The 230686-nt window shown below is 70.9% G+C and carries 187 protein-coding genes, 3 tRNA genes and 4 pseudogenes (1 of these 194 cut by a window edge); 93 read left to right on the top strand and 101 right to left on the bottom strand.

What is annotated here, in order from left to right; all coding sequences use genetic code 11:
- Window positions 1-868 carry the 3' portion of a LacI family DNA-binding transcriptional regulator gene (locus K377_RS19845; RefSeq protein WP_111664757.1) on the top strand. It extends 188 nt beyond the left edge of the window, so the window shows 868 of its 1056 coding nt (coding positions 189-1056); its start codon lies beyond the left edge, outside the window; the stop codon is at window positions 866-868.
- Between the two features lie 87 nt (window positions 869-955).
- Here K377_RS19845 and K377_RS19840 read toward each other — a convergent pair.
- The 3 genes from K377_RS19840 to K377_RS19830 all read right to left on the bottom strand — a co-directional run bounded on the left by K377_RS19840 (window position 956) and on the right by K377_RS19830 (window position 3123).
- Window positions 956-1028: transfer RNA gene (locus K377_RS19840), tRNA-His, on the bottom strand.
- A gap of 122 nt (window positions 1029-1150) precedes the next feature.
- Window positions 1151-1753 carry an oligoribonuclease gene (gene orn, locus K377_RS19835; RefSeq protein WP_111664756.1) on the bottom strand — a complete coding sequence of 201 codons (603 nt, stop codon included), beginning with the start codon at window positions 1751-1753 and terminating at the stop codon, window positions 1151-1153.
- 62 nt (window positions 1754-1815) lie between these two features.
- The gene (locus K377_RS19830) at window positions 1816-3123 is read right to left on the bottom strand and encodes a helix-turn-helix domain-containing protein (RefSeq protein WP_111664755.1); all 1308 of its coding nucleotides are present in this window, start codon (window positions 3121-3123) and stop codon (window positions 1816-1818) included.
- A gap of 1144 nt (window positions 3124-4267) precedes the next feature.
- Here K377_RS19830 and K377_RS19820 point away from each other — a divergent pair.
- The gene (locus K377_RS19820) at window positions 4268-4792 is read left to right on the top strand and encodes a universal stress protein (RefSeq protein WP_111664754.1); all 525 of its coding nucleotides are present in this window, start codon (window positions 4268-4270) and stop codon (window positions 4790-4792) included.
- Between the two features lie 460 nt (window positions 4793-5252).
- Here K377_RS19820 and glmS read toward each other — a convergent pair whose 3' ends face one another.
- Entirely contained in the window at window positions 5253-7070 is a 1818-nt protein-coding gene (gene glmS, locus K377_RS19815) for a glutamine--fructose-6-phosphate transaminase (isomerizing) (RefSeq protein WP_111664753.1), read from the bottom strand.
- 48 nt (window positions 7071-7118) lie between these two features.
- Window positions 7119-7376: a hypothetical protein gene (locus K377_RS19810; RefSeq protein ID WP_111664752.1), complete on the bottom strand. Its 258-nt coding sequence runs from the start codon at window positions 7374-7376 to the stop codon at window positions 7119-7121.
- Between the two features lie 196 nt (window positions 7377-7572).
- On the opposite strand from K377_RS19810, the gene K377_RS19805 reads away from it, so the two are divergent.
- A complete protein-coding gene (locus tag K377_RS19805) occupies window positions 7573-9153 on the top strand; it encodes a metallophosphoesterase family protein (protein WP_237551576.1) in 1581 nt (526 codons plus the stop codon).
- A gap of 10 nt (window positions 9154-9163) precedes the next feature.
- Here the strand turns inward: K377_RS19805 and K377_RS19800 are convergent, their stop codons facing one another.
- The 11 genes from K377_RS19800 to K377_RS19750 form a co-directional block, all read right to left on the bottom strand.
- Complete coding sequence (locus K377_RS19800; protein WP_111664750.1) at window positions 9164-10057, bottom strand: DUF4429 domain-containing protein; 894 nt, start codon at window positions 10055-10057, stop codon at window positions 9164-9166.
- A 65-nt stretch (window positions 10058-10122) separates the two neighbouring features.
- Window positions 10123-11895 carry an IucA/IucC family siderophore biosynthesis protein gene (locus K377_RS19795; protein WP_111664749.1) on the bottom strand — a complete coding sequence of 591 codons (1773 nt, stop codon included), beginning with the start codon at window positions 11893-11895 and terminating at the stop codon, window positions 10123-10125.
- Window positions 11892-12452, bottom strand: coding sequence for a GNAT family N-acetyltransferase (locus K377_RS19790; protein WP_111664748.1), 561 nt, complete (start codon window positions 12450-12452; stop codon window positions 11892-11894). The genes K377_RS19795 and K377_RS19790 overlap by 4 nt, the downstream gene beginning before the upstream one ends.
- Window positions 12449-13726: a lysine N(6)-hydroxylase/L-ornithine N(5)-oxygenase family protein gene (locus K377_RS19785; RefSeq protein WP_111664747.1), complete on the bottom strand. Its 1278-nt coding sequence runs from the start codon at window positions 13724-13726 to the stop codon at window positions 12449-12451. The genes K377_RS19790 and K377_RS19785 overlap by 4 nt, the downstream gene beginning before the upstream one ends.
- Window positions 13710-15152 carry a lysine decarboxylase DesA gene (gene desA, locus K377_RS19780; RefSeq protein ID WP_111664746.1) on the bottom strand — a complete coding sequence of 481 codons (1443 nt, stop codon included), beginning with the start codon at window positions 15150-15152 and terminating at the stop codon, window positions 13710-13712. Before desA ends, K377_RS19785 begins: the two co-directional genes overlap by 17 nt.
- A 171-nt stretch (window positions 15153-15323) precedes the next feature.
- Window positions 15324-16193: a siderophore-interacting protein gene (locus K377_RS19775; protein ID WP_111664745.1), complete on the bottom strand. Its 870-nt coding sequence runs from the start codon at window positions 16191-16193 to the stop codon at window positions 15324-15326.
- A gap of 4 nt (window positions 16194-16197) precedes the next feature.
- Entirely contained in the window at window positions 16198-17247 is a 1050-nt protein-coding gene (locus K377_RS19770) for an ABC transporter substrate-binding protein (protein WP_111664744.1), read from the bottom strand.
- 167 nt (window positions 17248-17414) lie between these two features.
- Window positions 17415-18575 (bottom strand): acyl-CoA dehydrogenase family protein, encoded by a 1161-nt coding sequence (locus tag K377_RS19765; protein WP_111664743.1) that lies wholly within the window; start codon window positions 18573-18575, stop codon window positions 17415-17417.
- 5 nt (window positions 18576-18580) lie between these two features.
- On the bottom strand, window positions 18581-19513 hold the full coding sequence (locus K377_RS19760; protein ID WP_111664879.1) for a hydroxymethylglutaryl-CoA lyase: 933 nt from the start codon (window positions 19511-19513) through the stop codon (window positions 18581-18583).
- A gap of 11 nt (window positions 19514-19524) precedes the next feature.
- On the bottom strand, window positions 19525-21534 hold the full coding sequence (locus K377_RS19755; RefSeq protein WP_111664742.1) for a biotin carboxylase N-terminal domain-containing protein: 2010 nt from the start codon (window positions 21532-21534) through the stop codon (window positions 19525-19527).
- 15 nt (window positions 21535-21549) lie between these two features.
- Entirely contained in the window at window positions 21550-23172 is a 1623-nt protein-coding gene (locus tag K377_RS19750) for a carboxyl transferase domain-containing protein (protein WP_111664741.1), read from the bottom strand.
- Window positions 23173-23265: 93 nt separating this feature from the next.
- Between K377_RS19750 and K377_RS19745 the strand changes: the two genes are divergently transcribed.
- The 4 genes from K377_RS19745 to K377_RS19730 all read left to right on the top strand — a co-directional run bounded on the left by K377_RS19745 (window position 23266) and on the right by K377_RS19730 (window position 27054).
- Complete coding sequence (locus K377_RS19745; protein WP_111664740.1) at window positions 23266-23865, top strand: TetR/AcrR family transcriptional regulator; 600 nt, start codon at window positions 23266-23268, stop codon at window positions 23863-23865.
- Window positions 23866-23969: 104 nt separating this feature from the next.
- Window positions 23970-25127, top strand: a complete 1158-nt coding sequence (locus K377_RS19740; RefSeq protein WP_111664739.1) for an acyl-CoA dehydrogenase family protein — start codon at window positions 23970-23972, stop codon at window positions 25125-25127.
- Between the two features lie 35 nt (window positions 25128-25162).
- Entirely contained in the window at window positions 25163-26032 is an 870-nt protein-coding gene (locus tag K377_RS19735) for an acyl-CoA thioesterase II (protein ID WP_111664738.1), read from the top strand.
- 44 nt (window positions 26033-26076) lie between these two features.
- Window positions 26077-27054: a cation diffusion facilitator family transporter gene (locus tag K377_RS19730; protein ID WP_111664737.1), complete on the top strand. Its 978-nt coding sequence runs from the start codon at window positions 26077-26079 to the stop codon at window positions 27052-27054.
- Window positions 27055-27171: 117 nt separating this feature from the next.
- Here the strand turns inward: K377_RS19730 and K377_RS19725 are convergent, their stop codons facing one another.
- The gene (locus K377_RS19725; RefSeq protein ID WP_111664878.1) at window positions 27172-27975 is read right to left on the bottom strand and encodes a phosphatase; all 804 of its coding nucleotides are present in this window, start codon (window positions 27973-27975) and stop codon (window positions 27172-27174) included.
- A 128-nt stretch (window positions 27976-28103) separates the two neighbouring features.
- Between K377_RS19725 and K377_RS19720 the strand changes: the two genes are divergently transcribed.
- Window positions 28104-29102, top strand: coding sequence for a DMT family transporter (locus K377_RS19720; RefSeq protein WP_111664736.1), 999 nt, complete (start codon window positions 28104-28106; stop codon window positions 29100-29102).
- Window positions 29103-29222: 120 nt separating this feature from the next.
- Window positions 29223-30071, top strand: a complete 849-nt coding sequence (locus K377_RS19715; protein WP_111664735.1) for a nitrilase-related carbon-nitrogen hydrolase — start codon at window positions 29223-29225, stop codon at window positions 30069-30071.
- A 183-nt stretch (window positions 30072-30254) separates the two neighbouring features.
- On the opposite strand, the gene K377_RS19710 is transcribed toward K377_RS19715, so the two are convergent.
- The gene (locus tag K377_RS19710) at window positions 30255-31667 is read right to left on the bottom strand and encodes a PucR family transcriptional regulator (RefSeq protein WP_111664734.1); all 1413 of its coding nucleotides are present in this window, start codon (window positions 31665-31667) and stop codon (window positions 30255-30257) included.
- A gap of 190 nt (window positions 31668-31857) precedes the next feature.
- On the opposite strand from K377_RS19710, the gene K377_RS19705 reads away from it, so the two are divergent.
- The 3 genes from K377_RS19705 to K377_RS19695 are packed head-to-tail and all read left to right on the top strand — an operon-like array spanning window position 31858 to window position 36105.
- A complete protein-coding gene (locus K377_RS19705) occupies window positions 31858-33339 on the top strand; it encodes a sodium:solute symporter (RefSeq protein WP_111664733.1) in 1482 nt (493 codons plus the stop codon).
- Between the two features lie 51 nt (window positions 33340-33390).
- Window positions 33391-34386 (top strand): agmatinase, encoded by a 996-nt coding sequence (gene speB / locus K377_RS19700; RefSeq protein WP_111664732.1) that lies wholly within the window; start codon window positions 33391-33393, stop codon window positions 34384-34386.
- A 45-nt stretch (window positions 34387-34431) separates the two neighbouring features.
- Window positions 34432-36105: a thiamine pyrophosphate-binding protein gene (locus tag K377_RS19695; protein WP_111664731.1), complete on the top strand. Its 1674-nt coding sequence runs from the start codon at window positions 34432-34434 to the stop codon at window positions 36103-36105.
- Here K377_RS19695 and K377_RS19690 read toward each other — a convergent pair.
- Together K377_RS19690 and K377_RS19685 are read right to left on the bottom strand one after the other, a co-directional pair.
- Window positions 36074-36919, bottom strand: coding sequence for an alpha/beta fold hydrolase (locus K377_RS19690; RefSeq protein WP_111664730.1), 846 nt, complete (start codon window positions 36917-36919; stop codon window positions 36074-36076). The genes K377_RS19695 and K377_RS19690 overlap by 32 nt on opposite strands.
- Window positions 36920-36955: 36 nt before the next feature.
- Window positions 36956-37729 carry an alpha/beta fold hydrolase gene (locus tag K377_RS19685; protein ID WP_111664729.1) on the bottom strand — a complete coding sequence of 258 codons (774 nt, stop codon included), beginning with the start codon at window positions 37727-37729 and terminating at the stop codon, window positions 36956-36958.
- A gap of 128 nt (window positions 37730-37857) precedes the next feature.
- On the opposite strand from K377_RS19685, the gene K377_RS19680 reads away from it, so the two are divergent.
- Complete coding sequence (locus K377_RS19680; RefSeq protein WP_111664728.1) at window positions 37858-38802, top strand: LysR family transcriptional regulator; 945 nt, start codon at window positions 37858-37860, stop codon at window positions 38800-38802.
- Here K377_RS19680 and K377_RS19675 read toward each other — a convergent pair.
- Together K377_RS19675 and K377_RS19670 are read right to left on the bottom strand one after the other, a co-directional pair.
- A complete protein-coding gene (locus K377_RS19675) occupies window positions 38765-39559 on the bottom strand; it encodes an endonuclease I family protein (protein ID WP_111664727.1) in 795 nt (264 codons plus the stop codon). The genes K377_RS19680 and K377_RS19675 overlap by 38 nt on opposite strands.
- 157 nt (window positions 39560-39716) lie before the next feature.
- Window positions 39717-41954 carry a glycosyltransferase family 39 protein gene (locus K377_RS19670; protein ID WP_111664726.1) on the bottom strand — a complete coding sequence of 746 codons (2238 nt, stop codon included), beginning with the start codon at window positions 41952-41954 and terminating at the stop codon, window positions 39717-39719.
- 160 nt (window positions 41955-42114) lie between these two features.
- Between K377_RS19670 and K377_RS19665 the strand changes: the two genes are divergently transcribed.
- The 3 genes from K377_RS19665 (at window position 42115) to K377_RS19655 (ending at window position 47882) form a co-directional block, all read left to right on the top strand.
- A complete protein-coding gene (locus K377_RS19665) occupies window positions 42115-45861 on the top strand; it encodes an ABC transporter ATP-binding protein (RefSeq protein ID WP_111664725.1) in 3747 nt (1248 codons plus the stop codon).
- A 106-nt stretch (window positions 45862-45967) separates the two neighbouring features.
- Entirely contained in the window at window positions 45968-46387 is a 420-nt protein-coding gene (locus K377_RS19660) for a hypothetical protein (RefSeq protein WP_375605934.1), read from the top strand.
- A 100-nt stretch (window positions 46388-46487) separates the two neighbouring features.
- On the top strand, window positions 46488-47882 hold the full coding sequence (locus tag K377_RS19655) for a S28 family serine protease (RefSeq protein WP_111664724.1): 1395 nt from the start codon (window positions 46488-46490) through the stop codon (window positions 47880-47882).
- A gap of 43 nt (window positions 47883-47925) precedes the next feature.
- On the opposite strand, the gene K377_RS19650 is transcribed toward K377_RS19655, so the two are convergent.
- From K377_RS19650 to K377_RS19640, 3 genes are all read right to left on the bottom strand, one after another.
- Window positions 47926-48522: a hypothetical protein gene (locus K377_RS19650; RefSeq protein ID WP_111664723.1), complete on the bottom strand. Its 597-nt coding sequence runs from the start codon at window positions 48520-48522 to the stop codon at window positions 47926-47928.
- A 190-nt stretch (window positions 48523-48712) separates the two neighbouring features.
- Window positions 48713-50524: a glycoside hydrolase family 3 protein gene (locus tag K377_RS19645; protein ID WP_111664722.1), complete on the bottom strand. Its 1812-nt coding sequence runs from the start codon at window positions 50522-50524 to the stop codon at window positions 48713-48715.
- Between the two features lie 748 nt (window positions 50525-51272).
- Window positions 51273-52181 (bottom strand): LysR family transcriptional regulator, encoded by a 909-nt coding sequence (locus tag K377_RS19640; protein ID WP_111664721.1) that lies wholly within the window; start codon window positions 52179-52181, stop codon window positions 51273-51275.
- A gap of 83 nt (window positions 52182-52264) precedes the next feature.
- Here K377_RS19640 and K377_RS19635 point away from each other — a divergent pair, with 83 nt between their 5' ends.
- Complete coding sequence (locus K377_RS19635; protein ID WP_111664720.1) at window positions 52265-53158, top strand: EamA family transporter; 894 nt, start codon at window positions 52265-52267, stop codon at window positions 53156-53158.
- Window positions 53159-53463: 305 nt separating this feature from the next.
- Here K377_RS19635 and K377_RS19630 read toward each other — a convergent pair whose 3' ends face one another.
- Both K377_RS19630 and K377_RS19625 read right to left on the bottom strand, forming a co-directional pair.
- Complete coding sequence (locus tag K377_RS19630; RefSeq protein ID WP_111664719.1) at window positions 53464-54267, bottom strand: sugar phosphate isomerase/epimerase; 804 nt, start codon at window positions 54265-54267, stop codon at window positions 53464-53466.
- A 17-nt stretch (window positions 54268-54284) separates the two neighbouring features.
- On the bottom strand, window positions 54285-55220 hold the full coding sequence (locus tag K377_RS19625) for a bifunctional helix-turn-helix transcriptional regulator/GNAT family N-acetyltransferase (RefSeq protein ID WP_111664876.1): 936 nt from the start codon (window positions 55218-55220) through the stop codon (window positions 54285-54287).
- Window positions 55221-55564: 344 nt separating this feature from the next.
- Between K377_RS19625 and K377_RS19620 the strand changes: the two genes are divergently transcribed.
- Window positions 55565-56992: an alkaline phosphatase family protein gene (locus K377_RS19620; protein ID WP_111664718.1), complete on the top strand. Its 1428-nt coding sequence runs from the start codon at window positions 55565-55567 to the stop codon at window positions 56990-56992.
- A gap of 56 nt (window positions 56993-57048) precedes the next feature.
- Here the strand turns inward: K377_RS19620 and K377_RS19615 are convergent, their stop codons facing one another.
- Both K377_RS19615 and K377_RS19610 read right to left on the bottom strand, forming a co-directional pair.
- Window positions 57049-57816 carry a cyclopropane-fatty-acyl-phospholipid synthase family protein gene (locus tag K377_RS19615; RefSeq protein ID WP_111664717.1) on the bottom strand — a complete coding sequence of 256 codons (768 nt, stop codon included), beginning with the start codon at window positions 57814-57816 and terminating at the stop codon, window positions 57049-57051.
- 384 nt (window positions 57817-58200) lie between these two features.
- Window positions 58201-59250 (bottom strand): LacI family DNA-binding transcriptional regulator, encoded by a 1050-nt coding sequence (locus K377_RS19610; RefSeq protein ID WP_111664716.1) that lies wholly within the window; start codon window positions 59248-59250, stop codon window positions 58201-58203.
- 158 nt (window positions 59251-59408) lie between these two features.
- Between K377_RS19610 and K377_RS19605 the strand changes: the two genes are divergently transcribed.
- From K377_RS19605 to K377_RS19595, 3 genes are read left to right on the top strand one after another with little or no spacing between them, the layout of a single operon-like run.
- Window positions 59409-60575 carry a Gfo/Idh/MocA family protein gene (locus K377_RS19605; RefSeq protein ID WP_111664715.1) on the top strand — a complete coding sequence of 389 codons (1167 nt, stop codon included), beginning with the start codon at window positions 59409-59411 and terminating at the stop codon, window positions 60573-60575.
- Window positions 60572-61729 (top strand): dihydrodipicolinate synthase family protein, encoded by a 1158-nt coding sequence (locus tag K377_RS19600; RefSeq protein ID WP_111664714.1) that lies wholly within the window; start codon window positions 60572-60574, stop codon window positions 61727-61729. Before K377_RS19605 ends, K377_RS19600 begins: the two co-directional genes overlap by 4 nt.
- Before the next feature lie 29 nt (window positions 61730-61758).
- The gene (locus tag K377_RS19595) at window positions 61759-62556 is read left to right on the top strand and encodes a sugar phosphate isomerase/epimerase (RefSeq protein ID WP_111664875.1); all 798 of its coding nucleotides are present in this window, start codon (window positions 61759-61761) and stop codon (window positions 62554-62556) included.
- 272 nt (window positions 62557-62828) lie between these two features.
- Here K377_RS19595 and rbsD read toward each other — a convergent pair whose 3' ends face one another.
- From rbsD to K377_RS19570, 5 genes are read right to left on the bottom strand one after another with little or no spacing between them, the layout of a single operon-like run.
- Window positions 62829-63218 (bottom strand): D-ribose pyranase, encoded by a 390-nt coding sequence (rbsD, locus tag K377_RS19590; RefSeq protein ID WP_111664713.1) that lies wholly within the window; start codon window positions 63216-63218, stop codon window positions 62829-62831.
- Window positions 63215-64114, bottom strand: coding sequence for a ribokinase (locus K377_RS19585; protein ID WP_111664712.1), 900 nt, complete (start codon window positions 64112-64114; stop codon window positions 63215-63217). Before K377_RS19585 ends, rbsD begins: the two co-directional genes overlap by 4 nt.
- A 38-nt stretch (window positions 64115-64152) precedes the next feature.
- Complete coding sequence (locus K377_RS19580) at window positions 64153-66096, bottom strand: substrate-binding domain-containing protein (RefSeq protein WP_111664711.1); 1944 nt, start codon at window positions 66094-66096, stop codon at window positions 64153-64155.
- Window positions 66086-67639 (bottom strand): sugar ABC transporter ATP-binding protein, encoded by a 1554-nt coding sequence (locus tag K377_RS19575; protein WP_111664710.1) that lies wholly within the window; start codon window positions 67637-67639, stop codon window positions 66086-66088. Before K377_RS19575 ends, K377_RS19580 begins: the two co-directional genes overlap by 11 nt.
- Window positions 67640-67699: 60 nt before the next feature.
- A complete protein-coding gene (locus K377_RS19570; protein WP_111664709.1) occupies window positions 67700-68695 on the bottom strand; it encodes a LacI family DNA-binding transcriptional regulator in 996 nt (331 codons plus the stop codon).
- A 236-nt stretch (window positions 68696-68931) separates the two neighbouring features.
- On the opposite strand from K377_RS19570, the gene K377_RS19565 reads away from it, so the two are divergent.
- The gene (locus K377_RS19565; RefSeq protein ID WP_111664708.1) at window positions 68932-69513 is read left to right on the top strand and encodes a hypothetical protein; all 582 of its coding nucleotides are present in this window, start codon (window positions 68932-68934) and stop codon (window positions 69511-69513) included.
- 303 nt (window positions 69514-69816) lie between these two features.
- Here the strand turns inward: K377_RS19565 and K377_RS19560 are convergent, their stop codons facing one another.
- Window positions 69817-70485, bottom strand: coding sequence for a DUF5701 family protein (locus K377_RS19560; protein ID WP_111664707.1), 669 nt, complete (start codon window positions 70483-70485; stop codon window positions 69817-69819).
- Between the two features lie 87 nt (window positions 70486-70572).
- Complete coding sequence (locus K377_RS19555; protein ID WP_111664706.1) at window positions 70573-70794, bottom strand: DUF4287 domain-containing protein; 222 nt, start codon at window positions 70792-70794, stop codon at window positions 70573-70575.
- A 127-nt stretch (window positions 70795-70921) separates the two neighbouring features.
- Between K377_RS19555 and K377_RS19550 the strand changes: the two genes are divergently transcribed.
- Both K377_RS19550 and K377_RS19545 read left to right on the top strand, forming a co-directional pair.
- The gene (locus tag K377_RS19550; RefSeq protein ID WP_111664705.1) at window positions 70922-73180 is read left to right on the top strand and encodes an ATP-dependent RecD-like DNA helicase; all 2259 of its coding nucleotides are present in this window, start codon (window positions 70922-70924) and stop codon (window positions 73178-73180) included.
- Between the two features lie 200 nt (window positions 73181-73380).
- Window positions 73381-74679, top strand: a complete 1299-nt coding sequence (locus tag K377_RS19545) for a citrate synthase (protein WP_111664704.1) — start codon at window positions 73381-73383, stop codon at window positions 74677-74679.
- 629 nt (window positions 74680-75308) lie between these two features.
- On the opposite strand, the gene K377_RS19540 is transcribed toward K377_RS19545, so the two are convergent.
- Together K377_RS19540 and K377_RS19535 are read right to left on the bottom strand one after the other, a co-directional pair.
- On the bottom strand, window positions 75309-75620 hold the full coding sequence (locus K377_RS19540) for a heavy-metal-associated domain-containing protein (RefSeq protein ID WP_111664703.1): 312 nt from the start codon (window positions 75618-75620) through the stop codon (window positions 75309-75311).
- A gap of 77 nt (window positions 75621-75697) precedes the next feature.
- Window positions 75698-76642, bottom strand: coding sequence for a PrsW family intramembrane metalloprotease (locus K377_RS19535; protein ID WP_111664702.1), 945 nt, complete (start codon window positions 76640-76642; stop codon window positions 75698-75700).
- Between the two features lie 74 nt (window positions 76643-76716).
- Between K377_RS19535 and K377_RS19530 the strand changes: the two genes are divergently transcribed.
- From K377_RS19530 to K377_RS19520, 3 genes are all read left to right on the top strand, one after another.
- Window positions 76717-77934 (top strand): cation:proton antiporter, encoded by a 1218-nt coding sequence (locus tag K377_RS19530; protein WP_111664701.1) that lies wholly within the window; start codon window positions 76717-76719, stop codon window positions 77932-77934.
- A 42-nt stretch (window positions 77935-77976) separates the two neighbouring features.
- Window positions 77977-79020 carry an alcohol dehydrogenase catalytic domain-containing protein gene (locus K377_RS19525; protein ID WP_111664874.1) on the top strand — a complete coding sequence of 348 codons (1044 nt, stop codon included), beginning with the start codon at window positions 77977-77979 and terminating at the stop codon, window positions 79018-79020.
- A 162-nt stretch (window positions 79021-79182) separates the two neighbouring features.
- Entirely contained in the window at window positions 79183-82824 is a 3642-nt protein-coding gene (locus K377_RS19520; RefSeq protein ID WP_111664700.1) for an ABC transporter ATP-binding protein, read from the top strand.
- Window positions 82825-82835: 11 nt separating this feature from the next.
- On the opposite strand, the gene K377_RS19515 is transcribed toward K377_RS19520, so the two are convergent.
- From K377_RS19515 to K377_RS19505, 3 genes are all read right to left on the bottom strand, one after another.
- Window positions 82836-83027, bottom strand: a complete 192-nt coding sequence (locus tag K377_RS19515; protein WP_111664699.1) for an AlpA family transcriptional regulator — start codon at window positions 83025-83027, stop codon at window positions 82836-82838.
- Window positions 83028-83392: 365 nt separating this feature from the next.
- Window positions 83393-84460, bottom strand: a complete 1068-nt coding sequence (locus K377_RS19510; protein ID WP_111664698.1) for an AraC family transcriptional regulator — start codon at window positions 84458-84460, stop codon at window positions 83393-83395.
- Between the two features lie 12 nt (window positions 84461-84472).
- Window positions 84473-85393 carry a sugar phosphate isomerase/epimerase gene (locus tag K377_RS19505; protein WP_111664697.1) on the bottom strand — a complete coding sequence of 307 codons (921 nt, stop codon included), beginning with the start codon at window positions 85391-85393 and terminating at the stop codon, window positions 84473-84475.
- Between the two features lie 124 nt (window positions 85394-85517).
- On the opposite strand from K377_RS19505, the pseudogene iolC reads away from it, so the two are divergent.
- The 5 genes and pseudogenes from iolC to mmsA all read left to right on the top strand — a co-directional run.
- Window positions 85518-86471, top strand: a pseudogene (gene iolC, locus K377_RS19500) (5-dehydro-2-deoxygluconokinase); the annotation flags it as partial.
- Window positions 86472-86846: 375 nt separating this feature from the next.
- Complete coding sequence (locus K377_RS42840) at window positions 86847-87626, top strand: deoxyribose-phosphate aldolase (protein WP_375605939.1); 780 nt, start codon at window positions 86847-86849, stop codon at window positions 87624-87626.
- A gap of 16 nt (window positions 87627-87642) precedes the next feature.
- The gene (gene iolB, locus K377_RS19495) at window positions 87643-88473 is read left to right on the top strand and encodes a 5-deoxy-glucuronate isomerase (protein WP_111664696.1); all 831 of its coding nucleotides are present in this window, start codon (window positions 87643-87645) and stop codon (window positions 88471-88473) included.
- A complete protein-coding gene (gene iolD / locus K377_RS19490; protein ID WP_111664695.1) occupies window positions 88470-90380 on the top strand; it encodes a 3D-(3,5/4)-trihydroxycyclohexane-1,2-dione acylhydrolase (decyclizing) in 1911 nt (636 codons plus the stop codon). Before iolB ends, iolD begins: the two co-directional genes overlap by 4 nt.
- A 20-nt stretch (window positions 90381-90400) precedes the next feature.
- Window positions 90401-91915, top strand: coding sequence for a CoA-acylating methylmalonate-semialdehyde dehydrogenase (gene mmsA / locus K377_RS19485; RefSeq protein ID WP_111664694.1), 1515 nt, complete (start codon window positions 90401-90403; stop codon window positions 91913-91915).
- 85 nt (window positions 91916-92000) lie between these two features.
- On the opposite strand, the gene K377_RS19480 is transcribed toward mmsA, so the two are convergent.
- Window positions 92001-92780, bottom strand: a complete 780-nt coding sequence (locus K377_RS19480) for a DNA-binding transcriptional regulator (protein ID WP_111664873.1) — start codon at window positions 92778-92780, stop codon at window positions 92001-92003.
- A 318-nt stretch (window positions 92781-93098) separates the two neighbouring features.
- Here K377_RS19480 and K377_RS19475 point away from each other — a divergent pair, with 318 nt between their 5' ends.
- The 3 genes from K377_RS19475 (at window position 93099) to K377_RS41360 (ending at window position 94662) form a co-directional block, all read left to right on the top strand.
- Complete coding sequence (locus tag K377_RS19475) at window positions 93099-93551, top strand: hypothetical protein (RefSeq protein ID WP_111664693.1); 453 nt, start codon at window positions 93099-93101, stop codon at window positions 93549-93551.
- 74 nt (window positions 93552-93625) lie between these two features.
- Window positions 93626-94255: a class I SAM-dependent methyltransferase gene (locus tag K377_RS19470; protein WP_111664692.1), complete on the top strand. Its 630-nt coding sequence runs from the start codon at window positions 93626-93628 to the stop codon at window positions 94253-94255.
- Between the two features lie 83 nt (window positions 94256-94338).
- Window positions 94339-94662, top strand: a complete 324-nt coding sequence (locus tag K377_RS41360; RefSeq protein WP_146614743.1) for a hypothetical protein — start codon at window positions 94339-94341, stop codon at window positions 94660-94662.
- Window positions 94663-94839: 177 nt separating this feature from the next.
- On the opposite strand, the gene K377_RS19465 is transcribed toward K377_RS41360, so the two are convergent.
- The gene (locus tag K377_RS19465; protein ID WP_111664691.1) at window positions 94840-95688 is read right to left on the bottom strand and encodes a hypothetical protein; all 849 of its coding nucleotides are present in this window, start codon (window positions 95686-95688) and stop codon (window positions 94840-94842) included.
- Window positions 95689-96163: 475 nt separating this feature from the next.
- Here K377_RS19465 and K377_RS19460 point away from each other — a divergent pair, with 475 nt between their 5' ends.
- Both K377_RS19460 and K377_RS19455 read left to right on the top strand, forming a co-directional pair.
- Window positions 96164-97567 carry an APC family permease gene (locus tag K377_RS19460; protein WP_111664690.1) on the top strand — a complete coding sequence of 468 codons (1404 nt, stop codon included), beginning with the start codon at window positions 96164-96166 and terminating at the stop codon, window positions 97565-97567.
- Window positions 97568-97744: 177 nt separating this feature from the next.
- Window positions 97745-98041, top strand: a complete 297-nt coding sequence (locus K377_RS19455; protein ID WP_146614742.1) for a hypothetical protein — start codon at window positions 97745-97747, stop codon at window positions 98039-98041.
- A 31-nt stretch (window positions 98042-98072) separates the two neighbouring features.
- Here K377_RS19455 and K377_RS19450 read toward each other — a convergent pair whose 3' ends face one another.
- Together K377_RS19450 and K377_RS19445 are read right to left on the bottom strand one after the other, a co-directional pair.
- Window positions 98073-99395, bottom strand: a complete 1323-nt coding sequence (locus tag K377_RS19450) for a Gfo/Idh/MocA family protein (RefSeq protein ID WP_111664688.1) — start codon at window positions 99393-99395, stop codon at window positions 98073-98075.
- A gap of 84 nt (window positions 99396-99479) precedes the next feature.
- Entirely contained in the window at window positions 99480-99920 is a 441-nt protein-coding gene (locus tag K377_RS19445) for a GNAT family N-acetyltransferase (RefSeq protein ID WP_111664687.1), read from the bottom strand.
- Between the two features lie 296 nt (window positions 99921-100216).
- Here K377_RS19445 and K377_RS19440 point away from each other — a divergent pair, with 296 nt between their 5' ends.
- From K377_RS19440 to K377_RS19430, 3 genes are all read left to right on the top strand, one after another.
- Window positions 100217-102928: an alpha/beta fold hydrolase gene (locus K377_RS19440; protein ID WP_111664686.1), complete on the top strand. Its 2712-nt coding sequence runs from the start codon at window positions 100217-100219 to the stop codon at window positions 102926-102928.
- Window positions 102929-103364: 436 nt separating this feature from the next.
- Window positions 103365-104225, top strand: a complete 861-nt coding sequence (locus K377_RS19435) for an ABC transporter permease (RefSeq protein ID WP_111664685.1) — start codon at window positions 103365-103367, stop codon at window positions 104223-104225.
- Window positions 104226-104409: 184 nt separating this feature from the next.
- The gene (locus tag K377_RS19430) at window positions 104410-105960 is read left to right on the top strand and encodes a von Willebrand factor type A domain-containing protein (protein ID WP_111664684.1); all 1551 of its coding nucleotides are present in this window, start codon (window positions 104410-104412) and stop codon (window positions 105958-105960) included.
- Window positions 105961-106125: 165 nt separating this feature from the next.
- Here the strand turns inward: K377_RS19430 and K377_RS19425 are convergent, their stop codons facing one another.
- Window positions 106126-107337, bottom strand: coding sequence for an acyl-CoA dehydrogenase family protein (locus tag K377_RS19425; protein ID WP_111664683.1), 1212 nt, complete (start codon window positions 107335-107337; stop codon window positions 106126-106128).
- A gap of 20 nt (window positions 107338-107357) precedes the next feature.
- Window positions 107358-107825, bottom strand: a complete 468-nt coding sequence (locus K377_RS19420; protein WP_111664682.1) for an SCP2 sterol-binding domain-containing protein — start codon at window positions 107823-107825, stop codon at window positions 107358-107360.
- Between the two features lie 169 nt (window positions 107826-107994).
- On the opposite strand from K377_RS19420, the gene K377_RS19415 reads away from it, so the two are divergent.
- From K377_RS19415 to K377_RS19405, 3 genes are all read left to right on the top strand, one after another.
- Window positions 107995-108585, top strand: a complete 591-nt coding sequence (locus K377_RS19415; RefSeq protein ID WP_111664872.1) for a TetR/AcrR family transcriptional regulator — start codon at window positions 107995-107997, stop codon at window positions 108583-108585.
- 163 nt (window positions 108586-108748) lie between these two features.
- Window positions 108749-110671, top strand: a complete 1923-nt coding sequence (locus tag K377_RS19410; protein WP_111664681.1) for a long-chain fatty acid--CoA ligase — start codon at window positions 108749-108751, stop codon at window positions 110669-110671.
- Complete coding sequence (locus K377_RS19405; RefSeq protein WP_375605933.1) at window positions 110664-112388, top strand: FAD-dependent oxidoreductase; 1725 nt, start codon at window positions 110664-110666, stop codon at window positions 112386-112388. Before K377_RS19410 ends, K377_RS19405 begins: the two co-directional genes overlap by 8 nt.
- A gap of 6 nt (window positions 112389-112394) precedes the next feature.
- Here K377_RS19405 and K377_RS19400 read toward each other — a convergent pair whose 3' ends face one another.
- From K377_RS19400 to K377_RS19385, 4 genes are all read right to left on the bottom strand, one after another.
- Window positions 112395-113207: an ABC transporter permease gene (locus tag K377_RS19400; protein ID WP_111664679.1), complete on the bottom strand. Its 813-nt coding sequence runs from the start codon at window positions 113205-113207 to the stop codon at window positions 112395-112397.
- Window positions 113204-114217, bottom strand: coding sequence for an ATP-binding cassette domain-containing protein (locus tag K377_RS19395; protein ID WP_375605932.1), 1014 nt, complete (start codon window positions 114215-114217; stop codon window positions 113204-113206). Before K377_RS19395 ends, K377_RS19400 begins: the two co-directional genes overlap by 4 nt.
- A gap of 102 nt (window positions 114218-114319) precedes the next feature.
- The gene (locus tag K377_RS19390; protein WP_111664677.1) at window positions 114320-115171 is read right to left on the bottom strand and encodes a DUF4097 family beta strand repeat-containing protein; all 852 of its coding nucleotides are present in this window, start codon (window positions 115169-115171) and stop codon (window positions 114320-114322) included.
- A gap of 68 nt (window positions 115172-115239) precedes the next feature.
- A complete protein-coding gene (locus K377_RS19385; protein WP_111664676.1) occupies window positions 115240-115758 on the bottom strand; it encodes a toxin-antitoxin system HicB family antitoxin in 519 nt (172 codons plus the stop codon).
- Between the two features lie 243 nt (window positions 115759-116001).
- On the opposite strand from K377_RS19385, the gene K377_RS19380 reads away from it, so the two are divergent.
- The gene (locus tag K377_RS19380; RefSeq protein ID WP_111664675.1) at window positions 116002-116514 is read left to right on the top strand and encodes a hypothetical protein; all 513 of its coding nucleotides are present in this window, start codon (window positions 116002-116004) and stop codon (window positions 116512-116514) included.
- Between the two features lie 182 nt (window positions 116515-116696).
- On the opposite strand, the gene K377_RS41700 is transcribed toward K377_RS19380, so the two are convergent.
- The 3 genes from K377_RS41700 to K377_RS19370 form a co-directional block, all read right to left on the bottom strand.
- A tRNA-Arg gene (locus K377_RS41700) sits at window positions 116697-116779 on the bottom strand.
- A 68-nt stretch (window positions 116780-116847) separates the two neighbouring features.
- On the bottom strand, window positions 116848-117114 hold the full coding sequence (locus K377_RS19375) for a hypothetical protein (RefSeq protein ID WP_111664674.1): 267 nt from the start codon (window positions 117112-117114) through the stop codon (window positions 116848-116850).
- A gap of 34 nt (window positions 117115-117148) precedes the next feature.
- On the bottom strand, window positions 117149-117907 hold the full coding sequence (locus tag K377_RS19370) for a GntR family transcriptional regulator (RefSeq protein WP_111664673.1): 759 nt from the start codon (window positions 117905-117907) through the stop codon (window positions 117149-117151).
- A 79-nt stretch (window positions 117908-117986) separates the two neighbouring features.
- Between K377_RS19370 and K377_RS42325 the strand changes: the two genes are divergently transcribed.
- The gene (locus tag K377_RS42325; protein WP_111664672.1) at window positions 117987-118268 is read left to right on the top strand and encodes a hypothetical protein; all 282 of its coding nucleotides are present in this window, start codon (window positions 117987-117989) and stop codon (window positions 118266-118268) included.
- Window positions 118269-118787: 519 nt separating this feature from the next.
- Window positions 118788-119531 carry a GntR family transcriptional regulator gene (locus K377_RS19350; protein ID WP_111664669.1) on the top strand — a complete coding sequence of 248 codons (744 nt, stop codon included), beginning with the start codon at window positions 118788-118790 and terminating at the stop codon, window positions 119529-119531.
- 675 nt (window positions 119532-120206) lie between these two features.
- Here K377_RS19350 and K377_RS19340 read toward each other — a convergent pair.
- Window positions 120207-120905: an Eco29kI family restriction endonuclease gene (locus tag K377_RS19340; RefSeq protein WP_111664667.1), complete on the bottom strand. Its 699-nt coding sequence runs from the start codon at window positions 120903-120905 to the stop codon at window positions 120207-120209.
- Window positions 120906-121591: 686 nt separating this feature from the next.
- Between K377_RS19340 and K377_RS19330 the strand changes: the two genes are divergently transcribed.
- From K377_RS19330 to K377_RS19315, 4 genes are all read left to right on the top strand, one after another.
- Window positions 121592-122125: a hypothetical protein gene (locus K377_RS19330; protein WP_258395084.1), complete on the top strand. Its 534-nt coding sequence runs from the start codon at window positions 121592-121594 to the stop codon at window positions 122123-122125.
- 582 nt (window positions 122126-122707) lie between these two features.
- Window positions 122708-124210: an ATP-binding protein gene (locus K377_RS19325; protein WP_111664666.1), complete on the top strand. Its 1503-nt coding sequence runs from the start codon at window positions 122708-122710 to the stop codon at window positions 124208-124210.
- Complete coding sequence (locus K377_RS19320) at window positions 124207-125199, top strand: PD-(D/E)XK motif protein (protein ID WP_146614741.1); 993 nt, start codon at window positions 124207-124209, stop codon at window positions 125197-125199. Before K377_RS19325 ends, K377_RS19320 begins: the two co-directional genes overlap by 4 nt.
- Complete coding sequence (locus K377_RS19315) at window positions 125196-128024, top strand: Z1 domain-containing protein (RefSeq protein ID WP_111664664.1); 2829 nt, start codon at window positions 125196-125198, stop codon at window positions 128022-128024. Before K377_RS19320 ends, K377_RS19315 begins: the two co-directional genes overlap by 4 nt.
- Before the next feature lie 552 nt (window positions 128025-128576).
- Here K377_RS19315 and K377_RS19310 read toward each other — a convergent pair.
- From K377_RS19310 to K377_RS19300, 3 genes and pseudogenes are all read right to left on the bottom strand, one after another.
- Window positions 128577-129101 (bottom strand): annotated as a pseudogene (locus K377_RS19310) (transposase); the annotation flags it as partial.
- An 83-nt stretch (window positions 129102-129184) separates the two neighbouring features.
- Window positions 129185-129316, bottom strand: coding sequence for a winged helix-turn-helix domain-containing protein (locus K377_RS42730; protein ID WP_309252237.1), 132 nt, complete (start codon window positions 129314-129316; stop codon window positions 129185-129187).
- A 459-nt stretch (window positions 129317-129775) separates the two neighbouring features.
- Window positions 129776-130564, bottom strand: a complete 789-nt coding sequence (locus K377_RS19300; protein WP_111664663.1) for a GIY-YIG nuclease family protein — start codon at window positions 130562-130564, stop codon at window positions 129776-129778.
- A 120-nt stretch (window positions 130565-130684) separates the two neighbouring features.
- Between K377_RS19300 and K377_RS19295 the strand changes: the two genes are divergently transcribed.
- Complete coding sequence (locus K377_RS19295) at window positions 130685-132001, top strand: DNA cytosine methyltransferase (protein WP_111664662.1); 1317 nt, start codon at window positions 130685-130687, stop codon at window positions 131999-132001.
- A gap of 143 nt (window positions 132002-132144) precedes the next feature.
- The gene (locus tag K377_RS19290) at window positions 132145-132792 is read left to right on the top strand and encodes a very short patch repair endonuclease (RefSeq protein WP_258395083.1); all 648 of its coding nucleotides are present in this window, start codon (window positions 132145-132147) and stop codon (window positions 132790-132792) included.
- 522 nt (window positions 132793-133314) lie between these two features.
- Here the strand turns inward: K377_RS19290 and K377_RS19285 are convergent.
- Together K377_RS19285 and K377_RS19280 are read right to left on the bottom strand one after the other, a co-directional pair.
- The gene (locus K377_RS19285) at window positions 133315-133689 is read right to left on the bottom strand and encodes a hypothetical protein (protein ID WP_111664660.1); all 375 of its coding nucleotides are present in this window, start codon (window positions 133687-133689) and stop codon (window positions 133315-133317) included.
- Window positions 133690-133702: 13 nt separating this feature from the next.
- Window positions 133703-134167 carry an NUDIX hydrolase gene (locus tag K377_RS19280; protein WP_161195064.1) on the bottom strand — a complete coding sequence of 155 codons (465 nt, stop codon included), beginning with the start codon at window positions 134165-134167 and terminating at the stop codon, window positions 133703-133705.
- Window positions 134168-134185: 18 nt separating this feature from the next.
- Here K377_RS19280 and K377_RS19275 point away from each other — a divergent pair, with 18 nt between their 5' ends.
- From K377_RS19275 to K377_RS19225, 11 genes and pseudogenes are all read left to right on the top strand, one after another.
- The gene (locus K377_RS19275) at window positions 134186-134965 is read left to right on the top strand and encodes a GntR family transcriptional regulator (RefSeq protein ID WP_111664659.1); all 780 of its coding nucleotides are present in this window, start codon (window positions 134186-134188) and stop codon (window positions 134963-134965) included.
- Window positions 134966-135068: 103 nt separating this feature from the next.
- Window positions 135069-135425 carry a hypothetical protein gene (locus K377_RS19270; RefSeq protein ID WP_111664658.1) on the top strand — a complete coding sequence of 119 codons (357 nt, stop codon included), beginning with the start codon at window positions 135069-135071 and terminating at the stop codon, window positions 135423-135425.
- Between the two features lie 2 nt (window positions 135426-135427).
- Complete coding sequence (locus tag K377_RS19265; protein ID WP_111664657.1) at window positions 135428-136795, top strand: FtsK/SpoIIIE domain-containing protein; 1368 nt, start codon at window positions 135428-135430, stop codon at window positions 136793-136795.
- A 78-nt stretch (window positions 136796-136873) separates the two neighbouring features.
- The gene (locus tag K377_RS19260) at window positions 136874-137059 is read left to right on the top strand and encodes a hypothetical protein (RefSeq protein ID WP_111664656.1); all 186 of its coding nucleotides are present in this window, start codon (window positions 136874-136876) and stop codon (window positions 137057-137059) included.
- 3 nt (window positions 137060-137062) lie between these two features.
- Window positions 137063-137743: pseudogene (locus K377_RS19255) on the top strand (DUF2637 domain-containing protein).
- Between the two features lie 18 nt (window positions 137744-137761).
- Entirely contained in the window at window positions 137762-137953 is a 192-nt protein-coding gene (locus K377_RS19250) for a mobile element transfer protein (RefSeq protein WP_111664655.1), read from the top strand.
- A gap of 10 nt (window positions 137954-137963) precedes the next feature.
- A complete protein-coding gene (locus K377_RS19245) occupies window positions 137964-138119 on the top strand; it encodes a hypothetical protein (protein WP_111664654.1) in 156 nt (51 codons plus the stop codon).
- A 29-nt stretch (window positions 138120-138148) separates the two neighbouring features.
- Window positions 138149-138469: a SpdD-like protein gene (locus K377_RS19240; RefSeq protein WP_111664869.1), complete on the top strand. Its 321-nt coding sequence runs from the start codon at window positions 138149-138151 to the stop codon at window positions 138467-138469.
- 87 nt (window positions 138470-138556) lie between these two features.
- Window positions 138557-139963 carry a replication initiator protein RepSA gene (gene repSA, locus K377_RS19235; protein ID WP_111664653.1) on the top strand — a complete coding sequence of 469 codons (1407 nt, stop codon included), beginning with the start codon at window positions 138557-138559 and terminating at the stop codon, window positions 139961-139963.
- Window positions 139960-140157, top strand: a complete 198-nt coding sequence (locus K377_RS19230; protein ID WP_111664652.1) for an AlpA family transcriptional regulator — start codon at window positions 139960-139962, stop codon at window positions 140155-140157. Before repSA ends, K377_RS19230 begins: the two co-directional genes overlap by 4 nt.
- The gene (locus tag K377_RS19225) at window positions 140157-141551 is read left to right on the top strand and encodes a site-specific integrase (RefSeq protein WP_111664651.1); all 1395 of its coding nucleotides are present in this window, start codon (window positions 140157-140159) and stop codon (window positions 141549-141551) included. Before K377_RS19230 ends, K377_RS19225 begins: the two co-directional genes overlap by 1 nt.
- A gap of 189 nt (window positions 141552-141740) precedes the next feature.
- On the opposite strand, the gene K377_RS19220 is transcribed toward K377_RS19225, so the two are convergent.
- Window positions 141741-141813, bottom strand: a tRNA-Arg gene (locus tag K377_RS19220).
- A 390-nt stretch (window positions 141814-142203) separates the two neighbouring features.
- Between K377_RS19220 and K377_RS19215 the strand changes: the two genes are divergently transcribed.
- The 4 genes from K377_RS19215 (at window position 142204) to K377_RS19200 (ending at window position 148038) form a co-directional block, all read left to right on the top strand.
- Window positions 142204-143841 carry a dynamin family protein gene (locus K377_RS19215; RefSeq protein ID WP_111664650.1) on the top strand — a complete coding sequence of 546 codons (1638 nt, stop codon included), beginning with the start codon at window positions 142204-142206 and terminating at the stop codon, window positions 143839-143841.
- Window positions 143842-143846: 5 nt separating this feature from the next.
- Entirely contained in the window at window positions 143847-145661 is a 1815-nt protein-coding gene (locus K377_RS19210; protein WP_309252236.1) for a YfjP family GTPase, read from the top strand.
- Between the two features lie 140 nt (window positions 145662-145801).
- Window positions 145802-146245, top strand: coding sequence for a single-stranded DNA-binding protein (locus tag K377_RS19205; RefSeq protein WP_111664649.1), 444 nt, complete (start codon window positions 145802-145804; stop codon window positions 146243-146245).
- Window positions 146246-146598: 353 nt separating this feature from the next.
- Window positions 146599-148038: a Cys-Gln thioester bond-forming surface protein gene (locus tag K377_RS19200; RefSeq protein WP_258395082.1), complete on the top strand. Its 1440-nt coding sequence runs from the start codon at window positions 146599-146601 to the stop codon at window positions 148036-148038.
- 76 nt (window positions 148039-148114) lie between these two features.
- Here the strand turns inward: K377_RS19200 and K377_RS19195 are convergent, their stop codons facing one another.
- The 4 genes from K377_RS19195 to K377_RS19180 all read right to left on the bottom strand — a co-directional run bounded on the left by K377_RS19195 (window position 148115) and on the right by K377_RS19180 (window position 152017).
- Complete coding sequence (locus K377_RS19195) at window positions 148115-149089, bottom strand: pyridoxal-phosphate dependent enzyme (protein WP_111664648.1); 975 nt, start codon at window positions 149087-149089, stop codon at window positions 148115-148117.
- A gap of 98 nt (window positions 149090-149187) precedes the next feature.
- A complete protein-coding gene (locus K377_RS19190) occupies window positions 149188-149913 on the bottom strand; it encodes a dienelactone hydrolase family protein (protein WP_111664647.1) in 726 nt (241 codons plus the stop codon).
- Window positions 149914-150144: 231 nt separating this feature from the next.
- Window positions 150145-150720: a hypothetical protein gene (locus tag K377_RS19185; protein WP_111664646.1), complete on the bottom strand. Its 576-nt coding sequence runs from the start codon at window positions 150718-150720 to the stop codon at window positions 150145-150147.
- A gap of 190 nt (window positions 150721-150910) precedes the next feature.
- Entirely contained in the window at window positions 150911-152017 is a 1107-nt protein-coding gene (locus K377_RS19180) for a hypothetical protein (RefSeq protein WP_111664645.1), read from the bottom strand.
- A gap of 178 nt (window positions 152018-152195) precedes the next feature.
- Here K377_RS19180 and K377_RS19175 point away from each other — a divergent pair, with 178 nt between their 5' ends.
- The 4 genes from K377_RS19175 to K377_RS19160 all read left to right on the top strand — a co-directional run bounded on the left by K377_RS19175 (window position 152196) and on the right by K377_RS19160 (window position 155660).
- Complete coding sequence (locus K377_RS19175; RefSeq protein WP_111664867.1) at window positions 152196-152597, top strand: hypothetical protein; 402 nt, start codon at window positions 152196-152198, stop codon at window positions 152595-152597.
- A gap of 287 nt (window positions 152598-152884) precedes the next feature.
- Window positions 152885-154549, top strand: coding sequence for an energy-dependent translational throttle protein EttA (gene ettA, locus K377_RS19170; RefSeq protein ID WP_111664644.1), 1665 nt, complete (start codon window positions 152885-152887; stop codon window positions 154547-154549).
- Window positions 154549-154965, top strand: coding sequence for a thioesterase family protein (locus tag K377_RS19165; protein ID WP_111664643.1), 417 nt, complete (start codon window positions 154549-154551; stop codon window positions 154963-154965). Before ettA ends, K377_RS19165 begins: the two co-directional genes overlap by 1 nt.
- 5 nt (window positions 154966-154970) lie before the next feature.
- Window positions 154971-155660 carry a hypothetical protein gene (locus tag K377_RS19160; RefSeq protein WP_111664866.1) on the top strand — a complete coding sequence of 230 codons (690 nt, stop codon included), beginning with the start codon at window positions 154971-154973 and terminating at the stop codon, window positions 155658-155660.
- 51 nt (window positions 155661-155711) lie between these two features.
- Here K377_RS19160 and K377_RS19155 read toward each other — a convergent pair whose 3' ends face one another.
- Complete coding sequence (locus K377_RS19155) at window positions 155712-156116, bottom strand: globin (protein ID WP_111664642.1); 405 nt, start codon at window positions 156114-156116, stop codon at window positions 155712-155714.
- An 83-nt stretch (window positions 156117-156199) separates the two neighbouring features.
- Here K377_RS19155 and K377_RS19150 point away from each other — a divergent pair, with 83 nt between their 5' ends.
- Window positions 156200-157198, top strand: coding sequence for a methyltransferase domain-containing protein (locus K377_RS19150; protein WP_111664641.1), 999 nt, complete (start codon window positions 156200-156202; stop codon window positions 157196-157198).
- 153 nt (window positions 157199-157351) lie between these two features.
- Here K377_RS19150 and K377_RS19145 read toward each other — a convergent pair whose 3' ends face one another.
- From K377_RS19145 to K377_RS19080, 14 genes are all read right to left on the bottom strand, one after another.
- Entirely contained in the window at window positions 157352-158434 is a 1083-nt protein-coding gene (locus K377_RS19145) for an FHA domain-containing protein (RefSeq protein WP_111664640.1), read from the bottom strand.
- A 62-nt stretch (window positions 158435-158496) separates the two neighbouring features.
- On the bottom strand, window positions 158497-159849 hold the full coding sequence (locus tag K377_RS19140; RefSeq protein WP_111664639.1) for a VWA domain-containing protein: 1353 nt from the start codon (window positions 159847-159849) through the stop codon (window positions 158497-158499).
- Between the two features lie 63 nt (window positions 159850-159912).
- On the bottom strand, window positions 159913-161136 hold the full coding sequence (locus tag K377_RS19135; RefSeq protein ID WP_111664865.1) for a PP2C family serine/threonine-protein phosphatase: 1224 nt from the start codon (window positions 161134-161136) through the stop codon (window positions 159913-159915).
- 4 nt (window positions 161137-161140) lie between these two features.
- Window positions 161141-163618: a serine/threonine-protein kinase gene (locus K377_RS19130; protein WP_237551583.1), complete on the bottom strand. Its 2478-nt coding sequence runs from the start codon at window positions 163616-163618 to the stop codon at window positions 161141-161143.
- 188 nt (window positions 163619-163806) lie between these two features.
- Window positions 163807-165108 carry a hypothetical protein gene (locus K377_RS19125; protein WP_111664637.1) on the bottom strand — a complete coding sequence of 434 codons (1302 nt, stop codon included), beginning with the start codon at window positions 165106-165108 and terminating at the stop codon, window positions 163807-163809.
- A 49-nt stretch (window positions 165109-165157) separates the two neighbouring features.
- Window positions 165158-166231 carry a glutamate ABC transporter substrate-binding protein gene (locus K377_RS19120; RefSeq protein WP_111664636.1) on the bottom strand — a complete coding sequence of 358 codons (1074 nt, stop codon included), beginning with the start codon at window positions 166229-166231 and terminating at the stop codon, window positions 165158-165160.
- Between the two features lie 14 nt (window positions 166232-166245).
- Entirely contained in the window at window positions 166246-167700 is a 1455-nt protein-coding gene (locus tag K377_RS19115; RefSeq protein WP_111664635.1) for a hypothetical protein, read from the bottom strand.
- A 288-nt stretch (window positions 167701-167988) separates the two neighbouring features.
- Complete coding sequence (locus K377_RS19110) at window positions 167989-168957, bottom strand: N-acetylglucosamine kinase (RefSeq protein ID WP_111664864.1); 969 nt, start codon at window positions 168955-168957, stop codon at window positions 167989-167991.
- On the bottom strand, window positions 168954-170219 hold the full coding sequence (locus K377_RS19105) for a 6-phospho-beta-glucosidase (RefSeq protein WP_111664634.1): 1266 nt from the start codon (window positions 170217-170219) through the stop codon (window positions 168954-168956). The genes K377_RS19110 and K377_RS19105 overlap by 4 nt, the downstream gene beginning before the upstream one ends.
- A gap of 16 nt (window positions 170220-170235) precedes the next feature.
- The gene (locus K377_RS19100; RefSeq protein WP_111664633.1) at window positions 170236-171138 is read right to left on the bottom strand and encodes a carbohydrate ABC transporter permease; all 903 of its coding nucleotides are present in this window, start codon (window positions 171136-171138) and stop codon (window positions 170236-170238) included.
- A gap of 4 nt (window positions 171139-171142) precedes the next feature.
- Window positions 171143-172078, bottom strand: a complete 936-nt coding sequence (locus K377_RS19095) for a carbohydrate ABC transporter permease (protein ID WP_111664632.1) — start codon at window positions 172076-172078, stop codon at window positions 171143-171145.
- A gap of 17 nt (window positions 172079-172095) precedes the next feature.
- On the bottom strand, window positions 172096-173433 hold the full coding sequence (locus K377_RS19090; protein WP_111664631.1) for an ABC transporter substrate-binding protein: 1338 nt from the start codon (window positions 173431-173433) through the stop codon (window positions 172096-172098).
- A 62-nt stretch (window positions 173434-173495) separates the two neighbouring features.
- A complete protein-coding gene (locus K377_RS19085; RefSeq protein WP_111664630.1) occupies window positions 173496-174659 on the bottom strand; it encodes an ROK family transcriptional regulator in 1164 nt (387 codons plus the stop codon).
- A 256-nt stretch (window positions 174660-174915) separates the two neighbouring features.
- Entirely contained in the window at window positions 174916-175452 is a 537-nt protein-coding gene (locus K377_RS19080; protein ID WP_018531511.1) for an HNH endonuclease, read from the bottom strand.
- 307 nt (window positions 175453-175759) lie between these two features.
- On the opposite strand from K377_RS19080, the gene K377_RS19075 reads away from it, so the two are divergent.
- Window positions 175760-176806, top strand: coding sequence for a mechanosensitive ion channel family protein (locus K377_RS19075; RefSeq protein ID WP_111664629.1), 1047 nt, complete (start codon window positions 175760-175762; stop codon window positions 176804-176806).
- Window positions 176807-176840: 34 nt separating this feature from the next.
- On the opposite strand, the gene K377_RS19070 is transcribed toward K377_RS19075, so the two are convergent.
- From K377_RS19070 to K377_RS19060, 3 genes are read right to left on the bottom strand one after another with little or no spacing between them, the layout of a single operon-like run.
- Window positions 176841-178193: an FtsX-like permease family protein gene (locus tag K377_RS19070; RefSeq protein ID WP_111664628.1), complete on the bottom strand. Its 1353-nt coding sequence runs from the start codon at window positions 178191-178193 to the stop codon at window positions 176841-176843.
- A complete protein-coding gene (locus K377_RS19065) occupies window positions 178190-178882 on the bottom strand; it encodes an ABC transporter ATP-binding protein (RefSeq protein ID WP_111664627.1) in 693 nt (230 codons plus the stop codon). Before K377_RS19065 ends, K377_RS19070 begins: the two co-directional genes overlap by 4 nt.
- Window positions 178879-179421, bottom strand: a complete 543-nt coding sequence (locus K377_RS19060) for a PadR family transcriptional regulator (RefSeq protein ID WP_111664626.1) — start codon at window positions 179419-179421, stop codon at window positions 178879-178881. The genes K377_RS19065 and K377_RS19060 overlap by 4 nt, the downstream gene beginning before the upstream one ends.
- A 250-nt stretch (window positions 179422-179671) precedes the next feature.
- Between K377_RS19060 and K377_RS19055 the strand changes: the two genes are divergently transcribed.
- The 5 genes from K377_RS19055 (at window position 179672) to K377_RS19035 (ending at window position 186170) form a co-directional block, all read left to right on the top strand.
- A complete protein-coding gene (locus K377_RS19055) occupies window positions 179672-179920 on the top strand; it encodes a hypothetical protein (protein WP_111664625.1) in 249 nt (82 codons plus the stop codon).
- The gene (malQ, locus tag K377_RS19050; RefSeq protein ID WP_111664624.1) at window positions 179917-181971 is read left to right on the top strand and encodes a 4-alpha-glucanotransferase; all 2055 of its coding nucleotides are present in this window, start codon (window positions 179917-179919) and stop codon (window positions 181969-181971) included. The genes K377_RS19055 and malQ overlap by 4 nt, the downstream gene beginning before the upstream one ends.
- Window positions 181972-181991: 20 nt before the next feature.
- Window positions 181992-182231 (top strand): hypothetical protein, encoded by a 240-nt coding sequence (locus tag K377_RS19045; protein ID WP_111664623.1) that lies wholly within the window; start codon window positions 181992-181994, stop codon window positions 182229-182231.
- Between the two features lie 257 nt (window positions 182232-182488).
- Window positions 182489-183940 carry an FAD-dependent monooxygenase gene (locus tag K377_RS19040; protein ID WP_111664622.1) on the top strand — a complete coding sequence of 484 codons (1452 nt, stop codon included), beginning with the start codon at window positions 182489-182491 and terminating at the stop codon, window positions 183938-183940.
- A 133-nt stretch (window positions 183941-184073) separates the two neighbouring features.
- On the top strand, window positions 184074-186170 hold the full coding sequence (locus K377_RS19035; RefSeq protein ID WP_111664621.1) for a hypothetical protein: 2097 nt from the start codon (window positions 184074-184076) through the stop codon (window positions 186168-186170).
- An 11-nt stretch (window positions 186171-186181) separates the two neighbouring features.
- Here the strand turns inward: K377_RS19035 and K377_RS19030 are convergent, their stop codons facing one another.
- Complete coding sequence (locus K377_RS19030; protein ID WP_258395081.1) at window positions 186182-187510, bottom strand: MFS transporter; 1329 nt, start codon at window positions 187508-187510, stop codon at window positions 186182-186184.
- A 75-nt stretch (window positions 187511-187585) separates the two neighbouring features.
- Between K377_RS19030 and K377_RS19025 the strand changes: the two genes are divergently transcribed.
- Entirely contained in the window at window positions 187586-188515 is a 930-nt protein-coding gene (locus K377_RS19025; RefSeq protein WP_111664619.1) for a LysR family transcriptional regulator, read from the top strand.
- Between the two features lie 59 nt (window positions 188516-188574).
- A complete protein-coding gene (gene alc / locus K377_RS19020; RefSeq protein ID WP_111664618.1) occupies window positions 188575-189699 on the top strand; it encodes an allantoicase in 1125 nt (374 codons plus the stop codon).
- Window positions 189700-189908: 209 nt separating this feature from the next.
- Here the strand turns inward: alc and pepN (K377_RS19015) are convergent, their stop codons facing one another.
- A complete protein-coding gene (gene pepN, locus K377_RS19015; RefSeq protein ID WP_111664617.1) occupies window positions 189909-192482 on the bottom strand; it encodes an aminopeptidase N in 2574 nt (857 codons plus the stop codon).
- Window positions 192483-192606: 124 nt separating this feature from the next.
- On the opposite strand from pepN (K377_RS19015), the gene K377_RS19010 reads away from it, so the two are divergent.
- Window positions 192607-193122, top strand: a complete 516-nt coding sequence (locus K377_RS19010) for a DUF1203 domain-containing protein (protein ID WP_111664863.1) — start codon at window positions 192607-192609, stop codon at window positions 193120-193122.
- Window positions 193123-193134: 12 nt separating this feature from the next.
- Here the strand turns inward: K377_RS19010 and K377_RS19005 are convergent, their stop codons facing one another.
- Both K377_RS19005 and K377_RS19000 read right to left on the bottom strand, forming a co-directional pair.
- Window positions 193135-194280, bottom strand: coding sequence for a TerD family protein (locus K377_RS19005; protein WP_111664616.1), 1146 nt, complete (start codon window positions 194278-194280; stop codon window positions 193135-193137).
- A gap of 81 nt (window positions 194281-194361) precedes the next feature.
- Window positions 194362-195378: an aspartate-semialdehyde dehydrogenase gene (locus K377_RS19000; RefSeq protein WP_111664615.1), complete on the bottom strand. Its 1017-nt coding sequence runs from the start codon at window positions 195376-195378 to the stop codon at window positions 194362-194364.
- A gap of 186 nt (window positions 195379-195564) precedes the next feature.
- Between K377_RS19000 and K377_RS18995 the strand changes: the two genes are divergently transcribed.
- Entirely contained in the window at window positions 195565-196089 is a 525-nt protein-coding gene (locus K377_RS18995) for a sigma-70 family RNA polymerase sigma factor (RefSeq protein WP_161195063.1), read from the top strand.
- Between the two features lies 1 nt (window position 196090).
- Window positions 196091-196828, top strand: a complete 738-nt coding sequence (locus tag K377_RS18990; RefSeq protein WP_111664613.1) for a hypothetical protein — start codon at window positions 196091-196093, stop codon at window positions 196826-196828.
- 54 nt (window positions 196829-196882) lie between these two features.
- On the opposite strand, the gene K377_RS18985 is transcribed toward K377_RS18990, so the two are convergent.
- Window positions 196883-200212: a S8 family serine peptidase gene (locus K377_RS18985; RefSeq protein WP_111664862.1), complete on the bottom strand. Its 3330-nt coding sequence runs from the start codon at window positions 200210-200212 to the stop codon at window positions 196883-196885.
- Window positions 200213-200540: 328 nt separating this feature from the next.
- Between K377_RS18985 and K377_RS18980 the strand changes: the two genes are divergently transcribed.
- On the top strand, window positions 200541-201035 hold the full coding sequence (locus K377_RS18980; protein ID WP_111664612.1) for an NUDIX hydrolase: 495 nt from the start codon (window positions 200541-200543) through the stop codon (window positions 201033-201035).
- A gap of 221 nt (window positions 201036-201256) precedes the next feature.
- A complete protein-coding gene (locus tag K377_RS18975) occupies window positions 201257-203026 on the top strand; it encodes a TIGR03767 family metallophosphoesterase (RefSeq protein WP_111664611.1) in 1770 nt (589 codons plus the stop codon).
- 78 nt (window positions 203027-203104) lie between these two features.
- On the opposite strand, the gene K377_RS18970 is transcribed toward K377_RS18975, so the two are convergent.
- The 5 genes and pseudogenes from K377_RS18970 to pepN (K377_RS18950) all read right to left on the bottom strand — a co-directional run bounded on the left by K377_RS18970 (window position 203105) and on the right by pepN (K377_RS18950) (window position 211236).
- Entirely contained in the window at window positions 203105-204172 is a 1068-nt protein-coding gene (locus K377_RS18970) for a hypothetical protein (RefSeq protein WP_111664610.1), read from the bottom strand.
- A gap of 326 nt (window positions 204173-204498) precedes the next feature.
- On the bottom strand, window positions 204499-205806 hold the full coding sequence (locus K377_RS18965) for a VWA-like domain-containing protein (RefSeq protein ID WP_375605931.1): 1308 nt from the start codon (window positions 205804-205806) through the stop codon (window positions 204499-204501).
- Window positions 205803-207027: pseudogene (locus K377_RS18960) on the bottom strand (AAA family ATPase). The gene K377_RS18965 and the pseudogene K377_RS18960 overlap by 4 nt, the downstream one beginning before the upstream one ends.
- A gap of 203 nt (window positions 207028-207230) precedes the next feature.
- The gene (locus K377_RS18955; protein ID WP_111664609.1) at window positions 207231-208502 is read right to left on the bottom strand and encodes a hypothetical protein; all 1272 of its coding nucleotides are present in this window, start codon (window positions 208500-208502) and stop codon (window positions 207231-207233) included.
- A 142-nt stretch (window positions 208503-208644) separates the two neighbouring features.
- Complete coding sequence (gene pepN, locus K377_RS18950; RefSeq protein ID WP_111664608.1) at window positions 208645-211236, bottom strand: aminopeptidase N; 2592 nt, start codon at window positions 211234-211236, stop codon at window positions 208645-208647.
- Window positions 211237-211389: 153 nt separating this feature from the next.
- Between pepN (K377_RS18950) and K377_RS18945 the strand changes: the two genes are divergently transcribed.
- Entirely contained in the window at window positions 211390-212031 is a 642-nt protein-coding gene (locus K377_RS18945) for a DsbA family protein (RefSeq protein ID WP_161195062.1), read from the top strand.
- 1 nt (window position 212032) lies between these two features.
- On the opposite strand, the gene K377_RS18940 is transcribed toward K377_RS18945, so the two are convergent.
- The 4 genes from K377_RS18940 to K377_RS18925 form a co-directional block, all read right to left on the bottom strand.
- Window positions 212033-212254, bottom strand: a complete 222-nt coding sequence (locus K377_RS18940; RefSeq protein WP_111664606.1) for a hypothetical protein — start codon at window positions 212252-212254, stop codon at window positions 212033-212035.
- A 140-nt stretch (window positions 212255-212394) separates the two neighbouring features.
- Window positions 212395-213036: a superoxide dismutase gene (locus K377_RS18935; RefSeq protein ID WP_111664605.1), complete on the bottom strand. Its 642-nt coding sequence runs from the start codon at window positions 213034-213036 to the stop codon at window positions 212395-212397.
- Window positions 213037-213168: 132 nt separating this feature from the next.
- On the bottom strand, window positions 213169-214575 hold the full coding sequence (locus K377_RS18930; RefSeq protein ID WP_111664604.1) for an amino acid permease: 1407 nt from the start codon (window positions 214573-214575) through the stop codon (window positions 213169-213171).
- A 166-nt stretch (window positions 214576-214741) separates the two neighbouring features.
- Window positions 214742-216109, bottom strand: coding sequence for an amino acid permease (locus K377_RS18925; protein WP_111664603.1), 1368 nt, complete (start codon window positions 216107-216109; stop codon window positions 214742-214744).
- 247 nt (window positions 216110-216356) lie between these two features.
- Between K377_RS18925 and K377_RS18920 the strand changes: the two genes are divergently transcribed.
- Window positions 216357-216935: a biotin transporter BioY gene (locus K377_RS18920; protein WP_111664602.1), complete on the top strand. Its 579-nt coding sequence runs from the start codon at window positions 216357-216359 to the stop codon at window positions 216933-216935.
- A 119-nt stretch (window positions 216936-217054) separates the two neighbouring features.
- Here the strand turns inward: K377_RS18920 and K377_RS18915 are convergent, their stop codons facing one another.
- Window positions 217055-217822: an LPXTG cell wall anchor domain-containing protein gene (locus K377_RS18915; RefSeq protein WP_111664601.1), complete on the bottom strand. Its 768-nt coding sequence runs from the start codon at window positions 217820-217822 to the stop codon at window positions 217055-217057.
- A 261-nt stretch (window positions 217823-218083) separates the two neighbouring features.
- Here K377_RS18915 and K377_RS18910 point away from each other — a divergent pair, with 261 nt between their 5' ends.
- Complete coding sequence (locus K377_RS18910) at window positions 218084-219613, top strand: serine/threonine-protein kinase (protein ID WP_237551581.1); 1530 nt, start codon at window positions 218084-218086, stop codon at window positions 219611-219613.
- Window positions 219614-219649: 36 nt separating this feature from the next.
- On the opposite strand, the gene K377_RS18905 is transcribed toward K377_RS18910, so the two are convergent.
- Window positions 219650-221062: an amino acid permease gene (locus tag K377_RS18905; protein WP_111664599.1), complete on the bottom strand. Its 1413-nt coding sequence runs from the start codon at window positions 221060-221062 to the stop codon at window positions 219650-219652.
- A 165-nt stretch (window positions 221063-221227) separates the two neighbouring features.
- Here K377_RS18905 and K377_RS18900 point away from each other — a divergent pair, with 165 nt between their 5' ends.
- Together K377_RS18900 and K377_RS18895 are read left to right on the top strand one after the other, a co-directional pair.
- Window positions 221228-221713 (top strand): ribose-5-phosphate isomerase, encoded by a 486-nt coding sequence (locus K377_RS18900; protein WP_111664598.1) that lies wholly within the window; start codon window positions 221228-221230, stop codon window positions 221711-221713.
- A gap of 211 nt (window positions 221714-221924) precedes the next feature.
- On the top strand, window positions 221925-222740 hold the full coding sequence (locus K377_RS18895; protein WP_111664597.1) for an Fpg/Nei family DNA glycosylase: 816 nt from the start codon (window positions 221925-221927) through the stop codon (window positions 222738-222740).
- On the opposite strand, the gene K377_RS18890 is transcribed toward K377_RS18895, so the two are convergent.
- Window positions 222737-223966, bottom strand: a complete 1230-nt coding sequence (locus K377_RS18890) for a GNAT family N-acetyltransferase (RefSeq protein ID WP_111664596.1) — start codon at window positions 223964-223966, stop codon at window positions 222737-222739. The two genes, K377_RS18895 and K377_RS18890, sit on opposite strands and share 4 nt — an antisense overlap.
- 138 nt (window positions 223967-224104) lie before the next feature.
- On the opposite strand from K377_RS18890, the gene K377_RS18885 reads away from it, so the two are divergent.
- Window positions 224105-225277 (top strand): PP2C family protein-serine/threonine phosphatase, encoded by a 1173-nt coding sequence (locus K377_RS18885; RefSeq protein WP_111664595.1) that lies wholly within the window; start codon window positions 224105-224107, stop codon window positions 225275-225277.
- A gap of 455 nt (window positions 225278-225732) precedes the next feature.
- Here the strand turns inward: K377_RS18885 and K377_RS18880 are convergent, their stop codons facing one another.
- Entirely contained in the window at window positions 225733-226911 is a 1179-nt protein-coding gene (locus tag K377_RS18880) for a cation:proton antiporter (RefSeq protein WP_111664594.1), read from the bottom strand.
- Between the two features lie 246 nt (window positions 226912-227157).
- On the opposite strand from K377_RS18880, the gene K377_RS18875 reads away from it, so the two are divergent.
- Both K377_RS18875 and K377_RS18870 read left to right on the top strand, forming a co-directional pair.
- A complete protein-coding gene (locus K377_RS18875) occupies window positions 227158-227961 on the top strand; it encodes an ABC transporter ATP-binding protein (RefSeq protein ID WP_111664593.1) in 804 nt (267 codons plus the stop codon).
- On the top strand, window positions 227961-230369 hold the full coding sequence (locus K377_RS18870; protein ID WP_111664592.1) for an ABC transporter permease: 2409 nt from the start codon (window positions 227961-227963) through the stop codon (window positions 230367-230369). The genes K377_RS18875 and K377_RS18870 overlap by 1 nt, the downstream gene beginning before the upstream one ends.
- Window positions 230370-230686 lie beyond the last annotated feature (317 nt).

Below are 230686 nucleotides of genomic sequence, written 5' to 3'. Positions count from 1 at the left end.
CGCCGCCAACCGCACCGACTCCATAGCCGTCGTGGTCCCGGAAGCGGAATCCCGGTTCTTCTCCGAGCCCTACTTCTCCGGCATGGTCGGCGGTGTCGGCATGGCCCTCGCCGAGTCCAACCTGCAGCTTCTCCTGACCTTCGCCCGCGGCGAGCGTGAGCGCGACAAGCTCGCCTCCTACCTCGCGGCCCACCGCGTCGACGGCGTCCTCCTGGTCTCCGTCCACTCCGACGACCCGCTCGCCGACCGCCTCCTCCAGATGGACATCCCCACGGTGATCAGCGGCCCCCGCTCGGCCGACGAACCGCTGCCCTCGGTCGACACCGACAACTACGCCGGGGCCCGCTCGGCGATCGAGCACCTGGTCTCCCGCGGCCGGCGCTCCATCGCGATCATCACGGGCCCGCTGGACGTGTACGGCGCCCAGCGCCGACTGGTCGGATACGAGGACGAACTGGCCGCCTCCGGACTCGCCCACGACGAGAAATTGGTGGCCTACGGAGACTTCACCGAGGAGGGCGGCCGACGCTGCATGACTGATCTTCTTGAACGCAGCCCCGGCCTCGACGCGGTCTTCGCCTGCTCCGACCTGATGGCCTCCGGCGCCCGCCAGGTCCTGCGCGAGGCCGGCCGCCGCATCCCCGACGACGTGTCCCTGGTCGGCTTCGACGACTCCATGATCGCCCGCCATCTGGAGCCCGGCCTCACCAGCGTCCGCCAGCCCACCCGCGACATGGGCCGCGCGATGACGATGCTGCTCCTCGACGAGATCGCCCTGGCCGCCGAGGGCAAGCGCTCCTCGGCCCGCCGGGGCGCCGAGCGGCACCTGGTCCTGCCCACGGAGCTGGTGATCCGGGCGTCGTCGTAGCCCGCGGGCGTTCGGGGGTCCGGCCCACCGGGCCCCGGGAACGCCGAAGGCCCCGGTTCTCGCGAACCGGGGCCTTCGGGCCTTCAGGGTGAGTGACGGGACTTGAACCCGCGGCCACCTGGACCACAACCAGGTGCTCTACCAACTGAGCTACACCCACCATGTCCGGTCTTTTGTCGTTCTTCTGACCGGCCGAGAAAAAGTGTACAGGGTCCGAAGGGGTGCTCGCGCACCCCTTTTCCCGAAGCCGGGCGGACCCCGTACGAGCGGGCCTGGAAGTGGCTACTCCGCAGGCAGGACGTGCTTCGCGGCGATCGACTTCGCGGTGTCGGAGTCGGGGCCGGGCTGCGGGACGAAGATCGCCTCGCGGTAGTAGCGCAGCTCCGCGATGGATTCGCGGATGTCGGCGAGCGCCCGGTGGTTGCCGTTCTTCTCCGGACTGTTGAAGTACGCCCTCGGGTACCAGCGCCGGGCCAGTTCCTTGACCGAGGACACATCGACGATCCGGTAGTGGAGGTACTCCTCCAGCGTCGGCATGTCCCGCAGCAGGAATCCCCGGTCGGTCCCGACCGAGTTCCCGCAGAGCGGGGCCTTGCCCGCGTCCTTGACGTGTTCACGTACGTACGCCAGGACCTGCTCCTCGGCGTCGGCGAGCGTCGTGCCGCCCGCCAGCTCGTCGAGGAGGCCCGAGGCGGTGTGCATCTGCCGCACCACCTCGGGCATCTGTTCCAAGGCCTCGTCCGGCGGGCGGATCACGATGTCCACCCCTTCACCCAGTACGTTCAGCTCCGAGTCGGTGACCAGTGCGGCCACCTCGATGAGCGCGTCGTTCGCCAGCGAGAGTCCGGTCATCTCGCAGTCGATCCACACCATGCGATCGTTCATGCGCCAACCCTACGGGTCAGACCTTCTCGCTGGCAGACGACGGGCGTCGGCTCCTGAGCGGGTTACTGGGGTGCGGTCCGCGGCCCGGGCAGACTGGCGCGCCCCGGAGCGAACGCGTCGGACGGCGGCCGGCCGCCCTCCAGGTGCCCGGAGTGCCCCGAGTGTCCGGTGTGCCCCGTCGGCCCGGTCGGCAGCGACGCCGCGTGCGCGCCCAGGCCCGACGCGGCCGCGGCCGTGCGCCGGGACTGGCTCGGCACGGCGCCGGGGCCCGTGGGGTCGCCCGGCATGGTGGCGAGATCGACCGACGGCTTCTCCGCCGCCCTGCCGTTCGCCCCCGGACCGTCGCCCGACTGCGGCCGGCGTGCCCGGTAGGCCGCCCGGTACGCGGCCGGGGACGAGCCCAGCTGCCGCCGGAAGTGGCCGCGCAGTGCTACGGGGGAGCGGAACCCGCAGCGCCCCGCGACCTCGTCCACGGAGTAGTCGGACGTCTCGAGCAGCCGCTGCGCCTGGAGGACCCGCTGTGTGATCAGCCACTGGAGCGGGGCGGACCCCGTCAGCGACCGGAAACGGCGGTCGAAGGTGCGGCGGCTCATGTACGCGCGAGCGGCGAGCGTCTCCACGTCGAACTGCTCGTGTAAATGCTCCAGCGCCCAGGCGACGACCTCGGCCAGCGGGTCCGCTCCGATCTCCTCGGGCAGTGACCGGTCGAGATAGCGCTCCTGGCCGCCGCTGCGGCGCGGCGGGACCACCAGACGGCGGGCGAGTGCGCCGGCCGCCTCGTTGCCGTGATCCGTGCGCACGATGTGCAGACACAGATCGATACCGGCCGCGGTGCCGGCGCTCGTGAGTACGTCGCCGTCGTCCACGAAGAGCTCGCGCGGGTCCACATGGACCGACGGATATCGCTTTGCCAGTGTCGGTGCGTACATCCAGTGCGTAGTGGCCGGTCGGCCATCGAGCAGACCGGCCGCTGCGAGCACGAAAGCGCCCGTGCACAGGCCGACGATGCGTGCTCCTTCCTCATGCGCGCGACGTATCGCGTCAAGCGCCTCCTCCGGGGGCGGCGAGGTGATCGACCGCCAGGCCGGCACGACGACCGTGCCCGCCCGCGAGATCGCCTCGAGCCCATGAGGCGCTGTGAGTTCGAGCCCTCCGGTGGTCCGCAGGGGTCCCTCTTCACCGGCGCACACGAGCAACCGGTAGCGGGGAACTCCCGCGTCCTGACGGTCGATTCCGAATACGGAGAGCGGTATGGAACTCTCGAAGATGGGTCCGCCGCTGAAGAGCAGCACCGCGACGATCTCGCGTCGCCTGCGCCCTGACAGCTTGCGAGCCGCCGCCTCCGGCGCGGTGGTGGAGTCGTGGCTCATCCTGCTAAGCCCCCCTCGGTGATCGCGGCTCCCTCAATACTTTGACGGGCTGTTCGCTCCTGCACGTTTCCCCTCGGTCCTGCTGAAGTCCCCCGCCGCCAAAAACTCGACCAGTCATGATCGAATCTACTGTGTCTCCGGCTGCCCCTGTGACCAGTTAAAGACCTGGCACATTGTCGACATGGCAACTTGGCGTGAAGCATTCGATCACGAAGCGTTGCACTCACGGGCGTTGCTGGGAAGTGCGCCTCAACTCAGTGGCCAATCCCCGTAGGGTGCGCGGGGGTTTTGCGGCCCTTTCAGCCCTGGTGGGAAGGGGGTTGGAAGCGGTGAGGAGCAAGGAAAGCCTGTGCGGCCGAAGTTGGCTGAAAATGTACGCAGTAGCGCGTTGAAACGCATCAGTCCACCGGCGCACTCTGCCCGGCTCGGTGCCCGCCCCTGTGCGCCCCCTGCCCCGTGCGGCCGTGCCTACCACGATGCGTGCAGCATTGTTCAGTGTGCAACCGCACGGCATGACGTTCGGACTGACGCAGGAGCAGCCGGCAGGCCGCGGTGACCGCCGCGAGGCCCAGGGCGGCCCCGGCCGCGCCGGCCGCCGAGATCCCGTAGCCGACGAGAACCAGCGGCACCAGGACACAGCTGAAAGCCGCCCACCGGACGACGTCGCCGGCCCCGTCGGTGCCCGGGTGTGGCTTGTCATGGGTGTGCGGTGTCGGCCGTGTGTGCGACTCGGGCGCGCGGGCGGGGGCCGGGATGCTCCGGCGCGAGCCGGTCGTGCGGTGCGCGGTGGACGGTCCGGGCACGTGCTGCTCCTCGGTGCTCCCTGGGTCGTGACGGTCGGGAGTTCAACGCGCGGCGTGCGTCCCGGTCACTCGATCCGCCCGCCGAGTGGCCCACAAGAGTGCGCAAACCGCCTGTACGGGGCAGCAACCATTGCCATACGGTCGGCGCCTCGTGCATGCTCCCCTGAACGCTGCGGAGCGCACGCACGTACAGGCCCGAGAGCGGGCCGGAGTCTGGGCAGAGGAGGAGTGTCGCCGTACCCTTGGGGGTATGGGGTTGGGAAGATGATTCCCGGACACAGCTCCGCCGATCAGATGTCGTCCCCTCATTTGAGGCCCACGAGGTACACGCCGAGACACTCATGGCCGGTCACGAATTTTCCGAACCCGAAGGCCGCAAACGGCAGGTCGCCGACCCTACGACGACCCCCCGAGCCGCCGAAGAGCCCCGTCACGCCTGTGACCCCGCGTTCAAGCACGGCGTCGTCGTCGGCTTCGACGGGTCGACGTCCAGCGAGCGGGCCCTCTCGTACGCGATCGGCATGGCGCACCGCTCGGGCTCCGGGCTGATCATCGTCCATGTCGCCAATCGGCTGCCGACCACGGTGTGGGCCGGCTGTGAGCCGCCCGTCTTCGTGGACGTGCCCGACCATCGCACCGAGGTGCTCGGTCTGGAGCTGGCCTGCGCCGACTATCTCTCCGAGGTGCCCTGGATCCTCGTCGAGCGGGGTGGCGACATCTGCCACGAGCTGGAGGAGGTCGGCCGGGAGTACTCCGCCGACGCCATCGTCGTGGGCTCGACCCACGGTCTCGTCGGGCGGATCTTCGGTTCGGTCGCGGGGCGGCTGGCGCGGCGCGCGCAGCGGCCCGTCGTCGTCATTCCGTAACTCTTCGTCCGTCCAGGTGAGATGCGGCGGAGGGTTCTTCAACTCGCTTGCGGGGAACGGTCGTTGAATTTCGCGGCCCTGGCTGAATCTACTGGTGCGTAGAGGTGCTTTGTGCCCTTGTGAAGGGTACGTACCGGTCGCTGGGTGACGGCCATGTCGGGCCGGGGCAATGGGCGGCCCCGGCCCTCCGGGGACGGGTCCCTTCGCGTCGGGTGGCACGCGAAGGGACCCGTTCGTTCGGCGCGGCACCGTCTGCCGGGTGCCGTCGTGTCGCGGCTGCGGGCCGGTGGGGCTTCTCGCGCAGTTCCCCGCGCCCCTGAGGCATGCGCTGCGCGCAGCCTCCCCTGGGCGAGCGCAGCTCGCTTCAGGGGCGCGGGGAACTGCGCGACCAGCCACGACGAGAGCCGCGGGTGCGAGCCGGACCGGCTCACCCGCGGCGCGTCGGCAGCGACGGTGGCGGCTACTCCACCGTCACCGACTTGGCCAGGTTGCGCGGCTTGTCGATGTCTCGGCCGAGGGCCAGGGCCGTGTGGTAGGCGAGGAGTTGGAGGGGGATGCCCATCAGGATCGGGTCCAGCTCGTCCTCGTTCTTCGGGACGACGATGGTGCGGTCGGCCTTCTCCTGCTCCTGGTGCGCGACCGCGAGGATGCGGCCGGAGCGGGCCTTGATCTCCTCCATCGCGGCGCGGTTCTTCTCCAGCAGGTCGTCGTCCGGGACGATCGCCACGGTCGGGAGCGCGGGCTCGATCAGCGCCAGCGGGCCGTGCTTCAGCTCCGACGCCGGGTAGGCCTCGGCGTGGATGTACGAGACCTCCTTGAGCTTCAGGGACGCCTCGCGGGCGACGGGGTAGCCCCGGACGCGGCCGATGAACATCATCGAGCGGGCGTCCGCGTACTCCTCGGCGATCTTCTTGATCTCCGCCTCCTGGGCGAGGATCTCCGTGATCTGGGCGGGCAGCTTGCGCAGGCCCTCGATGATGCGCTTGCCGTCGGCGACGGAGAGGTCGCGGATGCGGCCCAGGTGCAGGGCGAGCAGCGCGAAGGCGACCGTGGTGTTCGTGAAGCACTTGGTGGAGACGACGCAGACCTCCGGGCCCGCGTGGACGTAGACGCCGGCGTCGGACTCGCGGGCGATCGCGGAGCCGACGACGTTGACGACGCCGAAGACCCGGGCGCCCTTGCGCTTCAGCTCCTGGACGGCGGCGAGGACGTCGTAGGTCTCGCCGGACTGGGACACCGCGATGTAGAGGGTGTCGGGGTCGACGACCGGGTTGCGGTAGCGGAACTCGGAGGCCGGCTCGGCGTCCGCGGGGATGCGGGCCAGCTCCTCGATCATCTGGGCGCCGATCAGGCCCGCGTGGTACGAGGTGCCGCAGCCGAGGATCTTCACGCGGCGGACCGAACGGGCCTCGCGGGCATCGAGGTTGAGGCCGCCCAGGTGCACGGTGGAGAAGCGGTCGTCGATGCGGCCGCGCAGCACGCGATCCACGGCGTCGGCCTGCTCGGAGATCTCCTTGTGCATGTACGTGTCGTGGCCGCCCATGTCGTAGGAGGCGGCCTCCCACTCGACGGTGGTGGGCGAGGCCGTCGTACGGGTGCCCTCCGTGGTGTACGTACGGAAGTCGTCGGCCTTCAGGGTCGCCATCTCACCGTCGTCGAGCGTGACGATCTGGCGGGTGTGGGAGACCAGCGCGGCGATGTCCGAGGCGACGAACATCTCCTTGTCGCCGATGCCGAGGACGACCGGCGAGCCGTTGCGGGCCACGACGATGCGGTCCGGGAAGTCGGCGTGCAGGACCGCGATGCCGTACGTGCCCTCGATCAGCCGGAGCACCTCGCGGACCTTGTCCTCCAGGTCCGTCGCCTGCGAGCGGGCGATGAGGTGGGTGAGGACCTCGGTGTCCGTCTCGGAGAGGAACTCGACGCCCTCGGCGGTCAGCTTCGCGCGCAGCTCGGAGGCGTTGTCGATGATGCCGTTGTGCACGACGGCGACCTTGTTGTCGCCGGACATGTGCGGGTGCGCGTTCTCGTCGGAGGGGGCGCCGTGCGTGGCCCAGCGGGTGTGCGCGATGCCGGTCGTGCCCTTGAAGCGGGCCGGGACCTTCGCCTCCAGGTCACGGACGCGGCCCTTGGCCTTGACCATCTTCAGACCGGCCGCCTTGGGGCTGGTGATGACGACGCCCGCGGAGTCGTAGCCCCGGTACTCCAGGCGCTGCAGCCCCTCCAGGAGCAGCGGCGCCACGTCACGCTTGCCGATGTAACCGACAATTCCGCACATAAGTTGGTGAAATCCCCTCTGCGTGAAGCACTCGTTCGGTCGGCTGGTTCAGCCGTAGACGATCCGGCGGAGCTGCCGGAGCGAGAGCTCCGGCGGGGCCACCGCCCGGTAGGGCAGTTCCGCCGCGATTTGTTCGAAGATCGCCGCGTTCACCAGGCCCTGACCCTGGAGCTCGCGGTGGCGGCGGCGGACGAAGCCCTCCGTCGGCTCGTCGTAGTAGGCGAGCACGTCCTGGATCACCCGCAGCGCCTCGCCCCGGCTCAGGGCCGTGGTCCGCGTCAGGTGATCGACAAGTTCCTCGTGCACTCGGTAGATCCTGGGGGACGGCAGAGGGTTTCGCAAGAATTCTGCCCGATATCGGGCAAGCGGCGCCCGGTCGCAGCGGTCGGCCCGGGTGCCGTAACGGAAGCTGTGAAGGTTTGAAGGGGGCCATGCCGCTTGTTCGGCGCGCGTTCATCCGGCGTATCCGACCGGGATGGTTGCCACCAGCACCTTTCGGGGCATGGACATTCCACGTATGGGCGTTCCCGCCGAACTGGCCGAGCGGAGCCTCGCCGAGCAGCACGAATACCTGCGCAGCACCTTCTCCCGCCGCACGATGATGCGCGGCGGCGCCGTCACCGTCGGCGCGATCGCCGGCGGGGTCTTCGTGCCGGGCGCCGTCGCCCAGGCCGCCCCGGCCGCCGCGCCGGTCAGCGCCACGGCCGACATCGACGGCGCGCTCGTCGCCCCCTTCGGCCGGCACCTCTCCTACGGCGAGGACCCGCGCACCGAGATGACCGTCTCCTGGCAGGTGCCGGCGCCGGTCAAGAACCCGTTCATCCGGATCGGCTCCAGCGCCGGTGAGCTGTCGCGGAAGATCTCCGCCGAGGTCCGCGCGCTCTACACCCCGGCCGGGGTCGGCACCAGCGCCGACCACACCCAGTACTACGTGCACGCCAAGCTGTCCCACCTGAAGCCGGGCCGCACCTACTACTACGGCGTCGGCCACCAGGGCTTCGACCCCGCGTCGCCGAAGTTCGCGGGCACCATCGGCACCTTCACCACGGCGCCCTCGCACGCGGAGCCCTTCACCTTCACCGCCTTCGGCGACCAGGGCGTCAGCTACCACGCGCTCGCCAACGACTCCCTGATCCTCGCCCAGGGCCCGTCCTTCCACCTGCACGCCGGTGACATCGCGTATGCCGACCCGTCCGGCTCGGGGCAGACCACGGACACCTTCGACGCGCGCACCTGGGACCAGTTCCTCGCGCAGACCGAGTCCGTCGCCAAGACCGTGCCGTGGATGGTCTCCTACGGCAACCACGACATGGAGGCCTGGTACGCGCCGCACGGCTACGGCAGCCAGCAGGCCCGCTTCGAGCCGCCGGCCAACGGCCCCGACCCGGAGAACCTGCCCGGCGTCTACTCCTTCGTGCACGGCAACACGGCGATCATCTCGCTCGACGCCAACGACGTGTCGTTCGAGATCCCGGCCAACCTCGGCCTCTCCGGCGGCACCCAGACGAAGTGGTTCGAGGCGCAGCTGAAGAAGTACCGCGCGCACAACTCGGGCATCGACTTCATCGTCGTGTTCTTCCACCACTGCGCGTACTGCACCGCCACCGCGCACGCCTCGGAGGGGGGCGTGCGCCAGGAGTGGGTGCCGCTGTTCGAGAAGTACACCGTCGACCTGGTGATCAACGGCCACAACCACGTCTACGAGCGCTCCGACGTGCTCAAGGGCGAGAAGGTCACCAAGGAGCTGCCGATCGGCGGCACCGTCTACCCGGAGACCGAGGGCGTCGTCTACGTCACGGCCGGCGCGGCGGGCAAGAGCCTCTACGCCTTCCCGGTCACCGACTCGTACGAGGGCAACGAGAAGCAGACCGACCCGTTCGCCTCGTACGTGACGGAGAAGGGCGGCGCCAAGAAGGCCGTCACCGTCGACTGGTCGCGGGTGCGGTACACCAACTACTCGTTCCTGCGGGTGGACGTGAGGCCCGCGTCCTTCGGGCGCACGGCGACCCTGACCGTGCGCGGCATCGCCGAGACCGGCGCCGAGATCGACAAGTTCGTGGTGGCCCGCAAGTCCAGGCGCTGAGCCGGGCGGCTCACAGCCGCTTGAGCACGGCCTGCTTGGCCGCCGCGAACTCCTCGGCCGTCAGGATCCCGGCCTGGTGCAGCTCGCCCAGTTCGCGCAGCCTGCGCAGCAGGGCGTCGTGGTCGTCCTCCGGCACCTTCGCGGGTGCCGGAGGCGCGGCCTCGGACGACTTCTCCAGGGCGGGGGCCGCGCCGGCGGCCGCCGCGCCCGGATGCGGGAGCCGGGCCTGCACCGCCGCCGCGACCAGCGCCATCAGCGGGTCCTTCTTGAAGCCCCACAGCTCGATCGAGTTCGGGTCGTACTTCGGCGGGGCCTTGGTCGGCGAGGAGCGGACGGTGAAGCGCAGACAGCCGTTCTCCAGGCCCGCGGCCGGATGCCACTCCACCGCGGCGATGTCGGCGAGGGCGAGCTGCCGGGTTCCGGCGGTCGCCTTCGCGTCCTCCGTCTTCCAGTTCCACTCCAGGCGGACGTGCTCCCCGTCGAAGCCGGCCGTGCCGTCGCCCGCGGAGACCGAGACCGGGACGGCGGGGCCGGGCAGCAGATAGGCGGTGCAGGGCGATGACGGGACCTGTTCGAGCAGCAGCGCGGCCCGCACCTCGTCCACGAGGTACTCCGCGACGCCGTAGCGGTCCGACTCGACGGTGAGCTGGTACGGGTCCGTGCCCTCCGTCAGCTTGCCGCCGGTCGCCTGCAACAACGGGTCCGCGCCGTCGCGCAGCCGCAGCCGCAGCCGCCCCGACTTCCGGCCCTGCTCGAAGGAGACACCGGCCAGGGCCGCGAGCGGGACGGTCAGTTCACCCAGCGCCCTGCGCAGCAGGTTCACGCTCTTGTCGCGTCCGGGGACGAGCCGCAGCGTCTCGCCGTCGAACGTCCACGTCCCGTCCCGCTGGATGATTTCCGCCATGGGGCAATTCTGGCAGGGGCCCGGGGGGACCGTCCCCCGAGCCCCTGCGGTCCGTGGGCCCGCGATCAGGCGATCGGGTTGTCGAGATCGCCGACCAGTTGCAGGGCGCCCGAGGGGTCGGACAGGTCCACCATCTGCTCGTTGTTGCGCAGCTGGAGCCGGTTCAGGCAGGACAGCGCGAAGCTCGGGGCGAACATGTCGAACCGGTCGAACTTGTCGGCGAGTTGGGGTGCGGACGCCTGGTAGTCACGTACGCAGTCCGCGACCGCCGCCCAGAACGTGTCCTCGTCGACGACGCCGTCCCCGACCAGGTTCGCCGCCAGGAAGCGGAAGAAGCAGTCGAAAACGTCCGTGAAGATCGACAGCAGCTTCATGTCGTCGGGCACGTCGGCGCGGATGCGGTCGACCTTCGGCGGCAGCACCGCGTCCGGGTCCATCACCGCGATCTCCTCGGCGATGTCCTTGAAGACGGCCCGCTGGACCACGCCCCGCTCGTCCAGGACCAGGATGACGTTCTCGCCGTGCGGCATGAACACCAGGTCGTAGGCGTAGAAGCTGTGCAGCAGCGGGGTCAGGTACGCGCGCAGGTACGGCTTCAGCCACTCCTTCGGCGTCAGCCCCGAGCGCTCGATCAGGGCGCCCGCGAGCGAGCGGCCCTCGCGGTCCACGTGCAGCAGCGAGGCCATGGTGGCCAGGCGCTCGCCGGGGGCCAGGGCCGGGACCGGGGACTCGCGCCACAGGGCCGCGAGCATCTTGCGGTAGGGGGAGTAGCGGTCGGTGGCGGCCTCGTACTCCAGGTGCCGGTAGCCGACGGCCGCCCGCTCGCGGATGATCGTCAGGCCGGTGCCCTTCAGCACCTCGTCGTTCTCGATGAGCGCGGCGAGCCAGTCGTTGATCGCCGGCGTCGCCTCCATGTACGCCGCCGAAAGGCCGCGCATGAAGCCCATGTTGATGACCGACAGGGCGGTCTTCACATAGTGCTTGGCGGGGTCGGTGGTGTTGAAGAACGTACGGATCGACTGCTGGGCCAGGTACTCGTCGTCGCCCTCGCCGAGGCAGACGAGGTGCCGCTGGGCGACCTCCGCCGCGAAGGTGACGGACAGCTTGTTCCACCACTGCCACGGGTGGACCGGGATCAGTAGGAAGTCCGCCGGGTCGAGGCCCTGCCCGCGCAGCGTGGCGTCGAAGCGGTCGAGGGTCTCCCGGCCGAGTTCGGCGCGCAGGAACGACTCGTACTCCAGGCCGGTGCCCGCCGTGAACGCGGCGCGCTCGCGGGTCGCCGCCAGCCAGATCAGCCGGACCGGGCTCGCGGTCTCCGGCGCGTACGACAGGTACTCGTGGATGCCGAAGCCGAGCCGGCCGTTGTTGGCGACGAAGCACGGGTGGCCCTCGGTCATGCCCGTCTCGATGGCCTGGAATTCGTCGGTGGCCGCGAGTTCGGCGGCGGACAGGCCCGGCTTGGCCAGCTTGTAGCAGGTGCCGGAGAGGGTGGAGGAGATCTCCTCCAGGTAGACCGGCAGGATCGACTCGCTCAGGCCGAGCGAGTCCTTCATCTCGATGAAGAACTCCAGCGCGTTCAGAGGGAGTTCGGCGCCGTCGCGCTGCCGGGTGACGGACTCGGCCGACACCTGCCAGTGGTCGAGGCGCAGCCGCTGGGCCGCGAACCGGTAGCTGGTCTTGCCGTCGTCGCTGCGCACGACGTACCGCTCGTCGCCGGCCGGCTCCGGTGCGAGCAGCCGCTCGTGGGTGAACTCGGCGAGCGCCTTGCGGATCAGGAGGCGGTTGGCCTCCGCCCAGTGGTCGGGGGTCAGGTGGGAGACTGCGTCCGCGATGCTCATGCTCGCGCGCTCCTTCCGGTGGCCTTCTCGAACTGTTCGCGCGTGCAGAAGCTCAGCAGCGCCTTCTTCTCCGGCTTGTCGATCTCGCGCGCGGGGACGAAGCCGACGGCCTCGTTCAGCGCGTGCACCGCCGTGTTGCGCACGTCGGGCTCGACGACGACGCGCTCGACGGCCGGGTCGGTGAAGAGGTACTCCATGACGGCCGTGATCACGGCCCGGGTGAAGCCGGATATGCGTATCTCCGACGGCGCGGTCAGGAAGTGCATGCCGATGTCGCCGGGCTCCGGCTCGTACAGGCCGACGAGCTCGACGTGGCGCGGGTCGTAGCGCTCCATGAGGAACGCGGGCTCCCCGTCGTGCAGACCGAGGAACGCGTCGTGGTGCCCGGACGCCGCGATGGACATGTACTCGCGCTCGACGTCCTCCAGCTTCGCGTCCTGCATCAGCCAGAACGCGGCCTTCGGATCGGTGACCCAGCGGTGCAGCAGCTCCGCGTCGGCCTGCGGGTCGACGGGGCGCAGGGTCAGCTTGCCGAGCGTGTGGGTGGTGGTGCTCATACTGCGAACTCCTGGAAGGCGATGGTCTTCTCGACGGGGTAGTACTCGGTGCCGAGCAGCTCGCCGATGATGTAGCTGTTGCGGTAGGCGCCCATGCCCAGGTCGGGGCTGGTGATCGAGTGGGTGTGCACGCCCGCGTTCTGCAGGAAGATGCCGCTCCCGGTGGTGTCGATCGTGTAGTTGCGGGCGACGTCGAAGCGGCCCCGGCCGTCGAGCCGGATGCGGTCCTTGACGGGCTCCAGGAACGCGGGCGTCGCGTACTTGTACCCGGTGGCGAGGACCAGACCCTCGGTCTCGATCTCGTACGCCTTGTCCTGCTCCTCCTGGTGCAGGCCGAGGGTGTACGTGCCGTTGTCGTCGTAACTGGCCGTGCGCAGCGCGGAGTTGGTGAGCAGCCGCGTCGGGACCGGGCCGTCGAGGCCCTTCTGGTAGAGCAGGTCGAAGATGGCGTCGATCAGCTCGCCGTCGATGCCCTTGAACAGGCCCTTCTGCCGCTCCTCCAGCGAGTACCGGGTGGCCTCCGGCAGCGCGTGGAAGTAGTCGATGTAGTCCGGGGACGTCATCTCCAGCGTCAGCTTGGTGTATTCGAGGGGGAAGAAGCGGGGGGAGCGGGTGACCCAGTTCAGGCGGTAGCCGTGGACGTCGATCTCGCTCAGCAGGTCGTAGTAGATCTCGGCGGCGGACTGGCCGCTGCCGACCAGCGTGATCGACTTCTTCTGCTGGAGGGCCTGCTTGTGCTGCATGTAGCGGGAGTTGTGCAGGACTCCGTCGCCGCCCAGCTCCGCGCAGGACTCCGGGACGTAGGGCGGGGTGCCGGTGCCGAGCACCAGGCGGCGGGCGCGGTAGGTCTCGCCGGTGTCGGTGGTGACGACGTACAGCTCGGTGTCGTCCTCGAAGCGGACCTCGGTCACCGTGGTGCTGAAGCGGATCGAGGAGAGCTTGCCGGCCGCCCAGCGGCAGTACGCGTTGTACTCGACGCGCAGCGGATAGAAGTTCTCGCGGATGTAGAACGAGTACAACCGCCCCGATTCCTTGAGGTAGTTGAGGAAGGAGTAGGGGGAGGTCGGGTCGGCGAGGGTCACCAGGTCCGACATGAACGGGGTCTGGAGGTGGGCACCGTCGAGGAACATGCCCGAGTGCCACTCGAAGTCCGGCTTGGACTCCAGGAAGACGCCGTTCAGCTCGGCTATGGGTTCGGTGAGAGCGGCGAGACCGAGGTTGAAGGGGCCGAGCCCGATCCCGATGAAGTCGTAGGTCTCAAGAGGCGCGGTCAAGGGTTTCTCCCAGGTACTGCTCGGCGTGGCCGGCGATGAGGTCGAGGACGGCCTTGATGTCGTCAAGGGTCGTCTCGGGGTTGAGCAGGGTGAACTTCAGGTACTGGCGGCCGCCGGTCTTGGTGCCCGCCACGACCGCGTCGCCGGAGGCGAACAGGGCTTTGCGGGCGTAGAGGTTGGCCCGGTCGATCTCGGCCGGGTCGGTGACGGTCGCGGGGATGTAGCGGTAGACGAGGGTGGACAGGCTCGGCTCGACGACCACGTCGTAGCGCGGGTCGGCGGCGAGCACCTCCCAGGCCCGGTGGGCCAGTTCGCAGACCTCGTCGAAGAGCGAGCCGATGCCGTCGGCGCCCATCACGCGCAGGGTCAGCCACAGCTTGAGGGCGTCGAAGCGGCGGGTGGTCTGGAGCGACTTGTCCACCTGGTTGGGGATGCGCTCGGCGACGGTGCGGCGGGGGTTGAGGTACTCCGCGTGGTAGGTGGCGTGCCGCAGGGTGGCGCTGTCCCGGACCAGCACGGCGCTCGAACTCACCGGCTGGAAGAAGGACTTGTGGTAGTCGACGGTGACGGAGTCGGCGCGCTCGATGCCGTCGAGCCGGTCCCGGCGGGTGCGCGAGGCGAGCAGTCCGCAGCCGTAGGCCGCGTCGACGTGCATCCAGGTGTCGTACTGGGCGCAGAGCTCGGCGATCTCCGGCAGCGGGTCGATGGAGCCGAAGTCGGTGGTGCCGGCGGTGGCGACGACGGCCATGGGGACGAGGCCGTCGGTCTTGCAGCGCTCCAGTTCGGCCGCGAGGGTCAGCGTCCGCATCCGCTGGTCCTTGTCGACCGGGACGGTCACGACGCACTCCGGGGGAAGGCCGAGCAGCTTCGCGGACTTCTGGACGCTGAAGTGGCCGGCCTCGGAGGCGAAGATGCGCAGTCTGGCGAGGTCGTCGGTCTTGCTCTCCTCGCGGGCGAGCAGCAGCGCCTGGAGGTTGGACTGCGAGCCGCCCGAGGTGAAGATGCCGTCGGCGGCCGGGCCGAGCCCGATCCGGGCGGCGGTCCAGTCGATCAGCTTGCGCTCGATGAGCGTGCCGCCCGCCGACTGGTCCCAGGTGTCGAGCGAGGAGTTGACCGCGGACAGGACGGCCTCGCCGAGCACCGCCGGGATGACGACGGGGCAGTTGAGGTGGGCGAGGTAGCGCGGGTGGTGGAAGTAGACGGCGTCGCGGAGGTAGACGTCCTCCAGCTCGTCGAGCGCGGCGATGGTGTCGTGCAGCGGCTCGTCGAGGTTCACGGCGTCGACGGTGGGGGAGAGGGCGTCGGGTGTGACGCCGGTGAACGGCCGTGAGGTGGTGGCGAGTTTGGCCGCCACCCGCTCGATTCCCTCGGTCACGGAGCTGCGGTACAACTCCGCGGTCGTGTCATTGAGCAGGTGCGAGCGCATGAACGGTTCCTCCGGGTGGGGATGAGGTGGTTCCCGGGTGGGGCAGGAGTGCCGCGGCCATGAGCAGGGGCGGGGCCGCGACGCTTGACTTAGGTTAGCCTAACCTAATTTTGACGTGCGACCCCGCCCCTGTTTCTGGCGGAATGTGCAGTTGTTTGGCGGGTTTTGGGCCTATGCGGCGGCGGCCTCGGCGCGCAGCGCGTCCTCGCTCAGACCGCGCCGCCAGTAGCCGACGAACTTCACCGCGCGCTTGTCGTAGCCGCGCTCGCGCACCAGGTGGCGGCGGAGCTCCTTCATCGCGCCGGACTCGCCGGAGAGCCAGGCGTACGGGCGTGCGGTGTCGGGGAGTTCGGTGGCGCGGATGGCGTCGAGTGCGCTCGGGCACCGCTCGTCGCGGACCAGCCAGTGCACGGTGAGATTGGCCGCGGTGAGGATCGGCTGGATGTCGGCGCGGTGCGGGACCTCCAGCCACACGTGCGCGGAGACGGAGGCGGGCAGCCAGGCCAGGATGCCCAGCGCGGCGGGCAGCGCCGTCTCGTCGCCCCACATCAGGATGTGGTCGAAGTCGGCCGGGGGCTGACAGCGCACCGCGGCGTTGTCGGCGATCGCGGGGCCGAGCACCACGACCTGGTGGCCGGGCGCCGCGGCCTCGGCCCAGCGGCAGGCGGGGCCCGCGGTCGCCGGGTCGTCGTTGTGCAGCACGAAGTCGATGTCGACCTCCTGCGCGGGGTGCCGGCGCTGGCCGCTCAGGGTGTACGAGCGCATGACCGCGCGGACGTCGTCCGGCAGCGCCCGGTACGCGGCGTGCCAGCCGTGGCCGTCGTCGCCCGGGACGATGGGCGGCAGGACGGGGGCGTCCTGGCCCGGCTGCGGCAGGAAGAGGGAGAGGGACTGGTCCCGCCCGCCGCCGTGGAAGTGCTCCAGGTCGGGACCGGTGAAGGTCACCCGGAGCAGCGACGGGCCGAGCCGCCGCGTGCGGACCACTTGCAGATCGAAGAATCGGAAAGGGGCTACAGCGGGGGCTTCGGCCGTCGCGGTCATGGGGTCAGGACACCTTCTTCGCGGTCTCGATCGCCTTGGCGAGGTTCTCCAGGAGCGGGGCGCACTTGTCGTAGGACAGGATCGGCTCGGCGGAGCGGGCGATGACCTGGCCGGCCTTCACCGCGGGCAGCTTCTTCCAGGTGCCCTCTTCGATGGCGTCGGGCTGAATGGCCTGCGCGCGGTCGTCCATCATGATGATGTCGGCCGGGTACTTGTCGACGTTCTCCCAGCTCAGGTTCTCGAACCAGCCGCCGGACGCCTTCTTCGCCTTCTCCGAGGGCTCGACGAAGTTCACGCCGAGGGCCTTGAAGTACTCCAGGTCGATGGAGAGGTTCGTGCCGGACACGTAGAAGATGTCCGCGCTCGCCGAACCGACCAGGACCTTGATGTCGGGGTGGGCCTTGGCGGCCTTGCGCAGCCGGGCCGCGGCGTCCTCGAAGCGCTTCTTCGCCGCGACGACCTTGTCGGCCTTCAGGTCGGCGCCCAGCGACTCGGCCAGCGCGTACATCCGCTCCAGCGGCTTGGTCAGCTGGCGGTCGAAGACCGAGACGCCGATGCTCGGGGCGAGCTTGGCGATCTTGTCCTTGGACTCCTCGGGGACGTACCAGAGGGTGCCCGCGGAGTCGAACATCGTGGTGATCAGCACGTCGGGCGCCAGGCCCGCGTACTTCTCGATGTTGAACTGGCCCCAGGTGTTGCCGATGACCGTGACCTTGTCGACGGGCATGTCGCCGGCCTGCACGTCCGCCTTGCCGCCCTTGACGGTGGTCGGGCCGAAGACGCCCTTGACCTGGATGCCGTAGTCGTAGAGGGCCGCGCCGACGCCGGTGAAGGCGACGATGTTCGCCGGGGTCTTGTCCAGCTTCACGGCCGTGCCGCGGTCGTCCTCGAAGGAGAACGGGCCGGCCTTGTCCGCGGCCTTCGTCGCGTCCGAGCCGCTGTCTTTGGAACCGCTGTCGCTGCCGCAGGCGGCGAGCGCGGCGCCGAGGCCGAGGGCTCCGCCGGCGGCGAGTATGCCGCGGCGGGTGGGGCGGGACAGTCGGGCGTTGGGCATCACGGGCTGCTTTCGGACGTGCCGGAACGTTGGCCGGGCGGGGTCGCAGAACTGAGGGTAGGTTAACCTAAGTTCCTGGCATGTCCAGAGGGCGGGGTCACTTGCGCCCACGGCGACGGGGCCGTGCCCCGGACCCCGCTCCTCAAACGCCGGAGGGGCGTGAACTGCTACGAGGTGAGGCCCAGTTCCCTCGCGATCAGCATCCGCTGCACCTCGCTCGTGCCCTCGCCGATCTCCAGGATCTTGGAGTCCCGCCACATGCGGGCCACCGGGTACTCGTTCATGAAGCCGTAGCCGCCGTGGATCTGGGTCGCCTCCCGGGCGTTGTCCACCGCGATCGTCGACGAGTACAGCTTCGCGAGCGCCGCCTCCTTCTTGAACGGCTCCCCGGACACCAGCCGTGACGCCGCGTCCCGCCAGGCGAGCCGCGCGGTGTACGCCTTCATCTCCATGTCCGCGATCTTGAACTGGATCGCCTGGTAGCCGCCGATGCTCCGCCCGAAGGCGTGGCGCTCCTTGGCGTACTTCACCGACTCGTCGACGCAGCCCTGGGCGAGGCCGGTGGCGAGTGCCGAGATCGCGATCCGGCCCTCGTCGAGGATGCGCAGGAACTGGGCGAAGCCGCGGCCCTCCTCGCCCAGCAGGTTCGCCGCCGGTACGCGGACGTCATCGAAGTGCAGCTCACGCGTGTCCGACGCGTTCCACCCCACCTTCGAGTACGGGGCCGCGACCGTGAAGCCGGGCGTCCCGGACGGCACGATCACCGAGGAGATCAGCGGCTTGCCGTCCGCCGTCCGGCCGGTCACCGCCGTCACCGTGACCAGGCCCGTGATGTCGGTGCCGGAGTTGGTGATGAAGCACTTCGTGCCGTTGATCACCCAGTCGCCGGTCTCCGGGTCGCGGACGGCCGTGGTACGGGTGCCGCCCGCGTCCGAACCCGCCTCCGGCTCGGTCAGGCCGAACGCGCCCAGGACCTCGCCCGCGCACAGCTTCGGCAGCCACTGCCGCTTCTGCTCCTCGGTGCCGAAGAGATGCAGCGGCATCGCGCCCAGCGAGACCCCGGCCTCCAGGGTGATGGCGACGGAGGAGTCGACGCGGGCCAGCTCCTCCAGCGCGATGCCCAGCGCCAGATAGTCGCCGCCCATGCCGCCGTACTCCTCCGGGAACGGCAGCCCGAACAGGCCCATCCGCCCCATTTCGCGCACGATCTCGTACGGGAACTCGTGCCGCTCGTAGTAGTCGCCGATCTTCGGCGCCACGACGTCGTGGGCGAACTCCTCGACGGTGCGCCGCAGTTCCTCGTGCTCGGGGGAGAGGTGGTGATCCATCGCTGTCACTGCTCCTGTGGGGTCGCGGAGAGGGCCCGCACGGTGCGGGAGGGGCTGGGGCGGCCCAGGTGTCCGGCCATCCACCGGCTGGTGTCGGTGAGCAGGCCGAGATCGACGCCGGTCTCGATGCCGAGTCCGCGCAGCATCCAGACCAGGTCCTCGGTGGCGAGATTGCCGGTGGCGCTCTTCGCGTACGGGCAGCCGCCGAGGCCGCCGGCGGACGCGTCGACCGTGGTGACTCCGTGCTGGAGCGCCGCCAGGGTGTTGGCGAGCGCCTGCCCGTACGTGTCGTGGAAGTGCACGCCGATCCGGTCGGTCGGTACGCCCTCCTCGTTCAGCTCCGCGAGCAGGGTCCGCACGTGGCCGGGGGTGGCCACGCCGATCGTGTCGCCGAGGCTCAGCTCGTCGCAGCCCAGGTCCATCAGGGCCTTGGCCGCCGAGACGACCTGGTGGACCGGGACCCGGCCCTCCCACGGGTCGCCGAAGCACATGGAGAGATAGCCGCGCACGTGCGCGCCCGCGTCCTTGGCGCGGGCCACCACCGGCTCGAACATCGCCAGGGACTCGGCGACCGTGCGGTTGAGGTTGGCCTTCGCGAAGGACTCGGTGGCGCTGGCGAACACCGCGATGCGGCTCGCGCCGAGGGCCAGGGCCCGGTCCAGGCCCCTCTCGTTCGGGACCAGGACCGGGAGGCGCACGTCCGGGCCGAGGTCCTGGAGGCCGGGGAACAGGGTCTCCGCGTCCGCCAGTTGGGGCACCCACTTGGGGTGGACGAAGCTGGTGGCCTCGATCGTGGTCAGGCCCGCGCGGGCCAGGCGGTGGATGAACTCCGCCTTGACCTCCGTGGGGACCGTGCTCTTCTCGTTCTGGAGGCCGTCCCGGGGGCCCACCTCGTGGATCCGGACGCGGGTGGGGAGGCCTTCGGCGGGGGTCACCATCGGGAGGGCGGTCACTTTGACTCCGTCTCGCCGTGGGGGCTGCCGGTCTGTGGTGCGTTCTCCGCCGTCGTGGTCGCTCGCGCAGTTCCCCGCGCCCCTTCGGGCGCGATCACTTCGGCGGCGCTGGAAGGGTCGACCACCGCCAGGACCTGGTCCATCGCCACCGTCGTGCCGGGGGAGACGTCCAGCTCCGTGACCGTGCCCGCGTGCGGGGCCGCGATGACGTGTTCCATCTTCATCGCCTCCACCACCAGCAGGCTCTGGCCCGCGGTGACCTCGTCGCCGACCGCCACCTTCACCACCGTCACCGTGCCGGGCATGGGGGCGGTGAGGGAGCCCGCGCCGCCGGAGCCCGCGCCGGTCAGGCTCGCCGCCACCGGGTCGTGGTCCTGCACGTGCCAGGCGTCGCCGTCGCGGGCCAGCCAGTCGCCGGCGGAGGCGGTCAGGCGGGCCGGAGCGGTGGGGGCGCCGTCCACCAGGACCTCGGTGCCGCGCACCCGGACCTCGACCGGGTCGTGGCCGGGAACGCGGACGTGGTGCACGGTCCAGGCCGCTTCGCCCCCGAGCCGCCAGCCGCTCGGCCGGGAGAACGGGTCCGTCCAGCCGTCGCCCGCGGGCGGCGCGAGCCGCTTCTGGCGCAGGACGCCCGCCGCCGCGTACACCTCGGGCGGGACGTCCGCCTCGACCAGCGAGTCGGCCTCGCGCTCGACGAGGCCGGTGTCCAACTCGCCCGCGACGACGGCCGGGTGGGCCAGCAGGCGGCGCAGGAAGCCCGCGTTCGTCGGGACGCCGAGCGTCACCGTCCGCGCCAGCGCGGCCCGCAGCCGGCGCAGCGCCGTGTCCCGGTCGGGGCCGTACGCGATGACCTTCGCCAGCATCGGGTCGTAGAGGGACGAGACCTCGGTGCCCTCGCTGAGGCCGGAGTCGGTGCGCACGCCGTCGCCCGCGGGCTCGTGCAGGGCGAGGACCGTGCCGCCCGAGGGGAGGAACCCGCGCGCCGGGTCCTCGGCGCACAGCCGGGCCTCCACCGCATGCCCGGTCAGCGTGATGTCGGCCTGGGCGAACGGGAGGTGTTCGCCCGCCGCCACCCGGACCTGCCACTCCACCAGGTCCAGGCCCGTGACCAGCTCGGTGACCGGGTGCTCGACCTGGAGGCGGGTGTTCATCTCCATGAAGTAGTACGAGGACGGATCCTCGCCCGGCACGATGAACTCCACCGTGCCCGCGCCGCGGTACCCGCACGAGCGCGCCGCCTCCACGGCCGCCGCGCCCATCGCCTCCCGCGTCGCCTCGTCGAGGAGCACGCTGGGTGCCTCCTCGATGATCTTCTGATGGCGGCGCTGGAGCGAGCACTCGCGCTCGCCGAGGTGCACGACGCCGCCGTGCCCGTCGGCCAGGACCTGGATCTCGATGTGCCGGGGCCGGTCGACCCACCGCTCCACCAGCAGCGTGTCGTCCCCGAAGGAGGCCCGTGCCTCGCGGCGCGCCGCGGCGATCTCCTCCTCCAGGACGGACAGGTCCCGCACCAGGCGCATGCCCTTGCCGCCGCCGCCCGCGGACGGCTTGAGCAGCACGGGCGCGCCCAACTCGTGCGCGGCCCGCGCCAGATCGGGGTCGCGGCCGCCCGGGACCACGGGGACACCGGCCGCCTCGACGGTCTCCTTGGCGCGGATCTTGTCGCCCATCAGCGCGATCGCGTCCGGGGACGGGCCGATGAAGGTCAGGCCCGCGTCCTCGCAGGCCCGCGCGAACGTCGCGTTCTCCGCGAGGAAGCCGTAGCCCGGGTGCACGGCCTGGGCTCCCGTGCGCAGCGCGGCCTCGACGATCCGCTCGACCGAGAGGTAGCTCTCGGTGGCGGGCGGCGGGCCGATGCGCACCGACTCGTCGGCCTCGCGCACGTGCCGGGCGTCCGCGTCGGCGTCGCTGTGGACCGCCACCGAGCGGATGCCGAGCTGCCGCAGCGTACGGATGACGCGGACGGCGATCTCGCCGCGGTTGGCGACCAGGACTGTGTCGAACACTTCCCTAAGCTCCCTTCACATCCGGAAGACGCCGAAGCCGCCGGACTTCTCCGGAAGCGGCGCGTGGGCGCAGGCGGTCAGGGCCAGGCCGAGCACCTGGCGGGTCTCCATGGGGTCGATCACGCCGTCGTCCCAGAGCCGGGCCGTGGCGTAGTACGCGCTCCCCTGGGTGTCGTACTGGGCGCGGATCGGGTCCTTGAACGCCTCTTCGTCGTCCGTGGGCCACTCCTCGCCCCGCGCCTCCAGCTGGTCGCGCTTGACGGTCGCGAGGACCGAGGCGGCCTGCTCGCCGCCCATGACGCTGATCTTCGCGCCGGGCCACATCCACAGGAAGCGGGGCGAGTACGCCCGGCCGCACATCGAGTAGTTGCCCGCGCCGTACGAGCCGCCGACCACCACCGTCAGCTTCGGCACGCGCGTGCAGGCCACGGCCGTGACCATCTTGGCGCCGTGCTTGGCGATGCCGCCCGCCTCGTAGTCCTTGCCGACCATGAAGCCCGAGATGTTCTGAAGGAACACCAGCGGGATGCCGCGCTGGTCGCACAGCTCGATGAAGTGGGCGCCCTTCTGGGCGGATTCGGCGAACAGGATGCCGTTGTTCGCGACGATGCCGACCGGGTGGCCGTGGATCCGGGCGAAGCCGGTGACCAGCGTCTGTCCGAACTCCGACTTGAACTCGGCGAACCGCGAACCGTCCACCACGCGCGCGATGACCTCACGGACGTCGTACGGGGTGCGCGAGTCGACCGGCACCGCGCCGTACAGACCCGCCGGGTCCACCTTCGGCTCGACCGGCGCCGCCACCGACCACGGCAGCGGGCCGCGCTCGGGGAGGGTGGAGACGATCGTGCGGACGATGCGCAGCGCGTGCGCGTCGTCCTCGGCGAGGTGGTCGGTGACGCCCGAGACCCGCGAGTGGACCTCGCCGCCGCCCAGCTCCTCGGCCGTGACGACCTCGCCGGTGGCGGCCTTCACCAGGGGCGGGCCGCCGAGGAAGATCGTGCCCTGATTGCGGACGATCACCGCTTCGTCGCTCATCGCCGGGACGTACGCCCCGCCCGCCGTGCACGAGCCGAGCACCGCCGCGATCTGCGGGATGCCCGCCCCGGACATCCGCGCCTGGTTGTAGAAGATCCGGCCGAAGTGCTCGCGGTCCGGGAAGACCTCGTCCTGCATCGGCAGGAAGGCGCCGCCGGAGTCCACCAGATAGACGCACGGAAGGTGGTTCTCCAGCGCGACCTCCTGGGCGCGCAGATGCTTCTTCACCGTCATCGGGTAGTACGTGCCGCCCTTGACGGTCGCGTCATTGGCGACGATCACGCAGGCGCGGCCCGACACCCGGCCGATGCCGGCGATCACTCCGGCGGCCGGTGCCTGATCCCCGTACATCCCGTCGGCCGCCAGCGGGGCCAGCTCCAGGAACGGGGAGCCCGGGTCGAGCAGGGTGTCCACGCGGTCGCGCGGCAGCAGCTTGCCGCGTGCGGTGTGCCGGGCGCGGGACCGCTCACCGCCGCCGAGCCGGGCGGCCGACAGCTTCTCGCGCAGCTCGGCCGCGAGCGCCCGGTGGGCCGCCTCATTGGCCCGCCAGGCCTCCGACGCGGGATCCGCCGCGCTCGTCAGCTCAGGTGCCTCCTGCATCCTGCGGTCCCCTCACCACGTCACGATGTTAATGACCGTTAACCTGTCGCGTTCAGGTTAACGGTCGCTAACCCCGCTGTCTAGAATTGACGCATGGTCTCCAGAGCCACCAGAACCGATGCCCCCACCCGTCGCGAGCAGATCCTCAAAGAGGCCGCCCGGCTCTTCGCCGAGCGCGGGTTCCACGGCGTCGGGGTCGACGAGATAGGCGCCGCCGTCGGCATCAGCGGGCCCGGTCTCTACCGCCACTTCGCGGGCAAGGACGCGATGCTCGCCGAGCTGCTCGTCGGCATCAGCGGGCAGCTGCTCACCGGCGGCCGTCGCCGGGTGGCCGAGGCCGAGCACGGTCCGGAGGCGCTGCTCGACTCGCTCATCGAGGGGCACATCGACTTCGCCCTCGACGACCGGGACCTGATCACGCTGCACGACCGGGAGCTGGACCGGCTGCGCGACACCGACCGCAAGCTGGTGCGCTCCCTCCAGCGCCAGTACGTGGAGCTGTGGGTGGAGGTCGTCCGCAAGGTCTGCCCCGATCTCGTCGAGCCGCAGGCCCGGGTGGCCGTGCACGCGGTCTTCGGGCTGCTGAACTCCACGCCCCATCTGTCCCGGCCCGGTTCGCTGCCCGGGCGGGAGGCCACGGCGCGGATGTTGCACAAGCTGGCGCGCGGGGCCTTCGCGGCTGCCGCAGAGTGATGTGTATCTCTGGACGCTCCGGTGACCGGCCGGTAACGTGCCTCTGAGCAAGCGCTTAGTAGTCATGCGTAGTAGTCGTAGACGCCGTAGAGGGAGAGTTTTCCGTGCGCCGTACCGTTTTTGATGAGGACCACGAGGCGTTCCGGGAGACCCTGCGCGCCTTCATCGAGGCCGAGGTCGTCCCCCACTACGACGAGTGGTTCCAGGAGGGCATCGTCCCGCGCGAGCTGTACACCAAGCTCGCCGACCTGGGCCTCTTCGGCATCAACGTCCCCGAGGAGTTCGGCGGCGCCGGCCTGGAGACGCACAAGTTCGAGGCCATCCAGTACGAGGAGACCGCTCGCGCGGGCGTCACGTTCGGCGGCTCGGGCGTCCACGTCCTGCTCGCGCTCCCCTACATCAAGATGCTCGGCACCGACGAGCAGAAGAAGCGCTACCTGGAGAAGTTCGTCACCGCCGAGGAGATGTGGGCCCTCGCGATGACCGAGCCGGGCACCGGCTCCGACCTCGCCGGCATGAAGACCACGGCGAAGCTCTCCGAGGACGGCACGCACTACGTCCTCAACGGCTCGAAGACGTTCATCACCGGCGGCGTGCACGCCGACCGCGTCATCGTCTGCGCCCGCACCGCCGCGCCGACCGCCGACGACCGCCGCTTCGGCATCTCCCTCTTCGCCGTCGACACGAAGTCCGAGGGCTACTCGATCGGCCGCAAGCTCGACAAGCTGGGCCTGCGCACCTCCGACACCGCTGAGCTGGCGTTCGTCGACGTGAAGGTGCCCGTCGAGGACCTGCTGGGCGAGGAGAACAAGGGCTTCTACTACCTCGGCCAGAACCTCCCCTCCGAGCGCTGGGGCATCGCCTACGGCGCGTACGCGCAGGCCAAGGCCGCCGTCGCGTTCGCCAAGCAGTACGTGCAGGACCGCACCGTCTTCGGCAAGCCGGTCGCGTCCTTCCAGAACACCAAGTTTGAGCTGGCCGCCTGCCAGGCCGAGGTGGACGCCGCCGAGGCCGTCGCCGACCGCGCCCTGGAGGCCCTCGACGCCGGTGAGCTGACCGCCGCCGAGGCCGCGTCCGCCAAGCTCTTCAACACCGAGGTCGCGCACCGCGTCATCGACCGCTGCCTCCAGCTGCACGGCGGCTACGGGTTCATGAACGAGTACCCGATCGCCCGCCTGTACGCGGACAACCGCGTCAACCGCATCTACGGCGGCACCAGCGAGGTCATGAAGATGATCATCGCGAAGAACATGGGCCTGTAACCCACCGGTCTCGGACGTCGCATACAACTGAGCGCATGAACAAGGCACTTCAGTCCCTCCTCGATCTGCTCGATCTCGAACGGATCGAGGAGGACATCTTCCGGGGCCAGTCCCGGTCCGCCGTCGTCCCCCGGGTCTTCGGCGGACAGGTGGCGGCCCAGGCGCTGGTCGCCGCCGGGCGCACCGTCCCGGCCGACCGGCACGCCCACTCCCTGCACGCGTACTTCCTCGTTGCGGGGGACCCGGGCGCGCCCATCGTCTACACCGTCGACCGGATCAGGGACGGCCGCTCCTTCACCACCCGCCGCGTCGTCGCGATCCAGCACGGGCAGCCGATCTTCCACCTCTCCGCGTCCTTCCAGACGTACGAGGACGGCCTTGAGCACCAGGCCGACATGCCGCCCGCGCCCGACCCCGCCTCGCTGCCGACCGCCGCCGAGATGCTGCCGCGCTACGCCGACGTCCTCGGCGCCGACCGCGTCCGGCGGATGCTCGAAGCGCGCGAGGCCGTCGATCTGCGGTACGCCGACGCGCCGCCGTTCGCCTTCGTGGGCGAGCCGCAGCAGCCGCGCTCGCAGGTCTGGTTCCGCACCGACGGCAAGCTCGCCGACGACCCGCTGCTGCACGTCTGCCTCGCCACCTACGTCTCCGACATGACCCTCCTCGACTCCGTGCTGCTCGCGCACGGGCGCGGCGGCTGGGCCGTCGGCGACGTCGTCGGGGCCTCCCTCGATCACGCCATGTGGTTCCACCGGCCCTTCCGCGCCGACGAATGGCTCCTCTACGACCAGCAGTCGCCGTCCGCCTCCGGTGGCCGGGGCCTCGGTCAGGCCCGCATCTACACCCAGGACGGGCGGCTCGCGATCACCGTGATCCAGGAAGGCGTGGTTCGCGTTCCCCGCTGATCGGACATAAGGTCCCGTACGTGGATGTACGGGACGGTAGTGCGGTGGCGGAGGACGGTTTCGACGACGCGGGGCAGGGCGGTGGGGAGAGCGTCTTCACGGTGCTCGTCGCCACGGCGGCGAACCTCGGCATCGCGATCGCCAAGGTCGTCGCCGGGCTCATCAGCGGCTCCAGCGCCATGCTGTCCGAGGCCGCCCACTCCTTCGCGGACACCGTCACCGAGCTGATGCTGCTCACCTCGCTGAAGCGCGGCGCCAAGCCCGCCGACGAGGACCATCCGCTGGGCCACGGCGGCGAACGGTACGTCTGGGCGCTGCTCGCCGCCGTCGCCACGTTCGTCGGCGGCGCCGTCTTCTCCCTCTACGACGGCATCCACACGCTGATCGCCGGTGAGGACCTGGGCGACCCGCTGGTCTCCTACATCGTGCTCGCCGTCGCCTTCCTGCTGGAGGGCTTCTCGCTGCGTACGGCCGTCAAGCAGGCGCGGGGGGAGGCGGCGCGCTTCAAGGCCCCCATCGGTACGTATCTCAAGCACACGCCCGACACCGCCGTGAAGGCCGTCGTCCTGGAGGACAGCGCCGCGCTCGCCGGTCTGCTGCTGGCCGCCGGGGGGTTGCTGGGCGGGCAGCTGACCGGGTCCGGGGTGTGGGACGGGATCGCTTCGCTGTGCATCGGGGTGCTGCTGCTGTGGGTGGCCTGGGTGCTCGGGCGGTCCAACGCGTCGCTGCTGGTGGGGCGGGCGTTGCCGCGGCCGATGCGCGAGGAGATCCGTACGTTGCTGCTCAGCAGTGAGCACGTCGAGAGTGTGCTGGAGCTGACGACGCTCGTGCAGGGGCCTCAGGAGGCGCTCGTCGCGGCCAAGGTCGATTTCCGGGACGCCTCCACTGCCGCGCAGATCGAGTGGGCCTGTGAGGATGCCGCCCGGCGCCTGCAGGAACGGTATCCCGCCATCCGCCGCGTCTACCTGGACCCGACGCCCGGGTTCGCCCAGCGCCGGGAGGCGGGGTTGGAGCCCTGGTAGCTCTTCGTGTTCCGGGTGCGGCGCCGTCGTGGCTGGTCGCGCAGTTCCCCGCGCCCCTGAAGCGAGCTGCGCTCGCTCAGGGGCGCGGGGAACTGCGCGAGAAGCGGCCACCGGCCGTCAGTCGAGAAGGCCCGCCGACGTGAGGAGGTAGGCCGTCATCGGGTCGTAGTGGCGGGGGCTCGTGACGTGGTCGTCCAAGGGGACCGTCACCTGCATCGTGCCCTCGGCCTCGCCGACGAACAGCGCCGGGTCGTTGCAGTCCGCGTAACCGACGGAGTCGACCCCGCGCTGGGCCGCGCATCCCGCCCACCCGTGGTCGGCGACGACCAGATCGGGCAGCGGACGGCCCTCGCGCTCCAGGCCGTCCAGGATGCGCGTCATCGGGTCCGGCGAGTGCGTGTGCCACAGCGTCGCCCCGCGCTCCAGCATCGCCACGTCAGCGAACTGGAAGACCATGCCCTCCTCGGTGGCGAGACCCTCGGGAATCACCACGATCTCGCAGCCGGCCGCGCGCAGAGCGGCCGCCGTCGCCCGGTGCACATCGAGCAGCCCGCCCGGATGCCCGGTCGCGAACAGCACGCGCTGGCGGTCCTCGGCCGCCTTGCGCAGCCGCGCCGCCATCCGCTCCAGCGCGTCGACCGTCAGCTCCGGGTCGATGGTGTCCTGGCCGTAGCGGTGCTCCGGATCGTCCACGACCCCGCAGCGCTCGGCCATCACCGACAGCACGTCCTGCTCGTCGGTCCAGCGGTCGCCGAGTTCCAGGCCCAGCCAGAAGTGCCGGTCGCCGTTCGCGAGCTTGCGGTAGTGGGAGAGGTTGTTCTCGCGGGGCGTGGCCACGTCGCCCGCGATGCGGGTGCGGACGAGGTGGTCGATCAGGGCGGCGCGGGTCGGACTGTCGCTGGGAATCCCGGGTATCGGCATGGCTCCCATTGTGCCGGGGCCCGCCGGGGGGTGCTGATCGGTTCCGCGGAGTGGGACCAGCGCCACTGCCGCCCGGGTACCGGTTATTTCGGTGCCCGCCGAACGGTTTTCTCCGTACGCTCCCCCGTATGACCCCTCAGGTGACCTCTCCGGATCCACGCCCCGCCGCCCCCGGCCTGCTCACCGTCGGCGCCGTCTGTTTCACCGTGCTCGCCTGGGCCTCCGCCTTCGTCTCCATCCGCAGCGCGGGCGCCGCCTACTCGCCGGGACCGCTGGCCCTGGGGCGGCTGCTCGCCGGGTCGGTGGTGCTGGTCGCGCTGCTGCTGATCCGCCGCGAGGGGCTGCCGCCGCGCGGTGCCCGGCGCGGGATCGTGATCTCGGGCGTGGTCTGGTTCGGCGGGTACATGGTGGCGCTGAACTGGGGCGAACGGCTCGTGGACGCCGGCACCGCCGCGCTCCTCGTGAACGTGGGCCCGATCCTGATGGCGCTGCTCGCCGCCCGGCTGCTCGGCGAGGGGCTGCCGCCGCGGCTGCTCACCGGGATGCTGGTGTCGTTCGCGGGGGCCGTCGTGGTCGGCCTGTCGATGTCGGCCGGATCCTCGGGCTCCGGGGACGTCGAGGGAAGCTCCGGGGAGCTGATCGGGGGCGTCGCGCTGTGCCTGCTCGCCGCCGTGGCGTACGCGGTCGGCGTCGTCTCCCAGAAGCCCGCCCTGTCGTACGGCTCCCCGCTCCAGGTCACCACCTTCGCCTGTCTGATCGGTACGGCGGTCTGCCTGCCGTTCTCCGGACAGCTGGTCTCCGAGGCGGCCGACGCCCCGGTCTCCGCGACGCTCAACATGGTCTACCTCGGCGTCGTGCCCACCGCGCTCGCCTTCACCACCTGGACGTACGCGCTGGCCCGCACGCCCGCCGGGAAGATGGGCGCGACGACGTACGCCGTGCCCGCCATCGTCGTCCTGCTCAGCTGGCTGTTCCTGGACGAGGTGCCCGGCTGGCTGACCCTCCTCGGCGGCGCGCTGTGCCTGGCCGGTGTCGCGGTCTCCCGGTCGCGCGCGCGGGCCCGGGCCGCCGTCCGCGAACCGGAGACCGTTCCCGGCCCCGAGCGGCAGGAGAGCGCCGACTGCTGACCCGCGGTCCGCTACGCCGTGTCCAGGTGAGTGATCGGCATTTGGCCGGATGGGCGGAGACGGGGCGCCGGGGCGCGGGTTAGGGTCCAGCCGTCACCAGTGAGAGGGAAGGGCTCCGCGATGAACGACTCCACGGAGCGGGACGGCCGGCCGATGACCACCGTGGCCTGCGCCCAGCTCGCCCTCGGGGTCGGCGACGTCGCCGAGAACCTGGCCGCCGCCGAGGAGGCGATCGAGGCCGCCGCGCGTGCCGGGGCCCGGGTGGTCGTGCTGCCCGAACTCGCCAACAGCGGTTACGTCTTCGACTCCGTCGCCGAGGCCCGCGCGCTCGCCGAGCCGCTTGACGGGCCGACCGTCACCGCCTGGTCCGCCGCCGCCCGGCGGCACGGGGTCACCCTCGTCGCGGGGCTCGCCGAGCTGGACCCGGACGGGCTCGTCCGTAATTCGGCCGTCGTCATCGACCCCGCCGGGGAGCTGCGCGCCGTCTACCGCAAGGCGCACCTCTTCGGCACCGAGAAGGACTTCTTCGTCCCCGGTGACGAGGCGCCGCCGACCGTCGACATCGACGGGGTCGGGCGGATCGGGGTCATGGTCTGCTACGACCTGGAGTTCCCCGAGTGGGTACGGCTTGCGGGTCTCGCCGGTACCGAGCTGTTGTGCGCGCCGGTGAACTGGCCGCTGTTTCCGCGGCCCGAGGGGGAGCGGCCGGCCGAGGTGACCAAGGCGCAGGCCGCTGCCGCCGGGAACCGGATGTATGTCGCCGTGGCTGATCGGGCCGGGGACGAGCGCGGGGTCGTCTGGACGGGGGGCTCGGTGATCGTCGACCCCGACGGCTTCCCGGTCGCCGGGCGTACGCCTACGGCGGGGTCGGCGTTGTTGTTGGCCTCCTGTGATCTCGGAGAGGCCCGGGACAAGTCCCTGGGCCCCCACAACGACGTCTTCGCGGACCGCCGCCCGGACCTGTACTGAGCCCGGGACGGGTTCGTCGTTCGGGTGCGCCACCGTCGTGGCTGGTCGCGCAGTTCCCCGCGCCCCTGAGATGCGCACTTCGTGCGGCATCTCATCCACCCGAGGCTGGGGGAGGCGGCGCGAAGCGCCTGCCTCAGGGGCGCGGGGAACTGCGCGACCAGCCCCCACCGGGGTGCGCCCGTGTCACGGCAGGTCGCGTAGGGCGAACCAGAGTTCCATTCTGATGTCCGGGTCGTCCAAATCCGCCGAGATCAGGACCCCGCATTTCGCGATGCGCTGCCGCACCGTGTTCCGGTGCACCCCCAGCGCCGTGGCCGTGCGGTCCCAGCTGCCGTGCAGGGAGAGCCAGGTGCGCAGGGTGCGGCGGAGTTCCGGGCGGTCCGACAGCGCGGTCAGCGACGGCGGCGGAGTGTCGGCGCGGTGCCGGACCAGCGGAGTGCGCAGCGCACGCGCGCGGGCCAGCGCATGGCCCGCCTGGACGGACGCGGAGCGCAGTTCACCGGGCCCGGCGGGTGCCGAGACGCCCAGTGTCCAGCCGTCGTGCGCGACGACGTCCAGGTCGGCCGGGACGAGCGCGCGCAGGAGCGAGCCGGTGGCGTCGACGAGCGGCGTGCCGAGCGGCGGCACCGGCCGGGTGCCCTGCGCGGTCCCGTGCACCACGCGCCAGCCCCCGGGAGCGTCGAGCAGCCCGGCCGCGTCCCCGGGACCGTCGCCGAGCAGCAGCCGCACCAGTGCCGCGGACCGTCGTACGTCCCCCGTCGACTGGTGCTCGCCCTGCAACAGCGAGAGCAGCACGACGGCGACCCCCGCGATGGTGTGATCGCCGGGCGCCCGCGCCCCGGTGGCCAGCCCCAGCGCCCGCCCGTCGGAGCCGCCGAGCGCGTACGCCGACAGCTGCACGCCGCCCACCTCGTCGGAGGCGGACGCGGGCGTCGGGAAGAGCCGGGTCGTCGCCGGCCGCACCACCCGCACCAGGTCGGCGAGGGCCGCCTCGGCCGCCTCGGACGGCGGGGCCCCGGCCCGCTGCGGCTCCGTACCGTCGGGGCCGAGCAGCACCGCGAAACCGCCCGTGCGCTGGGCGAGTTGACGCAGCACGGCCGGGACCGGATCGGGCCGGGCGGCCGCGGTGGCGAGCCCCTGCTGCGCCTCGGTGACCCGGCGCAGTTCGAGATGGCGCACCGCGGTCATCAGGTCCCACAGGGCCCGCCCGACCGCGCTGAACGTCGTCTCCTCCGGCACCTCCACCAGCGCGAGCCGGTGCCGCTCGCACGCCGCCACCAGCCCCGACGGCACCGTGTCGTGCACCGGCGCCACGCCGAACCCCAGGGCGGCGGCGCCCGCCGCGACGATCCGCTCCACATAGCCGTCGTAGTAGGCGTCGGTGCCCGTGTCCTCCGGCGCGTGCACGCCCGCCGTCAGCAGCAGCTCGCCGCCCAGCAGATACGGGTACGGGTCCGACAGCTCCGAGGTGTGGACCGAGTGCACCGGCACCTCGTCGGCCGGCGGCCCCGTGAGCTGCCGCAGCCCCAGCTCGGTCCGGGCCAGCAGGGCGCCCAGCGGCACGGTGGGCAGCGGGGGGACCGGAGGGGAGGACATAGGGTGTGCGATTCCTCCAGTGAGTACGCGATGAGTAGAGGAAACGTACACTTCAGCGACGCTTTCCAGCCACCTAAGGTCGTGCCGACCGGTGAGTACGGGTACGGGCGGATGTCCCCGTGACGAGATCCGGGTCCGTTTCCCCGCACCGCACGACACGCCACCGAAGTGTGTGAAGGAGGGCTGCCCCATGGCCGTCGACTACATCGTGATCGTCCTCTACCTGGCCGGCATGCTGGCCATGGGCTGGTGGGGCATGCGCCGCGCCAAGTCCAAGAGTGACTTCCTGGTCGCCGGCCGGCGCCTGGGCCCGGCCATGTACTCCGGCACGATGGCCGCCGTCGTCCTCGGCGGCGCGTCCACCATCGGCGGCGTCGGCCTCGGCTACCAGTACGGCCTGTCGGGCGCCTGGATGGTCTTCACCATCGGCCTCGGCATCCTCGCCCTGTCGCTGTTCTTCTCGGCGCGCATCGCCCGCCTGAAGGTCTACACCGTCTCGGAGATGCTCGACCTGCGCTACGGCGGCAGCGCCGGGATGATCTCCGGCATCGTGATGTGGGCGTACACGCTGATGCTGGTGGTCACGTCCACGATCGCGTACGCCACGATCTTCGACGTCCTCTTCGACGTGCCGCGCTGGCTGGCGATCGTCATCGGCGGCTCCATCGTCGTCGCCTACTCGACGCTCGGCGGCATGTGGTCCATCACCATCACCGACATGGTGCAGTTCGTCGTCAAGACGATCGGCGTGCTGCTGATCCTGCTGCCGGTGGCCGTCGTCAAGGCGGGCGGCTTCAGTGAGATGAAGGCCGCGCTGCCCACCTCGTACTTCGACCCGCTGGGCATCGGCGGCGAGACGATCTTCACGTACGTGCTGATCTACACGTTCGGCATGCTCATCGGCCAGGACATCTGGCAGCGCGTGTTCACCGCCCGCAACGACAAGGTGGCCCGCTGGGGCGGCACCGTCTCCGGTGTGTACTGCCTGCTCTACGCGATCGGCGGCGCCGTCATCGGCACCGCGGCCAAGGTCATCTACCCGCAGGGCCTGGGCCAGGCCGACGAGGCGTTCGCCCAGATCGTCAAGGACGAGCTGCCGGTCGGCGTCCGCGGCCTGGTGCTCGCCGCCGCGCTCGCCGCCGTCATGTCGACGTCGTCCGGCGCCCTGATCGCCTGTGCCACCGTCGCCAACAACGACATCTGGAAGCGGCTGCGCGGCATCAGGCCCGACGCCGCACCCGAGGGGGAGCACGACGAGGTCAAGGGCAACCGGATCTTCATCCTCGTCCTCGGCGTCGTCGCGATCATCACCTCGATCATCCTCAACAACGTCGTCGAGGCGCTGACCGTCGCCTACAACCTGCTCGTCGCCGGCCTCCTCGTGCCGATCCTCGGCGGGCTGATCTGGAAGCGCGGCACCGGCACCGGCGCCCTCGCCTCCGTCGTCGTCGGCGGTCTCTCCGTCATCGGCCTGATGATGAAGTTCGGCATCCTCGCCAACGAGCCCGTCTACTACGGCCTGTCGGCGTCCCTCGTCGTCTACGTCGTCGTGTCCCTGGCCACCCGGCCGACCGACGCCGCCGTCCTCGCCCACTGGCGCGAGCGGCTCGCCGGGCGCGGCACCGCCGAGTCCGGTTCCGAGCCCGCCGCCCCCGTGGCCGCCGCGCAGTAAACCCAGCAGGACAGACCGCAAGAAAGACCGCAGGAAAGAAGGCACCCGCGCATGAACAGCAACGAGACGCCCCGCGTCCAGCCCGACCCGAACGGCCCGGTCGGTCCCGTCGACTCCTCGCTCGTCCCGCGCTACGCGGGCCCGGCGACGTTCGCGCGCCTCCCGCGCCTGGACGAGGTCGGCACGGCGGACGTCGCGGTCGTCGGCGTGCCGTTCGACACGGGTGTCTCCTACCGGCCGGGCGCCCGCTTCGGCGGCAACGCGATCCGCGAGGCGTCCCGGCTGCTGCGCCCCTACAACCCGGCGCAGGACGCGTCCCCGTTCGCCCTCGCGCAGGTCGTGGACGCCGGTGACGTCGCCGCGAACCCGTTCAACATCAACGAGGCCGTCGAGACGATCGAGGCCGCCGCCGACGGCATCCTCGGCTCCGGCGCCCGCATGATGACGCTCGGCGGCGACCACACCATCGCCCTGCCGCTGCTCCGCTCCGTCGCCAAGAAGCACGGCCCGGTCGCGCTGCTCCACTTCGACGCGCACCTGGACACCTGGGACACGTACTTCGGCGCCGAGTACACGCACGGCACCCCGTTCCGCCGCGCCGTCGAGGAGGGCATCCTCGACACCTCGGCCCTCTCGCACGTCGGCACGCGCGGCCCGCTCTACGGCAAGAGCGACCTCACCGACGACGAGAAGCTCGGCTTCGGCATCGTGACCTCGGCCGACGTCTACCGGCGCGGCGCCGACGAGGTCGCCGACCAGCTGCGCCAGCGCATCGGCGACCGGCCGCTGTACATCTCCATCGACATCGACTGCCTCGACCCGGCCCACGCCCCCGGCACCGGCACCCCGGAGGCGGGCGGCATGACCTCCCGCGAGCTCCTGGAGATCCTCCGCGGTCTGGCATCGTGCAACCTGGTGTCGGCGGACGTCGTCGAGGTGGCCCCCGCCTACGACCACGCCGAGATCACGGCCGTCGCCGCCTCGCACACCGCGTACGAGCTGACGACGATCATGGCGCGGCAGATCGCGGCGTCCCGCACGGCCTGACGCAGCACCGGAACCCTCCGGCACCTTCGAGGAGAGAGCCCCGCGATGACCCACGACCACGACCTCGTCCTGCGGCCCACCGCGGCCCAGACCGAAGCGGCCCTCAACCCGCCGCCCGGCCGGACCGGCGGCGACCTGGTCGTGGAGACCCTCGCGGGGCTCGGCGCGTCCACCGTGTTCGGACTGCCGGGCCAGCACGCGCTGGGCCTGTTCGACGCGCTGCGCCGCAGCGACCTCCGGTACGTCGGGTTGCGGGTCGAGAACAACGCCGGGTTCGCGGCGGACGCGTACGGCCGGGTCACCGGCGAGGTCGCCCCGCTGTTCCTGTCCACCGGCCCCGGCGCGCTGACCTCCCTCTCCGCGCTCCAGGAGGCGGCCGCGGCCTCCGCGCCGGTGCTCACGATCGTCAGCCAGGTGCCGGTGGCCGGGCTCGGCGGCGGCCGGCACGGCTATCTCCACGAGCTGCGCGACCAGCAGGCCGCCTTCCGTGACGTGGTCAAGTCCGTCCACACCGTGCGCACCCAGTCGCAGATCCCGTCGGCGATCGCCGCCGCCTGGGAGTCCGCGCTGAGCGCCCCGCACGGGCCGGTCTACGTGGAGATCCCGCAGGACGTCCTCCTCGCCGAGGCCACCCTGCCCCAGGTCACGGCCGTCGACGCGACCCCGCACGAACTCGTGCCGCGCCCCGAACTGACCGCCGTCGCCGCCGACCTGCTCGCGAAGGCCGAGCGCCCGGCGATCATCGCGGGCGGCGGCGTGGTCCGCGCCGACGCGGCGGGCAAGCTGCGCGCGCTCGCGGAGAAGGTCAGCGCCCCGGTGGTGTGCACCTTCGGCGGCAAGGGCGCCTTCCCCTGGGAGCACCCGCTCTCGCTCCAGTCCTGGCTGGAGGACCGGCACGTCACCGACTTCCTGGAGGACGCGGACGTCCTGCTGGTCGTCGGCTCGGGTCTCGGCGAACTCTCCTCGAACTACCACACGTTCAAGCCCCGCGGTCGTGTCATCCAGATCGAGGCCGACGCGGGCAAGCTGGAGTCCAACCACCCGGCGCTCGGCATCCACGCGGACGCCCGCCTCGCCCTCCAGGCCCTCCTGGAGACGGTCGAGGACCGGTCGGACGAGAAGGCCCCGGCGCGCGTCGCCGAGGTCCTGAACGCCGTACGGGAACGCATCGCGTCGCAGGAACTCACCCTGGAGCAGGACGTGTTGGCGTCCGTCCGGGCCGCGCTCCCGGCGAAGGCGCCGTCCTTCTGGGACATGACGATCCTCGCCTACTGGGCCTGGTCGGCCTGGCCGGGCCCGCTGCACTCGGCGCAGGGCGCGGGCGGCCTCGGCTACGGCTTCCCGGCCGCGCTCGGCGCCGCGGTCGCCGACCCGACGACGCCGGTCCTCGCGGTCTCCGGCGACGGCGGCGCCCTGTACTCCATCGCCGAACTCGCCACGGCGAAGCAGGAATCGCTGAACGTCACCTGGCTGATCGTCGACGACGGCGGCTACGGCATCCTGCGCGAGTACATGAACGACACCTTCGGCCAGGCCACCGCGACCGAGCTGACCCGCCCGGACTACGTGGCCCTCGCGGAGTCCTTCGGCGTGCCGGCCGTGCGCACGTCACCGGAGGCGCTCCGCGAGGACCTGGCCGCCGCCCTGGCCGCGCCGGGACCGAGCGTGGTCGTGCTGCCGGCGGTCCTCAGGATGTTCGCGCCGACGCACCTGGGATAGGGGCCTGGCCGAGGCCGTCCAGGAACTCCGCCACCTTGGCGGTGAGCAGGCCCGGGTTCTCGCCCGGCAGTCCGTGGCCGCCGGGGACGCGCAGCAGACGGGCGTGCGGGATGCGTTCGGCCAGCTCCTGCTGGTGGTGCGGGGGGACGAGGCGGTCGTCGGCGCTGGACAGCAGCAGCGTCGGCGCGGTGATGTCGGGCAGCAGAGCGGTGAGGTCGACGGCGGTGTCCGTCGCGGTCTGCCGGACGAAGCCGTCGAGCGCGCCGGTGATCATCTCGGCGAACCCGGCCGCCGCCTGCGCGAACGTCTCCTCGTCCCAGCCGCGCAGCGTGTCCTTGCCCAGCGCGGTGAGCAGGATGAGCCGCGACAGGCCGTCCGGGTCCGTGCCGGCCAGCTGCCGCCACAGGTCGAACTGGAACGCCATGTGGGCGTCCGTGCGCACCCAGCCCGCGTGCGCGGTCAGCGAGGTCACCGCGTCCGGGTGCAGGGCGGCCGCCGCCGTCGCGACCACGGCGCCGAGCGAGTGGCCCACGACGTGGAAACGGTCGAGCCCCGCGTCCCGTGCCGCCGCGACGACGACGGCCACCATGTCGGTCACGGCGACCGGGCCGCCCTGGTCGCTCGTGTCGCCCGAACCCTGGAGGTCGGGGGCGACGATGGTGTACCGGTCGCTCAACTCGGCCATGAGCGGGGACCAGTTGGCCTCGGCGGAGGCGCCGGTGCCGTGCACCAGGACCAGGCCGGGGCCGCTGCCGGTGACGAGGTAGTGGGCCTTGGTGATACCGCCCGCGGTGGGCACGTCGACGAAGGGCATGGGTAACTCCATTCAGAAAGGGGCTGCTTGGCTTGCTCAGCGAAGGTCGGCGAGGGCCGCGCGCAGGGCGGCGGTGAACCGGTCGGCCTGGTCCTGCTGCGCCATGTGACCCGCGCCCTCGATCACCGTGAGGCGGGCGCCGGGGATCAGCGCGGCGAGTTCGCGGGGCACCGACAGGGGGACCTCGGTGTCGAGTTCGCCGTGCAGGAAGTGGGTGGGCACGCGCAGCCCGGCCACCCGGTCGCGCGGGTCGTAACCGGCCTGGTCGACGACGAGTCCGTCGATGCGGAACGTCGACTCCAGGAGCTGGCGCACCGTCCAGTCGATCATCGCGGCGCTCGCCCCGGGCCGGTACCAGTGCGGCACGAAGTCGGCGAGCGTCCCGGCCCGGTCGGCGCGCAGGTCCGTGAGCAGCTTGGCCATGGCGTCCTGGAACGCGGAGAAGTGGTGGACCCCCGCGTCGACCGGGACGATCGCGCCGATCCGGCCGGGGGCCGCGAGGGCCGCCTCGATCGTGAAGGCGCCGGCGATCGACGAGCCGATCAGCACCGGCCGGTCGAGCCCGAGGGCGTCGACGAACGCCAGTACGTCGCTGGTGAGTTGAGCGAGGGTGTAGCCGTCGGCAGGCCGCTCCGAGCGTCCGCAGCCCCGCCAGTCGAGCGTGATCACGCGGTGGTCGGCCATGAGGTCGGCCGCCTGCGCGTCCCACACCCGGCCGCTGGTGCCCCAGCCGTGCAGGAACACCAGGGGGCGGCCCGCGCCGAGGTCCTCGTAGTGCAGAGCCGTGCCGTTGACTGTCGCGTACGCCATGAGGAGCTGCCTTCCGGTGCGCTGGGGTATGGGGAGATTCCAGCGGACGGACGGCCGACGACCAAGGAGTGATCCGCTCCTAGACTCATCACGGATCGTGATGAGTCGGGGGACCGGGGGCGGGCGGCGTGGAGCTGCGGCAGGTGAAGTACTTCGTGGCGGTGGCCGAGGAGCTGCACTTCGGGCGGGCGGCGGAACGGCTGCACATCGTGCAGCCCGCGGTCAGTCAGCAAGTGCGGCGCCTGGAGCGGGAGTTCGGCGTCGATCTCTTCGACCGCAGCAGGCGGGCCGTCCGGCTGACCGACGCGGGCCGGGCGCTGCTGCCGCACGCCCGCGCGCTGCTCGCGGCCGAGCGGGCGGTGACCGAGGCGATGGACTCCGTGCGCGGCGAGCAGGAGTCGACCCTGCGCGTCGGTACGAGCACGGGGCTCGGCCTGCGCCTCGACGGCGTGCTGACCGCGCTGTCCGAGCGGGCGCCGCGGCTGCTGGTCGAGCTGGTCAGCGGCCCCACGGCGACAAGGTTGCAGCAGGTGCGCGACGGCGAGCTGGACGCCACGTTCGTGCGCGGCGCCGACCGCGCCCCGGGCCTCGAACTGCTGCCGCTGTGGCGGGACGAGCTGGTCGCGGCGCTGCCCGCCACGCATCCGCTGGCCGAGCGGGACGGGATCGACCTGGCGGACCTGGCCGGGCTGCCGCTGCGGATCGCGTCCCGCGAGAGCAACCCGCATCTGGTCGACGCGGTCGTGGACGCGTGCCGCGCGGCGGGGTTCGAGCCGGTCATGGGGCCCGCGTTCACCACCGACCAGGACACCCTGGCCGCTATCGCCACGGGCCGGGCGAGCTGGAGCGTCTACTTCGCCGCGCAGGCCGCGGTGCAGCCCGCGCACCGGATCGCCTTCCGGCCGTTCACCGGCCCGGCGGCGGCGCCGTCGCTGCCCACGTACCTGGCGGTGCGCCCCGACCCGCCGTCCCGCCGCCTCGCGGCGCTGCTCGACGCGTGCGGAGAGACGGGGGAGGGGGCGCCGTGGTCGCGGCCTACCAGATCGCGTCGACCCACTCCGGGTGGTCGATGAACGGGTTCCGGTTGTGCTGGTAGGTGTCGTAGATGACCTGGTTGCGCTTCTCCTCGAAGGCGCTCGGCGGGTCCTCGTCGCTCCACTGCTTGAGGACGGAGAGCTTGCCCATGAAGGCGGCGCTGCCGTTGTTGACCTTCTCGTTCGGCTCCAGGTCGGCGAAGCCGTCGCCGCCGTCGTAGCGCACGGCCATGTAGAGGATCATGCGGGCGACGTCGCCCTTGTCCGCGTCGCGCGGCTCGAAGGAGTCGGAGTCGGTGAGGCTGCCGCCGCCGCCCGAGACGGCGCTGCCGCCGTTGTCGAAGTCCTTGTTGCCGCGGACGCTGTTGACCTGGACGTCGGCGGGCCGCAGGTGGTGCAGGTCCGTGCCGGGGCCCGTCGCCTCGCCGAAGTCGCCGTGGGACTTGGCCCAGGTGTGCTCGCGGTTCCAGTCGCCGACGGCGCCGCCGTTGAGCGACTTGGCCCGGGAGACGCCGCTGTACAGCAGGATCACGTTGCTGCTGTTGTTCGGGTCCTGGTCGGTGACCTTGAGCGCGTCCCAGACGGCGGAGTACGAGATCTTGCTCTGGCTGCTGATGATCGTGTGCAGCGAGGACTTGAGGCTCGCACCGGTCTTGCCGACCGCGTTCTTGTAGTACGTCGCGTCGTAGTCGGTGGTCGTCGCAGAGGTGGGGCCCGCGGTGACCAGGGGGAGGGCTACGGCGGTCATCAGTGCGGCGGCGGTGAGTGCGGCGGTGCGTATGGGGATTCCGGGCATGAGGGGTGTCCGTCCGTTCTACGCGGGTTGACTGGAGGCAACCCGCGTAGAGTGACATGGACACGTAGTCCTTGGGTGAACGTTTCGGGTCGATCGTGTGACACAAATGCGGTCCCTGATGGTGCGTCAGGGACCGCATTGAGTAAGCCGGTTCGCGTCAGTTCACGTCAGACGGGTCCAGGCGGTAGAGGGACGAGGACGTGTCGCTCGTGTCGCTCGACTCGCTCGTCTTCGACGAACTCTTGCTGTACGCGCTCGCCTTCACCGCCGTGCCGTGCTTCTTCACCCACGCGGTGACCGCGGAGCTGACGTCGTTGCCGCCGCCCATTCCGCCGCCCATGCCGCTGTCGCCGACCTGGATGTAGTGCAACTGACCGCTCTTCACCAGCTTCTTGAGCTTGGCGACGGTCATGCCCTGGTCGGAGCCGGTGAAGCCGTACATGGAGATGACGGGCTTCTTGGTGCTGAGGATGATCTGCGCGGCGGACTGCGAATTGGAGACCGCCAGCAGCCACTTGGCGCCGTCCTGGTGCTTCTCCAGGTACGCGATCAGGTCACTGTCGACCGAGCCGCCCATGCCGCCGCCCATGCCGCCACCGCCCGTCCGGCGGCCGGAACCGCCGCCGGGCGTCTCACCGCCACCGGGCATCTCTCCGCCTTCCTGGCCGCCGGGCATCTCGCCGCCGCCCGGCATCTCCCCGCCGCCGTTCGGCGGCGTGAAGCCGCCTTCCTGGCCGCCTTCGCCCTGGCCCGGCATACCGCCCTGCCCGCCGTCCTGGCCGCCCGGGCCGCCGCCCTGCTGCTGTCCCCCGCCGGGCATCTCGCCGCCGCCGGGGAAGCCACCGCGGCCACCGCCGCCTCCGCCCGGGCCGCCCATGCCGTCGCCCGTCGTGGGCCCGGCCGTCGGGTTGGTGCCGCCCATGCCGCCGCCCGCGCCGGACGAGAACGGCTCCGCGAAGGAGTACGCCGCCGGGCCCGCCACGGACGCGACGACCGCCGCCGCCACCGCCGCCGCGAACAGCCGCAGCCGCGTGCCCGACGCCGTACGGAGGACGAGCAGACCCGCGATCGCCGCCGCCATGACGAGCGCGATCACCGGCCACAGCCAGCCGTTCCAGCCGGAGGCCCGCCGCAGCAGCACGACCGCCCAGATCCCGGTGACGCCGAGCGCGACCGGCAGCACCCACGCCCACCGCTTGTCGGCGCGGAAGGCGCGCAGCAGCATCACGCCGCCGCCTCCGCACAGCGCCGCGATGCCGGGGGCGACCGCGGTCGTGTAGTACGGGTGCATGGTGCCCTCGGCCGTGGCGAAGGTGAGGTAGTGCAGCAGCAGCCAGCCGCCCCACAGCACCAGGGCAGCCCGCGTGAGGTCGGTGCGCGGGGCGCGCCCGCGCAGCACCAGACCGCCCACCAGGGCGATCACCGCGAACGGGATCAGCCAGGAGATCTGGCCGCCGAGGGTGTCGTTGAAGAGCCGGCCGAGGCCCGCGGTGCCCGCGAAGCTGCCTCCGCCGCCACCGCCCCCGCCGTTGCCCTCGCCGCCGAGGACCCGGCCCAGGCCGTTGTAGCCCATGATCAGGTCCCAGGCGGAGCCGTCCGTGGAGCCGCCGATGTACGGGCGCTCGTCGGCCGGTACGAGGGAGACGGCCGTCGCCCACCAGAAGCTGGAGACCGCGAGGACCACGGCCGCGAGCACCAGATTGCGGATCTTCCTGGCCCAGCCGAGCCGCGACGCGTACAGGTACACGGCGAAGACGGCGGGCAGCGCGATGTAGCCCTGGAGCATCTTGGTGTTGAAGGCCAGGCCGAAGCAGAGGGCCGAGCCGAGCAGCGGCAGGAGCCGGCCGTTCCGGGTGGCGCGCAGCGCGAGGGCCGCGCCGCCCACCATCAGCAGGAGCAGCAGCGTGTCCGGGTTGTTGTCCCGGTTGATCGCGACCGTGATCGGGGTCAGCGCCAGGACCAGCGCGGCGATCGCGGCGGCCGCGTGGCCCCACACCCGCTTCACGGAGGAGTGCAGGATCCAGATCGTGCCGAGCGCGGCGCCGATCTGCGGCAGCATCATCTGCCAGGTGCCGAAGCCGAAGATCCGGCAGGACAGGCCCATCACCATCAGGGACAGCGGCGGCTTGTCGACGGTCAGGAAGTTGCCCGCGTCGATGGAGCCGAAGAACCAGGCCTTCCAGCTCTGCGTGCCGCTGTAGACGGCGGCGCTGTAGAAGCTGTTCAGGCCATTCGCCGACGAAGCGGAGAGATTCCAGGCGTACAGCACCGCGGCGAGCGCCAGGATGCCGAGCAGCGCGGGCAGCGACCAGCGCGGGGCGCGGTGCGCGGTCGGCGGCGCCGCCGGCGGAGGCGGGGCGGGAGCGTGGGGGAGCGGTTCGGTCGCAGAGGTCACCAGTGAAAGGTGCACGGCGCGCGTGGGCGCGGGCTGTGCCGAAGCTGGGCACTGCCTGTGAAAGCCGGCCGCGGCCGCCGGATTGTTGCGGCGGGATGAAATCCGCTCCTCGCCGCGTTGGCCCTCACGGCACAGCAGAGGGTTGGCGAGAGGCGACGGTGTGACGGCGGAGAAACAGGTCGGGCGGGGCTGGGCGAAGCGGCTCGTGGGGTACGCCTGGCGCTATCCCAAGGACGTCGTGCTCGCGCTCGGGGCCTCGCTCGGCGGGATGGCCGTCATGGCGCTGGTCCCGCTGATCACGAAGGTGATCATCGACGACGTCATCGGGGACCACACGCGCTCCATGGGGGTGTGGGCGGGCGCGCTGGTCGGCGCGGCCGTCGTGGTCTACGTCATGGCCTACATCCGCCGCTACTACGGCGGCCGGCTCGCCCTCGACGTCCAGCACGACCTGCGCACCGAGATGTACGACACGATCACCCGGCTCGACGGGCGGCGGCAGGACGAGCTGTCCACCGGGCAGGTCGTCGGCCGTGCCACCAGCGACCTCCAGCTCATCCAGGGACTGCTCTTCATGCTCCCGATGACCATCGGGAACTTCCTGCTGTTCCTCATTTCTCTGGTGATCATGGCGTGGCTGTCGCTGCCGCTGACCCTGGTCGCGCTCGCCGTCGCGCCCGCCCTGTGGTTCATCGCCAGGCGCAGCCGCTCCAAGCTGCATCCCGCCACCTGGTACGCGCAGGCGCAGGCCGCCGCCGTCGCGGGTGTCGTCGACGGCGCGGTCAGCGGGGTGCGCGTCGTGAAGGGCTTCGGTCAGGAGGACCAGGAGACCGGGAAGCTCAGGGAGGTCGGGCGGCGGCTGTTCGCCGGACGCCTGCGCACGATCCGGCTCAATTCCAAGTTCACCCCCGCGCTCCAGGCCGTGCCCGCGCTCGGGCAGGTCGCGATGCTGGCCCTCGGCGGCTGGCTCGCCGTGCGCGGGCAGGTCACGCTCGGCACCTTCGTCGCCTTCTCCACCTACCTGTCGCAGCTGGTCGGCCCGGTGCGGATGCTCGCCGTCGTGCTGACCGTCGGGCAGCAGGCCCGCGCCGGTGCGGAGCGCGTCCTCGAACTCATCGACACCGAGCCGTCCCTCGTGGACGGCACCGAGGACCTGCCCGCCGACGCCCCGGCCACCGTCGAGTTCGACGACGTCGCCTTCGAGTACGCGGGCGGCGACCGGCCCGTCCTGAACGGGCTCTCCTTCGAGATCCGCGCGGGCGAGACCCTCGCCGTCGTCGGCTCCTCCGGCTCCGGCAAGTCCACCGTCTCGCTGCTGCTGCCGCGCCTGTACGACGTCACGCGCGGCGCCGTCCTCGTCGGCGGGCACGACGTGCGCGAGCTGAGCCTCGCCTCGCTGCGGGCCGCCATCGGTCTCGTACCGGAGGACTCCTTCCTCTTCTCCGACACCGTGCGCGCGAACATCGCCTACGGGGTTCCGGACGCCACCGACGAGCAGATCGAGGCCGCCGCGCGCGCCGCGCAGGCCGACCGGTTCATCGCCGAGCTGCCCGAGGGGTACGACACCAAGGTCGGCGAGCACGGGCTGACCCTCTCCGGCGGCCAGCGGCAGCGCGTCGCGCTCGCCCGCGCCATCCTCACCGACCCGCGCCTGCTGGTCCTCGACGACGCCACGTCCGCCGTGGACGCGCGCGTCGAGCACGAGATCCACGAAGCGCTCAAGCACGTGATGGCGGGCCGCACCACCCTGCTCATCGCCCACCGCCGCTCCACCCTGAACCTCGCCGACCGCATCGCGGTCCTCGACGGCGGCCGGCTCGCCGCGATCGGCACGCACGCCGAGCTGGAGGCGGACTCCCCGCTGTACCGGCGGCTGCTCACCGACCCCGACGAGCTGGGCGGCGTCTCGCCCGGCCACACGCTGCCCACGGCCCCGGCCGAGGACACGTCCGTACGGGAGGAGCTGGACGCCGAGTTCGACGCCGAGCGCGGGGTCACCCCCAGGCTGTGGAGCGGCGACCGGGAGCCCGGGAACTCCAAGGATCCGGCGCTGGCCGGGATGCCCGCCACGCCCGAGCTGCTCGCGCAGGTGGACGCGCTGCCGCCCGCCACCGACACCCCCGACATCGACGAGGCGCGGGCCGTCACGCCCGAGGACTCCTACGGCCTGCGCAGGCTGCTGCGCGGCTTCGGGCCCGTGCTGCTGATCAGCCTGGGCCTGGTCGCGGTCGACGCGGGCGTCGGACTGCTGCTGCCCGTCCTCATCCGGCACGGCATCGACGAGGGTGTCAGCCGGCTCGCGCTCGGCGCGGTCTGGGCGGCGTCCGGGCTCGCGCTGGTCGCCGTGCTCGTGCAGTGGGCCGCGCAGATCGGCGAGACCCGGATGACGGGCCGCACCGGCGAGCGGGTGCTGTACTCGCTCCGCCTGAAGATCTTCTCCCAGCTCCAGCGGCTCGGCCTCGACTACTACGAGCGCGAGCTGACCGGCCGGATCATGACCCGGATGACGACGGACGTCGACGCGCTGTCGACGTTCCTCCAGACCGGCCTGGTCACCGCGTTCGTCTCCGTCGTCACCTTCTTCGGCATCATGGTCGCCCTGCTCGTCATCGACCTCCAGCTCGCGCTCGTCGTCTTCGCGACGCTGCCGCCGCTGATCGTCGGCACGTTCTTCTTCCGCCGCTCCAGCGTCAAGGCGTACGAGCTGGCCCGCGAGCGGGTCTCCGTCGTCAACGCCGACCTCCAGGAGACCGTGGCCGGGCTGCGCATCGTGCAGGCGTTCCGGCGCGAGAAGGACGGCCGGGCGCGGTACGCGGCGGGCAGCGACAGCTACCGCAGCGCGCGCGTCCGCGGCCAGTGGCTGATCTCCGTCTACTTCCCGTTCGTGCAGCTGCTGTCGTCGGTGGCGGCCGCCGCCGTGCTGATGGTGGGCGCCCACCGGGTCGACGCGGGCACGCTGACGACCGGCGCGCTGGTCGCGTACCTGCTCTACATCGACCTGTTCTTCGCGCCCGTGCAGCAGCTCTCCCAGGTCTTCGACGGCTACCAGCAGGCCACCGTCTCGCTGGGCCGGATCCAGGAACTCCTGCGCGAGCCGACCTCCACGAAGGGCGCCGCCGAGCCGCTGGACGTGCTGTCCCTGCGCGGCGAGATCGCCTTCGAGGACGTCGACTTCGCGTACGGCACGGACGAGGTGGCCCTGAGCGGCGTACGGCTGCGCATCCCCGCGGGCCAGACCGTCGCGTTCGTCGGCGAGACCGGCGCGGGCAAGTCGACGCTGGTCAAGCTGGTCGCCCGGTTCTACGACCCGACCGGCGGCCGGGTCACCGCCGACGGCACCGACCTGCGCGACCTCGACCTCACGGCGTACCGGCACCGGCTCGGCGTCGTCCCGCAGGAGGCGTACCTCTTCCCCGGCACGATCCGCGACGCCATCGCGTACGGGCGTCCCGGCGCGAGCGACGCCGAGGTGGAGGCCGCGGCCCGCGCGGTCGGCGCGCACGGGATGATCGCCACCCTCGACGGCGGCTACCTCCACGAGGTCGCCGAGCGCGGCCGCAACCTCTCGGCGGGCCAGCGCCAGCTGATCGCCCTGGCCCGCGCCGAGCTCGTCGACCCCGACATCCTGCTCCTCGACGAGGCCACGGCCGCCCTCGACCTCGCCACCGAGGCGCAGGTCAACCAGGCCACGGACCGCCTCGCCGGCAAGCGCACCACCCTCGTCGTCGCGCACCGCCTGACGACGGCGGCCCGCGCCGACCGGGTCGTGGTGATGGACCACGGACAGGTCGTGGAGGACGGCACGCACGACGAGCTGCTCGCCCTCGACGGGACGTACGCGCGGCTGTGGCGCACCTTCATCGGCGAGGACGACGACGCGACGGACGTGGTCGCCGCGTCGAGGTGAGCGCGGCCGTGCGTGCGTCGAGGTGCGGGATTCGCGCAACCGTACGACCCCTGGAGCGCGTCCGTTCATCAGTACGCTGGTGCCGATGTGACGGGAGGGATCCAAGGTGCGAAGAGACGGAGATGCGGGCTCCGGCATACGCCGCGGGCCGCGCCGCCCGGCCGCGTTCCTGCTGGCCGCGCTGCTCGGCTCGGGTCTGCTGGTCCTCGGCGGTCCGGCCGTCGGCAGCGCGCACGCGGCCGCGCTCTGCTCCGGGCACAAGGCCCGCACCCTCTCCTTCGCCACCGGCCGGACGGTCGTCTACAAGAACAACGGCTATGTCTGCGCCGTCACCTACCCCAAGCGCGGCGGCACCCGCCAGTACATGTCCGTCGGCGTCCAGGCGCGCGGCAACCGCCAGGTCGTCGACGCGGGCCGCTTCACCCACCACGCGGGACCGGTCACGGTGCACGCGGGGCACCGCTGCGTGAAGGTGACGGGGAAGGTGGGCTCCCGGTCGGTCAGCACGGGCTGGATCCTGTGCTGAGGCCGTTCTGCTGAGCGGACACCAAGTCCCTCTGGTGGTACGCGGATCGCTCCGATAGTTTCCGGGGCGCTGTTGTACTCGCGTCTCCAGGGGAGTGTGTATGCGCAAGGTGCTCAGATGGCTGCTGTCGCTCGTCGTGCTGATAGGCACGGTGGCCGCGGCCGGAACGACGACGGCCACCGCCGCCGCGGACGCCACCGACATCAAGGACCGGCTGCTCGCCGTACCCGGCATCAGCCTCGTCGAGGAGAAGCCGTACGACGGCTACCGCTACTTCGTCCTGAACTTCACCCAGCCCGTCGACCACAGGCACCCGTCCAAGGGCACGTTCCAGCAGCGGATCACCGTGCTGCACAAGGACGTCAGCCGCCCGACGGTCATGTTCACCAGCGGCTACAACGTCTCCACGACCCCGTCGCGCAGCGAGCCGACCCGGATCGTCGACGGCAACCAGGTCTCCGTGGAGTACCGCTTCTTCACCCCGTCCCGCCCGCAGCCCGCCGACTGGTCCAAGCTCGACATCTGGCAGGCGGCCAGCGACCAGCACCGCATCTACCAGGCCCTGAAGCCGGTCTACGGCGCCAACTGGCTGACCACCGGCGGCTCCAAGGGCGGCATGACGGCCACGTACTACGAGCGTTTCTACCCGCGGGACATGGACGGCGTCGTCGCCTACGTCGCCCCGAACGACGTCGTGAACGACGAGGACTCGGCCTACGACCGCTTCCTCGCGAACGTCGGCCCCAAGGACTGCCGCGTCGCCCTCCAGAAGGTCCAGCGCGAGACGCTGGTGCGTCGCACCGCGCTGGAGAAGAAGTACGCGGACTACCTCGCCGCCAACAACTACACGGTGACCACGGTCGGTTCGCTGGACAAGGCGTACGAGGCGACCGTCCTCGACCTCGTGTGGGGCTTCTGGCAGTACCAGCCCGAGTCCGCGTGCGCCGACGTCCCGGACGCGGCCACCGTCACCGACCAGGCCCTCTTCGACTACGTCGACGCCGTCGGCGGCTGGTCGTCCTACGCCGACCAGGGCCTGGAGCGGTACACGCCGTACTACTACCAGGCGGGCACCCAGCTCGGCTCGCCCGACATCAAGCAGCCCTGGCTCGGCAAGCTCTCCCGCTACGGCTACCAGCCGCCGCGCAACTTCGTGCCGCGCTCCATCTCCATGAAGTTCGACAAGCGGGCCATGCCCGACGTCGACGCCTGGGTCCGCCACCACGCCACGCGCATGCTCTACGTGTACGGCGACAACGACCCGTGGGGCGCCGAGCGCTTCCGCCTCGGCAAGGGCGCGCGGGACTCGTACGTGCTGACCGCGCCGCACGCCAACCACGGCGCGAACGTCGCCGCGCTGACCGCCGGTGACAAGGAGCTCGCCACCCAGCGGATCCTCGCGTGGGCCGGCCTGTCCGGTACGACGGCCAAGGCGCCGCACGACGCCGGGCTGGACCGGACCGGCCCGGCCAGGGAGCTGACGCTGCGGCCGTGACCCGGCCGACGCCCTGAGGGGGCGGCGGCCGCCCGCCGCCCCCTCACAGCCGCACCGCGCACCCCACCGGCTCGCCGCCGCCCAGGGCCACGTACAGGGCCGTCGACGGCGGACACCGGTCGCGCGCCCGGACCGCCGACCACACGCGGTACTGCGGCGCGCTCTCGCCCGAACCGTCGCAGGCGGTCTCCCGGACCTGGCCCTCGCCGACGCCGTAGACACAGTCGCCGACGACGGTGCGCGGGCCGCCCCCGGCGCCCGGGTCACCGGGGTGCGGGGGCTCCAGATTGCGCATGCAGGCGTAGCCCCGGGACGGAGCGGGGCTCTTCCCGGGCCGGTTCTCGCTGATGTGCAGGACGAAGTCGGTGCCGCCCGGACAGGCCGGGCCGTCGGCGGTGTCGCCGTCGTGGCGGGCGAGCACCCGGGCGACGGCCCTCTCGCTGCGGCACCCCACCTCGCCGAACGAGGTCCGCCCGCGCGAACCGCACTCGCCCACCGCGAGGAAGGCCGCCCCGTACCCGGACGGCGACACCCGTGTCGCCGGGGGCGCCGCCGCGTCGTCCGGCGCATCCTGACAGCCGGTCAGCGCGAGGGCGAACAGCAGCCCCGCGCACCCCACTCCAACCGTTCGCGCACGCATGACAGCCCCCCGGGTATGCCCGACAAGACTGACCCGCGGACGCGGAGGCACGCCAGAGTTTCCGGGTGCTTTGCGTAGGTCGGGGGCGGTGTGCCGGTGGGCCGTACCTCCCTCTCCGTACGCCCGGTACGGAGAGGGAGGTACGGGCCGCCCGTGCCGGACGTACGGCGGCCGGTGACGTCCGCGGGCGTCAGTACCTCAGCCCGTACCCGATCGGATAGAGCACCTGCGTCGGGTCGTCGGCCCGCTGCACCGGGACCGGCAGCCTGCCCCGCGGCCTGGCCGCACCCGTCAGCACCCGCACCGCGGCACGCAGTTCGACGTCGATCCACGAGTACGCGGCCACGTGCGCGTCGGCGGCGCCCAGTTGGGCGACGTCGTAGGGATTGCGCACGGACAGGGTGACGACCGGGACACCGGTGGCCGCGACCGCGTTCACCAGCTTCTGCTGGGTGCTGCCCGCGGTCACGTTGTACGTGCCGATGACGACGGCGTCCTTGCCCGCCGCCGCGGCGACGGCCTGGTCGATGACGGCCTGGCTCGGCGCCGTGCCGGTCGCCAGCACCGTCGCCGAGAAGCCGCGTTCGGTGAGGGCGGCGCCGATCACGGTGGTCGGCGGGCCGTCGCTGAGCGAGGGCGAGGCCGGGTTGGCGCCGAGGACGAGGACGTTCTTGTGGGTGCGGCGGGACAGCGGGAGCAGCTTCTCCTTGTTCACCAGGAGCGTCGTGGTGCGCTCGGCGATCCGGTCGGCGGCGGCCAGGTGCGCGCGGGTCCCGACGGTCCGGTCGACGCCGCTGTGCGAGACGTAGACCTCCTTGGCCTTGAAGAGCCCCAGCTTCGCCTTCAGGCGCAGGATGCGCAGGATCGATTCGTCGAGCCGGGCCTCGGTCAGCTCGCCGCTCTTCACGGCGTCGAGCACCGCGTTCCAGGAGACGTCCAGAGTGGGCGGGTTGAGGAGCTGGTCGACGCCGGCCTGGAGCGCGAGGACGGGGACGCGGGCGTCGCCGTACTTGGTCCGCACGCCCTCCATGCCGAGCGAGTCGGTGATGACCACGCCGTCGTAGCCGAGCTGTTCGCGCAGGATGCCGGTGAGGATCGGGCGCGAGAGCGTCGCCGGGTCCTCGGCCGGGTCCAGGGCCGGTACGACGATGTGGGCCGTCATGATCGAGTCGATGCCGGCGGCTATCGCGGCCTCGAACGACGGCCGGTCCAGCTGCTCCCACTGCTCGCGCGTGTGCGTGATGACCGGCAGGCCGGTGTGCGAGTCGGTGGCGGTGTCGCCATGGCCCGGGAAGTGCTTGGCCGTCGACGCTATGCCTGCCGACTGGTAGCCCTTGACCTGGGCGGCGACCAGACCGGCGACCGCGTCGGGGTCGGCGCCGAAGGAGCGGACGCCGATGACCGGGTTGGCCGGGTTGACGTTCACGTCGGCGTCCGGCGCGTAGTCCTGGACGATGCCGAGGGCGCGCAGCTCGGCGCCGGCCAGTTGGCCCGCCTTGCGCGCGTCGGAGTGGCTGCCGCCCGCGCCGAGGGCCATCGCGCCGGGGAACAGGGTGGCGGGCTTGCCGACCCGGCAGACGATGCCGTGCTCCTGGTCGGTGGCGATCAGCAGCGGTATGCGGGAGGGCTGGCGCTGTCCGGCCCGCTGGATGCCGTTGCTGAGGTCGGCTGTCTGGTGCGGGTCGCGGACGTTGTGCGCCCACTGGAAGTAGATGATGCCGCCGAGCTTGTACTTGTCGATCAGCTCGTCGGCCGTGCGCACCCCGATCTCTTTGAGGTTCGCGTCGATGTCGGCCTGGTCCGGGGCGTCGGCCGAGTGTCCGTACACCCGCATCACGAAGAGCTGGCCGACCTTCTCCTCCAGGGACATCCCGGAGATGATCTTCTTGAGGGCCTGGTCGGAGGTGCCTTTGGACGCCTGGGCGGGGACGGCGCCCAGGGCTGTCGCGGCGACACCGGCGGTGGTGGCGGCGAGCAGCGTACGTCTGGAGAGGTGGTGCACTTGCGCTCCTTCCGGAGGGAGGGCGGCGGGGCACTTGCACGGGACTGAAGGAAACTTCCGCGCGCTATGAATATGGGGAAAGTTTCTGCCAGTCAAGGGTGTGGGCGTGATGAGTGGGCCTGGAGGTGGGCATGAAGAGGGGCCGTCACCGGCGCTGTTGGAGGGGGGTGCGCCGGTGACGGCTTGCTGCCGGCCGCATGCGGCGGAGAGGGTGGTCAGCGTTCGCAGCCAGTAGCGAGGCCGACACCGCACTACGGAGACTCACCGGCAGCTCGCCCCTTGGACGCCCGGGCCCACGCCCGGGTTCCCGTTCTTCCACGGGTTCCGGGAAGTTGGTGCGCGGGGGGTCTTTGGGGTTGTCGTTCGGGTGCGGGTGGGTGGGGCTGGCCGCGCAGTTCCCCGCGCCCCTGGGTTGTCTTCCGGGTGCGGCCCGGTGGGCGCTTCTCGCGCAGTTCCCCGCGCCCCTCTTGGGTTGTCGTTCGGGTGCGCCGCCGTCGTGGCTGGTCGCGCAGTTCCCCGCGCCCCTGAGATGCGCACTTCGTGCGGCATCTCATCGCGGGTGCCCCCGGGGGAGAGGCGCGCGGAGCGCAGCCTCTGAAGGGGAGGCGGCGCGAAGCGCCCGCCTCAGGGGCGCGGGGAACTGCGCGACCAGCCACGACGAGAGGCGCGCGTGACGAACTGGTTTTAGGGGCGCGGGGAACTGCGCGAGAAGAGGCCACCGGGGCGCGGGGAACTGCGCGAGATGTGGTTACTGGAGTAGGCAGGTGGAAGCCTCGTCGCGGAGGGACTGGACGGCTGCCGTGATGGCGGGGCGCCGCGAGATCCCGGTCCGCCACAAGGCGTACACCCTCCTGCGCGGCAACGGATCAAGCCCCACCACGACCACCCCGTCCGGCAACGGCCCCCGCCCGAGCCGAGGAATCACCGCCACCCCCAGCCCGGCCGCGACCAACGCCACCAGCGTCGGATTCTCATCGGCCCGATGCACGATCTCCGGCTCGAACCCGGCCCCCCGCATCGTCCGCACCAGCCAGTCGTGACACACCCGTCCCGCAGGCTGCGAAACCCACCGCTCCCCGCCCAGCTCGGCCCGCCGCACGGCATCGCGCCCGGCCAGCGGATGCCCCGCCGGCACCAGCAGATCGCACAGATCGTCCCCGATGACCGCCTGCTCCACCCCGGCAGGGGCCGGCAGCGGCGCGATGTCCCAGTCGTGCGCGACGACCAGATCGACGGCCCCCTTCGCCACGAGGTCGACCGACAGATGCGGGTCGACCTCGGTGAGCCGGGTGTCGAGCGCGGGATGCCGCTCCGCCAGCGAGGCGAGCGCCCCGGGCAGCAGCCCCCGCGCCGCCGAGGCGAACGCGGCGATGGTCAGCCGCCCCGCCGGCACCCCGCGCCGCTCCTCCAGCTCGGTCTCCGCCCGCTCCATGACAGCCATCAACTCATGCGCCGTACGGGCGAGTTGCCGGGCCTCTTCGGTGAGCTTCACGCCCCGGCCCTCCCGCTCCAGCAGAACCGTCCGCGTCTCCCGCTCCAGTTTCGCGATCTGCTGGGACACGGCGGACGGCGTGTAGCCGAGCGCCGCCGCCGCGGCGCCCACGGTGCCGTGCACGGAGACGGCGTGCAGCGCGCGCAGCCGCTGAAGATCCAACATCCCGAACCCCTTAGCGTCGCTTCATCCCACCATGCAGCAATCTTCGCTGGTGCTACACGGTCGTAGCGCGTGATCCTCGACGCATGAGACCCGCACACACCGGCCTCGCCGTGCTCGTCGCCGCCTTGTGGGGCGTGAACTTCGTCGTCATCGACATCGGCCTCGCCCACTTCCCGCCGCTGCTCTTCTGCGCCCTGCGCTTCCTGCTCGCGGCGCTGCCCGCGGTGTTCCTGGTCGGCCGGCCGTGCGTCCCGTGGCGCTGGATCGTGGGTCTCGGACTGGCGCTGGGCGTGGGCAAGTTCGGGCTGCTCTTCGTCGGCATGAACGCGGGGATGCCCGCGGGCCTGTCCTCCCTGGTGCTCCAGGTGCAGGCGGTGTTCACGGCGCTGATCGCGTTCGCGTTCCTGGGGGAGCGGCCGCGGCCGGTACGGGTCGTGGGCATGGCGGTGGCGCTCGCCGGGATCGGGGTCGCCGCCGTCGACGAGGGCGGTTCGGGGCCGCTCGGCGCCTTCGCGCTGGTGCTGGTCGCCGCCGCGTTCTGGGGTGTGGCGAACGTGCTGACCCGCAAGGCGGCCCCCGACGCCCCCTTCAACTTCATGGTGTGGTCCAGCGCGGTCCCCGTACTCCCGCTGCTCGGCCTTTCGCTCCTCTTCGAGGGCCCGTCGACGGACGCCCGCGCGCTGACGTCCCTCGATCTGCCCGGTGTCGGCGCGATCGTGTACGTAGCCCTGGTGACGACCCTGTTCTGCTTCAGCGCCTGGAGCCGGCTGCTCCGGCGCTACGACGCGTCGACGGTCGCCCCGTACTCACTTCTGGTCCCGGTCTTCGGAATGTCCTCGGCGTCCCTGTTCCTGGGGGAGTCGGTGAGCGCCCTCCGGTGGATCGCGGCGACGCTGCTGGTGGGTGGGGTGGCGCTGACATCGCTGGGCTCGGGCCTCCGCCTACGGGGCACGGCCCGGCTGCCGAGCGCGGGTTGAGTACGGCTGATCGCGCAGTTCCCCGCGCCCCTGAAAACAGGGGAGGCGGCGCGCAGCGCCTGCCTCAGGGGCGCGGGGAACTGCGCGGGAAGCGGCCACCGGTCCGCGGGCGAAAGACAACCCAGGGGCGCGGGGAACTGCGCGAGAAGCGGCCACCGGCCCGCGGACGAAGTACGACTCAGGGGCGCGGGGAACGGCGCGGGAAGCGGCCACCGGCCCGCACCCGGTAGACGATCCAGGGGCGCGGGGAACTGCGCGACCGGCCACGGCGCACCCGGCACCCGGCGACGAGACCCCCGCCACCCCTACGCCGACTCGTTGAGCAACCGCCCCAGCAGCTCACGACCCCCCGACAACAACCCGGAAAGCGGCGCAGCCGACTCGTACCAGCGCGCCTCGTACTCCCAGCACAACCACCCGTCCCACCCCTCCCGGCTGAGCACCTCCACACACTCGGCGAGCGGCAGCACCCCCGCCCCGAGCGCCAGCGGCGTCGTGTCGTCAGGCCCGGCGATGTCCTTGACCTGGACATACCCGAGATACGGAGAGAGCGCGGCGTACGAGGCCGAGGGCTGCTCACCGCCGAGCCAGGTGTGCATGACGTCCCAGAGCACACCCACGTTGCGATGCCCGACGAGTCCGGCGACCCGGGAGGCCGCGGCGCCGGTGCGATGCGAGTCATGGGTCTCGAGCAGCACCCGTACACCGCGGTCGGCCGCGTACTCGGCGGCGACCCCGAGCCGCCGGGCGGCCGTCGCGTCGGCCTCGTCGGCGCTCTGCTCGTCACCGCCGCCGGGAAAGACCCGTACGTACGAAGCACCCAAGTCGGCTGCCAGGTCGACCAGTTCACGCACCTGGCCGATGACCGGCCCGTCGTCGTCGGCGGGCGCCGCCACCCGCGCGTACCCGGCGACCCCGAGCACTTCGACACCGGCCGCCTTGAACCGCGCGGCCGCGTCCGTCCGCGCGTCGGGGCCGATCCCGGGATGGACCGGCTCCTCGGGATGCGCGCGCAGTTCGACACCGTGATAGCCGTGTGTGGTGGCGAGGCGCAGTACGTCGTCGAGGGGGAGACCAGGGACACCGAGGGTGGAGAACGCCAGTTTCATGGGGCGGACCCTACCCGTCAGTCCACCGACTTATGGAGGGCCACCTTCCAGTCCTGTCCGACGAGATCGGCGCCGAAGGACCGGTGCGGACGTTCACCGACGAGGACGAAACCGTGCCGCCGGTAGATCGAACGGGCCGACGCCAGAACGTCGTTGGTCCACAGCACCAGCTCGCGGTAACCGACGCCGCGCGCGAAGTCCGTGCACGCCCGCACCAGCCGGTCCCCGATGCCCAGACCGCGCGCCTCGGGCTCGACGAGCAGCAGCCGCAGCCGGGCCGTGCCGGGCGCCTCGTCGCGTACGCACATCACGCAGCCCACCGGGCGGCCGTCCAGCTCGGCGATCCACACCCGCTCCAGATGCGGGTCGTGGTCCTGGGCGAAGTCGGCGACGATGCGCGCGACCAGGCCCTCGTACTCGGTGTTCCAGCCGAACTCGGCCGCGTACACCGCGCCGTTGCGCGCGACGATCCAGCCGAGGTCGCCGGGGCCCGGCTCGCGCAGCAGCACGTTCTCCGGGTGCGGGGCGGCGCGGCCGTCGCCGAGCAGTTCGCGGACGGTGCGCAGGGCGTCGCCCAGCCGCTCGCGCTCGGCGGCCGGGACCGTCGCGAGCAGCGTGCCGACCGACTCGCGTGAGCGCTCGTCGAGGAGTTCGGCGGCGCCCCGGCCGCGCGCGGTGAGCGTGATGCGGCGGCGCCGGGAGTCCTTCTCGGACGAAGCGCGCTCGACCAGTCCTGCCTGCTCGAACTTGCCGAGGATTCTGCTGAGATACCCGGCGTCGAGCGAGAGCCGGGCGCGCAGGTCGGCGGCGTCGACGTGCTCGGTGTGCGCGAGCTCGTACAGGACGCGGGACTCGGTGAGGGTGTACGGGGCGTACAGGTGGCGGCTGTAGTCGAGCGCGCCGATCACGTTCGTGTAGAAGCGGTTGAAGGACCGGATGTCGTGCACGGTCATGGTCACCTCGCGGGCACCTCGCGGCTCGGACAGGGGCACGGATCGTTGACTCAGTCAGAGGTTTCGCGTGCCGCTCAGCGTACGCCCGGGCCCGGGGACCGTCCACGGAAAGGGCCCCGCCCCAAATTCGTGTATACGGCAGGTATGGCGTGTGCCAAGTGGCTGAGTCCCGGCCCATGGGTTGGCCAAGCCCTTGCCGCGCGTTGTTCCCGATTTCATCGCGGGCCTCCTCTGCGCCACATCCGCAAGAGCGCAGGGTTGTTTCCAACGGCCCGTGCATCACGGGCCGTTGGCATGCCACCAGCACATGTACGCACCGGACACGAGCAGACAGGGGACCTTCCATGGCCGAACTGACCCGACGCAGACTCCTCGGTTCCGCGGCGGGGGCCGTCGGCGGCGCCGCGGCACTCTCGCTCCTCCCGCCCAGCGTCCAGAAGGCGGTCGCGGCGGGCCCGCCCCGCAAGGGCTCGCTCCGCGACATCGAGCACGTCGTGATGCTCATGCAGGAGAACCGCTCGTTCGACCACTACTTCGGCACGCTCAAGGGGGTGCGCGGCTTCAGCGACCCCCATGCGTTGAAGCTGGACACCGGCCGCTCGGTCTTCTACCAGCCCGACGCCGAGAACCCGAAGGGCTATCTGCTCCCGTTCCACCTGGACACCCACTCCACCAGCGCCCAGGCCATCCCCTCCACCTCGCACGCCTGGTCCGTCCAGCACGAGGCGTGGAACAACGGCAAGATGGACCAGTGGCTGCCCGCGCACCGCAAGGCCGACGGCGTCAACGGCCCGTACGTGATGGGGTATTACACCCGTAAGGACATACCCTTCCAGTTCGCGCTCGCCGAGACCTTCACGATCTGCGACAACTACTTCTGCTCGGTCTTCGGCCCGACGTGGCCCAACCGCCTCTACTGGATGACCGGCACCATCGACCCCGGCGGCACGCAGGGCGGCCCGATCCTCAACAACACGGCCCCGCAGCCGTACCGCTGGACGACGTACGCGGAGCGCCTCCAGGCCGCCGGCGTCAGCTGGAAGGTCTACCAGCAGGACGACGACTACGGCTGCAACCTGCTTGAGCAGTTCGCGTCGTTCAAGAACGCGCAGCCGGGCTCCGACCTGTACGAGCGCGGGGTCCGGCCGCAGCCGGAGGGCACCTTCGAGGACGACGCCCGCAACGACCGCCTCCCGGCCGTCAGCTGGATCATGCCGACGAGCTACCAGTCGGAGCACCCGGACTACCTCCCGGCGGCCGGCGCCGACTTCGTCGCCCAGAAGATCGAGGCGATCGCCAGCAACCCGAAGGTCTGGGCGAAGACCGCCTTCATCCTCAACTACGACGAGAACGACGGCCTGTTCGACCACGTCGCCCCGCCCACGCCTCCGGCGGGCACCGCGGGCGAGTTCGTGAAGGGCCTGCCGATCGGCGGCGGCTTCCGCGTCCCCGCCATCATCGTCTCGCCGTGGACGGTCGGCGGCTGGGTCGCCTCGGAGACCTTCGACCACACCTCGGCGCTCCAGTTCCTGGAGAGCTTCACGGGCGTCGAGGAACCCAACATCACCGACTGGCGCCGCGACACCTTCGGCGACCTCACCTCGGCCTTCCGCTTCTCCCGCCCGACCCCCCGGGCCCCCCGCCTCCCCGACAACACCGCCGAGCAACTGGAACAGGCCAAGGACGAGGTGGCCACCCTCCCGAAACCGACCCTCCCGGGCGCCGACCAGAAGTTCCCGCAGCAGGAGCGGGGGCGGCGGCCGCACGTGTAGGCAACCGCGCCGCTCCATACCGGCCGCCGGGCGGGGTGTGGCCCCCGTCCGACGGCTCAGCCCACCGGGACCAGAGTGAGGTAGGCGATTCCGAGGACGTCCCGGTAGCCCCGGAGCCAGTTCGCCCGGTGGCTGTCGAGTTTGTCGCGGGTCTCCTCCGCCAGCGGGTGGTCCGGGTGGGTGGCCAGCCAGACCTCCTTGTCCGACTGGTAGCCGGACTCGAACGCCTCCCACTCGTCACGGTTCGCCGTCTCCACCCACGCGGGCCGGAAGCCGGCCTCCACCGCGCGGTCGACGAGCCCCGCCAGGTCGTCGTACTCGTCGGCACCGGCGTCCGGCCACATCGCGTCCAACTCGGTTCGCGTCGGAGGTCGTTGCCAGTAGCCCTCGGCGAGCAGGACCCGGCCGCCGGGTGTCACGAGCCGGCGCAGCGCGTGCAGGGCCTCGGTGGTGTGGTGGGGCGGCTCTGCGCCGCTGAGTGCGTGGCTGGCGCTGAGGCAGAGCACCAGGTCGGCGGGGGCGAGTTGGGCGTCGGTCGCGGACTGCTCCAGGAACTCGACGCGGTCGGCGAGGCCGCGGGTGGCGGCGTTCGTGCGGCCCCGGGCCAGGTCGTCGGCGTTGAGGTCGATGCCGCGTCCGGTCGCCTTGGGTGCCGCTTCGAGCACCCTCAGCATCAACTCGCCCCAGCCGCAGCCGATGTCCAGCACCGTGGAGGGACCGGCGAGCGCCAGCCGCTCGACGAGGTCCGCTGCGCGGGGCTCGGAGAGTGGGCCGTGGAAGGTGAGGCTGGTGAGACGGGGTGGGAGATCCTGGGTTTCGGTCATGGCGCGCAACGGTACGTCGGGCTGACCGCCCGCACGATCGAGTTTCTGCTCGGGTGAGGGCCGGCCGGCGCGTCGGGTCCGGCCCGGTGGCCGCTTCTCGCGCAGTTCCCCGCGCCCCTGGGTCGTTCGTCACGCGCGCCACCGTCGTGGCTGGTCGCGCAGTTCCCCGCGCCCCTGAGGCGTGCGCTGGCGCGCCGCCTCCCCGTCAGAGGCTGCGGCTCCGCCGCGCCTCTGTCGTTGATGAGATGGCGCACGAAGTGCGCATCTCAGGGGCGCGGGGAACTGCGCGAGAAGAGGCCACCGGGCCGCGGACGAAGAACTGCCCAGGGGCGCGGGGAACTGCGCGACCAGCCACCCACCGGCCCGCACCCGACGAACCCCGCATCAAGCCCCCCGCGGCACCCCCGTAGACCCCCGCACCATCAGCTCCCCGCCCACCACATCCACGCCACCGACCGGCGCGGCCTCCCGGCCCATCGCGATGCGGCCGGCCCGTGCCGCCGCCTCCGCGAGAGGGAGGCGGACCGTCGTCAGGGCCGGTACCGCGTCCACGCTGAAGGGGAGGTCGTCGAAGCCCGCCACCGAGACGTCCTCGGGGATGCGCAGCCCCGCCTCCCGAAGCGCCGCGCACGCGCCGAGCGCGACCGTGTCGTTGGCGGCCACCACGGCGGTCAACGTCGGCTCTCTGCGCAGGAGTTCGACCGTCGCCGTATACCCCGCCGAGCGGTCGTAGTCGCCGTGCACGACGAGCCCGGCCGACTCCTCGACCCCGGCGGCGGCCAGCGCCTCACGGTGGCCCTCCAGGCGGTCCCGGGTCGTCGTCCGCTCCTCGGGCCCGGCGACATAGCCGATCCGCCGGTGGCCGAGCGCGAGCAGATGCTCCGTCAACTCCCGGCCCCCGCCACGGTTGTCGAAGGTCAGCGCCACCGCACCGGCGTCCGGCACCGGCGGCCGCCCGCACAGCACCACCCGTGTACCGGCCTCCGCGAGCCGCCTCAACTTGCCCGCCACGGCCGTCACATGGGCCGCGTCCTCGATCGCCCCGCCGGTGAGGACGACCGCCGCCGCGCGCTGCCGCTGCAGCAGCGTGAGGTACGTCAGCTCGCGCTCCGGTGAGCCGCCCGTGTTGCAGACCACCGCGAGCCGTTCGCCGCCCGCGCGCCCGCCCGGGCCGACGATCTCCGACTGCACGGCGGAGGCCATGATCCCGAAGAAGGGGTCGGCGATGTCGTTGACCAGCACCCCGACCAGGTCGGACGTGGCGGCGGCGAGCGCGCTGGCCGGACCGTTGAGCACGTAGTCCAGCTCGTCCACGGCCTTCAGGACCCGCTCGCGGGTGGCGGCGGCGACCGGGTAGTTGCCGTTGAGTACGCGCGAGACGGTGGCGGGGGACACCTGCGCGCGGGCGGCCACGTCCGCGAGGGTCACGGTCATCGAGTCATCCTCCGACTGGTATGCGGCTGGTGTCCGCTGTCATCCGCCGCGTATCCGCTCTTGTCCGAGCGGCTGTGCAGAGGCTAGCTTCTCTGGAAACAGAAAGCGCTTGCTACGAGGTATCGAACGCGTGCGCAAGGCCGGACGAAGGGACTCACGTGACACGCAAGACGGTGCGCATCGCCATGAACGGTGTGACGGGGCGCATGGGCTACCGCCAGCACCTCGTCCGCTCGATCCTCGCGCTGCGCGAGGAGGGCGGGCTCGATCTCGGTGACGGCACGGTCCTGTGGCCCGAGCCGGTTCTGGTCGGCCGTCGCGAGCACGCGCTGAAGGCCATCGCCGAGCGGCACGGCCTGGACGAGGCGAACATCTCCACCGACGTGGACGCCGTACTCGCCGACGACAGCATCGACATCTTCTTTGACGCCGCGATGACCTCGACCCGCGAGGAGATCCTCAAGAAGGCGATCGCCGCCGGCAAGCACGTCTACACCGAGAAGCCCACCGCCACCGGCCTGGAGGGCGCCGTCGAACTGGCCCGTCTCGCCCGCGAGAAGGGCGTCAAGTCGGGCGTCGTGCAGGACAAGCTGTTCCTGCCGGGCCTGCTCAAGCTCAAGCGACTCATCGACGGCGGCTTCTTCGGGCGGATCCTGTCCGTGCGCGGCGAGTTCGGCTACTGGGTCTTCGAGGGCGACTGGCAGGAGGCCCAGCGCCCCTCGTGGAACTACCGCAGCGAGGACGGCGGCGGCATCGTCGTCGACATGTTCCCGCACTGGGAGTACGTGCTGCACGAGCTGTTCGGCCGGGTCACCTCGGTCACCGCGCTCGCCGCCACCCACATCCCCACCCGCTGGGACGAGAACGGCAAGCCCTACGACGCCACCGCCGACGACTCCGCGTACGGCATCTTCGAGATCGACGGCCCCCAGGGCCCGGTCGTCGCCCAGATCAACTCCTCGTGGGACGTGCGCGTCAACCGCGACGAGATGGTCGAGTTCCAGGTCGACGGCACCGAAGGATCGGCCGTCGCCGGGCTGCGCAACTGCCGTGTCCAGCACCGCAGTTCCACTCCCAAGCCGGTCTGGAACCCCGACCTCCCGGCCACGTACTCCTTCCGCGACCAGTGGCAGGAGGTCCCGGACAACACCGAGTTCGACAACGGCTTCAAGGTGCAGTGGGAGCTGTTCCTCCAGCACGTGTACAACGGCGCCGACTACCACTGGGACCTGCTCGCCGGCGCGCGCGGCGTGCAGATGGCCGAGCTGGGGCTGAAGTCGTCGGCCGAGGGCCGCCGCCTCGACGTTCCGGAGATCTCGCTGTGACCCTCCATCTCCCCACCCCCGACGGCGGGTTGAAGGCGTACGAGCCGCGCGCCGAGCCGCTCGCGTTCGACACCGGCGCGCCGCTCGCCTCCCGGGTCGTCTTCTCGGCGGCGCACGTCGTCGCCGACCCGTTCGCCGACACCACCCCCGACTCCCCGGCCGCCGTCGACTGGGACGCCACCCTCGCCTTCCGCCGCCACCTGTGGTCGCACGGGCTCGGCGTCGCCGAGGCGATGGACACCGCGCAGCGCGGCATGGGCCTGGACTGGGCGGGCGCCGCCGAGCTGATCCGGCGCTCCGCCGCCGAGGCGAAGGCGGTCGGCGGCCGCATCGCCTGCGGGGTCGGCACCGACCAGCTCACCGCGCCCGCACACGATCCGGCGGAGGTCAGGGCCGCGTACGAGGAGCAGCTCGCGCTCGTGGAGGGGACGGGCGCGCAGGCGATCCTCATGGCGTCGCGTGCCCTGGCCGCCGTCGCCCGCGGGCCCGAGGACTACCTCGACGTCTACGGGCACCTGCTCCGGCAGGCCGCCGAACCGGTCGTCCTGCACTGGCTCGGCCCGATGTTCGACCCGGCCCTGGACGGCTACTGGGGCTCGGCCGACCTCGACGCCGCGACCGAGACCTTCCTGGAGGTCATCGCCGCGCACCCGGACAAGGTCGACGGCATCAAGGTGTCCCTGCTCGACGCCCGCCGCGAGGTCGAACTGCGCCGCCGCCTCCCGCAGGGCGTGCGCTGCTACACCGGCGACGACTTCAACTACCCCGAGCTGATCGCGGGCGACGACCGCGGCTTCAGCCACGCCCTGCTCGGCATCTTCGACCCGCTGGGCCCGCTCGCCGCGCAGGCGGTCCGCGTCCTGGACACCGGCGACGTCAAGGGGTTCCGCGAACTGCTCGATCCCACGGTCGAGTTGTCGCGGCACCTCTTTCAGGCGCCGACCCGGTTCTACAAGACCGGCGTCGTCTTCCTCGCCTGGCTCTCCGGCCACCAGGAGCACTTCACGATGGTCGGCGGCCTCCAGTCGGCGCGCTCCCTGCCGCACTTCGCACGCGCCTACGAACTCGCCGACACGCTCGGCCTGTTCCCGAGCCCGGAGCTGGCCGAGACCCGCATGAAGCAATTGCTCGCCCTGTACGGAGTGACCACGTGAGCGCCGACCCGCTGTTCTCCATCAACCAGATGACCGTCAAGCAGCTCGGGCTGCCCGAACTCGTCGACGCGTGCGCCGAAATGGGGGTCCGCAACGTCGGCACGTGGCGCGAGCCCGTCCAGGCGTACGGCGTCGAGAAGGCGGCCGCGCTGCTCCGCGACGCCGGTCTCACCGTCACCACACACTGCCGCGGCGGCTTCCTCACCGCGCTCGACCCGGCCGAGCGCACCGCCGCGCTCGACGACAACAAGCGCGCCGTCGACGAGGCCGTCACCCTCGGCACCGACGTCCTGGTCCTGGTCTCCGGCGGCCTTCCCCCCGGCAGCCGCGACCTGGCGGGCGCCCGCGAGCGCATCGCCGACGGCATCGGCGTCCTCGCCCCGTACGCGGCCGAGCGCGGGGTGCGGCTCGCGATCGAGCCGCTGCACCCGATGTACGCGGCCGACCGCTGCGTGGTCTCCACCCTCGCCCAGGCCCTCGACATCGCCGAACGCTTCCCCGCGGACCAGGTCGGCGTCTGCGTGGACACGTACCACATCTGGTGGGACGACCAGGCGCCCGCGCAGCTCGCGCGGGCCGGCGCCCAGGGACGTATCGCGACGTTCCAGCTCGCCGACTGGACCACGCCGCTGCCCGAGGGCGTGCTCAACGGCCGGGGCCAGATCGGTGACGGCGCGATCGACATGCGGTACTGGCGCGGCCTGGTGGAACAGCAGGGCTACACGGGTCCCGTCGAGGTCGAGCTGTTCAACGACGGGCTGTGGGCGCGCGACGGCCGCGAGGTGCTGGCGGAGACCGCCGAACGGTTCACCCGGCACGCGGTGTAGGTCACCCCCCCCGGCGAAAGGGGGCGTGAGCCGTCCGCTTTCGCGCCCCTTGTGCGCCTCGTGCTCCCGCCGCTCATCTTCCTTCCAGATTTTTCCGCAACCCCGTGCAACCTTTGCGCCGCCACGTGGGTCGTTACTTGCGTCGGAATCCTGAGGGGGGAGATCTGGGGGGATCGAGGGATTCCGGCGCAGGGAGGGGAAAGCCCGAGGGGAGCCCGGTCCGTGGACCGGGCTCCCCGCCGGTTTCCGCCGTCAGGCCCCGGGGCCGGGCCTCAGAAGAAGACCCCGCACCGCAGCAGCACATTGGCGAACGGCCGCGCCTCCCCGGTCCGCACCACGAGCCTCGCCGACGCCGACAGCGCCTTCAGCTCCTCGTGCGTGACGTAGGAGAGATCCGGCACCCGCCCGGCGAGCAGCGCGGCCGCCTCCGGGTTCGCCGCCCGCACCTCACCGGCCGCCGTACCGCCCTCCACGACCAGCTCGTCGAGGAGGCCGTCGAGCACCTCCGCGAACGACGGCACCCCGGCCCGGAAGGCCAGGTCGACGACGCGCGGCCCGGCCGGGACCGGCATCCCCGCGTCGCACACGAGCACCCCGTCCCCGTGCCCCAACTCTGCTATGGCACCGGCCAGATGGCGGTTGAGTATTCCGGCCTTCTTCACAGGGACGCGACCTCGTCCGCCGTCGGGTACGAGGCCTGCGCGCCCTCCTTGGTGACGGCGGCGGCGCCGACCCGGGCCGCGTACGCCGCCGCCTCGGCCAGCGACGCACCCGCGCCGAGCCGCCAGGCCAGCGCCGCCGTGAAGGCGTCACCCGCACCGGTGGTGTCCACGGCCTTCACCTTCACCGAGGCCACCCGCTCCGCGCCGTCGGCGTCCGCGACCAGCGCGCCCTCGGCGCCGAGCGTGATGACGACCGAGCGCGGGCCGAGCGCGAGCAGCTGCCGCGCCCACTCCTCGGGGTCCGGGCCCGGCTCCGTACCGAGAATGACCTTCGCCTCGTGCTCGTTGACGATCAGCGGGTCGCACACCGCGAGCACCTCGTCGGGCAGCGGCGCGGGCGGCGACGGGTTGAGCACGAGCCGTGCCCCGTCGGCCAGCGACCGGGCCACCTCGGCGACCGTGTCGAGCGGGATCTCCAGGAGCGTGGAGACCACCGGCGCCGCCGCGAACAGCTCGCGCGCCTCCCGCACGTCGTCCGGCGTGAGCCGGCCGTTCGCGCCCGGCGACACCACGATGCTGTTGTCGCCCGACGGGTCGACGGTGATCAGCGCGACCCCGGTGGGCGCCCCGCCGACGAGGACGCCCGAGGTGTCCACCCCGGCCGACTCCATCGACGTACGGAGCAACTGCCCGTGCCCGTCGTCGCCGACCCGCGCGAGCAGCGCGGTGCGCGCGCCGAGCCGGGCCGCGGCCACCGCCTGGTTCGCGCCCTTGCCGCCCGGGTGGACCACCAGGTCGGAGCCGAGAACGGTCTCCCCGGCACCGGGGCGCCGGTCGACGGCGACCACCAGATCGGCGTTGGCCGACCCCACGACGAGGAGGTCATACGTGCTCATGCTCTGCCTTTCTTCGTGCACCGGTCTTCGTGACCGGGTCAGTTGAAGTCTGCCGCGTTCTTCGACGTCACGACCTTCACCGGCACCTTCACCGCCGGGCTGATCTTCTTGCCGTGGGCGGCGTTCACCGCGTTGCGCACGGCGATCTCGCCGAGTTCGCGCGGCTGCTGGGCCACCGAGGCGTACATCGTGCCCGCCTCGACCGCCTTGATGCCGTCGGCCTCGCCGTCGAAGCCGATGACCGGCACCGACTTCCCGGCCTTGGAGCCGAGCGCCTTGACCGCGCCGAGCGCCATCTCGTCGTTGGCGGCGATGACGCCCTGGACGTCGGGGTGCGCCTGGAGCAGGTTCGACATCACGTCGAGGCCCTTGGTGCGGTCGAAGTCGGCGGGCTGCTGGGCGAGGACCTTGATGCCCGGGAACTCCTTGAGGCCCTTCGCGAAGCCCTCGGCGCGCTCCCGCGCGGCCGACGTGCCGGCCTGGCCCTGAAGGATGACGATCTTGCCCTTGCCGCCCAGCTTCTCGGCCATCGTCTTCGCGGAGAGCACACCGCCCGCGACGTTGTCGGAGGCGACGAGCGTGGCGACCTTGCCCTGCTCCACCCCGCGGTCGACGGCGACGACCGGCATGCCGGCCTTGTTCGCCGCGGCGACCGAGTTGCTCGCGGCGGCCGAGTCGACCGGGTTGAGGACGATCGCGTCGAGGCTGGAGCTGGTGAAGTTCTGCATCTGGTTGGCCTGCTGCGAGGCGTCGTTCTGCGCGTCGGTGACGGTCAGGTCCACGCCCAGCTTCTTGGCCTCGGCCTGGGCGCCCGCCCGGATCTGCACGAAGAACGGGTTGTTGAGGGTGGACAGCGACAGGCCCACCTTCGGCTTGTCGGACGCCGACGAACCGCCGTGCAGGAAGGAGGTGGCGCCGACGATCGCGACGGTGACGACCGCCGCGAGCCCGTACGTCGCCGCCTGCTTGCCCTTGCCGCCCCCGCCGCCGGAGGTCACCGGAGTGGCCCCGGCCTTGCGGCGGAGCGTGTCGAGCAGCACGGCGAGCGCGATGACGACACCGATGACGACCTGCTGCCAGAAGGCGGACACCGACAGGAGGTTGAGGCCGTTGCGCAGCACCGCGAGGATCAGCGCGCCGATCAGCGTGCCCGACGCCTTGCCCGTGCCACCGGCCAGCGAGGCACCGCCGATGACGACGGCGGCGATCGCGTCCAGCTCGTAGCCGTCGGCGGCCTGCGGCTGCGCCGAGGAGAGCCGGGAGGCGAGCACGATGCCCGCGGCGGCGGCGAACAGGCCCGACAGCGCGTAGATGACGAGCTTCTGCTTCTTCACGCGCAGCCCGGACAGGCGGGCCGCCTCCTCGTTGCCGCCGATCGCGTACATGGCGCGGCCGATGTACGTACGGCCGAGGATCACGGCGGCGATCAGGCCCATGACGACCATCACGAGCACCGGCACCGGCAGCCAGCCGCCGAGCGTGTCACCCAGGTGCGAGACCGAGTCGGGGAACGGGATCGGCGAACCGTCCGATATCACCAGCGCCAGACCGCGCCCCACCGACAGCATCGCGAGCGTCGCGATGAACGGCGGCAGCTTCCCGTACGCGATCAGGAAGCCGTTGACGAGACCGGCCACGATGCCGGTCGCGACGGCGAGGACGACGGCGAGCACGACCGGCACGCCGTGCTGCGTCGCGCTCCACGCCAGTACGGTCGCGGACAGCGCGGCCACCGAACCGACCGACAGGTCGATGCCCGCCGCGACGATCACGAAGGTGACACCGAAGGCGAGGATGGCGGTCACGGCCGCCTGGACGCCGATGTTGAGCAGGTTGTCGGTGGTCAGGAAGTCCCCGGACAGCGCGGAGAGCGCGATGACGAGGACGATCAGCGCGGTCAGCGCGCCGTTGTCGAGCAGCAGTTTGCGCAGCCCGGCGGCACCACTGGTGCCCGGCTTGCCCTTGAGCGTGTCAGTGGCCACGACGGGCCTCGCTTTCGTCGGTCGTTTCGTCGGTCGTGGCAGTGGCAGCGACAGCGGCTGTGGAGACGGCGAGGGCCATCACGGAGTCCTGGGTGGCGTCGGCGGCGGCGAGTTCACCGGCGATCCGGCCCTGCGCCATGACGAGCACGCGGTCGCTCATCCCGAGAACCTCGGGCAGATCGCTGGAGATCATCAGCACGGCGTGACCGGCGGCGGTCAGCTCGTTGATCAGCTGGTAGATCTCGACCTTGGCGCCGACGTCGATGCCGCGCGTCGGCTCGTCGAGGATCAGCACCTTGATGTCGGCGAGCAGCCACTTGCCGATGACGACCTTCTGCTGGTTGCCGCCGGACAGCGTGCGCACGTGCTGGCCGAGGCCCGCCATCCGCACGCCCAGCTGGGCGGCGATCCGGTCGGCGGCCTCGTGCTGGCCCTTGCGGTCCACGAACCCGCCGCGGGTGGCGGCGCGCAGCGTCACGAGACCCAGGTTCTCCTCGACCGACTGGTCGAGCACCAGGCCCTGGCCCTTGCGGTCCTCGGGCACGAGCCCGACGCCCGCGGCCATGGCGGCGTTCACGTCGTGACGCGGCAGGGCCGCGCCCGCGACCTCCACCGAGCCCTTGTCGTACGGGTCCGCCCCGAAGACCGCGCGCACCACCTCGGTGCGCCCGGCGCCGACGAGCCCGGCGATGCCGACGACCTCGCCGGCCCGCACCTCGAAGGACACGTCGTGGAAGACGCCGTCGCGGGTCAGCCCCTCGACCTTCAGCAGGGCGCTGCCCGTTTCGGGCCGCTCACGCGGGTACTGCTGCTCGATCGACCGGCCCACCATGAGCCGTACGAGCTCGTCCTCGGGGGTCGACGCGGGGACCTGGCCCACACTCCGACCGTCCCGGATCACGGTGACCCGGTCACCCAGGGCGGCGATCTCCTCCAGGTGGTGCGTGATGAAGACGATGCCGACACCGTCCTCGCGCAGCGCGCGCACGATGGCGAACAGCTTGTCGACCTCCTCCGAGGTCAGCACGGCGGTCGGCTCGTCCATGATCAGCACACGCGCGTCCAGGCTCAGCGCCTTCGCGATCTCCACCATCTGGAGCCGGGCGATGCCGAGTTCGCGTACGCGCGCGCGGGGCGACACGTTCACGCCCACGCGCGCGAGCAGCTTCTCGGCGTCGGCCTCCATCCGCTTGCGGTCGACGAGACCGAAGCGGCGCGGCTGCCGGCCCAGGAAGATGTTCTCGGCGACGGTCAGATCGGGGACCAGGTTGAACTCCTGGTAGATCGTCGCGATGCCGAGCCGCTCGGCGTCCTGCGCACCATGGATACGGACCTGCTCGCCGCCCGCGAGGATGCGGCCCTCGTCGGGGGTGTAGGCGCCGGAGAGCATCTTGATCAGCGTGCTCTTTCCGGCCCCGTTCTCACCGAGCAGGACGTGCACCTCCCCGCGGCGCAGGTCGAAGTCGACGCTGTCGAGCGCGACGACACCGGGGAAGGTCTTCCGTATCCCTTCGATACGCAGCAACTCGTCCGGGTTGCTCACCGGTTGCTCCTCTCCATTGAGGTACGCGGTTGTGGGTTTTCGTCCCTGTACGTGAGGGGGTCAGGCGGGGGCGCCGCAGGAGCGGCGCACGACGAGGGCGGCGGGCAGGGTGACCGAGGCCGGGGTGCGGCCCTCGATCCGGTCCACCAGGGCCCGTACGGCGGCCCGGCCCAGTTCGCCGGTCGGCTGGGCGATCGCCGTGATCGGCGGATCGGTGTGCACGAACCAGCGGATGTCGTCGAAGGCGGCGAGCGCGATGTCGTCCGGAACGCGCAGCCCGCGCGCGCGGATCGCGTCCAGCGCGCCGAGCGCCATCAGGTTGTCGGCGGCGAAGACGACCTGCGGCGGCTCGGGCAGGTCCAGGAACCCCTCGGTCACCCGGCGCCCGCTCTCCGCCTGGAAGTCGCCCTGCCCGATGTAGGCGTCCGGCAGCTCGATCTCGTACGAGGCGAGCGCCTCCCGGAAGGCGTCGACGCGCTCGCTGCCGGTCGTCGTGGCGGCCGGGCCCGCGATGATCGCGAGGCGGCGGTGGCCGAGCCCGTGCAGATGCGCGACGAGGTCCCGCACGGCGGCCCGCCCGTCGGAGCGCACGACCGGCACCTCGACGCCGGGAATCCACCGGTCGACGAAGACCATGGGTGTCCCGGCCCGCGCGGCGTCCAGCATCAGCGGGGAGCCGCCGTCGGTGGGGGAGACGAGCAGTCCGTCGATGCGCCGGTCCAGCAGGGTGCGCACATGGTGGTCCTGGAGGTCGGGGCGCTCGTCGGCGTTCCCGATGATCACGCTGTAGCCGAGGGCCCGCGCCTCCTCCTCGACGGAACGGGCCAGTTCCCCGAAGTACGGGTTCAGCACATCGCTGATGACGAGGCCGAGCGTGCGGGTCTGGTCGGTGCGCAGGGAACGGGCCACGGCGTTGGGCCGGTAGCCCAGCGCCGCCACGGCGTCCATCACGCGCGTCCGGGCGTCCGGGCTCACCGACGGGTGGCTGTTGAGCACCCGCGAGACCGTGGCGACGGAGACCCCGGCCGCGGCCGCGACGTCCTTGATGCTCGCCATTGAGCGGTTCCCTCCGTGTCAGGCAGCGGGGCTCATGTGACCGGGGTGCGGCGCACATGTGCGTGGAATCGATTACATCGACCCATGTGAGGGATTGGAATCGATTACACGGGTACCTGGCAACCCCTGTTCCGGTTCTCGTGACCGGATCGTGATGGGAGCGGGGGAGATGTCGGTGCCGCGTGCGATGGTGGAGGCCGGACAGGAACGGCATCTCGGAGACGGAGCACAGGACCGTGAACCACGCGCAGCTCACCGCACTCGGCCGCGCCCTGCGCGTGCTCGGGGAGCACGGCGAGAAGCTGACCGGCGACACCCCGGACGACGTGCTCCACGAGGTGCGCGGTGACCTGACGCGCGCGCTCGACCGGCTCGACGACGCGACGACGGGCGAGAAGCCGTCGACCCGCTGCAAGGAGCATCCGTACGGCCCGGTCGAGACGGCCGCCCCCGATCTCTGCCTGCTCTGCGAGACCCGCCGCCGCAAGGCCCACCGCTCGCAGATCTCCGGGGACTACGGCGGCCCGGCGCCCCGCCCGACCGACGACCGCCCGGTCCTGTCGCGCTACGGCACCCGCGAGGACCGCCCCCAGCCCCAGCAGCGCTGGATCCCGGAGATGTGGAACGGCCAGGTGTGGCAGCTCTGCGGCACGCCCCGCCACGACCGCCGCGAGGCGGACATGTACCTCGCGGCCCAGCGCCGCCGGCCCGACGCGGCGATGGCGTACCGCCTGGTCCACGAGTTCACGGACTATGAGGTGGTGCGGGTGTGGGGGACGCCGGTGCGGGTGGATCCGGAGCCGATGGGCGGGGTCTAGGGCGCCTTCGGTCGGGTGCGGGCCGGTGGGGGCTGGTCGCGCAGTTCCCCGCGCCCCTGAGATGCGCACTGCGTGCGCCATCTCATCACCGGAGGCCTACGGCCTCCTGAGAGAGGCGCACGCCCGAGCCGGAGAGGCGGCGCGAAGCGCCTGCCTCACAGGGGCGCGGGGAACTGCGCGAGAAGCGGTCACCGGGCCGCGGACGAAGAACGACCCGGGGGCGCGGGGAACTGCGCGACCAGCCACGGCGGGAGCCGCGCACGAGCACACCCCGGAGCCGGTGGGCGCCCCGGGCTCGGTGGGTCAGGCTCGGCCGCCGGTCGAGGCGAACCCCAGCCAGGTATGCCGGTTCCCGGCCCAGCACCAGCCGACCTTCGGGGCCCCGCGCCGCTCCCGTCCGTCGCGCCCCGTGCCGTTGCTGATCCAGAGCGCGGGGGTCCGCGCGTCCAGCGTCCCGTTCGCCTTGCGCAGCCGGGAGCCGATCGTCATGAAGCAGTGATTGCGCTCCAGGGCCGCGGGCTGCTGGAGCACCCAGTGGATGCCCTCGGTGAGTAGCAGGGGAGTGCGGCCCTGCCCGGTGAGCGCGGAAAGTGCCTCGTCCGGGCTCCAGTTGGCCATCTCGTCGCCCCGGTCGGGCCGGTCGACGAGATAGAGCGGCGCGTCGGGCAGATCCGCGACGGCGTCGACCGGCGCGAAGAGGTCGACGTCCGTCATGTCGACCACGACGAACCCGGCCCGGTCGTCGCGGCGCAGCAGCGGCGCGAGGGCGGAGGCGGGCGCCCGGTCCGGGTGCACGGCGAGCAGGGCGCCCGCGCCGGCCGTGCCCTCGGCGGCCCGGGCGAAATCGAGCAGCGCGGCGGCGTCGAGCCCGGCGATCGCGTGGACGCCGAGCTCCACCAGCCGCTCGGCCTGGACGGTCGGTGACGGCAGCAGGGGCAGTGCGGTACTGGTGGTGCGGGTGCTGTCGGACACGGAACTCCCTCGGGGCAGGGCGCGTACGGCGGACGTGCCCACAACGGGCGGCCCCTCCCCGTGAGTTCCCCCGGCACCCGACACCGCTCACTTTCCGTCGCGGTCCTCGGCGAGGGTGTACCCGACCAGCGCGTTGGCGTGCCCGTGGCCGAGCCCGTGCTCGCTCTTCAGCCAGCCCACCAGCTCCATGTGCTTGGTGAGCGGCGAGGAACGGATGAGGTCCTGCCAGTACGCGATCGGCTGCCCGTACTTCTTCTCGATGGACGGGAAGTAGCTGGCGGGTCCCTTGACGGCGGGGGTACTGGTCATGGCGGGTAACTCCTGTCTCGGTCACGCTCCCGGTGCGGGATGCTGCCTGTATGACCGGGCACCGGCGCCGAACTCATCGCTCGTCGGGGACTCCCGCGCTGTCGGTGGGCACCGCTACCGTCGGATCATGACCCAGCAAGCGGCGGGGACGCGCACCATGGCGGTACTCGAAGGCGTCCTGGAGCGGATCACGTACGCGAACGAGGAGACGGGATACACCGTCGCGCGCGTGGACACCGGCAGAGGCGGCGGCGATCTGCTCACCGTCGTCGGCTCGCTGCTCGGGGCGCAGGCGGGGGAGTCGCTGCGGATGGAGGGGCGTTGGGGCTCCCATCCGCAGTACGGAAAGCAGTTCACGGTGGAGAACTACACGACCGTGCTGCCCGCCACCATCCAGGGCATCCGCCGCTATCTCGGCTCGGGCCTGGTCAAGGGCATCGGGCCGGTCTTCGCCGACCGGATCACCCAGCACTTCGGGATCGACACCCTCGACATCATCGAGCAGGAGCCGAAGCGGCTCATCGAGGTGCCGGGGCTCGGCCCGAAGCGGACGAAGAAGATCGCCGACGCGTGGGAGGAGCAGAAGGCCATCAAGGAGGTCATGGTCTTCCTCCAGTCGGTCGGGGTGTCGACCTCCATCGCCGTCCGTATCTACAAGAAGTACGGGGACGCCTCCATCGGCGTCGTGAAGAACCAGCCGTACCGGCTCGCCGCCGACGTCTGGGGCATCGGCTTCCTCACCGCCGACCGCATCGCCCAGTCCGTCGGCATCCCGCACGACAGCCCCGAGCGCGTCAAGGCCGGTCTCCAGTACGCCCTGTCGCAGTCCACCGACCAGGGCCACTGCTTCCTGCCCGAGGAGCGGCTGATCGCCGACGCGGTGAAGCTGCTCCAGGTCGACACCGGGCTCGTGATCGAGTGCCTCGCCGAGCTGGCCCTGCCCGACGAGGACTCCGGCGAGGTCGGTGTCGTACGGGAGCAGGTCCCCGGGGAGGACGGGGTGACCCCGGTGACCGCCGTCTATCTCGTCCCCTTCCACCGGGCCGAACTCTCGCTCTCCGCCCAGCTGCTGCGGCTGCTGCGCACCGACGCCGACCGGCTGCCCGCCTTCCGGGACGTCGCCTGGGACAAGGCGCTGGCCTGGCTCGCCGACCGGACCGGGGCGGATCTCGCGCCCGAGCAGGAGGAGGCCGTCCGGCTCGCGCTGACGAAGAAGGTCGCCGTGCTGACCGGCGGCCCCGGCTGCGGCAAGTCGTTCACCGTGCGGTCCGTGGTGGAGCTGGCCCGCGCGAAGAAGGCCAAGGTGGTGCTCGCGGCGCCGACCGGGCGGGCGGCCAAGCGGCTCGCCGAGCTGACCGGCGCCGAGGCGTCCACCGTCCACCGGCTGCTCGAACTCAAGCCCGGCGGTGACGCCGCGTACGACAAGGACCGGCCGCTCGACGCCGATCTCGTCGTGGTCGACGAGGCGTCCATGCTCGACCTCCTCCTCGCCAACAAGCTGGTCAAGGCCGTCCCGCCGGGCGCCCATCTGCTGTTCGTGGGAGACGTGGACCAGCTGCCGAGCGTCGGCGCGGGGGAGGTGCTGCGCGACATGCTCAGCGACGGCAGTCCGGTCCCCGCGGTCCGCCTCACCCGCATCTTCCGCCAGGCCCAGGAGTCCGGCGTCGTCACCAACGCCCACCGCATCAACTCCGGTGTGCCGCCGCTGACCCAGGGCCTCAAGGACTTCTTCCTCTTCGTGGAGGAGGACACCGAGGAGGCAGGCCGGCTCACCGTCGACGTGGCCGCCCGCCGCATCCCGGCCCGGTTCGGCCTCGACCCCCGGCGGGACGTGCAGGTGCTCGCCCCGATGCACCGCGGCCCGGCCGGCGCCGGGAATCTGAACGCGCTGCTCCAGCAGGCCGTCACCCCCGCCCGCCCCGACCTGCCCGAGAAGCGGTTCGGCGGCCGGGTCTTCCGCGTCGGCGACAAGGTCACCCAGATCCGCAACAACTACGAGAAGGGAGCGAACGGCGTCTTCAACGGCACGGTCGGCGTCGTCACCGCACTCGACACCGACGAGCAGAAGCTCACCGTCCGCACGGACGAGGACGAGGAGGTCGAGTACGAGTTCGACGAGCTGGACGAGCTGGCCCACGCCTACGCCGTCACCATCCACCGCTCCCAGGGCAGCGAGTACCCATGTGTGGTCATTCCGGTCACCATGAGCGCGTGGATGATGCTCCAGCGCAATCTCCTCTACACGGCCGTCACGCGCGCGAAGAAGCTGGTCGTGCTGGTCGGGTCGAGGAAGGCGCTGGCGCAGGCGGTGCGCACGGTTTCGGCGGGTAGGCGCTGTACTGCGCTGGATTTCCGGCTGGCGGGCGCGACTCCTCAAAAGATTTGATCGATCAAACGAGTCGCAAACGTCACAGGGCACTTCCGGAACCAGGGTGATAGGGGGCAGGATGGGCAGGCTGGCGGCACTGAGTGCCGCCAATCGGTCCAATGGACGACCCCGAGTGCACTCTGCTGGGCCAAGTGGGGGATGGTAGAGACAGTCAGGGCACCTCGAAGAAGAGGCACTACGTCGGTGAGGGACGAGACGTGAGCGAGCACAACGACAAGGCTGTAGTACTGCGGTACGGCGACGGCGAGTACACCTACCCGGTGATCGACAGCACCGTCGGCGACAAGGGCTTCGACATCGGGAAGCTCCGGGCCCAGACAGGACTGGTGACCCTCGACAGCGGATACGGCAACACCGCCGCCTATAAATCCGCGATCACCTACCTCGACGGCGAAGAGGGCATCCTCCGCTACCGCGGCTACCCGATCGAGCAGCTGGCCGAGCGCTCCACCTTCGTGGAGGTGGCCTACCTGCTGATCAACGGCGAGCTGCCCACCGTGGACGAGCTCTCCACCTTCAAGAACGAGATCACGCAGCACACCCTGCTGCACGAGGACGTCAAGCGGTTCTACGACGGGTTCCCGCGCGACGCCCACCCGATGGCCATGCTGTCGTCGGTGGTCTCCGCGCTGTCCACCTTCTACCAGGACAGCCACAACCCGTTCGACGAGAAGCAGCGCCACCTCTCGACGATCCGCCTTCTCGCCAAGCTCCCGACGATCGCGGCCTACGCGTACAAGAAGTCGCAGGGCCACCCGGTGGTCTACCCGCGCAACGACCTCGGCTACGTCGAGAACTTCCTGCGCATGACGTTCTCCGTGCCGGCCGCCGAGTACGAGCTGGACCCGGTCGTCGTCTCCGCGCTGGACAAGCTGCTCATCCTGCACGCGGACCACGAGCAGAACTGTTCGACGTCCACCGTGCGCCTGGTCGGCTCCTCGCAGGCCAACATGTTCGCGTCGATCTCGGCGGGCATCTCGGCCCTCTGGGGTCCGCTGCACGGCGGTGCCAACCAGTCGGTCCTGGAGATGCTGGAAGGCATCCAGGCCTCCGGCGGCGACGTCGACACCTTCATCCGCAAGGTGAAGAACAAGGAAGACGGCGTGAAGCTCATGGGCTTCGGGCACCGCGTCTACAAGAACTTCGACCCCCGGGCGAAGATCATCAAGGCGGCGGCGCACGACGTCCTCTCGGCGCTCGGCAAGAGCGACGAGCTGCTGGACATCGCGCTCAAGCTGGAGGAGCACGCGCTGGCCGACGACTACTTCGTCGAGCGCAAGCTCTACCCGAACGTCGACTTCTACACCGGCCTGATCTACCGGGCCATGGGCTTCCCGACCGAGATGTTCACGGTCCTCTTCGCCCTCGGCCGCCTGCCGGGCTGGATCGCCCAGTGGCACGAGATGATCAAGGAGCCCGGGTCGCGCATCGGCCGCCCGCGCCAGATCTACACGGGCGTCGTCGAGCGCGACTTCGTTCCGGTCGAGCAGCGCTAGTCGCTCCGCTCGGGGTCGGGTGAACGATCGCGCCGCTTCGGTGCGGTCGTCTCTCGGCCGCGGCTCTCGCCGTGGCCGGTCGCGCAGTTCCCCGCGCCCCTGCCTGCGCTGATCCACTCTGCGCCCGAGAGGGCCAGGTAGTAGAAAGCGCCCCGCTGTCAGTCCCCCCACGGGCCGACAGTCGGGGCGCTTTCCTTTTCCCGGTTCGGATTCCCCCCACGGGATCCGGCCGGGCGTCTGTGGTGCGTCGGTCGCCGAAGCACGTACGAACGGGTGGGCCGCTCAGCTTCCCCGGTGCACGTGCCCCGGCCAACGCATTCGGGACCGTCCCCCAAGACGGGCCCGCTCGATACGGAAACGCCCCCCAAGACGTTCCTGCATCGCCTCCTTAGACTCACGAGACCTGCAAAGGGTTACGTTCGGATCAGTGTGATCTGCGTCTCTTGCATATGTCCTGTGCGTGCGCAAGAGGACCGATATGGGGATATCGGCTCCTGCGTGGGAGTGCTGCAATTGTGCCGTGTGGATTGTGTGGAGGTCCAGGCGTAACTAGGTGAACTTGCGAACTCGAACGCTGTTTGTAACCACAAACACGGATGAGAGCGCCATAGCGGACCCCCGAACGGCGGTCAGACCCGGCCCACCAGCTCGTAACCGGCCTCGTCGACCGCCTCGCGGACCGCTTCCTCGTCCAGCGGGGCCGCGGAGACGACCGTGACCCGGCCGGTGGCCGCGGCCGCCGTGACCGAGGCGACGCCGTCGAGCTCGGAGATCTCGCCGGCCACGGCGCCCTCGCAGTGGCCGCAGGTCATGCCCTTGACCTCGTAGACGGCGGTGACGGCACCCTCGGTGGCCGGGGCGGCGTCCGAGTGGCAGGCACCGCCGCAGCAGGAGCCGGCCGGCTCGGCGTCGATCTGCGGAAGCTCGGTGTGGGCGCTCATGTCGTTCTCCTGGAGGGGCGTGGAGTACTGGGTGCCGGGTACCCCCGGCACCGTCTGACGCGCACGACCCTATACCCCTAGGGGGTATTTTTCCAAGAAGGATCGCGCCGTGCGAGCGAACGCGCCCAGGCGAGTCCGAGGAGCGAGACGAGGACGAGCCCGCCGATCGAGAACAACGTGAAGAGATGCTTCTGGGAGTCGGTCGGCTCCGGGATGTACCCCTGCGCGAAGAGGCTGCGGTCCAGGTCCGACGTGGTCAGCCGGACCACCAGCCACAGGGCGATGCCGTGCATCGAGTCCCACAGGGCGTGCAGCAGGGAGACGCCGAGGTACGTGAGGATCACCGGGCCGGCGAAGCGGTAGCGGCCGTTGGGCTTGCGGAAGGAGAGCAGCACCGCGCCGGAGATCGCCGTCCACAGGCCGTGGCCGAACGGGGCGAGCAGCCCGCGCAGCACCTCCGTCTCCAGGAGCGAGCGCAGGTCGATGCCCTTCATGGTGACCGCCGCGTTGAACGCGTAGCCCGCGCTCTCGAACGCCGCGAAGCCGAAGCCGACCGTGGCGCCCAGGATCAGACCGGCGCGCAGCCCGCTGACGCGCGGATGGCGGTGGAGTACGTACACCAGCGCGGCCAGCTTGACCGCTTCCTCGATCAGGCCGACCCCGACGAACATCCAGAGGGAGGGGTGGACGAGGTAGTACTCCATGACCGAGGCCCCGAGCACGCCGAGGATGCCGCCGATCAGGAAGCAGCCCAGGATCAGGTTCACGCCCAGGTCGCGGCCGTGACGCTCGTACGCCCACAGGACGAAGACCGCCGGAACCAGGAAGCTGCCGAGCAGGATGAGGGTGGGCAGCAGGGTGGTGTTCTTCGTGGCGTACGTGACCACCGCCGTCAGCACCCACAGCGCAAGGCCGCCCCACAGACAGCGCCGCCACAGCCCGCTGCGGATCTGGGGTCCGGGCGGCGCGGGCTGCTGCGGGATCCGCGCCTGCGGTGCCCCGGAGGGCTGGTGGTTCGCCACGGTGGTCCTCCGACTTCCCTGCAACTGACAGTGCTTACGGGTGATTTGTCGGAATCTTATGGTAGACAGCCGCTATGTCGCAGCCCGGGACGCTCATTCTGATCATGGTCATCGCGGTCCTGGCACCGCTCCTGGCCTACGGCGCCGGGCGCTGGCTGCCCGTCCCGCTGGTGATCTTCGAGATCCTGCTCGGCATCCTGGTCGGCCCCGACGCGCTGGGCTGGGCCACCAGCCACGGGCAGGTCGTGGACACCCTGTCCGACCTCGGGCTCGCCATGCTCATCTTTCTCGCCGGGTACGAGATCGAGTTCGACAAGATCCGCGGCGGCACCCTGAAACGGTCCGTCTGGGCCTGGATCGTCGCGCTCGCCGTCGGGCTCCTCCTGGCCATCGCGCTCGCCGACTGGTCGTACGCCAAGGGCGTCTACATCGGCACGGCCCTCACCAGTACGGCCCTGGGAACCATCCTCCCCGTCCTGCGCGACTCCGGGGACCTGCACTCGCGCTTCGGTTCCGTGCTGATGGCGTTCGGCGCGGTCGGCGAGTTCGGGCCGATCATCGCCATGGCGCTGCTGCTCAGCGGGCGCTCGCCGCTCGACTCGGCGCTGCTCCTGCTGGCCTTCGCCGTGCTCACCGCCCTCGCCGTGCTGTGGGCGATGCGGCCGCGGCCGCCGTGGTTCTCGCGGGTCATCGCGAAGACCCTGCACAGCAGCGGACAGTTCGCGGTACGGCTGGTGGTGCTGCTGCTCGCGCTGATGCTCGGCCTCTCGCAGGCGCTCGGCGTGGACACGCTGCTCGGGGCGTTCGCCGCCGGGATGATCGTCCGCCTCGTGCTGCACGGCGCCGCGCCCGAGAGTGCCGACGAGGTCCTCGGCAAGGTCGAGGCGATGGGCTTCGGGTTCCTGGTGCCGGTCTTCTTCGTCGTCACCGGGATCGAGTTCGACCTGAAGGCGCTGCTGGACGGCGGCACCGCGCTGCTCCTGCTCCCGGTCTTCCTCGTCCTGTTCCTGGTGGTGCGCGGCCTGCCGGTGTACGCCCTCGCGCCGGCCGACCTGATCGGCCGCGACCGGCTCGCCCTCACCGTCTTCTCCTCGACCGCGCTGCCGCTCGTCGTCGCCATCACCACCATCGGAGTGGAGGACGGCGCGCTGCCCACGGACGTGGCGGCCGCTCTGGTCGGCGCCGCCATGGTCTCCGTACTGGTGTTCCCGCTGCTCGGGCTGAAGCTGCGGGCCGGCAAGGGGGAGCGGGCGCTGCCGCAGGGGCCGGTGAAGGGGGCCGAGTCCTGGTGAGGGGGTGACGGATCATCGGCCGGCGGAGAGGGTGGACGCATGATGCGCGCAGTTGTCTTTGAACGGTTCGGGGAGCAGGCCGAGGTGCGCCAGGTGCCGGATCCGGTCGCCGCGCCGCACGGCGTCGTGGTGAAGGTGGCGGCGACCGGGGTGTGCCGCAGCGACTGGCACGGCTGGATGGGGCACGACCCGGACATCGTGCTCCCGCACGTGCCCGGGCACGAGCTGGCCGGGGTCGTGGCCGAGGTCGGCGCCGACGTCCGCGGATGGCGCGTCGGGGAGCGGGTGACCGTGCCGTTCGTGTGCGCCTGCGGGCGGTGCGCGGCCTGCGCCGCCGGGGACCAGCAGGTGTGCGAGCGGCAGACACAGCCCGGATTCACCCACTGGGGTTCCTTCGCCGAGTACGTGGCCCTGGACCATGCCGACGTGAACCTCGTGGCGGTACCGGAGGACATGGAGTTCACCACGGCCGCATCGCTCGGCTGCCGGTTCGCCACCGCCTACCGGGCCGTGGTGCAGCAGGGGCGGGTCGCCGCCGGGGAGTTCGTGGCCGTGCACGGGTGCGGGGGCGTCGGGCTCTCCGCCGTGATGATCGCGGCGGCGGCCGGGGCGCGGGTGGTGGCCGTGGACGTCTCCGCCGGGGCGCTGGAACTGGCCCGTCGTTTCGGTGCCGTCGCCTGTGTCGACGCCGGGGCCGTCGGGGATGTGGCCGGGGCCGTGCGGGAGCTGACCGGGGGCGGGGCGCATCTGTCGCTGGACGCGTTGGGGTCCGGGGTGACGTGTGCGGCGTCGGTGGGGTCGTTGCGGCGGCGGGGGCGGCATGTGCAGGTGGGGCTGCTGGCCGAGGATCCTGTGGTGCCGATGGGGCGGGTGGTGGCCTTGGAGCTGGAGATGCTGGGGAGCCATGGGATGGCCGCGCATGCCTATCCGGGGATGCTGGAGCTTGTGCGGGGCGGGGTTGTCCGGCCGGAGTTGTTGGTGACGTCGGTGGTGGGGTTGGGGTCTGCCGGGCGGGTGTTGGCCGCGATGGGGGAGGGCGGGGTGCTGGGGTCGGGGGTGACTGTGGTGGACCCGTCGCTCGGCTGACGGCCGGTGGCCGCTTCTCGCGCAGTTCCCCGCGCCCCTGAGGCGCGACCAGCCACGGCGAGAGCCGCGCGTGACCAGCCATAAATCGGTTGCCCGGGGGTCGGGGTGGCTGCCAGGTTGGTTCGGTTTGGGTTGGTGGATGGTGGAGAGGCGGGGCGGAAAATGGGGACCGGGGACAAAGGGAAACCGGCGGGGCCGGAGTGGCTGCGCCGGTTCGCCGGGATGTGCTGGGCCAGGCCCCGGGCCGTGGTCCTGGCCTGCCTGGGCGCCGTCGCCGGAGTCGCCCTCACCACCGCGGCCCCCTTGATCATCCGCCGGGTCGTCGACGGAGTCATTGTTGGAGGGAAAGACGAAGCCGCCCCCTGGATCACCCTGCTCCTGACCGTGGCGGCAGCCCAGTTCGCCGCGTCCTGGGTCCGCCGCTGGTGGGCCGGGAAGATCCAGTGGGGCGTCGAGCGCGACCTGCGCCTGCTCCTGCACGACGCGATCCAGCGCATCGACGGCCGCCGCCTGGACCGCCTGCGCTCCGGCGACGTCCTCAGCCGCGCCGTGAACGACGTCGCCGTGGTGCGCGACCTCACCGGCTCGCTCCCCCTGCTCGCGCAGAACGGCCTGACGCTGCTGCTCACCCTCGGCGTGATGCTCGTCCTCTCCCCGCTGCTCGCCTGCGTGGCCCTCGCCGTCGTCCCGCCGATGCTGCTGCTGGCCCGGCACTCGCGGGACCGGATCTACCCCGCCGACCGCGCCGTCCAGGAGCGCACCGGAGAGACGTCCGAGGCCGTCGAGTCCAACATCGCGGGCGTCCGCGTCGTCAAGGGCTTCGCCCAGGAGAACGCCGAGACCGAGCGCTACGCCGGACTGGCCCGCCGCCTGTTCGCCGCCCGCGTGCACCGCCGCTACCTCGCCGCCCGCTACGCGGGACTGCTCGGCGAACTGCTCCCCGGCACCGCCCGCTTCGGCGTCATCCTGCTCGGCGGCTGGCTCGCCGTGCGCGGCGACATCACCCTCGGCACCTTCGTCGCCTTCACCACCTACCTGGCCGCGATGATGGGCCCGGTCCGGATGCTCTCCACCATGGTCGGACAGGCCCAGGAGGCCCGTTCAGGACTCGTACGGATCTTTGAACTCGCCGACGCCGAAGTGGAGGTGAGCCAACGGCCCGACGCCACCGACGTCCCCGACGGGCCGCTCGGCGTCGCCTTCGAGAACGTCACCTTCGCCCACGAACCCGGCGCGTCCCATGCCGCCCCCGCCCTCGACGGCCTCGACCTCACCATCGCCCCCGGCGAGGTCCTCGCCCTGGTCGGCGGCTCCGGCTCCGGCAAGTCCACCGTCGGCGCGCTGCTCGCGCGGCTGTACGACGCCGACTCCGGCGCCGTGCGGATCGGATCCGGCGGCGCGCTCACCGACGTACGGGAACTGCGGCTCGACTCCCTGCGCGAGGCCGTCGGCATCGCCTTCGAGGAGAGCCTGCTGTTCTCCGAGAGCGTGCGCGACACCATCCGCTTCGGCCGCCCCGACGCCACCGACGCCGAGGTGCACGCCGCCGCCGAGGCCGCGCAGGCCGACGGGTTCGTCCGCGCCCTGCCCGACGGCTACGACACCGTGCTCGGCGCCCAGGGCCTGACCCTGTCCGGCGGACAGCGGCAACGGCTGGCGCTCGCCCGGGTGCTGATCACCGACCCGCGCGTCCTCGTCCTGGACGACGCCACCTCCGCCGTGGACCCGAAGGTCGAGGCGGCCGTCCTCGCCTCCCTGCGCGAACAGCTGGCGGGCCGCACCGTCCTGCTCGTCGCCCACCGCCGCTCCACCCTCCGCCTCGCCGACCGCATCGCCGTCCTGGAGGCGGGCCGCGTCCTCGACACCGGCACCCACGACGAACTCACCGCCCGCTGCCCCCGCTACCGCGAGCTGATGCTGGGGGAGCTGCGGGAGGAGACCGGCGCGGAACCCGTACCCGCGGGACCCGCCACGGCGTCGGCCGAGCGGCCCGCGCCCGACGGCGTACCCGCGCGCGACCCCGAGGTCGACGAGGCCCGCGCCCGCGCCGCCGACCCCGACTTCACCCTGGGCCAGCTGCTGCGCCCCCACCGGGCCAGGCTGCTCGTTATCGGGCTGCTCCTGCTCGCCGACACCGCCCTGCTGATGCTCGCGCCGCGCCTGGTCAGCGCCGCGATCGACCTCGGGGTGCGGCGCCACGACGGAGCCGCGCTCACCGTCGTCGCGGGCGCCCTGCTCGCCACCGCCGTCGCGAACTGGCTCGTGTTCGCAGGCGAGATGCGGGCCATCGCCAGGACCGGTGAGCGGATCCTGTACGAGCTGCGCGTCAAGATGTTCGCCCACCTCCAGCGGCTCGGCCTCGACTACTTCGAGCGGGAGTCCGGCGGCGCGGCCGTCACCCGCATGGTCAGCGACGTCGCCGCGATCGGCGAATTCCTGCAGAACGGGCTGCTCGACTCCGCCGTCAGCGTCCTGCTGTTCACCGGCGTCCTCGCGCTGATGTTCGCCCTCGACACCGGCCTGGCCCTCACGGTCCTCGCCGTCGTGCCCGTGCTCGCCGTCGCCTGCTGGTGGTACGGGCGCGTCTCCAAGCGCCGCTACGACCGCGCCCGTACCCAGCTCGGCGAGCTCAACAGCGCGTTCCAGGAGGCCATCGACGGGGTGCGGGTCACCCAGGCGTACCGCAGGCAGGACCGCAGCGCCGCCCGCTTCCACGTCCTCGCCGAGGAGCAGCGGACCCTCCAGATGCGCTCCCAGCGCTCGCTCGCCTGGTTCTTCTCCGCCGTGGAGTTCCTCTCCGACGCCACCACCGCCCTCATCCTCGGCGTCGGCGCGTGGCGGGTCGCCGACGGCGCGGCCAGCACCGGCACCGTCGTCGCCTTCCTGCTCTACGTCGGCCTCGTCTTCGGCCCGATCCGCAACGCCTCGCAGCTCCTCGACAGCTATCAGCGGGCCCGCGTCGGCCTCGGCCGCTGCCGCGAACTGCTGCGCGAGCGGCCCACGGTCACCGAACCGCACCGCCCGCTGCCGCTGCCCGCCTTCGGCAGCGCGGGACGGATGCGCGGCGAGGTGGTGCTGAAGGACCTGCGGTACGCGTACGACGGCGGCGCCGAGCGGGCGCTCGACGGCGTCAGCGCGCGGATCGGCGCGGGGGAGACGGTCGCCGTCGTCGGCACGACCGGCGCGGGCAAGTCGACCCTGCTCAAGCTGGTCGCCCGGATGTATCTGCCGACCGGCGGCGCCGTCGAGATCGACTCCGTGGACCTGCGTGCGATGGACGGCGTCGCCTACCGCAGCCGGATCGGGCTCGTCCCGCAGGAGGCGTACCTCTTCGGCGGGACCGTGCGCGACGCCATCGCCTACGGGCGTCCCGGCGCCTCCGACGCGGAGGTGCGGGCGGCCGTCGAGGAGGTCGGCGCGCACCGGATGATCGCGGGCCTGCCCGAGGGCTACGGACACCGGCTCACCGAGCGCGGCCGGAACCTCTCCGCGGGCCAGCGCCAGCTGATCGCGCTGGCCCGGGCCCGGCTCATCCGCCCCGACCTGATGCTCCTCGACGAGGCGACCGCCGCGCTCGACCTGGCCACGGAGGCGGCGGTGGGGCGCGCGGTGGAGGCGGCGACGGCCGCCCCCACCACGATCGTCGTCGCGCACCGGCTGACGACGGCGGCCCGGGCGGACCGCGTCCTCGTCCTGGAAGGGGGCCGCCTCGTGGAGGACGGCCCGCACGAGGAACTCGTCACGGCCGGCGGACCCTACGCCGCGCTCTGGTCCGCGTACGACGACGGGGTGATCCCCGCCTGAGAAGCAGCCCGCTAGCGGCCGCGGTTGCGGGGGCGGGCGGCGACCCAGGCCCGGACGGTGTCGGCGTACCAGTAGGGCTTGCCGCTCTCGACGTGGTCCGGCGGGGGCAGCAGGCCGTGCTTGCGGTACGAGCGCACGGTGTCGGGCTGCACGCGGATGTGCGCGGCGATCTCCTTGTACGACCAGAGCCTGCGGTCGGCCATCAGTGGCTCCTTCCCTGGCGGGTGTCGCCCGGCGGCTCGGGGGTGGCCGCCGGTGATCACTCACCTTGTGCCCGGAGAACGACGGGCGCGGAGCAGGAGGGAGGGGCTGTGGGACGCCTGTGACGCAGAACCCGCGTAGGGCGGACAAGCGTGACAGTAGAGGGGCGTTTGTGACGGGAGTGATGCAAAGGGGGCGCTGTGACGGCGCATGCACCGGCGCGGAACGGGGAGGAGCGGTCGCGCGGCAGGCCGGGCCCGTCCCCGACTCGCACCCATGTCCGAGCAGGGGGCACCCCCGTACACCGGGCCCGGCCCACCGTTCCCCGCATCCCCCGGCCATGTAGGCCCGAAGGGACAAGCGTGCCTCAGCGGTGACCGGCGGTCTTGGACAAAGACGCACCGGGCAAGGACGAGTGGGACGACAGTGCGCCGCCGGTGCGCGGGCCGTGTCGCAGGACCAGGCTCGTCGCCTCCCCGGCGAGCCGGTCGGTGGCGGGCGGCCCGCCCGCGTCGACATGGACCCCGCGGGCGAGGAAGAACTCGCGCGGGGTGCAGCCGGTCATCGCCTTGAACTCGCCGCTCAGATGGGCCTGGTCGTAGTAGCCGCAGGCGGCCGCGGTCTCGACCTGGCTGGACCCGGCGCACAGCAGCCGCCGGGCGCGCTGCAACCGCAGCACCCGGGCCGCCGCCTTCGGGCTGAGGCCGATCTGCTCCCGGAACCGGTTCTCCAAGTGCCGTACGCTCCAGCCGGCCTGACCGGCGATCCGGCTCACCGGTGCGGCGCCGCCGCTGTGCGTGAGCGCGTACCAGGCCCGCACGGTGCCGCTCGCGGGGCGCGGGCCCGAGGACAGCCAGCGGCCCAGCGTCTCGTCGATGAGCCCGAACCGGGCCCGCCAGGACGACAACCGCCCCAGCTCGTACGAGAGTTCGTCCACCCCGGCTTCAGGGAGCGCTCCCAGCGTGTCCGGGTCCACCCGCCAGCCCGACAGCTCGTGCAGCGGGGTGCCGAACATCGTGAAGGCGGCCCACGGGGTCAGCAGCACCTCCACCCCCGAAAGCCGGCCGTCGTGCTCGCCGAGGACCGGGGTGGTCGTCAGACCGGACAGGACCGACGAGAACTCGACCGAGCGCAGCCCCTCCGGCCGGGCGCCGCCCGCTTCCCGCTGCCCGCCGACACCGACCCAGCCGCCCGTCGCCTCGGTGACCCGCACCCGGCCCTCGAACCCCAGCATCAGCGTCACCGCGCCGATCGGTGCCTCCAGACGGGCGCGCGGCCCGGGGAAGGCGAGCCGGAAACCGCGGTACCCGATGACGCCGGGGCGCAGGCTCGCGTGCGGGCGGGCCTGCGCGGTCTCCCAGGTGCCGTCGGGGCAGCGCGCGGGGCGGACGGAAGGGCGCGCGGGGCCGGGCGCGCGCGAGGCACGTGAACTCATCCGCCGATACTGCTACACCCCGCACGACCTCAGATAGCCCCGCGTGCGCCGGGCAACCGGCAGTGGCCGGTCCGGATCGCACGGATACATGTCCTGCTCGACGATCGCGAAGAGATCGACGTCGAGCCGGGCGGCCGCCGCGAGCACCGGTTCCAACTCCGGTACTCCGCGCGGAGGTTCGCACATCACGCCCTGGGCGACGGCGGGACCGAAGGGGGTGCCCTCGGCCCGTACCCCCGTGAGAACGGCCGGATCGACCTGCTTGAGATGCAGATAGCCGATGCGCTCCCCGTAGGTCTCGATCAGCTTCACGCTGTCGCCGCCGCAGTACGCGTAGTGCCCGGTGTCCAGGCACAGCGACACGAGGGCGGGGTCGGTGGCGTCGAGGAGGCGGGTGACGTTCTCCTCCGTGTCGACATGGGTGTCGGCGTGCGGATGGAAGACGAGCCGCAGCCCGTACCGGTCACCGACCTCGCGCGCGAGCCGCTCCGTCTGGGCGGCGAGGTGCCCCCACTGCTCGGCGGTGAGCGTCGAGTCCTCAAGGACCTGCCCGGTCTTGTCGTCCCGCCAGAAGGACGGGATGACGACGAGATGCTCGGCGCCCATGGCCTGGGTCAGCGCGGCGATCGACGCCACGTGCTCCCAGGTCTTCTCCCACACGGCCGGGCCGTGGTGCAGCCCGGTGAAGACGGTGCCGGCCGAGACCTTCAGGCCGCGCCGCCCGGTCTCCTCGGCGAGCGTGCGGGCGTCGCTGGGCAGATATCCGTACGGGCCCAGCTCGATCCACTCGTAGCCCGCCTCCGCGACCTCGTCGAGAAAGCGCTGCCAGGGGACTTGACGCGGATCGTCGGGGAACCAGACACCCCAGGAGTCGGGCGCCGAGCCGACGCGGATGCGCGAGGGGTGTGATGTCGGGCTTGTCGGGGTCGCCATGGGGCCAGCCTTCGGCGCACCGGGGAGCGTGTCAAGTGTTCGTCCGAATGTCCGGACAAAATGTTGACAGGCGGGCGGGGCGCGGCTAGACCGGTGCTACCGACCGCTGTCGAAGGGATCCTGCATGGCCCGCGATGAGTTCGACCTGATCACGATGGGGCGGATCGGGGTCGACCTGTATCCGTTGCAGGCGGGCGTGGGCCTGGCGGACGTGTCGTCGTTCGGGAAGTTCCTCGGCGGCTCCTCGACGAACGTCGCGGTCGCGGCGGCGCGGCTCGGGCTCCGCGCGGCCACCGTCAGCCGGACCGGGCGCGACCCCTTCGGGGACTATCTCCGGTCCCAGCTGCGGGAGTTCGGGGTCGACGAGCGCTGGGTGACCCCGGTCGACGGGCTTCCCACCCCGGTCACCTTCTGCGAGATCTTCCCGCCGGACGACTTCCCGCTCTACTTCTACCGTCGGCCCTCGGCGCCCGATCTGCAGATCGCTGCCGACGAACTCGACCTGGACGCCATCGGTTCCGCCGGGATCTTCTGGATGACCGGTACGGGACTGAGCGCCGAGCCCAGCCGTGGCGCGACGCTGGCGGCGCTGGCGCACCGTGCGCGGGGCGGGCACACGGTGTTCGACCTCGACTGGCGGCCCATGTTCTGGTCCGAGCCGGACGCGGCGCGGCCCTTCTACCGGGAGGCGCTGCGGCACGCGACCGTCGCCGTCGGCAATGTCGACGAGGTCGAGATCGCCACCGGTGAGCGTGAACCGGTCGCCGCCGCGCGGGCGTTGCTATCGTACGGGGTGCGGCTCGCCGTCGTGAAGCAGGGCCCGCGCGGGGTCCTCGCGATGACCTCGGACGGCGACGCGGCCGAGGTCCCGCCCCTCCCCGTCGAGGTCCTGAACGGGCTCGGCGCCGGTGACGCCTTCGGCGGCGCCCTGTGCCACGGCCTGCTGGCCGGCTGGGACCTGCCCCGCATGATGCGGTACGCCAACGCGGCCGGCGCGATCGTGGCGTCCCGCCTGGAGTGCTCGTCGGCGATGCCGGTCCCGGGGGAGGTGGCCGCCGCCCTGGCCGCCGGCCGGGTCCCGGTGGAGCCCGCGCGCGCAGTTCCCCGCGCCCCTGACGGGGCGCCGTCCGCCCCGACGTCCGAACCCGGCCGCGGCGCCGTCGTGGCTGGTCGCGCAGTTCCCCGCGCCCCTGGCGGGGCACTCGACCGCGGTGCTCAGGAAAATCAAGCCCCTCCGGCGGGCGGCACTCGACCGACGGCGGACTCCAATCAAGCCCCTCCGGCGATTGAGGAGCGGGGGCCGGGGCGGAGCCCCGGGGGGTGCGGCAAGGGGGCCCGCGCAGGGGATCCCGGGGCATTGGCCCGGCTCCGGGCCGAGCACCCCGAAGCCGTCGAGGAGGCCGCCACCACAAGAACCCGCCGAAAAATCCTCCCCGAGCCGAACACCCGCCTAATGATCATCGCCGCCGACCACCCGGCCCGCGGAGCCCTGGCGGCAGGCGACCACCCCCACGCCATGGCCGCCCGCGCCAACCTCCTGGAACGACTCCGGACAGCCCTGTCCCGCCCGGGCGTGGACGGCGTCCTCGCCTCCGCCGACGTACTCGACGACCTCCTCCTGCTCGGCGCCCTGGAGAACAAGGTCGTCATCGGCTCCATGAACCGCGGCGGACTCGCCGGCGCCGCCTTCGAACTCGACGACCGCTTCACCGGCTACCGCCCGAAGGACCTGACCCGCCGCCGTTTCGACGCGGGAAAACTCCTCCTGCGCATCGGCTACGACGACCCCGGCGAGGGCACGGTACGGACCCTGGAATCGGCGGCCCGCGCCGTCGACGCGATGGCCGAGCGCCGCCTCCCCGTGTTCGTCGAACCGTTCGTCTCCCACCGCGACCCCGCCACCGGAGCGCTGCGCAACGACCTGAGCGCCGACGCCGTGACCCGCTCCATCGCCGTCGCCTCCGGACTCGGCGGCACCTCCGCCTACACCTGGCTCAAGGTCCCCGTCGTCGACGACCCCGACACCATGGCCCGCGTCATGGAGACCTCCACCCTCCCGGCGGTGCTCCTCGGCGGCGACATCAAGGACGGCGACCAGGACGCCACGTACGAGAAATGGCGCACGGCGCTCCAACTCCCCACGGTGCAGGGCCTGGTGGTCGGACGCTCGCTGCTGTATCCGCCGGACGGCGACGTCGCCGCGGCGGTCGATACGGCCGTCGGGCTGCTGTAGAGAGGACAGTGGAGCAATGACCTACCTCCCCAGGGGCAGCGCCGCCGACGGCCCGTACACCCTGCACGTGGACCCCGACCGCATCCCGGGCAAGCCGCCCTGGTCCCGCGCCGGCCTGCGCATCGTCGAACTGGAGCCGGGCGGACGGCACGCCTTCGACACCGGCGAGAGCGAATGGATCGTGCTGCCGCTGACCGGCGGTTGCTCCGTGCGCACCCCGGAGCGGATCATCGAACTCCGCGGCAGAGCAAGCGTGTTCAGCGGCGCGAGCGACTTCGCGTACGTACCGCGCGACACCCGCGCAGAGATCGCCTCCGGTGCGGGAGGCCGCTTCGCCCTGGCAGGAGCGAAGTGCGGACGACGACTCCCCGTCCGCCACGGCCCCGCGCCGGAGGTTCCCGTCGAGGACCGGGGCAGCGGCACCAGCGCCCGCCAGGTCCGCAACTTTGCCGCCGCCGGCACCTTCGACTGCGACCAGCTCATCGCCGTCGAGGTGATCACGCCGGGCGGCAACTGGTCCTCGTACCCGCCCCACAAGCACGACGAGCACCGGCCGGGCGAGGAGTCGGAGCTGGAGGAGATCTACTACTTCGAGATCGACGGCCCGCCGGACGGCCCCGAGGGATACGGGTATCAGCGCGTGTCGCCGTCCCGCCCCGGCGGCACCGACCTGCTCGCCGAGGTCCGCACCGGCGACGCCGTCCTGGTGCCGGACGGCTGGCACGGCCCGTCGATCGCCCAGCCGGGTCACGCCATGTACTACCTGAACGTGATGGCGGGGCCCGGGGAGGAACGGGAGTGGAAGATCTGCTTCCACCCCGACCACGTGACGGAGGGATACCGATGACCGACCCGGCGACACAGCCGCCGCACACGGCCCCCACGACGCGGCTCACGACCGCGCAGGCCCTCGTCCGCTTCCTCTCCCGCCAGTACACAGAACGCGACGGCACCCGGCAGCGCCTGATCACCGGCGCCTGGGGCATCTTCGGGCACGGCAACGTGGCGGGGATCGGCCAGGCGCTGCTCCAGTACGCCGACGACCTGCCGTTCCACCAGGGCCGCAACGAACAGGCGATGGTGCACGCGGCCGTCGGCTACGCCCGTCAGCGCGACCGGCTCTCGGCGCACGCCGTCACCACCTCCATCGGCCCGGGCGCCACCAACCTCGTCACCGGCGCCGCCCTCGCCACGGTCAACCACCTCCCGGTGCTCCTCCTCCCCGGCGACGTGTTCGCGGCCCGCCCCGCCGACCCGGTGCTCCAGCAGCTCGAAGTCCCGTACGCGGGCGATGTGTCGGTCAACGACTGCCTGCGCCCGGTGTCGAGGTACTTCGACCGGATCACCCGCCCCGAGCAGCTGATCCCGGCCGCGCTCCAGGCGATGCGCGTCCTCGCCGACCCCGTCGACACCGGCGCCGTCACCCTCGCCCTGCCGCAGGACGTCCAGGCGGAGGCGTACGGCTGGCCGGAGGAGTTCTTCGCGGAGCGGGTCTGGACCGTCCGCCGCCCGGCCCCGGACCGCGCCGAACTGGCCGCCGCCGTCCAGGCGTTGACGGCCGCCGAGCGTCCGCTGATCATCGCGGGCGGCGGTGTCCACCACAGCGGCGCCGAGGACGCCCTCGCCGCCTTCGCCGAGGCCACCCGCATCCCGGTCGCGTCCACCCAGGCGGGCAAGGGGTCGCTCCGGTACGACCACCCGGCGGACGTCGGCGGCATCGGCCACACCGGCACCGCGACCGCGAACGAGCTGGCCCGCACCGCCGACCTGATCCTCGGCGTCGGCACCCGCTACACGGACTTCACCACGGCGTCGGGCACCCTCTTCGCCCACCCGGGCGTCCGCTTCCTGAACCTGAACATCGCCGCCTTCGACGCGCACAAGCTGGCCGCGCTGCCGCTGGTCGCGGACGCCCGCGAGGGCCTGACCGCGCTCGACCTCGCGATCGGCAAGAGCGTGCGCGCCACGCCCGCCCAGATCACCGAGTACACCGAGGACAAGGAGCGCTGGGAGTACCGCGTCGACGCCTGCTACACCGCCGACGACGACCTCGTCCACCCGACCCAGACCCAGGTCCTCGGCCTGCTCGACGCGCTGGTGACCGGCGACGACATCCTGATCAACGCGGCGGGCTCCCTCCCCGGCGACCTGCACAAACTCTGGCGCACCCGTTCCCGCGACCAGTACCACGTCGAGTACGGCTACTCCTGCATGGGCTACGAGATCCCGGCCGCCCTCGGCGTCGCCCTCGCCGCGCCCGGCCGCCCGGTGTGGGCGCTGGTCGGCGACGGCACGTACCTGATGAATCCCACCGAGCTGGTCACGGCGGTCCAGGAGAACGTCCCGGTCAAGATCGTGATTCTCCAGAACCACGGGTACGCGTCGATCGGCGGTCTCTCCGCGACCGTCGGCGCGGAGGGCTTCGGCACCCAGTACCGGTATCCGGGGCCGGAAGGGCCCTGCTCCGGGGCGCCGCTCCCCGTCGACCTCGCCGCCAACGCGGCCAGCCTCGGCCTGGACGTGCACCGGGCGAAAACGGTCAGGGAACTGCGCGAGGCGCTCGCCGCGGCCCGCGCCGCGACCCGGCCCACATGTGTCTACGTCGAGACCGAAACGGCAGACACAGTGTCGGGCCCGCCCCCCGCACAGGCGTGGTGGGATGTTCCCGTGGCCGAGACGGCCGACCGCCCGTCGACCGTCAAGGCCCGCGAGGAGTACGACCGGCACGTCACCGCTCGACGCCGCCACCTCTGAGACACCACAGGAGTTCCCCCATGACTGACAGCGTTGCCAAGACCGTCCACCACTGGATCGGCGGCAAGTCCGTCGAGGGCGTGTCCGGCCAGCACGGCCCGGTCACCGACCCGGCGACCGGCGCCGTGACGACCCGGGTCGACTTCGCCTCGGTCGACGAGGTGGACGCGGCGGTCGCGGCGGCCAAGGGGGCTTTCGCGAGCTGGGGCCAGTCCTCGCTGGCGAAGCGGACCGAGATCCTGTTCCGCTTCCGCGCGCTGCTCGACGCCAACCGCGACGCGATCGCCGAGCTGATCACCGCCGAGCACGGCAAGGTGCACTCGGACGCGCTCGGCGAGGTGGCCCGCGGCCTGGAGATCGTGGACCTGGCCTGCGGCATCAACGTCCAGCTGAAGGGCGAGCTGTCGATGCAGGTCGCCAGCCGCGTCGACGTCTCCTCGATCCGCCAGCCGCTGGGTGTCGTCGCGGGCATCACGCCGTTCAACTTCCCGGCGATGGTCCCGATGTGGATGTTCCCCATCGCCATCGCGTGCGGCAACACCTTCGTCCTGAAGCCCTCGGAGAAGGACCCGTCGGCCGCGATCAAGATCGCCGAGCTGCTGTCGGAGGCCGGCCTGCCGGACGGTGTCTTCAACGTCCTGCACGGTGACAAGGTCGCCGTGGACCGCCTCCTGGAGCACCCGGACGTCGCCGCGATCTCCTTCGTCGGCTCGACCCCGATCGCCCGCCACATCCACCGCACGGCCTCCGCCAACGGCAAGCGGGTGCAGGCGCTCGGCGGCGCCAAGAACCACATGCTGGTGCTGCCCGACGCCGACCTGGACGCCGCGGCCGACGCCGCCGTCTCGGCCGCGTACGGCTCGGCCGGTGAGCGCTGCATGGCGATCTCCGCGGTCGTCGCCGTCGGCTCGATCGGTGACGAGCTCGTCGCCAAGATCAAGGAGCGCGCCGAGAAGATCAAGATCGGCCCCGGCAACGACCCGGAGTCCGAGATGGGCCCGCTCATCACGGCCGCCCACCGCGACAAGGTCGCCTCGTACGTGAAGGGCGCCGCGGCCGAGGGCTGCGAGGTCGTCCTCGACGGCTCCGACTACACCGTCCCCGGCTTCGAGAACGGCCACTGGGTCGGCCTCAGCCTCCTGGACCGCGTCCCGACCTCCGCCAAGGCCTACCAGGACGAGATCTTCGGCCCGGTCCTGTGCGTGCTGCGCGCCGACACGTACGAGGAGGGCGTGGCGCTGATGAACGCCTCCCCCTTCGGCAACGGCACCGCGATCTTCACCCGCGACGGCGGCGCCGCCCGCCGCTTCCAGCTGGAGATCGAGGCCGGCATGGTCGGCGTCAACGTCCCGATCCCGGTCCCCGTCGGCTACCACTCCTTCGGCGGCTGGAAGGACAGCCTCTTCGGCGACCACCACATCTACGGCAACGACGGCACGCACTTCTACACCCGCGGCAAGGTCGTCACGACCCGCTGGCCGGACCCGTCCGACGCCCCCGCGGGCGTGGACCTGGGCTTCCCGCGCAACCACTGATCCGGTACGGGTGCGAAAGCGGCCCGAACAGTGACCCCCTGGCGCGGCCGGCCAGGGGGTTTCTGCTGCGCCATCGCCCGTGGCCCTACTCGGGGGTGCGGCCGTACCGCTCGACGGCGGCCTTGGTGGTCGACCGGTCGACGAGACGCAGTTCCCACGGCCCTGTGTTCACGTCGAAGTCCTTCCCGAACCCGACCCACTTACCGGCCATACGTCTCCCGGTCGGCTCGACGAGCAGCTGAATCGCCCCGTGATACCGGGCTCCCTGGTAGTACCCGTCGGATGCCGTCTGCTCGGTCCACGTGCCCGTGACGATGTTCCGGTCCACGGTGAGGTCGAGGTGCAGGGGGCTGTCCGGGTTCGTCGATGCGCCGGGCAGAGACTCGGCCGTGAGCCGGTTCCCCCGGTGGACCACAAGCACGTAGTGCTTGCAGTCGTACGTTTGGTCTCGGCTCGACGAGTAGAACTCGTACCGGCTGAGCCAGATCCCCGAGCAGTCGTCGCCAACGGGCTGAGCGGCCGTCTCGCCGTCCTCCACGGCCTCCGTCATCCCGGTACCTCCGGCATCCATGTCGTGACCTCCCGCGCCATCCGCATGGACTTTGGCGCCCGGCAGGGGCAGAGCGAACCCCAGGGACTCGATCGGCCGTCCCGTGGCGTGTTCCAAAGCGCGTGCGTACAGCGGGCGGCACGTGCGAGTCCGCCCCGACTCCCAACGCTGGATCAGCCGCTTCGAAGCGTCGTTCGGTTCCCCCAACTCGTCACCGGCTGAACGGACTCTTGCCGCGAACTCATCGAGGCTCAACCGCATGCCGATACGCACGGCACGCAGCACATCGTTTGCCTGAACCTGTGCTGTGGTCATGGCGATCACGGTAGACCTGTCACCGGATGAATGACACCGGTTTGACACCCCCAGGGGGCTTGCAAGGGACGCCCCATCGACGCCTTGAACGTCGCCGCGATGGTCGCGCCCGATCCGGACCATGAACGTCATGTCCATCCGCATCAGCGCGTACACGGTGAGAGCCGACGGATCACAGACGAAGCCGAGAACCCTCCACGAGGGAGAGGGCGGGGAGCCTCTGACAACCAGCGTCATGCCGCCGTGTTCGTGTCCCCGGTGCAGGGGTGGACGACACAACCGGAGCACCACGACCCCCCTACGTGGAGGCAGACCAGCATGAGTACAGCCGTGAAGATCCGCGACCCCAGGACGTACGTCACGCCGGACATGTGGGACCGGCAAGTAGCGCTTCTCCTGCGCAACTCGGAGAACACCCGGGAACTGGCGGAGCGCAAGTTCGGGCAGGCCGTGGCCTACCTGGTCACATGCGGGGAGAACCCGGATCTCCTCATGGGCCCGACGCACGCGGTCGACGAAGCGTGGCACTCGTTCATGCTCGACTCGATCCACTACTCGCACTTCACGAACCGGCACTTCGGCCGGTACCTCCACCACGTCCCGGAGCTGAGCGAGGGCAGCGACTCGAAGGACGGCGGCCCGCTCGTGCTGGAACGGACCATCACCGCCATCAAGGCGGCGGGGTTCGAGATCGATGCCGACCTGTGGGCCATGGTGGACGCGGCCGACTGCAACCAGTGCCACGCCGGATGCCACGATTCCCCCAAGTAGCGAACCACGACATGTGAGTTGGGGTCCGCCCTCGTACCTTGGGGGCGGACCCCTCCCGTTGGAAAGGATCATGCATGTCGTTGGCTGAGTCCTGGGATCGGTACGCGGTCGGCGGCACGCCCCGCAGAACGGTGAACGCGCGGGGCGAGGTGACGTGGTTCAACTGGACCCAGTACGCCGACCACGGCCCGAACGAGGGGCTGCTGGGGCCCGTGGCGGGGCGCCGGGTACTGGAACTGGGCTCCGGGAACGGCAGCAACCTCGCGCACTTGGTGACGCTCGGCGCGATCGGCGTAGGCGTGGACGTCGCCCCGGCCCGCGAAGCTGTCGCGCGGGAACGCTGGGGCCACCTGTCCGGGCTCGAGCTCCGTACCGCAGAGGCAGCGGCGTTCCTTACCGAGACTGCCGACACGTTCGATGTGGTGCTTTCGGTCTTCGGTGCCGTCTGGTTCGTCGACCCGGCCACGCTGCTCCCGCTCATCCGGTCCCGGATGGCTCCGGGCGGCATCCTGGCGTTCTCCCATCTGCCCCCGGGAGTCCGGACACCGGAGCCGGGCAAGGCAGGGATGCGGCACGACCACACCCCGGACGAGTGGACGGTGCTTCTTGCGGCTCACGGCTTCTCGGACGCGTCCGCCGTCATCGTGGACCCGCCGGAAGGCAAGAGCGTCGGCACGATGCTCGCGCACGCTGCAGCGGTCTGAGCGGGACGCCGATGCCCTGTCACGGACGACGTGGCCAGGACAACTCGCTGGGCAGACACGCGGCAGACGGGAAGGATGCCCCTATGGAACAGCCCGCCACCGTCGCCTGGCAGTACGTGGTGCGATTGATCTTTCCGGAAGACCTGCCGATGGCAGCGGCTGATCTCCTGGCCGCGGGTCACGACTCTCCTTCACTGGGCGACCTGGCGGGTCGTTCTCGACGTGAAGACACCTCTGAGATTGATCAGCTCTTCCTGAACGCCATGGACGACCTCGGAGTCCCGGTCCCGGACGAGGAGACCGCTGAACGCTGCCTCCTGCGTCACCTGGCGACACAACTGTCCGCCACAATGCCGTATCGCCGAGGGAGGCCGCGGCTCGGGTCTCGCAGGGGCTCGCCGCGCTGACAGATCCTGAGCGTGCATTCGTGGCAGCCATGGAAGAGGAGTACTACCTCGACTACTTGTCTCCCGAAAATCTACGGGCCTGGGAGAACGCTGTACGCCTCGCGGCGGAGGCTTTGGCCCGCAGCAAGGCGCCCCGCCCGTCATCGTGACGGGCGGGAAGCTCTGCGTGGGCGTGCGTCACTGCCCCAGTGACTGGTCCCGCTGCTTCTCTACCATGTCGGTCAGGTCGCCCGTGTCGGACACGGGCGGGGCGGTGATCGGCTTGGTGGCGCCGAACTTCAGGTAGTCCATCGTCACGTCCATGCCGCCGCCGTGCTGCTTCACGCGGACGGGCAGGTCGTCGCCGTCGACCCAGATGTCGTACGTGAGCCGGCCGCCGCTGGTGGCGAGGGACTTCAGCGCAGCCTTCTTCTCCGCGGCGCTGAACCTGGAGTTCCCGGTGACCTGGTCCGCGCCAATGCTGCCCCGGTAGTGCACGGCCTTCTTGCCGCGGACGGTCTCCTTGCCGACTACCTTCACGTTCTTGGAGGCGCCGAGGTAGCGCAGCCCGGTGGTCGGGTCGGCGTTGTCCGCGGCGGAGTCCGCGCCCGCCTCTCCCAGCACGGCGGAGACGTCGACGCGTGCCCAGTGCTTGCCCTTGAGCGGGCCGCTCGGCTGCGGGTCGATCTCGTAGAAGTAGGCGCCGTCGACCACCTTGACCTGCATGGTCGGGTCGTCCTGGAGGCTCGACATCTTGGCGTTGGCGGTATCCATCTGCAGGTCCATCGCGGTGCCGTCGCCCCACGAGTACGTGCCGTTCATGGCGACCGGCTTGCCGCCCGACGCGGTCAGGACGGTCGTCGTCTCGACCTGTGCCGAGCCGAGCCCGGACGCCTTGTCGGAGGCGCGGGTCAGCGCCGCCATCACCGAACCGGCGTGGCCGACGGCGCCGGCGGTCTTCCTCGCGGTGTCCGCGCTGCAGGCCGTCGTCGCGGTCAGCGCGGCGAGCGTGATGCCTGCCCAGGCCACGGTCCGTGTGTGCTTCATCTGTTCTGTCCCCGCCCCTTGTGGTGCTGTGTCGTGGTGCCGGGCGGACTTTAGCGGGCGAGAGGTCATGCACACATCTCAATAGACAAATCCGGCGATAGGGGCGCGACGGGTGTCCGGACTCCGGACGAGTTCCGAAGAACTTCGGAGGATGCGCTGCGGTTCCCGAACAGAGGGGATGTATCGGGCGTCGGAAGTGTGACGACGCGGAAGCCTTCGATAGCAAGGTCAACTGTCCATCTCGCTGTGTGGAAAGCGGTCTACTTTGCGAACAGCTAAGGAAGTGCGGGCGGTTCGTGCGCGGGCCGCGTACGGAATCCGTAGGGAAACGGCCGTTGACGTTCCGGTTATCGACGATGTTCGATAACGCGCCGGGAGCGACGCACCACCCCATCCCCACAGCCTGTTCAGCCTTCGGAGGCGATAGCGCTCCCGCCCGAACCCCGCTGCCGTACGAGTCGATCGGAACCGCTCCATGACCGACACGCTTCGCCCGACCGCCGTCCCCGTGGACGCGCCGGAACCCGGTGCGTCCCCTCAGAAGCTCAAGCGTTCCATCGGCGTCGTCGGCGGCACCCTGCTCACGCTGTCGTGCGTGACGCCCGCCTCCACGCTCTTCGTCGTCGTCCCCGACCTCTTCGGCGACCTCGGCACCGCGACCGCCCTCACCATCGCCATCGGCTCGCTCCTCTGTATCGGCGTGGCGTTCTGCTACTCGGAGCTGGGCACCCTCATCCCCAGCGCGGGCGGCGAGTACGCCATGGTCACGACGCTGGCGGGCCGGCTCGCGGGCTGGCTGGTCTTCGTGCTCTCCCTGCTGGTCGTGATGATCGTGCCCCCGGTGATCGCCATGGGCACGGCCGACTACCTGGCCCCGCTGGTCCATCTCGACCCGTCCGTCGCGGGCGCCGGTGTGATGGGCCTGGCCACCCTCGCCGGGCTGCTCGACCTGCGCGCCAACGCCTGGATCACCGGCATCTTCCTGGTCCTGGAGGTCATCGCGGCCGCTGTCGTCGCGGTCCTCGGCTTCGCCCACTCCGAGCGCGGCGCGGGCTCGCTGTTCTCGATGCAGGTGGCGGGCGACGGCGGCCACACGGACACCGTCACGGCGATGCTCGTCGTCTCGGGACTCGCGATCGCCCTCTTCGTCACGCAGGGCTTCTCGACGGCCGTCTACCTCTCCGAGGAACTGGAGAACCCCCGTACCTCCGTGGCCCGCACCGTCCTGGCCACCCTCGCCATCTCCACGGTGATCATCCTCGTACCGGTCGCGGCCATCACGATGGGCGCCCCGGACCTCGCGTCGCTCACCTCGGGCAACATCAGCGGCATGGTCGAGGCCTGGTCGAACTCGGCCGTCGGCACCTTCGTCTCGCTCTGCGTCGCGCTCGCCATCATCAACGCGGGCATCGTCATGGTCATCCAGAACTCCCGCGTGCTCTTCGCCTCCGCCCGCGACAAGGCGTGGCCCGAGCCGGTCAACCGGGGCCTGGCCAAGCTCGGCCGCTTCGGCTCCCCGTGGGTCGCGACGCTGGTCGTCGGCGTGCCCGGAGCTGCCCTGTGCTTCGTCAACCTGGACACCCTGTACGGCGTCACCGGCGTCTCCGTCACCGGCATGTACCTGCTCGTCGCGATCGCGGCGCTGCTGGCCCGGCGCGGCCACCACCGCGAGCAGTCCGCCTGGCGCATGCCGCTGTGGCCCGCGGTGCCGGTGCTGCTGATCGCGGTGATGGCGTACATCCTCGTCGAGCAGGAGGTCGCGTACCTGCTGTGGACGGGCGGGATCACGGCCGTCGCGACGCTCTACTGGGCCTTCTACTTGCGGCCGCGCCGCGAGACGCGCTGGCTGGTGTCGCTGCCGGAGGACGCGCAGGCGTAGCGCCCGACAGCGCGGGGGCGGTTTCCGGTCACTTCGGTGGCGCGGGACCGGCGGGGCCTGGTGAGTGCCGGCGGGCGTCGATAGCGTGCCGGAAGTTGCCGGTGTCACCTCCGCTGTGACAGACGGGAACAACGGGGCCCGCCTGTCCGCCGCGCCGTCGTGACCCGGAGGATGACCATGGCTTCCCGTACCGCGCAGGTCCGATGGCCATGGGTGGTGGCGGCGGTGGTCGCCGGTCTCGTTCTCGTCCCCCTCCTCGTGGAGACGGCCGCGTACGCCGTCGTCCCGGTCACCTCCCGCGCCCCGGGTCCGGCGCACCGGGCCCCGCTGCCCGGTGGTCCCCGGGAGCCCGAGCCCGCGCCGGACCCGGGCCTGGACCCCGTTCCCTGGATCGCGGGCGGCGTCGGGGCCGTCGTGCTCGTCGGCGGCGCGATCATCGGGCTCTCCCTGCGCGCCGGGCGACGGCACGGCTGACGGCCACCGCGATGTCAGGCGGCCCCGGCCGTCACCACAGGGCCGCCGTCTCCACCGGTGCGCCCGACACCAGGGACGCGTTTCCGGCCACCCCGACGGCCAGCGCGAGTGCGCCGTCCCGCGCGGTGGCCCCCTTCCCGGCGGCGGGCGCGGCACCCTCGTCGGAGCCGTCGCCCAGCGGGCCGAAGAGCTCCTTCAGCATGCGCAGGTCGCCGCCGCCGTGGGAGCCGGCCGCCTGCTCGTAACCGATCTCGCGCGGTTCCTCCCACAGCGGGCGCAGCAGGATCGAGGTGCGGCCCGGGTGCGCCATCACCACGCCGCCGTGGGAGCCCTCGGCGCCGGCCGTCGGGCGCGGCGGCTGCCAGGTGTTCTCCTCGACCTCCAGTTCGAGGCGGCCGCCCGTGCCGTTGAACATGACGCGGTAGCCCTCCCAGGGTGAGTAGGCCGTCAGGTGGTACGTCATCGTGGCGCCGGTGTCGTAGCGGACCAGGACCGACAGGTCGTCCTCGATGTCGATGGCGTCGCCGAAGACGTTGCGGTCGCGGACGTAGGCGGAGTCGCCGGCCGCCTCCGCCGCCACGTAGAGGGAGCCGAGGTCCGGGTCGGCCGTCAGGTCGATCGCGAAGGGGTCGGCCGCCGCCTCGGCGGAACCGTGCGCGCGGACGTAGTCGCGGCGCAGGCCGGTGCGTTCGCCGTTGTCGCGGCCGTAGAAGACGAGACCGCCCTCGGCGTGGACGCGCGTCGGGGCCGCGCCCAGCCACCAGTTGACCAGGTCGAAGTGGTGGCCGGACTTGTGGACCAGCAGGCCGCCGCTGTGCCGCTTCTCGCGGTGCCAGCGACGGAAGTAGTCGGCGCCGTGCCGGACGTCGAGCAGCCATTCGAAGTGCACCGAGCGGATCTCGCCGATCGCGCCGTCGTGCAGGAGCTGCCAGACCTTCTCGTGGGCCGGGTTGTAGCGGTAGTTGAACGTCACGGACAGTTCGCCGCCGGTGCGGTCGAGGGTGTCGAGGATCGTCGCGCACTTCGCCGCGTCCGTCGTCATCGGCTTCTCCGTCACGACCCGGCAGCCCGCCTTCAGAGCCGCCGTGATGTACGTGTGGTGCGTCGCGTCGACCGTCGTGACCAGCACCTCGTCGATGCTGTGGCTGCGCACGGCCGCGGCGAAGTCCTCCGGGGCGCAGGTCGCCGCCGCCCGCGCGCCGAGGGAGGTGAGGAGGGCGTTGTGGTGGGCGGCCCGGGTCGGGCTGGGGTCCGACAGGAGGGCCACGTCGTAGTGGGCGCGGGCGGCGAGCGCCTTCGTGTACATCTGGGCGCGGTGGCCGGTGCCGATGATCGCGGCGCGTCGGGTGGTCATGGTCGGGCGTCCTTTCGTGGGGCCGGTGGGGCGGCGGACGATCAACTCGCTGTCCAGAAGCCTGCGATCGGCGGGCGAGCCGCGTCAACGGTTCGGGCAAGCGCTTTCTGCCGGCCCCGCGAAGTGCCAGGCGATCACCTGGCACGGCCCTTCCTGCGTGCCGCCCGCACTCCGGTACGTGGCGAGGGCCGCGTCGTTGTCGAGGTCCACGCCGACCCACATTCCGTGGCAGCCGAGCCCGGCGGCCAGGTCCGCGAGCGTGCGGACCAGTGCCCGGGCGATCCCGCGCCGCCGGTACGGCTCGGCGACGGCGAGTTCGTAGAGGAACATCTCGCGGCCCTTGTCGGGATGCACGGTCTCGACACCGCTGACGAAGCCGGCCGGCTCGTCGTCCGCGTGCGCGAGGTAGAGGTGGTGGCCCGGCGCCGCGAGGAACTCGGCGGCCCACTCCTCGCGCGGCGGGGTGTCGAACAGGGCTGCCGCCGTGTGCAGTTGGGCGGTCGAGGTGGCTCGGACGATGCGCATGGGTGAGTCGTAGCACGGTGAGGTGCGCGGGGCGGGGCACGCGCGGCGGGTCCCGCGGGCGGGTTCCGGGCTGTTTCGGGTGGTGAGGGGCGGGCAGGCGGGGCGGAGCCGTTCCTTCCGCGTCCGCTCGTGACGAGCCCGTCGGCAGTGAGCCCGCTCGTACCGCGTGCGCTCGCCCCGGGTCCGTCCGTACCGCGTCCGTGGTAGGCGAGCGGCGCGCCGTACTACCCCGGGAGGGCACCTGGCTCAGACCGGGGGCGGCGGTAACTGTCAGTGGCGACCCCTACCGTTGAGGCATGGATCTGAGAGTGCGCGCATGGCGTGAGCGAGTACGCGGAAAGCCGCGGCGGTGGATCGCCGCCGCGGCCGCCCTTGTGGTGCTCGCGGGCGCCGGGACCTGGACGGCCGCGGCGTCGTCGGGGTCGGCGCCCACGGTGCACCGCCAGGACCGGATGATGGCCATGGGCGGCGGTGTCCGCATCGACACGTCGTACTTCACGACGGGACCCGCGAGCGAGCGGCGGCCCGCCGTGCTGCTCACGCACGGCTTCGGCGGCAGCAAGGCCGACGTGCGCGGCGAGGCCGAGAAGCTGGCCCGGCACGGATACGCGGTGCTGACGTGGTCGGCGCGCGGCTTCGGGAGGTCCACCGGCAAGATCGGGCTGAACGACCCGAGGGGCGAGGTCGCCGACGTCTCACGGCTGGTCGACTGGCTGGCGAAGCGGCCCGAGGTGCAGCTCGACAAGGCGGGCGACCCGCGCGTCGGCGCGACCGGCGCCTCGTACGGCGGGGCGGTGTCGCTGCTCGCGGCCGCCCACGACCGGCGGATCGACGCCATCGCACCGCAGATCACGTACTGGAACCTCGCGGACGCCCTGTTCCCCGACGGGGTGTTCAAGAAGCTGTGGGCCGGGATCTTCTTCACCTCCGGCTCGGCGAACATCGGCTCGCGCACCAGCGAGGCGGGCCTGAAGTGCGGGCGGTTCCGGGAGGAGCTGTGCGCCATGTACCAGCGGGTCGCGGTCTCCGGCGAGCCGGACGCGGCGGCCCGCAAGCTCCTGGAGGAGCGCAGCCCGTCCGCCGTCGGCGACCGCATCAAGGTGCCCACGCTGATCGCGCAGGGCCAGACCGACTCGCTCTTCCCGCTCGGACAGGCTGACGCCATGGCCCGTCAGATCAAGGCCAATCACGCCCCGGTCGACGTGGACTGGCTGGACGGCGGGCACGACGGCGGCGACATGGAGCTCGACCGGATGTCCGGGCGCGTGACGTCCTGGTTCGACCGGTACCTGAAGGACGAGCCGGGCGTCGACACCGGCCCGGCGTTCCGTGTCACCCGCAGCGGCGGCGTCGACACCACCGACGGCGCGGCCACGCTGCGCGGCGCGAGCGGCGACCGGTATCCGGGGCTGCGCGGCGAGCGGCGGGTCGGCGTGCCGCTGAAGTCCGCCACCGAGACGTTCCAGAACCCGCCGGGCGGCGGCCCGCCGTCCATCTCCTCGGTGCCCGGCCTCGGCTCCCTGGCCAATCTCTCCTCGCTCGGAGTGGGCGTCTCGCTCGACTTCCCCGGGCAGTTCGCGCGCTTCGACTCGGCGCCGCTGTCCAGGTCCGTGCGCATCACCGGATCACCGACGGTCACGGCCCACGTGAAGTCCTCCACCGGCACGGCCGTCCTGTTCGCGAAGGTCTACGACGCCGGGCCCGGCGGCGCCCGCGAGGTGCTGCCGTCCCAGTTGGTCACGCCGGTGAAGGTGACGGGCGCGGGCGGCTCCGGCAAGGACGTGCGGATCACCCTCCCGGCCATCGACCACCAGGTGCAGAAGGGGCACAAGCTGCGGCTCGTGCTCTCCGCGACGGACCTGGGCTACGCGTCGCCGGACGAGCCCGCCACTTACCAGGTGTCCGTGGCCGGAGGACTGAGCCTGCCGACGGCGCCCGACGTGCGGACCGCCGACACGCCGCTGCCCGGCTGGGTGTGGTGGCTGCCGCTCGGCGCGGCCGTCGTCGCCGCGGGGCTGCTGCTCACCGCGCGCCGCCGGACGACGGCACCGGCGCCCGACCCGGCGCTGGCCGACGTCCCGCTCCAGATCACCGACCTCAGCAAGCGGTACGCGAAGTCGAGCGACCGGTACGCCGTCCGTGACCTGTCCTTCCGCGTCGAGAAGGGCCAGGTCCTCGGCCTCCTCGGGCCGAACGGCGCGGGCAAGACGACGACGCTGCGCATGCTCATGGGCCTGATCGGTCCGGACGCGGGCGAGATCCGGGTCTTCGGGCACGCGATCCGTCCGGGTGCCCCGGTGCTGTCCCGGGTGGGCGCCTTCGTCGAGGGCGCCGGTTTCCTGCCGCACCTGTCCGGCCGGGAGAACCTGGAGCTGTACTGGAAGGCCACGGGCCGCCCGGCCGAGGACGCCCACATGGACGAGGCGCTGGAGATCGCCGGGCTCGGTGACGCGCTCGCCCGCGCCGTGCGCACCTACTCGCAGGGCATGCGGCAGCGGCTCGCCATCGCGCAGGCCATGCTCGGCCTGCCCGACCTGCTGATCCTGGACGAGCCGACCAACGGCCTCGATCCGCCGCAGATCCGAGAGATGCGCGAGGTGATGATCCGGTACGCGCGCGGTGGGCGCACCGTCATCGTCTCCAGCCATCTCCTCGCCGAGGTGGAGCAGTCCTGCACGCACCTGGTCGTCATGGACCGGGGCCGTCTGGTGCAGGCCGGGCCAGTCGACCGGATCGTCGGCTCCGGGGACACGCTGCTGGTCGGCCTGGCCGGGGACGTCGCCGATCCGGTGGTGGAGAAGGTGGCCGCGCTGTCCGGCGTGGAGTCCGTCGTCCGTGCCGACGACGGCCTCCTGGTCCGCCTGTCCCCGTCCGCCGACGAGCCCGCCGGGGCGCCGGCCGCGCGCTTGCTGGCCGACTTGGTCCGCCTGGACATCCCGGTGAAGTCCATGGGCCCGCACCGCCGCCTGGAGGACGCCTTCCTCACGCTGATCGGAGACACCCCGTGACGCCCGCGACCTGGCGGGGGCCGGCCGCGCAGTTCCTCCCCGCGCCCCTGGGTGGTTCTTCGGGTGCGGCACCGTCGTGGCTGGTCGCGCAGTTCCCCGCGCCCCTGAGATGCGCACTTCGTGCGGCATCTCATCGAGGGAGGTGCGGCGGGCTGCCTCAAAGCCGCGGCCCCCAATGGGGAGCCGCTGCCTCAAAGGGCGGCGCGCCCAGCCCAGCCCCAAGGGGAGGCTGCGCGCAGCGCACGCCTCAGGGGCGCGGGGAACTGCGCGACCAGCCCGCACCGGCCGGGAGCCGAATGACGGTCGATCAGGGGCGCGGGGAACTGCGCGACCAGCCCGCACCGGCCGGGAGCCGAATGACGGTCGATCAGGGGCGCGGGGAACTGCGCGAGAAGGCCTGCCCATGGACAGCGCGCCGCAGCGCCGGAGGACACCGATGACCACCAGCACCGTCACAGAACTCGCAGACGGCTACCGCCCAAACCGCACTCTCCCCCTCCGAGTCGAACTGGCCCGCCAGATCAAGCGCCGCCGCACCCTGGCCATGGCAGCGGTACTGGCCCTGCTGCCGTTCGTGCTGGCCATCGCGTTCGCGATCGGAGGCGACCCGAGCAGCAGAAGCGGCCGGGTGACGCTGATGGACACGGCCACGGCGTCGGGCGCCAACTTCGCGGCGACGTGCCTGTTCGTCTCCGCCGGGTTCCTGCTGGTCATCCCGGTGGCCCTGTTCTGCGGCGACACCGTCGCCTCGGAGGCCGGCTGGTCCAGCCTGCGCTACCTCCTGGCGGCACCGGTGCCCCGGGCCCGCCTGCTCCGGTCCAAGCTGACGGTCGCGCTGGGCCTCAGCCTCGCCGCGATCGTGCTGCTCCCCGTGGTCGCGCTCGCCGTCGGCACGGCCGCGTACGGCTGGGGGCCGCTGGAGATCCCGACCGGCGGCGCCCTGTCCGCGGGCGCGGCGACGCAGCGGCTGCTCGTCGTCATCGCGTACGTCTTCCTGTCCCAACTGGTCACGGCGGGCCTCGCGTTCTGGCTGTCGACCAAGACGGACAACCCGCTGGGCGCGGTCGGCGGCGCGGTGTTCCTGACCATCGTCGGCAATGTCCTCGACGCGGTGACGGCGCTCGGCCACTGGCGCGACTTCCTGCCCGCGCACTGGCAGTTCGCCTGGGCGGACGTGATCCAGCCGCAGCCCGAATGGAGCGGCATGATCCAGGGGACGTCGGTGTCGGTGGCGTACGCGCTGGTGCTGTTCGCGCTCGCCTTCCGGGGCTTCTCCCGCAAGGACGTGGTGTCGTAGGCGCCGCAGCCCGGGCAACATGACCGCCGGGTCTCCGGAGGATCACCCACCGGTCACAACAGCCCACCCCCGTAACCGCTTCGAGGCCAAGGCGCAATCGCCCGGGACGAACATCCGGGCCGCCCCGCACGTCACAGTCACAAGGTCGCCGGTACCACCGGCGCGGGACGAGCGGGAGGGCCGTATGAGGACCGGACCGGACGGATCACGGGGGAGGCGCCACCGCGCCGCGGCAGTGCTCGCCGCGGCGCTCGCCGGCGGACTGCTGGTGACGGGCTGCAGCGCGACAGGAACGTCGGGATCGTCCGCCGACAAGGCCGGGCGGGCCAACGGCCCCGCCGCCTCCGCGGCCCCGCGCGAAAGCGACAGCGGCGACGACGGCAAGGAGGGCCCCTCCGACCACCGCTCCACCTTCGCCCTCGACGTGGACACCGCCTCCTACGGCTACGCCCGCCGCACCCTGGCCGACGGCCGCCTGCCCGACGCGGGTTCGGTCCGCCCGGAGGAGTTCGTCAACAGCTTCCGGCAGGGCTACCCGCGCCCCACGGGCAACGGCTTCTCCGTGACCGTGGACGGCGCCCGCACCGGGGACGACGGCTGGCGTCTGATGCGGGTCGGTCTCGCCACGGCGCAGCCACCGGCGGACGGCGAACGGGCGCCGGTGACGCTGACGTTCGTCGTCGACATCTCCGGTTCGATGGGGCAGCCCGGCCGCCTCGACCTGGTCCGCAGCTCCCTGTCGCAGCTCACCGAGCGGCTCCGCGCCGACGACTCGATCGCCCTGGTCACCTTCAGCGGGGAGGCGCGGACGGTGCTCCCGATGACCCGCCTGGGCATCAAGGGCGGCCCGGTCCGCGAGGAGGTCCAGGACGCCGTCGACACCCTCGAGGCCACCGACTCCACCAACCTGGGGGCGGGCATCACCACCGGCTACGCCACCGCCGTGAAGGGAGCGAGGCCCGGGGCGACGAACCGGGTCGTCCTCCTCTCCGACGCCCTCGCCAACACCGGTGAGACCGACGCCGAGGCGATCCTGGACCGGGTCGCCGACGCCCGCCGCGAGCACGGCATCACCCTCTTCGGCGTGGGCGTTGGCAGCGACTACGGCGACGCGCTCATGGAACAGCTCGCGGACCAGGGCGACGGCCACACCTCCTACGTGTCGTCGGAGGACGAGGCCCGCAAGGTCTTCACCGAACAGCTGCCCGCCAACATCGAGTTGCGGGCCCGCGACGCCAAGGCGCAGGTCGCCTTCGACCAGGACACCGTCGCTGATTTCCGGCTCCTCGGCTACGACGACCGCCGCGTCGCCGACGACGACTTCCGGGACGACAGCGTCGACGGCGGGGAGATCGGCCCCGGCCACACGGTGACGGCGTTGTACGCGGTCAGGCTCCGCGACGGCGCGCGGTCCGGCCGGGTCGCGAAGGCCACGGTGCGCTGGCTCGACCCGGAGAGCCGGAAGCCCCGGGAGGCCTCCGGCGACATCGCGGTCTCCGCGCTCGGCGGGGACCTCTGGTCCAAGGAGACCTCGCCCCGGCTGCGGGTGGACGCCGTCGCCGCCTACTTCGCTCACCGCTTGGGCGAGGGTGCGAGTGAGCCGTATCCGGGGGAGCCGGGGTTGCCCGAACTCTCTCGGAGGGCTGCGGGGTTGACCTCCGCGACGGAGGATCCGGACGTCACGGAGCTCGCGGACGCGGTGCGCTCCGCGAGTCGCTTGCGCCTCGACGACTGACGCTGCCATGTCCGCGGGTTCGTCGGGCGCGGCTCTCGTCGTGGCCGGTCGCGCAGTTCCCCGCGCCCCTGAAACGAGCTCCGCTCGTCCAGGGGCGCGACCAGCCCCCACCGGCCCGCACCCGACGAACCGCCCCCCCCGATACCGGCCCCCCGAAGCGCACCGTCAGCGAATCTGTCGCCCCGAGATGGCCCGCGCGATCACAAGTCGCTGGATCTCGCTCGTGCCCTCGAAGATCGTGTAGATCTTCGCGTCGCGATACATCCGCTCCACCGGATGCTCCCTGCTGTACCCGGCCCCGCCGAGCACCTGGATCGCCTTCTCGGTGGAGGCGACGGCCAGTTCACCGGCGCGCAGCTTCGACATCGAGCCCTGACCGGCGTCGAAGACCTTGTCGTTGCGGGCCATCCAGGACGCCTGCCAGATCAGCAGCCGGCACGCCTCGATCTCCGTACGGAGATCGGCGAGGGCGAACGCGATGGCCTGGTTCTCGATGATGGGCCGGCCGAAGGCGTGCCGGTCGCCCGCGTACTCCAGCGCGTACTCGTACGCGGCGCGCGCGATGCCCAGCGCCTGCGCGCCGACCGTCGGCCGGCTCACCTCGAACGTCGACATCGCGGCCTGCCCCTTGGCCCGGCCGCCCTCGCGGGCCCGCGCGAGCCGCGCGTCCAGCTTCTCCTTGCCGCCGAGCAGGCAGTGCCCCGGAACCCGTACGTCGTCGAGGAAGACGTCCGCAGTGTGCGAGGCGCGCAGCCCCAGCTTGCGCATCTTCTTGGCGCCTTCGAGGCCGCGCGTGCCCGGCGGCACGATGAACGCGGCCTGTCCGCGCGAGCCCAGCTCGGGGTCGACGGAGGCGATGACCACGTGGACGTTGGCGATGCCGCCGTTGGTGATCCAGGCCTTCTGGCCGCTGAGCACCCATTCGTCGCGCGCCTCGTCGTACCGGGCCCGCGTCCGCATCGCCGCCACGTCCGAACCGGCCTGCGGCTCGGACACGCAGAAGGCCGCCACCTTCGGGTCGTCCTCGTCGCCGAAGCACTGCGGCACCCACTCGGCCAGCTGGTCGGGCGTGCCGGACGAGAAGATCCCGGCGACCGCGAGCGAGGTGCCGAACAGTGCCATGCCGATGCCCGCGTCGCCCCAGAACAGCTCCTCGTTGGCGATCTGGAGTGAGATGCCGCTCGGGTCGCCGAACAGCTCGGCGAGCGACTCGAACCCGTACAGGCCGATCTTCGCGGCCTCCTGGATCACCGGCCAGGGGGTCTCCTCGCGCTCGTCCCACTCGGCGGCGGCCGGGCGGACCACGTCCGCCGCGAAGCCGTGCACCCAGTCGCGCAGGTCCCGCTGCTCTTCGTCCAGTTCGAGAGAGAAAGCCATGACCGAACCCCGCCCCGCCCCTACGCCTTGGGAATGTCGAAGTAGCGGGTCAGGCCCGCCGCGAGCGCGACATCGCCCGCGATCTTCACCTTGCGCATCATGAACATCGTGACCGGCGAGGAGTTCCCGGACACCAGCTTCAGGAAGTCGGCGTCGCCCATGACGAGCGTGACGCGCGGCTCGGCGTTCGAACGGCCCTCGGTCACCGTGCACGCGCCGTTCGCGATCTTCGTCTCGTAGACCGCCTCGTCGGTGTCGCCCTGCCCGGTCACCTTCCAGCGGATCAGCGCGTCGAGGGAGCCCGCGACATCCGGCTTGAACTGCCGCTCCATGCGCCCGAACACCTCCTTCAGGACCCGGGCGCGCAGCGCGGCGTCCTGCGCGATCTCGTTGATCTCCTTCGCGGAGAGCCCCTTCACGATCCGGGCGAACTCCTCGGGCGTGACGCTCGCGAAGTCGAGGGAGGCGATGTCGTCGGCACCACTCATGGACCCAGTCTCCTTACTGCCAAGTAAACTTACTACTTGGTAAGGTTACGGCGAGGTAGGTAGGCTGACAAGGGTGACGGGCACATCGGGAGCGGCTCAAGGGCGCACGGCGGGACGGCCGGTGGCGCGACGCAAGCGCGTGCCCCGGCAGGTGCGCGAGCAGCAGATCATGGACGTGGCCGTCGCCGTCTTCGCCAAGCGCGGCTACCACGCCGCCTCCGTCGACGAGATCGCCGAACTCGCCGGGATCTCCAAGCCGATGGTGTACCTGTACCTGGACTCCAAGGAGGGCCTGTTCCTGGCGTGCCTGCGCCGGGAGGCCGAGCGGCTGGTCGCCGCCTTCCAGGAGGCGGCCCGGGGCGCGGGCGCCGCGCCCGAACTGCGGCTGTACGCGGGACTCTCGGCGTTCTTCGCGTTCGTCGCCGCGCACCGCGACAGCTGGGTCGTGCTGCACCGGCAGGCCTCCGAACTGACCGAGGCCATCGCCGCCGCGGTCGCCGAGGCCCGGCGCGCGGTCATGTCCGAGGTGGCCGGCCTGATCAGGGACGGGATCACGGAGAGCGGGCGCGGCGCGCGACTCGGCGGCCAGGACGCCGACTTCGTCGCGCACGCCCTGGTCGGCGCCGCCGACTCGCTCACCGACTGGATGGAGCACCACCCCGGCCAGTCGCCGGAGGCCGTGACGCTGCGGCTGATGAACATGGTGTGGGTGGGCATGCGGGACGTCCTCGACGGCGAGGCGTGGCTGCCGGAGGGCTGATCCGCCGCCCGCCCCATGGTCCCGGATTCGCGCGCGACCCATTGAATTTTCCTTACGCATGAGTAAGTTGACCCACGAGTAAGTTCGTACCCCGGAGCCGAGGGGGACGGGCCAGCACCTGAGTTCAGCAGTGCCGCAGCAGCCGCGCGACCGGGAGCCGTCAATGGGCGTACGCAAGGATCTGAAGCGGGCGAGGAAGCGCAGCGACCTGGCCGACCGCGTACGGATCGATCTCGTCAGGGACGAACGGGGAGTGGTGCGCGAGGCACGCACCGCGCCGCTCGCCACGCCACCGGAGGACGGCGGCACACCGGCCGACATCCCGTTCCTGAACGCCGCCGAGGCGCCGGACACGGTGGTCCTGCGCCGTAAGGAGGCCGGCGAGTGGAAGCCCGTCACCGCCGCCGCGTTCGCCCGCGAGGTCACCGCGGCGGCCAAGGGGCTGATCGCCGCCGGGCTCGAACCGGGCGGCCGCGTCGCCCTGATGTCGCGCACCCGCTACGAGTGGGAGGTCCTCGACTTCGCGATCTGGGCGGCGGGCGGCCAGACCGTCCCCATCTACGCCACGTCCTCGCCGGAGCAGATCGAGTGGATCGTGCGCGACTCGGGCGCCCGCCTGCTGATCGTGGAGACGGCCGAGAGCGCGGCCGCCGCCGAGGCCGCCCTGCCCGGGGCCGACCGCCCGCGCGTCTGGCAGATCGACGCCGGTGACGTCCTCGAACTCGCCCAGCTGGGCCGGGACCTGCCCGACGACGAGGTCACCAAGCGGCGCGCCGCCCTCACCCCCGACAGCGTCGCGACCGTCTGCTACACCTCGGGCACCACGGGCCGCCCCAAGGGCTGCGTCCTGACCCACGGCAATCTGTACGCGGAGGCCGCCAACACCGTCGAACTGCTGCACCCCATCTTCAAGGCCATCACCGGCCAGACCGCCTCGACACTGCTCTTCCTGCCCCTCGCGCACATCCTCGGCCGCACCATCCAGGTGGCGTGTCTGCTGGCCCGTATCGAACTGGGCCACTGCGCGAGCATCAAACCGGACGAGCTGCGGCCCGAACTCCGTTCGTTCCGGCCGACGTTCGTGGTCGGCGTGCCGTACCTCTTCGAGAAGATCCACGACACCGGGCGGGCCACCGCCGAGAAGATCGGCCGCGGCTCGTCCTTCGAACGGGCCGACCGGATCGCCGTCGCGTTCGGCGAGCGGCACCTCGCGCGGTTCCTGGAGACCGGGAAGGGCCCCGGCACCGGCCTGAAGCTCGCCGCCGGACTCTACGACCTCCTCGTCTACCGCCGCGTCCGCAAGGAACTCGGCGGCCGGCTGCGGTACGCGATCAGCGGCGGCTCACCCCTCGACCGCAACCTCAACCTCTTCTTCTACGCCTCCGGCATCGTCATCTACGAGGGCTACGGCCTCACCGAGACCACCGCCGCCGCCACCATCACCCCGCCGCTGCGGCCCCGCCCCGGCACCGTCGGCACCCCCGTGCCCGGCACCACCGTCCGGATCGCCGACGACGGCGAGGTGCTGATCAAGGGCGGCATCGTCTTCGGCGCGTACTGGAACAACGACGCGGCGACCGGCGAAGTCCTCGACGCCGACGGCTGGTTCGCCACCGGCGACCTCGGCGCGCTCGACGACGAGGGCTACCTGACGATCACCGGCCGCAAGAAGGACATCCTCGTCACCAGCGGCGGCAAGAACGTCTCCCCGGCCGTCCTGGAGGACCGCCTGCGCAGCCGCTCACCCGTCGGCCAGTGCATCGTCGTCGGCGACAACCGCTCCTACGTCGCCGCCGTCATCACCCTCGAGCCCGAGTCCGTGGCGCACTGGCTGGCCGTCCGCAAACTGCCCGCCGACACCCCGCTCAGCGAGGTGATCGCCGACCCGCGCGTCGTCGCCGACGTCCAGCGCGCCGTCGACTACGCCAACGAAGCGGTCTCCCGCGCCGAGTCCATCCGCAAATTCACTCTGGTCGAGGGCGAGTTCACCGAGGACAACGGCCTCCTCACCCCGTCCCTGAAGATCAAGCGGCCCGCGGTCATGGCGGCGTACGAACGCGAGATCGAGGAGCTCTACGGTGCCTGAGCCCGCTTCCTCTTCCGTGACGAACTTCGACGTCATCGTCGTCGGCTCCGGATTCGGCGGCTCCGTCGCCGCGCTCCGGCTCACCGAGAAGGGCTACCGGGTCGCCGTCCTGGAGGCCGGCCGCCGCTACACGCGCGACACCCTGCCCCGCACGTCCCTGAAACTCCGCGACTACCTGTGGGCGCCACGACTCGGCCTGTACGGGATCCAGCGCATCCACCTGATGAAGAACGTGATGGTGCTCGCGGGAGCGGGCGTCGGCGGCGGCTCCCTGAACTACGCCAACACCCTCTACGTCCCGCCGCCCGCCTTCTTCCAGGACCGGCAGTGGGCGGCCATCACCGACTGGCAGAGCGAACTCGCTCCCTACTACGACCAGGCCCGCCGCATGCTCGGCGTCCGCACCAACCCGACCACCACCGAGGCCGACGAACTGCTGCGCGCGGCGGCCCGCAGGATGGGCGCGGGCGACACCTTCCGGCTCACCCCCGTCGGCGTCTTCTTCGGCGACGGAAAGGACGCCGACGGCGCCACGACCGCCGAGCCCGGAGCGGCCGTCGAGGACCCCTACTTCGGCGGCGCCGGACCCGCCCGCGCCGCCTGCACCGAGTGCGGCTCGTGCATGACGGGCTGCCGGGTCGGCGCCAAGAACACCCTCACCGAGAACTATCTGCACCTCGCCGAACGCATCGGCGCCGAGGTCCGCCCCCTCACCACCGTCACCCGCGTCCGCGAGCTGGACGACGGCACGTACGAGGTCACGACCGTCCCCACCGACAAGCGCCGCCGGGGCCGCGCCACCGTACTGCGCGCCCGCCGCGTCGTCCTCGCCGCCGGGACCTACGGCACCCAGACCCTGCTGCACCGCATGAAGGCCGACGGGATCCTGCCTCGCCTCTCGACCCGGCTCGGGCTGCTGACGCGCACCAACTCCGAAGCGCTGGTGGGGGCGTTGACCTGGCCGCGCAGGCTCGGCCGCAAGGACATCGACTTCACGCGCGGGGTGGCCATCACCTCCTCCGTGCACCCCAACCCCACCACCCACATCGAGAACGTCCGCTACGGCAAGGGCTCCAACCTCATGGCCCTGATCTGCGTACCCCAGTACAAGCAGAATGTGCCGAAGCCGCTGGCCGCCGCGCTCGCGTTCCTCTCCCACCCGGTGCTCGTGGCCCGCACGGTCGCGCTGCGCCGCTGGTCGGAGCGGACCATCATCGGGCTCGTCATGCAGACCCATGACAACTCGCTCACCACGGGCCTCACCCGGCGCGGGCTGCTCAGCGCCGAACAGGGCCACGGCCGCCCCAACCCCGTCCACATCCCCGAGGGCTGGCAGGCCGCCGGGCTGGTCGCCGAGTCGATCAACGGCTTCGCGGGCACCAACCTCGGCGAGCTGATGGGCAAGCCGCTCACCGCGCACTTCCTGGGCGGCTGCGCCATCGGCGAGTCGCCCGAGACCGGGGTCATCGACGCCTACCACCGGGTGTACGGGCATCCGGGCATCTCCGTGGTGGACGGTTCCGCGGTCTCCGCGAACCTGGGCGTCAATCCGTCCCTGACGATCACGGCGCAGGCCGAGCGGGCGATGTCGTACTGGCCGAACAAGGGCGAGCCCGACCCGCGCCCCGAGCCGGGGGAGGGGTACCGGGCCCTGACACCGGTACTCCCCGCGGCGCCGGCGGTTCCGCCGGGCGCCTACGGGGAGTTGAGGTTCTGAACCCGGTCAGCTTTTGTCCGCGTTGTTGAAGGTGGACGCCGCCCAGAAGTAGCCGAGCGCGGCGAGCCCGACGCTCCAGGCGAGGGCGATCCACCAGTTGTCGCCGATCTCGGTGCCGAGGAGCAGCCCGCGCAGGGTCTCGATGGCCGGGGTGAAGGGCTGGTACTCGGCGATCGGCTGGAACCAGCCCGGCATCGAGTGCAGCGGCACGAACGCGCTGGAGATGAGGGGCAGGAAGATCAGCGGCATCGCGTTGTTGCTGGCGGCCTCGGCGTTCGGGCTGACCAGGCCCATGCCCACGGCGATCCAGGTCAGGGCGAGGGAGAAGAGGGCGATGAGGCCGAGGGCGGCGAGCCATTCCAGGGCGGTGGCGTCGGTGGAGCGGAACCCGATGGCGGCACCGACGGCGCCGACCAGCACGACGCTGGCCACGGACTGGATCACGCTGCCGATGACGTGCCCGATGAGCACCGACCCGCGGTGGATGGCCATCGTGCGGAACCGGGCGATGATGCCCTCGCTCATGTCCATGGCGACCGAGACCGCGGTGCCGATGGTGGTGGACCCCACGGTCATCAGCGCGATGCCGGGCAGGAGATAGGCGAGGTAGGCGTCGCGCCCGGCGCCGCCGCTCATCACGTCACCGAAGACGTAGACGAACAGCAGGAGCAGAACGACCGGCGTGAGCAGCAGGTTGAGGGTCATCGACGGGTAGCGGCGCGCGTGCAGGAGATTGCGGCGCAGCATGGTCGCGGAGTCGCGCACGGCGAGGGAGAGCCGGGACGGGCGGGCGGGGGCCTGGGCGGCGAGGGCGCTCATCGGACGTTCTCCTTGATCGAGCCGGCGGTTGCGGTGGTGGTCGTGGTTCCGGTGGGGCCGGTGAGGGCGAAGAACACGTCGTCGAGGTCGGGGGTGTGCACGGTGAGTTCGTCGGCCTCGACCCCGACGGAGTCCAGCAGGTCGAGCACGGCGCGCAGTTCGCGCTGACCGCCGTCGCTGGGGATCTGCAGGGCGAGGGCCTCGTCGTCGCGAACGGCCACCTGGAGTGCGGCGGCCGCGCTCTGGTAGGCGTCGGGGTGGGTGAAGCGGAGCCGGATGTGCCCGCCGGGGACGATGCGCTTGAGCTCGTCCGGGGTGCCCTCGGCGGCGATCTTCCCGTCGTTCAGTACGGCGATGCGGTCGGCGAGTTCGTCGGCCTCTTCGAGGTACTGGGTGGTGAGGAGCACGGTGACACCGTCGGAGACGAGCGCCCGGATGATGCCCCACATGGTGTGCCGGGACCGGGGATCGAGTCCGGTGGTGGGCTCGTCCAGGAAGATGACGCGCGGGCCGCCGACGAGCGTCATGGCGATGTCGAGCCGCCGCTTCATGCCGCCGGAGTAGGTGGAGGCCGGCTTCTTCGCCGCCTCCACCAGGTCGAAGCGCTCGAGGAGTTCGGCGGTGACGCGCCGGCCCTCGGCCTTGGACAGGTGGTGCAGGTCGGCCATGAGGAGCATGTTCTCCTCGCCGGTGATCAGCCCGTCGACGGCGGAGAACTGCCCGGTGACACCGATCGCGGCGCGGGCGGACTGGGCGTGCGTGGCGAGGTCGTGCCCGCCGACCGTGATCTGCCCGGAGCCCGGGTCGGGGGCGATGAGGGTGGAGAGGATCTGCACGGTGGTGGTCTTGCCGGCCCCGTTCGGACCGAGCAGCGCGAAGACCGAACCGGCCGGGATGTGCAGGTCGATGCCGTCGAGGACGTTCTTGTCGCCGTAGGACTTGCGGAGGTTGGTGACGGAGACGGCGGCGGCGTTCGTAGAGCTGGTCGTGGACATGACAGAACTAGGCATGGAGTCCTCCCGATCGAGGTGAGGCGAGAAGTGTTGGTGAGGTGAGGTGAGAGGAGAAGCGCTGTCGAGGTGAGCCGGGAAGCGTCGCGGACGTGCCGGGCGTCAGGCGACGCGGGCGCGACGGACTTCGATGTTGCCGTGGCTGGTACGGGCGGTGACCTCGACGGTGTTCTCGCTCTTCTCGGGACCGGCGGACTCGGCGAGCCGGTTGAGCACGTGCCCGGAGCTGGAGTTGAGGTCGAGCCAGGTGGCCGTGCCCTCGCGGACACCGATTTCGATGGCGCCGTTGGAGGTCTTCAGCTGGACGGTGCCGCTGGTGACGTCGAGGACGCGCAGGGTGCCGTTGGCGGTGGTGGCGTTGACCGACCCCTCGGCGCGCTCCACGGTGATGTCACCGTTGGCACCGCTGACCCGGAGGAACCCGGTGACGTGGCCGACCGTGGTGGAGCCGTGCGAGTTCTTCAGGACGGCGGTGCCCTCGACGGAGCCGACGCGCAGGCTGCCGGAGCTGGTGGTGATCTCGGCGGGGCCCGCGACGCTGTCCACGGAGATGGAGCCGTGGGAGGCGGTGAGGTGCAGCGGCCCGGTCGCGTCGAACCGGGCGTCACCGGCGGAGGTCTTCACCCGCACCTCGCCGAGCGCCCCTTCGCCGCGCACCTGCGCCCAGGCTCCCGTGACCTCGATGGAGGAGCCGGTCGGCAGTTCCACGGTGACGTCGACTGTGCCGGTGCGGCCGAGCCCGAAGAAGTTCCCCTTGGGCGTCCGGATGTTCAGCCGCCCGCCGGAGTAGCTGACCTCGGTCTGCTCGGCGGCCCGGACGTCGAGGTCCCGCTTGGGGTCGCGGGGCTGGACGTCGACGACCGTGTCGGCGCGGTCACCGGCCAGGAACAGCAGGGACCCGGCGTCCATGGCAGCGGTGACGGAGATCGGCTGAGGGCTGTCGAAAGAAGGCATGGCTGTCCCGTCCTGGTGACTCGTGGGTGAAATGTCTCTGCTGGCGATGCGCCCGAACGGGACGGTGGTTACCGCACCCATCCGGTGAAGCTCTGCCCCCCGGAACGCCCCTTGTCGGCGGTACGAGGCTGTGCCTGCCCGGGATCGACGGCGGCCGACACGGCCCGCACCAGCCAGGCGTTGACCGACAGCCCCTCGCGGCTCGCCGCCTCCTCGGCGCGGGCCTTGAGGTGGGCGGGCAGCCGCAGATTGACCCGCGCGGTGCTGCCGTCGTCGGCGGTGTCGGCCACGGGAGCCGCCCGCACCGCCTCGACCGCCCGCGGCTCCTCATGGGTGCTGTCACCGGCAGGCAACGCCACCACGAACTCGGGATCGAGCCCCCGCAGCCGCACATCCACGGACCCGGGCGCGAGATCGCGGGTGACCTCGTCCATCGCGGCGGAGAGCACATTGAGCAGGGTCAGTCGGGTCGCCGACTCCAGCGGCGCGGTGAGCCGCTCGGCCAACTCGCGAGCTTCGTCCCCGCCGGCTTCGGCGGCCACCGCGAGTTCCCGGTGAAGTGTGTCGACGTACGGCGTGAGGTCCATGACGTCATGGTGGCACCACTTTGGCGCCATGCGCAAGCGCATACCCGCCACAACTTGCCGAGCCCACCCCCGAGACCACCCTGACCTGCACAAATGTTGCAACGCCATTTGGAATCGTCATGGCACCAACGGGCTGGGCGACGCGACCTGGCGCCGCACGAACGCCGGCTGACACCACGTGGCACCACATGGCGCCACATGGCACCACGTGATGCCGCACGCCAGGCCCTCTAGATTCCCTGCATGGGACTCTTCGGCAAACTGACCGGCACCAAGCACCCCGACGAGGGCGTGACCCCACGCCCCGCGGAGGAGCTCCGCACGGCCCTGCTCGCCCTCAACGGCCCCGAGGTCCCCTATGCCGTGCGAGACGGCCGCGACGACGATGCCGACCTCGTGGCGGAGTGGCGAGTGACGGAACCAACCTGGCACGGCTTCTTCTCCCGCACCGACGTACGCCATGTCCTGAGGTTCCGCATGCGCCTGGTTCCGGAGCGGCACGAAGTAAGGGTGGTGGAGCAACGGTTGGAGGTCACCTGGGTACGCGGCGTCCCCACCCTCTCCGCCTCGGCGGAGGCCGGCCGGGGCCCGGGCCGCACGGTCTCGAAACAGTGGACCCTGGGCCGCAACGCCCAGGGCCGAATAGAGGCCACACAAACCTTCAACTTCGACAGCGCCGACCTGAAAGACCCCCTGCAACGGGCAGTTCTGGGATCGGGATGGACGTGGCGCGGGGTGATCCTGGGCAAGCTCTGACGCTGAACTCCTGCGGCCGAATGCTGCGACCTGCGGCCAGGTGCCGACCCGTGAGCGCATGCCGGGCTCTCGGTCAAGGCGAACCCTGACCGAGACGACAGAACAGGACACCGAGCGCGACGGCACCCGCAAAGCCCCTCCGACCAGCAGAAAGGCCCCGCCGAAGCGGGGCCGGTGAGAGGCGCCCCCGGCAGGACTCGAACCTGCGGCCAAGCGCTTAGAAGGCGCTTGGCTTATCGAGCGGTGATGGTGCTCTGACCTGGGCGCTCACCCGCCCTGTCGACGACCCGTTGCTGGCCCTCGACACGCCTTCGACACAGCCCTGTCGAAGGGCTACTCGTACATGGTCGCGGCCATCAGTGCCCGAGCGAAGAACCGCCAGTCCCCGTCGGCCGGCACCTCCTGGCCGTTGTAGCGGTACCAGCCGCCGGCGCCGTCGATCCAGGCGGAGAGTGCCTCCAGGAAGTTGGGGAGATCGGGGTTCTCCCATGAGTCCCCATCCTCGGCGTGGTTGCGATGCAGGGCGCGCACGAAGGCGGCGAGATCTTCCCGGCTGTTGACGCGTTCAGGCGCGGGTTCTGGATCAGGCGAAGCTGTCATGCCAGGCAACTTACGGGGGAGGGGAGTTTGGGGCTCACTGCCGGTCGATGGGGATCTCGTAAACGACCTCGCAGAGGGCGGCGGGTACGACGATGTCTGCGGTCTCGACCGGCCGCCCCTGGTCGCTGTAGTAGGTCCGCCGGATGTGAGTCACGAGGGCGGACTTCTGAATCCCGAGTAGCGAGGCCTCCTCGGCGGTCGCCTGTCGCGGCTCGGGCTGCTCGACGGCATGGCTGACGGTGACGCCGATCGCGGCCATACGGTTCACGACTCCCGCGCCGGCGTGCGGCCCACCCTCTGGCAGAACGACGAGCGTTCCGGCGGTGAGGTCGTAGGGCTCCCAGCTCGTCGACAGCTGGACGGGGCGACCGTCGGCAAGGAACTCGTACACGGTGCGGACGGTCAGGTCGCCTTCGTCGATGCCGAGCCGCCCTGCGATCTCAACAGTCGCCGGCACTTTGGCTTCGGTACGGCTCTCCCAATCGCCTTGCCTACCCGCAGCCTTCATGTCGGCACGAAACGGCGACCCGCTGGGCTGCTCCCGGGCCGAGGACCGGACGACGCGCACGCGCTGACGGGGTGCGGCTACGTACGTCCCGGATCCAGCACGCCCCTCAAGCACGCCTTGGGAGATCAGCAACTCTTGGGCCCGGCGAATCACGTTCTCACCGACGCCGCACTCTTCGGCGATCTGGGCGCGGGAGGGGAGACGGTCCCCCGGAGCCCACTCCTGGTCCGCGATCCGACGTCGAAGCACGTCAGCGATGCGGAGGTACGGCGGCTGCTCAGGCATATAGAAAATCTAGTCCACTAGCTCTAATCTAGTTAACTAGCTTGACGGAGAGTGATTACCAAGTGACGGGGGCGGAGCTGTGTCTGCTGCTTCGGGCGTACGCGCCGAAGGCATCGCTGCTCGGCTAACGGCGCTCGGACTCACTCCCCGCGTCACAGGGCACGCCGATCGCCTGGTGATCGAGGCGGAGGTACCCGACTCGCTCCCCGCCGAGAAGTGGCGGGATGCCCTGAGCGCAGTAGCAGAGGCCGACCGATTCGGCCTCCTGGCCAACAGCCTCAACGGCCGCACGTTATGGGCCGCCGTCAACACAGAGCCCCCGTCGACCGGCAACGTCCGAGGGCCTGGCAGCCAGCGATAGGAGCTGATCAACATGTTCAACGGCAGTTGCAGTACTGCCCGCAACATCGGCGCACGGCGTATCCCACTCGTGGAGTTCGTACTGACAGGGGCGGTCTGATGTCGCTGAACAAGCCTCCGGGCGTCTCCCACGAGACCCCCGTCCCCTACAGGTCGAGTGCATGCTCAGTCGGCAAGCACAGCGCCTGCGCACAGACCTCGCCCACGGCCTCTTTGGTCGACGTACCCCTGATCTACGAGACGTGCGGCTGCGAATGTCACTCGCTGGCCTCCGGTGGCAGCGCACCGGAGGTACCCCGGTGAGGGCGTGGTCGCCGAGTGGAGTTGTGGCGGCTCCCATCGAGATCACTGCGTCCAGCATCCGGCGCGAGGACGTCATCAACGTCGGCGGCAGTCCGCATCGGGTAGTTGATCTCATCCAACTGCCCGGAGGGGCCAAGCAGGTCCGGTTCGAAACGGGCGATCTCCTGACCATGGGCTCACGGACTCGCCTGATCGCCCTCCGAACGCTGAGAAGGCGGTGACCGGAACCGTGCCCTCACGCCGCCAAACCATCGCCGACGACCTCCGCAACCAGATCACGACCGGCGAACTCAAAGCGGGCGAACGCCTCCCCTCCGAAACGACCCTCGCTTCGCGGTACGGAGTGAGTACGTCGACACTGCGAGGCGCCTTGGCCCTCCTCCAGAGCGAGGGCCTGGTCGAGAAGACGCACGGCAAGGGCAACTTCGTCGGTCTCGCGTCGCGCCGTCACACATACATCGGCGGTAGCCGAACGCGCTCTGAAAACAGCAGGATTGACCCAACGCTGCGGGTCACCGTCCGCACCACTCGACTCCAGGCACAAGGACACTTGGTCCCTCTGCTGCGGGTGCCGGCCAACACGGAACTAACTCAGTTCCTGTGCATCCACAACGAGGGTCCCTCCCCGCACAGCCTGGCCCGCATCTACGTGCCATGTGATCTGCCACCGAAGGGCCTGCCTTGTGAGCCGCGTTCGTGTCGGGCCTTCGGACCGAAATTGGCGGAGTACTGCCCACCACCGACAGAGATCCGAGAACGCCTCACAGCCCGCCTGCCGACACACGAAGAAGCCGAAAGCCTTCGAATCGGCTCCACCCTTGCGGTGCTCGACATCACCCGTGTGACGATCGACAGCACCGGCCGCGTGATCGAGGCGGCGCTCCTCGTCCTTGCCAGCCACCGGGCAGACGCGTACTTCATCACCCGTGCCGCGCCCACAGAGAACAGGAGGGAAGGATGACGACGCCGAACGAGCTACGACTCCTCCCTTGGTCGGGCCCCGAGGGCCAGCCCTGCTACTTGAGCACCGACAACGCGAACAGTTACTTGTCCCGCCTGGCCGACAACACGGAAGCCATCCACTTGGGGATGGCGGCCGAAGTCCTGGACCAGGCAGTCGAACTGCTCTCCGGGGAGAAGGTGGCACCGAACGACTTGCGTCTGGTGACGAGGGACCTCGTGGGGGCTCTGACGACAACTCTCAGAGTTGCAACAAGCCGCGGCCGGCGCTTGCCGCAGCCAGACTCAGCCCGCCACGAGCGTGGCGACGAGGCGCCCCGGTTGACGTCGGCAATTGGCTAGCCATCCAAGGCAAGGACGTCGGAGGGCCCCGAGAAACAATCGGGGCCCTCCGACACCGTTGTCTGGCACCTCGGTCTGCGTAGTGGAGGCGGAAACACAACGGCTCCGGAGGCCCTTTGAGACCTACACAACGCGGCTGGTCATGGCCCCAACGGCTGTCGATCAGGCGGCTTGTGTCCATGGATAGTCCACGGTCTGCTGAGGAGCGGTGAGGAAGAGACGCCGCCTGTGGGCTGGCAACGTCGTTGACTGCGGCTGACCGCTTACATCTGGCACGACTGTGGCGCGGTGAGGACTCGTACAGCTCTTCGAACCTGCCTTCAGTGCGGTGGAGTCACTCCGGAAGGAGAGGAGTGACCGCGGGGAGGCGTCCCGACTGCTCCCAGTGGTTCAAGATTCGGATCTCGGACTCTGCGGCGGTGTACTGACTGGGCTTCGGCATTCTCTCCGGTGTCGACCACGAGCGGCCTGGGTGGAGGTCGTCCCACGGGGGCCGTGCCTGGCTGGTTCGGCCGCTACCCGGCGCGTGGTTCCCGAAGCCGTCCACGATGGTGTTCCAGACTGGTTTGAACTGTCGGAGCATGAGCTGTTCGGCGAGGGAGACGAAGAAGTCGACAGCGACGAGATACCGCACTCGGAAGTCGGCCACATCGAGGTCACGGGCTTGCTCGATGGAGCGGCGATGGTCGCGGAGACGATCCCATAGAGCGTCCTCCTCGTCAGGGGCTCCGGCCTCGCCTCCCTTACGTCCGCCCTCTGGAGTGGCCTTACCCACGTAGATGGGAGTCTGGCAGTACGGCTCCGCGATTGGCGTGTAAAGCTCGTGCGAGCCGACGTAGTAGAGGGCGTAGATTCCGGCTCCTATCATCAGAGGCACGTCGGTGAGTGGGGCTGGCTCCATCTCCAACATCCGCATCTCGATGCTGCGCCCGAGATTCTCCAGAGTCAGAGGGTCGTAAGGCTCGGGGCGGAGGGCGGTTTCGCGCCAGTTGCGCGGCTTGCGGCCGCCTTTCGTGGGTGTTGCCTCCGACATGTGATGCAGTCTCCTTCTCGTCCGATGATGTGGCGATCACTCTAGTGAAGGCATTTCCCTGGTGAACCAGCATCTTCGTGGGTCTGCACACATGATCAATAACTCTGCGGTACGCTTTGGTCACGCCTGATCAGCAGAAACGTAAATACGCTGGCAGGACGCCTGTTGAGCTCCTTGCGGGTGGAGGCGGCCTGGCGATGGCGGTACACAACGAGGGCTTCCGGCCGCTCCTGGTCAATGAGTTCGCGAAACGGGCCTTGAAGACGCTGACTGAGAACGGGACCCTTCTCCGCGACCCCGAAGACACGTCCATGCCCAAGCCGGGGAAGGGGGCATCCCGGGCGGCGAGCCGCCAGCTGGCCTTTGGTTCCGGGGGATGTCCGGAGGATCCCGTCGTTCGAGTTCCTGCGGGATGCGGACTTGAACGTTGCTCGGCCACACCTGACGGTCCCGCTGTGGCAGGTCCACTCCACGCTTCGAGAACCGGCAACTGACCATCACCGGCGACGGCCGGTGGAGCTCGCAGTGCTCGGTGGGGTGAATGGGTTAGTGGTACGGCACCTGCAATGACGAAGGGCCTCCGTGCTCAGCCCCATGACGCCCGGCCACCGAACGGGCAGGATTGATTGACCGAGTCCGTGATGGCCGCCCGGCTATCGGGCGAGCAGTGGCATCAAGGGGGCACAGTGGGGCACCACGAGGCGATGGACGGGCGCGAGAGATGGGCAGAAGAGGCCTACTCAGCACTGGTCGAGGTAGCGCGTACGTATCACGCCGTCATCACCTACAAGGAGCTGGGAGAGGAGATACAAGAAAGGTCAGGCATCCGCACCCAGGCTCTGCTCCACAACTGGATTGGTTCTGTCCTCGGGAAGGTGGTCCGTGAAGCGCACCAGAGAGGCGATCCGCCACTGACTGCACTGGTCGTGCACACCGACGACGGCATGGTCGGCGTGGGCTATAAGGAAGTTCTTGAGGTAGCGGGGCAGCCTCCCGTACATCGGGTAGAGGAGCGCGAACGGCATGCTGCCGAAGCACGCCTAGCCTGCTACCAGCGGTTCGGCGCGACCCTCCCTCCCAGCGGAGGGATCGCCGCTCTTGCTCCTAAGTACCAGGCAGCCATCGAGCGCCGGCGCGACCGAACCGCGGAGCCGCCCCCCGTGTGTACTGGTTGCTTCGTTCAGCTTCCGGTGACGGGCGTCTGCGACTCTTGCGGCTAGTGGCAGCTTTGCAGCGAGCTGGTCCGCCTACCTTCAGGCCGTTCTGCAACCCCCTGGGGAAGGCCACAAGTGAGGCGGTGGCCCGTCCACCCCAAGCAGGCGGGAGTCGGAGCGGTCCATCCTCCTCGTCGGGACGTAACTCTGGCCGCCGCCCCATGCGTGGAGAGCCTGGCTGCGACATCGGGGAGTTCTCAGCAGACGCCGCCGGGTGGAGTGTGGCTAGCACGGGTGTGACTCTGACCTCGGCCCAATCAACGGCACTTGAGATGCCCTCGACACGTTCGAGGCGAGGGCGACGGCAGTGGCGGTATTCGTCCAGGAGCGCGCCTACCCACGAAGCCCCAAGGCGCTGCCGGGATAAACGGAATTGTCAATTCCGGAATTGCGAGATCGAGGGAGATCGCATCCGCCTCCGTGCACGGCGGAGAACGCTCCCCAGGATGCAGTCGTACACATGCGAGCACAGACGTAGCACGGCGCCACTACCTCATGAGTCGTAGCGGCATCGTTACTTGCCGCTGCCGAGCCACCAAGACACCCAATCGCCTTTACACGCACTGAACCCGCAGCGATCATCGTCACATGGTCAGATGGCGCAACGAGGTTCCTACGAGTGGCAGCGTCGACCTGCCGCCAGGTGCGCGGTCAATGGATGGACTAGGGCGCAATCACTCGCTACCAACCGCACTAGCCGACCTGGTGGACAACTCTGTGGACGCAGGAGCCACGGACACCCTCATCCGTATAGTTAGGAATGCGGGCAGGCTTTGTAGCCTCTACGTGGTTGACAATGGCTCTGGCATAGCAGCCGAAGCAATTGATGACGCCATGACTCTCGGCGGGCATCGCAAGTACAGGCCCGGTGATCTTGGTCGTTTCGGCATCGGCTTGAAGGCCGCTTCCTTCAGCCAGGCTCGCAGGCTCACCCTTCTCTCTCGGAATCAGAGAGGACAGGCAGTGGGGCGCCAGTGGGAGCTTGGCCCTCACCAGAGCGGATTTCTCTGCGGCGTGGTGCCTGAACATTTCGCAGCCGGCGAGCTTGCCCGCGAGTGGAACCTCCCTCAGGGCGCGGGGCAAACCGTGGTTCGCTGGGACGAGGTCACCGGGTTCCCCGCCACCGATGACCCAGCCCGGGTGGAGGAATATATCAGCAGGACGCTTGTGGAGATACGGCAGCACCTCGGGCTGGTTATGCATCGGCTACTGGCTGCGCGGCGTCTGAAGATATGGATCGAGGTAGAAGAGGCAGAGACCGGGGAATGTGGAAGTCGTTTTGAGATTTCACCACTCGACCCTTTCGGCTACATGCGGTCAGGGAAGAGTGGTTGGCCCAAGAATTTGGTAGGCCAGGCCGATGGGCTCACTCTGAGCATGCGCTGCCACATCTGGCCTGGTCGTTCACAACTTCCCGAGTTTAACCTTCCGGGCGGGGCTGACTCGAGGCAAGGGTTGTACTTCTATCGAAACGACCGCCTGCTCCACGCTGGCGGGTGGGAGGGGATCCATGCCGGCGACCGTCGACTTCGTTTGGCACGTGTCGAAATCGACATCGAAGACGACACGATCGGTCTTTTTAGAATGAATCCGGAAAAATCCAAGGTCAGCGCGGGGCCAAAGTTTTCCTACCTGTGCGAGGAGGCCCGCGCCGAGGACAGCACCACCCTCGCTAACTACCTGCAAGCCGCCGAAACTGCATTCCGCGACTCCCGTAGGCGAAAAATGCAGCGTAAACGAATGATTGCCCCCGGGCGCGGCCTCGCTCCGTACCTAAAGAAAGCCATCGAGCGAGAAATACCGATACTGGAGAACGAAGACTCCATCGATATTCGCTGGACCCCCTTCGCGAATGAGTTTTTCTTTCGCGTGGATCGCGAGAACCGTACACTATGGCTCAATGATCGTTATCGGGCGGCACTTCTAGGCGGTCGCAGAGGCCAACTGAACGACATGCCCGTCCTCAAGGCGCTTCTGTATATTCTCATGGAAGACCTATTTCAGGGTGAATATCTCGGCCCAAAAGATAAAGATAATCTTGAAATTTGGCAGGAGTTGTTGACCGTGGCAGCGCGGGGCGAAATATCGTGACCAGCGGGGTCGAACGGCGCCACCTAAGCGAGGCGAGCCTCGGGAGCTACCTGCGCTCTAACATTCCCATCGACCAGCCCATAGCCGGCAACCCGGCTTTAGTTTTTTTCATTTCCCCGAAACAATCGGAGATTGGACTCCGAATTCCATTTCGTGGCACTGGGGTTGTTGCTGAATTAGGGTTGGAGCATATTCGTTGCCAGGTCGTATGGAATGGTGGAATTCGACATCTAGAGATTGCTGTGACCCGTCGTGACCTGTTCGCCGATGCCTATCCCATGCTTTGTTCCATCGCTGACCGGATTCAATTACGAGGTCTTTCCCCGGAGCAGGCGCTAGCCGACACCGTTTGTTCGCTGGCCAACCTGATCCAGAGCAGCCGTTCTCTGGAGATCGAGCGGGAGGTGGGACTGTTTGGTGAGCTCATTGTATTGCTCGGATTAGCGCGGACAATCGGCAGTAAGGAGGCACTCGCTGCGTGGTTGGGCCCTCAAAGGGAAGAGCACGATTTCGCCTTGCGCGGTCTCAATATCGAGGTTAAGACGACTCGGTCGGAACGACGTATCCATTGGATAGAATCTCTAACTCAGCTGCGCCCTACCGGCCCCCGGCCCCTTTGGCTTGCCTCTTGCCAAATAACGTCGGCAGGGCCAGGTGCCGGGAACAGGCTACCTGACTTGGTCCGCCTCGTCCGGGCTGGAGCACGAGACGACGAAGACCGTGCGGCTTTGGAAGAACGTCTTCAACATGCTGGCTGGCGCGATCGCTTCGAGCGCACGTGTCAGGGCCCCTGGATGCTCCGCACGAAGCCAGCAGTTTTTGCCGTTGCGGGTGACTTCCCTCGCCTCACGCCGGATGAAATCTGCGGAGTGTCGACCCGGGATCATATCGTCCAGGTCCGTTATCAAATCGACCTTACAGGCCGATCGCCAAGTGCTCCACTACCGGAATTTCTCGCAGACAGCCTTGAAGGGTTGGACAATGTATGAGTGACGGTCAAGAACTGGCGGACGCTTACCTCGCGGCTCTCAAACTGATGGAAGCACGCGGGCCCCGACCTATTCACGACGCAGCCGAATTTGCTGCGCATGACTCTGACGCTCCACCGATTCGTGTGGGGGATGCCGAGCTTTGTCGCTACCTCGGCTCAGTCGGCGCCAATGACCCTCTGCGAATCAAAATGCACCTGAACATAGCCGGATGGGACGCCGCGCTTTCCACCGACTCATGGACGCAGCAGACTGAGGCTGCGAGTGACCAACGCAGAGCTGCCATCATTGATCGTCTCCGCGTCGATGAGGCAACAGCCGAACTATTTCTGAAACTCTTCCCGGTCGCGCGAACGGGCCGACCCACGGTGATCGCTTCGTCCGTAAATTGGAGTCCTTGGTACACGGAGGGACTAGCCAGCGACAGGGGGTTCTACTGGGAACACTATAAGAACTATCTCATCGAGAAGGGATGGGCTGCCGAAGATGTAGCGAGCTCCCTCGGGCCGGCCACCACACGTGTAGTGGAGCGGTTGGCTGATCCGACTGCGGCTGAGCCTTACCGGTCAAAGGGTCTCGTTGTCGGTTATGTCCAGAGTGGAAAGACGGCCAACTTCACCGGAGTGATCGCTAAGGCGGTCGATGTCGGCTACCGGCTCATTATCGTATTGACGGGAACCACGGATAAGCTGCGGTCCCAGACTCAGCGGCGTCTCGATATGGAATTCGCTGGTGTCGGCAGTGTGTTGGGGGGCATCGATCCAACGGACGACAGCGCGTTGGACGATGTCGACTACCAGCAGGACAAGGATTGGGCTGGCGCTCAATTTATTGACCACGGGCAAATTCCCGCAGGGGCGCGTATACCTGAGGTTCACCGCCTCACCAGGCATCATCAGGACTATCAATCCGGCGCAATCGATGCTCTCGACTTCCAAGGGGCAGACCCAACCAAACCGCTTTATCACCCCGATAATGTGTATCCTGAAGCTGCTCGCATCGCTGTGGTGAAGAAGAACTCGGGTGTTCTCAAACGAGTTATCAAGGACCTGAAGAAGGTTCATGCGCGACTGCCTGGAATTCCGACTCTGATCATCGACGACGAGTCGGATCAGGCTTCGATCAACACGAATCGTAAGAAGTGGTACGAGGAAGAGGCTGAGAGGACCGCCATTAACAAGGCGATATCAGAACTCCTGACGATGTTGCCTCGCGCCCAGTACGTGGGCTATACGGCAACGCCATTCGCGAACGTGTTTATAGATCCCGGAGACCCGCACAGCCTCTTCCCGAAGGACTTTCTCGTATCCCTGGACCGGCCCAGTGGGTACATGGGGGCATCGGACTTCTATGACGATGATGCATTTACGGATGAAGAAGAAAAAACATACGAAAACTCACCCGAGAAATGCCATGTGAGATTCCTTCCACTACGGAAGGATGATGATTCCAAGCTCGCGGAGGCGCTAGACGCCTTCGTGCTTTCTGGAGCTGTTAAGCTCTATAGGGAAAGTATAGGGATTGGCAAGTTCAAGCACCACACGATGCTTGTACACGAGGCGCAGAAGAAGACCGTCCACAGGGATCAGGCCGAAAACATCAAGAAATACTGGCGCAGGGCTGGATATTCTTCGGCTAGAAGCTCAGAAAGGCTTCGCGACCTATATCTGAGAGACATCGCACCAGCCTCCTCGGCGGCCGCTGGCGATTTGCCACTACCTACCAGCTTTGACGATCTCAAACCTTACGTGGCAGAGGCCGTTGCACTTATCGAGCAAACTGGCCAGCCGGTGCTGGTTGTTAATAGCGATAAAATCGAAGGTGAAGAACTGGATTTTGATTCATCGCCTGTGTGGCGCATCTTGATCGGCGGCAACATGCTTGCCCGCGGTTTTACCGTCGAAGGTCTCACGGTTACTTACTACCGGCGCGCTGCCCGGGCAGCTGACACTCTCATGCAGATGGGCCGCTGGTTCGGATTCAGGAAGAATTACCGTGATCTGGTGCGCCTCTACATCCCCAAGAGCCTTCATGAGACCTTCGCGGGCATCTGCCAAGACGAAGAATTTTTTCGTAATCAACTCGACAAGTACGCAAAGATGGATGACGACGGGATGCCTCTGATCACACCTCAGAGGGTTGTCCCTCTGGTCGCCCAACACTCCTCCGTCAAGCCCACTGCGGCGAATAAAAGATGGTGCGCTATTCTCGAACAAGACGCCACGGACGTCAAGGAGCCCAGTAGCGCGTACCCGATGCTGAGCGACAAAGCGAAGCTGCGCGATAACTTGAAGGCATTTGGCCCTATCCTGGCCGGCGTGAACGGTCCACGGCCCGCTCCACACGTGAGCAAGTCGCTGAACATCTTCCAGGGCGACTTTGCCCACGGTCTGGTTGTCAAGATCTTGGAGAAGCTGTCCTGGCTGGATGAAGAGAAGTTTCAAGCGGACCTGCGATGGCTGGCGTCCTTGAATCCCTCACAAGTTGATAGCTGGCACGTTGTCATGCCCCAGCTTCTAGATGCTGAATCGACTACGCCGTTGCTTGGTTTCGGACCCTTCAGTCTCCACAGTCGAAACGAGATCGAAGGACGCCTCCAGGCGAAGTCGCAACCCATACATCATCGGTTGCTTCATGATGTAGTGCGCGTTCCGGGTTCACGTACGGCTGGCATGTTGCTCTACCCCATGATTGCCAAGCCAGAGGAGGAAACCAGCAGATTTGACCCAACTCGAATCGTCATGGCATTCCGGTTGGAGCTTCCTTCAGCCGCCAAACCGGACGACGGCCGGATCCTGAAGTACCGCGTGGATTCGAGTCTGTGACAGCGAGCTGATTTCCGTCGCCGCTGTCTGGCAGTGCAACGCCATAATGCGACTGGGTCCGGCTGCGGAGCCAGTGTCCGCCGAGATGACCGAACCTCTGTCCCAGCGCTCGGATACCTCGCCATGACCACGGCAACCACCTGCGTTGCTGCTGCGGCCCTGGCTGACGTGCTGCTGTTCGCGCACCTGCGACCGCGTGTGAGCCTTGAGCACAGTTCGACACTTGCTGGATGCGCTGTCGCTGGCGGTCCCTGTCGAGACCCTCGCATTACGAGTTATCCGATCTTGGTTCGGAGGCGTCTCTCGAGGTCCGTCGATTGTCTTACCGGCCTGGTCACGGGGCCTACCGGACCTCGACGGATGCCAGCGGACCGCCGCGAACCAAGCGGCGATGAGACCACCATTGAGACCACGAACCCTTCGTCCCGATGCGACCCGGGCGGGGCCGACAGCTTGGGTTCGTACGCCTCTCACACCTGTGCTGATGGTCTGCGGACGTCCGTGCTCCGACCGGCGGTTTCCGAATTGCTGAGCCTGAACGCATGAAGTCGTCGGTGTGAGTGACAGCCCTATTCCGGCGAGGTATCCGTCGATGAGGCGAGGACGGTACTGGATCGTCCTCAGCCCGTGCCTGATCGTCTGGATGAGGTGCTCGGGGGTGGCGAAGGCAGTGTTGGAGAGCCAGCCGCGTCGTAGCAGGGACCAGATACCCTCGACCGGGTTGAGGTATGGTGCATAGGAGGGGAGCTGGTGGACGGTCAGCCAGTCCTGGCGGGCGACGAACTGCCGCAGTCCATAGGCGAGATGGACGTTGAGATTATCCCAGACCAGCACGATCGGCCTGCCGAGCTGCTGATGCGCGGTGATGAGCAGGTCGCGGTAGTCCGTCCAGGCGAAGCTCTTGCGACTGTCGCGCTGGCGGTCGTCGCAACGCGGCCGGTAGATCAGCCGGGAGCGTTCGCCCGGCTTGTAACAGGCCAGAGAAGCGCTGGAGATCCGACGGCGGGAACGGCCGCATACTCGGATGACGGGGGTGCGGCCCCGCCTGGCCCAGGTTCGGGCGACCGGCGGCGTCATCGAGGAGCCGGACTCGTTCTCGAAGACGATCCACGCATCGAGCGCCGCCGCGGTCCTTCCACCCGCGGCCACGTCTCCTTCACCTAGCCGCAGGTCGCCTTTTCGTCACGTTCCATGGCCCGTCTCGCCGGGACCTGACAGGAGAAGCCGTGCCGGATCAGCAGCTTACGCACGCCTTGCAGGGTGCAGCTCGTGTGGAATCTGCGGCCGATCACGGTCTTAACCCTCGGCAGAGTCCACCGCTGATCCGGCCAGCCGTGCGTGACCGGGCCCTTAGTCAACTCCGCCTCCAGCTCGGCGAACTGGCCCTCACGCAGCCGCGGTGGCGAGGCCGCACCCGACGACCGAAGCGCGCGGACCGCCCAGGTCCCAAGTCCGCCACCGCTCGACCGGCCGAATGCTGACCCGCAACTCCTTCGCAATCACCGAACTCGGCTCACCAGAGGCGAACCGCTCGGCCGCCCTCAGCCTGATCCCCTCGCGGAACTTGCCGGCGCTCATCCGATAGACCACCGCCCTGCGCATACCTCATACGAGACGGCATACCGCCCGGATCAAGCTCTGTCGCAACTACGACAACCCGAGTTCAAGCTCAGTAACGGTCTAGCGTCTGATCGACACCTTCGACGCAGCCACGGGTCGTTTGGGCGTCACTCCCTGCTGGGTTTCGCCGATCACGGATGAAGATCGAGATTGGGCGCGAGTTCCAGACCGGCTATGTAATGCCGTCGCGCGCTTTGAGAGTGCATCTCCCTTGGGTACATTACGGCGTATCCAGGCAGTACCATGATCTGCCACGACTCGGGCAGCTGGGAGCTCGCGAAACGAAGGAAGTCATTTGCCGTCATCTCTGGCTGTTCGATGGTTACCTCGAACTGCTCGTAGAAACTCTCCCTCTTAGTTCGGTAGTACGCGTACCTGAAGGTGTACGGCAGCGCAGTCTTGGCGAACTTCAAAAAGGAGCGCAGGGTTTGAGTTCCTTGCGGGAGATCGCCTATTACCCAATCAAGGTTGGCGGGGTATAGCTGATCGAAATGGTCATCCGAGAAGACCGTGGTGTCGCGCTCAACCCCGGGATCATTGATACCGAATCCGTTCTCGTTCCACGGCGCCCGACCGTCGCTCTGGAAGCTGTCGATTAGGAGCTTTTCCGGAGCCACCGCCGCGAAGTCCTCGTCCACGGACAAAGCCATGAAGGTCATCCACTCCAAGTGGATATTCTCACGACCACTGAGCTTCTTAAGGTGCTTCCTCAGCCTCTGGCCGAGGGTGGCGTCGGCTTTCCCGATGTACACGGGTTCGCCGTGCCGGAAAAGCTGATACACCCCCTTGTGGCGCGGGAGGCGGGCGATGTTCTCCTCGGTCAGTGGCGCGGGAGTGAGCGTCTCCAGTGCTGCGGCCAACTGATCGCCGAGCGCCTTCGTGATGCTCAGCTTGAACTCGGCGTGATTCTCCAGTGGCAAGGCCTGGGCTCCCTTCCGGGCGAGTGATCGGCATCACCTTAACCGGTGAAAACGGGAAGCATGTTGCGCGTCTTCCTTGAAGCTGGTTGATGATCGCAAACTCCGCGGTACGCTTCTCTCATGTCTGAACTGCGGGAAGAACGCCAAGAGGTGGGTACATGTGTAGAGCTGTTCGCCGGCGGCGGGGGGCTCGCGATGGCTGTGCACGCCGCGGGCTTCCGCCCGCTTCTGGTGAACGAGTACGCGAAGCGGGCGTGCGAGTCTCTGACGAACAACCCTCCGAACCCAGACGAGCCGAAGAAGCGTTGGCCGCTAGTCCCCGGCGACGTGCGTGACATCGACTTCACTGATCTCGTCACGGACGAGGTCGACGTCCTCGCTGGCGGGCCACCCTGTCAGCCGTTCAGTCTCGGCGGAGTCGCCAAGGGCATGGAAGACGAGCGGAACATGTTTCCGCAGATGTTTCGTGCCATTCGGGAGATGAAGCCGAAAGCGGTTATCTGCGAGAACGTTCGCGGTCTACTTCGACCCTCCTTCAAGCCCTATTTCGACTACATCTTGAACGAGATGCGCTTGCCGTTCGCGGAGCGGGACAAGAATCACGCATGGGAAGAGCATAATGAGATTCTTGAGAAGCTGATCGCCAACGACACGGTTGATCTGTCGGAACGATACGTTGTCAAGGAAATGGCGGTCAACGCGGCCGACTACGGTGTTCCGCAGATTCGGAATCGCGTGATCATTGTAGCGTTCCGCGCTGATCTCGACGTTAATTGGGGCGAGTTCATGCCCAAGGAGACGCATTCCGAAGAGTCGATGGTTCACTCCATGCGCGAGGGTGGACCTTACTGGACAGGGCGGCACAAAAATGTTTCCCCTGAGGCCCGGAAGCGCGTTATCGCTAACCTTCCCGAACTTGATTACGAAGACCCGAAGACCAAGGGGAAGCTGAAGCTAAAGCCCTGGCGCACGCTGCGGGACGCCATCGTGGGTATCGACGAGAACGAGGGGAAGCCGCTTCCGTATGTTACGGAGGAGGCAGTCAAGGGCAAGCTCCCGGTGGGCGGCATCCCCGACCACATTGGGTGGCCTGCGGCTCGTATGTATACCGGGCACACACCGAACGTGTTGGACCGGCCCGCGAAGACAGTGAAGGCGGGTGTGCACGGTGTGCCGGGCGGGGAATCCGTCATGCAGCTCGACGACGTCAACTTCGTCAACTTCGGGGGCGGAAACGGATACCGATACATGACCGTGCGTGAGACCGCGCGAGTCATGACGTTCCCGGACCACGTGGTACTCGAAGGCCCGCGTGGCGAGAAGATGCGCCAGCTGGGCAACGCCGTTCCGGTCAAACTGGGGAAGGTGTTCGCGGACGCCGTAGCTACAGCCCTCAAGTCGGTTGGGGCTCTGGAGGACCCGGAGAAGCGGAAGTGACCGAGCCCGCCAGCGATCGGTCGAGGCGTTGGAAGGATCGAATGCCTTCCGATCGGGCGTGGAAGCCGAGACCGGGAATAAGCAGGGAGGCCCGAGCGGCCGAGCAAGATCGAGCCGCCGGTAGTCGCCTGTCGCGCGCGGTCGTGGTCGGCGAGAGTCGATACGCGCGCGGGTCCATCGCGCTGCGCCTGTACCGCAGCACCCGCCGCATCCGCGCCTACCTACGATGGTCTCAGCAAGGCGAGACACAGGAACGGTATGTCGGCGAGGTAGACGCCACGACTCGTGCCGCGAACCTCGCGCAGGCATGGAAGATGGCTCACGCCGCCGGATACGTGACCGCCGAGCCCGTTCCCGCCGACTCGTGGGCGTCGTCCCCCGCTTCCCGAGCGGTCATGGTCGCCAACAAAGGACGGGACACGAAGCCCGAAAAGCTGTTGCGGTCCGCGCTTCATAGGCACGGACTGCGGTACCGCGTGGGAGTCAGGCCCGTACCCGACCTACGCCGTACCGCTGATGTGGTGTTCACCAAAGCGCGCGTAGCCGTCTTCGTCGATGGTTGCTACTGGCACGGCTGCCCTGACCACCACCGCCCGGCCAAGAAGGGTGCGGCGTTTTGGCAGGAGAAGATCGCAGGGAATCAAGCCCGCGATGCTGAGACCAACGAGGCGCTCCGTAACGCGGGATGGCTCGTCGTCCGGTTCTGGGAGCACGAAGATCCGGAGCAAGCCGCGCAAGAGGTGGGCAAGGCTGTGCGGTCAAGACAGAACTCGCCGTTGAAGTCGAGGTAGAGGCGAGACCTGCCAACTTGCGGCGTCTAGTTCGAACCGCGCCCGTACTCAAGGTTTCCTGGAGGTCTGAGGGGTCCATTGGGGAGATTGAGCCGTAGCTCCTGTCCGTCCTCGGTACCCACCACTTTCCCTTGCTTCCATCCCGTCCGCCGTCGACCCACACGTCTGTGGAGCGGGCGTGGTTCATGGCGTCCAGGTGGAGCGCGCCACTGTACGAACGACCTGGACGCCATGGGCCGCGTCTGCTCGGCTCTGCCTGGGGCGACGGTGGACGGGATGGGAGTCCACCACGCTCACCACGGTGTGCCCGCGGCCGGGAGTGGCGCCCCCCTCACACCCGGTGCCGGCCGATCCCCCGCCGGAGGCATCATCTTGTGCCCACGAATAACGTCCCGCCCTTGCCCGCATGCACGCAGCGCGCCGCCGGGCGCGGCCAGCCGGGGCGCAGACAGGAGGCAGGCCGCGCCGCAGAGGCGGCGCGCGCCCGCGCCGTGCGCGGGCCTTGATGAAGTAGGGAAAGTTCTATCGCGCCGTGTGTTCGCGCTCGGTTCGGTACTCGTCGAACAGACTGAAGAACAGTTCCATGGCTTCCTGGCCTGCGGCCTGAGCTTGTCGCTCAATCTCTGCGGCCCAGCCCAACGAGCTGTGACGGCCAAGTCGTTGCCACAACCACTCGGCGAAGGAGCCTTGGCTCCCAGGGTTCCAGAAGGGCCAGTCTTCGTAGGCGCCGTATGGGTTCAGCGCGATGCGGTAGCCCATCAACATCGAGTCGAGATGCAGCAGCGAGCTGCCGTGCACCCACATCCCTGGACGCAGGCGGACTTCGTCAAGGAGTTCGTAGACGTTGCGGATCTCGCTCGCGTGCCTTGGCGCACGGCGCCGCTCATCAGGGGGCATCAGCTCTGTCGACCTAATGGAGGATGAGCCGGCTGCCGTCGTGGCTCCGCACGTGAGGGCCTGCCCCATCGAGAGCATCCAGGAGTCGGATCGAGTAGACCTCGGCCATGTACTGCGTGACCTCGTCGGGCGTCAGCCACTCAACTGCCGTTGACTCACTCGACGTTCGCTCGATGCCACCCGCGGGCTTGCAGCGGAACACCAGGGCGACGACGCCGCGGGTGGTGTTCTTGTAGACCCCGGTGAGCTCGTCCACCTCGACGTGGATGCCGGTCTCTTCCCAGACCTCGCGGCGTACGCCAGCCTCGGGGGTCTCGTCGAGTTCGAGTACGCCGCCGGGGAGTTCCCAGTGACCGTTGTCCGCGCGGCGGATCGCCAGCAGTCGGCCGTCGTCGCGGACCACCACTCCGGCTACGGACACGGAGTGCAGTGGCGTTGACTGGCCTTCCTGGGCGCTGTTACTCATGTACAGGAGCATAGGAGGAAGAGAAGGACTATGGGAACTGCAGCAGGAGAGAGGAGGGCCGTACCTCGGTACGTGCAGATCGCTGACGACATCGTTCAGCAGATCAGGGGCGGTGTCCTCAAGCCCGGAGACATGGTGCCGAGCGAGTCGGAGCTGGTCGACCGCTACAACGTCTCGGGCGGCACGATCCGTAAGGCCATGGTCGAGGTACGGGCCAGTGGGCTCGTGGAGACCCGGCACGGCAAGGGCTCGATCGTGAAGGACCGACCGCCGGTGCGGCATCGCTCCTCCGACCGCTTCCGCCGTTCGCACCGCCAGGGCGGCAAGGCCGCCTACCTCGCCGAGTCCGCGCAGTCAGGCGCCACGGCAAAGGTCAGCGTCCTCTACATCGGGCCCATGGAAGCCCCCGAGGGTGCGGCCGAACGCCTCGGAGTTGCGGTCGGCACTCAGGTCCTCGCGCGTCGGCGCCTCTACTTCCGCAACGGCACCCCGGTCGAGACGGCTTCCTCGTACCTCCCGTGGGACGTCGTGAAGGACATCCCCGAGCTGTTCGCCGAGAACCCCGGCGGTGGCGGCATCTACGCCCGGCTCGAAGACCACGGGCACGAGTTCGCCGAGTTCGTCGAGACGCTGCAAGCGCGGCCGGCCTCCAAGGCTGAGGCGTCCGAGCTGGCGCTGAGCCCGGGTGCGCCAGTGGTTCACCTGATCCGTGAGGCCCGTACGGCTGAAGGTCGTGTGGTCGAGGTGTGCGACACCCTCATGGCCGCTGACCAGTTCGTTTTCGAGTACCGGATCCCTGCCGCCGACTGACGCTCGCTCAACTCCTCACAGCCCGCCGTGACTTATCTGTCGCGGCGGGTTGACTCATGTATAGGAGTGACGGAGTTCAGTCCCTACATAGGAGTGATCCGCTGTGCGTCAGATCCCCGTCGACACCTCCACCGCCACCGTGATGGTCGCCAAGACCCCGCAGATCAAGATCAAGGACCGCCGGACCGGTGAGATCGCTCTCGACGTCGAGACCGGTGGCAAGTTGATGACCGTGGACGTGCTGTTCGCGGCCAATGACGAGGTGGAGGTCCTGTCCGTCACCGTCCCTGAGGCCGGCGTCTCCGAGGAGCTGACCATGGGCACCCCGGTCGCGCTCACCGGTCTGATCGCCCGGCCGTGGGAGAACGAGTTCAACGGGCAGAAGCGGCACGGCATCGCTTTCCGTGCCGTCGCCGTCACCTCCCTGGTCTCCGGTGCGGCTGAGGCCAAGGCGGCCTGATCATGGGCGAGTTCATCGTCATCGTGCTCGTGGTGGTGACCGTCGCCGCAGGTCTTCTGCGGCGGCGACGCCCCGCCTGGTACTGGGTCTGCTTCGGCGCCGTGCTTGCCTCGGTGCGGATCCTGGTCCGCTATGCCTCCGTGATGGAGGCCTGCGGGCTCACGGTCCCGCCCTCGCGCTGGCGCCTCGCGCTCGCCCGGATGGCGAACCGGCCCGTGCCGGAGTCGCGTTCGCCGCGCATTCTGCGTCTGCGTCCCACCCGGACTGGCCTCGTCTTACGGCTCAAGCTCCGCCCTGGCCAGGACGCCTTCGACTTCTCCGCCGCCACCGACCGGCTCCGCCACTCCTTCGGGATGCAGGGCGTGAGTTCCCGTGAACTGCGTTCCGGTGTCGTCGAGTTGCGGATGACCGGCTACGACGTGCTCAAGTGCGTCCGGATGCCCGCCCCCAAGACCTCCGCGAGCATGTCACCGCTCCGCGTCCCGGTCGCCCTGCGCGAGGACGGAGCGATCCACTACCGCGACTACCGCGCCGTCCCGCACGGTCTGACCCTCGGCGCCACCCAGTCTGGCAAGTCCGTCTACCAGCGCAATCTCGTCTGCGGCCTCGCCCCGCTCGACGTCGCCCTGGTCGGCATCGACTGCAAACAGGGCGTCGAACTCTTCCCGCTCGCCCGCCGCTTCTCGGCGCTGGCCGACAACCCGGACACCGCGCTCGACCTCCTCGAAGCGCTCGTTGCCCACATGGCCGACGTCTACCAGCTCATCCGCGCCGAACAGCGCATCAGCGTCGCCGTTCCGGACGCGGAGATCGCCGCCGACATCTGGGACCTGCCCGCCGGTCTGCGACCGACCCCCGTCGTCTTCCTGGTCGACGAGGTCGCCGAACTCGCTCTTTTCGCCAGCAAGGACGAGGAGAGGCGCCGCGACCGCATCATCACCGCGCTCGTCCGTCTCGCTCAGCTCGGCCGCGCGGCCGGCATCTATCTGGAGATCTGCGGCCAGCGCTTCGGCTCCGAACTCGGCAAGGGCATCACCATGCTCCGAGCCCAGCTCACCGGCCGCACCGCCCACCGCGTCAACGACGAGACCAGCGCCAGCATGGCCTTCGGCGACATCTCCCCGGACGCCGTACTCGCCGCCATCCAGATCTCACCCGACACCCCCGGCATCGCCGTCGCCGGTGACTCAACCGGTGGATGGGCCCGCATCCGCGCCCCGCACACCTCCCTGCGTGACGCCGTGAACCTCTGCAACGCCCACGCCGACCGCACCCCGGACCTTCCCGCGCTCGCCGCCTTCCGGCCCGCCGTCGCCGCGTTCTCCCCGGCCTCCGTGTCGCTCTCAAAGGCCGCCCCGGTCACGGCCTGACCCCTCCGCTCCACGGTCGGCGCGACCACCTCCGCGCCAGCTCCCTACCCCACCCATGCCAAAACAGGAGGCCAGCCCATGGACGCCAACGAGGACTTCGCCCGCACCATCGCACTCCTTCGCGCGCTGGATCTCTACGAGAGGCGCTACGACGCCGACACGGCGTTCATCGCCATCGTCGCTCCCGCACTGGCCTTGTCGCTCCCGATCGGGGTTCTGCCGCCCCTCCTGCTCCGCGACGGCGACGACCCCACGGAGGACTGACCCATGACGGCCCGCACCGCGCTCCGACCGGACGCCGTCCTCGTCCAGGCCGTCATCGCCGGAGCCCTCTCCTTCGCCCACCTGCACGACCTGGCCGACGCAGCCGGACAAGACGGCTGGAAAGCCTGGGCCTACCCGGTCAGCGTCGACCTGCTCCTGGTCGCCGCCTGGCGCCGACTCCGGGGCGACCGTCGCTCCCGGCTCGCCTGGTGCTGGTTCGCCGTCGCGCTGTTCGCCTCGCTCGGCGCCAACGTCGCCACTGCCGGACTCCTCGACATCCAGCACCCGCCCGCCTGGCTGCGGATCGGAGTTGCCTGATGGCCCGCCATCGCCTTCCTCGGCGGCACCCTCCTTGCCCACACCACCACCTCGACACCCACCGAGCCCACGCCGCCGGCACCCGCGGCTGACCCGGAGCCCGAACCCGAGATCCAGGCGCCGACACCGTCAGCCCCAGACGCCGTGGAGCCCCCGGCCCGCGAGGAAGTCGCGGCCCTCCTGGCCACCGCCGAACCCGCCGCCCCGACCACCCCCGCCGTCCCAACCGCCCTCGTCGACCACGCCCGCAAGCTCGCCGCCGACCACCACACCCGCACCGGCACCGCGATCGACACCGACACCCTGCGCGCCCGCCTCGGCGTCCCGCCCCAGCTGGCCGACGCCATCGCCGCCCAACTCATCTGACCTGGAGGGAGAACCACCGTGCCCGCCCACGACCACTTCCACTCGGTGATGCAGATCGGCCCGGTCCAGATCGGCACCCACTGCGACCGCCGCGGCCACACCAAGCACGCCGCCGTGTGCACCGCCGACCGCTGCGGCTGGTCCTCGGACTACTCCAGCCAGTCCGCCGCCCAGCTCGCCGCCCGCACCCACCGCTGCAAGGTCCGCTGAGGAGACACCCATGGACGTCCCGCTCTGGTTCTTCGTCGCCTGCGTCGGCCTGGTCGGTATCAAGCTCATCCGCCCGCCCTGGTGGCTCGTCGCCCTCCTGCTCCTGGGCGGCTACCTCCTCGCCGACAGCCTCCTGGCCCCGGCCATCGACACCGCCGTCAAGTAACCACTCACCGAAGGGAGAACGCCCCGATGATGCTGCGCCCCAAGGTCCCGACCATGCCCGCCCCGACCGGCCACGTCACCCCGTCCGCCGTCATCAAGTCGACCACCATCACGCAGCCCGTCGCCCCGGCACACACGCCGACCGCCACTCCGGCCTCGACGAATCGCCCCACGATTCAGCTCACGTCCGGCGGCCTGATCACCCTCGTCGTCGGCGGCACGACCGTCGTCCTGGTCCTGGGCGCCGTCCTGGTCTCACTGCTCCTCGCGGTCGCCATCACCGCCGGATCGACCGCCATCACCGCGCTCGTCATCCGCTCGCTCATGAACAGCGACCACAAGCGCCGCTGACCGACCCCCGGGCGGCCTGATACCGCCAAGCATCCACCGCCCGGGAGCCGTGCCCCACCGATCCAAGAACCGGAAGGAAGCACCAGCATGGCCCACCGGACTCGCCCTCCGCACGCAAGGGCGCCCGAGCCTGACACGCTGCTCGACCCAACCACCCTCCGCGACCTGCTGAGGGTTGCTTCGGCCGACGACTTCGACCGCTGGCAGGACCAGATCCACCGCACCGGCGGCTGCTCCGACCCCATCCACCTCACCGGCTGGACCCTCACCAAGGACAAGACCACCGGCGAGACCCTGCACCACTACTCCACCGAGACCGAACCCGGCGGCCGCCTCCGCCTCGCCTGCGGCAACCGCCGCGCCTCCCGCTGCCCCTCCTGCGCCTTCACGTACGCGGGCGACACCTACCACCTGATCCGTGCGGGCCTGGCCGGAGACGACAACCGCGACGTCCCCTCCACGGTCCGCGACCACCCCCGCGTCTTCGCCACCCTCACCGCCCCGTCCTTCGGCCCGGTCCACAACCGCCCCGACCGAGGCGCCTGCCGCTGCGGCACCCACCACGCCTCCGACGATCCGACGCTGGGCACGGCCCTCGACCCGACGACGTACGACTACGCCGCTGCCGTCCTCTTCAACAACCACGCGGGCGACCTGTGGATGCGCTTCACGACCCGCCTCCGCCGCGAAATCGCCGCCCGCGCCGGCCTCTCCCAACGAGAGCTGAAGGAGTCGGCCCGCCTCTCGTACGGCAAGGTCGCAGAGTTCCAGAAGCGCGGCGCCCTGCACTTCCACGCCGTGATCCGCATCGACGGCCCGCAAGGCCCCGAGACCCCGCCCCCGTCCTGGGCCACGGTCACGCTCCTCACCGACGCGATCCACGCCGCCGCAGCCCACGGCTACACGTCCGTGTCCGCCCCGGCCGCCGACGACCAACCTGCCCGCACCTTCCGCTGGGGCACCCAACTCGACGTACGCCCCGTCAAAGCCTTCGGAGACGGCTCCGACATCACCGAACAGGCCGTCGCCTCCTACGTCGCCAAATACGCCACCAAGGCCGCCGAGAACACCGGCACCCTCGACCGCCGCATCGGCGAACTCTCCGAACTCGAACGCCACCAGATCCCCGACCACACCCGCCGCCTGATCAAAGCCTGCAAGCACCTCGACCCGCTCTACCCGGACCGGCGCCTGTGGACCTGGGCTCACATGCTCGGCTTCCGCGGCCACTTCTCCTCGAAGTCCCGCCGCTACTCGACCACCCTCGGCGAACTCCGCCAGGCCCGCGCCGACTTCCGCGCCGCCCAAGAACGCGAAGCCCTCGGCACGCCCGACTACGAGCCGGACACCGTCCTCGTCCTGGCCGACTGGCAATACGCCGGCCATGGCCACACCCCCGGCGAATCCGTCCTCGCCACCACCATCGCCCACGACTTGCAGCTCAACCGCGAGACCGCACGCGAAGCGCTCCTCAGCGAAAGGAGCGCCAGGTGACTACGGCAGTCCGCACGCGCAACATGCTCACCCTCGCCGAGGTCTGCGCCGAACTGTGCATCTCGCGCTCGACCTTCTACGACTGGCGCGCCAAGCGACGCGCACCACGCTGCATCAAGCTCCCGAACGGCGACCTCAGGATCCGGCGGAGCGACCTCGACCTCTGGCTCGACGACCGTGAGGACGCCGCCTGATGGAGACGACTTACGACGTCAAGGTGTACAAGATCCTCCCGTACAAGGGCGCCCGCAAGACCACGTACACGGTGCGATGGATGGTCGCGGGTAAGGCATGGCGCGAGCCATTCAGCACGGTCGCACTCGCCGAAGGGTTCCGCTCCGAGTTGATCCAGGCGACCAGCAAGGGGGAGGGCTTCGTCATTGCTACGGGGCTTCCCGTGTCGCACCGCTCCAAGGCGGCCTCCATGAGCTGGTACACGTTCGCCATTCAGTACGTGGATGCGCGCTGGCCCCAACTCGGCGGCAACAGCCGAAAGAACACCGCCAAGACGCTCACAGCCATCACGATCGCTCTGCTGCGCGCTCGGCCCGCCCAGTTCGATCCCGTCGCCGTGCGCACCGCCCTGCGTGAGTGGGCCTTCAACGTGAACCGCCGGCCGGACGCCCCGCGGGACGTTGTGATCATCCTTCGATGGATCGAGCGGAACTCCCTCCCCGTCTCGTCCTGGGAGGATCCCGAGAAGGTCGACGAGGTCCTTCGGGCCATCGATACGCGGCTCGACGGCAAACAGGCGGCAGCATGGTCTCGTAAGCGCCACCGCCGAATCCTCAACGTCGTCATGAAGCACGCGATCCGGCGTCGCATCCTTCGCGCCAACCCCCTTCCCAAGGGCAAGGAAGCAACGACCACCACCAAGACCACGAACGCCGTCGACAAACGTTGCCTGATCAATCCGGCGCAAGCTGCCGCGCTTCTCGACTGGGTCCGTCAGAGGCCGCGGGGCGGTAAGCGGCTGCACGCGTTCTTCGCAGCCCTGTACTACTGCGGGCCGCGCCCGGAAGAGGCAGTGGCCATGCGCGTAGCCGACGTGAAGCTGCCCGATGTCGACGCGAACGACCAGTGGTGCGAACTCCTGATCCACACGGCGACGCCGGAAGTCGGCAAGCAGTGGACGGACACGGGAGAGATCCACGAAGAGCGTGACCTCAAAGGCCGCGCCGAAGGGGAGACACGAACCGTTCCAGGGCACCCCGCCCTGACCCGGATCCTCCGCCAGCACATCGAGGACGAAGAACTGAAGCCCGGTGATCTCCTCTTCCGGGGCGAGAAGACCGGCGTCCTCGCTGGCTCCGTCTTCCGGCGCGCCTGGCGTAGCGCCCGCGAGGCCGTGCTGCCTCCGCACGTCTTCGAGTCGCCCATGGGCAAGCGCGTGTACGACCTCCGGCACACCCGCCTGACCAAGTGGCTCAACGACGGGATCCCGCCCGCTCAGGTGGCCGACTGGGCAGGCAACAGCGTCCCCGTGCTGCTCTCGATCTACGCCCGGTGCGTCGACGGCCAGTTGCCGGACCTGAAGAGGCGGCTCGAAGCGGCTGGGGATCTCGAAGACCTCACCGACACCGACTGACCCACAGACCGCCCCGCCGCCGAAAACTTCGACACGTATTCGACACAGCGACCCGCAGAGACCCGGTTTCAGCCGGACAGCCCCGGACCCACCCCATGATCGGCGGGGGAGTGGCCGGGGCTTCTGCGTGTGCATGTAAAGGGCCTCTGACCAGCAGAAAGGCCCCACCGAAGTGAGGCCTCTGAGAGGCGCCCCCGGCAGGACTCGAACCTGCGGCCAAGCGCTTAGAAGGCGCCTGCTCTATCCACTGAGCTACGGGGGCCGGTGTGTGTGGCCGGTGGCTCGGCCGGATGGAAGTGGGGGTGATCCATGACCTTGCCGGGGACAAGGATAGGGCTCCCGGGTCCCGGTCCTTGCTGCTTCGCCTCCGCGACGCGATGTGGAGGTTCAGTGAAGCGATCCTGATAATCGCAGGTGGGTACGAATCCTGCATCGCTTTTGGCGACTCCAGCCACGGGTGTTGTGCACTCGTTATGCCTGCGCCCCCTGTTTACCCTTCCGTCCCGCTGTGTGCTTCCTGTGGCGTATCACGCCCCTTTTGTGGCGCCGTCGGAGGCTTCGGCTGGGCCTCCTGGTCTGTTCTGGCGTGTTATCGGCGCGCAGGTGCGCTCATATGCTTCAGAAAGCCACCAAAATTGGGCATTCTTCGCATGTGGTGACCTTGGACGTACGGCCTCAGCTGCTCGACGCACTTACCGCGCTGCGCGACCGTGTCGCCGCCGCGCGCTTCCCGCTTCCCCTCGCGGGGGCGCCACGCGCGCGTGCCAACAGGAACGAGTTGCTCGCACAGCTCGACGACTACTTGGTGCCCCGGCTGCGCGCTCCCGAAGCGCCCCTGCTCGCCGTGATCGGCGGGTCCACCGGTGCCGGCAAGTCCACTCTGGTGAATTCACTCGTAGGGCGTGTGGTGAGCGAGGCCGGTGTGCTGCGGCCGACGACCCGTACACCTGTGCTGGTCTGTCACCCGGACGACCACCACTGGTTCTCCGGGATGCGGGTGCTGCCCGACCTCACGCGCGTGTGGGTGCCCCGCCAGGCCGACGACGAGGCCGCGGACCCGGACGACGACGCGCTGGACCCCGTACTGGAGGACGGGGAGCAGGTGCTCAGGGTCGAGACCGCGGGCACGCTGCCGCAGGGGCTCGCGCTGCTCGACGCGCCCGACGTCGATTCCCTCGTCGACGAGAACCGACTGCTGGCGGCTCGGCTCGTGAGCGCCGCCGACGTCTGGATCATGGTCACCACCGCCTCCCGGTACGCCGACGCGGTGCCGTGGCATCTGCTGCGTACCGCAAAGGAGTACGACGCCACTTTGGTGACCGTGCTCGACCGCGTACCGCATCAGGTCGTCGCCGAGGTGTCGCGGCAGTACGGGGCCCTGCTCACCAAGGCCGGGCTCGGCGACGTACCGCGCTTCACCGTTCCCGAGCTGCCCGAGTCCACCGGGAACGGCGGACTGCTCCCCGCGACCGCCGTGGCGCCGCTGCGGGCCTGGCTCACCCATCGTGTCCAGGACTCCGACGCCCGGGCCATCGCCGTGACCCGTACGGCGCGCGGCGTGCTCGACTCGCTCCGGGCCCGCATGCCGGAGCTGGCCGCCGCCGTCGCCGCCCAGCACTCGGCCGCCGTACGGCTCACCACCGCCGTCGAGGAGGCGTACGAGAACGAGCACGCGCGCGTACGCAGCCGTTTGCAGCGGGGCGGCGTGCTCGCCGGTGACGCCCTCAAGCGGTGGCGGAGCTATCCGCTGGACTGCTCGGCCGGGGAACTCCTCGACGCGCTCGTGGAGAGTCTCAGCGCTCTTCTTTTGTGCGCCGTGAGCGCCGCCGACCAGCGCGTCGACGAGGCCTGGCGGCGCGAACCGGGCGGCGCCGCACCCGAACTGACCGGGCGGGACCCCGAGCTGGAGAGCGCCGAGCACCGCATCGGGATGGCCGTACGACGGTGGCGGCGGGTCCTTGAGGAGTACGCGGAGGAGGAAGTGCGGGCCGTCGGCGACCTGCAAGGCGTCGCGCCGCCCGAGCCCGAGGTCGTCGCCGCGCTCGTCGCCACCGCGCTGCTCGGCGGCCGGCGGGCCAGGGCCGCGGGTGAGTACCTCGCCGAGCGCATCGGCGCGCAGGGCGCTCTGAAGCTGCGCGACCGCGGTGGGCGGCTGCTCAGCGAGTACCTGGACACCGTGCTCGGCGCGGAGCGCGAACGCCGGCTCACGCCGCTCGACGGACTCGGCGTCACCCCGGAATCCCAGGCCGAACTGATCGCGGCCCTTTCGCTGCTGCAGAAGGAGAGGTGAGGGCGGTGACCGCCGTCACGGATCACGACACCGAGTACTCCGATCAGCCTCAGGGCCCGCAGAGTGCGGAGACCGCTGAACCGTCCGTGCCTCCGAAGGCAGGCGCCTGGGACGACGGGCTCATCGCGCGGCGGGCCGCCGGACAGGCGGGAGACCTCCTGGAGACGGCGCCGCCGGCCGGCACGGGAACGTACGACGACGGACAACTGAAGGAGCGCCTGGACGCGCTGCGCGAGCTCGTGGGCCTGTCCAGGACCCGTCTCGACGGGCCGACCCTCGCCGAGGCGGGCCGGGTGCTCGACGAGGCCGCCGCCCGCCGCAGGCTCTCCGCGCGGCACACCGTCGTGGCGGTGGCCGGGGCCACGGGCAGCGGGAAATCGACCCTGTTCAACGCCCTCGCGGGTGTGCCGCTGTCCGAGACCGGGCTGCGCCGGCCGACCACCTCCGCGCCGATCGCGTGCAGTTGGACCGACGGCGCGGCGGGGCTGCTCGACCGGCTCGGCATCCCCGGCCGCTCGCGGCGCAGGCCGCTTCAGGGGCAGCACGCCGACACGCCCCTCGACGGGCTCGTGCTCATCGACCTGCCCGACCACGACTCGGCCGCGCCCGCGCACCGCGAGCAGGTCGACCGGGTGCTCGCCCTCGTGGACGCCGTGATCTGGGTCGTCGACCCCGAGAAGTACGCCGACGCGATGCTGCACGAGCGCTACTTGCGGCCCATGGCCGGGCACGCCGAGGTGATGTTCGTCGTGCTGAACCAGGTCGACCGGCTGCCGGGCGACGCCGCCGAACAGGTCCTGGACGACCTGCGGCGCCTGCTCGACGAGGACGGCATCGCGCTCGGCGAGCACGGCGAACCGGGCGCCACCGTGCTGCCGCTGTCCGCGCTGACCGGGGACGGCGTCGGCGACCTGCGCGAGGCCCTGGACCAGTTCGTCGGCGAGCGGCGCGCCGCCGCCCGACGGATCGGCGCCGATGTGGACGCGGCGGCGCACCGGCTGCGCCCGGTGTACGCGGCCGGGCGGCAGACCGGGCTGAGCGAGGCCGCCCGCGAGGAGTTCGCCGACCGGCTCGCCGAGGCGGTCGGCGCGGCAGCCGCCGGACAGGCCGCCGAACGCGCGTGGGCGCGCGGCGCGAACAAGGCCTGCGGCACGCCCTGGCTCAGGCTCTGGCGGTGGTACGAGGCCCAGCGCGCCGCCACCGCGAGCGCCCCGGCCGCCGCGCCGCCGGCAGAGGAGGAGACCACGGCGCGCCAGCGCGTCGAGCACGCGGTACGGGCCGTCGGCGACGCGGCGGCGACCGGGCTGCCCACGGCCTGGGGCCAGGCCGTGCGCGAGGCGGCCACGCGGGGCGCCGAGGGGCTGCCCCAGGCGCTCGACGAACTGGCCGTGGCGGCGGACGGGCCGGACGCGGGGGCCCGGCAGTCGGGAACGGCGTCCGGATCCGGTGCGCGGCCGCCGCGCCCGGGGTGGTGGCCGGTCGCGGTGCTGGCGCAGGTTTCGATGACTGTCCTTCAGGTGCTGGGCGGGCTGTGGCTGTTGGGCCAGATCGTCGGGGTGGTGTCGCCCAACCTCGGGGTGCCCGTGCTGATGATGCTGACCGGCATCGTGGGCGGGCCGTGCGTGGAGTGGGCGTGCCGGTTCGCGGCGAAGGGGCCGGCGCGGCGGTACGGGCAGGACGCGGAGCGCCGGTTGCGGGATGCCGCGGCGGCCTGCGGCAGGGCGCGGGTGCTCGATCCCGTCGCGGCGGAGCTGCTGCGGTACCGGGAGGTGCGGGAGCAGTACGTACGGGTGAGGGGGATTTCCACAACCGGCCGGTAGGGCACAGGCGGCGGCGGGATATCGGGGGCGGGGGCAGTCTGGGGATCGCGGTTCGGGAGGGGCCCGGGCCGCGACCGTCGTCAGGTGGCCGGTGCGGTGACCTGACGCGGTCTTCGGATGATCAGGGGAGGGCGTACGCCATGAACGAGACGCTGCTGACGGTGGTGGGGAATGTCGCGACGACTCCGGTCTACCGGGAGTTGCCGACGGGGCCGGTGTCGCGGTTCCGGCTCGCGGTGACCCCGCGCCGCTTCGACCGGGTGCGCAATGAATGGGTGGACGGGCACACCAACTTCTTCACGGTGTGGGCCAACGGGCCGCTGGGCGCCAATGTGCAGGGCTCGATCACCATCGGTGAACCGGTCATCGTGCAGGGCCGGTTGAAGGTGCGGGACGAGGAGCGCGGCGGCCAGCACTGGACGTCGGCCGACATCCAGGCGAGCGCGGTCGGCCACGATCTCTCGCGCGGCACGGCGGCGTTCCGCAGGGCCACGCGGAAGGCGGCGGGCGCGGGTGGCGAGCATCCGGCGCAACAGGCACTGGACGAGCCGTCGTTCGAGATCGAGCCGGAGCCGGTCGGATGACCCGCCGTGCATGACGGCCGGTCACGAAACGCCGCCCATGAGCCGCCGGTGATGTGGCGATTGGCCCACTTCGCACATGGTTTCGGGGATAACGATTCCGATTCGGATCGCCGGGCGGACGAAACCTCAAAGAACCGCCACAGCCGACTTCCTTAGGATGCGCAAGGAGTTGCTGGTCTCCTTCCTGATCTCAAAGGCGCGTCCGAGGGCTTCGGAGGCTCCGGAGGTTTCGAGGGGCTCAAGAGTCGGCCGGGCCCCCTCAAGGGGGTTCAGGGTCGTTCGGGTCGGCATTGATTCTGGCGGCGGGACATCACCCCCCATGCTTCAACGCGTCCTGCCTGAAAGGGAATTACGTGTATTCAGTGTTCACGCGGGCCGCACGGTGCGGGCGGTCCACCGCCCGGGTCGCCGCGGCGGCTCTGGTGTCGGGGCTCGTGATGGCCGGCGCGATATCCGGTGCGGGCCCGGCCCGAGCGGTCGACGGTGCCCCGGAGCAGAGCAGCGGGGCGAGCGCCGTCATCAGCGGCATGGACACGCACGGGACGGCCGTCGTGCACGAGGACGGCAAGGGCGAGCAGGTCTCCGCCGGCCTGTTCCTGATGACCGTCGACGGCGGCGGCATGCTCCAGACGTACTGCGTCGACATCCACAACCCGACACAGACCGACGCCCGGTACCAGGAGACCGCCTGGAGCAGCACCTCGCTGGGCGGCAACAAGGACGCGGGCAAGATCCGCTGGATCCTGCAGAACTCGTACCCGCAGGTCAACGATCTCGCCGCGCTGGCCCGCAAGGCCGGCACCAAGACTCTCACCGAGCAGGACGCCGCGGCCGGCACCCAGGTCGCCATCTGGCGCTACTCGGACCAGGCCGACGTCGAGGCCGTCAGCCCCGCCGCCGAGAAGCTCGCCGACTATCTGCAGCGCAGTGCGCTGACCCTCACCGAGCCGACGGCGTCGCTGACGCTGATGCCGCAGGCGGTCTCCGGGCACCAGGGCGAGCGGGTCGGACCGGTCACGGTGCGCACCGACGCCGACAGCGTCGGTGTGACGCCGCCCGCCGAGGCCGCCGCGGAAGGCGTGCGGATCGTCGACCAGAAGGGCGAGCCGGTCACGTCCGCCACCGACGGCAGCCGTCTGTACTTCGACATACCCGAGGACGCCGACGCGGGTTCGGCGGCGCTGACCGTGCAGGCCTCGACGACGGTGCCGGTGGGCCGCGCCTTCACCTCCGACACCCGCAGCCAGACGCAGATCCTCGCGGGCTCCAGCGAGTCCACGGTCTCCGCGACCGCCACGGCGACCTGGGCGAGGCAGGGCGCTGTCCCGGCCCTCTCCGCGCAGAAGAACTGCGACAAGAGCGGCGTCGACATCACGGTGGCCAACAAGGGCGACGAGCCGTTCACCTTCGAGCTGATGGACGAGAAATACACGGTCCCGGCCGAGGCGACGCGGACGGTGACGATACCGCTGCAGGAGGACCAGGCCTACGACTTCACGATCGAGGGCCCGCACGGTTTCGAGAAGCGCCTGCGCGGCATCCTCGACTGCCGCACGGCCTCCGCGGCCAACGCCGACGACAACGGCCTGCGCACCCAGACCACGACCCAGCCCAGCCCCGCCTCGGTGGGTGGCACCGGCACCCCCGGCACGGACCTGGCCGAGACCGGTGCCTCGAACGCGACCCCGGTGATCGCGGGTACGGCCATCGTGCTGGTCCTGGTCGGCGGCGCCGCGCTGGTCCTCGTACGCAAGAAGAAGGCGCCGGCGGAGGGGGAGTCCGGGGGCGAGTGAGTAGTGAGTGCGGGGTCCGTCGGGGGAGGGGCGAGATGTGATCTCCCCCGCCCCTGACCCCGCACCACGGGCGGCGTCAGCGCAGGCCGAAGCGCTCGGCCAAGGTGGCGATGTCGGTGGTCGTGGCGTTGCCTCCGCAGATCACCAGGCCGAGGCTGGCGTCCTGGCCCACGCGTGCGACGACCTGACGGGCGGCGGGCAGCAGGCAACCGGCGGCGGGTTCGGCCCAGACCTTCGCGTGGTCGGCGAGGTCCAGTGAGCCCTGGACGGCCTCGGCGTCGGTCACCGTGAGCACGTCGGTGAGCAGCGCCGAGGCATGGTCGTAGGTGAGCTGGGAGGCGCTGGGAGCACTGAGCGTCGAGACGACCGAGGACAACTCGACCGGGATCGGCCGGCCGGCTTCCAGGGCCGCCGACATGGCCTGAGCGCCTTCGGTCTCCACGCCCCAGAGGCGGATTCCGGGGCGAGCCGCGCGCAGTGCCGTGGCGACGCCGGCGGCCAGCGCACCGCCGCCGATGCTCACGAGCACGTCGGTGAGATCTCCGGCATCCTGCGCGAACTCCAGGCCGACCGTGCCCTGGGCGGCTACGACAACGGGGTCGTCGAAGGGATGGACCAGGGTGAGCCCCGCGTCCCTGAGCTCGTCGGCCAGGGCGAACGCGCCGTGCATCGTGTCGGCGATGTGGACGGTCGCTCCGGAGCTCTCGGCGGTGTCCTTGGCACCGGCCGGGGCGGAGCGCGGCATCACGATGGTCGCCTTGATGTCCAGCAGGCCCGCCATGACGGCCAGCGCGATGCCGTGATTGCCTCCGCTGACCGTGACGACTCCGGCGGCCCGTTCCGACTCGCTGAGCGTGAGCAGTCTCGCGGTCGCGCCCCGGGCCTTGAACGAGCCCGTGCGCTGGAGCAGTTCGAGCTTCACGGTGGTCGGCACGCCCAGGAGCGCTGACAATCCAGGGCTCGGAACCGTCGGGGTCCGGACGACGTACTCGGCAATCCGCTCGGCTTCCGCTTCCACATCCGCGACAGTGATCAGCACGTCCGTCTCCACCCCAGGTCACCAAGCAGCGCACGGCCTTCGCAGCTGCACCGCATCACAGTGCGGGGCGCGCGCCGGGGTGTCCAGCGCGCGGTGGTGTGCCGACCGGATCACTGGGGCGCGGGCAGGCACTCGGCGAGCAGGTCGACGACGTCCCGCCAGGCTCGCCGCGCGTGCTGCGGGTGAAAGCCGACTCCTGGGCGCACGGTGTGGTCGACCGTTGGGTGATGGAAGGCGTGCAAGGCGCCGCCGTAGACCACGAGGCGCCAGTCGACCCCCGCGGCCTGCATCTCGGCGGCGAAAGCGTCCCGTTGAGCGGGCGGCATGATCGGGTCTTCCGATCCGACCCCGGCCCAGACCGGGCAGCGGATGCGCGCCGCTTCTCCCGGTCGGCCCGTGGTCAGTGCGTTGACCGTCGCGATCGCGCGCAGGTCTACGCCGTCGCGCCCGAGTTCCAGTGCGATGGCGCCCCCGGTGCCGTAGCCGACGGCGGCGATCCGGTCCGGGTCGGTCCGCGGCTCGGCGAGCAGCACGTCGAGCGCCGCGTGACCGATGCCCCGCATCCGGTCGGGGTCGGCGAGCAGCGGCATGCACCGGGCCAGCATCTCCTCGGGGTCGCCCAGATAGCGCCCGCCGTGGAGATCGAAGGCCAGCGCCACATAGCCGAGCTCGGCGAGCGCATCGGCCCGGCGCCGCTCGACGTCACTGAGCCCCACCCCCTCGGGCCCGACCAGAACCGCGGGCCGACGGCCGACACCGGCCGGGAGCGCGAGGTGCCCGACCATCGTGAGGCCGTCGGCCGCGTAGGCGATCGTGCGCGTGGTAACCGTCGTCATGAGCTTGGACTGTAGGGACCGTCGAGCCCGGTCGGTCCGGTGTTCTGCCTCCGGCAGAAGGCAGGTCTCCGATGTATTCCGGAACGAGCCCGTCTGCGGCTCAGGCGAGATCGTCCACGGGATCCCCATCGGGCGGGGCCGGGAGGCGTGGACGCGGCGCTGACGAGACCCAGTTGCCTGCCCTGGGCACTTGGTCCATCTCGGGGCCTTGGCACGCCCGAGACGGACCAGTCAGGCTCTGATCGCCGTTGGCCCGACAGCCTCGTGGCCGGCACCCAGGTCGGTGCGCATCACGCCGCGCATCTGCTCCCAACGCGCCCAAAGGCGAGTGAAGTCGACTCGTATGTCGTCGAAGGCTCCATCCGGATCCGGATTCCCTTCTTCCAGACTCATGATTCGCCGGTAGACCTCGGAGAGCGCCGTGGTCATCCCATCCAATTCGGCCAGAACCGCGGTGGACGCGATGAGCTGAGCCTCAGCGAAGACCGAGTGGTGGTGGCTCCGAGCCTCCTCGACCGATTCCCGGGCTTCCGGCGTGACAGCTTGCTTCTGCACGGTCCACAGGAAGTTCACGAGCTGCGTTCGGTAGCGTCGAAAGGACGCGTTGACCTGCATATAGCTGTCGCGCCGACGATTCAGCTCGGCCACCCGCTGCTCGCGCTGCCACTGAACTTCCGCCACTCGCTGCTCCCGCTCGAACTGCGCCGATTGAACGCGGGCCAGGGAGCGTTGAGACAGGACAGAGGCGATGAGCGTGCCAGCCACACCGACGACCGCAACAGCCAACCCGACGAGTGCGCTTCCCATGGAGCCCCCTGATCGATGGAGTGAGTCGTGCGAACAGCATCTTGCCTGCAAGGGGGTGACCGTGAATGCTCTTCCGCGCCGCCGCCGATCGCTTCTGGGCACGGGCGGATTCGCCGAGTGGCTTTGTTCCTGGGATTGGACAGCCGACGCCGACGGCAGGGGAAGCCCGGTGCTGTTCGATTGCCGGCGGCTAGAGGAATTCGACCAAGGCGCCCTGCGCCAGGTTCTCGGCGATCGTTCGCAGCCATGGGCTGCGAACGGCCGGCAGCCGGGCCAGGATGTGTTGGAACGTTCCCCGGTCGGCCCGGAACAGGGCGTTGGAGAGCTGGGGGAGCGGGTCGTCGCGAAGAACGTCTTTGGGCATGCGGCCCGAGGCGGGAACCGGCAGGTACGGCTGCGGAGAGACGAGCCACAGCCACACCCCCAGCGGCAGGGGCACCAGGTATGCCGACGTGGTGGGGCCGGCCGGGGTCCAAGGTCCACCGGTCTGGGGATGAAGCGGTACGAGGAGGATGTCGACGTCCGCGTCGGGGCAGGGCCGTCCTGGTCCGGCCAGAACGGCGCGCCGTCGCGGGGAACCCGCGGGTATCAGGGCGTCGAGCGCGCGTTGGAACACGTCCGCGACCAGCCCGTCAGGGACCTCCACCGGCTGCCCCTGGGAGGCAACCAACAGGTGGGCGAGCGCCTGGCCGGCTGCCGCCTCCCATTGTGGGCTCCACGACCAGTAGTGGTTCGATCCGAGCTGTCCTCCCCACGTGGCAATCGGCTCGAACGGGGGCGTTTTCTCTCCCCTCTCTGCCAGTTCCGCCCAGGGGACGAGCACAGCTTGTGCACCGTCGACGGGGACGCGATGCACGGCGTTTGAGCTGAGCCGCACTTGCTGCCAGAGCGAGCAGTCGTCGACCCTGCTCGCCACGGGGAGGCCGCACGCATCGCAGGCCATGTTGGGCCCGTCGGCCCCGTCCACGCCACAGCAGGCGCTGCCGCGCTCCTCAGGAATCAGCCGGGTGCCACGGATATCGCCTGGCGCGATGACGCTCGCCCCGGGCGTGGCGTCGGACAGGGCGTGCACCTGCGCGTAGATGCCGCGTGCCTCTGCTTCACTCGGGTCGATCTCGTCCCACATCCGCCACGGTCCACCCCACGGCTCCGGGTCCACGGCAAACGTCCCGGACCGCATGAGCACCGGAAGCTGAATCCCGTTCCCATACTTCTGACGTGCGTGGATCGGCAGTGGCACCTGAGACAGCGGGATCGTCAACTCGGCACCGCACCCCGCACACACGAAAACGAACAAATGGCCTCCGCCTGGGCAACAGAGGCATCGTCGCAGCCCGGCGACGACCGGCCAACTGATTTCTCATCCGTTGTGGGAAAGCAACGTGCCATCGTCGCGTGCGATCAGAGGACACGACTGTCGGAGGCCACAACTGTCGGAGGCCATGACTGTCAGTGGCCGGCTGTACGGTCCGCCCATGACTGAGAGACCTACATCCGCTTGGCGCGAGGACATAGCGGCGGAGCAACGGGATGTGGCCGCCGGCACGTTGGATCCGGAATGCGCGTGCATGGCCGAGCTGTTTCCCGAATCTCTGCTCACCGCTACCGACAGTGTCCTGGACGCGTTCGAGGCGGAGCTTGCGTCGCTCCGAGGTGCGCCCGACGAGCCCGTCCTCGCTGCGGTGGAACGTGTTGTTCTGGCCCTGAACGCCGTCAACGACGAGCACGGCGGCGATGCCTACGAGACGGGCGAACGCGAGCAGCTGTGCGACTTCATCGACGAAGCGCTCACCGAGCAGGGAATCGATGTCGTCGCTCTGACCGCACGGCAGGGGCTGGGCCGCTATCAACTCACCGACCGATGGCGTGACTGGTAGGGAAGCTCTTGTCACATGCGCCGAGCAGTCCGAGCCGAGCCGGGCGAGCGCCGAGGAGGCCTCCCTCCTCCCTCTGCATTCAAGGCCCGGGGCCGTCGATCAGCGACCGACAGTGACAGCCCAGCTACCGGCCATCGGGCAGAACCCCCAGTTCAGGCCCACCCACCGATACGGGTTTCCGCCCAGCACTAGCGATGCGGCAAGATGGGGTGTATCTGCCCTCGCGCGGTGGAGCCGCGCACGCGGGCCCCTTACGCGACCACACTTCGACTGCCGGACGGTTTCTCTTGGCTGAGTTCATCTACACCATGCGCAAGACGCGCAAGGCGCACGGCGACAAGGTGATCCTCGATGACGTCACCTTGAACTTCCTGCCGGGAGCGAAGATCGGCGTCGTCGGTCCGAACGGTGCCGGTAAGTCGACCGTCCTGAAGATCATGGCGGGCCTCGAGCAGCCGTCGAACGGTGACGCCTACCTGTCGCCCGGGTTCAGCGTCGGCATCCTCATGCAGGAGCCCAAGCTCGACGAGTCCAAGACCGTGCTGGAGAACGTCCAGGACGGCGCCGCCGAGATCATGGGCAAGCTCAAGCGGTTCAACGAGGTCGCCGAGCTCATGGCCACCGATTACTCGGACGAGCTCATGGAGGAGATGGGGAAGCTCCAGGAGGACCTCGACCACGCCGACGCGTGGGACCTCGACGGTCAGCTGGAGCAGGCCATGGACGCCCTGGGCTGCCCGCCCGGCGACTGGCCCGTCACCAACCTCTCCGGTGGTGAGAAGCGCCGCGTCGCGCTGTGCAAGCTGCTGATCGAGGCGCCCGACCTGCTGCTCCTCGACGAGCCCACCAACCACCTCGACGCCGAGTCCGTGAACTGGCTGGAGCAGCACCTCGCCCAGTACAAGGGCGCTGTCGTGGCGGTCACCCACGACCGGTACTTCCTCGACAACGTCGCCGAGTGGATCCTGGAACTCGACCGCGGCCGCGCCATTCCCTACGAGGGCAACTACTCGACCTACCTGACCAAGAAGTCCGAGCGGCTCAAGGTCGAGGGCAAGAAGGACGAGAAGCGGCAGAAGCGGCTCAAGGAAGAGCTGGAGTGGGTGCGGTCCAACGCCAAGGGGCGTCAGGCCAAGTCCAAGGCGCGTCTTGCCCGCTACGAGGAGATGGCCGCCGAGGCCGACAAGATGCGGAAGCTGGACTTCGAGGAGATCCAGATCCCGCCGGGCCCGCGTCTGGGCAGCATCGTCGTCGAGGTCGAGCACCTCAGCAAGGCCTTCGGCGACAAGGTGCTGATCGACGATCTGTCGTTCACCCTGCCGCGCAACGGCATCGTCGGCATCATCGGCCCGAACGGCGCCGGCAAGACCACCCTGTTCAAGATGATCCAGGGTCTGGAGGCGGCGGACTCCGGCAGCATCAAGGTCGGCGACACCGTCAAGATCTCGTACGTCGACCAGAACCGCTCCAACATCGACCCGAAGAAGACCCTTTGGGCCGTGGTGAGCGACGAGCTCGACTACATCAACGTCGGGCAGGTCGAGATGCCGTCCCGCGCGTACGTCTCCGCCTTCGGCTTCAAGGGCCCGGACCAGCAGAAGCCGGCCGGTGTGCTCTCCGGTGGTGAGCGCAACCGCCTCAACCTCGCGCTCACCCTCAAGCAGGGCGGCAACCTGCTGCTCCTCGACGAGCCGACCAACGACCTCGACGTCGAGACCCTGAGCAGCCTCGAGAACGCGCTGCTGGAGTTCCCCGGCTGCGCCGTCGTCGTCTCTCACGACCGGTGGTTCCTGGACCGGGTCGCCACGCACATCCTCGCCTACGAGGGTGACTCCAAGTGGTTCTGGTTCGAGGGCAACTTCGAGTCCTACGAGAAGAACAAGGTCGAGCGCCTCGGTGCCGATGCGGCCCGCCCGCACCGCGCCACCTACAAGAAGCTGACCCGCGGCTGATGGCTCGCCACGTATACGCCTGCCCCCTGCGCTGGGCGGACATGGATGCGTACGGCCACGTCAACAATGTGGTCTTTCTTCGGTACCTCGAAGAAGCGCGCATCGACTTCCTGTTCCGGCCGGACAAGGATTTCCAGCAGGGGTCTGTCGTGGCGCGCCATGAGATCGACTACAAGCGGCAGTTGGTCCACCGGCACGCGCCGGTGGCCATCGAGCTGTGGGTGACCCAAATACGGGCCGCCTCGTTCACGCTCGCCTACGAGGTCAAGGACGAGGACGTGGTGTACGTGCGCGCCTCGACGGTCATCGTGCCGTTCGACTTCGAGGCGCAGCGGCCCCGGCGGATCACCGCCGAGGAGAAGGAATTCCTCAAGGAGTACCAGGACGACAGCGACCCGGGGGCGCTCGCCGCATGAGCAGCGTGCCGGTGCTGTCCTTCGCCGATGCCGGGGAGGCGGCGGACGTCGCCGCCTTCCTCGGCCGGCTGCTGCACTACGACAAGGCGGCCGCCGTCCGGCTGCAGGCCCAGGCCGGCGGGCAGGCGCTCGCGGTGTTCGGACGGCCGCCGTCGTTCGAGGTCCTCGCGATCCGGACGGCCCGGCTCCTCAAGCCGTACGAGAACGGGATCGACGACGCGCTCGACGTGACCGTCTCCGCCGGTGAGCTGCTCGACTCCGTCGACGAGAGCGGCGCCACCGCGACGGTTCCGGCCGCCGTCACCGGGCCGCCCTGGGCCGGCGTGCTGCCCCCGCGGGGCGGCTGGCGACGGGTGGAGGGGTTCCCCGCCGCCGATGAGCTGCGCGGGCTCGTGAAGACCGCCGTGGGCGAATTCCGCTCGCGGGTCGACGGACTGGCGGCCGAGGAGCGGACCCGGGCCGCGCTCGATCGCATCGGGCGGGACATCTGGTCCCGGGAGATCATCCTGGACGGCGGAGAGGCCGTCCCGGTGCGGGTCGCGCACGCGGCCGTGTCGCTCGGGTTCCTGCGGGGGCCCTCCGTGGATCTGCTGGCCGCCGGGGCGTGGCTGCGGCTGCGTACCGCCTACGGGTCCGTCGCCGTGCGGCAGGGGCCCGCCGCCGGGCTCGGCGGACTCGGCGTCATGCCCGCCTGAGGGCCCCTACAGCCCCTACAGCCCCGACGGCCCCGGCAGCCAGTACGAGGATCAGCCCGCCGTGTTCACCATCGACGCCGCCGCGTACGTCAGGTAGTTCCACAGCGTCCGCTCGTGCTCCTCGGACAGGCCGAGGTCGTCGACCGCGTCCCGCATGTGCTTCAGCCACGCGTCGTGCGCCGCCCGGTCCACCTGGAACGGCGCGTGCCGCATCCGCAGGCGCGGGTGGCCCCGGTTGTCGCTGTACGTGCGCGGGCCGCCCCAGTACTGCATCAGGAACAGCGCGAGGCGCTCCTCGGCCGGGCCCAGGTCCTCCTCGGGGTACATGGGGCGCAGCAGCGGGTCCTGGGCGACGCCCTCGTAGAAGCGGTGCACGAGGCGACGGAAGGTCTCCTCGCCGCCGACCTGCTCGAAGAAGGTCAGCTCCTGGAGCGCGTCGCGCGGGGTCTCAGTCACCCGTCCATCGTCTCAGACGCGGAGATCCAGGACCTGGGGCGTAGGACCTCGCCGATTCGGGACGCGGGCCGCACAGTGGTCGTATGGGTACGGAGCGCGTCGGCGGAGCGGGCGGTCTCGCGGTCCTCGCCGAACAGGCGCGGGCCGGGCTCGTGCGCGGGATCGCCGCGACCGGGATCTGGGACGGGGATCCGGGGTGGCGGGCCGCCTTCGAGCAGGTGCCGCGCCACCTCTTCGTGCCGTACTACTTCGTCGGGGCGCCCGGCGGGTACGAGCGGCTGTGGGGGGAGGACCCCGATCCCGTACGGCGCGAACGGTGGCTGCGCGGGGCGTACGCGGATCAGCCGCTGGCCACCCGGCTGCGCGACGGGGAACTCGTCTCCTCCAGCAGCCAGCCGTCCCTCATGGCGAAGATGCTGGTCGACCTCGATGTGCGCGAGGGGCACCGGGTGCTGGAGATCGGGGCCGGGACCGGGTACAACGCCGCGCTGCTCGCGCACCGGCTCGGGGACGACGCCGTCACCACCGTCGACCTCGACCCGGAGATCACCGAGTCGGCCCGGGCGCATCTCGCTGCCGCGGGGTACCGGCCCGCCGTCGTCACCGGGGACGGGGCGCGGGGGTGTGCCGAGCGGGCGCCGTTCGACCGGATCGTGGCGACGTGTGCGTTGCGGGGGGTGCCGGTGGGGTGGCCGGGGCAGTGCCGGGTGGGGGCGCGGATTCTGGCGCCCGTCTCGACCGGGTTGCTGGTGCTCGATGTGCGGGACGCGGGGGTCGCGCAGGGGCGGTTCCTGGCGTCGCCGGCCTATTTCGTCGCCGTGCGGGGGGAAGGGGGCGGGGGCGGGGCCTGTGCCGGGGACGTGGGTGGGGTGCCGCTGGGGGTGGCCCGGGATGATTCGTTTCGGTTCGTGCTGGGCTTGAGCGGGGGGCGGGTTGCCGCTCGGGAGGTTCTGGCGTGGTGGGAGGGGATGGGGCGGCCCGGGCGGGAGCGGTTCGGGGTGACCGTTCGGGGCGGGCGGGAGTGGGTGTGGCTGGACGATCCGGGTGGGGCCTGTCCGTGGGATCCGGGGGGCGGGGGCTGAGGCGGGGAGAAGTCGCCCCCGCCGCCCCTTCCCGTCCCGAAACCGGGGGCTGCGCCCCCGGACCCCCGCCCGCCTGCGGTGCTTCGTCGGCTGCGGCCCTCGTCGTGGCTGAGCGCGCAGTTCCCCGCGCCCCTGACGGGGCCCGTGTGGCTCTCAGGCCCTGTGGATCGTGATCGTCGTCCAGGCGCCCACGTGGACCCGGTCGCCGTCCTGGAGGGGGACCGGGACGAAGGGCTGGATGGGCTCCTCGCCGCCGTTGACCGTCGTGCCGTTCGTCGAGTTCTGGTCGACGACCGCCCAGCTGCCGTCCGGCTGCTGGACCAGGACCGCGTGCTGGTGCGAGACCCCGGGGTCCTCCGGCGGGACCGAGAGGTCGATGTCGGGGGTGTCGCCGGTGGAGTGGCGGCGGCGGCCGATCGTGAGCTGGTTGCCGACCAGGGGACGCTGCTGCTCCGGGGAGTACGCGGGCAGGTTCAGGCCCGATGCCTCCGGACCGCTGCGCTGCATCATCGCCATGAAGTAGTCGCGGTCCGGGCCGATCGTCGCCGACCACGTCACATAGCCCTGCGACTGCTGGGGCGGCGGAGGCTGCTGCTGGTAGCCCTGGTCCGGCGCCGTGGTGGGGCCCGACGGCGGGGAGATCGTCCAGTCGTCGCCGCCCGGGCCACCGGGACCACCGGGGCCGGGGCCGCCGAACGTCGGGGCGGGCGGGGCCGGAGGCTGCTGGTAGGCCTGCGGCGGGCCCTGCGGGAACGGGGCCGGGCCCGAGGGCTCGCTGCCGAACGGGGCCGGCGGGATCGGCTCGGCCGGGCGGTTCATCTGCGAGGGGCGCGAACCCTGGTACTCGTACGGGTCCTGGCCCTGACCCGGGCCCTGGCCGGGGCCCTGCGGCGGCTGCTGGAAGCGCATCGCCGGGTTGCCGGGGCCTCCCGGGCCGCCCGACGTGGGCAGCGGCGGGTTCGGGGCCGCCGGAGTGTACGACGTCGCCGTGTTCGTGAGGAAGTTCCAGCGGCACTCCTCGCAGAACGGCGCACCGCCCTCGCGCGGCGTACGGCACTGCGGGCACAGCTCGGGCGCGCGCGGCGGCGCCTGCGGGGCCTGCTGCTGCGGCGGGTAGCCGTAGCCGGGGGCCGGAGGCGGCGGCGGGGGCGGGGGTACGGCACCGGCCATGCGGTGACCGCAGACCTCGCACCAGTCGTCGGAACCCGACTGGTGTCCGTTCGGGCAGGTCGGCATGTCGGCGCTTCCCCCTCTCCTTCACGTGCAAGCCCGGGCTTGCCATGGGTGATCTCGGATGGCTATTTCTTGACGCGTACGGTCTTGGTGGAGCGGGTCTCGAGAGTCATCTCGTCGGCCTCCGCGACCTTCGGCTTCAATCGAACAGTACCTTCCGCGGCGTCCACCACGTCCACCACCTTCGAAAGCAGTTTCGCCGTATCGGCGTTTCCGGAGAGCGCCGCGAGCTGCACCGCGCGGCCCAGTTTCGCCGTCGCCCCGTCCGCGTCACCCGCCTTGCGCGCGTCCAGGCCCTGCTGGATCGCCTGCGCCAGTTCCGCCTGGCCCGTGTAGTGGGCCACCTGCGGGTTGATGGACGTGGAGGCCGTCATGTCGTCCGTCCAGACCGCGCGGACCAGGCCCTGCGAGAGCGTCTGGGCCGAGCCGTCCGGCTGCGGGACGATCAGGGAGACGCGGGCGGCCAGCATCTCCTGGCCCAGCTCGGCGCTGGGGACCTGGACACAGACGTGGTAGTCGCGGGACTCGTCGCCCCAGGAGCCGGTGGGGTAGTCCCCGGCCCGCGGGCCCGCCTCCGTGCGGCGCTCGGTCAACTCCTCGACGGTGGGCGCCACTTGCTTGACGAACTTGATCTCGGAGCCGAGCGGGGTCCACAGGCGCAGCGCCACGTCCGCGACCTCCTTGCCCATCGCCGTCTCCATCATCTGCGTGAAGTCGTCGGCGAGGTGCGCCGGGTCGGCGACGATGTCGGCGGTGCCGAGCAGCGCCGAGGCGATCCCTGTGACTTCCTTCACTTCCCAGTCGGTGCCCACGCCCCGCGCGTCACAGGTGAAGCGGCCCGCGGTCGCGTCCAGGGTCGCCCGCAGGTCCTCCGGCGACTCGTGCTCGTTGCGCCCGTCGGTCAGCAGGATGCCGTGCCGCACCATCGACGCCGAGGAGTCGGCCGCGTACAGCAGCCGGTCGGCGAGCCGCAGCCAGGTGCCGATCGCCGTGCCGCCGCCCGCGGACAGCTTGCGCAGCGCCTGCTTGGCCTGGTCGCGGGTGGTGGCGTCGGCGACGGCGAGCCGGCCGCCGCCCGGATAGATCTCCTTGGCGACGTGGGTGCCCGCGATCACCGCGAAGTGCACGCCGTCGCGCAGGGTGTCGATCGCGGCGGCCGACGCCTCGCGGGCCCCGCGCATCTTGGTCGGCGGGTAGTCCATCGAGCCGGAGCAGTCGACCATCAGCGCGACCGCCGCGTCCACGGCGCTGCCCGGGCTGTACAGGTGCGGCGCGCCCACGGCGCCGCCCACCGTCCCCCCGCCCGTCGAGGTCACCGTGACGATCGCGTTGACCTCGCGGCCCCCCTCCGGCAGGTACTCGTTCTGGTACACCTCGACCGCGAACTGCGGCACGGTCGGCTTCGAGAAATTGGCCATGATGACAAGTCCCCCCTGGACAACATCACTTGAGCAATGAGCGGCCCGCGGGGCGGGTCGGCCTCAGGCCGATCCTGCCCCCTGCCGGGCCCCCGGGAACGGCAGGACCGCCACTGTTACGTTGTCGTGGCCCCCGCCGTCGAGGGCGTGCCCGGTCAGCACCTGCGCCGCGTGCAGCGGACGCCCGGCGGCGTCGGCGGGCACGGCCCGGGCCATCTCCTCGGCCGATTCCGCGTAGTTCCACAGGCCGTCCGTGCACACCACCACGACACCAGGCCGGTCCGGCTTGAAGGAAGCCGTGTGCGGCTCCAGTTCGTAGGCGTCCGCGCCGAGCCAGCCCGTGATCGCGTGGGCGCGCTCGTCGGCGTACGCCTCCGCCTCGTTCATCAGGCCCGCCGCGACCATCTGCGCGGCCCACGAGTCGTCCTCGGTGAGCCGGGCCGCGGTCGCGGTGCGGTCGTCGGGCACCCAGTAGGCGCGCGAGTCGCCGACCCAGCCGACGACGAGCAGCTCGCGGGTGACGATCGAGCCGACGAAGGTGCACGCCGGGGCGTTCTGGTGCGGCTGGTGCTCGCGGGCCGTCGCGGGCTCCTGCGCCAGCGCGTTGACAGCCTCGGCGGCCGTCAGGATCGCCTCGTGCAGGGCCTGCTGCGGGTGGGTGCCGCGGGGCAGGGACTCGTGCAGCGACTCGTTGGCCGCGCGGGTCGCGGCGAGCGAGGCGTCGTCGGGGCGGGTCGCGGACGACACCCCGTCGCAGACCAGCGCGACCACGGCGGGCGAGCCGTCGGGCAGCGCGGCCGAGGAGATCACGAACGCGTCCTCGTTGCGGTGGTGGCGCAGGCCGCGGTCGCTGACCGCGGCGACCGCGTCCAACTCCTGCTCCATGTGGTCGCGTTCACGCGGCTGGGCGTGCCCGCAGTTCTCGCAGTAGCCGTCCTGGTCCACCTGCCCCGCGCGGCAGGCCACGCACAGCTTGGTGCCGGCCGCCGGAGTGGCCGCCTCCAGCTGCTCGGGCGTCGCGGTACGGGGATCGGGCGCGGCGCCGCCGGACTCGAGGCCCTCCAGGTCCGTCGGCAGGTGCACCGGAGCCGGGGTGTCCGAACTGTCCGGCTCCTGCGCGGCCGGCCACTCGGTGGTCCCCTCCGGCGCGGCCTCCTCCGGTGCGGGCGCCGCCGCCCGGGGCGTCGACGAAAGGTCGTACCCGCAGGCTCCGCAGAAGCGGTCGCTCTCTTCGAGCGGCTCCTCGCAGCTGGGACACGTAGCTGTCGACTGGTGCGTCTGCGACATCAACTCACACCCACGTCCGAGGGCGGTAGCGGTTGGCCCGCTCCACCAGTTCGATCCTCTCCTCGCCCCTTGAAGCGAGCCTGGCCAGTGTCCGGTACGAGCGCTCCAGGCCGAGGCGCAGTCCGCGCTCGTCCAGATCGTTGCCGAGCACCGCTGTGCGTACGGGGCCTGCCGGCTGACCGGAACCCTGCCTACCGGAGAGTACCCAGTCGAGCGCGGTACCGAGGACCTCGGTGGACAACTGCTCGCGGCGCACCGCGTCGAGGCCGAACGCGTCGAGCGCCTCGACCTGCCCCGCGGCGGCCGTCAGGTCGCCCAGCAGCGGGTCGCCGTCGGCGGACACCGGGGCCTCCGCGATCCGTCCGCGCAGGCGGGCCCGGACCGCGGCGACCCGGGCCGCCGTGTAGTGGATGGAGGACTCGGGCACCGACTCCAGGGTGCGCACCGCGCCGGCCCGGTCGCCGGCGGCGAGCTGCACGCGGGCCAGGCCGAACGCCGCGCTGACATAGCTCGGGTCGGTGGCCCAGACGAGGCGGTAGTACTCCGCCGCGTTGTCCAACTGGCCCAGGACCTCCGCGCAGACGCCGAGCGCCAGCTTCGGCGCGGGCTCGCCGGGGAACGCGTCGTAGATCGCGTCGAACGACAGTGCCGCGTTCGCGTGGTCGCCGACCGAGAGCGCGGCCACGCCCCGGTACCAGACCACCCGCCAGTCGTCGGGGTGGTCCGCCTCCAGGGCCGCCAGGCCGCGTCCCGCGGCGTCGAGGTCGCCCATCTCCAGGCGGGCCCGCAGCTCGCGCAGGCGCAGTTCGAGGGAGCCGCTGGGCGCCGCGTGCAGGGCCGTGATCAGCTCGGCGGGCGCCGAGGTCATCAGGCCCGCGAGGAACCCGGCGTTCGCGTCGTTCGGGTCGACCCGGGGGACCGGCAGGGCCAGCGCGGTGCCGACCGCCTGGAGCGGTCTGACCAGGGCCGAGGGGGACGGCGGCAGCGCGGGCACCGGGTGCGGCGCGACCGGCTTGCCCCGCCGGGCCCGTACGGGGACCTCGCGCACGCCGAGCCGCGACACGTCGGTGTCGAGCCGGCCGAACAACTCCGTGTCCGTGACCTTCACTTCAGGACCGAAGAGCGTCGACAGGGCCGGGCGCGGCCGGTTCGTCTGGAGCGCGACGACCTCGCGCAGGACGCCCGTCAGCTGCTCCGCCATCTCCTGCGCGGACGCGAAGCGGCGGGCCGGGTCCGGGTCGGTCGCGCGCACAAGGAGCCGGTAGAACGACTCGTAGCGGCGGAAGACCTCGATGTTGTCCGGGTCGGGCAGCGAGTCCGCGAAGACGTTCGTGTAGCCCTGGAAGTCGAAGGTCAGCAGGGCCAGCGTCCGGGCGACTGTGTACAGGTCGGAGGCGACCGACGGGCCGACCTCGGCGACCTCGGGCGCCTGGAAGCCGACCGTGCCGTAGATCGCCGACTCGGCGTCGTCCATCCGCCGGACCGCGCCCATGTCGATCAGCTTGAGCTGGTCCTCGGTCTGGATCGCGTTGTCGACCTTGAAGTCGCAGTAGAGGAGATTGCGGCTGTGCAGATGCCCGAGCGCCTCAAGGGCCTCGATGCCGTACGCGCACGCCTGCTCGACCGGCAGCGGGTCACGCCGGCCCTCCGGGGTGCGCCGCTCGTTGGCGATCTCCTTCAGCGACTTGCCGCCCACGTACTCCATGACGATGTAGCCGTCCATGGAGCCGGTGCGCTGGTCGAGGTGCTCGACGAAGTTGTAGATCCGGACGATGTTCGAGTGCTCGATCTCCGCGAGGAAGCGGCGCTCCGAGATCGCCGCGGCCATCGCGTCCTGGTCACCGGTGTCGAGCAGGCCCTTGAGGACCACCCAGCGGTCGGAGACGGCACGGTCGACGGCGAGGTAGACCCAGCCGAGACCGCCGTGCGCCAGACAGCCGGCGACCTCGTACTGGCCGTGCACGACGTCGCCCGTGTCCAGCTTCGGCACGAAGGAGTACGGGTGCCCGCACTTGGTGCAGAAGCCCTCGGTACGGCCCGGCCGCTCCCCGCGCGAGCGGCCCACGGGCGCCCCGCAGTCCGAACGGGAGCAGAATCGCTTCCGCTCGGGGACCTCGGGGTTCTCCTGCACCATCGCGCGCGGGTCGGGCCGCGGCACGTCCGGCACCCGGACGAGCCCGGCGCCGAGCCGCGCCCGGCCCGAACTGCTCGCGCTCGCACCCGAACTGCGCACCGACACGGACCGCGAGGTCGACGAACCGGACAGCGAACGCGACAGCCGCCCCGACACCGACCGGCGCGACTGCGAGGACCGCGACGACGTGCGCGTCGACCGGGCCGACGAGCGGGAACTGGACCGGGAACTCTGCGAGCCGCGCGCGCCGCCGCCCGCGATACCGGTCGGCGGCGACGACACCATGCCGGTCGCCGACACGACCGGGGCGAGCCCGCACGTGTCGCAGTACAGCTCACCGCCGCCCATGTCCGCGTAGGAGCCGCCGCAGCCCGGCCGCTGACACGTGCCGGGACGCGCGGCGGGACCGGCGCCCGGCGCCGCCGCGGGCGCGGCCTGCGGCTTCAGGCCGCAGGTGTCGCAGTACAGCTCCCCGCCCATGTTCTCGTAACTGCCCGGACAACCGGGCCGCGTGCATCTCTGAGCCCCCGCCACGACTAGGACTCCCCCCTCTGATCCGTGGGCGCTGCCAGCACGTCCGCCGCCGCCCTCTGATACCGCAGCACCGCCGACTCCGCCGCCCGCAGATCGCACGGGGCGCTCCACAGCATGCGGCGCGCCGCGTCGTACCGCTCGACGAGGAACGGGTCCTCGGCGAACCCGAGCCGCCCCACCTTCGCCTTGTACGCGTCGAGCCGCCCGCGCAGCTCCGCGCGGACGGCCAGCGGAGCGGTCACCGCGGTCAACGACTCACGCGCGCGCAGCAGTTCGTCCTCCGCCTTCGTCTCCAGCGACTCCAGGAGCGGCGAGAGCCGGTTCCACTGGCCGTGCCTGCGGTACTCCGCCGCCGTCGCCAACTGCTCCTGGAGCGCGGTCGGCGGGCCCGACACGGCCGGCACCTCCGACGCCGCGATCTTCGCCAGGACCTCGCCGCGCGCCGATCTCGCCTCGGCGAGCGTACGGTCCGCGCGCGAGAGCACGTCCCGCAGCCGGCCGAGCCGCGCCTCCGCGTCCTGCCGGACGGTGAGCACGGCGTCGATCTCGCGCCGCACGTCCTCGATGGCGCGCGCCTCACGGTCGTACGCGGTGGTGTCCGGGCGGCCGCCGCCGGGCGCCGAACTGCCCGCGGCCTTCTGCCAGTACGCCAGCGGGTCGGAGACCACTTCCTCGCGCAGCCGGGTCAGCACGGCGGTGATCCGCTCCAGGTCGTCACCGGCCGGGTGCTCGCCGGGGCGGACGCCGACGGAGTGCGCGAGCTGCCGGGTGCGGCCCAGCTCGGCGGCGAGCAGGTCTATCCGGGCGGGCAGCGCCGACCACACCGCGTCGGCGGCCACCACCATGTCGAGCGACGACGCGTACAGGTCGTTCATCCGCTCCACGATCGCGGCGAGCGTGAACTGTTCGGAGAGCTTCGCCGGGCCGGTGATCGACGGCGACAGACCGCCCGTGCTCGCGCCGGAGGCGACGGTGACGCTCTCGCCGCGCAGCAGGTCGGTCAGCTCCACCAGGTCGTCGCGGTTGGGCCAGCGGCGCTGGGAACGGATCTCGCGGGCGGTGCGCAGCGCGCCCGCGTACGCGTCGAAGTACGCCCAGAGCAGGGTGATCGCCTGCTCGGCCGACGACCAGCGCTCCCGGGTCGTCCCGGTCAGCTGCGCGCCTTCGAGCAGGCGGCGGCCCGCGTGGTCCTGGAGCGCGAGCAGCGACGTCTCGATCGCCTCGTGCTCGGCGCCGAGACGGGCCAGGGCACGGTCCACCTCGTCCCGGTCCATCACTGGACCAGGGGGTCCCGCGACGCCCATCGATCACCTCTCCGCTCGTCTCGACTGCGCTGTGTGTGCTGGTGGGGTCTTACTTGTACTTCGGTGCGGGCGGGCCGGACGACGGGCCGAGGTCGGCCTCCAGCCACTTGTCGTAGGACTTCTGCCAGCCGCTGTTCTTGCCGCCCGCGCGGTAGTCCTCCAGCACCTGGTTGACCCGGCGCACCAGGTCGTCGGAGCCCTTCTTCATGGCCACGCCGTAGTACTCCGTGGTGAACGGCTTGCCCTTGAGCTCCACCGTCGGGTCCTGCGCGGCCTGGCTCGCCGCGAGGGCGCCGTCGGTGACGACCGCGTCGACCTCGCCGAGCTGGAGGCGCACCAGGCAGTCCAGCTGGTTCGGCACGGTCGTGGTGATGTCGGTGCTGCTCGGGATCTCGTGCTTCTTGTCGCGGCCGTCGGCGAGCGCCGTCTCCGCCGTCGAGCCCTTCGCCGTGCAGACCCGCTTGCCGGCCAGCGACTTGTCGTAGCCGGTGATGTCCGAGGCGCGCGGGGCGAGGACCTGCTGGCCGGTCTGGAAGTACGCGGTGGAGAAGTCGACGTCGGCCAGGCGGTCGCAGCTGATGGTCATGGTGCGGACCACCATGTCGACCTGGTCGTTCTTGATCGCCGGGATGCGCTGGTTGGTGGGGATGGCGCGGAACCGGATCGCGTCGGGGTCGCCGAGGATCTCGCCGGCGATCTCGTGCGCGAGATCGATGTCGAAGCCCTCCAGCTCGCTGGTCTTCTCAGCTTCCGAACCGGCCTTGTCCAGGCCCTTGTTGGGATCGCGGTAGCCCCAGCGGTAGCTGTTCTGGTCGACGCCGACGGACAGGTAGCCGCGCGCCTTGACGGCCTTCACCGCCGCGCCGTTCTTGTCGCCCTTCGGGTCGAGGCTGCGCTCCGGCTCGCGCCCCTTCACCGTCGGGGAGCAGTCGTCGGCGCTGGCCTGCACGCCGTCGGCGACACCGCCCGAGCCGAGGCCCGTGCTGCCGTCGCCGCTCGCCGTGTGCGACAGGGGGAGCAGCACCGTGAACACCGCCACGAGGGCGCAGGCGACCGCTGCGGCCATCGCCGCGACGCCGCCCCAGCCGCGCAGACTCACCCTGCGCGCGTCTCGCTCGTCCATCTCCGCACCCCCTCTCACCGGTACTCCGAAAGCCTGCGCCCGATGCCCAGCACCGCGCCCACCGCGGCGAGCACCGCGAGGATCGCCGCGCCGACGGACAGTCCGGTCATCGCGTCGCGGCCGCCGGTGGCGTCGGACGTGAACTGCGTCTGCTCGTGCACCAGGGCCTGGTCGAGACTCTGGTCCACCAGATCGAAGCACTCACCCGTCGGTTTGTCGTCCTTCGAGCCGATGATCTTGTCGAGGGCGCCCTGATAGTTACCGGAATCGTCCTGCTTGCGCGCTTCGGTGTGGCGGTTGCGCCACTCCAGCATCGCGCTGTTCGCCTTCGTCACCGGCGCCTCGCCGGACGCGTCGCCCTCGGCGAGGGAGTCCGCCGCCTTCAGTTTGGTCGCCAGTGTCGTCATCTGCTTCTGGAAGTCGACGTCGTACTTGTCCTTGACCTCGTCGTCCACGGTCACCGTCTCGGCTCCGCGGCTGACCAGCGTCAGATTCTCGTTGCCCCGGGCCTTCAGGGAGGCGATGCTCGCGTCGTGCAGCACGTTCAGCGACCGTACGCCCTGGTCGTACGAGGCGTTGAGCCCGCTGCGCGCCACCGTGTGCCCGACCACCAGCCACAGCAGCACGACGGTGGAGGCCGCCGTGGCCGCGAGCAGGCCGTGGTTGAACACCCGGTTCGTCAGACGGTAGTTGCGCCGCTGCGCCCACGCGAGACCGCCGAGGGCGATGACGCCGAGCGCGATCGCGATCCAGGGGTAGGGGGTCGCCGCGTCGTAGTCGTCGCGGAGCCGCTGGTTCTCCTTCGTGTACAGGTCCTCGGCGGCGGGGAGCATCTCGGTCTGCATCTTCTCGTTCGCGTACCGCAGATAGGCGCCGCCCAGCGGGTAGCCCTGCCGGTTGTTGGCGCGGGCGCGCTCGATGAGGCCCTTGTACTCGGGCAGCAGCTTGTTGAGCTTCGCGATCGTGGCGGCCGAGGGGGTGCCCGGGTCGGTGCTGGCCGCGGCCGTGACGAGCTTGTCGGCGGCCGTACGGATGTCCTTCTCGTACCGGTCGCGGACCGCCGCCGTCTCCTGGCCGCCGGCCAGGAAGCCGCTGGACGCCGTGGTGTTGGCGTCGGCGAGGGAGCGGTAGATGTCGGCCGCGTCGGCGCTCAGCGGCTGGCTGGAGTGCAGCACGTCGTCGGCCGCCGTCGAGCGGTCCGTCATCTGCCAGGCCGTCGTCGCGCCGAACGCGATCACGAGCAGCGCGAGCACGGCGCCGATGATGCGCAGGCGGCCCGGCTCCGTGGTCGCCGCCGACTTCAGGCGGTCGATGCCCTCGGCCCAGGCCGTGCGGCGGGGCTCCGCCGGGGGCGGGGCGACGGGTGCCGGTGGTGTGGTGCCGCGGGTCTGCTGCGGCGGGACCGGCGGCATCGTGGGCAGCGCGGTGTGGGCCGGCGGCGCGGTGCTTCCGTTCGGCGGGTATGTCACTTCGACCCTCCCCCATGGTCGTGCGTCGGCGGTAAGTATCGCTGCCGCGACTGACATCCGCACAGGCATTGACTCGATCTTGTTTGCGAGCCCTGCATTTGAACACGTGGTGGGGGTGGGTTCGGTTCCCTGGGGGTGGGTTGTGGGCCTGCTGCGGGCCGGTGGGGGCTGGTCGCGCAGTTCCCCGCGCCCCTGAGGCATGCGCTCCGCGCAGCCTCCCCTGAGCGAGCGGAGCTCGCTTCAGGGGCGCGGGGAACTGCGCGACCAGCCACCACGAGAGCCGCAGCGCTAGGCGGCGTAGTGGGCCCGGACCGTTGCGTGCACCGCAGGGGGTGCCCCGACTGCGTCCAGGCCCAGGAGTGCCGCTCCCAGGACCGGGCGTTCCGTGACCACTCGGGGTTCGGCCTTCGGGGCCCGGGTCGAGAGCAAGTCGCGGATGCGGGTGTCCAGTTGGGGGTGGCGGGCAGCCAGGACGCTGCCGCCCAACAGGACCGGCACCTGGGATTCCAGGAGGTCGAGGCGGCGCAGGGCCACCGTGGACATGGCCACCACCTCGTCGGCCATCCGGTCCACCAGGCCCCGGGCCACCGGATCACCCGCCGCCGCGGTGGCGAAGAGCACCGGCGCGCACTCGTGCCGCCGCTCCAACGGGATCGTCCCCAGGTGCAGCGCCTCGATCAGCGCGTACATGGAGCCCAGCCCGAAGTGCTCGGGCAGGTCGTGCATCAGGGCCGTCGGCTCACCCCGCCCGTCCTCGGCCCGCGCCGCGAACCACAGGGCCTCCTCGGCGAGGCCCCCGCCGCCGCCCCAGTCACCGGAGATCTTGCCGATGGCGGGGAAGCGGGCGGTGCGGCCGTCGGGCAGCATGCCCGCGCAGTTGACGCCGGCGCCGCAGACGACGGCGACCCCGCGCGGCTCGGCGTCCTCCAGGAGCCCGGCGCGCAGCACGGCGAAGGTGTCGTTGCGGACGTCGACACTCGCGGCCCAGCCCCGGGCGCGCAGCGCGGCGGCCAGCTCCCGTTCCTCCACGGGCAGATCGGCGTTGGCCAGACAGGCGGACACATGGTCCACCGAGTCGAGCCCCGCCTCGGCGAGCGCCCGGCCGACCGCGTCCGCGAGCACGTCCACGGCGGCCTCGACACCCACGCGGGGCGGCTGGAACCCGCCGCCGCGGGCCGCGCCGACGACACTGCCGTCGGCCGCGACCACCGCGACGTCGGTCTTGCTGTTCCCCGCGTCCACGGCAAGGACGGTCATGCCCACGCGAGGTGCTCCCGGTTGTGCGCGATCAGCTGGTCGGTGAGCTGCTCGGCGTACTCGATCTGGCCCACCAGCGGGTGCGCGAGCAGCGCCTTGAAGACGCGGTCGCGGCCGCCGCGCAGGGCGGCCTCCAGCGCCAGGTCCTCGTACGCCGTGACGTTGGCGATGAGGCCCGCGTACAGCGGGTCGAGCCGCGGCACGGGCAGCGGACGCGCGCCCTTGCCGTCGACGGCCGCCTGCACCTCGATGACGGCGTCGTCGGGGAGGAAGGGCAGCGTGCCGTTGTTGTAGGTGTTGACCACCTGGTACGGGGATCCGCCGCCGCCCAGCAGGGACGCGGCAAGATCGACGGCCGCCTCGCTGTAGAAGGCGCCGCCGCGCTTGGCGAGCAGCTCCGGCTTCTCGTCGAGCGTCGGGTCGCCGTACATCTTCAGCAGCTCGCGCTCCATCTCGGCGACCTGGGCGGCCCGGGACGGCTTGGTGCGCAGCTCCCGTACGACGGCGTCGTGCTGGTAGTAGTAGCGCAGGTAGTACGACGGCACGACGCCGAGGCGGTCGACGATCGCGCGCGGCATGTGCAGGTCGTCGGCGACGGCGTCGCCGTGCTCGGCGAGCAGCCGCGGCAGCACGTTCTCACCCTCCGGGCCGCCCAGGCGCACGCCCAGCTCCCAGGTGAGGTGGTTGAGGCCGACGTGGTCCAGGTGGACCTGCGAGGGCTGCACGTCGAGCAGCTTGGCGAACTTGCGCTGGAAGCCGATCGCCACGTTGCACAGGCCGACCGCCTTGTGCCCGGCCTGGAGCAGGGCCCGGGTGACGATGCCGACCGGGTTGGTGAAGTCGATGATCCAGGCGTCCGGGTTGGCCCGGCGCACGCGCTCGGCGATGTCGAGCACGACCGGGACCGTGCGCAGCGCCTTGGCGAGGCCGCCGGCGCCGGTCGTCTCCTGGCCGACGCAGCCGCACTCCAGCGGCCAGGTCTCGTCCTGGTTGCGGGCGGCCTGCCCGCCGACGCGCAGCTGGAGCAGGACGGCGTCCGCGTCGGCGACACCGGCGTCCACGTCGGACGTGGTGCGGATGACGCCCGGGTGGCCCTGCTTGGCGAAGATGCGGCGGGCGAGGCCGCCGACCAGGTCCAGGCGGTCGGCCGCCGGGTCGACCAGGACCAGCTCCTCGATGGGCAGGGTGTCCCTCAACCGCGCGAAGCCGTCGATGAGTTCGGGTGTGTAGGTCGACCCTCCGCCGACCACAGCGAGCTTCATAACCGAATAACCGTCCTTAGCCCTTTACTCCGGTGAGGGTGACGCCCTCCACGAAGGCTTTCTGTGCGAAGAAGAAGACGATGCAGACCGGCGCCATCACGAGGAGCGTCGCGGCCATCGTCAGGTTCCAGTTGACGCTGTGCGCCGACTTGAAGGATTCGAGTCCGTAACTCAGCGTCCAGGAAGCCGGGTTCTGGGCCGCGTAGATCTGCGGCCCGAAGTAGTCGTTCCAGCAGTAGAAGAACTGGAACAGCGCGATCGCGGCGATGCCCGGCTTGGCCATCGGCACCACGATCTTGAGCAGGGTGCGCAGCTCACCGCAGCCGTCGACCTTCGCCGACTCGATGTACTCCTTCGGGATCGTCAGCAGGAACTGACGGAGCAGGAAGATCGAGTACGCGTCGCCGAACGCCATCGGGATGATCAGCGGCCACAGCGTGCCGGAGAGGTGGAACTGCTGCGCCCACACCAGGTACATCGGGATCACGATGACCTGCGGCGGCAGCATCATCGTCGAGATGACGAGGATCATCGCCGTGCGGCGGCCGCGGAAGCGGAACTTCGCGAGCGCGTACGCCACGGGGATCGCCGAGCACACGGTGAAGAGCGTGCCCACGACCGCGTAGAAGATCGAGTTCCGCCACCAGTCGAGGAACCCGTCGGTCTCGAAGACCGTCCTGTAGTTCTCCCAGTGCCACGAGCTCGGCCACAGGTCGCCGCTCATCGCCTGGTCGTCGGCCATCACCGAGGTGAGGAAGACGAACACGAACGGGAGGATGAACAGCAGCGCGACGGCGATCGCGATGCTGTGCACGGCGATCCAGTTCAGGATCTCCTTGCGGCGCGGCCGGGAGGGCTCCGCGTCTCTGGTGGCGGGAGCGCCGGCGCTGGCCGCCGGGCGCAGGGTGGTGGTGGTCATGGGATCAGTCCTCCGCCGAGAGCAGGCCCGAGCGCTTGCGCATGAGCAGCATGGTCACGGCCATCGCGATGACGAACAGGACGAGCGAGAGCACGCACGCCGCGCCCGTGTTGAAGTTCTGGAAGCCCATCGAGTAGACGAGCTGGGGGACCGTGAGGGTCGAGTGGTCCGGGTAGCCGGGCTGGATGACCGAACCGGGGCCGATGGAGACACCGGAGGCGATCTTTCCGGCGACGAGGGCCTGCGTGTAGTACTGCATGGTCTGCACGACGCCGGTCACGACCGCGAACATCACGATCGGCGTGATCGACGGCCAGGTCACGTACCGGAACTTGGTGAACGCGCCGGCTCCGTCCAGCTCGGCGGCCTCGTACTGCTCCTTCGGTACGTCGAGCAGCGCGGCCATGAAGATGACCATGAGGTCGCCGATGCCCCACAGGGAGAGCAGGACGAGGGACGGCTTGGCCCAGGTGGGGTCGTTGAACCAGTTCGGGCCGTCGATGCCGATCTTCGCCAGGACCTCGTTGACCGGTCCGGTCGCCGGGTTGAGCAGGAAGACGAAGGCGACGGTGGCGGCCACCGGCGGGGCCAGGTACGGCAGGTAGAAGGCGGTCCGGAAGAAGCCGACCCCGCTCTTGATCTTCGTGACGAGCAGGCCGAGCGAGAGCCCGAAGACCACCCGCAGCGCCACCATGATCACGACCAGCCACAGCGTGTTCCACAGGGCCGGGCCGAACAGCGGCATGTCCTGGAACACGTACTTCCAGTTCCGCAGCCCCACGAACGTGGGCGCCTTGATCTGGTTGTAGTGCATGAACGAGAAGTAGACGGTGGCCAGCAGCGGGTACGCGAAGAAGACGCTGAACCCGATCAGCCAGGGGGACAGGAAGCCCAGGGTGCGCAGTCTGCGCCGCGCGGGCCGGGAGAGTGTGAGTGCCATGGTGGGTGCTCCGCCCCTCAGTTCTGCGACTGCAGCGTGTCGGCGTCGATGAGCTTGTCGAGGCGTTTCAGCCCGGCCTTGAGGTTCGGGACCCGCCCGGCCTCCTCGGTGTACGAGAAGTCCTGGAGCTGCACGACGTACATGCCGCCGTTGGTGGACGGGGGCATCACCTGGCTGTACTTGTTCTTGGCGATGTCCAGGAACGTGCGGAACGTCGGGTCGGCGTCCAGCTTCGGCGACGTGAGGGCGGCCTTCGTCGAGGGCACGTTGTGGATCGCGTTCGCGAACTTCACGACCTGGTCGGTGTCCGCGGTCAGGAACTTCAGCAGCTCCCAGGCGGCGTTCTGGTGCTTGCTGCTGTGCGCGATGCCGGCGACGGTGCCGGTGAGGTAGCCGCGCCCGTACTTCTCCACCTGGTCGTCGGGGACCGGGAGCGGGGCCACGCCCCAGTCGAACTTCGCCTTGTCGTCGTTGAGCATCAGGCCCCGCCACTCACCGTCGAGGTGCATGGCGACCTTGCCGGTCAGGAAGGCGTTCTGGTTCGACATCTCGTCGCCGAAGGAGGTGCGGAACCGCTCCAGGGCGCCGTAGCCCCCCTGCGCGTCCATCAGCTTCCTCGCGGTCTCGAAGAACTCGTACGACGCCGGTTCCTTCGCGAGCCGGGACTTGCCGTCCTGGTCGAAGTAGGTCGGCCCCCACTGGGCGAACAGCCGGTCGGGGCTGTTCTGGTAGAAGCGGAAGTTCGGCATGAAGCCGACGCGCTTCACCGTGTTGCCGCTCTTCTCCGTCAGCTTCTTGGAGTCGGCGACGAACTCGGACATCGTCTTCGGCGGTTGCGTGATGCCCGCCTCCTTGAAGGCGTCCTTGTTGTAGTACATGCCGAAGGCGTCGGCGAGCAGCGGCAGCGCGCACTGGTTGCCGTCGTAACTGGTGTAGTCCAGAAGGGCCTTCGGGAAGGTCTTGTCCTTGTCGAGCCCGGTCTTCTTCATGAACGGGTCGAGGTCGGCCCACATGCCGGAGTCGCAGTACTGCCCGACGTTGTTCGTCGTGAACGACGACACGACGTCCGGGGCCTCGTCGCCGCCGGCCCGCAGGGCCTGGTTGACGGTGGCGTCGGAGACGTTGCCGGTGGACTGCACATGGATGTTCGGGTGGAGCTTCTCGAAGCGGGCGATCGAGTCGTTGATCGCCTTGACCTCACCGGACGCCGACCAGCCGTGCCAGAACTTGATGGTCACGGGCTTGGTCGGATCGTCGTCGGCGCTCCCGGTACTGGGATTGGCGCAGCCGGCGAGCAGCAGTCCGGCCGCGGCGAGCACCACGGGTGCGCGCAGGGGTATGCGCCATCGCGGCATGGCGAACGTCCTTTACGTGGGTGGGACGGGGGAGGGGGCTTGGGGGCTTCTGGGTACGGGGATCAGGCGCCGCTGGTGTCGAAGACGGTGTCGCGGGCCTGCGACAGGGCGGTGCGCAGGGCACCGGTGAGGATGGGATCGCCGGCCAGTTCGCTGATGCGCAACTGCGGCCGGGGCAGGGCGAGTCCGGTGAGTTCCCGCTCCACGCGCTCGCGCAGCGGGTCGCCGCCGGCCTGGGCGACGAGCCCGGACAGCACGACGAGTTCGGGGTCGACGACGGCGACGACGGCGGCGAGGCCGGTGGCGAGGCGCCGGGCCACCTCGTCGAGCACCTCGACGTCCTTCAGTGCCTCGGCGAGGTCCTCGGCACCGGCCAGCTCGCGGACGGCGGGGGCCGCCACCAGGGACTGGAAGCCGCCGCCCGCGTCGTTGCGGGCGTGCACGGACTCGCCGCCGCGGGCCAGCGGGGCGCCGGGCAGCGGCATGTAGCCGATCTCGCCCGCGCCGCCGGTCGCGCCGCGCAGCAGAACGCCGCCCAGCACGATCGCGGCGCCGACGCCCTCGTCGACGTAGGCGAGGACGAAGTCGTCGTGGTCCTGGGCCGCGCCCTCGTACTGCTCGGCGAGGGCCGCGAGGTTGACGTCGTTCTCGATGGAGACGGGGGTGCCGAGCACCTCGGCCAGCTCGGCGCGCAGCGTGCGCGAGTGCCAGCCGGGCAGGTGCGGGGCGTAGCGCAGCTGGCCGGAGTGCGGGTCGATGGCGCCCGGGGTGCCGATCACCGCGGCGGTCAGGTCGTCGTGGCCGAGCCCGGCCCGCTCCAGGGCGCCGTCGACCGCCTCGCTGACCAGCTGCGCGGTGCGGTGGCGCACGTCCTCCGCCACGGCGACGGCCTCGATCCGGAAGCGGCCGCGCTCGGCGCCGGTGATGTCGGCGACGACCGCGGTGATGCCGGTCGGGTCGGCGGACAGGGCGGCGACGTGCGCGGCGTCCGGGTCGATCTCGTAGAGCAGGGCGTTGGGGCCCGGGCGGCCGGTCTGGCTGCCCGTGGTGCGGACCAGCCCCGCCGCTTCGAGCCGCCCGAGGATCTGCGAGGTCGTCGGCTTGGACAGGCCGGTGAGTTCGCCGATCCGGGTGCGGGTGAGGGGGCCGTGGGCGACGAGGAGGTCGAGGGCGGAACGGTCGTTCATCGCACGCAGCACGCTCGGGGTGCCGGGGGTAGCGGCCATCTCGTGCTGTCTCCTCGCGGTGTCGCTATCGACTGTTAGGAAGGTTTCCTATCGGGTGCGAGGAACGTAAGTCGCAGGTGAAGGGGGCGTCAATAGGGGGCGGCCCGTGGTTGTCCAACTCGTTATTTCACCGCGGCCGGGCACGGGCGGCCGACGGGACGGGTGCGGGGATGCCCGCGGAGGGGGAGGAGGGGACGGAGGGATGCCCGGGTCGGTCGTTCATCCCCCCGTCACACACAAAGACCCGGATCGATGATCAGGCGGAAACGCCTTCGATCCGGGCCAGGGCCTCGTCCGCGCCGAACGGCTGCAAGTAGGGCAGCCAGCGCGGGTCCCTATGGCCGGTCCCGATGATGCGCCAGGCCAGGCCCGACGGCGGGGCCGGCTTGTGGCGCAGACGCCAGCCGATCTCCACCAGGTGGCGGTCGGCCTTCGTGTGATTGCAGCGGCGGCACGACGCCACCACGTTGTCCCAGACGTGCTGGCCCCCGCGGCTGCGCGGGATGACGTGGTCGACGCTGGTTGCGACGCCACCGCAGTACATGCACCGGCCGCCGTCACGGGCGAACAGCGCACGCCGGGTCAGAGGAACGGGGCCCCGGTAGGGAACCCGGACGAACCGCTTGAGCCGGACCACGCTGGGTGCGGGGACGGTGCGTGTGGCGCTGTGCATGAAGGCGCCGGACTCCTCGAGACAAGTGGCCTTGTTCTCCAGGACGAGTACGAGCGCGCGGCGGAGCGGTACGACGCCGAGGGGCTCGTACGACGCGTTGAGGACCAGGACATGCGGCACGGAATGCCTCCTTGTACGCCGGCGGCGCGTGGCTCGCGCCGGGACGATCTGTAGTCAGTCTCCCCTCATCGCTGGTCATGGCGCCACCATGTCCGCGTAACGGCCTTGAAGTGTTTTCGACCACATCGCGCTGCCCTTTGGCGTGAAATCCGCGAAGACGCGGGTGAGCGCCCGTGAGCACCGTCTCTTCGCCGAACATCTCGACGATCCGCACACGATGCCCCGTTAGTGTGGTGGGCCTGCCCGCTCCCGTCCCCGAGTCGTGCCGCCCTGTGGCGGGCAGAGGCAACGCCTGGAGGTACCTGCCGTGATCTTGTCCGTGCTGTCGGCCGCCACTGACACGGGCAGCCAGCAGCCCACGCTCAAGGACGCCCAGGAGCAGGCCGGCCAGGCCGCCAGCTGGGTCGAGGAGAACTGGTCCGACTGGCTCGCCCTCGGTCTGCGGATCCTGCTGATCGTCGCCATCGCCGCCGTGCTGCGCGTGGTGATCCGCCGGGCCATCACCAAGCTGATCGAGCGCATGAACCGCACGGCGCAGGCCGTCGACGGCACCGCGTTCGGCGGCCTCCTGGTGAACGTCGAGCGGCGCCGCCAGCGTTCGCAGGCCATAGGCAGCGTGCTGCGCTCCGTCGCCTCCTTCGTGATCCTCGGCACGGCCGCGCTGATGGTCCTCGGCGCCTTCAAGATCAACCTCGCGCCGCTGCTCGCCTCCGCCGGTGTCGCCGGTGTCGCGATCGGCTTCGGCGCCCGCAACCTCGTGACCGACTTCCTCTCCGGCTGCTTCATGATCCTGGAGGACCAGTACGGGGTCGGGGACACCATCGACGCCGGGGTCGCCTCCGGTGAGGTGATCGAGGTCGGCCTGCGCGTCACCAAGCTGCGCGGCGCCGAGGGCGAGATCTGGTACGTGCGCAACGGCGAGGTCAAGCGGATAGGCAACCTGTCGCAGGGCTGGGCCACCGCCGGCGTCGACGTCACCGTCCGCGCCGACGAGGACCTCGACAAGGTGCGGGCCGCGCTCTCCGAGGTCGGCGAGGAGATGAGCAAGACCGAGCCGTGGAACGAGATGCTGTGGGGCCCCATCGAGGTCCTCGGCCTCGACAGCGTCCTGCTGGACTCCATGGTCGTCCGCGTCTCCGCCAAGACCATGCCCGGCAAGGCCCTGACCGTCGAGCGCGAGCTGCGCTGGCGCATCAAGCGGGCCTTCGACGAGGCGGGCATCCGCATCGTGGGCGGCGTCCCGGTCGCCGTGGACGAGCCGGCCGCCGACCCGACGGCCGGGATGTCCGCGCCGTCGGCGTACGCCTCGACGACGTCACCGCAGTCGCTGGCGGCTTCGCCGCTGCAGAAGTAGCCGCCTCCCCGGCCCCGCTCAAGGCGCCCGCGCGTCAGGCCGCCCGCAGCTGCGACGGATGCACGGACCGGCGCAGCAGCGGCAGCGTCGTCGTCACGGCCACGGCGCAGGCCGCGAGCACGAGGACGGGGACGAGCAGGGGCAGCGCCCACGGTACGGACACACCCTTGGCGAGGGCGTAGGCCGTGTGCAGCGCGGTCCCGCCGATCGTCGCTAGGACGAGAGCGGGAGCCAGCGGCAGCACCGTCTCCAGGAGCAGCGTGCGCCGCTGGACGCGGTACGGAACCCCCGCGGCCGCCTGCGCGGTGAGCGCCCCGCGCCGGGAGGAGAGCGATTCGGCGGTGCCGGTCGCCAGTGAGACCAGACAGATCAGCAGGGCGATCAGGACGGCGGCGACCGTGACGTTGAGGCCGTACGTGTAGTAGCCGACGTCCTGGGGCACGCCCGTCTCCCGCTCGTTCGCGGCGATCTGGTCGAGAAGGATCCGGTAGATGCCGACCAGGCCGACGCCGACGACGGTGACCAGGACGAGCGCGGCGTGGCTGCGCGACGCCGCCCAGGGGTCCTGCTGAAGGCGGTGCGCGGCGAGGAGGACCTCGGGTCGCTCGGCCCGTGCGGCGAGGCGTCGGCCGACGGCCTTCGCCACGGCTCCCGAGGCCCAGATCGCGGCGGCACCGGTCAGCACCACCACCCCGACCAGCAGCGCCGGCAGGGCCGCGACATCGCCCCGGGAGCCGCGGACCAGGAGCGCCGCCGCCCCGATGAGCACCGCGCACAACGGCACGCCGAGCCCGACGAGCAGCCCGGGACCGCCCGTCGGCCGCTCCCGGCGGACGTGTCCGAGCGGCGACGCGATGACCCGGCGCAGCGCGAGCGCGCTGACCAGCGTGCCGGCCACCGGGATCGCGAGGGCCGTGAGCGCACAGGCGGCCCAGGCCGGCGGCTCGGTGACGTGTCCGGTGGCGGCCACCACCGCCGAGAACAGGACGAACCCGGCCGCCGCGCCCGCCAGGCAGGCGAGGCCCGCCTCCAGGGCGGCGATCCGCCGCACCCGCCTCGGGCACGCGCCCGCGAGCCGCAGTGCCGCCAGGCGCCGGTCACGGTGGACCGCGCCGACGCGGGCGCACTGCGCGAGGAAGCCGAGCACCGGGATCAGCAGGAGCAGGAGACCGGTGACGACCCCGCGTCGGGTGCCGGGCTGGTCGAGCAGTCCGTTGCCGAAGGAGAACGAGACCTGACCGCGGACGCTCCCCAGAGCCACCGCGGACGTCGCGAAGCAGGTCGCCGCGGTCGCGCCGAGCGCGGTGAGCAGCGCGCGCCGCCGCTCCAGCCGGTCCGCGCCGCGCGTCAGCAGCAGGGCGAGCCGCAGGTCGGAGCGGGCGCTCATCGGGTCACCCCCGCCACCGGCACGGAGGTCTCCCGCACCACCCCGTCGTGCAGGCTCACCTCCCGGTCCGCGTACGCCGCCACCTGCGCCTCGTGCGTCACCAGGACCACGGCCGCGTGGGTCTCCCGGGCGGCGTGCACGAGCGATGTGAGGACCTGCTCGGTGGCGAGGGAGTCGAGGGCGCCGGTCGGCTCGTCGGCGAAGACGGCCTTCGGCTCGGTCACCATCGCCCGGGCCAGCGCGACCCGTTGGGCCTGTCCGCCGCTCATCGCGCCGGGGTGCAGCTCGCGCTGGCCGCGCACGCCGAACCGCTCCAGCCAGGCGTCCGCGTCCGCCTGCGCTGCCGCGCGCTTGCGGCCCGCGAGCAGCAGCGGCAGCGCGACGTTGTCCAGCGCGGTCAACTCCGGGATCAGCTGACCGAACTGGAAGACGATCCCGAAGTCGGTGCGGCGCAGCGCGGACAGCCGCTCCTCGTCGAAGGCGTCGAGGCGCTCGTCGTCGTAGGCCACCGTCCCCTCGTCCGGCCGGACGATCCCGGCCAGGCAGTGCAGCAGCGTCGACTTGCCGCTGCCGCTGGCTCCCGTGACGGCGAGGATCTCCCCGGCTCGGACCCGCACCGAGGCGCCGTTCAGCGCGGGTGTCCTGCCGTACGCCTTCACGAGGCCTTCGGCGACCAGAAGTGTGCTCATGCTGCGGTGACCTCCGCGGTCAGGGTGGCGAGCCGGGCGGCGGTGGTGGTCATCCAGCGCAGATCGGCGTCGAGATGGGCGAGGGCGTAGTCGGCGGACAGGACGGTGGTCAGGTCGGCGCCCGGATCGGTCTTCAACGCGGTCAGCTCCCGCATCCGGGTCATGTGCGCGGTGCGCTGCGCCAGCAGATGGGCGGCCGGGTCGGCACCCGCGTCCGCGACGAGGATGGAGACGACGACCTTCGCGAAGATCTCGTTGGCGACGTGCGGGGCCGGCGGCGTGATCTCGCCCGCCCAGCCGAGCAGTTCGTGCCTGCCGCTCGGTGTCGACCGGTACAGGGTGCGCTCGGGACCGCCGTCGGAGTCGGTGCCGTCGACCTCCACGAGGCCGTCCCGGACCAGGCGCTGGAGGGTCGTGTAGACCTGCGCGTAGGCCAGCGGGCGAGCCTGTGGGAACCGCTCGTCGTGGCGTCGCTTCAGGTCGTAGCCGTGCCGGGGACCGGAGGCGAGCAGGCCGAGGAGGACATGACGGGTGCTCATGGGGTGAGTATGTACTGCGTATATGTACTGAGTACATAGCTGACCGCGGACGGGAGAAAGTGGGAGATGTGGTTCCGCTTGCCGCCCGGTCCCGCAGGGCGAAGATTTCCGGTCCCCAAGACCCTCTGGTCAATTTCCTTTCGTCGTTCACAATGTGACCAGCAACACGTTGGCCGGCCGAACAGGTCTGGACCCGGGATCTCGGGGTAGGGCTCTCGACTCACGACCCCCTTTGACGAAGGAGGCCCCCGTGGCCGCATCGGCTCAGCTTCTGCTCTCGGCGCTGTCCAAACAGGCGGACCCCGTGCTGTCCGTCACGGACCCGCTGACCGGAATCGACACCCTGTCCGGCACCGACACCACCACCTCGTCCTTCGAAGCACCCCTGACCAGCGAGCCGGCCTTCGCCGACTACGCGCCGCTGACCTCCGAGCCGCCGCTCTCCGACGAGCTGCCGCTCACCTCCGAGCCCACGCCGAGCGGCCTGGCCGCGGGGTGAGCCTCGCCCGCCTCGCCGAGCTGTACGGCGTGGCCACCTCCTACTCCCCGTCGCCGGGTGAGACCGTCCGCGCCTCCGACGCGGCCCTGACCGCCGCCCTCGCCGCCCTCGGCGTGGCCGCGGACGCCCCGGACGCGCTCGCCGCCCGCGAGGCCGAACTCGCGGCCCGCCCGGTGCCGCCGACCGTCGTGCTCTGGGCCGACGGCTCCACCCCCGAGTGGCTGCGGCGGCTGCCCGAGCGGGCCCGGCTCGCCCTCCGGCCCGAAGGGGCGCGGGAGTTCACCGCCTGGGACCCGGCCGAGCCGCCACCGCCCGGCGTGCACCGGTTACGGGTCGACGAGCCCGGCGGCCGCGGCACCGAGGCCCACCTCGTCGCGGCCCCGCCCACCGCCCCGCGCCCGCCCGGCCGCACCCACGGCCTGCTGGTGCAGCTGTACTCGCTGCTCTCCATCCGCTCCTGGGGCATGGGCGACCTCGCCGACCTCGCCGATCTCGCGTCCTGGTCGGCCCGCACCCACCACGTGGGCTTCCTCCAGGTCAACCCGCTGCACGCGGCCGTCCCCGCCGCGCCCGACGGCACCATGGACCCCTCCCCGTACCGCCCCTCCTCCCGCCGCTTCCCCGACCCCGTGCACCTGCGGATCGAGGACATCCCCGAGTACGCGCACGTGCCCGCCCGGGAGCGCGAGGCCGCCGCCCTGCGCGAAGCGGTGCTCGGCAAGGGGGAGTTGATCGACCGGGACGCCGTCTGGGCCCTCAAGCGCGAGGTGCTGGAGGCCCTCGTCCGGGACGTGCCGCTCACCCCCGGCCGCCGCGCCGCCTACTGCGACTATCTCGCCGCCCAGGGCACCGCCCTGGAGGACCACGCCACCTACCTGGCGCTCGCCGAGATCCACGGCCCCGACTGGCACACCTGGCCCGCCGCCCTCCAGGACCCGCGCTCGGCCGAGACCGCCCGCGCCCGGCGCGACGCGATGGACCGCGTCGACTTCCACTCCCGGCTCGCCTGGCTCACCGACACCCAGCTCACCGCCGCCCAGCGCACCGCCACCGAGGCGGGCATGCCGATCGGCCTCGTGCACGACCTCGCGGTCGGCGTGCACCCCGGCGGCGCCGACGCCTGGGCGCAGCGCGACGTCTTCGCCCAGGGCATGAGCGTGGGCGCGCCGCCGGACGCGTTCAACGCCCGGGGCCAGGACTGGGGCCTGCCGCCCTGGCGCCCCGACCGCCTCGCCGAGACCGGCTACGCCCCCTTCCGCGCCCTGCTGCACGACCTGATGCGGCACGCGGGCGCCGTCCGCATCGACCACGTCATGGGGCTGTTCCGGCTCTGGTGGATCCCCGAGGGCGAGGCGCCCACCGAGGGCTGTTACGTCCACTACGACGCCGAGGCGATGCTCGCGGTGCTGCTCCTGGAGGCGTCGCGCACGGGCACGTACGTCATCGGGGAGGACCTGGGCACCGTCGAGCCCGGTGTGCGCGAGACGCTGCACGCGCGCGGGGTGCTCGGCACCTCCGTGCTCTGGTTCGAGCGTGACTGGGAGGCCCCGGGGGAGCCGCCGGTGCCGCCCGAGCAGTGGCGCACGGACTGCGTGGCCACCGCCACCACCCACGACCTGCCGTCCACCGCGGCCCGGCTCACCGGCGACGACGTACGCCTGCGGGAACGCCTCGGGCTGTCCACGGCCACGCCCGCCGAGGCGGCCGCGGAGGTCTCCGGCTGGCTCGGCCTGTTCGCCCGGCTCGGCCTGCTTGCGGGCGCCCCCGGCGACGAGGAGGAGTCGGTCCGCGCCGTCCACCGCTTCCTGCTGCGCACCCCCGCGCGGATGACCGGGATCTGGCTGCCCGACCTGATCGGCGACCGGCGCCCGCAGAATCTGCCCGGCACCTGGGACGAGTACCCCAACTGGCGGCTCCCCGTCGCCGATGCCGCCGGACACCCCGTCACCCTGGAGGACATCGCCTCATCCCCTCGCGCCCACGCCCTGCTCAGCGTGTTCTCCGCGCCCGTCGTGCCTCTTACAGGCCCCCCGGACGCGCGGTCCGTTTAGGCGTTCGCTACGTTTGAACCGTGGACAAGAAGAACGCCCTGCGCGCCGGCGCCCTGGCTTCCGGTACGACGCTGATGATGCTGCTCATGTCGTCCCCCGCGCTCGCGCTCACGCGCGACGACGGCGACGACCCGGGATCCGGCCTGAGCGTGATCGACACGCTCGGTCTGTTCGTCGTGGCCCCGCTGGTCATCTTCGCGGTCATCGCCGGCCTCGTGATCCTCGGCGACAAGTCCCGCAAGCAGCCCAAGCAGGGCTGACCCGCACACTCCCGACGAGGGCACCCGCCACGGCTCAGCCGCGGCGGGTGCCCTCGACGCGTTCCGCCGCCCCGCCTGCTCCGGGTCCGGGCGGACCCGCCGGGCGAACGGTGCCGACCGCTCGCGCGTGCCAACAAACGTGGGCCAACAGCTGTTGACAGCTCGGGGTAGCGGCTCTACGCCTGCCAACAGGCGTTGACCAACGGGTGTTGGCCAAGAGGTGTCGGCACCGTGGGTCCCTGTCGGAGGAGGCCACCATGAACGGCACCGCGCACTCCGTGATCGTCGTCGGCTCCGGCCCGACGGGCCTGCTGCTCGCCGGGGACCTGGCGGCCGCCGGGGTTGCCGTCACCCTCGTCGAGAAGCGCCCCCACGGGATCAGCAACCTCTCCCGCGCCTTCGCCGTGCACGCCCGCACCCTGGAACAGCTCGACGCGCGCGGCCTGGCCGACGAGATCGACCGCCTCGGCAAGCGGCTCGGCCGGCTCCGCCTCTTCGGCGGGCTCACCATCGACCTCACCGGCCTCCCCTCCCGCTTCAACCACCTGCTCGTCCTGCCGCAGTACGAGGTCGAGAAGGCACTGGAGCGGCGGGCCGTCGAGGCCGGGGTCTCCTTCGCGTACGGGACCGAGGTGACGGGCCTGGTCCAGGGCACGGACGGCGTCACCCTCCGGGTCCGGCGCGGCGACGGGGCGCGGGACGAGCTGAGCGCCGCCTACGTCGTCGGCGCCGACGGGATGCGCAGCGCCGTGCGGGAGGCCGTCGGGCTGCCCTTCCCCGGCCGGTCCGTCATCCGCTCGGTGGTCCTCGCCGACGTACGCCTCGCCGAGCAGCCGGAGGACCTGCTCACCGTGAACACCGTCGGCGACGCCTTCGCCTTCATCGCCCCCTTCGGCGACGGCTACCACCGCGTCATCGGCTGGAACCGCGCCCACGACGTCCCCGACGACGCCCCGCTCGCCCTCGACGAGATCAAGGAGATCACCCGGCTCGCCCTGGGCCGCGACTACGGCATGCACGACGCCCGCTGGATGTCCCGCTTCCATAGCGACGAACGCCAGGCGCCGCACTACCGCGTGGGCCGGGTCCTGCTCGCCGGGGACGCCGCGCACGTGCACACCCCGGCCGGCGGCCAGGGCATGAACACCGGCCTCCAGGACGCGGCGAACCTGGGCTGGAAGCTGGCCGCCGTCCTCAACGGCCGAGCCGACGCAGCCCTGTTGGACACGTACGAGGCCGAGCGCCACCCCGTCGGCAGGGCCGTGCTGCGCAGCAGCGGAGGCATCGTGCGGATGGCGATGGCCAAGCGTCCGTGGACGCTCGCCGCCCGCGCCGTGCTGGCCGGCGTCCTCGCCCGGGTCCGCCCCGCCCGCACCCGCGCCGTCGGCCGGATCACCGGCATCGGCGTCCGCTACCCGGCGCCCAAGGGCTCCCACGCGCTGGTCGGCAGGCGGGTCCCCGACATCGCGCTCGACGGCGGCACCCGGCTCTACGAGGCGCTGCGCGCGGGTGAGTTCGTGCTGATCCTGCCCCGGGGCGAGGCGTACAAGAACGACGCGGTGCGGATCGCGCACTGGGCGAGCGGCCGGCGCACGGCCCTGCTCGTACGGCCCGACGGCTACGCGGCCTGGGCGACGGACGCGCTGCCGCAAGGGGGAGTCAACTCAACAGACTTTCCAAGGGAGTTCGCCGGATACGCGTTGCGCTAGTGCGTCTGCCGCCGGACTTCGGGGACGAGGGGCTGCGGACGCGGCTCTCGGCCCGGGCCCGCCGACGCAAGGTGGTTGAAGCGTGGTGAGCACGCCTCTGTGCCGCGGGCGGCCGGGTTCGTATGGTGAGGAGATGACGGGGGAAACGGGAGACAACGCCCTGAGCCTGGCGGAAAGGGTTCGGGCGCACATCTGTGACGAAGGCGCCGCCGTCGTGCTGCGCTCCGAGCCCAAGCTGCCCCAGGCGATGCGGTCCTGGGGTCCCGAGCGCGTCGTCGCCGCGACGGTCGTTCGGGACGCGTTCCGCCGCCGGGCCGCCGGGCAGGACGGCTCGCACCGCGTCCACCTGCAAGGTCTGGTGATCGACGGACACCTCGACCTCGACTGCCTGACCACCGAGGCCAATGTGCGCCTGCTCGACTGCCACTTCCGCGACGGCCTGTCCCTGGACAACGCGCGCCTGTCGTCGCTCGATCTCAGCGGCAGCCTCTTCGAGGACGGGGCCGGGCCGTGCGTCTCCGCCGACAACCTCGTCCTCCGCTTCGACCTGCGGATGGAGCGCGCCCACATCGTCGGCAACGCCCACGACGTCGCCCTGTCCCTGCACGGCGCGGACATCTCCGGCTGCCTGCTCGCCACCGGCATCGTCATCGGCCACGCGCGGGGCCCGGCCGTGGACGCCACCAACCTCGTGGTCAAGGGCGATCTGCACCTCAACCGGGGCACGATCACCGGGCACCACCGCACGGCCGCGCTGACCCTGCGCGGGGCCAGCGTCGGCGGCCGGGTGCAGCTCGCGGGGACGGAGCTGCGCAACGACCGGGGCCCGGCCGTCCAGGCCGACCGGATGAGGGTCACCACGGGGCTGCGCATGCGCGGCGCCACCGCGACCGGGACCGACGACAAGTACGCCATCGTGTCGCTGGTCGACGCCGTCGTCGGCGGCAAGGTCGACCTGCGCCGGACCACGATCGACAACACCGCGGGCCCGGCCCTCGTCGCGAGCAGGCTGAAGGTCGAGGGCGACCTGAACCTCGACGAGAGCCGCGTCACCGGCACCGGGGAACGCCCCACCGTGAACCTGTTCAACACCTTCGTCGCGGGCACGCTGTCCATGACGGGCGCCCGCCACAGCAACAGCAGCGGCTGCGTGCTGAACGCCCAGCGGGCCGTCGTCGACGGCGACGTACGGCTCGACAGATCCCGGTTCCGGAGCCGCACCGACCGGGCCGCCGCGGTCAATGTGTTCAACGCCCAGGTCGGCGGCTACATGTCCCTGTCCAGGGCGCAGATCGTCAACCAACTGGGGACCGCCCTGTTCGCCGTCCAGCTCAAGGTCTCCGGCGACCTGCGGCTCGACCAGGGGTTCCGGGCGGCGGGCGGCGGCACCGACGGGGCGGTGCGGCTGCACGCGTCCAGGATCGGCGGCTTCCTCGACCTCCGGACGGCCCGGCTGACCGCGACCCGGGGGCCGGCCCTGTCCGCCCGGTCGATGGAGGTCCTCGTCGACCTGCGGGCCGACGCCGTCACCGTCAGATCGCGGGGCGCGGCCGGGGCGACCGCGCTGCCGCCCATGATCGACCTGCGGGACACCAGAGTCAGCGGACGGCTCGCGATGTCACCGCAGACCATCGCCGACAACCGCGCCGCCGTCCGGCGCAAGCTCATCGCCGTCGACGACATGGTCTTCGGCGTCCTCGACCCGCGGATCTCCGTCAAGGACTGGATCCATCTGCTGGCCCACGACACCCCCGCGTACACCTCCCAGCCCTACCAGCACCTCGCGGGCCTGTACCGGGACCAGGGCGACGAGCGCGACGCGCGGCAGGTCCTCATGGCGCAGTACCGGGACCAGCTGACCCGCGCCGACGGGCAGGGCTTCTTCGTGCGCACCTGGCAGAAGATCGCGGGTCTGACCATCGGCTTCGGGCACCAGCCGTGGCGGGCGGTGTTCGGGCTCGTCGCGATCTTCGTCACCATGAGCATGCTGGCCCTGTGGGGCGGCGGGCTGACCGGCGACGACTGCCACGCGGTGCAGCGGATCGGCCGCGCCGTGGAGGCGGGCCTGCCGCTGATCCGGGTGCAGCAGCTCGAAGGCTGCTCGGCCGACGACGGCACGGCGGGCCTGGCCTTCATCCTCGCGACCTGGGTCGCCCAGGTCACCGCCTGGATGTTCGCCACCCTCTTCATCGTGGGCCTCACCACGGCGGTGCGCCGGCGCCCCTCCTGACACGCGCGCGGTCAGGAGGCCGCGGGCAGCGGCGCGGCAGCGGGCGCGGGCGGGGACGCCAACCGGTCCGCGCACAACCGGCGTTGGAGCAGCGAGAGGCCCAGGACGCCCGCCCCGAGCGCGATCCAGCCGAGCGGTCCCGCCGCCATCACCCCGGAGGTCAGCGCGGGCGGGCCCACCGACTTCTCGACGGACTGGGACATGCCGGCCACCCCGAGGTAGGCCGGGCGGGCGTCCTCGGGGGCGAGCAGCACCGCGAGCTCCCACGAGCTGACGGACCGCATCAGCTCGGCCAGCGTGACCAGCACCGCGCAGCCGATCAGCAGCAGCGACGCCTGCCAGGCGCCGCCCGCACCGGACAGGGCGAGCAGGACGCAGCCGAGCAGGGTCAGCAGGCCGTAGCGGGGCAGGGCGCGCAGCGCGCCGCCCGGACCGGCGAAGCGCGCGCTGACCCGGAGCTGGAGCACCACGACCAGGACCGTGTTGACGACGAGGAACGCCGGGACCAGGGGGTGCGGCGCGTCGGTGTGGTGGACCAGCCACAACGGCAGGCCGACTTCGAGGATCGCCCCGTCGAGATTCATGGGGACGTCGAGGAGGGCGAACAGCAGATAGCGGCGGTCGCGCCAGGGGGTGCGCGGGGAGGGCGGGGCGGGGGAGCCGGAGCGCGCCGGGGCGGCCGCGGTGCGCCGGCGCGGCGTCGTACGGAGCACCAGCGCGGCGGCCGCGACGAACGACGCGGCGTTCACGAGGATCAGCGCGCGATAGGCGCCGAGCGTGCCGACGGCGAGCCCGATCGCGGCGATCCCCGCCCCGGCGCCGTACGCGGCGTTCGCGACACTGCGGAACAGCGCCTGGTACGTGGCCCGGCGCTCGCCCGCGACCTCGGTGGCGAACACCATCTCCAGGGTCTTCGCCGCCCGGTCCCCGGCGCAGATCAGCGCGACGACGGCGAGCAGCGCGGCGAAGCCGGTGAGCGTGAGCAGCGCGAGCACGGCCCCGAGCCGCAGCGCGTGGCACCACACCAGCAGGGCCCGTACGGAGAAGCGCTGGGCGAGCCGGCCCGCGACCGGCGATCCGGCGATGCCCGCGACCCCGGCCGCGCCGAGCAGCAGCCCGAGCCGGCCGCCGTCCATGCCGACGACGAACGTGAAGTACAGCACGGAGGCGGCCGCCCACACGCCCGTCCCGGTCCGGTCGAGGAACTGCCCGAGCAGCATCAGCCGGGCGTCGCGTCCGCCGGGCGGCCGCCGCAGCTGGGCCAGCAGCCCGGTCCTGTCCCGTCGCATCGTGGACCTCCCCCTCGCCCGCGGATCCCGACGGACCCGGTGAACCCTCACGAACTCCGGAAGTCTCGCGATCAAGAATCTTGATGTCAAGGTATTTTTTCGCGTCTCGCCCCGTACGTTGACCTCATGAGCGACGACGAGCCGCGCCGGGACCGGTGGGACATCAAGAAACTGGTGATCCTGCGGACCCTGCGCGAGCGCGGCACCGTCACCGCCGCCGCCGAGGCCCTGCTGATGACCCCGTCCGCCGTCTCCCAGCAGCTCACCAACTTCGCCAAGCAGCTCGGCGTGCCGCTCCTCGAAGCTCGGGGGCGCCGGGTCCGGCTCACCGACGCGGCGCATCTGGTGCTGCGGCACGGCGAGGCCGTCTTCGCCGAACTGGAGCGCGCCGACGCCGAGTTGGCGGCCTACCTGCGCGGCGAGTCGGGCGTGGTGCGGGTCGCCGCGTTCTCCACCGCCGTGCCCGCGCTCGTCGTGCCCGCCGTACGGGCGCTGCGCGCCGAACGCCCCGGCATCACCGTCCGCGTCCGCGAGGCCGAGGCCGCGCAGGCCTACGAACTGCTCGCCGCCGGAGACGTCGACCTGGCCCTCTCGCTGGCCGCGCACGCGCCGACGGCCCGCGACCCCAAGTTCACGCGGGTGCCGCTGCTCGCCGACCCGCTGGACGTCGCGCTGCCCGCCGGGCATCCGCTCGCCGCCGAACCCGGCCTCCGGCTCGCCGATCTCGCGGGCGAGCCCTGGATCTTCGGCGGCTCGGGACCCTGGTCCGAGATCACCACCACCGCCTGCGAGGCCGCCGGGTTCGTGCCCGAGCAGGCGCACAGCGCGGCCGGCTGGACCGCCATCCTCGCCATGGTCGAGGCGGGCATGGGCGTCGCCCTCGTGCCGAGGATGGCCGCCGCGCGCCGCGACGGCGTCGTCATGTGCGCGCTGGGCGCCGACCGTCCCGTACGGCACGTGGTGGCGGCCGTGCGCCGGGGCGCGGAGGAGGGGGCGGCCGTGCGGCGGGTCCTCGACGCCCTGGCCGCTCAGCAGGAGACCTTTCAGCAGAACTGAACAAGAACCCCGAAAACTTTCGATGGACCTGATGTCCCGTGCGGCCCGACAGTGGGGTCATGACAACGACGCCCGGAACGGACCCGCACGCCAACGACGCCTCCCCCTACGCGGGCGGCGACCCGTACGCCGACTACCGCACCTTCGGTGACCCCGCCGGGTTCACCGAGCTCGTCGACCTCGCCGACCGGCGGCTCGGCGCCGGAGTCATCGCCGCCAACGACGAGTTCTTCGCCCAGCGCGAGAACCTGCTGGTGCGCGAGCGCGCCGTCTTCGACCCCGAGCACTTCGGGCACAAGGGCAAGGTCATGGACGGCTGGGAGACCCGGCGCCGCCGCGGCACCTCGGACGCGCCGTTCCCGGCGCCCGAGGACCACGACTGGGCGATCGTCCGGCTCGGGGCGCCCGGCGTCGTGCGCGGCATCGTCGTCGACACCGCCCACTTCCGCGGCAACTACCCGCAGCGCGTGAGCATCCAGGCCACCAGCGTCGCCGGTGCGCCCGGCCCCGAGGACCTCCTGGCCGACGACGTGAAGTGGGAGGAGATCGTGCCGGTGAGCCAGGTGCGCGGGCACGCCGCGAACCACTTCACCGTCACCTCGGAAGCCCGCTTCACCCATCTCCGGGTCTGCCAGCACCCCGACGGCGGCATCGCGCGGCTGCGGGTGCACGGCGAGGTCGTGCCCGACCCCGAGTGGCTCGACCTGCTCGGCACCATCGATCTGGTCTCCGTACTCAACGGGGGTGTGTACGAGGACGCGTCCGACAAGTTCTACTCGTCGCCGACGCAGATCATCCTGCCGGGCACGTCGCGGAAGATGGACGACGGCTGGGAGAACCGGCGGCGCCGCGTCCACGGCACCAACGACTGGGTCCGCTTCCGGCTCGCCGCGCAGGGGGAGATCCGGGCCGTGGAGATCGACACCGCTTATCTCAAGGGGAATTCGGCCGGGTGGATCGCGCTGAGCGGGCGCGACGGGGAGACCGGCGAGTGGTTCGAGATCATCCCCCGTACGCGCTTGCAGCCCGACACGCTGCACCGCTTCCCGCTGCCCGGGGGCGCCGTCGCCACGCATGTCCGGCTCGACGCGTTCCCTGACGGGGGTGTGGCCCGGATGCGCGTGCACGGCGCTCTGACGGAAGCGGGCCGCTCGGCGCTGGCTGCCCAATTCGCACGTTCCTGACCCGCGGCCCGGTGGGGGCTGGTCGCGCAGTTCCCCGCGCCCCTGAGGCATGCGCTGACGCGCAGCCTCCCCCGGCGCCCCTGGGCGAGCGCAGCTCGCTTCAGGGGCGCGGGGAACTGCGCGAGGAGCGGCCACCGGCCGTCAGACAAACGACAACCCAGGGGCGCGGGGAACTGCGCAAACGGCAGCACCCCGCACCCCGCAAAGAGCTACGCGTCGGCGCCCTGCGCCTTCAGGGCGCGCTCCACACCCGCGCGGGACTCCGAGACCAGGCGGGCCAGGGCCGCGCTCGGCTGAGCGGAGTCGAGCCAGGCGTTCGTCGCGGCCAGCGTCTCCTCGGAGACCTGGACCGACGGGAACAGGCCCACCGCGATCTGCTGCGCCATCTCGTGGGACCGGGAGTCCCAGACGTCCTTGAGCGCCGAGAAGTACTTCTCGGTGTACGGCGCCAGCAGCTCGCGCTGATCGGTCTGGACGAAGCCCCCGATCACGGCCTCCTGCACCGCGTTCGGCAGCTGGTCCGACTCGACGACCGAGGCCCAGGCCTCCGCCTTGGCCTCGGGAGTCGGCCGGGCGGCGCGCGCGGTGGCCGCGTGCCGCTCACCGGCGGCGGTCCGGTCCAGCTCGTACTCGGCGGTGATCTCCGTCTCGTCGAACCGCCCCACGGCCGCGAGCCGCTGCACGAACGCCCAGCGCAGCTCGGTGTCGACGGCGAGCCCCTCGATGGTCTGGCTGCCCTCCAGCAGGGCGTCCAGCACGTCGAGCTGCTCCGGCGTACGGGCCGTCGCCGCGAAGGCACGGGCCCAGGCCAGCTGGTGGTCGCTGCCCGGCGCCGAGGTCCGCAGATGCGTCAGGGTCGCCTCGGTCCAGCGGGTCAGCAGCGCGTCACGGTGCGCCGGGGCCGCGTACAGGTCGAGGGCCAGCTTCACCTGCCGCTGGAGCGACTGGACCACGCCGATGTCGGACTCCTTGGCCACCCCGCTGAGCACCAGGTCGAGATAGGCGCTGGCGGACAGCTCGGCGTCCCGCGTCATGTCCCAGGCGGACGCCCAGCACAGGGCGCGCGGCAGCGACGCCTCGAAGTCGCCGAGGTGCTGCGTGACGAAGGCCAGGGACTCCTCGTCGAGCCGCACCTTGGCGTAGGACAGGTCGTCGTCGTTGAGCAGCACGACGGCCGGGCGGTGCTTGCCGACCAGCTGCGGCACCTGCGTCGACTCCCCGGCAGTGACGTCGAGTTCGACGCGCTCGCCGCGCACCAGCTTGCCGCTCGCGTCGTCGAGGTCGTAGAAGCCGACGGCGATCCGGTGCGGCCGCAGCGTCGGCTCGCCCTTCGCGCCGGCGGGCAGCGCCGGAGCCTCCTGCCGGATGGCGAAGGAGGTGATGACACCGTGCTCGTCGGTCTCGATCTCCGGCCGCAGGATGTTGATGCCGGCGGTCTCCAGCCACGCCTTCGACCAGGACTTCAGGTCACGCCCGCTGGTCTCCTCCAGCGCGCCCAGCAGATCGCTGAGCCGCGTGTTCCCGAACGCGTGCCGCTTGAAGTACGCCTGCACGCCCTGGAAGAACTCGTCCATGCCGACGTAGGCGACGAGCTGCTTGAGGACGGAGGCGCCCTTCGCGTACGTGATGCCGTCGAAGTTGACGAGCACGTCGTCGAGGTCGTTGATCTCCGCCATGATCGGGTGCGTCGACGGCAGCTGGTCCTGCCGGTAGGCCCACGTCTTCATGGAGTTGGCGAACGTCGTCCACGAGTGCGGCCACTTCGAGTCCGGCGCGTACGCCTGGCAGGCGATCGACGTGTAGGTGGCGAACGACTCGTTCAGCCACAGGTCGTTCCACCACTCCATGGTGACCAGGTCGCCGAACCACATGTGGGCCAGCTCGTGCAGGATCGTCTCGGCCCGCACCTCGTAGGCCGCGTCCGTCACCTTGGAACGGAACACGTACTGGTCGCGGATGGTGACCGCGCCCGCGTTCTCCATCGCGCCCGCGTTGAACTCCGGCACGAAGAGCTGGTCGTACTTGGCGAACGGGTACGCGTAGTCGAACTTCTCCTGGAACCAGGCGAACCCCTGCCGCGTCACCTCGAAGATCGCGTCCGAGTCGAGGTACTCGGCGAGCGAGGGCCGGCAGTAGATGCCCAGCGGCACGCTCTGGCCGGTCTCCGGGTTGTCGTACGACGAGTGCACCGAGTGGTACGGGCCGACGATCAGGGCCGTGATGTACGAGGACATGCGCGGCGTCGGCTCGAAGTGCCAGACGTCGTCCTTGGGCTCCGGGGTGGCGGAGTTCGAGATGACCGTCCAGCCCGTCGGCGCCTTGACCGTGAACTGGAAAGTGCCCTTGAGGTCGGGCTGCTCGAAGTTCGCGAACACGCGCCGCGCGTCCGGCACCTCGAACTGCGTGTACAGATAAGCCTGCTGGTCGACGGGGTCGACGAAGCGGTGCAGGCCCTCACCGGTGTTCGTGTAGGCGCAGTCGGCGACGATCCGCAGCTCGTTCGGCCCCGACTCCAGGTGCGCGAGCGCGATCCGCGAGTCGCGGAAGACGGCGGCGACATCGAGCGAGCGCCCGTTGAGCACCACCTCGTGCACCGCGTCGGCGATCAGGTCGATGAAGGACTCGGCGCCCGCCTCCGCGCTGTCGAAGCGCACGGTGGTCACGGACCGGAACGTGCCGCCCTCCTGCGCGCCGGAGAGGTCGAGATCGATCTCGTACGAGTCAACGGTGAGCAGCTTCGCCCGCTGCTGCGCCTCTTCTCGGGTCAGATTGGTGCCAGGCACGCGGTCATCTCCTAGTGCGGTCTGTCGTTTGTGACGATTCCGGCCATCCTTCCACGCGGGGTACCCGAACGCGATGTCCGTTTTCCGCCGGTGAACACGGCTCTCCCGCGCGACCGTGGACGGCATGACCAGGTACCCCGCACAGCCCATCGGCCCCACCGCTCTGAAGGAACTGCGCGACGTCGACGACGCGGGCCGCGCCTGCGTCCCGTACACCGCGACCGAGTCCGACGCCGGCTCCCCGCTGCGCTGCTGTCTGCGCCCGGTCCGGGAGTGCGACCGCATCGCGCTCGTCTCCTACGCGCCGCTGCGCCGCTGGGCGGCCGGGACGGGCGCGGCCCCGGGCGCGTACGACGAGCAGGGCCCCGTCTTCCTGCACGCCTTCGCCGACGACTGCCCCGGCCCGGACGCGGACCCGCAGCGCTACCCCTTCGACCGGCCCGGCGCCCTGCGCACGCTGCGCCGCTACGACGCCCGCGGACACATCGTCGGCGGCGCGCTGTTCGAGATCCCGGCCGACGCGACGGCCGGGTTCGACGCGGCCCTCGACGAGGCGTTCGCCGACCCGGCCGTCGTCCTCGTGCACGTCAGGGCCGTGGAGTACGGCTGTCTGCACTTCGCGGTGCGCCGGCCCCGCTGAGCGCGGGCCGCGTCAGCCGCCCAGCGAGATCTGCCACGGGCCGTCCGCGCCGATGCGCAGCATCCCCGGGCCCTGCACCGGGGCCAGCACATCGAGCCGGCCCACCTCGTTGACCAGCAGGTCCTGGTCGTCGGGCCAGTCGGGGTCGGTGGAGCGCAGATAGTGCCAGACGGTGAAGTTGCTCTCGCCCTGGTGCGCGAAGGACAGCACGCCCTGACCGCCCTCGTACACCAGCAGATCGGGTCCCGCGCCGTGCACCGTGCGGTCGACGCGCCGGGCCTGGCCGAGCGGCAGCACCCGCAGCGTCCACGGGGAGTCCGCCTCCACGAGCAGCGCCAGCGGCCGGTCGTCGGGGACGGTGGCGAGGGTCCGGCCGTGCACCTCGTCCGCGTAGGCGTCGAGCAGCAGCTCGTCGCTGCGGCCGTACGCGTCGCAGGAGTAGATGCTCACCGAGATGCTGTCGCGGCACTCGATGTCGACCACGACGCGGCGGCCCGGGGGCAGGTTCGGCGGGCAGGTGACCCGCTGCTTGGCCCGGCCCTGATGGACGTAGGGCGGGAAGTCGACGGTGAGTTCGTCGGGGCCGCCGGGGCCGTTCCAGAGGCCCGTGGCGGGCGCCGTGGGCGGAGTGTCCTCGACGCCGATCCCGAAGTCGGTGGCCAGACCGGCGAGTCCGGAGGCGTAGCCCTGGCCGACGGCACGGAACTTCCAGGTGCCGTTCCTGCGGTAGAACTCCCCGAAGACGAAGGCGGTCTCCGTGCTCGCGTCGCCGATGGCGAAGGAGGCGACCGGTGCGCCCTCGGGGGTGGCGACATGGACGGCGAGCCCGGGTATCCGGCCGAACGCCTCGTCGTCGGCGGAGGCGGCGATCACGACCCGCTCCACCCCGGGCTCCACGGCGTTCAGGTCGAGCCAGATCCAGTCGGTGCCCGAGGGCCCCGGCGTCTGCCCCTTGCCGAGGTGGCGGACGGACTTCGAGTGGTGCTCGCGCTGGTTGTAGAAGACGAGGTCGGCGTCCGAGCGGACCCGGCCCGCCGCGTCGAGCAGCAGGGCCGAGACGTCCACATCGGGAGTCCCGGGACCCTGCTGCCAGGCCACCGCCACCTGCAGAGCTGCTGAGGGAACAGGAAGGTTTCCGCCCTTGGCCATCTCAGTCATGGCGGGATCTTCACACAACCTCCATGACCGCGTGGCCGGTTTCACACAACAGCGATCCGCGCCACAGCGGGAGGGGAGGGGTCAGGCCTTCAGCTCGGCCGCCACCAGCTCCGCGATCTGCACCGCGTTCAGCGCGGCGCCCTTGCGCAGGTTGTCGTTGGAGACGAACAGCGCCAGGCCGTTGTCGACCGTCTCGTCGGGGCGGATGCGGCCCACGAAGGACGCGTCCTTGCCCGCGGCCTCCAGCGGCGTCGGGATCTCGGAGAGCACGACGCCCGGGGCGCCGGCGAGCAGCTCCGTGGCGCGCTCGACCGGGAGCGGGCGCGCGAAGCGGGCGTTGATCTGGAGGGAGTGGCCCGAGAAGACCGGGACGCGCACGCAGGTGCCGGAGACCTTGAGCGCCGGGATCTCCAGGATCTTGCGGGACTCGTTGCGGAGCTTCTGCTCCTCGTCCGTCTCGTGCAGGCCGTCGTCGACGATGGCGCCCGCGAGCGGCAGCACGTTGAACGCGATGGGGCGCTTGTAGACCTCCGGCTCGGGGAAGTCCACGGCCTCGCCGTCGTGGGTGAGCCGGTCGGCCTCCGCGACGACCTTCTGCGCCTGGCCGTGCAGCTCGGCGACGCCCGCGAGACCCGAGCCCGAGACCGCCTGGTAGGTGGCGACGACCAGCGCTTCGAGGCCCGCCTCGTCGTGCAGGGGGCGCAGCACGGGCATGGCGGCCATCGTGGTGCAGTTCGGGTTGGCGATGATGCCCTTGGGGCGGTCGGTGATCGCGTGCGGGTTCACCTCGGAGACCACGAGCGGTACCTCGGGGTCCTTGCGCCAGGCCGAGGAGTTGTCGATCACGACGGCGCCCTGTGCGGCGACCTTCTCGGCGAGCGCCTTCGACGTGGCGCCGCCCGCGGAGAACAGCACGATGTCCAGGCCCGTGTAGTCGGCCGTCGAGGCGTCCTCGATCGTCACGCCGTCCACGGTCTTGCCCGCGCTGCGCGCGGAGGCGAACAGGCGCAGCTCGTCGACGGGGAAGTTCCGCTCGACGAGGATCTTGCGCATGACCGTGCCGACCTGACCGGTGGCTCCGACGATTCCGACCTTCACAGGGTTCCTCCGTACATAGCAGGCGGCAGGGTGCCGCTCCATGATGCGTCTGTCCAGGCCCGGCTTGTCCAATCGATTGTCCGAGGCGCGGGACGCGTGGGGTTCGCCACAGACTTTTCGCGGCCGGGGGCGAACGTTCCGGGCGGGTCCGGCGTCGTAGGACACACGCGGGGGAGGGGAGGGGCTGTGCTGCGCAGAAAGCACAGAGGCACGGGGGGTCGGCCGGACGACCCCCTGGACGCGGCCGTCGAGGACCGGGTGCGGGCCGTCCTGTCCCTGGGCGGGATGCCGTACGCGGAGCTGCCGGACGGGGTGCAGCAGGTGCGGCTGCGGCTCCTGGAGCGGGCCGCCAAGGGAGAGGAGGCGCCGCGCGACGTCTCGGCGTGGGCGGCGGTCGTCGCCTCGAACCTCGCCATGGACTGGCACCGGGCCAAGCGCCGCCAGGAGCGGCTCGGCGAGCGGCTTGCCGCCCTGCGCCAGGAGGACGCCCGGGACGCCGCCGACTCGCGCGTGCTCTCCCTCGCCGTCGCGCAGGGCCTGGACCAGCTTCCCGACCAGCAGCGGCAGGTGGTCGTGCTGCGGTTCTACGCGGATCTGCCGGTCCGGGACATCGCGGCCGAGCTCGGAGTGCCCGAGGGCACCGTGAAGAGCCGGCTGCACACGGCGGTACGGATGCTGCGGGCGCGGCTGCGCGAAGGGGAGGTGGTGTGACATGGAGGCCAACGACGGTACGGACGGCCTGAACCGTGAGGACCGGCTCCTGATGCTCGCGGTCTGCGGCGAGGCGCTGCCGGACGACGAGCCGGACGCGGCGGACGTCGCGGCCGACATCGCGCTGCTCCGCGCGCAGGTGCGCGGCATCGGCGACGCCCTGGCGGCCCGCCCCGCCCCGAAGCCCGTACCCGCACCTGTCCGCGCGCCCGTGCCGGACCGCCGTCGCCGCCCGCTGCGGATCGCGTTCGGCGCGCTGGTGGCGGCCTGCGCGGCCGGGGTCGTGGGCGGCCTGGTGTGGCTCGGCTCGAACGCGCCCGGCGGGATCAGCAGCGACGCCGGCGCCTCCAACAAGTCGGTGGCGGACGGCGGCAAGGCCGCGGGCGACGAGAGCAGTTCCTCGCCCGCCCTGCACATCGCCTGCTCCAAGGTCCTCGTCGAGGGCCGGGTCGTGAGCATCACCCCGCGCGGCGACGGGGACGTCCGCGTCGTTCTCGACGTCACCCGCTCCTACCGCCCCGAGCGCTCGGCCGAGGAGCAGCCGACCCTCACCGTGACCCTGGACGGCTCGGCGGAGGCGGACCTGAAGCCGGGCACGTACACGCTGATCCGCACACCCGTCTTCCCCGAGGACCGGGAGGACTGGGAGACCGGCTGGGGTGTGAAGGACGCGCGCCGCGGCATCGTCGACGCGCTGCCGGAGGCCCGCGGGCTGACGTGCCCGGGGCCCGGGTACTGAGAAAGGGGCGGACGCCGATGGCGTCCGCCCCCTCGGGTCATCGCAACCGCAGGGTTACTCGGTGACCTTCTCGATCTGCACGCTGCCGGTGCCGGTGACGACACCGCGCTCGTTCAGGAGCTGCACCTGCCCGAAGAACTCGCGTCCCTCCGGCGCCGGGGCGGCGGCAGTGACCTGCGCGGACACCGAGGTGGACGCGCCGTTGGCCAGCGTGACCGGCTTCGAGTCGTCCACCGTGACCGTGCCGAGCGCCGACGAGAAGAAGACGTCCGAGTAGTCGTACTCGGTCGTCCCGGCCGGCACCGAGTATCCGGCGACCTCGACCGTGTACGTACCGGCGGCCGGCTTGGCGATCGTCACCGCCTCCTCGGAGTCGCCGTCCGCGGACAGCCCGACCTGGGTGCCGTTCTCGTCGTAGACCGTCAGGTCCAGGTCGGCGGACTTGTCGGAGGTGTTGCCGATGGCGACCGTCAGCTTGTCCGCGCCCTCGGGCACGACGACCTCGGAGGTCTGCGTCGCGCCGTTGGCGATGGTGGGCCGGTCCGTCTTCGACGAGCCGAGCGCACCGCCCTGGAGCTTGCCGCCGTTGATGGCCGCGAAGTTGTTCGTGACCTTCCAGGAGACGTCGGCCGGAACGCCGACCTTCGCCTCGGTGACCGTCTGCACGGCCGGGTCGAACGCGGCGCCGAGCACGGCGACATCGAGCTGGTACGGGTTGTCGAGCAGCGGCGAGGTGCGGCGCGCCTCGACCTCGACCTCCCAGACACCGGCCTGCGGGTCCGCGTACGAACGCAGGTCGGGGCGGCAGCCGTTGCCCGATCCGTCGCCGTAGTTCGGGTAGCAGCTCGGCGTCGACGTGTCGTCGACCGGGACACCGTACGGGTGGATGGAGATGAACCGGGTCTGGCTCTTGTCCTTCAGCCCGCTCATCCGCACCTGGAGCGCCTTGGCGCCCTCGGGGACGGTGAGGAAGTACGACGTGGTGCTGTTGCGCTGCACCGAGCCCTTGGCGGCGAAGGTGTACGACGGCTTGGCCACCGGCGTCGAGACGACGACGGTCGCCAGGATCTGCTGGTCCACACCCTCGGTGCCCGGGTCGTCGACCCGGAGGATCGCGCTCTTCAGCCCGGCCGAGTCCGGCCGCGCCTGCACCTTCACGGTGACCGGCTTGTTCAGCGGCAGCCAGACCGTGCTGGAGCCGACGATGTCGAAGGTGTCACCGGCGTTGTTCTTCAGCGACAGCTTGTGCCGGACCGGCTTGGACGACCCGGACGTGCGGGTGACCGTGACGTCGTAGGTCTTCTTCTGCTTGGCCTTCAGACCGCCCTCGCGGTCGTAGATGCCGGTGCCGAAGCCCGGCGTCGCCAGCGCGTAGTCGATCGCGGTGTCGACGGGCGCCTTCACGGTGTACGTGTGCGCGCTCGCCCCGTGCCGGATGGACTTCCAGGCGTCCTCGATGTCGATGAGGCCGGAGCCCTCGGCGTACGCCTGCTCGCCCTTGATGTGGTCCGCGGTCGAGGTCAGCGCGGTGCGCAGCTTCGCCGGGGACAGGCCGATGTGCTTCTGCTTGGCGGCGCTGAGCAGCAGCGCGCTCGCACCCGCGGCCTGCGGCGAGGCCATCGAGGTGCCCTGGAGCATCGAGTAGCCGGCCGGCAGCGAGTAGCCCGCCTCGGCGACCGGCGAACCGGGCAGCCAGGTCTGGGTGGTGTTGATCGAGGCGCCGGGCGCGGTGATGGTCGGCGTGAAGCCGCCGTCCTCACGCGGGCCGCGCGACGAGAACGGCATCATCGCGTACGACTTGCTCACCTGCGAGCCGTAGTTCGAGGCCCAGGTCTCCTTGGAGATCGAGGCGCCGACCGAGACGACCTTGTCGGCCAGGCCCGGGTCGCCGATGGTGTTCGCGCCGGGGCCGGAGTTGCCCGCCGAGATCACCAGCTGCACGCCGTACTGGTCGATGAGGCGCGTGTAGAGCAGCGAGCGCGCGTTGTTGCCGTCGTTCAGCGCCGGCAGACCGCCGATCGACATGTTCACGATGTCGACGCCGCGGTTGGCGACGAGGTCGATCATGCCCTCGGTGAGCGCGACGTTGGTGCAGCCGCCGGACCAGGTGCAGGCACGCGACGAGACGATCTTCGCGCCGGGCGCGGCACCGTTCATGTTCTTGTTGCCGAACAGCGAGTTGGCCGAGGTGATGCCGGCGACGTGCGTGCCGTGCTCGGACTCGATCACGCCGATGTTGACGAAGTCGCGCTTCTGGCCGACCCAGTCACCGCCGTAGGGGTCCATCGGGACGTCCTTGCGGATCTCCACGACGAACGGCTGGCGCTCGACGACATCGGTGGACGGGTCGTCCTTGCCGAAGTAGCCGATCTGGTAACCGTCCTTGTACGGCTTCATCGGGGTGTCGTCGGTGAAGTCGCCGTTGTCGTTCAGGTCGACGGTCACCGTGCCCGCGGCGGCGTCGTAGAGCACGCCCCACTTGTCGGTGGTGTCGCCGTCCCGGTTCGCGTCGCCCTTGGCGTCGCCGCCGGTCGTCGCCGCCTCCGAGAAGGTGCTGACGCCGTACGAGCCGGCCTTCGCCTTCCAGGTGCGGCCGCCGTACGTGAACGTCGGGCCGGAGACCTGGGTGACCATCGGCCGCCAGGTCGCGTCGCCGTCCACGATCGGGTCGGTCGCGGTGACCCAGTCGACGATCTTGCGCTCGCCGGTCGTGGTCTTCTGGAGCGCCGGGTGGCCGAGGTCGACACCGGAGTCGAGGATGCCGATGGTGACACCGCGCCCGTCGGCCTTCGGGTTGTCCTTCACGAAGTCGACGGCGCCCGTCTCGAAGGACGGGTTGTACGGGTTCTTGGCGGGGGTGTTCTTCCCCGGACCGCTGTACGAGCCGGTGGAGTGCCGCGACGCGCCCTTGGTGGTGTCGGCGGACGGCGTCGGGTCGTCGAGCGCGATCTCCTGGCGCAGATCGATGCCGAGCACCGAGTCGAGCTTCTCGGCGGCCTTGATGGCGGCCTCGGCCCTGCCGGTGGGCAGCGTCGCCCGGACATAGCCGAGCTTGTCGTAGGTGCGGCCGACGGAGCCGCCCTTGACGGAGTCGAACTGCTCGGCCACGGCCTCCGTCTTGCCGGGGGCGGTGGCGACCATGACGGTCACGTTCTTGTCGTGGTCCGCCTTGGCGGCGGCGAGCAGTTCGGCGTCGTGCGAGCCGAGCTTGTCGCTGGCCGACTTGACGGCGGGGTCGGTGGCCGGCGCGGCGTCCGTGCCCGCCGCGGCGGCCATGGATATCGGCCCGGCCGTGGTGAGCGCGGCCACCAGGCCCGCGGCGGCCGCGAGCCGGGCCGCGCGTCTCGCACCGGATATGGGTGCGCGCTGGGGATCGAGGGTCATCAGCATCCCTGCTACGTAAGGTGAAGACGGACGATCGAGATGATCGGAACGACTCCGGATTTCGGTGCCGGATGACCGCTCAGCTTTACGTAAGTGACCACGGTTTGGGGAGAGTTGCCCGAGACGGGAGGTGGCCATGGCGGCATTCCGCCATACGCCACCGCGCCCAAACCCCCGCCATCCGGACGTAATTGTCCAGTCCCTTGAACGCTTTTGAAGATCTCGTGGTTCACCTGCCCCCGCTACGGGCGTAGAGCCCGGCCCCCGGCACCGGGCGAAACCCGCCCATCCCCCTGCGCATCGGCCCGGATGCCTCTAGCGTTCGGGAATGCACAAAGAGCTGAGGGTGGCCGCGTACGCGGTGTGCGTGCGGGACGGACAGGTGCTCCTCGCCCGCTGGGTCGCGGGCGACGGCAGCCGCCGCTGGACGCTGCCCGGCGGCGGCATGGACCACGGCGAGGACCCGTACGACACCGTGATCCGCGAGGTCGACGAGGAGACCGGCTACACCCTCAGGCCCGGCACCCTCCTGGGCGTCCACTCCGTGCTGCGCCGCTACCCCCGCAAGCTGGGCAAGGTCGCCGACTTCCACGGACTGCGCCTGGTCTACGAGGGCGCGATCACCGGCGGCACCCTGCGGCACGAGGAGAACGGCTCCACGGACATGGCCGCCTGGCACGATCTGGCCGCCGTCCCCGACCTGCCCCGGGTCGAACTCGTCGACGTCGGGCTCGCCCTGTGGCGCGAGCGCCCGGGCGACGGACACCTGCACCCGAAGCCCGGCGCGGGGCCCGCCCTTCCCCGCGAGGTGAACACAGAGTGACCGCGAGAGAGCGGCTCACCCTCCCGCGCATGACAACACGGACCTGACGCGCGCCCCGGCGCGGAGTCCGGTGATCCACGTACGGTGATCGGCGCTGCGCGTTGCGTCGCCGTTCACGCGCAGGTCACCCCCGATGCCAACCATCCAGTACGGACGGGCAGTGCCCAACGGCGCCGCCCGGCCGCCACTGTCGAAGCGTTCGCACTCGGGGAGACCGCGCCATGCCGCGCACACGCTCTGTCACCAAGGCCGCCGCAGACATCGACCGCCGTACCGTGCTGGCCGCGACCGGCGCGCTCACCGGGACGGCGGCGATCGCCGGCTTCGGCTACCTCCTGGGCCCCGGCGGGCACGAGGCCGCCGCCGGTCCCGCACCCGCACAGGCGCTGACCCGCGAGCTCCCGGAGGCGTCCGAGGCCGCCCGCGTCCCGTACACCCGCGGCACCACCCTCGACTCCGTCGCCACCGGGCACGGCTCCGGCTTCCGGCGCCTGGGCGACGGCCCGGCCTGGCCGCGCGTGGTCCGCTCCGACCTGCGGGCCGCCCGCTCCGGCCGCGCCGCCCGCCGCACCGCGCTCGCCGCCTTCGTCCAGTTCACCGACCTGCACCTGGTCGACGTCCAGCACCCGCTGCGCTACGAGTACCTGCGCTCCCAGACGTCGAGCGCCTGGCGCCCGCAGGAGTCGCTGTCCGTCGCGGGCGCGGTGGCGCTCGTCGAGCGGGTCAACGCCCTGCGCGGCGCGCCGGTCACCGCGGCGCCGCTGCACTTCGTGATGACGACCGGCGACAACACCGACAACAACGCCCGCTGCGAACTCGACTGGTTCCTCACCGCGATGAGCGGCGGCCGCATCACCCCCAACACCGGCGACCCGCGCCACTACGAGGGCGTCCAGAACAGCGGCATCCCGCTCTACTGGCACCCCGACTCCGCGCTGCGCGACACCGACAAGCGGGACCACCGCTTCCCGCGCCTCGACGGCTTCCTGGCCGCCGCGATCTCCGAGGTGCGCAGCCCCGGCCTGAAGCTGCCCTGGTACTCCACGGTCGGCAACCACGACGCGCTGCCCGGCGGCTGCTACGCCCCCGGCGACTCCTACTTCGCCGAACTCGCCGTCGGCGGCCGCAAGCTGATGGACCTCCCGGCCGCCCAGGGCAAGGCGATCTGGGACAACGTCAAGCAGGGCGGCGACCCGCGCGGCCGGGAGTTCGAGCGGCTGCTGCGCGCGCAGGCCCGGCACATGCGCCCGGTCACCCCCGACGAGTCCCGCGCGCCCTTCACACCCACCGAGTACGTCGCGGCCCACCTCGACCCGGCCAGGACCGGGCCCGGCCCGGTCGGCCACGGCTACACGCAGGCCAACCTCGCCGCGAAGACCCAGTACTACACGTTCCGCGTCTCGGACGACGTCGTCGGCGTCAGCCTCGACTCGACCGACCCCGGCGGCCACTACGAGGGCTCGCTCGGCACCACGCAACTCAAGTGGCTCACGGCTCAGTTGAAGGCGGCCGAGCGCGACGGCGACCACGTCGTCGTCTTCTCCCACCACACCAGCAAGACCATGCGCAACCTCAACGAGGACCCCGGCCACCCCGGCGAGCGCCGCCACGGCGGCGACGAACTCGCCGCGCTGCTCGCCGCCCACCGCCCGGTCGTCGCCTGGGTCAACGGCCACAGCCACAAGAACGCCATCACCCCGCACAAGGGCACCGGCGGTTCGGCCGGCTTCTGGGAGATCTCCACCGCCTCCCACGTCGACTTCCCGCAGCTGGCCCGCATCATCGAGATCACCGACAACCACGACGGCACGCTCTCGCTGTTCACCACGCTCATCGAGTCCTCGGCGCCGCACCGCACCGACTTCTCCGACCTCAGCCAGACCGGCCTGGCCGCCCTCTACCGCGAACTCGCCTTCAACGCCCCGGGATCGCGGGCGACGCTGTCGGGCACGCCGGGGGACCGCAACACGGAGCTGGTGCTGCGCAAGTAGGAGGCGACCCTGCGAAGGGGCGGTGCCTCGCGCGGCCCCGCCCCTTCGCTCCCCTCCTGACGCCGCCCCGGTCCGTCACTACCGGGGCAGCACCACGACATAGGCCGCCGGGTCCCGGTCGCCGGACGCCATCAGCGCGGTCCGGACGACGGCGGCCTGCTGCTCGATCGACTCGCGCAGCTTCCTCGGCGTGATGTGCACGACCGTGATCCCGAGCCGCTCCAGGTGCTCGCGCTTGCGGACGTACTGGCTGAACAGCGGGTCGTCGTCCCCGCCGAGGCCCGCCCTGGGCGCCCGCGTGTCCAGTTCGACGGCGACCGCGTGGTCCGGCCAGTAGGCGTCCACCCCGCCCAGGTGCGGGCCGCCCGGCAGGCGCAGGTCCACGTTCCACACCGGGTCCTCCAGGCCGCCCTCGCGGACCATCGCGTACAGCCGGTCCTCGGCGATCGCCCGCCCCTCCGCGAGCAGCGAGTCCACGGCGGCCACCACGTGCGGCCGGGTCAGCAGCCGGGCCGCCGTCAACTCCCGTACGACGGACGCCGGGTCGCAGTGGCCGCCGCGCACCGCCTCGGTGAGCAGCCGGCGCACCGCCTCCGCGTCGGAGAGCTGCGCCACGGCGTCCGCGAGCGCCCGCGGCACCGGCGCCACCGGAACCCCGTCGAGCAGGACGGGAACCGGCAGCCCCGGCGCGCGCACGAGCCGCGCGAACTCGGTCGACCGCAGCCGCCGGGTGCGCGGCACGAGCACGTCGACGTGGTCGAGGGAGAGCAGCGGGGGAGCGGCCGAGAACCCGTGCAGGGCCAGCGCCGCCAGCCCGGTGACGAGCACGTCGGTGTACGAGGCGGTGGGCGCCCCGTGCGGCTCGCCCGCGGCGGGCTGCACGGGCACGCCCGGGACGCGCCGCTGCGGAATCCGCCCGGCGTACAACAGCACCGCGTGCAGCCGCTCTTCACCGGTCGGCGGCCCCGGGTGCAGCAGGAACACCCCCGGCAGCAGCTGCTGCCAGGGCCCGCCCGCCCGGCACTGCTCCTGCGCGGCGGCGGCCGGGACCCCGTGCGCCTTCAACTGGGCACCGCTCAGGACGCGCCGCTGGGCCGTGACCAGGTGGCGCAGGGGGCGGGGGGAGAGGGGGGTGTTGTGGTTCATGAGGTGGTTGTGCCCACCGGCACCGCCCCCGCTAACCGCTGTTACACCCCTGTCGGCAAACCCGGACAAGCCCGCCCTAAAGTCAGCCCCCCAACCTGCCGAAAACCCCAGGCCGCACGGGAGGTTACGCCCGAGGATGCCCCCATTCGGTAACACCGCCCCCGCCGCAGCCTTGGGCAGTCTGCCGCCCGCCCGTCGCCGCCGTGGGCAGTCTGCCGCCCGCCCGCCGCAGCCTTGGGCAATCTGCCGCCAGGGGCGGCAGGGTGGGCAAGGCGGCACCCCGGCGCGGGGCGAGCGCTCGTCCGGCCTGTGCCCCGGCCCCGGCCTCACCCGATCTCGACAACCCGGGCCCACTCAGGCGCCCCCTCCGGCACATACTCCGGATCATCCTCGTCCACGGCCCCCGAGGGCCGAGGAAACAGCCCCACCACCACCCGGCACGGAGGCTGCTCGGACGGCCAGGGAGTCTGACCATCGGTCAGGGCCACGATCACATCCGGCCGGTGAGGCCCCCGCAGCGCACGGGCGAACCCGGACCGAAGATCCGTCCCCCCACCCCCGACCAGCTCCAGACTCTCCGCCCGGCACAACGGCACGGCCACCCTGGCCGCCGCGTCACACGAGATCACCGACACCAGATCACGCCGCCCGCCCACGGCCCGCGAGATCGCCGCGACCTCCAGCAGCGCGCACCCCAGCTCGGCATCGCTCACCGACCCCGACGTGTCGATCACCACGCACACCCGGGGCGGATCGCGCCGCAGACCGGGCAGCACGACCCCCGGCAGACTCGCCGAGCGGCGCGCGGGCCGCCGGTAGCTGTGGTTCTCGCCGGCCCCGGGCGCCCCCGCCGCCGACCGCACCGCCGCCCCCAGCAACTGCCGCCAGGGCTGCGGCGCGTGGAACGCCTCGTCCGCCCACCGCCGCCACCCCTCCGGCGCCGAACCCGGTCTGCCCTTGATCCCCTCCGCGACCCGGAACCGCACCGCGTCCCGCTGCTGCCGGGTCAGCCCGTGCGCGCCCTCGGGCCCCAGCTCCCACGGCCGGGCGTGCCCGTCGGCGCCGCTGCCGCAGTCCAGCCAGGCCAGTTCCGGGCCGAGGCCGGCCATCGACGCCGTCCGCAGGTACTCCTCCATCAGCAGCCCGTCGTCGAGCCGGAGCATCGCGGGCAGCACGACCCCCGCGGGACGGTTCAGCCCGTCCCCGTAGATGTCGTCGTTGATCTCGAAGTCGGCGGCGATGTTGCGCCGCAGCCGCTCGCCCGGGCCGTGCTCGCCGTGCGCGCGGGCGTACCGCTCGCCCCGGCCGTGGTGGTCCCGGAGCAGATGGGACACCTCGTGCACCCAGACGCCCGCCAGGTCCTCGACGGGGGTGCGGTCCACGAAGCCGGGCGAGACGTAGCAGCGCCAGTACGGGTCCACGGCCATCGTCGGCACCGACGGGTCCTCGACCACGTGCAGGGCGAAGAGCGCAGCGGCCAGATAGGGGCGGACCTTCACCGCGTGCAGCCGGGCGGCCAGCAACTTGTCGACGTCCAGCGGGAGCGCGGGCCGGACCGGCTCGGTCCGGGGCGCCGCGGGCTCGGGGCGCCGCGGCATCGGGCGCGGCAGCGGCCGCCGTACGGGCGCGCTCATCGGCGTACCGCCGTGGCGACGCCCGCCACGGTCCTGGCGACCGACCGCTCGGCGCGCTGGGAGATCCCGACGACCCCGGCCAGCCGTTCCACGGTGTCCGGCACCTCCCAGTCGTCGCGGCGCAGTGCGGCCAGCGCCGAGGCCGGGGCGACCAGCAGGTCGGGGGCGCCGCTCTCCAGGGCGCGGACCAGGACGTTCCAGGCGGCCTCCCACCGGTCCCGTTCCGGCCGTGCCCCGACGGCGGCGATCACCGCTTCGAGGGCGGCCTGCCGCAGATCGCCGCGTTCGGGGAGTTCGGCGGTCGGCGGGTCGGACAGGAGGGACTCGGGGTCGGGGAGGTCCATCCGGTCGAGGTGGGCGAGGAGTTCGAGCCCGGGGCCGTCGCCCACGGCGCCGCGCACCAGCAGCGCCAGCACATCGCGGGAGACCGACGCGGCGGTCCCGAAGGCCAGCAGCGTCAGCGCGGTCTCCCAGCTGCGCGGCGAGGGCCAGGCGCCGCCGCGCCGTGCCTCGCTGTTCGGCAGCCGGTGGATCAGCGTGGGCCTGGCCTCCAGGAACCCGCACACCGCGCGCCGCGCGTACGCCACCGCCGGGGTCAGCGCCGCCGGGTCCAGGCGGGGCAGTTCGGCGCGCGGCCAGACTCCGCCGAGCCCGCGCACCACCACGTCCCGGTCGTGCACCCAGTGCAGGTGCACGAACCGGTTGGCCAGCGGCGGGCTCAGCTCCCAGCCGTCGGCGGCCGACGCCCGGGGGTTGGCCGCCGCCACGATCCTTACTCCCGGCGGGAGTTGGAGGGCGCCGACCCGGCGTTCCAGGACGACGCGGAGCAGTGCCGCCTGGACGGCCGGGGTGGCGGTGGACAGTTCGTCGAGGAAGAGCAGGCCGTGCCCGGCCCTGACCAGTTCGACCGCCCACTGGGGCGGCGCCATCGGCACGCCCTGCACGGCGGGGGTCGTCGCCCACGATCGGCAGCCCCGAGAAGTCGGACGGCTCGTGCACGCTGGCGATCACGGTGGTCAACGGCAGCCCGAGCGACTCGGCGAGCCGCGTCAGCACCGCCGTCTTCCCGATCCCGGGCTCGCCCCAGAGCAGCACCGGCAGATCGGCGGCGACGGCGAGAGTGAGCGCTTCGAGCTGCTCATCGGCCCGCGACTCGAACTCCGACGCCCGGAGCATGCCCAACAGGGCGTCGGCGAGGGAAAGTTGGCTGTCGTTCGTCATGAGCATCACCTGGGATGAAGGAGGGGTGGAGAGGTGGTGTGGTCGGCTCCGGGAGCGTCGTGGCCGGTCGCGCAGTTCCCCGCGCCCCTGAGATGCGCACTGCGTGCGCCATCTCATAGGGGAGGCGGCGCGAAGCGCCTGCCTCAGGGGCGCGGGGAACTGCGCGAGCAACCACGACGAGAGCCGCGCGTGGGATCTGGTTCTCAGGGGCGCGGGGAACTGCGCGAGAAGCCCCCGCCGGGAGGACGTGGGGAATCGAGACCGGCCCGGAACAGGCCATGGCCGACAAGCCGCCGGGCCGCAGACTCCAACGCGTCCCGCAACGGCCCGGACCGCAGCACGGCCCCGCTCCCGAGCAACCCCTCGACAACGGCCAGCGCCCCCACCCCGTCCCCGTGCAACAACCGCTCCCGCACGGCAGGCAACGCCTCCGGCTCCCGATGCACGGCATCGATGGCCCGCAGACAAGGAAGCCCGGGCCCGCCGAACGCCATCAACAACGCCTCGCGCCGCAACTGGCCAGGATCGTGGTCGACGGCGGACAGCACCCCGTCCCGCAACGCGATCCGGTGCACCTCACCCCGGCACTCCACCCGATGCGGATCACCGGAACCACAAGGATCACCGGCATCGCGAGCCCCGCCGGAATCCCAGTCACCCGCCAACGCCGCCCCGACCAGCGGATGCAGCCGCCCGACGGAGACGAGCCCGGCCCGAAGCAGTGCGAGATCCGGCAACGGCCGCACCGCGGCCTCCGGCAGCACCGGAAGCGCCGCGACGACCTGCGCGGGCAGCGCGTCGCGCACCGCACGGCAGACCGGCGCATGACTGTCGTCCGGGGCGAGCAGTTCGAGGACGTCGTGGTCACGGGCGCCGCGCCGCACGGTGAACGCCCCACGTGGGGAACCCCGTTCGGCCCGCAGCAGCAGTTCGCCCTCGACGGCCCACCCGGCCTCGGCCCGCACCGCGAGATCGGGGCTGCGCCCGGCGTCCCACAGATGCCGGTGCAGATCGAACCGGAACCGCCGTGCCGGATACGGATGGGGATGCGGGCGGGCCGGCCCGGTCCCGGGCCCCTCCCACAAGGACAGGGAGAGCCGCTGTCCACCGTCCGCCGTCGCCGGAGGCGTCCGTACGACGAGCCGGAGCGGCCCGTACCGGGCGAGAGCGACGGTCAGCGCGGGCCGCAGCCGCCCGTCGGGCGCGATCCGGGGCAGGTGCCAGCGCAGCAGATCCGGTGCGAGGCACCGCAGATCGGCCCGGAGGCGTCGGGTGAGTTCAGAGCCGTGGCGACGGCGCACGGCGCGCAGTTCGAGATCGACGTCGACCCGGGCGGCGGCACAGGCCCCGGCCCAGTCACCGGCGGTACGCCGCGCGGTACAGGTCTCGATCATGGACGGTGGCACGGCGTACGCACGTACGCGCTGCCACATCGACAGGCGGTCCGGAATCCCGTTCACGAGGTGGTGTGCCATCAGCACTCACCTTGCGCGAACGAGTCCCCCGATCCGTAAGAGAGGGAGAAGTGAGTCATCCCGCGCATCATAAGCACGGAGAACGTGCGCGGGGCGAGCGCTTTTTCGAGCGCCCGCCCCGTGACTCCTCCAGCGGTGCCGGCTATCCGGCGGCCGCCACGTCGCACGCCTGCGCGCGCAGCGCCCGGTCCAGGTCGTCGCGGGACTCCAGCACGAGGCGGCGGAGCGCCGGTGCGGCGTCCTCGTGGGCGGTCAGCCACGCGTCCGTCGCGGACAGGGTCTCCGGCGAGTCCTGGAAGTCGGGGAAGAGGCCCCGCACCACGTCCATGCCGATCTGGATCGAGCGGTCCGCCCAGACCCGCTCGATCGCCGCGAAGTACTTCTCGGCGTACGGCGCGGTGAGTTCGCGCTGCGACGACTGCTGGAACCCGGCGATGGTCGCCTCCACCAGCGCGTTGCTCAGCGCGTCCGACTCCACGACCTGTGCCCAGGCCTGCGCCTTGACGGCGGCCGACGGGCGGGAGGCCAGGCAGCGCACCTGGTGCCGCTTGCCGGAGGCGGTGTCGTCCCGGTCCAGCTCCGCGGCGAGCGCGGCCTCGTCGGCGACGCCCTGCGTGGTGAGCGTCTCCAGGAACGCCCAGCGCAGCTCCTGGTCGACCTCCAGGCCGTCGATCTTCGCGTTGCCCGCCAGCAGCCCGGAGAGCAGCTGGAGGTCGGCCTCGCTGGACGCGACCGACGCGAAGAAGCGGGCCCACGTCAGCTGGTGCTGGCTGCCCGGCTCGGCGAGCCGCAGCTCCTTCAGGGCGCCCTCGGCGAGCAGCCGCCCGCCCTCCTCGCGCCACTCCGGGGCCACGTAGTGCACCAGCGCGCCGCGCGCCCACGCGTGCAGCATCTGAAGGACGCCGATGTCCGACTCGCGCCCGGCGAACCGCAGCACGAGTCCGATGAAGTCCCGGGCCGGCATGAGCGCGTCCCGCGTCAGGTTCCACAGCGCCGACCAGCACAGCGCGCGGGCCAGCGGGTCGGTGATGTCGCCCAGCCGCTCGCGCAGCGTGGCGAGGGACTGCTCGTCGAACCGGATCTTGCAGTACGTGAGGTCGTCGTCGTTGACCAGCACCAGCTCGGGCGCCTCGGCCCCGGCCAGCTCGCCGATCACGGTGCGCGGCCCGTCTACGTCGGCCTCGGCGCGCGCGTACCGCTCCAGGGCGCCTTCCGCCGTACGCCGGTAGAGGCCGACCGCGACCCGGTGCGGGCGCAGCTCGGGGTGGTCCGCCGGGGCGAGAGGCGTGGCCTCCTGCACCACGGCCAGCTCGGTGATCCGGCCCTCGCCGCTCAGGATCACCTGCGGGGTCAGCGAGTTGACGCCCGCGGTCTGGAGCCAGGACCGGGACCAGGACGCCATGTCGCGCCCGCTGGTCTCCTCCAGGACGGACAGCAGATCGCCGAGGCGCGTGTTCCCGTACGCGTGCCGCTTGAAGTAGCGGCGCGCGCCCTCCAGGAACGCGTCCCGTCCGACGTAGGCGACGAGCTGCTTCAGCACGCTCGCGCCCTTCGCGTACGTGATGCCGTCGAAGTTGAGCTTGGCGTCCTCCAGGTCACGGATGTCGGCGGTGACCGGGTGGGTGCTCGGCAACTGGTCGGCGCGGTAGGCCCACGCCTTGCGGTTGTTGGCGAAGGTGATCCAGCCGTTGGTGAAGCGGGTCGCCTCCACCATCGAGAACGAGCCCATGAAGTCCGCGAAGGACTCCTTCAGCCACAGGTCGTCCCACCACTGCATGGTGACGAGGTCGCCGAACCACATGTGGGCCATCTCGTGCAGGATCACGTTCGCGCGACGCTCGTACGACGCCGTGGTGACCTTGCCGCGGAAGATGTACTCCTCGCGGAAGGTGACGATCCCCGGGTTCTCCATCGCGCCGAGGTTGTACTCGGGCACGAACGCCTGGTCGTACTTGCCGAACGGGTACGGGTAGTCGAAGTTGTCGTGGAAGAAGTCGAGACCCTGCTTGGTGATCTCGAAGATGTCGTCGGCGTCGAAGTATGGCGCGAGCCCCTTGCGGCACATGGCGCCCAGCGGGATGACCAGCTTGGAGCCGTCGTCGAAGGCGCGCTCGTAGGAGTCCGTCACATAGTGGTACGGGCCGGCGACGACCGTGGTGATGTACGTCGAGATCGGCTTGGTCTCCGCGAACTGCCAGACACCGTCGACGAGTTCACCCGCGCCGTTGGACCACGCCGTCCAGCCCTGCGGCGCCTGCACGGAGAAGCGGTAGGGCGCCTTCAGGTCCGGCTGCTCGAAGTTGGCGAAGACGCGGCGCGCGTCGGCGGGCTCGTACTGCGTGTAGAGGTAGACCTCGCCGTCCTCGGGGTCGACGAAGCGGTGCATGCCCTCGCCGGTGCGCGAGTACGCGCACTGGGCGTCGACGACCAGTTCGTTGTCCTCCGCCAGGCCCTCCAGGTGGATGCGGCTGCCGTCGAACACGGCCGCCGGGTCCAGGTCCTCGCCGTTCAGCGTCAGGGCCGTCACCGACGGTGCGATCAGGTCGACGAAGGTGCTCGCCCCCGCCTCGTTCGCCCGGAACCGGAGCGTGGTCACGGACCGGAAGGTGCGCGGCCCGTCCGCCGGGGCGTCGCCGACCGCCGAGCGCAGATCGAGCGCGACCTCGTACCCGTCGACGGACAGCAGGCCCGCCCGCTCGCGGGCCTCGTCGCGGGACAGATTCTCTCCGGGCACGGGCGGTACTCCTTCGTACGGGGCGGCGTCCTTGTGGGACTGTGCGGGACTCTTCGGGACTGTTCGAGCTCCTACGATCCTCGCACGGGAATGAGGGCGGCGGCCGTCGCGTTGCCGCAGGCAAGACCACCCCGGTGACTTCTGAGGAGAGCCATGTCCACCACGGCTGAGAAGACCCCCGTCGACTTCTGGTTCGACCCCCTGTGCCCCTGGGCCTGGATGACGTCGCGCTGGATGCTGGAGGTCGAGAAGGTCCGCGACGTCGAGGTCCGCTGGCACCTGATGAGCCTCGCCGTCCTCAACGAGAACCGGCTCGACGAGCTGCCCGAGGAGTACCGGGAGATGCTCGCGACCAAGGCGTGGGGCCCGGTCCGCGTCGTCATCGCCGCGCAGGAGGAGCACGGCCCCGAGGTCCTCGGCGCCCTGTACACCGCGCTCGGCACCCGCATCCACAACCGCGGCGAGGGCCCCACGAAGGAGGCCGTCGCCGGCGCCCTGGAGGAGGTCGGCCTGCCCGCCTCGCTCCTCGACCACTGGGACGGCACGAAGTACGAGGCCGAGCTGCGCGCCTCCCACAAGGAAGGCATCGACAAGGTCGGCCAGGACGTCGGCACCCCGGTCATCGCGGTGCCGGGCTCCGACGGCGAGCAGATCGCCTTCTTCGGCCCCGTCGTCACCCCGGCCCCCAAGGGCGAGGAGGCCGCCAAGCTCTGGGACGGCACCCTGCTCGTCGCGTCGGTCCCGGGCTTCTACGAGATCAAGCGGACGCGCACGCAGGGCCCGGTCTTCGACTGAGTCAGCTCTCGTCGGGAGGCGGCAGCTGCTCCCACTGGCGGTTGTCCCAGTAGTGCCGCATCGTGCGGCAGCCTTCCCGGGTGCACCTCCACCAGACGTGGGTGCTGTCGGTGTCCTTGAGGCCGCGCCTGTCGCGCAGCCACTTGTCCTCCTCCGCCGTCAGATGACGGTGCGGCTCGTCGGACTTGCAGGTCTGGCAGGCCCGTACCTGTGTGGTCGGCATGAACAGACGATGCCCCGGAACCCCGCATGCCGACAGACCCCGCGAGTCACGTCCTCGCGGGGTCTGTCCTTTTCAGCCGCCCGCGCGCGTGAAGGTTGAGAAGACGATCACGAGGCGGGGCGTACGGGGGAGCCGGTGGCTCAGGGAACCAGGAGCAGGTTGTACGCCCGCTCCTTGGCGGCGGCGTAGCGCTTGGCGACGTCCTGCCAGTTGACGACGGCCCACATGGCGTCGATGAAGTCGACCTTCTGGTTCTTGTACTGGAGATAGAAGGCGTGCTCCCAGGCGTCGAAGACGAGGATCGGGGTCGAGCCCTGTCCCACGTTGCCCTGGTGGTCGTAGATCTGCTCCACGATCAGCCGCCCGCTCACCGGCTCGTACGCGAGAACGCCCCAGCCGGAACCCTGCGTCGTCGCGGCGGCCTTGGTCAGCTGCGCCTTGAAGCCGGCGAACGAGCCGAACGACTCCGTGATCGCGTCCGCGAGGTCACCGACACCGTCGGCGGCCAGCGGCTCGCCGCCGCCGTCACCGGTCATGTTGTGCCAGTAGATGCTGTGCAGGATGTGGCCGGAGAGGTGGAAGGCCAGGTTCTTCTCCAGCCCGTTGATGGAGCCCCACTGCTCCTTGTCCCGGGCCTCCGCCAGCTGCTCCAGGGTGTCGTTCGCGCCCTTCACGTACGCCGCGTGGTGCTTGTCGTGGTGCAGCTCGACGATCTGCGGATTGATGACCGGCTCAAGTGCGGCGTAGTCGTACGGAAGTTCAGGAAGCGTGTACGTGGCCATGTCTAACCGTGCCCTCCGACTGCTTATTGCAAGTTATTCGCAAGTGCAGGCTAACAGCAACAGTGCCGCGCGCAACGAGAAGGACCCCGGGCCGACCGGCCCGGGGTCCTTCAGGTGTGCAGGGGGAGAGGGTTACTTCTTCTCGGCGAGCTTCTGCCGCGTGTAGCCGATCGCCGCGAGGATCACCGTCAGGCCGCCCGTGTAGTAGAGCTGCACCCGCGTGTCGGCCTCACGGGCCATCAGGACGAAGACCACGACCATGCCGACGAGCGCGACGATCGTGAGGTACGGGTACGCCCACATCCTCACGACGAGCTTCTCCGGGGCCTCGCGCTCCAGCTTGCGGCGCAGCACCAGCTGGGAGAACGCGATGAAGAACCAGACGACGAGGATGATCGCGCCGATGGTGTTGAGCAGCCAGGCGAAGACGTCGTCGGGCCGCCAGTAACTGAGCAGCACGCACACGAAGCCGAAGACCGCCGAGAGGGTGACGGCGACGCGCGGCACCCCGCCGTGGATCCTGCCGATCGCCTTCGGGCCCATGCCGCGCGAGACCAGCGAGGTGGCCATGCGGGAGGCGCCGTAGATGTTGGCGTTCATGGCGGAGAGCAGGGCGATCAGGACGACCACGTTCATGATCTGGCCGGCGCCGGGGATGCCGAGGTGGTCGAGCGTGGCGACGTACGGGCCCTTGGTCGGGATCTCCTTCGCCGTCCACGGCAGCAGCACCACGACGACGGCCATCGAGCCGACGTAGAACAGCGCGATGCGCCACATCGCCGTACGGACCGCCTTGGCGACACCCTGCACCGGGTGCTCCGACTCGGCCGCGGCGATGGTGACGGTCTCCAGGCCCCCGTACGCGAAGACGGAGGCGAGCAGGCCGACGATCAGGCCCTCGGTGCCGTTGGGCATGAAGCCGCCGTGGCCGGTGAGGTTGGACATGCCGGGCGCGTCGACGTCGGGCAGGACGCCGAGGATCGCCAGCACGCCGATCACCAGGAAGAGCACGATCGCGGCGACCTTCAGCGTCGCGAACCAGAACTCGAACTCGCCGAAGTTCTTCACCGCCGCCAGGTTCGTGCCCGTGAACAGCAGCATGAACAGTGCGACCCAGGCCCACTCGGGCACGCCCGGTATCCACCCGTGCACGATGTCCGCCGCACCGATGCCCTCAAGCCCGACCGCCACGCACAGCAGGAACCAGAACGCCCAGCCCGCCGTGAACCCGGCCCACGGACCGATGGCCCGCTCGGAGTGCACGGAGAACGAGCCGGAGGCCGGGTACGCCGCCGCCATCTCGCCCAGCATGCGCATCACGAGCATCACGAGGGCGCCCGATATCGCGTAGGCGAGGATGATCGAGGGACCGGCCGCGGCGATCGCGGTGCCGGAGCCGACGAAGAGCCCCGCGCCGATCACGCCACCGAGCGCGATCATGGAGAGGTGGCGCTGCTTCAGGCCGGGCGAGAGCGACGAGGTGTCCACCGGCTTCGCGTCGGCAACCTCTTCGCTTGGCTGCACTGACGTCCGAGACATGGAATTGCCCTGTTCAGTAGCTGAGACGGGGTGCGGATGCACCCATGTAATGAGCGCGTAAAACCGCCACAGTCTGAGGGCGCACTCCGCCTACAGGGAAGACGTTTCCGGAATACGGACACGACGCTCACACTCGGCGACGTCCATGTCGACATTCGGTGAACGGTCAGGCACGCCGTGCGCGCAGCTCCCGCACACCCGCGACCGCGAGCACCACGAGCGTCGCCCCCGTCGACCACAGCAGCTGCGGCCGGGCCGTGTCGTCGGTCAGCATCAGCACGAAGACCGCCGCCATGGCCGCGAGCGCCGCCCAGGTCAGCCAGGGGAACGCCCACATCCGCAGCACGAGACGCTCGGGCGCCTCCCGCTCGATCCGGCGCCGCAGCCTCAGCTGGGACAGCGCGATCAGCGCCCACACGAACAGCAGCACCGCGCCGACCGAGTTGAGCATGTAGAGGAAGACGCTGTCCGGCCACTCCAGATTGAGCAGTACGGACACGAAGCCGAACGCCACCGACGCGAGCACCGCCCGCCGGGGCACCCCGCCCCCGCTCACCTTCAGCAGCGCCCGGGGCGCCTCCTCGCGCTCGGCGAGCGAGAAGATCATGCGGGACGAGCCGTAGAGATTGGCGTTGAGCGCGGACAGCAGCGCCACGAAGACGACGATGTTCATGATCTGGCCGGCCGACGGGATGCCGATCGAGTCCAGGACGGTGACGTACGGGCTGATGCCCGCCTGCTGCGCGGTCCAGGGCAGCACCGTGACGATGACCAGCATCGAGCCGACGTAGAAGAACAGGATCCGGAACACCGCGCTGCGCACCGCCCGCGCCACCGAGCGCACCGGGTCGTCGGACTCGGCGGCCGCGATGGTGACGACCTCCAGACCGCCGAACGCGAAGACCACCGCGAGCACCCCGGAGACCACGCCCTGCCAGCCGTTCGGCAGGAAGCCGCCGTCACCGGTGAGATGGGTCAGGCCGACCGGGTCGGTGTCGGGGAGCAGCCCGAAGATCGCGAGGGTGCCGAGCACCAGGAACGCGATGATCGCCACGACCTTGAGGGTGGCGAACCAGAACTCGAACTCGCCGAAGTTCTTCACCGCCGCCAGGTTCGCCGCGGTGAACACCAGCATGAACAGCAGCACCCAGGCCCACTGGGGAACGCCCGGCACCCAGCCGTTGGCGATCTGCGCGGCGCCCGTCGCCTCCACAGCGAGGACCACCACGAGCAGGAACCAGTACAGCCAGCCCGCGCTGAACCCGGCCCACCGGCCGAGCGCCCGCTCCGCGTGCACCGAGAACGAGCCGGACGCGGGCATCGCCGCCGACATCTCGCCGAGCATCCGCATCACGCACATCGCGATGGCGCCCGCGATCAGATACGAGAGGACGATGCCGGGGCCCGCGACCTGGATCCCGGCGCCCGAGCCGACGAAGAGCCCCGCCCCGATGACACCGCCCAGGCCGAGCATGGTCAGGTGGCGCTGCTTGAGGCCCCCGGCGAGCGGTTCGGGGGTCACGTCGTCGTGCATGGAGGTTCAGCCGATCTGAGCATTGGCGGGAACCTACAGTCTCGCTTTCGCGCGCCCTCCCACGCAAAACGGACCCGTCCCAGTGACGAGCGTCACCCCGTATGTGGTGTACACGCGCTTCTTTGTACAGAGCCCACCAACGCGGTGCTCAAGCCTTTGTCGACCGGTGACCGTGATCGGCCCGACCCTCCTGGGATAGCGTCACGACGTCCCACCCCTGCCCACCCACGAACCTCGCGGAGTCCCCATGAGTACCGCCGCCGCAGTCGCCCGCCCGGGCAAGGTCCTCGCCGACCTCCTCCCCGCCTCCCGCGCCAAGGACATCACGCTGGTCGTCGGCGGCGCCGTGCTCACCGGCATCGCCGCGCAGATCGCGATCCCCGTCCCGGGCTCGCCGGTGCCGGTCACCGGGCAGACCTTCGCCGCGCTGCTCGTCGGCACCGCGCTCGGCGCCCGCCGCGGCTTCCTCTCGCTGGCGCTGTACGCGCTCGCGGGCATGGCCGGCATGCCGTGGTTCGCCGAGGGCGGCTCGGGATACGCGACGGCCTCGTTCGGCTACGTCATCGGCCTGATGCTCGCCGCCACCGCCGTCGGCGCGCTCGCCCGCCGCGGCGACGACCGCTCGGTGTGGCGCACCGCCCGCGCCTTCCTGATCGGCGAGGCCATCGTCTACGCGGTCGGCGTCCCGTACCTGGCGCTCTCCACCGGCATGAGCCTGGGCGCCGCGCTCGCCGCGGGCCTCACCCCGTTCCTGATCGGCGACGCGCTGAAGGCCGTCCTGGCCATGGGCGCGCTGCCCGCCGCCTGGAAGCTCGCCGACAAGTAGCGGCAGCGGTTCCCCAGCTCCTCCGGAAGAGGTTCGCCGTCACGACGGCGAACCTCTTCCGTGTTTCCGGTGTTTCCGGTGTTTCCGGTGTTTCCGGGGCGCGCGGCCCGGGGGTTCCGTCAGGCCGTCCGGCGGCGGGTCCACCACAGGCCCGCCCCGCCGGCCGCCATCAGCGCCGCGCCCACCGCACCGAGCGGCAGCACCCGGTCGGCGGGGCCCGTCGAGGGAAGCTCGCCCTTGCCGGAACCCTTGCCGGAGCCCGCATCGCCGCCCTTGTCCCCGGCCGGCGTCGCGGGCTTGTTGACGGTGTTCAGCAGCAGCGGTGTCACCGGCGCGTTCGGCGAGGGGCTGGTCGTGCCGAACGGCACCGGGCCCTGCTGCCAGAACGTCGTCCTGCCGTCCGCGCTCTGCACCGGCAGACAGATCTTCCCGGTTTTCGCCAGATCGAAAGTCGCGGCGACCTTGAACGATTTCGATTTCCCGGCCGCGAGATTCGACAGCGGGCAGGTGAATCCGCTGTTCGAGCCCTTCGGCAGCTTGTTCTCCGGAATAGGTGTGCAGCCGGGTACATCTTTCACGGTGAGGCCGTCGAATCCGACGACCGCCAAAGAGATCTTCCCGCTGTCCTTGGTGCCTTTGTTGCTGACGGTGGCGACGAGACCCTTGGTCTTTCCCGTCGTGTTGTCGACCGTGATCTTCTCGGGCAGCGTCGTCTCCGGCCGGACGCCGTCGGGCGCCTTGCTCATGACCTTGCCGCCCTCGCTGCTCCCACCTGGTGTGTCGTCCGCGACCGCGCCCGCGGGCAGGACCAGCGCCGCCGCGACGGCCGCGGTCAGCAGCGACCCGGCCGTGGCACCCCGACGTCGTGTGCGCGCAACTGAACTCATGTTCGTCCCCCTTGGTGTTTCTGTTTCCCCCGTGACGCCTGCAACCGCGTCCGAATTCGCAGTGCTTGATGCAGTACTTGAAGAGGTACCACAAGATTTCTCCCCACTATGCTGGGACGGCGTGATGTATCGATTTTGTGTTTCTCTGTGTTTCGGGGGTGCAGTCGATTGCCTGGGCAGTCAGGAAATGCAAGCGGAGGCGTCCGGGGATTAGTGGTGGCAGGGCGCTACCGCCTGGACGAACACATAGGCCAGGGGGGCATGGGGCGGGTGTGGCGTGCGGCCGACGAGATGCTGGACCGGCCCGTCGCCGTGAAGGAGATGCGCATCGACGGCCTCGACCCCGAGGACGCCCGCACCCGCCGCGAGCGCACCCTGCGCGAGGCGCGCGCCACCGCCCGGATCGACCACCCGGGCGTGGTCGGCGTCTACGACGTCGTGGACGAGGGCGAACGGCTGTGGATCGTCATGGAGTTGATCGACAGCCGCTCCCTGGAGCAGACCCTCGTCGAGGACGGACCGCTCGGCGTGGACGACGTCGCGAGGATCGGCCGCAGCCTGGCCGAGGCGCTGCGCGAGGTGCACGCGGGCGGCGTCCTGCACCGCGACATCAAACCGGGCAACGTCCTGCTCGAACGCGTGGGCAGGCACCGCGTCATGCTCACCGACTTCGGGATCGCCGCCATCCAGGACACCGAGGCGCTCACCATGGTCGGCATGCTCGTCGGCTCGCCCGACTACATGGCGCCGGAGCGGATCTCGGGCAGGCCGCAGGGCCCGCCCTCCGACCTGTGGTCGCTGGGCGCGACGCTCTGCGCGGCGCTCGGCGGCAGCTCCCCGTTCAGCCGGGACACCACCCTCGCGACGCTGCACGCCGTCCTGTACGAGGAGCCCCGGCTGCCACCCGGGGCGGGCCGGCTGACACCGCTGCTGACCCGGCTGCTGGCGAAGGAGCCGGAGGACCGCCCGGGTCTCGACGAGGTCGTGAAGGCGCTCGCGCCGCCCGCCCCGGCGCCGGTCGCCCGCCCGAGCACCCCCACTCTGGACATCGGCCTGCGCCGCCCGGTCCCGCCGCCGCCCGCCCGGCCCGCGGCCTCCCGGCAGGAGGCCCCGACCGAGTGCGCGAAACCGGTGCCGGGCACGGATCTGCCCGGCCCGCCCCCGGCACGGCACCGCGGGCCCCGGCGCCGTGGCCTGCTGATCGCCGTCGCCGTGGCGCTGGCCGGGGGCGTCGCGGCGGCCCTCGCGCTCACGCTGCCCGGCGACAGAGGCGGGGGAGGCGCACAGGCGGGCGGCGCGAGCACCTCGGCCGGCACCCGCCCGCCCACGGTCGAGGGCACCTCACGCCCGCCCACGGCCCAGACCCTGCCCCCGGGCTCGATCCGCGAGGTCGGCTACGCCTGGGTGCCGCCGCGCGGCTGGAAGCGGGCGGTGAAGACGGCGTCGGAGGTGCACTACACGGCCCCCGACGGAACCCAGGAAGTCGTCACCCAGTCCGCGCTCGCCAAGGACGACCTGCTCACGACCTGGCAGAAGTCCGAGCGCGACGCCCACCAGGGCCAGGACTACGTGAAGATCCGGCTGGACCGCACGACCTTCCGGGGCCGCCCGGCGGTCGTCTGGGAGTACCTGTTCACCCTCGACGGCCGCCGCTGGCACGCCGAACTCCTCGGCTTCGACCAGGAATCACGCTCGTACCAGATCGGCACCTGGTACCAGCCGCAGGTGGCGGGGCCCGCGAAGGCCCGGTACGAGCGGATCAAAAAGACGTTCACGGTGCTGCGGCCGTAGCCGCGGCACCGTGAACGGGGTCGACCGTGGAGCGGATCAGCTCGTGACGGCGCGCTTCTGCACCCGTTCCCGTACGAGCGCGAAGGCCACCACGAACACCGCCACGAGCAGGGACAGCAGCACCTGCTCGCGCCCGGCGTCGTCGGTCAGCATGTAGACGAGGACGAACGAGATCATCGCGATCGTCGCCCAGGTCAGGTAGGGGAACAGCCACATCTTCACGACGAGCTTCTCCGGCTGCTCGCGCAGGATCATGCCGCGCATCTTCAGCTGCGTGAAGCAGATGACGAGCCAGACGAAGAGGGCGACCGCGCCGGAGGAGTTGAGCAGGAAGTTGAAGACGGTGTCCGGCCACTGGTAGTTGAACCAGACGGCGAGGAAGCCGAAGACGACCGAGCCGAGGATCGCGGTGCGCGGCACGCCCCGCGAGGTGGTCTTCGCGAACGCCTTCGGCGCGTCACCGCGCTGCCCGAGCGAGAAGGCCATGCGGGAGGCGGTGTAGAGCCCGGAGTTCAGACAGGACAGCACGGCGGTCAGCACGATGACGTCCATGACCTGGCCGGCGTGCGGGATGCCGATGGAGTTCAGGGCGGCGACGTAGGAGCCGTCCTTGACGATCGACGGGTCGTTCCACGGCAGCAGCGTCAGGACGACGAAGATCGAGCCGAGGTAGAAGATGCCGATGCGCCAGATCACCGAGTTGGTGGCGCGGGTGACGGCCTTCTGGGGGTCCTCGGACTCACCGGCGGCCAGCGTGACGATCTCGGAGCCCATGAAGGAGAAGACGACCATCAGCACACCGGTGAGGATGGCGCCGGGCCCCTTGGGGAGGAACCCGCCCGCGTCGGTCAGGTGTCCGAACCCGCTGCCGGGGTTGTCCGAGCCGGGCAGCACCCCGAACACGGCGAGCAGCCCGATGATCACGAAGGCGCCGATCGCGACGACCTTGATCCCGGCGAACCAGAACTCGAACTCTCCGTACGAACCGACGGCCGCCAGGTTCACGACGGTGAGCACGATCATCACGATCAGCGCCCAGGCCCACTGCGGCACGGCCGGTATCCACCCGTTCAGGATGGTCGCCCCCGCGGTGGCCTCCACGGCGAGCACCACGACCCAGAAGAACCAGTACAGCCAGCCGATGGAGAACCCGGCCCAGCGCCCGAGCGCCTGATCGGCGTAGGCGGAGAAGGAGCCGGACGAGGGCCGGGCGGCGGCCATCTCGCCGAGCATCCGCATGACCAGGACGACCATGGCGCCGACCAGCGCGTACGAGATGAGGATGGCGGGTCCGGCCGCCGCGATCCCGGAGCCGGATCCGACGAACAGTCCGGCGCCGATGACACCGCCGATGGCGATCATCGACAGGTGACGGTTCTTGAGTCCGGCCTTGAGGCCGTCTCCCTCGGGCGGTGTCTCGTTCGGTGCCAGGGTTGACTGCGTGGACATGCAGACTTCCTTAGGTCTCGGTGGGGCGAGCCCTGGCATTCAAAGCCCGGGATCGGCCCGTGCGGAAGGGCTGACTCCGGATTGTTGTCTTTGTTACGCCGGTGAATCAGGAGGTCAGGGCCCCGCCAGCGACTACCCGGCGTCCGCCGTGCCACACTCGGAGCCATGCGCGTCTACCTCGGCTCCGATCACGCCGGCTACGAACTCAAGAACCACCTGGTCGAATGGCTGAAGGCCCACGGCCACGAGCCCGTCGACTGCGGGCCCCACATCTACGACGCCGTCGACGACTACCCCCCGTTCTGCCTCCGCGCCGCGGAGCGCACGGCGGCGGACCCCGACGCCCTGGGCGTCGTGATCGGCGGCTCGGGCAACGGTGAGCAGATCGCCGCGAACAAGGTCAAGGGCGTCCGCGCCGTTCTCGCCTGGAGCGAGCAGACCGCGGCCCTCGGCCGCGAGCACAACAACGCCAACGTGATCTCGGTCGGCGGCCGCATGCACACGCAGGAGGAGGCGACGAAGTTCGTCGAGACCTTCCTCAGCACCCCCTGGTCGGGCGAGGAGCGCCACCAGCGCCGCATCGACATGCTGACCCGCTACGAGGAGACCGGCGAACTCCCCGCGATCCCGGCCCACCACCCGCAGGGCTGAACCTTCCGGAGGGGCCCGACCGATCCCGTTCAGGCCCCTCCGTCGTCCCGACCAAGCCCCTCCGGCCCTTCAAGCCGCCTCAGGCAAATCAAGCCCCTCCGGCCCTTCAAGCCGCCTCAGGCAAATCAAGCCCCTCCGGCGATTGAGGAGCGGGGTCTGGGGCAGAGCCCCAGGGACAGCAACCCGAACGCACCCGAGGAGACCGACGGCCGTGCCCGAAGGCCACACGATCCACCGCCTGGCAAAAGACCACGCGGAGCGCTTCTCGGGCCGAAAACCCCAGGTCACCAGCCCCCAGGGCAAATTCTCCGACGCGGCAGCCCTCCTCACGGGCCAGGAACTCACGGCCACCGAGGCCCACGGCAAACACCTGTTCCTCGGCTTCGGCGAGAGCTGGATCCACATCCACCTCGGCCTCTTCGGCAAGTACGCCCTCGGCGACACCCCGGCCCCGCCTCCCACCGACACGGTCCGCCTCCGCCTCCGGACGGAAAACCACTACTCGGACCTGCGCGGCCCCACGACCTGCGCCCTGATCACAGACGCCGAGAAGCAGGCGATACACGACCGCCTCGGCCCGGACCCGCTGCGCCCCACGGACACCCTGGCCGGGGCCTACGCCCGTATCGCCCGCAGCCGCACCACGATCGCCGCGCTCCTCATGGACCAGAAGGTCATCGCGGGCGTCGGCAACGTCTACCGGGCCGAGGTCCTCTTCCGCCACGGCATCGACCCGTACACCCCGGGCAAAGCGCTCACCGAGCAGCAATTCACCGCCATCTGGGACGACTTGGTGCTGCTCATGCGCGAAGGCGTCCGCCTCAACCGCATCGACACGGTCCGCCCCGAGCACACCCCGGAGGCGATGGGCCGCCCGCCGCGCGTGGACGACCACGGCGGCGAGGTCTACGTCTACCGGCGCGCCCCGCACCCCTGCCACCTGTGCGGCACCGAGATCCGCACCGCCGAACTGGCGGCCCGCAACCTCTTCTGGTGCCCGGCCTGCCAGCCTCCCGGCGCGTACTAGAACCCGTGCTGGAGCCACGGCGCGACGGTGGTTCCGAACGCCACCGACGCCTCCGCGAGCGCCCCCTGCCGCAACTCCCGCACCCGCCCGGCCCCCGCCAGCGCGGCCAGTGACGTGTCGCCGAGATAGGCGGCCCCCAACTCCCTCACGGAGAGCGAGAGTTCGGCGGCGTCGTCGGTCCGCTCGCAGGAGGCGCCCTTCGCGTCCCCGGTCAGCCGCCAACGCCCCGCGTTCCAGGGGCAGAAGGCGTCCTCGACCTCGAACACCACGTCCACGGGCGTGAGATACGTACGCTCCGCGAGCGCCGCGCCCACCTCCACCAGACGTACGTGCATCGAGTCGCGCATCCGGACGGCGCACCGCCGGATGTCCGACACCATCGACAGCAGCGGATCGTCGACCGGCAGGTTCCGCGCCTCCACGAACTCGGTGAGGTCGACGGAGAGCAGGAACCGCCACAGCGCCGCGTACGCCGCCGGGTCGAGCGCGCTGACGTGGCGCACCTGGATCCGGCCGGTCGGCACCGACCACGCGTAGTCGGGCTTGATGTGGAAGCGGACGAACCCGACGAGCTCACCCGCCCGCTCGGCGAGCACGCACTGCATCGGCGAGGCCCCGTTCCGCTCCTCCGGCGGGTCGAGCAGCGGCAGCCGCTCCCACCCGGGGGAGCGGGCCAGGTTCCCCGGCCGGGTGCCGATGGTGCGCGCGTACACGGCCTCGCACCGCTCGGCGGCCTCCGTCACGTCCGCGAACCGCAGCGCGACCTCGTCCGTCCCGTCCGGCGCCTCGATCCGCACCCGTGACGACTCCAGGGTGACGGCCAGCTGCCGGGTGGCGATGCCGTACCCGAACCGGCCGTAGATCGCCGGTTCCGACGCCGTGAGCACGGCGAGCGCCTCGCCCCGCGCGCGTACGTCGTCCAGCTGGCGCCGCATCATCGAGGTCAGGACGCCGCGCCTGCGGTGGGTGGCGGCGACGCTCACCATCGTCACGCCCGCGGCGGGCAGGAACGCGCCGCCCGGCACGGCGACCCGGTACGAGAACGCGCTCGCGGTCCCCACGCACTCCGTGCCGTCCCACGCCCCGATCGACCGGTCGAACTCCGTCAGGTCGTCCATCAGCCGTTGCTCCTGCGGCGGCTCCGGCACCCCGCCGAAGGCCAGGATCAGCCGCTCGTACCAGCGGTCGTGCTCGTCGCGGCTCAGCGTGCGTAGCTCGATCGTCATCCGCCATGCCTACCAGGGCGAGCGGGACACGAGCGACCGGATTTACCGTCCCGTCCCGGCCCCGGACGTGCCCGGAAAGGGGGACAAGTGGGACCTCCCGTGCACAGGTCCAGGCCCGATGGATAAGGTCCACGAGCAATGGCCGTACGACGAGACGGGCGAGCGCGCGAACAGCGCGCGGAAGCCGAGACGTTCCCGGCCCGGTTGAGAATGCGTGTCCACCGGGTCCGCACCGCCGTGCGCAAGTCCGGGGTGGACTACTTCCGCGGCGACGGCTCGGACTGGATCGCCCTGGCCGGCCTGCTCCTCATGATCCCCCTGATCGCCTGCGCCACGATCCTCAACCCGGTCTGGTGCTCCCCGGCCGTGCTCGTCCTGCCGATCGTCGCGGGCGGTCTGCTGCTGCGCCCGGCCAGCCTCCTCGGCCTGTACGCGGCCGCCGCCACGGCGCTGATCGTCGAGTCGTACCAGCTCGGCCCCTACGAGCAGCATCCGGCGGCGGTCACGCCCGGCACCGTGCTCACGGTCGCCGCGTGCGGCTTCTTCGGGCTGCTGATAGCGCAGTTCCGCAGCCGGGTCGGGGTGCCCTGGCGGCGCGGCGGCACCATGCTCTTCGACCTGCGCGAGCGCATCCGCACCCAGTCCCGGCTGCCGAAGCTGCCGGTCGGGTGGCACCGCGAGATGGCGCTGCGGCCGGCCGGCGGGCAGTCCTTCTCCGGTGACTTCGTGGTCGCGGCCCGCACCAACAACGGCCGCACGCTGGAAGTGGTGTTGACGGACGTCTCCGGCAAGGGAATGGACGCGGCATCCCGCGCCCTGCTCCTGGCCGGCGCCTTCAGCGGCCTCCTGGGCTCCCTTCCTCCCCACGCCTTCCTCCCGGCGGCCAACGGCTATCTGCTCCGCCAGGACTGGGACGAGGGCTTCGCGACCTCCATCCACCTCGTCCTGGACCTGGAGTCGGGCGACTACGAGCTCTACTCCGCCGGCCACCCGCCGGGCCTCCAGCTCAGCGCCGGTACGGGCCGCTGGGAGGAGAAGGCCGCCGAGGGCCCGCTCCTCGGGGTCTACGACGGCGCCGAGTTCGACGCCATGAAGGGTTCTCTGCGGCCCGGCGACGTCCTGATGCTCTTCACCGACGGCCTCGTCGAAACCTCCGACCGCGACATCGCCGAGGGCATCGACCGCCTCACGGGCGAGGCCGACCGCTACGTCCAGGGCGGCTTCCACGGCGCGGCCTGGCACTTGATCGAGGCCGTCGCCAAGGACGTCAACGACGACAGGGCCCTCCTCCTGATCTGCCGCGACGCGTAACGCTGCCGCTGAGACACGGAACCAGCTCTCGTCCCCGAGCGCGCCCCGGTGGCCGCTTCTCGCGCAGTTCCCCGCGCCCCTGGGCGATCTTTCACGCGCGCCACCGTCGTGGCTGGTCGCGCAGTTCCCCGCGCCCCTGAGATGCGCACTTCGTGCGCCATCTCATCAAGAGAGGCGACCCCCTCGCCGCCTCATCGGGAGGCGGCGCGAAGCGCCTGCCTCAGGGGCGCGGGGAACTGCGCGAGAAGCGGCCACCGGCCCGCACACGAAGAACGACCCAGGGGCGCGGGGAACGGCGCGAGAAGCGGCCACCGGCGCGCGGACGGGGAACGACCCAGGGGCGCGGGGAACTGCGCGACCAGCCACGACGGGAGCCGCACCCGACCGACAACCCCATCAAAGGCGCGGGCAACCCCACGACCAGCCGCACCCCACCCGCGCCCGGCGCCGAAAGATCACACCCCGGCCCCGCCCCGCTCCTCCACCGCCACAGGCCCCCGCCCCCCGGGCAGAATCCGAGCCAGCCAAGCGGAGCGCCCGGCCGCCAACGGCCCAAGAACGGCAAGCACCAGCACATACCCGGCGATGAACGGCGAAAGCCGCGCGTCGAGCCCCGCGCCGGCGGCCATCGTGGCAAGGATCAACGCGAACTCCCCCCGAGCCAACAACGTCGTAGCGATATTGGCGGCGGGCCCGGCCCCGAACCCGTACACCCGGGCAGCCCCCAGCCCGGCCAGCACATTCATCACCAGCGTCACCGCGACAGCGGCCAGCACCGGCCACACCACACTCGGCAGATCCCCGGGATCGATCGAGAGCCCGAACCCGAAGAAGAAGATCGCGCCGAAGGCGTCCCGCAACGGATGCACCAGCTTCAGAATGCGCGCGCCCGAAGAGGTCGACCCGAGCATGAGCCCGACCATGAACGCCCCGATGGCGTCGGCCACCCCGAACCACTCGGAGACCCCCGCCACGAACACGGCGGCACCGAGGAAGGAGATGACGAGCAGCTCGTCGTCCTTGGTGTTGAAGAGCTTGCCGACGACCCGGGTCCCGAACCGCGCGGCGAGCGCGAGCAGCAGCAGGAACCCGAACGCCTTCCCGCCGTCCATGACCGCCGCGGACAGCGAGTCGGCGCCGGAGAGGATCGGCTGAAGCGCGGCGAGGTACAGCGCCAGGAAGATGTCCTCGACCACGATGATGCCGAGGATCGGCTTGGTCTCCGGATTGCCGAGACGCCCGGTGTCCACCAGCACCTTGGTGACGATCGCGGACGACGAGATGCCGAGTACCCCGGCGAGGACCAGAGCCTCGGAGGTGCCCCAGCCGAGGGCGAATCCGAAGCCGAGGCCGGCGCCGACGTTCAGCGCGAGGTACGTCCCGCCGGCGACGGCCATCTTGCGGCCGCCCGCCTTGAGGTCGTCGATGTGGAACTCGAGGCCGAGATAGAAGAGCAGCAGGACCAGGCCGAGCGCGGAGAGCATCTCCAGGTCGTGCGGGTCCGACAGGAGCACGACGCCCGGTGTGTGGGGGCCGAGCAGGATCCCGGCCAGGATGAACAGCGGAATGGTGGGAAGTCCGATGCGCCCGCCGAGGCGGGCGAGAACGGCGGCGGCGAGAAAGGCGCCGCCCATGGCTATCAGGGTGTCTGCGTGTCCGATGGGCCCGTTCCTCCTTGTACTGGCGACCAGCCTTGGTAAAGGGATCGTCAAGAAAACGTCAATAGTTAGCTTACCAAAGTACTCGCGCGGCGGGCCGAAGGTCCCGAGGTGGGGTTCTCCCCACCCCCGATCCGCCAGCCGCCCTCATGGTTCGCGACCCCCTGAAATCCGTACGTTCGAGGTACGGAAACCGGCAGCACGCAGCACGAGGGGACGACCATGGGCCTGCGCAAGAAGCGCCAGCGTCACGACCACGACGAGGCACCGCGCGGCGGCGGATGGGCGGTCGAACTGCGCGGCGTACGCAGGCGCTACGGTCGCGGGGCGGCCGCCGTCCACGCCCTGCGCGGCATCGAACTCGCCCTGCCCAGCGGCACGTTCACCGCCGTGATGGGCCCCTCGGGCTCCGGCAAGTCGACGTTCCTCCAGTGCGCGGCGGGCCTGGACCGCCCCACCGACGGCACCGTCGTCCTCGGCGGCACGACGATCACCGGGCTGAACGAGAACAAGCTCACCGAACTGCGCCGCACCCGGCTCGGCTTCGTCTTCCAGGCGTTCAACCTCCTGCCCTCGCTCACCGTCGAGCAGAACGTGCTGCTCCCGATGCGCCTGGCCGGACAGCGCCCCGACCGCCGCCGCGCCGCCGACGTCCTCGCCCGGGTCGGCCTCGGCGACAAGGGCGGGCGCCGCCCCGGCGAACTCTCCGGCGGCCAGCAGCAGCGCGTCGCCATCGCCCGCGCCCTCGTCACCCGCCCCGACGTGATCTTCGCCGACGAGCCGACCGGCGCCCTCGACACCACGACGGCCCGCGAGATCCTGGGACTGCTGCGCGGCGCCGTCGACCGGATGGGCGCCACCGTCGTCATGGTCACGCACGACCCGGTGGCCGCCGCCCACGCGGACCGCGTCCTGTTCCTGGTCGACGGCTCGATCGTGGACCACCTCGAAGGCGCGTCCGCCGACGCCATCGCCGCCCGCATGACCACCCTCACCGCCCGCGCCGCTGTTCCGGCGGCCGCCTGATGTTCCGTCCGAACGGCCTGGCCAGGGCCGCTGTCCGCTTCAAGCCCGCCGCGTTCGCGGGCACCTTCGTCGCGCTGATGACGGCCGCCCTGATCGCCTCGGCGTGCGGCATCCTCCTGGAGACCGGGATACGGGCGTCGGTCCCGCCCGAGCGCTACGCGAACGCCCCCGTCGTGGTCGCCGCCGACCAGCGCGCCCACCGGATCACCGGCTCCGGCGAGACCCGCTCCGACGAGGCGGTCCCGCTCCCGGACCGGGCCCGGCTCGCAGAATCCCTCGTGAAGAAGGCGGGGGAGGCCCCCGGCGCCCGTACGGCGGTCGCCGACCTCACCTTCCCGGTCCGGCACGACGGCCGCGCCGCCGACGCCCACAACTGGGCCTCCACCGCCTTCACCGGCGAGCGGCTGACCTCCGGCCGCGCCCCGCGCTCCGGCGAGATCGTCACCGCGGGCGACGCCCGCACCGGCGACCGCGTCACGCTCACCACCCCCGAGGGCAAGCGCACCTACCGCGTCTCCGGCACGACGAACGGAGCCGCCGGCACGGTCTGGCTCGCCGACTCCGACGCCGTACGGGCCTCAGGGCATCCGGGACGGATCGACGCGATCGCCGTCCTGCCCCGGCCCGGAATCTCCACGGACACGCTCCGCTCCCAGGTCGCGCACGCCCTGTCCGGCGCGAGGACGGCGCACGTCCACACCGGCGACGACCGCGGCGCCGTCGAGGACGCGAGCCTGGGCGAGGCGAAGGAGACGCTGATCGGCCTCGGCGGCTCCTTCGGCGGCATCGCCACCCTGGTCGCCGTGTTCACCGCGGCCGGCACCGTCGCCCTCTCCGTCGGCCAACGGGCCCGCGAGTACGCCCTGTTGCGAGCCATCGGCGCCACCCCGCGCCAGATCCGCCGCGCCATCGCCACCGAGACCCTGCTGGTCGCCCCTGTCGCGGGCGCCCTCGGCTGCCTGCCCGGCACCGCGCTCGCCCACTGGTGGTTCGGCCAACTCCGCGACAAGGGCGCCGTCCCGCAGGCCGTGGACCTCTCCGTCTCCTGGATCCCGTACGTGGCGGCGGTGGGCGCGGCCCTGTTCACCGCACTCCTCGCCGGTTACCTGGCGGCCCGCCGCCCCGCCCGCAGCAAGCCGGGGCAGGCGCTCGCCGAGGCGTCGGTGGAGCGGCTGCGCGTCGGCTGGATCCGCACGCCGCTGGGCATCGCGGCGGCGGTCGGCGGGGTCGTCCTCGCCGCGGTCGCCGGGCAGCTCAGCGGTGACGACGCGGCCAACACCGCCCTCGGCATCGTCATGTGCTTCATGCTCGCCGTGGCCCTGCTCGGCCCGCTCGTGGCCCGCGCCTGCGCCGCGCTCTTCGGGCTCCCGCTGCGGGGCGCGGGCGCGTCGGCCTCCCTGGCGGCGGCCAACTCCCGCTCCAACGCCCGCCGTCTGGCCTCCGCGATCACCCCGATCGTCCTGGCGATGGCCTTCTCGTCCGTCCTGGTCTTCCTGCACACCAGCGAGGACCGGGCCACCGCCGACCAGCAGAAGGCGGGCATCACGGCCGACCGCATCGTCACGTCGCCGACGGGCCTGGCCCCCGATGCGCTCACCGAGGCGGCCCGCGCCCCCGGGGTCACCGCGGCGATCGGCATCTCCCGCACCTCGGTCCTCGTCCCGGCGGCGGGATCCCTGATGCCGGCCTCCACCCAGGCCGTCACCGGCACCGCCCAATCCCTCACGCGCGTCCAGGACCTGAAGGTCACCCACGGCGCCGTGGACCTCTCCTCCCCGGACCGCGTCGCCCTGGACGCCACCCTCGCGGACAGCCTGGACGTGGGGGTCGGCGACCGCGTCGCCCTGCGCCTCCCCGACGGCACGAAGGCGTCCCCGAGGGTCTCGGCCACGTACGAACGCGGCCTGGGCCTGGCCCAGGTCACGCTTCCGCGCTCAACATTGGCGGGCCACGTCACAAACCCGTACGCCACCGAACTCTGGACCAAGGGCGGCACGGCACACGACCTGTCCGACTACACGGCGGCGCGGTCCCTGGACCGGGAGCTGAACGCCTGGGCGAACACGACCATGGCCGCCGTGCTGGGCGGTTTCGCGGCGATCGCCGCCGCCAACACCCTGGTCATGACAGTCCTTGACCGGCGCCGCGAGCTCGGCACCCTCCGCCTCATCGGCTCGACCCGCCGCCAGGTGCTCCGCATGATCCACTGGGAGGCCCTCCTGGTCACCGCCACGGGCATCACCCTGGGCACGGTGATCGCACTGACCACCCTGACCCCCATGACCCAGGCCCTGACGGGCCGCTCCCCGTACATCCCCCTCCCCCTCTACGCAGGATTCGCCGCGGCAACCCTGACCCTGGGCTACGCGGCAACAACTCTCCCCGCCAGATGGGCAGTCCGCCACTAGCCCAGCCCCCACCCCCGCCTCTCGTCGTGGCTGGCCGCGCAGTTCCCCGCGCCCCTGAGATGCGCACTGCGTGCGCCACCTCATCAAAGAGGCGCGCCACCGCCGCCCCACCAGGAGAGGCGCGCCACCGCCCCATCGAGAGAGGCGCGCCACCGCTGCCCCCTATCGGGAGGCGCGCGGAGCGCAGCCTCAAGGGGAGGCGGCGCGAAGCGCCTGCCTCAGGGGCGCGGGGAACTGCGCGAGAAGCGGCCACCGGCCCGTACACGAAGAACGACCCAGGGGCGCGGGGAACGGCGCGAGAAGCGGCCACCGGCCCG

Source organism: Streptomyces sp. PsTaAH-137 (genome assembly GCF_003259365.1).
Taxonomy (GTDB): Bacteria; Actinomycetota; Actinomycetes; order Streptomycetales; family Streptomycetaceae; genus Streptomyces.
Note: the sequence above shows the minus strand (reverse complement) of the source record. Positions and strands in the feature narration are given on the sequence as shown.

What these genes read in the sequence shown, in the direction of transcription:
- orn (WP_111664756.1), bottom strand. Translation starts at nt 1,753, where the DNA reads ATGAACGATCGCATGGTGTGGATCGACTGCGAGATGACCGGACTCTCG.
- K377_RS19830 (WP_111664755.1), bottom strand. Translation starts at nt 3,123, where the DNA reads ATGAGCCACGACTCCACCACCGCGCCGGAGGCGGCGGCTCGCAAGCTG.
- K377_RS19820 (WP_111664754.1), top strand. Translation starts at nt 4,268, where the DNA reads ATGGCCGGTCACGAATTTTCCGAACCCGAAGGCCGCAAACGGCAGGTC.
- glmS (WP_111664753.1), bottom strand. Translation starts at nt 7,070, where the DNA reads ATGTGCGGAATTGTCGGTTACATCGGCAAGCGTGACGTGGCGCCGCTG.
- K377_RS19805 (WP_237551576.1), top strand. Translation starts at nt 7,573, where the DNA reads ATGGACATTCCACGTATGGGCGTTCCCGCCGAACTGGCCGAGCGGAGC.
- K377_RS19800 (WP_111664750.1), bottom strand. Translation starts at nt 10,057, where the DNA reads ATGGCGGAAATCATCCAGCGGGACGGGACGTGGACGTTCGACGGCGAG.
- K377_RS19795 (WP_111664749.1), bottom strand. Translation starts at nt 11,895, where the DNA reads ATGAGCATCGCGGACGCAGTCTCCCACCTGACCCCCGACCACTGGGCG.
- K377_RS19790 (WP_111664748.1), bottom strand. Translation starts at nt 12,452, where the DNA reads ATGAGCACCACCACCCACACGCTCGGCAAGCTGACCCTGCGCCCCGTC.
- desA (WP_111664746.1), bottom strand. Translation starts at nt 15,152, where the DNA reads ATGCGCTCGCACCTGCTCAATGACACGACCGCGGAGTTGTACCGCAGC.
- K377_RS19775 (WP_111664745.1), bottom strand. Translation starts at nt 16,193, where the DNA reads ATGACCGCGACGGCCGAAGCCCCCGCTGTAGCCCCTTTCCGATTCTTC.
- K377_RS19770 (WP_111664744.1), bottom strand. Translation starts at nt 17,247, where the DNA reads ATGCCCAACGCCCGACTGTCCCGCCCCACCCGCCGCGGCATACTCGCC.
- K377_RS19765 (WP_111664743.1), bottom strand. Translation starts at nt 18,575, where the DNA reads ATGGATCACCACCTCTCCCCCGAGCACGAGGAACTGCGGCGCACCGTC.
- K377_RS19760 (WP_111664879.1), bottom strand. Translation starts at nt 19,513, where the DNA reads ATGGTGACCCCCGCCGAAGGCCTCCCCACCCGCGTCCGGATCCACGAG.
- K377_RS19750 (WP_111664741.1), bottom strand. Translation starts at nt 23,172, where the DNA reads ATGCAGGAGGCACCTGAGCTGACGAGCGCGGCGGATCCCGCGTCGGAG.
- K377_RS19745 (WP_111664740.1), top strand. Translation starts at nt 23,266, where the DNA reads ATGGTCTCCAGAGCCACCAGAACCGATGCCCCCACCCGTCGCGAGCAG.
- K377_RS19735 (WP_111664738.1), top strand. Translation starts at nt 25,163, where the DNA reads ATGAACAAGGCACTTCAGTCCCTCCTCGATCTGCTCGATCTCGAACGG.
- K377_RS19725 (WP_111664878.1), bottom strand. Translation starts at nt 27,975, where the DNA reads ATGCCGATACCCGGGATTCCCAGCGACAGTCCGACCCGCGCCGCCCTG.
- K377_RS19720 (WP_111664736.1), top strand. Translation starts at nt 28,104, where the DNA reads ATGACCCCTCAGGTGACCTCTCCGGATCCACGCCCCGCCGCCCCCGGC.
- K377_RS19715 (WP_111664735.1), top strand. Translation starts at nt 29,223, where the DNA reads ATGAACGACTCCACGGAGCGGGACGGCCGGCCGATGACCACCGTGGCC.
- K377_RS19710 (WP_111664734.1), bottom strand. Translation starts at nt 31,667, where the DNA reads ATGTCCTCCCCTCCGGTCCCCCCGCTGCCCACCGTGCCGCTGGGCGCC.
- K377_RS19705 (WP_111664733.1), top strand. Translation starts at nt 31,858, where the DNA reads ATGGCCGTCGACTACATCGTGATCGTCCTCTACCTGGCCGGCATGCTG.
- speB (WP_111664732.1), top strand. Translation starts at nt 33,391, where the DNA reads ATGAACAGCAACGAGACGCCCCGCGTCCAGCCCGACCCGAACGGCCCG.
- K377_RS19695 (WP_111664731.1), top strand. Translation starts at nt 34,432, where the DNA reads ATGACCCACGACCACGACCTCGTCCTGCGGCCCACCGCGGCCCAGACC.
- K377_RS19690 (WP_111664730.1), bottom strand. Translation starts at nt 36,919, where the DNA reads ATGCCCTTCGTCGACGTGCCCACCGCGGGCGGTATCACCAAGGCCCAC.
- K377_RS19685 (WP_111664729.1), bottom strand. Translation starts at nt 37,729, where the DNA reads ATGGCGTACGCGACAGTCAACGGCACGGCTCTGCACTACGAGGACCTC.
- K377_RS19675 (WP_111664727.1), bottom strand. Translation starts at nt 39,559, where the DNA reads ATGCCCGGAATCCCCATACGCACCGCCGCACTCACCGCCGCCGCACTG.
- K377_RS19655 (WP_111664724.1), top strand. Translation starts at nt 46,488, where the DNA reads ATGCGCAAGGTGCTCAGATGGCTGCTGTCGCTCGTCGTGCTGATAGGC.
- K377_RS19650 (WP_111664723.1), bottom strand. Translation starts at nt 48,522, where the DNA reads ATGCGTGCGCGAACGGTTGGAGTGGGGTGCGCGGGGCTGCTGTTCGCC.
- K377_RS19640 (WP_111664721.1), bottom strand. Translation starts at nt 52,181, where the DNA reads ATGTTGGATCTTCAGCGGCTGCGCGCGCTGCACGCCGTCTCCGTGCAC.
- K377_RS19635 (WP_111664720.1), top strand. Translation starts at nt 52,265, where the DNA reads ATGAGACCCGCACACACCGGCCTCGCCGTGCTCGTCGCCGCCTTGTGG.
- K377_RS19630 (WP_111664719.1), bottom strand. Translation starts at nt 54,267, where the DNA reads ATGAAACTGGCGTTCTCCACCCTCGGTGTCCCTGGTCTCCCCCTCGAC.
- K377_RS19625 (WP_111664876.1), bottom strand. Translation starts at nt 55,220, where the DNA reads ATGACCGTGCACGACATCCGGTCCTTCAACCGCTTCTACACGAACGTG.
- K377_RS19620 (WP_111664718.1), top strand. Translation starts at nt 55,565, where the DNA reads ATGGCCGAACTGACCCGACGCAGACTCCTCGGTTCCGCGGCGGGGGCC.
- K377_RS19615 (WP_111664717.1), bottom strand. Translation starts at nt 57,816, where the DNA reads ATGACCGAAACCCAGGATCTCCCACCCCGTCTCACCAGCCTCACCTTC.
- K377_RS19610 (WP_111664716.1), bottom strand. Translation starts at nt 59,250, where the DNA reads ATGACCGTGACCCTCGCGGACGTGGCCGCCCGCGCGCAGGTGTCCCCC.
- K377_RS19595 (WP_111664875.1), top strand. Translation starts at nt 61,759, where the DNA reads ATGACCGTCAAGCAGCTCGGGCTGCCCGAACTCGTCGACGCGTGCGCC.
- K377_RS19585 (WP_111664712.1), bottom strand. Translation starts at nt 64,114, where the DNA reads ATGAGCACGTATGACCTCCTCGTCGTGGGGTCGGCCAACGCCGATCTG.
- K377_RS19570 (WP_111664709.1), bottom strand. Translation starts at nt 68,695, where the DNA reads ATGGCGAGCATCAAGGACGTCGCGGCCGCGGCCGGGGTCTCCGTCGCC.
- K377_RS19555 (WP_111664706.1), bottom strand. Translation starts at nt 70,794, where the DNA reads ATGACCAGTACCCCCGCCGTCAAGGGACCCGCCAGCTACTTCCCGTCC.
- K377_RS19550 (WP_111664705.1), top strand. Translation starts at nt 70,922, where the DNA reads ATGACCCAGCAAGCGGCGGGGACGCGCACCATGGCGGTACTCGAAGGC.
- K377_RS19540 (WP_111664703.1), bottom strand. Translation starts at nt 75,620, where the DNA reads ATGAGCGCCCACACCGAGCTTCCGCAGATCGACGCCGAGCCGGCCGGC.
- K377_RS19530 (WP_111664701.1), top strand. Translation starts at nt 76,717, where the DNA reads ATGTCGCAGCCCGGGACGCTCATTCTGATCATGGTCATCGCGGTCCTG.
- K377_RS19525 (WP_111664874.1), top strand. Translation starts at nt 77,977, where the DNA reads ATGCGCGCAGTTGTCTTTGAACGGTTCGGGGAGCAGGCCGAGGTGCGC.
- K377_RS19520 (WP_111664700.1), top strand. Translation starts at nt 79,183, where the DNA reads ATGGGGACCGGGGACAAAGGGAAACCGGCGGGGCCGGAGTGGCTGCGC.
- K377_RS19515 (WP_111664699.1), bottom strand. Translation starts at nt 83,027, where the DNA reads ATGGCCGACCGCAGGCTCTGGTCGTACAAGGAGATCGCCGCGCACATC.
- K377_RS19510 (WP_111664698.1), bottom strand. Translation starts at nt 84,460, where the DNA reads ATGAGTTCACGTGCCTCGCGCGCGCCCGGCCCCGCGCGCCCTTCCGTC.
- K377_RS19505 (WP_111664697.1), bottom strand. Translation starts at nt 85,393, where the DNA reads ATGGCGACCCCGACAAGCCCGACATCACACCCCTCGCGCATCCGCGTC.
- K377_RS42840 (WP_375605939.1), top strand. Translation starts at nt 86,847, where the DNA reads ATGATCATCGCCGCCGACCACCCGGCCCGCGGAGCCCTGGCGGCAGGC.
- iolB (WP_111664696.1), top strand. Translation starts at nt 87,643, where the DNA reads ATGACCTACCTCCCCAGGGGCAGCGCCGCCGACGGCCCGTACACCCTG.
- iolD (WP_111664695.1), top strand. Translation starts at nt 88,470, where the DNA reads ATGACCGACCCGGCGACACAGCCGCCGCACACGGCCCCCACGACGCGG.
- mmsA (WP_111664694.1), top strand. Translation starts at nt 90,401, where the DNA reads ATGACTGACAGCGTTGCCAAGACCGTCCACCACTGGATCGGCGGCAAG.
- K377_RS19480 (WP_111664873.1), bottom strand. Translation starts at nt 92,780, where the DNA reads ATGACCACAGCACAGGTTCAGGCAAACGATGTGCTGCGTGCCGTGCGT.
- K377_RS19475 (WP_111664693.1), top strand. Translation starts at nt 93,099, where the DNA reads ATGAGTACAGCCGTGAAGATCCGCGACCCCAGGACGTACGTCACGCCG.
- K377_RS19470 (WP_111664692.1), top strand. Translation starts at nt 93,626, where the DNA reads ATGTCGTTGGCTGAGTCCTGGGATCGGTACGCGGTCGGCGGCACGCCC.
- K377_RS41360 (WP_146614743.1), top strand. Translation starts at nt 94,339, where the DNA reads ATGGAACAGCCCGCCACCGTCGCCTGGCAGTACGTGGTGCGATTGATC.
- K377_RS19465 (WP_111664691.1), bottom strand. Translation starts at nt 95,688, where the DNA reads ATGAAGCACACACGGACCGTGGCCTGGGCAGGCATCACGCTCGCCGCG.
- K377_RS19460 (WP_111664690.1), top strand. Translation starts at nt 96,164, where the DNA reads ATGACCGACACGCTTCGCCCGACCGCCGTCCCCGTGGACGCGCCGGAA.
- K377_RS19455 (WP_146614742.1), top strand. Translation starts at nt 97,745, where the DNA reads ATGGCTTCCCGTACCGCGCAGGTCCGATGGCCATGGGTGGTGGCGGCG.
- K377_RS19450 (WP_111664688.1), bottom strand. Translation starts at nt 99,395, where the DNA reads ATGACCACCCGACGCGCCGCGATCATCGGCACCGGCCACCGCGCCCAG.
- K377_RS19445 (WP_111664687.1), bottom strand. Translation starts at nt 99,920, where the DNA reads ATGCGCATCGTCCGAGCCACCTCGACCGCCCAACTGCACACGGCGGCA.
- K377_RS19440 (WP_111664686.1), top strand. Translation starts at nt 100,217, where the DNA reads ATGGATCTGAGAGTGCGCGCATGGCGTGAGCGAGTACGCGGAAAGCCG.
- K377_RS19435 (WP_111664685.1), top strand. Translation starts at nt 103,365, where the DNA reads ATGACCACCAGCACCGTCACAGAACTCGCAGACGGCTACCGCCCAAAC.
- K377_RS19430 (WP_111664684.1), top strand. Translation starts at nt 104,410, where the DNA reads ATGAGGACCGGACCGGACGGATCACGGGGGAGGCGCCACCGCGCCGCG.
- K377_RS19425 (WP_111664683.1), bottom strand. Translation starts at nt 107,337, where the DNA reads ATGGCTTTCTCTCTCGAACTGGACGAAGAGCAGCGGGACCTGCGCGAC.
- K377_RS19420 (WP_111664682.1), bottom strand. Translation starts at nt 107,825, where the DNA reads ATGAGTGGTGCCGACGACATCGCCTCCCTCGACTTCGCGAGCGTCACG.
- K377_RS19415 (WP_111664872.1), top strand. Translation starts at nt 107,995, where the DNA reads ATGGACGTGGCCGTCGCCGTCTTCGCCAAGCGCGGCTACCACGCCGCC.
- K377_RS19410 (WP_111664681.1), top strand. Translation starts at nt 108,749, where the DNA reads ATGGGCGTACGCAAGGATCTGAAGCGGGCGAGGAAGCGCAGCGACCTG.
- K377_RS19400 (WP_111664679.1), bottom strand. Translation starts at nt 113,207, where the DNA reads ATGAGCGCCCTCGCCGCCCAGGCCCCCGCCCGCCCGTCCCGGCTCTCC.
- K377_RS19395 (WP_375605932.1), bottom strand. Translation starts at nt 114,217, where the DNA reads ATGCCTAGTTCTGTCATGTCCACGACCAGCTCTACGAACGCCGCCGCC.
- K377_RS19390 (WP_111664677.1), bottom strand. Translation starts at nt 115,171, where the DNA reads ATGCCTTCTTTCGACAGCCCTCAGCCGATCTCCGTCACCGCTGCCATG.
- K377_RS19385 (WP_111664676.1), bottom strand. Translation starts at nt 115,758, where the DNA reads ATGGACCTCACGCCGTACGTCGACACACTTCACCGGGAACTCGCGGTG.
- K377_RS19380 (WP_111664675.1), top strand. Translation starts at nt 116,002, where the DNA reads ATGGGACTCTTCGGCAAACTGACCGGCACCAAGCACCCCGACGAGGGC.
- K377_RS19375 (WP_111664674.1), bottom strand. Translation starts at nt 117,114, where the DNA reads ATGACAGCTTCGCCTGATCCAGAACCCGCGCCTGAACGCGTCAACAGC.
- K377_RS19370 (WP_111664673.1), bottom strand. Translation starts at nt 117,907, where the DNA reads ATGCCTGAGCAGCCGCCGTACCTCCGCATCGCTGACGTGCTTCGACGT.
- K377_RS19340 (WP_111664667.1), bottom strand. Translation starts at nt 120,905, where the DNA reads ATGTCGGAGGCAACACCCACGAAAGGCGGCCGCAAGCCGCGCAACTGG.
- K377_RS19325 (WP_111664666.1), top strand. Translation starts at nt 122,708, where the DNA reads ATGGTCAGATGGCGCAACGAGGTTCCTACGAGTGGCAGCGTCGACCTG.
- K377_RS19315 (WP_111664664.1), top strand. Translation starts at nt 125,196, where the DNA reads ATGAGTGACGGTCAAGAACTGGCGGACGCTTACCTCGCGGCTCTCAAA.
- K377_RS19295 (WP_111664662.1), top strand. Translation starts at nt 130,685, where the DNA reads ATGTCTGAACTGCGGGAAGAACGCCAAGAGGTGGGTACATGTGTAGAG.
- K377_RS19285 (WP_111664660.1), bottom strand. Translation starts at nt 133,689, where the DNA reads ATGCCCCCTGATGAGCGGCGCCGTGCGCCAAGGCACGCGAGCGAGATC.
- K377_RS19280 (WP_161195064.1), bottom strand. Translation starts at nt 134,167, where the DNA reads ATGCTCCTGTACATGAGTAACAGCGCCCAGGAAGGCCAGTCAACGCCA.
- K377_RS19275 (WP_111664659.1), top strand. Translation starts at nt 134,186, where the DNA reads ATGGGAACTGCAGCAGGAGAGAGGAGGGCCGTACCTCGGTACGTGCAG.
- K377_RS19265 (WP_111664657.1), top strand. Translation starts at nt 135,428, where the DNA reads ATGGGCGAGTTCATCGTCATCGTGCTCGTGGTGGTGACCGTCGCCGCA.
- K377_RS19260 (WP_111664656.1), top strand. Translation starts at nt 136,874, where the DNA reads ATGGACGCCAACGAGGACTTCGCCCGCACCATCGCACTCCTTCGCGCG.
- K377_RS19245 (WP_111664654.1), top strand. Translation starts at nt 137,964, where the DNA reads ATGGACGTCCCGCTCTGGTTCTTCGTCGCCTGCGTCGGCCTGGTCGGT.
- K377_RS19240 (WP_111664869.1), top strand. Translation starts at nt 138,149, where the DNA reads ATGCTGCGCCCCAAGGTCCCGACCATGCCCGCCCCGACCGGCCACGTC.
- repSA (WP_111664653.1), top strand. Translation starts at nt 138,557, where the DNA reads ATGGCCCACCGGACTCGCCCTCCGCACGCAAGGGCGCCCGAGCCTGAC.
- K377_RS19225 (WP_111664651.1), top strand. Translation starts at nt 140,157, where the DNA reads ATGGAGACGACTTACGACGTCAAGGTGTACAAGATCCTCCCGTACAAG.
- K377_RS19205 (WP_111664649.1), top strand. Translation starts at nt 145,802, where the DNA reads ATGAACGAGACGCTGCTGACGGTGGTGGGGAATGTCGCGACGACTCCG.
- K377_RS19190 (WP_111664647.1), bottom strand. Translation starts at nt 149,913, where the DNA reads ATGACGACGGTTACCACGCGCACGATCGCCTACGCGGCCGACGGCCTC.
- K377_RS19185 (WP_111664646.1), bottom strand. Translation starts at nt 150,720, where the DNA reads ATGGGAAGCGCACTCGTCGGGTTGGCTGTTGCGGTCGTCGGTGTGGCT.
- K377_RS19175 (WP_111664867.1), top strand. Translation starts at nt 152,196, where the DNA reads ATGACTGAGAGACCTACATCCGCTTGGCGCGAGGACATAGCGGCGGAG.
- K377_RS19165 (WP_111664643.1), top strand. Translation starts at nt 154,549, where the DNA reads ATGGCTCGCCACGTATACGCCTGCCCCCTGCGCTGGGCGGACATGGAT.
- K377_RS19150 (WP_111664641.1), top strand. Translation starts at nt 156,200, where the DNA reads ATGGGTACGGAGCGCGTCGGCGGAGCGGGCGGTCTCGCGGTCCTCGCC.
- K377_RS19145 (WP_111664640.1), bottom strand. Translation starts at nt 158,434, where the DNA reads ATGCCGACCTGCCCGAACGGACACCAGTCGGGTTCCGACGACTGGTGC.
- K377_RS19140 (WP_111664639.1), bottom strand. Translation starts at nt 159,849, where the DNA reads ATGGCCAATTTCTCGAAGCCGACCGTGCCGCAGTTCGCGGTCGAGGTG.
- K377_RS19135 (WP_111664865.1), bottom strand. Translation starts at nt 161,136, where the DNA reads ATGTCGCAGACGCACCAGTCGACAGCTACGTGTCCCAGCTGCGAGGAG.
- K377_RS19130 (WP_237551583.1), bottom strand. Translation starts at nt 163,618, where the DNA reads ATGGGCGGCGGTGAGCTGTACTGCGACACGTGCGGGCTCGCCCCGGTC.
- K377_RS19125 (WP_111664637.1), bottom strand. Translation starts at nt 165,108, where the DNA reads ATGGGCGTCGCGGGACCCCCTGGTCCAGTGATGGACCGGGACGAGGTG.
- K377_RS19120 (WP_111664636.1), bottom strand. Translation starts at nt 166,231, where the DNA reads ATGGACGAGCGAGACGCGCGCAGGGTGAGTCTGCGCGGCTGGGGCGGC.
- K377_RS19110 (WP_111664864.1), bottom strand. Translation starts at nt 168,957, where the DNA reads ATGACCGTCCTTGCCGTGGACGCGGGGAACAGCAAGACCGACGTCGCG.
- K377_RS19105 (WP_111664634.1), bottom strand. Translation starts at nt 170,219, where the DNA reads ATGAAGCTCGCTGTGGTCGGCGGAGGGTCGACCTACACACCCGAACTC.
- K377_RS19100 (WP_111664633.1), bottom strand. Translation starts at nt 171,138, where the DNA reads ATGACCACCACCACCCTGCGCCCGGCGGCCAGCGCCGGCGCTCCCGCC.
- K377_RS19095 (WP_111664632.1), bottom strand. Translation starts at nt 172,078, where the DNA reads ATGGCACTCACACTCTCCCGGCCCGCGCGGCGCAGACTGCGCACCCTG.
- K377_RS19090 (WP_111664631.1), bottom strand. Translation starts at nt 173,433, where the DNA reads ATGCCGCGATGGCGCATACCCCTGCGCGCACCCGTGGTGCTCGCCGCG.
- K377_RS19085 (WP_111664630.1), bottom strand. Translation starts at nt 174,659, where the DNA reads ATGGCCGCTACCCCCGGCACCCCGAGCGTGCTGCGTGCGATGAACGAC.
- K377_RS19070 (WP_111664628.1), bottom strand. Translation starts at nt 178,193, where the DNA reads ATGAGCGCCCGCTCCGACCTGCGGCTCGCCCTGCTGCTGACGCGCGGC.
- K377_RS19065 (WP_111664627.1), bottom strand. Translation starts at nt 178,882, where the DNA reads ATGAGCACACTTCTGGTCGCCGAAGGCCTCGTGAAGGCGTACGGCAGG.
- K377_RS19060 (WP_111664626.1), bottom strand. Translation starts at nt 179,421, where the DNA reads ATGAGCACCCGTCATGTCCTCCTCGGCCTGCTCGCCTCCGGTCCCCGG.
- K377_RS19040 (WP_111664622.1), top strand. Translation starts at nt 182,489, where the DNA reads ATGAACGGCACCGCGCACTCCGTGATCGTCGTCGGCTCCGGCCCGACG.
- K377_RS19035 (WP_111664621.1), top strand. Translation starts at nt 184,074, where the DNA reads ATGACGGGGGAAACGGGAGACAACGCCCTGAGCCTGGCGGAAAGGGTT.
- K377_RS19025 (WP_111664619.1), top strand. Translation starts at nt 187,586, where the DNA reads ATGAGCGACGACGAGCCGCGCCGGGACCGGTGGGACATCAAGAAACTG.
- alc (WP_111664618.1), top strand. Translation starts at nt 188,575, where the DNA reads ATGACAACGACGCCCGGAACGGACCCGCACGCCAACGACGCCTCCCCC.
- K377_RS19010 (WP_111664863.1), top strand. Translation starts at nt 192,607, where the DNA reads ATGACCAGGTACCCCGCACAGCCCATCGGCCCCACCGCTCTGAAGGAA.
- K377_RS19005 (WP_111664616.1), bottom strand. Translation starts at nt 194,280, where the DNA reads ATGACTGAGATGGCCAAGGGCGGAAACCTTCCTGTTCCCTCAGCAGCT.
- K377_RS18990 (WP_111664613.1), top strand. Translation starts at nt 196,091, where the DNA reads ATGGAGGCCAACGACGGTACGGACGGCCTGAACCGTGAGGACCGGCTC.
- K377_RS18985 (WP_111664862.1), bottom strand. Translation starts at nt 200,212, where the DNA reads ATGACCCTCGATCCCCAGCGCGCACCCATATCCGGTGCGAGACGCGCG.
- K377_RS18980 (WP_111664612.1), top strand. Translation starts at nt 200,541, where the DNA reads ATGCACAAAGAGCTGAGGGTGGCCGCGTACGCGGTGTGCGTGCGGGAC.
- K377_RS18975 (WP_111664611.1), top strand. Translation starts at nt 201,257, where the DNA reads ATGCCGCGCACACGCTCTGTCACCAAGGCCGCCGCAGACATCGACCGC.
- K377_RS18970 (WP_111664610.1), bottom strand. Translation starts at nt 204,172, where the DNA reads ATGAACCACAACACCCCCCTCTCCCCCCGCCCCCTGCGCCACCTGGTC.
- K377_RS18965 (WP_375605931.1), bottom strand. Translation starts at nt 205,806, where the DNA reads ATGAGCGCGCCCGTACGGCGGCCGCTGCCGCGCCCGATGCCGCGGCGC.
- K377_RS18955 (WP_111664609.1), bottom strand. Translation starts at nt 208,502, where the DNA reads ATGGCACACCACCTCGTGAACGGGATTCCGGACCGCCTGTCGATGTGG.
- K377_RS18945 (WP_161195062.1), top strand. Translation starts at nt 211,390, where the DNA reads ATGTCCACCACGGCTGAGAAGACCCCCGTCGACTTCTGGTTCGACCCC.
- K377_RS18940 (WP_111664606.1), bottom strand. Translation starts at nt 212,254, where the DNA reads ATGCCGACCACACAGGTACGGGCCTGCCAGACCTGCAAGTCCGACGAG.
- K377_RS18935 (WP_111664605.1), bottom strand. Translation starts at nt 213,036, where the DNA reads ATGGCCACGTACACGCTTCCTGAACTTCCGTACGACTACGCCGCACTT.
- K377_RS18930 (WP_111664604.1), bottom strand. Translation starts at nt 214,575, where the DNA reads ATGTCTCGGACGTCAGTGCAGCCAAGCGAAGAGGTTGCCGACGCGAAG.
- K377_RS18925 (WP_111664603.1), bottom strand. Translation starts at nt 216,109, where the DNA reads ATGCACGACGACGTGACCCCCGAACCGCTCGCCGGGGGCCTCAAGCAG.
- K377_RS18920 (WP_111664602.1), top strand. Translation starts at nt 216,357, where the DNA reads ATGAGTACCGCCGCCGCAGTCGCCCGCCCGGGCAAGGTCCTCGCCGAC.
- K377_RS18915 (WP_111664601.1), bottom strand. Translation starts at nt 217,822, where the DNA reads ATGAGTTCAGTTGCGCGCACACGACGTCGGGGTGCCACGGCCGGGTCG.
- K377_RS18910 (WP_237551581.1), top strand. Translation starts at nt 218,084, where the DNA reads ATGGGGCGGGTGTGGCGTGCGGCCGACGAGATGCTGGACCGGCCCGTC.
- K377_RS18905 (WP_111664599.1), bottom strand. Translation starts at nt 221,062, where the DNA reads ATGTCCACGCAGTCAACCCTGGCACCGAACGAGACACCGCCCGAGGGA.
- K377_RS18900 (WP_111664598.1), top strand. Translation starts at nt 221,228, where the DNA reads ATGCGCGTCTACCTCGGCTCCGATCACGCCGGCTACGAACTCAAGAAC.
- K377_RS18890 (WP_111664596.1), bottom strand. Translation starts at nt 223,966, where the DNA reads ATGACGATCGAGCTACGCACGCTGAGCCGCGACGAGCACGACCGCTGG.
- K377_RS18885 (WP_111664595.1), top strand. Translation starts at nt 224,105, where the DNA reads ATGGCCGTACGACGAGACGGGCGAGCGCGCGAACAGCGCGCGGAAGCC.
- K377_RS18880 (WP_111664594.1), bottom strand. Translation starts at nt 226,911, where the DNA reads ATGGGCGGCGCCTTTCTCGCCGCCGCCGTTCTCGCCCGCCTCGGCGGG.
- K377_RS18875 (WP_111664593.1), top strand. Translation starts at nt 227,158, where the DNA reads ATGGGCCTGCGCAAGAAGCGCCAGCGTCACGACCACGACGAGGCACCG.
- K377_RS18870 (WP_111664592.1), top strand. Translation starts at nt 227,961, where the DNA reads ATGTTCCGTCCGAACGGCCTGGCCAGGGCCGCTGTCCGCTTCAAGCCC.